Raw genomic sequence first — 163,547 nt, 5'->3', positions numbered from 1 at the left:
AGTTTAATTCGGTTTATCCTGCGAAGGATCAAAGGTGTAGATGTGCTGATTTATTTATTGGAAGATCTGGAGATTTAGAAATGAGCAGGATGGGCAGGTAGTACCGCGGAGCGTGCGCAGCTCCTGCGAGTGTCTGAAACAAGTGGGCTGGGGCCCTGGAACAACGTCGATAATAGCTGTCAACTATCGTCTAAAACCCGCCGGAGGGCCTTTTTCATTAGAATAATACACCGCGCCGAAGCCGGTTCCTGAAAAGTTCGTTAGCTCTTACAATTCCTGAAACAGGTTCGGATAATCTGAGATGATTCCGTCTGCACCCATTTGCTGCAGCAGCTGCATCTCGTGCAGTTCGTTTACCGTCCAGGGAATTACTTTTATGCCTTTGGCGTGGCAAGCCTGGATAAGTTTTGGCGTAACCAGCTTGTAGTAGGGGCTGTAGATGGTGGGGGTAAAGCCGAGCTGCTCCAGGTTCCAGTCCAGCGATCGCAGGTTCTCGACCAGCAGCGATGTTTTAACCCCTGGGTACTGCGCCTGCAGCACCTGCAGCGTGCGCACATCAAACGACTGAATAATGACCCAGGGCACTATATTTTTCTCTTCCACCACCTGCATCAGCAGTTGCACAAACTCCGCCGGCTCCGGATGGTTTTGGCCGTCAGTGCCAGGCTTCGATTTTGTCTCGATGTTGTAGAATGGCTGCGGCAGCTGCTTCTGTTGCTCCTCTTTCTGAACGGCATCAATTACCTCGGCCAGCAGGGGCTTATGGGCTTTTTGCGGCTGCTGCTCCGGGAACTTCGGGTTTTGTCTGGAGCCGGCATCAAACTCCCGTATCTGGCTGTAGTCGAGCTGGTAGAGCACATGCTTTCTGGCTTCTGCTGCCGGTATTTCTGCACCAGTCGGCAACAGCACAAAATCGGGGTTCATATAGGGGTCGTGCGACAGCACCACTCTTTTGTCTTTGGAGATGTGTACATCCATCTCCAGCGTGGTCACGCCCAGTTCCAGGGCTTTGAGCATGCCCGGAATGGTGTTTTCGGGCATCAGCCCACGGGCACCCCGGTGGCCTTCTTTGTCGAAGGCGGGGAGGGGAGAAGTTGATGTTTCAGGATTCTGGCTCATGTGGTGGGTACAGCCTGGTAGCAGCAGGAGTGGGAACAGCAGGTAGATACAAAAACGGTGCATGCGGAACAGCAGGTATGGTTAACTACAAAGTTGCGTTGTTCCGGCACGAAAGAAAAGCCCCGGCTCAATGTTCATGATAAGTTAACACAGGGCTGTGCTGTGCTAAATTAGAAATTCAAAATTAGAAATTATGAAGGGCGAGGCTGAGTTGGTTTTACGTTTCTTGTTTGGCCTTATCTGTTTGTTAGAATTAATTTGGTTGAGCAATAATTCTAGAACGGCGCCTGTTGTCGTAAAAAGGCCATTGCTGCACTTTGGTAGCAATGGCCTTATTGTAAGCTGTTGTTCAAATCAGATCAGAAATGACCTGAATTATTGGTTGATGAAAACAGCTTTCCCTGTCCCCCAATAATTTCTAATTTTGAATTTCTATTTTTTATTTGGCGAAGCACTAATCTTCTTCGCCTTCCAGCGCCTCTATGAGTTGTTTTTCAAACTCGTCCTGGTTTTCGTACTGCGTGAATTCGAGGGTTTCGCCTTTCTCTTTCAGCAGGTTTACGATGTCGAGGGCTACGATCAGCGGGTCTACTTCTTTGCCCGACAGGTCGGGGGTCCAGTTGGTTCCCAGTATCAGTTCGTCGCCGTACATGCCCACGCACCAGTTCTCCAGGAAATCTATTAGCGTAACAGACTCGACCTCGTAGGTTTCCCAATCGTCTTCGGCACAAGCCTTTGCGCTGTCTTCGTCAGACCAGAACAAGATCACATCTTCATCTTCGTAATCAGCTGAGGAAGAGGTAGCCCATGCTTCATCTTTAGATAAGCCCCATACGGTGCCAGTGGCCACAACCTCTTCTATGAATTGGTTGTACCTGGTTTCATTGCTTGCTGCATCTTGTGTCATAGTGCTGATGTTGTTCGTATTAAAGTATAAAAATAGTTTGTGATGATCTGGCTTATTTGCTGTAGTCTCTGGCCCCAAAAATGCCACTGCCAACACGTATCATGGTGCTGCCCTCTTCCAGCGCCAGCTCCCAGTCGGAGGTCATACCCATCGATATTTCTGTAAAGTCCTGGTTAGCAAAAAAGAAGGTTTCTTTGAGTTTGTTGAAGCACTCGCGCAGGTGGCGGAACTCCTGTCGCAGCTTGTCGTGGTTAGTGGTGTTGGTGGCGATGCCCATTACGCCGGTAATGCGGATATACTGCATGGCGCGGTACTCGTCTGACTGCAGGAGCGCCACTGCCTCGTCGTAGCTCATGCCGAACTTGGTGGTTTCGTCGGCAATGGAGAGCTGGAGCAGGCAGTTGATGGGCGTGGTCCGGTTCCAGGCCTCGGCGCGCCGGTTTATCTCCAGCAGCAGCTTCAGACTGTCTACCGATTGAATGGTGTTGATAAAGCTGGCGATCTGTTTTACCTTGTTGGTCTGCAAATGGCCGATCAGGTGCCATTCTATGTCGTGCGGAAGTTGCTCGTGTTTCTCGAGCAGCTCCTGTACCTTGTTTTCGCCGAACAAACGGTGCCCCGCGTTGTATGCCTCCTGAATAGCCGCAACAGGGTGCGTTTTAGAAACTGCCACCAGGCGGCAGGGCGTGGTCCTCAGTTTCTCGTCGAAATAAAGGATATTATCAGCTATTGTTGGCATGGTGGTGTCCGAAGTTTGATAATATGGATAAGTATAAGTGTTTTTTAAGAATTAGCCAATAGAACCTGCCGCTTTTTTACATTGGCGGGTTGTTTTGCCTGGAGCGTGTTACGATTTTGATTCCTTGTAATCTTCAGCTGCTGTTGCATCTCCCCAGACACTCGCAGGAGCTGCGCACGCTGCGAGGTCTTTGCTGCCGCCACTGTTGAATTAAATTCTTCTAATGAAAATGCCCCTCCGGAGGTTCTGTTGCTTCTGCTGCTCTTTAGAGAAGCTAGATGTTAGATTTTTTCTTAAACAGGACATAATCAGTTAAGAGCTGCTTGTCTTTAGGATTAGCCTCTGGTAATGCATTTTCAAATTTCTTCATCTTCAAATTTCCAAATCAACAATCAACAATATACAATCAGCAATTATTCTAATGAAAACAGCCCTCCGGAGCCTTTGCTGCTGCTGCACCTGTGGTCGCAAATAATCAATCCTCCAGCACGTTTGTGATAAAGGTGTTTTTCAGGATCATCCAGAGCAGGAGCATGGCCAGAGCCCATTTCAGGTACACCTGGTAGTAGTCGCGGGTGTCGCGGAAGCGCTTTTCGGTTACCTCTGTTTTCTCATAGCGGTCTATGTTCGCGAAAATGGTCTGGAGCGCATCTTTGGTGTCGGCCCTGAAAAACCGGCCTTCGCCAATGCGGGCTATTTCGCGGAGGCTGCTTTCGTCGAGCTTTGTTTCAACATAAATCGTTTGCCCGTCTGCACCTGCATTGTAAGCCACCTGGCCATCTTTGCCGATGCCGATGGTGTAGAGCTTTATATGGTGCGCATAGGCCAGTTGGGCGGCCATAACCGGGTCGAGGCTACCGGCCGTGTTCTCGCCATCGCTGATCAAAATCGCCACCTTGCTTTTAGCATCAGATTCACGCATGCGGTTAATGGCAATGGCCAGGGCGCTGCCAATGGCGGTGCCATCGTTGGGGATCATCTTAAACGCAATCGATTTTATGTTTTCGCGCAGCAGCTGGTAATCGGTGGTAAGGGGGGCCAGGGAGTAGGCATCGCCGGCAAACACCACCAGCCCGATCCGGTCCTGCACGCGCCCGTTTATAAAGTCGATGGCTACTTCTTTGGCCGCTTCGAGCCGGTTAGGAGCTATGTCTTCGAGCTCCATCGAACCCGACACATCGAGCAGCAGCACAATGTCTATGCCTTCGGCAGTCTGCTCTATCTGTTCGTTTACCTGCTGCGGCCTGGCCAGCGCTACCAGCACCAGCGCCATAAAGAGGATAAAAACCGTATTGGGCAGAAAGCGCAATAGGCTGGTCCAGTGCCATTTTACATCGCCCTCAAACATAGCCATGTCGAGTTTATTGCGTGAGCCGGCCCGTAGCAAACCTTTCAGCAGAAAGAGCAGCAATATAGCGGGCAGGGCATACAGCACCACGGGGTACACCCAATCGAACGACGAAAGTGTCTGGTAGGTAAACCACTCTGGGCTGAGCCAGTCCCAGATGTTATCGCTTTGTTTTAGCATTTCGGGTTAGTTCGCGTTGGTATTTGTAGCGGCTCTTGGCAAAGCGGCGCAGCATGTGCAGGGCCTTGCCGGTTTCGGGGTCTGCGTCGGCCATGTTGCCGTAAATGGCGCGGTCGCAGAGGCGGAGGGCCGTGTTCACTTCCTCGTTATCGTTGTAAAACATGACGATCTCTTTGGTAGTGAAGGAGTTGATGGCACTGCGCTCCAGCTTGGTGAGGTAATTTTTCCAGAGCGAAACAGCTTTTTCCATGCTCTGCCCGTAACCCGACTTCACAAACCTGTCTACATGCGAGTTATAGCGCGAGGCAAAATACACATGGTCTTTGCGGAGGCGGTACAGCTTGTATTTGGTTTTTATGGTTTGCCCGAAAATGAGCCAGACAAGCGTCAGGAATACTGCCACGTTTACGATCCAGAGCAAAAGGTTTGGCCAGTTAAAGCGCTCCTCCACATACACCAGGTCCGTGTCTGAGCGGAAGGCAAGCGGCTCCTGCACCTGTGGCACCAGCTGCTGCAGCCTCACCGAGACCGGCTTTGCCAATACCTGCAGGGTGTCTTCGCCTTCGAGCACGTATACGGGCAGTGCCAGCTGCTGCAGGCTGTCTGTCTCGAAAGTCCGGAGGGTATACACGGCGCTGTCGGTGCTGATGCCGGCCCGGGTGTAGGTGGGGTAGTAGCTTTTGCGCACCAGCTCAAAAGGGCTGAAGTCGTAGCTGGAGTCGGGCAGAATGACCTCGCGCGTGGAATCGTGGCGGTGCACCAGCGTGTAATGCACCAGCTCCCCTATTTTAACGGATGTGCGGCTGAACCTGCCCACCGGGTTTGCCAGCTGCTGCCCCACAGCGGGAAGCAACTGCACCAGTAACAGCAGAAAGATAAGAATATACTTACGCACTCTTTTTAGATGATTTATTGCGGAGCCGGAACAAGTTGACCAGCTGCGGCACGTAGTCTTCATTTGTCTGGATGGCCAGGTAGTTGGCCTGGTACTTCTGGCAAATCCGGGCCACCTTTTTCTGGTTTTCGGCATACTGGGTAAAGTAGCGGCGCTTAAACTCATCGCCGGAGGTGTTGAGCCAGATCGTGTGGCCGGTTTCCTTGTCCAGCACCGGCACTATGCCCAGGCCCGGCAGCTTCTGCTCCCGCACGTCGAGCAGCTGAATCACGATCAGGTCGTGCCGCCTGGCCAGCATGGCCAGTTCCTTCTCGTACTCCACATCTATAAAGTCTGAAATGAGCAGGATAATGCTGCGCCGCTTTATAATGTCGAGCGTTAGTTTTATGCCTGCCGAAAGGCTCGTTCTGCTCGACACCGGCTGCAGCTCGTGCAGCGCCTTAACAATGGTATAAGCCTGCTCAATGCCTTTGGCGGGTTTTATGTATCTCTCCTTTTTATCGCTGATGCAGATAATCCCGATCTGGCTCTGCTGCCTTGCCGCCGACAGGGCCAGCACCCCACAAATTTCTTTCCCCACGTCTATTTTCTGCTGCGCCCCGGTGCCTATGGTCTGCGAAGCGCTCACATCGAGCATCAGAAACACCGACTGCTCCTTCTCCTCGCGGTACGTCTTCACAAAGGTGCCGTGGCCTTTTGCCGATACATTCCAGTCGATGGAACGCACGTCGTCGCCGTATTGGTATGCCCGCACGTCGTCGAACTCCAGCCCGGTGCCTTTGAAAACAGAATGGAAATCGCCCTGCATCTGCGTGGTGATCGCCTTGCGGATGCGGATTTCATATTTTCTCAGCTTTTGTATCAGCTCTTTCATAGCTTTGCAGCATGGCGTCAGATTTTAAAATTATGACTAATTATCGTATTTTACATCCGTGAAAAGACTTTTCTACCTACTTTTTTGTGTCAGCCTGATGGGCTGCGGCGAAAAAAAGCCCCAAAAGCCAGCCAATTTTGTGCCTGACGAGAAAATGGTGCGGATTATGGCCGACCTGCATACCGCCGAAGCACGTGTGGAGAGGAGCCTAAGCTACCCCGATACCGCCCTGATGACTTTTAACCACTATCAGAAAGAGATTCTGCAGCAGCATGAGGTAACAGAGGAGCAGTTCCGTACCACCTACCGCTACTACCTGGAGAATATTCCGGAGATGGACAAGCTTTACGAGGTGATCATTGATACGCTGAGCGTGCGCGAATCGAGGGCGCAGGCCCGCGCCGACAGTGCCGCCCTGCAGGTGGCGGCACCCATAGAGGTAAAGGATAAAAAGGACTCACTCCTGGTGGAGATCCTGGAGTAGCAGGTTTTAGGAGAATTTTGATTGATTGGATAAGTGAATTTTGAAGGAGTGATTGAGTGGATGAGAGAATAAGTAACTCCTAGCAGATTTACAGCTGTTTGAAGAGGCGTTAATTATTAAATTTGAAATTGGATTTAAGAGCAGGTTCTAAGATCCAAACATCCCTCGCTGTTTGGAGTCTTCCGCAGGAGGACTCCAAACTTAATATGAGTCAGCAGGAACTCCGTTCCGGGCAAGTAGCACAAAGCTTTCGAAGCACAGAAAAAGCGTAAGCTTCTTTCACTTTAGCTAACTTTATGGCCATTCGCCAGCAGGAAGTCGGAGACTTCCATTTTCATTTAACGATTGAAGTCCTCCTTCGGAAGACTTCAAACAGCAGTACGGAAGACAAAGCCTTTGCATTGCTAAACTGCCTGTCTGTCTGATGACGACACAAAAATTATCATCTACCATCTGGTATAATAAAAGAGCAGCAGCAGCAAAGCCGCTGGAGGGCGGTTTTGATTAGCATAATTTCCGGCCTCTACAGGCTGTCAATTACGGTCTTTAATTTCTGGCTTACTTCTTTGGCTATCGACTCGAGTTGGGTATTGCCTATGGCCGACATGGTTTCCATGGGATTGATGGCGGTTATTTCTACCTCCCCGCTTTCGTGTTCCTGTACCAGCACGTTGCAGGGCAGCATGGTGCCGATTTTGTCTTCCTGCTCAATAGCCTGAAAAGCCAGCTTCGGATTGCAGGCACCCAGAATTTTGTATTCCCGGAAATCAACCCCCAGTTTTTCTTTAAATTTATCTTTCAGGTCTATCTCTGAAATTACCCCGAACCCTTCTTTGCCCAGGGCTTCTTTGGTTTTTTCTAACGCCTCGGGGTAGCTGTAGCTTACTCTTTTTGTGAAATGGTAAGTCATGTCGTAGGTGGTTAAAATATCTTTATACGATTTGGGTAGCCCCGCCGTTTAGCGCCTTCCGCAGGAAGATTTTAAGCAACGGTGCTGAGGAAACCTTAGCTCACTAACTCTGTTTCTTTGGCGGCTTTGGCCAGGCTGCGTTCGCTTTTGGCGGCGGCATAGGTTTTGTAGCCACCATCGAGGTTAATCACCGTGAAGCCGTTTTCCTGCAAAATGCGGCTTGCCAGGTAGCCTCGCATGCCAGCCTGGCAATAGAGGTAAATAGTCTCGTCGGCGGGCAGTTCATCCAGCCTGTCGCGCAGCTGGTCGAGCGGAATGTTCAGGGCTCCGGCCACGTAGCCTGCTTTTAGCTCCTGGGGCTCCCGCACGTCCATCACAAAGGCCCCTGCTGCTGCATAGCTGTCTATTTCGTGCCATTGCATGGTTACCAGGGCTCCGTCCAGAATATTCTGGGCAGCATAGCCCAGCATATTCACCGGGTCTTTGGCCGAAGAATAGGGAGGTGCGTAGGCCAGTTCCAGTTCGGGGAGGTCGTAAACGGTTAAGCCTGCTTTTATGGCCGTCGCCAGCACATCGATGCGCTTGTCGGCTCCTTTGGCGCCTACTGCCTGGGCACCGTAGATCTGTCCGCTATCCGGGGCGAACAATAGCTTCAGGGCCAGGGGAGCAGCACCCGGGTAGTAGCCAGCGTGTGAGTTCGGGTGAATGTGCACGCATCGGTAGTCTTTCCCCTGCCGCTGCAGGCTCTTTTCGTTGTTGCCGGTAGTGGCGGCGGTCAGGTCGAACACCTGCGCAATAGCCGTGCCCAAGGTGCCCTTGTAGGCTGTTTTTTTGCCGGAGATGGTATCGGCCACGATACGGCCCTGCCGGTTTGCAGGCCATGCCAGCGGTACGAAGCCCGCCTGTCCGCTTACATAATCTTTTACTTCTATGGCATCGCCTACGGCATAAATAGCAGGATCGGATGTTTGCAGATATTCATTTACCTGAATGCTGCCACGGTTCCCTAGTGCCAGTCCGGCCTCTTTTGCCAGGGTGCTTTCAGGCTGAACGCCCACAGCCATCACAATCATGTCGGTTTCCAGCACGGTTCCGCTTTGTAATATGAGTTTGCGGCCAGTTTCTTCCAGCCGCTGCAGGCCATCGTTCAGGTACAGGTCCACGCCTTTGTGGCGCAGGTGCTGCTGCAGGATAGCGGCCATCTCAAAATCGAGGGCCTCCATTACCTGCTGCGACAGCTCTATCAGGCTAACTTTAATGCCCAGCGCATGCAGGTTCTCAGCCATTTCCAGCCCGATAAAGCCTCCTCCCACAATCACTGCTTTTTCAGGTTTGAGCTGGTCTACGTAGTTTTTTATCTTGTCGGTGTCCGGTATGTTGCGGAGGCTGAAAATGTGTCTGGCTTCTGCCAGGCCGGGGATCGGGGGGATAAAGGGTTTAGCTCCCGGAGAAAGCAGCAGGGTGTCGTAAGTTTCCTCGTAGGTTTCGCCTGTGCGCAGGTCCAGGATACTAACTGTTTTTTGCTCGCGGTTGATGCGTGTTACCTCGCTGAAGTTGCGGATATCGAGTTTAAACCTTTCGGACATTTTTTCTACTGTTTGTACCAGCAGCTTGTCTCTTTTCTCGATAGCGCCACCGATGTAGTACGGCAGGCCGCAGTTAGCGAACGAGATGTACTCCCCCCGCTCCACCAGCACGATGTGCGTTTTTTCGCTTAAGCGCCGTAACCTGGCTGCTGCTGTAGCGCCGCCGGCTACGCCACCTACAATCACAATTTTCTGATTTTCCATATGTGTATCTGCTTTATTCAAAGCCTTTTTGATGTCTGTTCCGGTAGTGGCACCCAGGTAAGGTGTTCTGGCCAGTTGCGCTACCTTTTATGTTATAAAGTTCCGCGAAAAGCGGCAGAGGAAGTATGACAAAAGTCACAGAAGGAAAGTAATTTGGAAGAAAGGAAATATTTTTAAAGAAAGAAATAAACGGGAAGGGCGTAATTATTTGAATAAAAAAGGGCCTTCGAACCACTTTTCTGCTGCTGCTGCCCGGGTGTTGTGTTGATATTGCCCGATAGGATTTTTTTGCCTGAAAGCCACCGCTTATCGCGAATGGCCTTCAAAACTTACTCAACTGTTAGCCAAAATCGTTTGTATTCGTTTGTGAGTGATGGCTGCTTTTTTTATCTGCTTAATCATTCACGCATTCCTAATGCGGCAGCTTGCTCCTGATGGCGCCGTAGAGGTAAGTGCCCAGCAGCGCCCCCACAATAGCGACCAGGATGGGCCAGTAGCTAAACCCGATGTTCACGAACATAGGACCGGGGCAGGCACCTGTCAAGGCCCAGCCAAGCCCGAAAATGGAACCTCCGAAGAGGTAGCGCGGAACCGACATTTCTTTTGGCTGAAACACGATCGGGTTACCCTGGAAGTCGCGCATTTTGTATCTCTTTATGAGGAAGGTAGCAAGGGTGCCCAGCACCACGGCCGTGCCGATAATACCATACATATGGAACGACTGGAAACGAAACATTTCCTGTATACGGAACCAGGAAATGGCCTCCGACTTACTCATGACGATGCCGAACAAGATGCCGGCTACTATAAATTTTAAACTCTTCACTTCTAATATTGCTATAGGTGGATGATTGTTTTTTCTGGATGTCCTTAAAAAATGAGCGGCAGCAGGACAAAGGTGGTGATCAGCCCTCCGATAAAGAAACCGATAACGGCAATCAGCGAAGGCAGCTGCAGGTTAGATATACCACTGATGGCATGCCCCGATGTACAGCCTCCAGCATACCGTGCACCAAAACCAATGGCAAAACCACCGAGCAGCAGGATCAGGAAACCCTTTAAGCTAAACAGCGCCTCCATCCCGAATATCTCGGTAGGCTGCATGCCTTCCGGACTGGCTATCCCCAGGGCACTTAAGTCGTCGATGGTGGCCTGCGATATTTGAACTGCCTCTCCTGTGGATAGAAACTCTGCCGAAATAAATCCTCCCACAATGGCTCCTACCAGAAACAAGAGGTTCCAGGTTTGGGAGCGCCAGTCGAAATCAAAGAACTTTACCTTTTTGCCTGCACCACAGGCAGAGCAGATGGTATGGAGGTTAGCCGAAAAACCAAACGATTTTCCAAAAAACAAGAGCAGCACCATTACAAAGGCGATCACAGCTCCCGACGTATACCATGGCCATGGCTGCCTTAATAATTCTAACATATCTTTACTAATTTAAAATGGATTGAAAAACCAGGTATGAGCAGGGGAGGAGCCAGGTCGTCACTCCCCCTGTTGTAAACTCCTAAGTTCCGGAGCAGATATAATTTTAAATCAGGCCAGGCCCTAACCTGGCCAGGCTCCTACGCCTCCTGCCAGGTTATAAGCTTTAAAGCCCTGCGCCGATAACATATTGCAGGCAGACCCGCTACGGTTGCCGCTGCGGCAGAACACGAAGTACTCCTTGTCCTGATCGAGCGTCGTTAGGGCTACCTGAAACTGCGACGAAGAAATATCCAGGTTTTTAGCGCCTTTAATAGTGCCGGATGCAAATTCACCGGCTGTTCTTACGTCCAGTAACACGGCTTTTGGAGAGGACTGGAATTTTGCTTTGAAGGTTTTTCCGTCCAGATCTTCGTAGTTCTTAGGAGCGGTTTTAAATATATTGAACATGGTCTTCTTTCTTAATTTTGTTGTTATACTTATTACCCTACAAAGGTAAGGAGCAAGCTATGCTGCTTCAGTGACTTTGGTCACGCAGGTACTATTTTGAATGAGTGGATGATTATTTTGAAAATAACTTTGCTGCATTCTGATAAGTTCTGACACCCTCACCTGCGACTTTAATACACCTGCCAGCTGCCTGCCTCTTTTAGGTTAGAAGCCAGTGCCGGTTATTGGTCGGCACTGGCTTACTAACACAACTATTAACAAACCATCTTACTTTAATGTGGAAGGGCAAACGTAGGCCGTTTTAGGCACAGGGGTTTCAGCAATTGCTTTAAAGCCGCCTGCTATGTTTACCACATTGTCGTAGCCCCTGGCTTTCAGGATAGAGGCTGCTATCATGGAGCGGTAGCCACCGGCACAGTGCAGGTACATGGTCTCCTCTTTTGGCAACTCTGCCAGGTGCTCGTTCAGGTAGTCGAGCGGAGCGCTCTGGGCCTTCTCCACGTGCTCGGCCTGGTATTCGCCGGGCTTGCGCACATCTACCACTTTCAGGTTGTGGTTCTGTTCAAACCGATCTGCAAATTCAGCCGCACTGATGGAATTGATCGAATCAACCTCCTTGCCAGCTGCTTCCCAGGCGGCTAATCCTCCTTTCAGGTAGCCGAGGGCGTGGTCGTAGCCAACCCGTGCCAGCCTGGTTACCACTTCTTCCTCGCGGCCTTCGTCGGCCAGGAACAGGATAGGCTGCTGAATGTCCGGAATAAGGGCTCCTACCCAAGGGGCAAAGTTGCCGTCTATGCCAATATTAATGGCATTTGGAATAAAGCCCTTGGCGAATTCTTCCGGGTTTCTGGTGTCGAGCACGAGGGCGCCCGTTTCGTTGGCTGCTGCCTCAAAAGCATCTGCGTCGAGCGCCTGCTGGCCTTGCTGCAGCACTTCTGCAATATTGGCGTAGCCTTCCTTGTTTAATTGCACGTTCAGCGGAAAGTAGCCGGGAGGCGGAAGCAGACCGTCTGTGACCTCTTTCACAAATTCCTCTTTTGTCATGTCGGCACGGAGGGCGTAGTTGGTCTTTTTCTGGTTGCCGAGGAGGTCGGTTGTTTCCTTGCTCATGTTTTTGCCACAGGCAGAGCCTGCGCCATGCGCCGGGTACACCACCACGTCATCGGCCAGCGGCATAATTTTATTTCGGAGCGAATCATATAGGTGCTGCGCGAGTTGCTCCACTGTCATGTCAGATTTGGCTGCCAGGTCGGGGCGGCCTACATCGCCGATAAACAAGGTGTCGCCGGTAAAGATGGCTTTGTCTTTTCCGCCTTCGTCCTGCAGCAAATAGGTCGTAGACTCCATGGTGTGGCCGGGTGTATGCAGCACCTTCAGGGTAACGTTGCCTAATTTCAGTTTCTCGCCATCGGCGGCAATGTGCGCCTCAAAAGTTGGCCTGGCATTTGGCCCGAAAACAATCTGAGCGCCGGTAGCTTTCGCCAAGTCCACGTGCCCCGACACAAAGTCGGCATGGAAGTGCGTTTCCAGCACATATTTAATTTTGGCTCCGTCTTTTTCGGCTTTTTCCAGGTAAGAGCTGATTTCGCGGAGAGGGTCTACAATGGCAACCTCGCCGTTGCTTTCGATGTAATAAGCGCCCTGTGCCAGGCAGCCGGTATATATTTGTTCTACTTTCATGGTAAAAGATGTTGTGATGTTCGGTTTTTATTTAGTCGCCATCTTGTAAGATAACAATACAAATTTCGGGATAAAAATGCTCATGGTCAGTGACTTAGGTCACGCAGCCGCTTAAGCTAAGAAAATTTCTTTTATAAAGATATAAATACCCATTACCAGCACAAACCAGCCAAAAGCGGTTTTCAGCTTATCGGCGGGCACTTTGGTAGAAAGGAAGGTACCGATAAAAATACCTCCGATGGAGAAGAGCGAGAAAATGCCCAGGAACATCCAGTTAATGTCGTAGTTGTAGATGTCACCTACAAAGCCGAAGAGCGATTTAACTGCAATAATGAGCAGGGAGGTACCAACGGCCATTTTCATGTCGAGCTTACTGAACAGCACCAGCGCCGGAATAATCAGGAAGCCGCCGCCCGCCCCAACCAGGCCAGTGAGTGTGCCCACCACCAGTCCTTCGGCCAGAATGCCGCCGTAGTTAAATTTAGGTTCCGGATGAGGAGTGTTAGGCTGCTCATGTGCCACGTCTATGGCTGTGTCGGCATTATCGTCGGTTTGCTCCGTGGGTTTTTGCTTTTTGATCATGCTGATGGAGGCAAATACCATGAGGGCGGCAAAAAGCAGCATCAGCATCACATCTTTTGTTACTACCAGGCTACCCACCGTAAACAGGTTGTCGGGAATGGCCGGCACTATGTAGCGGCGGGTGGCGTAAACGGCCACAATAGAAGGCAAGCCAAAAACGAGGGCTGTCTTGAGACTTACCAAACCTTTTTTATAGAACTTGTGGCTGCCCACCAGGCTGGTAAGGCCCACAATAAAGAGCGAATAAGCTGTTGAGATAACCGGGCTGAGTCCGAGCAGGTATACCAGCACCGGCACCGTTAAAATAGAGCCGCCACCACCTATCAACCCCAGCGAAAGCCCTATGATCAGTGCTGCAAAATAACCTAGTATTTCCATTAATTTGATGTTTTAACTTAATCTGATACAAAGGTAGATCGTGCAGCAACCGGGTACAGTGACTCTTATCACAGAGGAAATTTTTAAGTTAGAAAGTTAGAAAGTTGGGGGTTTGTAGAAGGCTCTTTAGCAGCAGCAGCAGAGGCTTTGGAGGGGCTTTTTCATTGGAATAATTTGAATGTCTGAATCAGAATTGCCAGCATGTTAGAATGTGCAGAATGATATTTGGTAAGCAATATAAATGGAACAATAACTCATGCCAGGCCATGAGCAGCCGCAGAAAGCTCCGGAGGGCGCTTTTCATTGGAATAATTCACTCAATCAAAATTCAATCATTCACTCATTTAGAATTCAGGCAATCACTCATCAAATGTCGTGCACTTCTATGTAGTTGCGGTGCAGCGAGATGGCCCCGGTTTGCTCCAGCTTTTTGAGCAGCCGCGAGATTACTTCGCGGGAGCTGTTTAGCTCTGTGGCAATCTGCTGGTGCGACAGCCTTACCTCGTTGCCGCTAACCTGCACGTGGCGTTTCAGGTAAAATGCCAGGCGCTCATCCAGGCCTTTAAAGGCAACACTATCAAGGGTCTGGAGCAGCTCTTCGAAGCGCTGGCGGTAGGAGGCAATGACAAAGTTGTGCCAGGTTTTGTACTTGCCAAGCCACAACTCCGACAAGTGCGATGGTATTAAAAGAACCTCTACTTCTGTTACGGCTTTGGCCATAATTTTACTTTGCTCATCGCGGGCAGTGCACATCATGGAGAGGGCGCAGGCGTTGCCAGGCTCCAGGTAGTACATCAGGAACTCATTTCCTTCGTCATCTTCGCGGTAAACTTTCATCAGGCCGCTCAGCAGCAACACCGTGGAGCGGATGTACTGGCCAGTGCGCATTACTTCGTCTCCTTCTGCTACCACTTTAATGGTGCTGTGAGCTAATATCTCCTCCAGCAGTGGCTGCTCAAATTGTGGGAACTGCTTTACAATAACGTCTTTTTGTATGGTTTCCATGGGGTGTGGTTGAGGTGGATTTTGAATAAGTGAATAAGTGATTTAGTGATTGAGTGAATGTGAGAATGATCTAAGGTAGAACTTATGATTTCAGATCACTCTAATTAAGTACTATTCAGGTACGAAAACGCATATTCATTATACGGAATAATACAGCAAACCAGTACAGTCGCGGTTTGCGTCTGCACTGGTTTGGTAGAAATTTTAGGGTACTGCTATCTGGAGCCGTTCTTGAAATCATTAACAGCCTCGCTCAGGTCCAGCACTTTTGTGTCGGGTAGTTTGGCCTGCACAATGCTGCTTCCGGCTGCTGAGCGGTAACCGCCGGCACAGTGCACCACCACGGGTTTATCAGTCGGAATTTCGCTGGTACGCTCCCGCAGTTCCGGCAGCGGAATGTTGATGGCTTTTTCGAAGAACTTACCACTTTTTACTTCTGACGCATTCCTAATATCCACAATAGTGTAGTTGTCGGGGTGCTGGCTGAACGCCTCCACATTTATTTCGGGAGTGGAGGCGTTGGCCGGGCTGTTCTGCACAAAAGCGCCGCTTATCAGCAACTCGTACCCTATTTTGGCAGCTTTTTCGATCAGCTCCTCCAGTTCCTCCTCGGTTGCAGCCACCAGGTAAAAGCTCTCTTTCGCGTCTACGATGCTGCCCAGCCAGGTTTCGAACTTATTGCCATTCTGAATGTTGATCGCGCCTTGGTAGTGGCTTTGCTTAAACACCTTTTCTGCTCGTGCATCTATTACCACAGCGCCTGCTTCCGGCTGATGATCGGGGGCCAGCCGGGCAACCTGTTTCAGGCTTGGTTTATAGGCCGAAGCGCCTTGTTTGTTGATGGCCACATTGTAGCTAAAGTATTTTGGTATGAATGGTTGATCTTCTAACAGGAGTTTTACGAAGGCTTCTTCGCTCATTTCCTGCAGGGCGTAGTTACTCAGTTTTTCTGCACCAATGGTGCTGCTGTTGGCTTCGCTAAGGGCCTTTCCACACAGGGTGCCAGCACCGTGCGCCGGGTAAACCAGCACATCGTCGTCCAGTTTCATCAGCTTTTCGCGGGTACTGTGGTACATCTGGCTGGCCAGTTCTTTTCGCTCAGCCGTAATATTGCCGGCGCTCTCGCGCAGGTCGGGGCGGCCCACATCACCGATAAAAAGGGTGTCGCCAGTAAATACGGCTTTGTCCTTGCCTTCGAGCTCCAGCACAATGCTAATGCCATCGGGCGAGTGACCCGGTGTGTGCAACGATTTCAGCCTGATGTCGCCAAGTTCCAGCACGGCTCCTTCATCAAAAGTCTGGTGCGGATAGTCGGCGCCTACCATGCTGTGTGCATAAATCGTGGCACCGGTTGCCTCGTGTATCTCCAGGTGCGAGCTGACAAAGTCGGCATGCGGGTGCGTTTCTATAACAGCTACAATGTTGGCCTTGCTGGCGGCTGCAAAATCGTAGTACGGTTGCGGGTTGCGGGTCGGGTCAATCAAAACCACCTCGCCTGTGCCTTCGCTTAAAATGGCGTAACTGTAATGTGCTAAGCCTTTGTCTTCAAACTGTTGTATTTTCATCTGCGCTGTTTTTTAATTTTCCTATAAGCCCCGAAGAACTCTGATTACAGTTACAAAAGTAAAGTTTACGAAAAGGGCTTACAGTGATGTTTGTCACACAGGAATTTCGCTTATTAAAAATTAAATTTCAAAATCAGAAATGATGGAAAAGCAGCTTTATTGACCTTTACTGAAGCATTTCCAGTGGCACTTTATTTGGGCGTAGCTAATTTCTGATGAAAGTACTGCCGAAGAACAGTGTCTGGATTTTATCATGTACCATTATTTTAAGATACAAGTTCTTCTGAAGCAGCGGCTGCGTACTGTTTCACTACAAATCATAGCACTTCAGGCAGAAAGTAATGCTCAGTGACTTTGGTTACAGGAGGATTAGTTTTTTGAGGCTACCTTTGTAAAAGAAGCATGGTCAGAGGAGCTGGTAGATGCCGGCCAGTATAGAAGGTAATTTTAGAGAAGCAGCGGCTGCGCCAGAACCATTACAGCACCTCAGTATGTTACCTGCAAAGGAAGGCGCCTTTTGCGCTAATGCTGATTTAGCTGGCTGCCATTGGCAATAAAGCTACTGTAAAAGGGTAATAGAACTTAGGATGACCTTTCAGGTTGATTGGTTCGGTATGCCGCAGCTGCAGAAAAAATCGCTGGAAGGCCTTTTTCATTAGAATAATTGCCCAGGAACTACTCCTTGGAAACTCTGTAAGTTGACGGCTTTAATCGCCTGACTTTGTTCATTGAGAACGGTATCAGGTAGAAGCCTTGCCGGGAGAAACTATTGCCGGAGCAAGCTGTTCCTGAATTTTTATATGAATTAAATACGCTACATGAAGCATTATCTGCTTTTATTTTTAAGTACACTGCTACTGCTGTTTATGTTGCCGGAACCTGATGGCCGCCTGAACAGAGGCTCCGGCATGGAGCAGGGTGTGCTGAAGAAAGCCTGTAGCCATCAGAAGAAAATTAAACGCACCTGCGCCCGGAAATGCCTGCAGCACCAGGCACACTCCGGGCAGCATAATGCGGCGGGCACCGTAACCGACTGCAGCGTGCCGTCCTATGCGCTTGTTGCCACTCAGGAGCAGCCAGTGTTCCTGCCTGTTGGCTTGTACGGAGCAGGTTTTGTGCCTCCTGCCAAAAAGTACCTGTCCCCTCATCTGGGCCGTGAGCCTGACCCTCCAAGGTTCTCTTAAAATGTTTCTCTAAAGCACTGTCTGGCCAGTTCTGGTCGGGCTGCGTGCAGACCTGCGTCTTCTACTTTCCTGAACAGGAAAGACAGACAGGCTGTGTCTGTGCGCCGGTAAAATCATTTTTAAGAATTAATACATGACCATGGAAACCACACCTTTGCAAAAATTATCGTTTCTGGCACTGCGCGTGCTCGGAAGCCTTATCTTTATAAATGCCGGACTCAATCACTTGTTTAGTACTGCCGGAGCAACTGCCCGCCTCAAAGAGGCAGATTTAAGCTACCTGGCCATCTGGATCGCTCCAGCTGAAATCCTTATCATTCTTTCCGGGATAGGCTTATTATTGGGCGGCTTTATGCTGTTGGCGGGGTTCCGGACAAAGCTGGCTGCGCTGTTGCTCCTGCTCATCCTGATTCCGATAACGCTAACCATTCAGGTAGCGAGCGCAGCAGGAACCGGCCCCCTTTTCAAGAACATCGCCCTGATCGGGATGCTGTTTTTCTTTATCGTAAACGGGGCCAGGTACTACGCCCTGGACCAGGTTTTTGACTTTAAGAATAAGCTGCGGCTAAAGAGAAAACCGGTAAGAGCGGGTGCCATGGCAGCCATCCTAACCGCCGGGCTCCTGACCCTCCTGAGCGCCTGCACGGCCTCCGGGCCAGCGGCACAAACGGCTGCTGCACCAGCAAGTGCAGACACTGGCAAAAAGAATTATGCCGTGCTGATCAGTCAGCCGAACCACCTGAAAGCAGCCGCCAACACCGCCGAGGCTATAACACCAGCCAGCCAGTACAAACGCGAGAATTTTGTAGTAATGGCCTGTGCCAAATCGGTAGAGGGTTTTGTGAAAGGGCATGCCATGGCAGCCGAAATTACCAAAGGAAAAGCGGCTGGTGCAACCTACAAAGTGTGCGGCATGTCGCTGCAGCAATTCCAGATAGACCCAGCCACCCTGGTGGAGGGCGTGGAGATTATACCCAACGGCCTCACTTATATGTTCGACCTGCAGCAGCAGGGGTACGTAACGGTGGAGCTGTAATTTAAAGTTGTACTTTCATTTTAGAGTATTTAAATCGAATTCAAATAAAGAAATCAACATGAACAAGCATAAATTTTCATTTCGCAACATACCGGGCTGGGCCGTTATGCTGGCCATTTTCGGAGTTTTATACCTCACCGGGCTCCATACCGAAGCCATTGGCCAGGTGCAGCGGCTGTTGCTGGCCACCGGCCTGAAGAATGCCAGTATGCCGGAACCGGTGCCAGCCGCCGGCACGGTGCCTGTAACGGAGGTGTCGGTTACAGACAAGGCGGCTATGGTAGGGACAGGGTTTAAAATGACCAACCTAGACGGCAAAACCGTTTCTTTTGAAAGCCTGCGTGGTAAAGTAGTGTTCCTGAACATTTGGGCCACCTGGTGCCCGCCTTGCGTGGCCGAGATGCCCAACATCCAGCGCCTCTACGAGAAGGTAGGCTCCGATAAAATTGCTTTTGTAATGCTCTCGGTAGACGAAGGCGGGCAGGAGAAGGTGCAGAAGTTCATCAACAAGAAAGGCTATACCTTCCCGGTGTACATGCCGGCGAGCCAGTTTCCGCAGGAATTTTACAGCAATGCCATCCCGACCACCTTCATCATATCCCCGGAAGACAAAATTGTGGCAAAGCAGGAAGGCATGGCAGAGTATGATACACCGGAAGTGCGGGAATTCCTGAAAAGCATGGTCCGGTAAAAGCAGACACAAGACCCAGGTATTATGACGCAAAGTTTTTCAGAAGCAGGGAGGAGGCATGTTTTTGCATCCCTGTGGCTTGCTGCGTCTTTATATCTTTATACCGTGCCATGGCGCTGGAATAACCTTTTGGCGATGGACCAAGGGCCAAGTCAGCGTATCACTTATAAAAAAGAAATCATGAAATTTAATCATATAAAATATATTGTATTAGCGGCTCTGGTATTGCCGGTCGTCTTTTTTAGCGCCTGCCAGTCGGGCAAACAGGAGCAGGCACAGGCCGTTTCAGGTGAGAGCCAGACCATTACTATTCTGCAAACAGCCGACATACATGGACAGCTACTGCCGCACCAGGAGTTCTTTATCGAGAACGGCACGTTTAAGTTTAAAGAGCGTGGCGGCATGGCCAACATCCAGACCATTTTTAAGCAGATCAAAGCCGAGAACCCTGGTGGAACGGTGATCGTGGATGGCGGCGACCTGATTCAAGGGAGCGCTGTTGCTGCCTTGTCGGAAGGAAAAGTATTTGGACCGATCATCAAGGCCATGGAGTACGACTTTCTGATACCCGGCAACTGGGAGGTAATTTACGGAGACCAGAAAATGCGGCAGGTGCTGACCTCTTATGGCAAGCCGGTGGTGTGCGCCAATGTGTACGACGAAGCAAGTGGCAACATGCTGTACCCGCCTTACCTGGTAAAAGAGGTGAAGGGAGTAAAGCTGGGTTTCATCTCCTATAACGACCCCGAAGTGCCCATCCGTCAGAACCCGGCCTTCAGCAAAGGCCTGAGCTTTACTTCTGTGGAAGATAACCTGCAGGAGCTTATAAAAGAGCTGAAGGAGCAGCAGCAGGTGGACGTGCTTTTTCTGGTAACGCACATCGGCATTTCCAAGCAGGTGCACCTGGCCGACCAGGAATACATAAAAGGTGTAGATTTTATTTTGGGCAACGACACGCATGAGCGGATACGGCAGCCCATCAAAGGCAAGTATGCGCAGGTGGTGGAGCCGGGAGCCTTCGCCTCTTTTGTAGGCCGCCTCGACCTGGAAGTAGCCGACGGTAAAATAATAAACCAGCGCTACGAACTGATAGATGTGGACCCGGCCCGGTACCCGGCAGACCCCACTGTACAGAAGATTGTGGAGGAGCAACTGGCCCCCTACCAGGACCAGATTGCAAAGGTGCTGGGCTATACCGAAAAACCGCTCTACCGCTACCTGGTGGTAGAAAACCCCATGGATAACATGATTACTGACGCGCTGCGCTGGAAAACAGGAGCCGATGTAGCCATCTCCAACGGTTTCAGGTTCAGCACCCCGATTGTGCCAGACGCCACAGGCAGAGCGCCTATTACGTATGGCGATATCTGGAACATGCTCCCTGTAAACGAGCAGGTGAAAACCGGCAAGGCTACGGGCCAGCAGATTCAGGACTGGATGGAGCAGGAACTGCACAATGTTTTTGCAGAAAAACCCCTGGAGCGCTTTGGGGGCTGGGTAATCCGTTTCTCAGGGATGGAGATGACCTTTCACGCCAAGGCTCCGAAAGGGCAGCGGGTACAGTCGATTGAAATAGGTGGCAAGCCGTTGGAGCCCACCAGGGTATACACCATGGCAGCTTGCCTGCGGAGCGGCGAACCAGACGATATGCTCTGCCGCATGCCGGGAGCCGAAGACCCGCAGGTAAAGGACTACACCGTGCACGATGTAATGACTGAATACCTCGCCAAACAGGGTACTGTGGCACCCGTGGTAGACGGAAGGGCCAAAGCGCTCGACCTGCCCAGCCCGGTGCTCTCGCAAGTGCCGAATGTGGCGTATGTGTTCCGCTAAGAATTATCAAGTGCAGATGTTCAGCAGGAGCAGGGAGAGGTACTTTCCCTGCTCCTGCTTTTTTGGAAGCAAGGGGTTGACGAAAAAGTATCGATTTTCAGAGCAGGAGCCGCAGCAGGAGCGGTGCCTCGGGAGGGGCGAATTCATTCAAATAATTCTGATTTCTGTATCAGAATAAGGATGTTCAGCATAGTAGCTCCTGCTGCTCACCATAGGATGGCTGGCTCCACACATCATGAATTAACATTTTGCCCGCTATCTTTCTTAAACACTTTAAACAGAAAGTAAAAAGCCGGAAGCACAAACAGCAAGCCCACAAGTAAGGCGATCAGCAACTGAAACTGCGTAGCGTAAGGGGCCTGCGTGTTGTAGAAAGTAAGGTGGTTGCCATTTTTCTCATACAACAGAATAGGGAACTGCATCGCAAACCAGCCCAGCATGATGAGGGTTACCTGCACACTTACCGCCGCCCGTAAGTAAACCGTATTCGGATGGTTGAATAAATAAAAGGCTACAGGCGTGAGCAGGGCCACTGCCGAAAAGGCCGCGATGCTCCAGCCCGACTGGAAGAATTCTGAGAAGAGGTGATGCCCATAGAACTCGGCCGTTATAAAAACCAGAACGCCCATGCTGATGGTCAGCAACAGGAACAGCTTTGAAATCCGGGTATATCTTTTCTGCTCGATGGGGTAGGTGGCCTCCCCAATCAGGAAAACGGCCGCTATATACCCAAACAGCGAGGCGGAGAACAATCCCACCACCAGGCAGAATACATTAAACCAGGGCCTCACGTACTGCTGGTAAAAGCTGCCCGTGTATTCCAGGTTGATGTCGCCCAGAATCATGGCGCCAAGCGTGATGCCCAGAAAGACGGGCGTGATAAAACTGGAAGCCCTGAAAAATGCTGAGTAATAGGCATGCGACTTGGCCGGGGCAACATCGTAGTGGCGAAACGTGAACGAGGTGCCGCGCATCACAATGCCCAGGAGAACGATCATGAGCGGAATGTGCAGCGCCACACTAATGGTAGCATACACCAGCGGAAAGCCCGTGAACAGGATCACGATAGCCAGAATGAGCCACACATGGTTGGCCTCCCAGACAGGCGCTATGGCTCTCGACACGATACGTTCGCCCTTCCGGCCTGCCACTGTCTCCACAATGCCTGCGCCAAAATCGGCCCCTCCCAGCAAAGTATACAGAATAAAGGACACACCCAGTATTATTATGATGATCAGCAGCATGGCTTATTCAGGTTTGGTTCTGGCCGAAGGGTAATATGTTCCAATAGTGGCGATCTGCCGGCGCATCAGCCCGATAATAATGATGGTGAGCAGCAGGTAGACCACCGTGATCATGTAAAACGAATACTGCAGCCCGGGCATGGGCGAAACCGCATCCTTCGTTTTCATGATGCCGTGGATAATCCAGGGCTGGCGCCCAACCTCCGTAACCGTCCAGCCTGCTTCCACGGCTATAAAACCGAGCGGGGTGAGCGAGGCGATAAACCAAAGCCACCATCTTTTTTCCAGCATATGTTTCCAGCGGGCGCTGAACACCAGGTACAGCAAACCGGCAAAGGCCAGCAAAAAGCCAATGCCCACCATAATCTGAAAGGCGATATGGGTAATGAGCACAGGCGGTCTTTCGTCTTTCGGAAACTGGTCGAGGCCAATCACCTCCGCCTCAAAATCGCCGTGCGCCAGGAAGCTCAGGAACCCGGGCACATGAATCGCATAATCCACGCGCTCCTCCTCATCGTTCGGAATGCCGCCAATAACCAGGTCGGCTGGCTTGCTGGTATGGTACAGGGCTTCCAGGGCGGCCAGTTTGGCCGGCTGCCGCTGGGCAATGTCTTTGGCCGAAATATCGCCGCTGATAGGCTGCAGGAAGGCGGCCACGGCTCCGAAGGCGAGGGCAATCCGTACCGCTGTTCTATGAAACTCGTTTTTCCTGTCTTTTAAGAGCAGGTAAGCATGCACCCCGGCCACCGCAAAGGCGGTTGCCACAAAAGCGGCCAGCGTCATGTGCAGGGCCTGGGTAAACCAGGCGTCGTTGAACATGGCGGCCACCGGATCGATGTCGTAGGCCTGGCCATTTTTCCAGGTAAAGCCAGAGGGGCTGTTCATCCAGCCATTGGCCGCCACCACAAAAATGCCCGAGAGCACCCCCGATATGCCTACCACCACACCGGAGAGCCAGTGCACCCATTTGTTGAGCCTGTTCCAGCCGTACAGGAAAACGCCCAGGGCGATGGCCTCCACAAAAAATGCCGTACCCTCCCACGAAAAGGGCATCCCGAAAATGGGGCCGGCATGTTTCATGAACTCGGGGAAAAGCAAGCCGAGTTCGAACGAGAGAACAGTACCGGAAACTGCGCCCACCGCAAAAAATATGGCCACGCCCTTCGACCAGGCTTTGGCCAGATCTATGTACACCTGCCTGCCGGTTCGCAGCCACTTCCACTCGCTGTACGCCATCAGGATGGGCATGGTCATGCCGATGCAGGCAAACACAATGTGCCAGCCAAGCGAAACGGCCATTTGCAGGCGGGCTGCTAAAAGATCGTCCATAAGATTGAAATTTAGTTTTAAATACCTGAATCTGTGCTGCAAGTACGCTGCCTGTAAGTGCCTTTTTGCAGAGGGAAAGATACGGCATTTGGCGTAAAATTATATAGCAACTGTCTTAAATGATGTGCGGATTTGCTGCCGTGGCTGAAGACGGTGAGTGGAGAAGATTTTTTGGGGAGTCTTCGGGTTGCCCAAATGCGGCTCAAATCCTATGTCTCTGCCGAGTTGCTGTGCGCAGCTAGCGCTTGAGTGCCGGAGGTAAGAGTGGGAGCAGCGGGAGTTTGACCTCCGGAGGCCCATTTTCATTTAAATAATTATAGCTGATCGGGCAAGACCTTCGCCGTTCCCTATGGCCTAAATATTACGAAGTCCTACTTTGGTAAAGGCAAATTATCTGAATGAAAAAGCCCCTCCGGAGGCTGTTTTCCTGTTGGTCAAATTATTCTCTCCGGTTCCGCAACTTTGTAAAATCACTGGCGTATATATTATCAGAAGTTAGAACCAATTTATTTGGAAAACAGCTTTTAGGAAAAGGACACGTAAAGTGTCCTTTTCTGTTTTCAGGCCTTTCCGTTTCTTCTACATCAGCTTGCTCCCGTTCGGTACCGGGCTGGCAGGCTGGGCCAGCACGATGTTCTGATGCCCGTCTTCGAAACCGGTTACCAGCACCTCCGAAATGTATTTCCCGATCTGCTTATTGCCCAGGTTCGTGACGCACAGTACCTGCTTTCCGACCAGTTCCTCTTTCGTATACAGGCTGGTTATCTGCGCACTCGACTTTCTGATGCCCAGCGGTCCGAGGTCTATCATCAGTTTATAGGCAGGTTTGCGGGCTTCCGGAAAATCTGTTACCTCTATAATAGTGCCTACGCGGATGTCGGTTTGTTCAAACTGTTGCCAGGTAATTGTCTGCATGGTTTTGTAACGGGGGTTTGATTTCAGGTAAGCTGTGCTCCGCCCATGGTTCGTTTATCAACTAAACCGTACCGGCAGATCAGCGGACTTACGGGATACGAACCAGCAAATTAACAACAGATCATCAACAATTCAATCAAAGCAGCCGTAATCCAAAGCAATAAACAGCTCAGCTATTTTAGCGTGTAACCCACGTTCTGCTCCTTTGCAGACGCCAAATAATAGAAACTATGAAAAGAGAATCCGGAGCAACCTTACCTGTTTGGGTAGAAAACATCGAAATGCCCGCCACCACACCCTTGCATGAAAACATATCCTGCGATGTATGTGTAGTGGGAGCCGGCCTGGCGGGCATCACCACGGCCTATCTGCTGGCCAAGGAGGGCAAGAGAGTGGTGGTGGTGGAGGCGAAGAAGATCGGCGGCGGCGAAACCGGCCGCACCACCGCCCACCTCTCCAATGCGCTCGACGACCGCTTTACGGAGCTGATCAGGCTCTTTGGTGTAGAGGGTGCCAGGCTTGCCGCCCAGAGCCACGGCCAGGCCATCGACAAGATTGAGGAGATCGCCAGCGACCTGGGTATAGACTGCGATTTTGAGCGACTAGATGGCTACCTGTTTGCCAACAACCGCGAAGAGGAAGAGGGACTGATGCAGGAGCTGGAGGCGCTGCAGAAGATTGGCTGGCTGGATGTGGTGCTCCGGAAAAGATGCCCGGTACCTTCCCTCACGGCTTTGCCCTGCCTGCACTTCCCGAACCAGGGCCGGTTCCATGCCCTGAAGTACCTGGCTGGTGTTAGCGCCGCTTTTCTGGAAGCAGGAGGCCAGATCTTTACAGAAACCAAGGCTGTCCGTTTCGAGACGGGGCCGGTGGTAACGGTGGTGTCGGAGCAGGATTTTGCCGTGTCGGCCAATCAGCTGGTGGTGGCTACCAACTCGCCGGTCAGCAACCTGTTTGCCATGCATACCAAGCAGGCTCCCTATAGAACCTATGTGGTGGCGGCTGCCGTACCTCGTGGCGAAATACCCGACAACCTCTACTGGGATATGCAGGACCCTTACCACTACGTACGCCTGCTGAAGGGAAAAGCCGGCGACGCTGACAGCGATAAAAAGGATAGCCGGAACACAACAGGCAGCGATGGCAGCACCGACCTGCTGATAGTAGGAGGGGCCGACCATAAGACAGGGCAGGAAGATCATCCGGAGAAGCACCTGGCAGACCTGGAGCGCTGGATGCGCCTGAAGTTTCCGATAGCGGGGGAACTGCAATACAGCTGGTCGGGGCAGGTAATGGAACCTGTAGACGGGCTGGCCTTTATTGGCAGAAACCCCGGCGACACCAACAACGTGTATATTGCCACCGGCGACTCCGGCCACGGCATGACGCACGCCACCATTGCCGGCATGCTGATTACCGACCTGATCATGGGCCGCCCTAATCCGTGGGAGAAACTTTACGATCCGGCACGTACCAACCTGAAATCATCTGGAGAGTTTCTGAAAGAGAACTTAAATGTGGCGGCGCAGTTCAAAGATTATGTAACCGGCGGGGAAGTAGACGACCCGGCCCACGTAATGCCGGGGACTGGTAAGATTATGCGCAAAGGAATGTCTAAAGTGGCTGTGTACTGCGATGAGCAAGGGGTGCAGCACCAGTGCTCAGCCGTTTGCACACACCTGGGTTGCCTCGTAAACTGGAACAACATAGAGCGCTCCTGGGACTGCCCTTGCCACGGCTCCCGCTTCGACCCTTATGGCCGCGTCATTACCGGGCCGGCAACCAAAGACCTTGAAAAATTGGAATAGCAGGTACATTGCCTGAATTATTTAAATAAAAAAGCCCCTCCGGAGGCTTTGCTGCTGCAGCTTATAAACACAAGCAGCCCATCCCTGTGGTCTTAACCAGGAGTGGGCTGCTTGTGTTTTGATGCAACTTTACAAATATATGTCGCCTGCTGCTTCCGGTTGGTAAAGCACTTCCTCCACCAGAAACTCAACTTTGCCCTGGGGGCCGTTCCATGTTACCTCGTCTCCTTTGCGGCAACCCAGAACAGCTGCGCCGATAGGGGCCAGAACCGATACCTTGCGGCTGTTCACGTCTGCCTCTTTGGGGTACACGAGCTTAATGGCCATAATGGCGTCGGTTTTCAGGTTACGCAGCTTTAAAAATGAGTTCATCGTCACCACATCTTCCGGAATCTCTTCCGATGCTACGACTTTGGCACGCTTTAACCCATTGCAAAGCGCCTCCACGGCGGAGGCGGCATTTGTAAGCCGCTGGGCTTGTACCAGCGCATGAAGCCGCTGGTAATCTTTTTCTGTTACATATACACTGTTCATGATATTTGAATTTAAAGTTATAGATCTTGTTACGATAGCAGGTTTGAGAAACGCTTCGGCCAGCAGACAGCTTTATTTATGCCAGAATCAGGGTTTTGCTTCATATACAGAAATGCAAAAAAGCAGGCAAGCGCCTGCGCCTGCCTTTCGCATACTAATAAGAATCTGAAAAGGGTAAGAAAAATAAAGCAGCGTGCTTATGCCTGTTGCGTGCACGCTGCAGATGTCAGCTTGCAGAAGGGGCCGGAGGGTTCCGGCTTATTAATTAAAAGCTTTAGGAGAACTCAGAAAGTACAGGCAATAGCCGTTTACCACATCACCTAAAGATACGTGATGCGACGCCGCTACTAAACCAGTAGGAGCCAGTGCCTGTAAGCGCGATATGTTGCAGTGCGGTAGCACGTTTGGTAAAGAGTATTTCTTTCAAAGAAAGGCAATTTTTACTTAAAATGCAAATTGTATGGCAGGAACTGCAGCAAGTTTAGCGGCGGCAGCAAAGCTTGCGGAGGGCAGTTTTTATTAGAATAATTGCTACACAGGGTCCCCGGCTGCGGCAATACCTCCCGGTATCTGATATCCTCTATGTTGGCAGAAGAACAAACCACATCCTGCGTCCTGTTCTATGAGGTCCTGGAAAATCAGGCTTTCCTAAAGATTACACGCTGCCGGATGCTGGTCAGTAGCCTAAAACGGATAGCCGATGGCAATATTCAGCGTCATGCTGTTTTCGCCACTGAAGCCAAACCGAAAATCGCTGAGAACATTGCGCTCGCCGGGGGGCAGGTAAGGCACCCGCACCGGAATGCCAAAGTCGAAGCGGATAACGAAAAACTCGATGTCTATGCGCAAACCAAACCCGGTGCCTACTGCCAGCTGACTCATAAAAGTGCTTGAGTCAAAAACTCCTCCGGGTCGGTCTACTTCACCGGTATCGGGGTTTACATTTTCGCGCAGCAGCCAGATATTGCCGGCATCCACGAAGAGCGCTCCCTTAAAAAAGCCCGCAATCGGGAACCGGTACTCTACATTGGCCTCCAGTTTTATGTCGCCTACCTGATCAAAGAACGAGAACAGCAGCGAGTCTGGCACATTGTAGGTGCCGGGCCCCACACTGCGTGGCCGGAATGCCCGGATACTGTTGGGCCCACCTATAGAGAACTGCTTTACATAAGGCATAGTGGTGGAGTTGCCGTACGAGAAACCCACGCCAGTAAGCAGGCGGGTGGCGATCTGGCTGGCCTGGCCTACCTTCATGTAATAGCGGAAGTCGTTGCGGATGCGGGTATACTGCGAATAGGGTTGCCCGATCAGGGTGCGGGGCGCCTCTTCCTGCGGGCTATCGGCCCCGGTAAGCGAATGCAGCGCATTCACCAGGTTGCCCGATACATCGAGCGTTACATCATCGTAGAACTGGTGCTTTTTTTCCTTAATGGCCTGGTTGCTGTAAGTAAACTGGTACATAGACCCGATAATGAACTGCTCCTCAAAACTGCGGCGCAGGAGCGCGTTTTCGGCCAGGATGGCTTCAAAGGAAGGTTGTGTGCGGGCCAGTCTCACATACTGCAGGTTAATGGGGGTTATCTCGTGGGTAATGGTTTGTTTAGGCCGCCAGTTATAGCCATAAGAGGCGTTGTAGGAGTTCATCTGGAAAAAATTAACCCTGTTCAGGAAGTTGAACCCTACGTTGATACGGGTTTTGGGTACAAACTCGGTGCGCAGGTTCCGCATCCGGAACGGAGACACAATACGCGGAATGGTCAGGTTTGTCTGCACGCCAAGTTCGTAAGATGTCAGGTTCGAATTCTGGTTCTCTTCGCCGGTTTCGGGGTTAGCGCCTGAGCCGCGGCCGCCTACCAGGCTCTCGAAAGTGCCGGTAAAATCTACGGTCAGGAGTTCGGAGCCTTTAAAAGCGTTCCGGTTCCGGAAAGAGGCCAGCAGGCCGGGGCCGGCAAAGCCGTTGGTCTTGTTCACCATCTGCGCCTCCAGCCGCAGCGATTTTTTCAGGGCCGGAGTCAGGTACAGGAAGGCGTCGAGCCTGCCGTTGCTGGTGGTGTCGGGCTCATACTCCAGGTTTACGAACTTATAGGCTGGCAGGCCCATCAGGCGGCTTACGGTGAGGAGTTGGTTCTGCCTGGTGTACAGGCTGTCCTGGTACAGAAAAACGCCCCGGAGCAGATGCTTGGCCTTTACATAGTTTTCGTTCGGAATATACTTGTAGCCTCTTACACTAACGGTGTCGTTGGTGCTGATGCTGTCGTTGAGGAAATAGTCGGCATGAATAAAGATATCGTCGAGTGTATAGGCTTGCAGGGACCTTTGCGGAGCAACATTTTTGATGCGTAACAGCACATCGGCCTGCCTGTTGCCTGCCGTAGTGTCTACGCTGAACAGGAGCAGTTCGGGGTTAAAGTAAAAATATCCTTTATTCTTTAAGTGGCCATCTATACGTACCCGCTCCAGGGTCATGGTCGAGAGATCGTAGGGGTCGCCTGGTTTCAGAAGTGTTTCTGTCTGCGTTTGCCGGATGGCCTTGTGTATGGGTAAGGAGTCGTTCAGGGTATAGGCAATTTTACGGATGCGGTAAGGTTCTCCTACCGTTGCTGTCCACTCTATGGTGGCTTTCTTTTTCTTTATGGTGGTACTGCTGCTGACCTCGTTTACAAAATAGCCCCTGTTGTGCAGGCGGGTACTCATCACATCGCTCACACTGGCGGTGTCTACTGTGGAGAGCAGCACAGGCGCCTCGCCGAGCTTGTTCTGAATCCAGTTGCCGATGCCTTTCTCTTTCTCCGTATAAAATGCGTTGTAGATCCAGAGCTTCGGGCGCATACCCAGGATAGAGGCATTGGGCTTGGGGCGCACCGTGCCGCTCAGCTCTGTCGTAAGGGCAGAGGAGCGGTTGCTGCTGTCGTGCTCATCGTTTACCTTCACCTTAAAGCCGGCAAAAAGGGCATCGCCTTCAGGAACAGTTTTGGTACTGCTGCAGCCCCATAAAAACAGCGTGAGCAGCAGCATAGGTGCATAGGAAAATGGAATTCGGGATATCTTGCCTGACATAAAGTACTTATTCTATTGCTTCTGTTTGTAGTTTTTGGGCCTGCTCCTCCCGGCGGGTTTTCATTTTTTCCTGTCGTCTCTCCACATTCCGGAACAGGTCGGCGAAGTCGTCGTACTCCCGCTCAAATATCAAGGATAGTCCTGTTGCCCGCACATCTCCCTCCAGGTACCCTTCGTACTGGTTGCGCTGGAAGCCACGTACACGCAGCCGGCCATCTTGTGTAATGGAATACTCCACCGATATGTCGCCCCCAAACCCGCTCATGGAGTTTGTGTTTTCCGTCTGGCCTTCCAGCCCGATGTCCGTGCCCACCCGCACGGTGAGCCGGTCGTTGAGGAATTGCTGCCTAACGGCCACATTCAGATCGGTGCGGCCCTGGGCTGAGCCGGAGGAGTAATCTTCGTAAGAGTTTACACCCAGTTCCAGGCCAAGACCACCGGCGTATCGGTCGGTGAGGGAGTTGAGCTGGTCTGTCATGACCTGGCTCAGACTGCCTCTTGCCGATGCGGCCAGGCCCCCTCCGGAGCTGGCCAGCGGATCCATGGCCATAAAGCGGCCCAGCACGAGCAAGGAGAACACCTGCTTGTTCAGCTCCGATTCATTCTGGCGCAGAATACTCAGCTGCTCTGTCACCAGCCCGCCCACGCCGCTTCCGCGATGCTGCTCCGGCAGCTGCACGTCAAAGCCAAGCTCGGGTTTCATTATTTCGCCTTCCACCAAAACATGCACTTCAAAAGGCAACTGGTTACGCAGGGCAGGGTCAGGGTCTCCGGCAATCTGGTTATGCACCAGTTCCATAGGCGCTGTGCGCACATTGTATATGGCCGTAATGTTTATGTCGGCGTAGAGCGGGTCGCCGGTCCAGGCAATATAGCTGCCCTCGGCAATATCGAGTTGCCTCGAAACCAGGTCGTAAAAGTCCATGCTGTACTGCCCTTCGGTTATTTCGTAGCGCCCCGACATGTTGATCTGGCCACTGGGAGCAATGGCAATCTGAAGCGGGTCGGCATTTCCCCGCACCTTCAGGTTATCGCCGGTGGCAGGATCTATGATAATGGTCATGGGCGTAGCATCTGTTACCGTTAGGGCTACACTAATGTCTGCCCCCACAAAACCTGCCTGGCTCGAGTCTGCCTGTTCCTGACCGATAATGGCGGTAAGGGCATCGTTCAGGTGTACGAACTCCACAATACCCTCCCGTTCGGCAGCGCCAGCCTCATCTGCCGGCACAACAGCTGTAAAGTCTGATCCATCCAGCACCGACACGTTCAGGTCCAGCACAGGCTGGGTCATATCGCCGGTAATGCTAGCCTTGGTGCCCACATACACGGTGCCGTAAAAGAGGTCGTTATCCTGCGCGGTGGAATTCATGGCCAGGAAGCGGTCTGAGCTAACCTGCAGGTCGAACTGGTAGTCGAGGTAATCCTGTGTCAGCACATTTCCTTTCACCACCATGGTGTTGCCCAAGGAGTCGGTCAGGGTAAAGTTCGGGAAGCTGATACCTTGCTCATTGAACACCAACCGCTCATTCTGAAGCCGGTAAACAGAGTTCAGCATAGCCACATTAAACTGTGCCTGGTTAAAGTTCAGGTCGCCCAGAATGTTCGGGTCCTCGAGGGTGCCGGTAATGCGGAGCCTGCCGCTGGCGCTGCCGCCCATGTCTTTCACCATGCCCATGGTAAAGCCTTCCAGGGCGGCCAGGTTTAGGCTGGAGATGTTGGCATCGAGGTTGAGCAGGCTTTCGCTGGGCTGCGCCTCATAAAAGCCGGTAATCTTCATCTGGTTGCCATTGCCTGTTAGCGCTGCTTCCAGGTTAAAACGGGTGCCGTTGTCTGTGTTGGCCTGCAGGCCGATGTTGCCCACCGGTACGCCCATATAGGCAAGCTCCGATACAGTTATATCAGATGTGAAGGCCATGGTACCTGCCATTATATTGCGAACTGTCGCCTCGCCGTTAATGATGCCTGCTATCAGGCTATCAGATTGCTGAAACGACTCCATAAGGTAGGCAATATCGAAGTTGGCGAACTCTACCTTCAGGGGCGTATTGCCGGGGGTATCTCCTTCACTGTCTATCAACAGAAAGCTGTTGCCCCGCTCCAGGCGAATGTTGTTAGCGAATAAGAGATTGGTGTCGAACTGCAGGTAGTTTTCTTCGGGTACCGTCCAGGTGTCGCCGTTTATTACCAGCTGGTCCTGCGCAAAAGAGAAGCGATAGCCGGCATCGAGGCTATTTAGTAAACCACCTATGGCAAACTGCACGGTACTGTCGTTTTCTAAGATGGATAATCGGGTAGTGATGTCGTTGTCGCGGGCGGCACCGTTCAGGGCGAGGTTCTGCACCAGCAAAGACGGTGAAGATAGCTCCTGCAGGTTAACGGCGTAGCCTAGCTGATCGCGGTTGCCTCGTACCTGCAGTGTCAGGTTCTTAAGGGCGTAGTCTATGTACTCTACCAGATTGATGGCCGCATCCATGTTCAGGTCATGTGTCTGGGCATTATAGGAGCCGGTAATGGGCCCCGAAATATTTAAGGCTTCCAGGTCTGGCACAAAGGCTGTGATCAGGTCTGTCCGCTTCAGATTCAGTTTTACATTAAAGTCCTCCAGATTGGTGTCGGCGGGGTAAGGCGGGTCGGGGTGCAGATCAAAGAAGTTGGAGAAATGCTTTTCGAGGGCCGTAGGTAAGGTAGCCAAACTGTTCCGAAAGCGCATATCGGCATCCAGGACGTTAGAGGCTACCTGAACGGTTGCCCCAGGCCCTGTCTGATCTAAGGTCATTCCCAGCGAATCGATCGGGAACGTCTGTTGGTTCTGGCGAATAATGAAGTCGCGCATTTCCAGCGTGCCGCTGATGCTGCTGGCATCTGCTCCCCTGAAGTTGCCTTTCACATAGCCCTTCATGGCCAGGTCGTCGGTATAAAGGTTCAGCGCTTTCAGGTCCACACTATCCAGTTCCAGGGCAAAGGCATAGGCCGGCTGTTCCGCGTTCCGCATGTTCACGTCGGCATTCAGCACAAAATCTACATTCGGGTCTTCGGAGGTGGCGTTTACCGTGTAAATGTTCTGGTTGATAGTGGCATTGGCCAGTATGTTCCGGTAAGCATAGTCGTTGTAATGAAGCTCCTGTATGTTGGCTTTTACTTTTGCCTGCATCGTTTCCGGGTCCATGCCGGTGCCGTTGGCAGTGAGCTGCATGCTTACCCTGCCTAGCCCCAGCGTATCGACCAGTAGCTGCCTCAAATCCAGCTGATTTACGTTTACGGTGGCTGTAAAAGGTTCTGCTCCTGTAGGGCCTGGCCCCATATCTACATTGGCGGTTATGTTGCCTATGGAGCTGCGCAGGTTAGCGTCGGCATCGAAGTTGGTGAGGGTGCCCCGGTAATTGCCCGTCATGCTCAGGGTGTTGGGAATGCGGATGTCCGGGGGCAGCACACCTGGCGGGCTCAGTGCCTGCACGTCGGTGCGGGTGGTGGCGAGCTGGTTTATGCGCAGGTCCAGGAACATGCGGTCCGGGTCCATGGGCCTGCTTACGGTACCGCTTATGTCGGCGCGTGTTCCCTGCAGGCCCGATACCTGCAGCTTGCTGATGGTGATCTTATTGTTTAGGGCTCCGCTGGCCTGTCCGTCAATCCGGATGGTGGAATTGGCTAGCTTTCGGAAAGCAGGGTCGGTGGTGAGGTCTGGGGCAAAGTAGCCGGCATCCTTCATGCCGATGCGGCTGTTCTGCAGGTCGAGGGCAAAGGAGAGAAGTTCCGGGTTCTCGGCCACGGCCTCGAGCGAGGGGTAGCGTACTACCAGTTCAGGACCCAGGTTGCTGTTGTCGGTCTGCACATCGAGTTTGGTCATGCTGGCGCTGGTGGAGTCTACCCGGATGTCGGCCTGGAAGTTGTTGACACGGAAGCCGCTTTTCTCGGCTAGTTTAAGCTGGTTCAGGTCTATTGCTATGCGGTTCTGGCTGAAGAGGAAGTTTTGGGCATTCAGTTCAACATCCTTAAAAAGCAGGTGGTCGTAGTCCATGCCGCGAGGCTGGGCAGGGGTGTTAAAGTTGTCGAACTTCACCTGCAGTCCCGAAATATCCATCTCATCCAGGCCTATAACCCAGTTTACAGGTTGCCCTTGTGTTTCTTCCACGGTTTCGTCCAGCTTCTCGGCTGTTCTGGCGGGGTTTACCGAAAGCGAATCAGAAGGCCGGTATTTTTCCTGCACATATACCAGGGAGGTGTTATGCAGGTCAAAACTCTTCAGGTCTATTTTTGCGTTCGGAATATCTATGTTATCTGATACCAGCTCCGACTCCCCAAGTTTCAGCTCTATGAGCTGGTTAGCTACCTGGCTGTGGTAGCTGAGGTCTATGTTCTGAAGCTCCACCCGGCTGAGCCCAAACTGCATGGTCAGCGGCTCCGACGCGGTCGTGTCTTCGGGCAGCTTTGTCTGCACAAAGCTAATGGCGGTGTTGCGGAGCTCAATTTCGTCTACCCGGTAAATCTCCTTCTCCAGGTCCAGCTCGTCCATGGTGGTCCGCAGCTTGCCAATCCGGCCCTTGATCAGGTTTCCGCCCGCCTCGTCTCTGAAATCCAGGTAAATGTTCTCCAGGTTTATCAGGTCCAGGTTTATCTTCATGGCCTGGGCGGTGGTGTCGGCCGGAGTGGTGGCAGCAGTGGTGTCGGAGGCGAAGGCCTCTGTTATGAAATCGAAATTGGAGCTGCTGTCGGGCCTGATATGGATTTTGGCGGTGGCGTTCTGCAGGTCGATGGTGCCTATGTTTACTTCTCCTTTCAGGAGCGAAAAGATCTTGATGTCTACGCCCAGGCGCTCGCTGTACCAGAGCGTGTCCTGCTGCTGGTCTTCCAGGTACACCTCCTTCAGCACGATGGAGTTGCGCCAGTCGGTGGTGAAGCCGCCTATTTCTACGCGTGTATTCAGGGTGTTGGCCAGGTAAGATGCTCCTTTCTGAGCGGCAAAATGCTGCACCTGCGGGAACTGCAGGGCTACGATAATCAGCACTACCAGGCCCACGATAAAGATCAGCAGCCAGAGCAGGATCTTTAAAAATACTATTCCGATGTGTTTAGCTGAAGCGATAGGAAATTGATGTTTAGTTTCTGAGTTGACTTTACGGAATTATCAGGATAAGGATAGGCCGCGTTTCAGAAAGTAACTATTTTAAGAGGTGAAATGTTTGCAGAAACAGGCAGAACTGTTGCCTGAGTGGGCAGAATATTTGGGGAAATGAACCTCTGGGGTGTGCTGAGACAGGAAAATAGCAAAAAACGGAGGCCCTGAATTTTGTTCAGGGCCTCCGTTTTAACTGAATTTTTCTAAGCCAAGAGTTTTTCCTTCTACTGCTGTGATGTTTTTTTGATAGGAATAAAGTGGCGAAAGAAAGGATTAAATGCATGCCGGCTATAGCTGTTGCCTGGTATGCCTGCCAGCGGCAGCGCCTCTGGAGGGGCCTTTTCATTAGAAGAATTGGTGTGCAGCTACATTCTTTCCGGCTACGTCCTACTGTTAGCCTTCAACGGATGTTCGGAAGCGTTACCCGTAAATCTGGTTCAGCAGGCCAGCCAGCCGCACCCCACCCTGCAAGAGGCAATGCTGCACCGTGTCGAAATGCTTGTAGGGGTAGCGGTAGCTTAGTTTGTTGTCGGCAGGCAGGTGGTAGATGGCCTGGCGGTAAGGCATCATGTCGTAGGCCCACTCTCTTACCGATGTGGCCTGCCACTGCTTTACCTGGGCTTTGGCAGGTTTCCCCAGAAAATGAGCCAGCTCGGTATAGCTCAGGTTTTTGCCGTCTATCATGTCGCTGTCCCACACGCGGTGCAGGTTCGAGGGCTGCCCAAACCAGAGCACCTTCACGGCATTGCCTCCCTGGTCGTCTTTGCCGCCCACGTGCATCGGCTGGTGCAGGTCGCCCACCAGGTGCACCAGGTACTTGAGATACTCCCGCTCTTTTGCCAGGGGCAGGTTTCCGGCTTTGAGGGCACTCACGATTTCTTCAATTTTCATGATGATGTCGCCATTCGGGTTTTTGGCGGTTTGCTCGTAGCGCATGCCATCCGGGATGGTTACCCAATGCCAGTCGTGGGTGTGGTTATACGCCGTGTCCGATTTTATTTCATCCATCCAGTTCGATACCTCAGCCAGGGAATTGTCTTCCAGTATCTCCATCACAATCTTCTTGGTTTTCCTGGTCAGGTGCTGCTCCGCTACCAGGCCAACCGCCCGGTGGCCGTTCTGGCCCCAGGAGAATGCCTGTGTTGTGAAAAGAAGAATTATGGAAATAATACTAAAGATGAGTTTCATGGAAAGCGATGGTTTAACAGATCGAGCTGCCTCCAGCGAACTGGTGCGGCTACGGGCAAAGGTAAGGTTTATTTCAGAAAAAGCAGGCGATTAATAGCGGCAGCTCCTGTTCGCTGAAGGCAGGTTGCGCGTCAATTATGTCAATGAAAACGGCCCTCCAGAGCTGTCCGGTGCTGCTGCTACTGTGGGGCCTCCAGCCGTAAGCCTGCCCGTATGGCTATACCGAGGTGGTTCTCTTTGGGCGGGAGGGCGCAGGAGTAGGCGCAGTAGGGGTTTTACGCTTTGTTGAAATCGAGCAGAACGGTACCTTTTTCGGGTATGGCCAGGTCGAGGTAGCGGCCGCTGCAGCAGCAAAGGCTCCGGAGGGCCGTTTTGATTAGAATAATTGGCAAGAACCTGCCACGAGCTGAAAGCTTTCGGCCGGTTCACAAAAGAAGCCGCTCCTGCATTGACAGAAGCGGCTTCTTTAAAGTGTTGCATATGAACACGTTATAAGACCTGTTAAACCTATTTTTGGGAACATCTTATACAATCAGGTGCAACCACGCCTAATTGCATGCATAATTTCTAATTATTAATCAGGCGCAGCCTAATACGGTTTGGCCTTGTGCGATTTTTCCTGGGCATCTTTCACTCCTTCTCTGGTCGATGTATTGCCAATCGGTCCGTCAGTGCCTTCAGCCCCTTTCATTTTCATCATTTTCTCCGTCGCCTCTTTTATTCCCTCTGCTACCCGGCGGCCATATTCTTTGTCAGCCAGGGTGCAGTTCTCAATCATCTTATCTTGGATGCGCTTGTCTGCGGCGGCCAGCGTGTTGGAGAGGTTCAGGATCAGTTCATCTCTTTCCCAATCTTCGAAGTTGCGGTACGTTTCGCCAGCCTGCTTAAAGTCGTTGGCTCGCTCTATCTTCTGGCGCACCAGATTGGCTTCGTAACGCGGTGTATAATCTTTGCCGGCTTTGGGAGCCTCCTTCAACCCACTCAGAGAAGAGGGCTCGTAGTTTATGTGTGTGTTCTGGCCTTCGGCAAAATCAGTTTTGTAGGCCATCTGGCCTCCACGCTGGTTGGTGGCCACTTTGTTGCGTGGCGCGTTAATCGGCAGCTGCAGGTAGTTGGCCCCGATGCGGTAGCGCTGTGTGTCGGAGTAGGAGAAGGTGCGGCCCTGTAGCATTTTGTCGTCTGAGAAATCGAGCCCGTCTACCAGTACGCCGGTGCCGAAAGCCGCCAGCTCCACTTCGTTAAAGTAATCGACCGGGTTTCTGTTGAGCGTCATTTTACCCACCGGCAGGAACGGGAACTGGTCCACTGGCCAGAGCTTGGTATCGTCGAGCGGGTCGAAGTCCAGTTCAGGGTGGTCGTCGTCGCTCATGATCTGCACGCACAGCTCCCACTCCGGAAAGTTTCCTTTGTCTATGGCTTCGTACAAGTCCTGCGTGGCGTGGTTAAAGTTCTTGCCCTGAATTTCTTCGGCTTCCTTCTGGGTCAGGTTCCGGATGCCCTGCTTGGGCTCCCAATGGTATTTTACAAGCACTGCTTCGCCGTCTTTGTTCACCCATTTGTACGTGTTCACGCCGGAGCCCTGCATCTGGCGGTAGTTGGCCGGAATGCCCCAGGGCGAGAACAGGAAAGTAGCCATGTGGGTAGATTCGGGCGTGTTGCAGATAAAGTCGAAAATACGCTCCCCGCTTTGGATATTGGTGACCGGGTCGGGTTTCTGGGAGTGGATCAGGTCTGGGAACTTCATGGCATCCCGGATAAAGAAAATCTTCAGGTTGTTGCCTACCAGGTCCCAGTTGCCGTCTTCGGTGTAAAACTTAACGGCAAAGCCGCGCGGGTCGCGCAATGTTTCGGGGGAGTGGGTACCGTGCCCTACTGTAGAGAAACGAACGAAAACAGGTGTCTGCTTTCCTTTTTCCTGAAACAGCTTGGCCCGTGTGTACTTGGCAATTGGTTCGTCGCCCACCTTTCCGTAAGCCTCGAAAACGCCATGGGCCCCGGCTCCCCGCGCATGCACCACACGCTCCGGAACACGCTCACGGTCGAAGTGAGATATCTTTTCGATAAAGTGGTAGTTCTCCATGGTGGCAGGCCCACGGCTGCCCACTGTGCGAATGTTCTGGTTGTCGGTAACGGGGTGCCCCTGCCTGGTGGTGAGAATACGGTTTGCGTCATCAGACTTGCCATTTGTTTTTTTGGCATCTGAAGCTCCGCCTTTCGGCTTGTTTCCGTTTTGGTTTTCGATCATGATAAGGTTACGTTTTGGTGTATCGGCTATTTACCTTATATCTTATACTGTTTTGCGTCCTGTTTTGATTATAGATATTGTCAAATTAATATAGAAATAAACTATAAGTATGCAAAAGAGGCTTCGGACTGCTTTGCTTCAGACCGGATAAAAGCGGTAAAGGATGTGGCTATATGCGTGTAGCCTGTGTTTTAAGACATTTGTACCAACACTAGCCGGTAATGTTCGTTAATAGAAAGATCGATTCTACCATAAAAAAATAAGACCTATGGAAAACAACGAAAGATATTACTACAGCGAAAATAAATACAGGCGCCGTCCGGACAGAGACCAGGGCAGCCATAACCTTTCTAACTACCAGAGCCGCTACCAGAACAGAGGCAATTACTATGGCATGCCCGACCAGGACTCCGAATACCGGGATGTGCGGAGCAGCCAGGGCTCAAACTTCGGCCACAACACACCGGGGCCAGTAAGCAGCCATGGCGCCAACAGCTACCGGGATGCTGGTAACAGGGGCAATCAGAACCAATGGAGCAGTCAGAATCGCTCTTCCAGAGACCAGGGCTATGAGGGCCGTGGCAACTATAACTATGGCCGCGACTGGGAAGGACAGAGCAGCAGCGGCAGCTCCAGCCGTGGCGACCAGGACTACCGCTATGGCGACCCGAACCCCTATATGCAAAACGACCGCAATGGCGGCTACGAAAGAAGCAGAGGCACCGGCTGGCGCAGCGAGTCTGACGATTATCGCAGAAACAGCAATTACGACCAGAACAGCGACCAGGACCGCTACAGCCGCCAGGACAACAGCTACCAAGCCGGTGGCCAGGGCCGAAGGATCAGCGAGTACGGCCGGGATGAGTATAACACCTATGGCCAGCACGAAGCGCGGGGAGAGCAGCTGGACCACGGCTATACCGACCGGGGCGAGCATAGCAACCGGAACTATAACTACGATCCGTCGCGCCAGAGCAGCAGCCGGCGCGGAGGTTATGAGCCCCATGGCTACAATGCCGACCGGCCAAACCTGGCAAACCAACACAACAGCTATTCGTCCGGAAGCAGCAGAAGGGGCAACCAGGATAGGGAAGAAGGCCTCTTCGATCATAACAGAAACGATTATCCGTCGTCCAGCCGGCATGGCGACAGGCACCGGTCAGGACCAGACTGGTCGGCCGATTCTGCTGCCAGCGATTTCAGCCCGGGCGATCTGAGAGGCTAAGGCTGGTAACACCACAGGAAAAAGGGCCTGCGTTTCTATAGCAGGCCCTTTTTTTCTTGAAGCAGAAAGTTTTCAGGCACTTTGGGCATGGTTTCTGCGTACAGGCGCTACATAAACCTCATCTAACATCTTTTACACCGTATCATGAAACTAAACTTACCATTGCTGCAGCTGCTCATGATTTTGGGTATTATCTTTATGGCAGGCTGTACTATTCGCAACACCTCCGTGGCTGGCGAACAAAACACCCTGCTAGACACAGACTGGGTACTGTTGTCGTTTGCAGAAAACGAAGTGCCTGCCACACCTAAGACCAACACCAGCTTTATTCACTTCGACAGTGAAAACGATAAGGTAAAAGGCTTTGCCGGCTGTAACAGGTTCTTCGGCACATATACACTAAAAGGAGAGCGCCTGAGCCTGCATAGTCTTGGCTCCACCCGCATGGCGTGCCCCGATATCGAAGTAGAAAATTACCTGATGAAAGTGTTCGAAACAGTAACCTCCTACAAAATAGCCGGCGAACTGCTCACCTTGTATAGCAAAAACACAGCGGTGGCCATTTTCAGGGCAGGGGAGGCGCAGCGACCAGACCACGAGGTGGTGCCGGAGGGGCAGCAGTAAACCTGCTAATGTTGTTTTCAGAAACGCTAAGAGGCCCTTTCTGATCTGGCGAAGTGGCTTAGCTGGTTTTGAGCAGCAGGTCGTTAAACTTTTCGAGCAGGGCAATGTATTTGCGCTGCAGCACGATAAGTTCCGCCTCGCACTCCTGCACAGTGCGGGCAGCGGCAGTTTCCTGAGGCTGGCTCTCAGCTTGTCCGGTGGGAGTGGGCAATTCTTCCGGCTTGCCATCAAACCACAGTTCCAGGTTGGCAGGTGCAGTTGCAGGCAGTACAGCTGTTGCCTCCTTCTTTCCTTTGCGGCCCAGGTGCGGAAACTCCTGCGAAAAGTCGTGATGGATCGCCTCGCCTATCTTCAGCATAAGGCTGTAAGGCATGGCACTCTCCTTAAACTTGTTGTAGAGGGTCCTTCTGCTCATGCCAATCCGGTCGGCCACCACACCTACTGCTATGCCACTTGTTTTAATGGCCTCTTTCACAATCTCACCTCTGTGCATAAATGCGCTGCTACGTTTAATCTTATGTCCCAAATCGGGCTGCAAAAATACTCTATAATGTGCAGGATGCGCAAGCACTTCCCAAAATTTCCGGAGGCCGTAGTGGCAGCCGAAACTGCTCCTTGCCGGTTCTCAGCAGCAGCAACAGCAGCAGGAGCAGCAGAGAGCTCTGGAGGGCTGTTTTGATTAGAATAATTGCTTCTTGCCACTGCTGAGCGCCTCCTGTATGGGTGGGACCTGCGTATAAGTAGCTGTAAATAATAAATTTAAAATGATGATAAAACTGATCCTGCCAATACTCCTGTGGCTGCTGTTACCAAACCTAAGCCATGGGCAAACGTTAAAGCCCACCCCGGCACCTGTGCAAACAGACACCTTGCAGCACGAAAGTGAGGCCCTGGACCAATGGAAGCGGGAACTGCTGGGCCAGTATGCCCAAACCGAATCCCTGACCGCCAACACCATCCGCCCGGCCTATATTAACCTGGTGGAGAGCGCCCGCTCCAAGCGCAGCAACTGGTCAGCCAAAGACTGGGAACATGCCAAAGCCGTGCTTAAATTGCTGGACGACCGCAAAAGGGAAATCGGAACAGCTTTAAGCAGGGCAGAAAACAACCGAATTAATGCGCTTCAGGAGGATTTTACCCAGCTGCAGGCAGAGGCGGAGATGTAATTCCTAAATAGTGACCTACATAAAAAAACCGGGTAGTTGCAAAGCGACTACCCGGTTTTTTTATGTAGGTCACTGATAAGCCAAAGGCTGCTACCTAGCCTGGCATTTTACATTGCTGCCGGCTGGTGTTCGACCTGGGGTCGGTTCAGCTGGATATAGGCGACAAAATCGTTGACAGTGTAAACCGGCACGTCATCCGGGATAATAATATTGTATTTCTGCTCTATAGCCAGAATCACATCCACCAGGTCTACTATATCCAGTCCATACTCCCATAAGCCTTTGTTGTTGGCAACTCTGGTATAGTGCAGGCCTTTTATTCTGCCTACAATGAGTTTTACCTCTTTTAGGACTGCGGCATCGGTTTTGGGTTTGTTAAGTGCTTCAATCATGATAAACCTTTTTATAAAACTGCCGCCACACCATCTGTGGCAGCAGCTTAAATGTTAAGTAGGATTAGTGCTGAAAAACATGTGCCATCTTCTTGCCCTCAAGCTCAGCCGTTTCGTGCTCAAGCTCTTCCATGCTCTTGTCAACCAGCTCTATCTTGGTGCTTTTGTCCAGGCCGAATTTTGCCAGCACCCTGTCGAATAGGTAATAGATAATCGGTACCACGATCAGGGTCAGGAACATGGAGCTGGTAAGGCCTCCGATCAGAGCCCAGGCCAGGCCGTTTTTCCACTCAGCGCCTGGTCCGCTTGCCAGGGCAATCGGAAGCATACCGATCACCATCGCCAGCGTCGTCATCAGAATCGGGCGGAAACGGATGCGGATCGCTTCTATCAGGGCCTCTTTCACTTCCACGCCATCGGCTTTCAGGTTGTTGGTGAAGTCGACCACCAGAATGGCGTTTTTCGCTACCAGACCAATCATCATAATAATACCCAAAATCGAGAAGATGCTGAGGGCGGAGCCCGATAAAGCCAACGCCAGCAAGGCACCAATTATGGCCAGGGGAATAGAGAACAGCACCACCAGCGGGTACACATAACTATCGTAGAGGGCTACCATGATCAGGTACACAAACACGATGGAGGCAAGCAGCGCCAGGCCAAGCGAGCCGAAACCTTCTGACTGGTTTTTGATGTCGCCACCGTAGGTTACTGTCACATCGCGAGGCAGGTCCATGCTGGCAATTTTTTCCTGGATCTCAGCACCCACAGAACCTGTAGGCCGGCCTACTACCTGCGACGAAACGGTAACAGAGGCCACCCTGTCCTGCCGCTCCAGCTTAGAGGGGCCAGAGGTCTGGCGGATATCCGCGAACTGGCTCAGGCGCACGAGCTGCCCCTGGTTGTTCACAAAAGTGAGGTTGCCGATGTCAGTTATGTTCTTGCGGTCGAAGTTGTCGAGGCGGATGTTGATGTCGTACTCGTTGTCCTGTGCTCTGAACTTGGAGTTGTTGTCGCCGTTAAAGGCGGTTTGCATGCCGGCGCCCACCTGCTCCAGCGACAGCCCCAGGCTCGCCATCTTATCGCGGTCCACAGATACGGCTACTTCAGGATTGCCTTCTTCCACCGATTTTTTAACCTCGGCCGTTCCCTGCACCTGCTCTATTTCGGCCAGCACCTTATCGGCTATGCCCATGATCGAGTTTACATCGCCGCCAGACAGAATAATCTGGATAGGAGCCTGGTTGCCGCCGCCTACCATACTTACCGGAATGGCCGTAAACTTAACCCCAGGAATGGTTTCTTCCAGCTCAATCTTTACCTGCCGGGAAAAGGCACTTGTGGTGAAGGCTCTTTCTTTGGCATCGACCAGGCTAATGTTGATCTCCGACAGGTAGGCCGTATTCTGGCCTGCCTGCGCCGAAGAGGAAGTGCCAACCGTAGTAAATATCTTGGTTACCTCCGGGTACTTATCTAAGTACTGCTCTACCTGCCGGGTAGCAAAGTTGGTTTGCTCCACGGTGGCGCTCTTTGGCAATTCCAGCTGCAGAATAAATTCCCCACGGTCGCCGGCGCTCACGAACTCACTCCCGATAAACCCGGTAGGAACCAGGGCCACAGAACCGACAAACATGACCAAAGTAGCCAGCATTACGATCGTTTTGTTCTTAAAGCCCCACTTCAGCGCATCAGAAAATCCATCGATCACCTTATCCAGCATGCGCTCAAAGCCAAGAATAAACCGGCCGAAGAAATTCTTGTCAGACAAGTGCTCCAGTCTTGAGAAGCGGCTTGCCAGCAACGGAATCAGTGTAAAGGCTACCAGCAAGCTCAACATGGTAGAGGCTGCCACCACAACCGCGAACTGGCGCAGAATATCAGACACCAGCCCCGTAGACATGGCAATCGGCACGAACACCACCACAATTACCAACGTGATGGAAACAACCGTGGCACCTATCTCCCGGATGCCGTCGTAAGCAGCCTGGGCCGCTTTTTTCCCCATCTCCATGTGTCGGTGAATGTTCTCTATTACCACAATAGCGTCATCCACCAGAATACCAACCACCAGCGACAGTCCCAGCAGCGTCATCAGGTTAAGCGAGTAGCCCAGCACGCTCATCACAATAAAAGTGGCCACCAGCGATGCCGGGATAGAGATCATCACAATAATGGCGTTGCGGATAGAGTGCAGGAAGAGCAGCATAACCACTGCCACCAGGCCAATGGCCAGAAACAGGTCATGTATTACAGCATCAGCAGCCTCTAAGGTAAATTCAGAACTGTCTTTGGCAATAACAAAGGTCAGGTCTTCGGCAGCATAGGTTTGCTCCAGCTCAGCCAGCGCTTTGCGTGTGAGTTCGCTCACTTCCACCGCATTGGCATCCGATTGCTTCTGGATAGACAGACCAATGGAGGCGGTTGAGTTTACGCGGGTAATAACTTCGGTGTCTTTCTGGGCATCCTGTACTTCGGCCACATCCGATAATCTTATAGCACCGTTGGTGGCATCCTGCTTCAGTACTAGGTTGCGGAGCTGGTCCAGGTTTTCGTACTTACCGGCAAGCCGGATCAGGGTCTGGCCGTCGTCGCTCTTAATTTTGCCTGTCGGGAAGTCGAGGTTCGAGAAAGCGATCTTCTGCTGCACCTGCGAAATAGAAAGGCCGTAAGCTTCCAGCTTCGCCGCGTTGATGTTCACTTTGATCTCACGCTCCTGGCCACCGAGTACCTTTACCTGCGCCACGCCGGGTATGCGCGATAGCTCGGGCTTCAGTTTATTGTCGATCAGGTCGTAAAACTCGGTGGAAGACATTTTGGCGGTGGCCCCCAACTGTATAATAGGCAGGTCGTCGAAGTCGAACTTGCCTAGGGCAGGCGCATCGGCATCGTCTGGGAGGTTGCTCAGGATGGCGTTGATCTTACGCTGGGCATCCTGCAGGCTCAGGTCCACGTCGGTTCCCTGCTTGAGCTGCACTACAATAATGGAGAAGCTCTCTTGCGAGGTGCCTTTCATTTCTTCCACGTTCTCCAGCGAGGAGAGCGCATCTTCAATCTCTTTGGTGACGGAGTTCTCTACCTCGCTGGGCGATGCACCCGGGTAAATGGTGGTAACCGTGAGTACCGGCGGGCTGAACTTGGGGAGTAGCTCGTAGTTCAGCGAGAAGTAACTTGCCAGCCCCAGAATAGTCAGGGCAGCAAAGATTACCACCACAATTGTGGACCGCTGTATGGATATTTTTGTTATGTTCATTTTTTTATAGACACAAGATTTTAGACACAAGACATTAGACTTTCATCTTGTGCATTTTAATGGTACTTGTTTCGAACTTTAGAAATCTGAAAGACCAGAGTTTGCCCGGTACCTCCTGGTTGAAGGAGTAGGAGCCTGGTTTACTTCATAATTTCTGATTTTGAATGAAGCGCAGCGTTAAAGCACCGATACCTTAGTGCCTTCTTTCAGGTTGATCTGGCCGCTGCGCACTACTTTCTCGCCTTCTGCAAGGCCGCTGGTGATCTCTACCAGGTCATTGGCCACGGTGCCGATGGTTACAGGCTTCAGGTAGGCGCGCTGGTCTTTCACCACAAACACTTTCGGGTCCTGGAGGCTGGTGGCAATGGCTTCGCGCTCTATCAGCAGGGCATCGCGGGTATCGGCAATTTCAAAGGAGGCTGTTCCGTACATGCCGGCTTTCACAGCGTTCTCATTGGTGTTCTTCACTTCAATTTCGATGTCGTAGCGCAGCGACTGATCGGCATTGGCACCGATAGCTGTTACCACGCCCTCAAAAGTATCCTGGGCATTAACGTCGGCCTTTACAGTGGCTTTGGCACCTTTCCGGATCAGCAGCACCTCGCGCTCCGATACTTTGGCTTTCAGCTTCAGCTTATCCACATTCACGATGTCGAAGAGGCGCACGCCGCCTCCCAGAATAGAGCCGATCTCGATGTAGCTCTCGTTGATCACACCGCTGATCGGGGCTTTTATTTTAGATTTTTCGAGTTGATGACGCGCCTGGATCAGTTGCGCCTGTGCGTTATGGTGGCCCAGTCTAACTTCTTCCAGCTGACGCTTGGTAATGGCATCGCCCTCGGCCAGGTTCACGAAGCGCTCCAGGTCGCGTTTTGTTTTCTCGAAGTTGGCTTCGGCCGTAATCATATTGGCCCGCAGCACATTGTCTTCTACCTGCGCCAGCACTTCGCCGGCTCTTACTGTTTCGCCTTTGCGTTTGTTCAGGCGAATAACCTGCCCCTGCGTTTCAGAAACCATGCTAAGGCTCTGGATAGGCGAGAAGTTGCCGTTTACGGTAAAGGAGCGGTCTATCTTGCTGGTTCTGGCCTCTGTCATCACCACCGGAATGGCCTCGCTGGTGCGGGAGGCAACGGCAGCTGTCTCAGCCATTTCTTTTTTATTGTTCGCAAGCGTAAAGGCCACAGCGCCAAAAACAACAAGTGTAATAACGATATAAATAAACTTTTTCATGTTGGGGTTATTTGAGGTCTTATTTGGTTAGGGTGTTTAATTCTCCGGCAGCTTTCAGGTAGCCGAGCTGCGCCAGCTTATATTTAAGTACTTCGTTGTTTAAATTCGTCTGTGCCTCGCGCAGGCTCACCTCGGCTTCAAGCAAATCAGTGAGCGGCGAAATGCCCTCCTTGTAGAGCTTGTTGGTGGTGTCGTACACCTCCTGGGCCAGGGTAACGTTGCCTTCCTGCGCCTGAATGGCGCTGGAGCTGTTCTGCAACTGGTTAATAGAGTTTTCGAGTGTCACCACCACATTTTTGGCCAGTTTCTTACGGTCTTCTTCCAGGGATTTCATGGTTATCTCGGTCTGCCTTATCTGGGCATGCTTTCGCATGCCGTCGAAGATCGGTATGTTCAGCTGCACCCCAACCACGGCCGTGTTAAACCAGGGCATGTTGCCGTCGAGGAGATTAAACTCCTTGCGCATGGCCGAGTACAGGTAGCTTCCTGATAGCTGCAGCGAAGGGTAGTAGCCTGCCTTTATGTTCTCAAGTTGCAGGCTGGTCAGGTCTTTCTGCTTGTCGAGGAGCTGCAGCTGCACCTGGTTTTGCAGGGCCCTGTCGGCGGTTGCTACTGTTACGCCATCTCCGGTCAGCAAAATTTGCGTATTTACGAGCTCCACAGGCTCCTCCAGCGGCATGCCCATAAAAAATTTGAGCAGGTTCATCTGTTGTTCCACCGCTGAGGTAAGACTCTGCTTCTGGGTTTCGAGGTTGGTCTTGTTTACCTTTATGCGGTTCACGTCCACTTTTTTCACCAGGTCGTTCTGGTACTGCAGCGCCAGGATCTTCTCCAGCTGCTCCAGGCGGCTCAGGTTGGCATCTATGGTGTTGAACTGCTCTTTTGTCTGCAGAATCTGGAAGTAGGCGGAACTTACATTGTAAATCACTTCCTCCTCGGTCATGGCCTTGCGCAGGCGGTACAGGTCTCTGGTAGACTTGGCGGCCTGCAGCCCCACAAAGTAAGATTTGTTGAAGAGCAGCTGCGATACCTGCACGCCGCCCTGGGCATTGTACTTGGTGCCGAACTGCACGGCTATCATCTCGTCGGGCTTGCCTTCGAACACGTTCGGGATTACCTGCACCGGTATGGCCGGATACACATCCAGCTTGCCAAAGCCGTTGATCTGGGGCAGCCCGTTGCTCTTGGCCTCCTGTATCATGTACTTGGCGCTCAGTTCATCATAAGAGGCTTTCTGCACGTCTTCGTTGTGCTCCAGGGCATAATTTATAGCCTCCTGCAGGTTAAGCGGCTTTGCCAGGGGTGTCTCCTGCGCAACAGCTGGCTTCAGGAGCAGCAGCATTAGGCTGATGGTTAATATTCTCTTGATCACTTTTTTAGGTTTTGATTGTTTTAAAATGTTTGGTTGGTTCAGAAAAGAATGAACTGAGTCATTAAAAAAATTACCGGCGTCTAGCTTCCCATCTTTCTACCATTTTGGGTAGTTCCTGATTTACATAGTTTAAAAAGTCGATCAGTTCTTCCAGTTTCTCGTCTTCAGCGGCCCCAGTTTCTTTTCTGGCTTCCAGCACTTCGCGGAATAAGGTGTTCATGCTGGTCATGTGGTTAATTTTCCGAGCCAGTCCTTCGCGCCAGTTCGTTATTTTTAAGCGGAAGTAGCGTTTTCTGTCGCCGGAGAACGTGGTGTAGTCGATGAGGTCGGTCTGGATGAGCAGGTTAATGGCATTGCTGGTGGCGCTTTTGCTAATTCCCAGAACTTCCGTAATATCGTCGAAAGTTAGTTCCCGCTTATCGGCTACAAATAGCAGTCCCATCACCCGGGCAGCGGCAGGCTGCATTCCCGATTGCTCATGGAAGATGCCAATCTTCTCTACCAACTCTTTCTGTCTTTCCGTTAATGCTAGTGTGTTTCCCATGTTCATGTTGTAAGAACAGCACAAAAGTATAAGATAGTTTCGCTAGTTCATAATTTTATGAACTAAATTTTTTGCTGTCCTGAATCAGCTTGATTTTGCTGCTGAAACCGGCATCCTGATCGGTTCTAACGTTTGTGGAGCAGTTGCAGGCATGGTGCCTTTGACCGGATCAGGTATAGACCCGCAGGACCAGCAGCAGCAAAAAAGCTTCCGGAGGGCGGTTTTCATTCAAATAATTTATTTGGTATTTCCTCGCGCTCGTCTCCAGACGAGTTTGTACTCCTTCCACGTCTCCAGACGCGCATTCAGCTGGCAGAAGAGCCTTTATTCCAAAAAAGCAAATTTCCAGTTTAGGTACCGATGTTACCTGCATTGGCTTCAGACTTTAAAATCTGTAGGCTCAGGCACCTCCTGCAGGTACTGGTTTGCCATGAGTTCTGGAGAACAGCAGTAGCCCCAAGACCTCGCAGCGTGCGCAGCTCCTGCGACCGGCTGGAGGTAAAGCAGAAGTGCTCCTAAATGAAACACTTGCAGGAACTGCGCACGCTGCGAGGTTCTGGCCAAACCAGATTATTCCAATGAAAACCGCCCTCCGGAGGTTCTGCTGCCCGTGCTGCTGCGGGCTGTCAGTTAATTCGTCCGCAGGCAACCAGCGTGGCAGGAGACGCGGCGTGAATCCGCACTCGGCTGGAGACGAGCGCGGGGAAAACCTGGACGGAACATCTGTTATTTCAATCCAAACAACTCCGCCGTTTGGCTGTAGTTGGGCACCTCCACCCGGTAGTGCGCAGCCATCCGCACAATGTCGAAGATCAGTTGCTCCCGTTCGTCGGGGCGGCCGGCGGCCATGTCTTTCTGGATGGAGGCGGTAAACTCTTTCGAAAGGTTGTCCAGGATGGCTACGTTATCTTTTACTATGTCGGAGGCAATGGTAAACCGGGCAGCCTCCGCTATACGTTTCAGCTCCTCCGAAAACCGGATAAACCTGTCGCGGTAAGGCCCTTCCTGTTGCAGGTCTTCGGCTTTTAAGCCCTCATAGGCCGAGGTAGAGGCGAAAGCTGAGGTAAAGGACAGCTTCCTGAACAACTCGGCCTGTATGTTGGTCGTGAACCGGGTATGGATGCCGCTGCTGTTAAGGTCTTTTTCCAGCACATCCAGCACTCTCTGGTTCACTTCAGCGTCTTTTGCCGGCCCGTATACTATTCTGAATATCCTGTTGTTTTGCACTATTTTTCCGGGCTCGGCAACATAGCCGGTAATGTATATGCAGCCATCCAGTACGGTGTGTGCCGGTAAGGCGGCCCGGAGCTGGTTGCCGGCTTCCATGGCGTTTTGTATCGGGATGATCACCGTTTCGGTGGTGCAGGTTCTTTCTAACAGCGGGAGCACTTCCGGCAGGCTGTAGGCTTTGACGCAAACAAAAATCACATCGTAGCTTCCGTGTACTTCCTCCTGCGCCAGCGCTTTTATGTGGCGGAGGGTATAGGCCGGCTCGTGGCAGGTCGCTATCGTCAACCCCTTTTCCCGGATAGCTGCCAGGTGCTTGCCTCTGGCTACCAGCGTTACAGCGTGGTTGTTTCTGGCTAAATATCCGCCGATCAGGCCGCCGGTGCCTCCGGCCCCAACAATTAAATATCGCATACTCAAGGTCTTTAGGTACAGCAACGCTGCATCTGCAGCAGAGGCAGTAAATTACTCACAAGGGCTCTTTTTATTCAAATAATTTGCCAGAAACAACAGCAGGTGCCATTCCTCAGGAACGGCACCTGCTTAAGGGTTAGCTTTATTCCTTTCTTCCAAACCTTTCTCCAAAAAAGTCGCCAGGCTTCCATCCGGGCCTTTGCGGGTTCTGGGCCACCTGATAGCCGATCAGGAAGTTGAGCTGCACATAGGTTTTGGCAGCTTCGAAATCGAAAGGAGCGTTGATGTCGTCCTGGGGTTTGTGGTAGTATTTAGGGCGCCACTCCTGTACGAGCAGGTGCAGGTTGTTGCGGCCATCCGGTGTTTTGTTGCCATACTTGATGTGTAGCGCCGGGATGCCCTGCACCACAAAGCTGTACTGGTCGCTGCGGATAAAGCGATTCTGCTCCGGTTCGGGGTCCTCCTCTACATCCAGCCCTAAATGAGCGCTAGCCGTTGCAACCTGTTCTTCAAGCGTAGAATGGGCTGCTCCTAACGGCACCACCGACAGCAGGGGGGCGATCAGGGTGGGCATATCGGTGTTGATGTTTGCCACGATCTGCTCTTTCGGCACGGTGGGGTATTTGGCAAAGTAGGCGGAGCCCAACAAGCCCATCTCCTCAGCTGTCACCATCACGATCAGGACAGAGCGTTTGGGCTTGTGCTTTGGCTTCAGGCGGGAGTAAACTCTGGCAATTTCGAGCAGGCTGGCTACGCCTGAGGCGTTGTCGTGGGCGCCGTTGTAGATGGAGTCGCCGTTTACGGGGGTGCCGATGCCCATGTGGTCGAGGTGGGCGCTGTGTACTACGTACTCCTCGCGGAGTTGCGGGGCGGAGCCGGTAATGCGGCCCACCACATTATGGCTGTCGAAATCTGTGTAGGAGGAGCTATAGGCCAGGCGCATGGAAAATGGCAAGGGGGCAGAGGCCGTTACGCCACTTCGAAGCGAGACCGATACCGCGGTGGCATCGAGCCCGGCAGGTTTCAGCAGCTTCTGCAGGGTAGTATGGCTCACGTAAGCCAGCGCCTTGATCTGGTCCGACACAAAGGTTCTGGAGAATGCTGTTTTGCCATCGGCGTGCATCACACTGGTTATGCCGCGTTGCAGGTTGGGCAAACCGCTGCCAGGGCTGGCAGAACTTACGACCACGCCTACAGCGCCATGGTCGGCAGCTGTTTGCAGAATCGTCATCAGATCGGTGCTATACGAAAACACGGTGGAGGGGAAGCTGGCAGGGGCTCCACGCACCACGACCACAATCTTGCCTGTGGCATCGATGCCGGCATAGTCGTCGTAGCCAAGGTCGGGGGCGCTGATGCCGAAGCCGGCAAACACCAGCGGGGCTTCCAGCGTGGCCTGCGCCTGCTCCGGGTGCGGGTAAATCGTAAAGTCCTGGCCTAAGTTTAAGGTCTCTGCTGTTCCTGCTGCGTCATGCAGGCGGAGGGTGGCCGAGGCGGTGTGGGCTCGCCGCAGGCGCACCTGCTGCAGGTAGGTCTGGTTCTCGCCGGCTGGTTCCACGTTCAATTTCTTAAACTGGTCGGTCACATACTCCACGGCCATCTGGTACCCGGGGGTGCCCGGCAGGCGGCCCTGCAGACGGTCATCGGCCAGGTACGCGATGTGGTCCCTGATGTCGTTCGGCTTCGTTTTCTGAAGCGACTTATTTACTTTTTGGGGAAGCGCCAGTGTTTGAGCCCAGGTGCTGCCAACCTGCAACAGGCAAAGCAAAGTGAGCAGTAGTCTGAATAAGTTCATGCGATGTAGGTAGTACCGTGTTTGGAATGATGTACGGCAAAAATAGGCAGATTTACTGAATTATGGGTTTTTGAGATGACGGTGTTTTCTTCAAAGTGGTTCCCAAGTCTTCCTGCGGCGTACTGAGTTTGAGTTGTACTATTTCTGTAGCATTCCATAGAAGCCTGCTGCTTCGCCAGCTTAAGAATAATAAATTCAACAGCATGAATGATGACAGATAGGTTTTCTGGCGTCTTTTAAAGTATTCAATCCTTCTCAAAATCAAATTGGAGGAGCGCTGGCTGCCATTTCTGCCTGGTCGCTGCCTGCCGCCATCTATTTTCTGTAGGCAGTTGCCGCTCAGGAAGAATTATGCTAATGAAACAGGCCCTCCGGAGGTCCTGCGGCTGTTATGTTCAAATATTAAACGTTTAAACAACTGTTTTTTATCCTTAAAGTTTAATAATTTCGCCTTTTGCAATGGCTGGGACAACAGCAACAGAGGGAGAAAAATAAATGTTTTCAGATATATCGGCTTCTACTTATGCCAGAAGCACTTACCGCAAAGCAGTAGGCGCCTTGTTTTTTCTGCAGGGAATCTGCTTTGCCAGCTGGGGTTCGCGCATCCCCACCATCCAGCAGAACCTGGGGCTCTCGGAGACGCAGCTCGGTATGGTACTGTTTGCCCTGCCAGTGGGGCAGATGCTGTCGTTGCCGTTTACGGGCTGGCTGATCTCGAAGGTTGGCAGCTGGCGCATTCTGGTGTGGTCGGCGGTGCTGTATGCGGCGGTGCTGGTAGGGGTGGGGTTCGCTCCAACTATCCTGCTGCTGGTGCTGGCGCTGTTCTTATTCGGTATTCTGGCCAATATGGTGAACATTGCCGTAAACACCCAGGCGGTAGGGGTGGAAACACTGTACGACAAACCCATTATGGCCTCTTTCCATGGCTTGTGGAGCCTGGCCGGGTTTACAGGAGCTGCCATCGGTTCCTACATGATCGGCAACGGTATTATTCCCGTGCAGCACTTTTTAATGATCATGGCGTTCACGTTTGCCGGTGTGGCGCTTAGCTCCAGGTTTATTCTGAAGCAGGACGTGAACGTGGACCCGGACCAGCCTATTTTCGTGAAGCCCGATAAATCGCTGCTGAGCCTGGGGCTGCTGGCCTTCTGTTCGCTCATCTGCGAAGGGGCCATGTTCGACTGGAGCGGCGTGTACTTTAAAAAAGTGGTGATGGCCGAGAAAGCCTGGATCGGGGCAGGCTACACCGCTTTTATGTGCACCATGGCTTCCGGGCGTTTTGTGGCCGACCGTATCGCCGCCAGGGTGGGGCTGAGGCGGATTCTGCAGTGGAGCGGCATCCTGATCGCGCTGGGCCTGATGATTGCGGTGCTGTTCCCTTACCTGTGGTCGTCCATACTGGGTTTCCTGCTGGTGGGCTTTGGAGTATCGTCGGTGGTGCCGTTGGTGTACAGCGCTGCGGGAAAATCTACCGTTATGTCGCCGGGTATGGCGCTGGCGGCTGTGTCTACCATCGGTTTTCTGGGCTTTCTGCTGGGGCCGCCCGTGATAGGACTGGTGGCAGGAGCAACCAGCCTGCGCGTCTCCTTCACCATTATCGCCGTGATGGGCCTTTGCGTAACGCTGGTGGCTACCAGGACGAAGTCGTTGTAGTTGCGGTTGGTTGCTGATTGTTGGTTGTTAATTGCTGAGTGGTTAAATGGTTGTTGGGGGCTAGAAAATTTTGATGGAATGGATGAGAGAATATAAATCAACTTTTAACTCATAACTTTTAACTCTTAACTTTAAAAAAGCCTATGTCTGAAAAAGCTATGAAGAAAAATTATTCTAATCAAAAGGCCCCTCCGAAGTTTCTGCTCCCGCTGCTGTTCCTGCTTCTGCTCGGCTGTTTCCTGCCCCTGCAGGCGCAGTACCGCCCCGACGAGGACCTGGGGGAGCTGTTTGAGGCGGTGCAGCTGCTGCCGGTGTTCCCTGACTCCAAAACCTTTGTGGACTGCGTGCCACGCTCCAATCCCCAGACCATTGTGCAGGCCTACCGGCAGCAACGAACCCGGCCTGGCTTTGATCTGAAAACCTTCGTGCTCCGTCATTTCGACCTGCCACCCACACCGGCCACCGGTTTCACCTCAGATACCAGCCTGGCTGTAACGGCTCATATCGAAAAACTATGGCCGGTGCTCACCCGCCAGCCAGGAGCCGATGGCGGCTCGCTGCTGCCCTTGCCAAACCCATACATTGTGCCCGGAGGCCGTTTCCGCGAAATTTACTACTGGGACAGCTATTTTACTATGCTCGGCCTGCAGGCCAGTGGCAAAACAGAGCTGATCCGGCACATGGTCGATAACTTTACGCACCTGATCCACACTTACGGCCACATCCCCAACGGCAATCGCAGCTACTACATCACCCGCTCCCAGCCTCCGTTTTATGCGCTCATGCTGCGGGTGCTGGCTCAGGAACAAGGCAAAGCGGTGCTGAAGCAATATGCCCCGGCGCTCCGCAAGGAGTACCAGTTCTGGATGGAAGGTGCCAACACCTTGTCTGAAGAAAACCAGGCGCACCGGCGGGTGGTGCTGCTACCCGATGGCAGCATCCTGAACCGCTACTACGACGACAAGGCCGCCCCACGCCCCGAGGCCTATAAAGAAGACGTGATGCTGGCCAGGGGAGCCTCCGGACGGGCACCGGAAGAGGTGTACCTGAACCTGAAAGCGGCGGCAGAATCGGGATGGGACTTTAGCAGCCGCTGGTTTGCCGACGGCGAGAACCTCTCCACCATCCGCACCACCGAGCTTATTCCCGTAGATCTGAACGCCCTGCTCTACCACATGGAGCTTACACTCGCCGAAATGGCCGGACTGGAAGGCAATGGGCAGCAAAAGCGGCTGTACAGGCAAAAAGCCAAAGTCCGGAAAAAGGCCCTGCTCACGTACTGCTGGAACAGCGAAGAAGAATTTTTCTACGATTATGATTTTTTGAAGCAGCGCACCACCGATATCCCGGTGCTGGCGGCTGTTTTTCCGCTTTACTTCTGCATGGCCAGCAAGCAGCAGGCTTCCGCTGTGGCCCGCCGCCTCGAGACCGACTTTATAAAGCCAGGTGGCCTGTTAACCTCGCTGCATCACTCCGATGAACAATGGGATGCGCCCAATGGCTGGGCTCCTTTGCAGTGGATGGGCATACAGGGCCTGCGCGCTTACGGCCACCACAAACTGGCCGACACCATAGCCCACAACTGGATAAACATCAACCAGCGGGTATTTAAGGAAACCGGAAAGCTTATGGAGAAATATGATGTGGAGCATGCCGGAGCAGAGGGAGGGGGAGGAGAGTATCCGAACCAGGATGGCTTCGGCTGGACCAACGGTGTGCTGCTGAAGTTGCTGACGCAGGAAGAATAAAAGCCTGTCTGCCCTATCTCTGCCTACTTGCTGCCTGCAGGTTTTTGCAGAGACTAAGCAGCCCGGCCAAACAGCTGCAACCAGGCGGCAAATATGTATGAAAGGTGTTATACGCAGCGTCAGAACTGGTCAGCATTCAGAAACAGAGTTGCACAGCCATCAAAAGAAGTGGAAAATCCTGTGTCTTCTGTCTTGCGTCCTTTCAAAGCAGCAGCAGTTAGCTCCGGAGGGGCTTTTTCATTAGCATAATTCAGGAAGTACCATGCCTGAAATCTGGTAAAGCGGGGCCATTGTTTTACTTGTTCTGCCCGAGGGAGGCTTTTATCTGGCTTACCTCGTCGATCTCGAGGGGCTTGTGCAGGAAACCGGCCACCAGTCTGTACCGCTCCGAGCGGGCAACGTCCGTCGGGTTGATAGAGGAAGACAGGATATAAATTTTAATCTTCTTCTCAAGCTTTTTCTCGTAGGGGCGCAGGGCATCCAGAAACGCCCATCCGCTCATGTATGGCATGTTCAGATCCAGAAAGATGACTTCCGGCAAATCATTGACTGCTGGCCCCACCAGGTCTTCAAATGCTTTTTCGGCATCTACATAGCAGTCGATGCTGTCAGCCAGTTTTTCCTCCTCCAGCACAAACTGTGTCAGGTAGGTGCTTAGTTCATCGTCATCAATAATGAACGCTCTTTGAATCGTCATAACCATAAAGTTGAAGTCTCTCATAACCCTTCCTGAAAGCGAAAATGTGCCACACCAGCTGTAGGATCAGTAACTGTTCATGAGCCTGAATCACCTGCCCGGTACTATCTGGATCCTACACATGAACCTGAATATTTTTTCGAAGAGAACCTCTTAAGCGCTAATCAGAACTTAAGTATACTCAAACTGGATATATTAATTACTCCCAAATCCGGTTTTAGTTGGAACAATTGTTAGTAAAAATACCGATTTATGCTTCCGGCTACGGAAATATAGAAAACTGCAGCCGGTATCAATATTATTTACCCTGGATGCCAATGCCGTACGCTGCTTAGGCACGGCCATAAAACACAACAACCGCCTCCTGCCCTCAAAATGGGCGAAAGGTGGTTGCTCTGTTTCAAAGTCAGGTGGTATTTAAGGAAATGCTTTTGCTTCCTTTAATGGTCATTGATAGGGTGATGGAGCAGTACTACGGAGCGGCCGGCCACATTTATGGTTTTTCTGGCAGCGTAAGTAATGCCTTCTTCCCCCACACGGTTCTCGCTCGTGTCCAGGATCTTGGTCCACTGGTCGCCGTATTTTTTCAGCGGCAGTTTAAAGCTGATGGGCTCATAGTGGGCATTGAAGATCACATAAAAGCTGTCGTCTGTTATTTGCTCGCCCAATGGGCCACGCGAGTGGAGGCCACGCCCGTTCAGGAAAATGGCCAGCGACTTGGCATGGTCCTGGTTCCAGTGCTCCTCCGACATCTCTTTGCCATCGGGCAGGAACCAGGCAATATCCTCAAGCCCGACTCCCTTGATCGGCTGCCCCTGAAACCAGCGGCGGCGTGAAAAGGTAGGGTGCTCCCGGCGCAGCCGTATAAGCTTTTGCGTAAACTCCAGCAGATCTTTGTCGGCCGCTTTCCAGTTAAGCCACGATATTTCGTTGTCCTGGCAGTAGGCGTTGTTGTTTCCTTGCTGGGTCCGGCTTAATTCGTCGCCGGCCACGAGCATGGGCACCCCCTGCGAGAGGAACAGCGTAGTCAGGAAGTTGCGTTTCTGCTTTGCCCTCAGATCATTTACAACCGGGTCGTCTGTAGGGCCTTCAGCGCCGCAGTTCCAGGAGGAGTTGTGGTTCTCGCCATCTTTGCCATCCTCGCCGTTGGCCATGTTGTGCTTCTCGTTGTAAGACACGAGGTCGTTGAGTGTAAAGCCGTCGTGGGCGGTTACAAAATTTATGCTGGCGGTGGGCTTCCGGTAATCGTCCTGGTAGAGGTCGGGGCTGCCAGTAAAGCGGTAGGCAAACTCCCCGATCATGCTGTCGGCCCCACGCCAGTAGTCGCGGATGCAGTCGCGGTACTTGCCGTTCCACTCAGCCCAGCCAGCCGGAAACTTTCCTACCTGGTAGCCTCCTTCGCCCACATCCCAGGGCTCAGCAATGAGCTTCACCTGCGAAATGATAGGGTCCTGGTGAATAATGTCGAAGAAGGAACCCAGCCGGTCTACATCGTGCAGCTCCCGCGCCAGTGTAGAGGCCAGGTCGAAGCGGAATCCGTCGACGTGCATTTCGGTAATCCAGTAGCGGAGGCTGTCCATTATTAATCGGAGCACGCTTGGCAGCATGGCGTTCATGGTGTTGCCGGTGCCGGTGTAGTCCATGTAGTAGCGTTTGCTGTCTTCTACGAGCCGGTAATAAGAAGCATTGTCGATGCCCTTGAAAGACAGGGTAGGCCCCATATGGTTGCCTTCGGCCGTGTGGTTGTACACAACATCCAGAATAACCTCTATGCCAGCTTTGTGAAGCTCCTTCACCATCTTTTTAAACTCCACCACCTGCTCTCCCAGCACGCCGGTGCTGGAGTAGCGTACATCCGGGGCAAAAAAGCCGATGGAGTTATACCCCCAGTAATTCGTCAGATCCTTCTCCATCAGGTAGCGGTCTGTCACGAAATGGTGCACCGGCATCAGCTCAATGGCTGTAATGCCCAGGTCCTGCAGGTATTTTATGGTGACAGGATGGCCCAGCGCTGCGTAGGTTCCGCGGATATTTTCAGGAATATCGGGGTGCAGTTTGGTAAAACCTTTTACATGCGCCTCATATATAACGGTTTTATGATAAGGCACTTTGGGCGCTTTGTCTCCCTCCCAGTCGAAGTTGGGGTCTACTACCACTGATTTAGGGATGTAGGGCGCACTGTCGGCTTTGCTGAAGCTCAGGTCCTCATCGGGGTGCCCTACTTCGTAGCCGAATAATGAGTCGTGCCATTCTATCGTGCCTGCTATAGCCTTGGCATAAGGGTCGATCAGGAGCTTGTTGGAGTTAAACCTGTGGCCTTCTTCAGGCTCGTAAGGTCCGTGTACCCGGTAGCCATATAGCTGGCCGGGTTTAATGTCGGGGAGGTACGCGTGCCAGACGTGGTGCGTACGCTCTGTCAGTTTTATCTGTACATTTTCGGTTGGTTCTTCAGTTGATTTGAACAGGCAGAGTTCTACGTTGGTAGCATTCTCAGCATAAACTGCAAAGTTTACGCCTTTCCCGTCCCAGGTAGCGCCCAAAGGATATGGGCTGCCGGGGTATACCTCAATATTCATAGTATAGTAGTTTCAGTCAAAAAGCTTTGAGATATTTAGTTTTATGTGGTTTTTATTAAATCTTCAACGTGTACGCATATACGTATCCCATGTTCAAAATTTATCCACACTTCTTAAAATTACCCGTAAGCGGATCTTAATTCAGGATATTATCACTGCAAAGTGTTGCGAAAAATATAGTTGAACAGAGATATGGATCCAGGTTTGATCTTGCAGCATGCTTGTACATGCGTTAGCCTGTCTTCATGGTTAAAAAAAATGGACATGTTGAACAGAAGCTTATGGAAGCAGCGTGGCGTGGCAGTGCCCGGAGTGGCAGCATAAACTTTTTTTTCTTGTTTATTCGTAAACACATTGTTACAGCGGAGCCTATATGATAAACATCGTCGACCTTTTTTTTGTGATTGTCATTCTGTCGGGGGTAGTGGCGGGCTGGCGCCACGGCTTTATGGTAGGAACGCTCGACCTGATAAGGTGGGGAATCAGTTTGCTGATAGCCTTGCAGCTGTATGCGGGCCTTGCCGGCTGGCTGGGGCGGGCGATGAACTGGAGTAGCTTCTGGCTTTTCCCGGTCTCTTTCTTTATCCTTACGATGCTGGCCAGTGTGCTAATCCATTTCCTGTTCGATCTGGTGCTGACCAGGCTGCCCGCTACGGTGCACCGGCATAAAATAAACCGGGCGCTGGGGCTTGTGCCCGGCGTGGTAACCGGATTAGTGACTTCCATCGTTATTGCCTTGCTGCTGCTGGCCATTCCGTTGCCCGACGCCATAGCGACACGGGTGCAGGAAAGCCCCATCGCCAACAGGCTGGCAACTTACACCAACCGTCTGGAGACTGCCCTGGGCCCCATGTTTGATGAAATTGGTCAACGCATGCTGACGGGGATGACGGTGGCGCCGGACTCGCAGGAAACCATAGACCTGCCCTTTAAGGTAACCAATGCCCGGCCCCGGCCAGACCTGGAGGAGCAGATGCTGGAGATGTTGAATGCTGAGCGGTCTGCCCATGGCCTTCAGCCCTTGGTGGCCGATACCTCCCTCCGCCATGTTGCCCGCCAGCACTCTATCGACATGTTCAGCAGGGGGTATTTTTCGCATCAGTCCCCCGAAGGCCAGGATGCCTTTGACCGCATCAGAGAAGCCCGTATACCTTTTCGGGTTGCCGGCGAGAATCTGGCACTTGCTCCAACCTTGCCTATCGCCCACGAAGGCCTTATGAATTCGCCGGGGCACCGCGCCAATATTCTGCAGCACAGGTTCGGCCGCGTAGGTATTGGTGTTATGGAAGGAGGCTCCCGCCGCCTCATGATCACTCAGAATTTCAGAAACTGAAGTTCTGGATTGTTAAGTTAAATGGCCTGACTAACAGCACACAGGCGTTCTCCTGGAAATAAAAGAAGCCAGTTCTGAAGCGTGGGGTTTTCAGCTTCGGGTCTTCACATCTCCAAACCAGCCATGCAGCCTTCCACTGTCAACAAGCGGCCTGGCTGCTGCGGCACATCAGTATTAACATCAATTAAACAAGGTTGCCTTTTGCAATCCAACCAGCCTGTTTGTAGTTTTAGAACATGTATACAAGAGAACAGGCATCGCAGCTGCGGCAGGCTTTCTGGACAGCTTTTGGGCAGTACATAGCACCGCACCCATCTGCCGACGGCCTCAGAACAAACTGGGCGAACTATAAAACAGGCCTCAAGCACGTTTATTTCAGGATGAAGGCCGATAAGAAGTCTGCCTCTATTGCCATAGAAATGACCCACCCGGACCCGGAGATTCAGGCCCTCTTTTATGAGCAGTTTGAGGAGCTGCGCCTGCTGCTGCACGAAACCCTGGGAGAGGAGTGGGAGTGGGTGCTGCACACTACCGACGAGCACAACAGAGTGGTGAGCAGAATTTACAAGGAGTTGCCCGCCGTAAACGTGTTCAACAAAGACGACTGGCCGGCACTAATCTCATTTTTTAAGCCTCGCATTATAGCCCTGGACGAGTTCTGGAGTACTGCCCAATATAGTTTCGACGCGCTGAAGTGAGTTTCAGATCTACAGCGTGCCGGCTTGCTGCCGCACAGCCATTGCGGTTGGTTGCCACGCCTTGTTTCAAAATGGTGCTGGTGCTGCGTCAACCAGTTGGAGTACTGCCTGCGGCACAGTTTCGGAAGATAATTCTTGATAGTTTAATCGTTTAAGCTTAATATTAAGTTTTAAATGAGAAGACAACAAGGTGGGTATGAAAAGAAAGGTTTCCTTAAAGGATATTGCGCAGCAGGTGGGGGTGTCTACAGCGCTGGTGTCTTATGTGCTCAACGGGCAGGAGAAGGAGAAGCGGGTAGGAGAGGAGATAGCCAGTAAGATCCGGGAGGCTGCCAGAGCGCTCAACTACCAGCCAAACCAGATCGCCAAGAGCCTGAAAAGCGGCAAGACCCACACCATCGGACTGATTGTGGCCGATATCGCCAACCCGTTCTCAGCGCATATAGCCCGCATCATAGAAGACGAAGCCAAGCGGCATAAATATAACGTAGTGTTTGGCAGCTCCGACGAGAATGCCGAAAAAGCCTGGGACCTGATGAAAGTGCTGCTGAACCGGCAGATCGATGGCTTTATTATTGCCCCTGCCGAGCATGCCGAGGAGCAGGTACGGTACCTGCAGGAGCATCATATCCCTTTTGTGCTCATAGATCGCTACTTCCCGGGGTTGCCCGCCAACTATGTGGCCCTCGACAATTATAAGGCCGCCTACGAAGGGGTGGAGCACCTGATACAAAAGGGCTACAAACACATTGGCATGATCAATTTCAAGTCGGGTCTTCACCACCTGCAGGAAAGGACCAGGGCCTACCACCAGGCTTTACAGGATTTTAACCTGCCGGCAGCCGAGAGTTGGTGCCGCGAAGTAAACGAAGACATGCTGAAAGAGGACATGGACCAGCACCTGCAGGACTTGCTCCTGTCGGGCCAGCCGGTAGAGGCACTGTTTCTGGCCTCCAACAAGATCGCCATTCACGGGCTCAAATTTATAAACGAGCACAAGCTGCGCGTGCCCGAAGATGTAGCCGTTATAGGGTTTGACGAGACAGATGCCTATGAGCTTTTTTATCGTCCGGTTACTCACATACGCCAGCCAATGGCAGAGATAGGCCGTGCGGCAGTTCAGGCGCTCCTGCAGCTCATTGCAGGCAACCCGGAGCCAACGCAGCTGAACCTGGCAGCAACGCTTGTGGTGAAAGAGTCCTGCTAGTTGCTGATTGGTAAATAGCTGAATTGTAAATGGTTGATCTGAAGACCAGGAGATTATACGTGATCTGATTTCAAGTTTTGAATTTTGAATTTGGCGAATCCTTCTATGAATAATTCCTCCGAAAAAAAAGTTGTTGTTTGCTTTGGTGAAGTGCTCTGGGATGTGTCGCCAACAGCTGCCACACCTGGCGGAGCCCCCATGAACGTGGCTTACCACCTGCAGCAGCTGGGTGTAGAGGCCACCCTGATCAGCCGGGTAGGCCACGACGAAAGAGGAAGAAAATTGCTGGAGCACCTGCAAGAGTGGGGTTTGTCTACCGCTTTTTGCCAGGTTGATCCTGACCACGCTACCAGTGAGGTACAGGTGCGGATGAATGAGAACAAAGACGTAAGCTATGATATTGTGTACCCCGTAGCCTGGGATTACATTGCATTGCAGGAGGCGCTGGTGCCCCTGCTACAGCACGCCGACACGCTCATTTTCGGTAGCCTGATTACACGCAGCGAGGTGTCGCGGCAGACGCTGCTGGAGCTGCTGAAGCGCTCGGCCTGCAATGTGTTCGACGTGAACCTGCGGGAGCCCTACTACTCCCCCGACATGCTGGCGCAGCTGTTGCCGCATGCCCATCTGCTGAAACTAAACCTGGCCGAGCTGGAACTGGTAACCAACTGGTTTGGCCGGAACCTGACCACCGAGCAGGACCGGATAAACCTGCTGCAGGACCAGTTCAACATCCAAGAAGTAATCGTGACCAAAGGCAGCCGGGGCGCCTCTTTTTATACACCTGCTCAACAGTATTTCCAGGAGGCTTACCCGGTACAGGTAGCCGATACCATTGGGAGCGGCGATTCCTTTCTGGCTGCTTTCCTGGCCAAAAGCCTCAGCCATGCGCAACCCGAAGTAGCCTTGGCGTATGCTGCGGCACTTTCTGCCTTCGTTACCATGCACCATGGTGCCTGCCCCCCATACAGCTTGCCATTGCTGGAGGAGTTTAAGCAGCTGAAGGAACAGCAGCGATAGCGCTATACGCCGCCTGCTGCCTGAGTCAGATCGGCTTCTTATCTTGTAGCTTATTTAAGAAAGAGATAAAAACCTTTACAGCATCTCCTCATTTTCAGATGGCCCCTTCAGCAATCAGCACCAGGCAATGAAGCAATTATTTGAATCAAAAAGCCCCTCCGGAGGCACTTTTGCTGCTTCTGTAGTATAGGCCAGGGCATTTCCCTAATGTCAGAGAGGCGGGAGTGCGGCTTCAGTTGGTCATTTATCTTGTGTTCTGCTATGTTTTATGTGAATAATTTAATAGCTTAATCTCTTGCTAATCTTTAGGTAAAAAATCAGCCTGCCAGGCTTCTGCGTGCCTGGGCGTAGAGAAAGCAGCAAAATCTACAATTTAAAATGAGAATAATAATAGCGTTACTGAGCATCTGCCTGTTGCTGCAGTTTTCGGTGCAGGCGCAATCAAAAGAAGAGAAAAGAGTGGCCGCTGCCGTAGAGACTTACCGAGCCGTATTGGTAAACCCCGATAAAGTGGTGCTGGAGAAGGTGCTGGCGGAGGAGCTTAGCTATGGGCATCCCAGCGGAGAGGTAGAAGGTAAAACCACCGTGATCGAGCAACTGGTGAGCGGCAGCACCGACTGGCTGACAATTGACCTCAGGAACCAGACCATCCAGATTGCCGGAAAGACCGCGCTGGTGCGGCACAGGCTGGCTGGGAAGCTGAATGCCAGCGAAAACCTGGAGAAGGTGAACCTGCACGTGCTGCTCGTATGGCAGAAGCACCGGGGGCAATGGCAGCTGCTTGCCCGGCAGGCGGTAAAGATCTAGCCAGACTGCTTTCATTTCTTTCCACTTTCGCCTTTATCCAAAACACTTCTGGTTCAAGCTCCCCCGCTAAGCAGCAGGTGACAGTCCCGGAGGGGCTTTTTCATTAGAATAATTTGGTGAGCGGTGCTGTTGCGGCCGCTGCTTCCAACCTGATACAGGTTGCGAACCTCATCTCCGGATCTTACCTTTCTTACTGCGCTCATTTTCAGCTGATTTCGTAATTTAATAAATAGTCCTTTAATCTCTGAAATAGAGAATTGAAGCGATTGGGAATACCTCAAATAAATGTTTCAGGCAAGGCAACCATCCGGAGGTTACGGCCGTGATGGGGGTACAAAATCCGAGAGAGTGACTGATACAGAAAGCAAAGAGGTCGGGGAGCTTCTTCGCGGTTGTTTACAGGAAAGCCGCGATGCTCAAAGAAAGCTGTACAAGCTGTTCTTCGGCTATGCCATGAGCATCTGTCTGCGCTACTCCAAAGATGCCGAGGAGGCAAAGGAAGTCCTGAACGACGGGTTTCTGAAGGTGTTCACCAGGCTGAAACAGTATGATCCGCAGAAGCCCTTTAAAGGGTGGCTCCGGCGCATTATGATCAACACCGCCCTGGATAATTACAGGCACAACCTCAGGCACTACCACCTGGCAGACCTGGAGACCGTTGAACCAGCCGCAGATACATTTGATGTGTTGCAGCAGCTGAATTATGAATACCTGATCAGTCTGATCCGATTACTTTCGCCTGGCTACAGGGCCGTGTTTAACCTGTATGTGATAGATGGGTACACGCACGAAGAAATAAGCGCTATACTGGGAATATCAGTAGGGGCTTCTAAATCAAATTTGTCGAAGGCGAGGGCAAATTTAAGGGCGGCATTAAATAAAAGCAGGATACATGAGGATAAACAATATGTCTGACGAAGAACTCGATAACCTGTTCAGGAAATCGGTAGAGAGCTTCGATCCTCCTTATGATCCGGAAGCCTGGCAGGCTATGGAGCAAAAGCTGGAGAAGACAGGAGGTGGCACGCCTGGTTTCTGGCGGGCGCTGCCGCTGGTGTTGCTGCTTTTGCTGATGAGTACCTCCACCTTACTTGATCTTAGAAAGGATCAGGAGCAGCCGCAGCAGGCTGAGAGTCTGGCCCCGGCACCACCTGCCACACCAGGGGAGCAACTACCCTTACCCGACGCTAAAACTGGTGCTGTAACCGGAGAAGCAAAGCTGCCTGGGGGCCACTCCTCCAACAGAAGTAGTACAACTCCTGTTGCCCAGGCGGCCCTTCCGGTTGCATCAGAGCAGAGTAGCATGGATCGCCGGCAGTCTGCAGCAGGTCGGATAGCAGACAAAAACAGGCCTACAATTGCAGTCAGCCCAAAAACCACCATTGCCGCAAGCCAGCCTGCAAGCTTACCGCCACGGCATGGGGCAGACAAGGTGAAGCCGGGAAATGGCGAACTCCCGGCCTCGCCACTCCAACCCGATACAACCGGTGCAGCTAAGCTGGCAGGAAAAGACATGCTGCCAATACCTGCCGCACCCGATTCGGTAGCAGTTCTAAACCAACCCGACAGTGCAAAGGAAGGAATGGCCGAGGTGGTGCCACCGGCAGAAAGTCAGAAGAAATCCTATTTTCTGAAGCAGGTACAGGTCATGTTGGCCGTAGCACCTGACCTTACCATGGTAAAGTTCAAAGATCCCCGGCAAATCAGTCCGAATGCGGGGCTGCTGGTAGGGGTGCCACTATCGCGTAGGCTGAGCCTCGTTTCCGGTGTGCTTTGGGCGGATAAACGCTATGGCGCCCTTCCGGGAGATTATGCTCCTTCGAGTGGGTATTGGGATGGAAAGCACCTGCCGGACTACATAAACGCTACCTGTAAAGTGCTGGATATTCCGCTGAACCTCCGGTGGCTGGTGCTGGAGCGGGGCCGTAACCAACTCACGGTACAGGCTGGCCTATCGAGTTATATCATGCTAAACGAGCAGTACGAGTATAACTACGAAAGCAATGTGAGCTACCCTTATACTAAAACCTATGCAGTGGATAACCAGAACAGGCACTGGTTGGCGGTGCAGAACTTCTCGGTAGGCTACTCCCGCAAACTATCGCCCGCCTTTACTGTGGGGGCAGAGCCTTTTGTTAAAATCCCGCTTTCGGCTATCGGGGCCGGAAATGTGAAATTAACCAGTGCAGGCCTGTTGCTGATGGCCGGCTATACCTTTGATCTTAAAAAATAACGCATCAACTACTACTTAAGTACCGACACAAGACGGTTTGCTACACCTGCCCTCTCAGTCTAACAGCTGAAAAAGTACTATTTGCAGAAAAACTCCTATACCATGTGTCCTGATACTTGGGCCTTTTTACATGCTATAACATAGGTTATAAGACATCTTTTGACTTCATTTTTAACTAAAACTGTATTGCTATGAAAAATTCAAACATCCTGCGCAGGCTGTTCCTGCCGCTTTTATGCCTGCTGGTAATTCCTTTTAGCGGTTGCGATGATGATGATGACGACATGAACAACCTGGTCACGTTTCAGAACATCACCCTAACTGGCGCCAAGGAGGTTCCTGCCAACAGTTCGCAGGCCACCGGTACGTTTGACGGTGTCTACGACAGGTCAACTAAGAAGATAGCCTACACCATTACATTTTCGGGTATAGATGCCACAAATATGCACTTTCATAAAGGCGGGCCAACAGAACCGGGGCCAGTGGCCATCGGTATCGGATCGGCTCCTTATACCAGCCCTGTTACCGGCCAGACACCCGCTCTTACTCAGGAGCAGGAAGCAGACCTGCTGGCAGGCATGTGGTTTATAAACATCCACAGCGCCCAATTCCCGGCCGGTGAGATCAGGGGCCAGCTGACACGGTAACAGGAGCTGCGCCAACTTTTATATCAGGAAGAAAAGCCCTGTACTGTTCCTGCTCATACGGTAAGTCTTCGTGTTTGAAAGCGCGGGAACTGCACAGGCTATTGTAAGTATAACCAGACTTTATTTCATGAAGCCAACAACCCGCCTGTTGATTTTTTTGATGGCCCTGCCAACGGCCTGTACAAACGACAACCTGGATGAGCTGAGCCTGGACCCCGGCCCCTGCGATACAACTGCTGTTACCTACTCAGCCACTGTCAGGCCCATACTGGCAGCCAACTGCTACAGTTGCCACAGCAGCGCGGACCCAAGCGGAGGAGTAGTGTTAGACACACATGCTGGTGTTAGCCAACCGGCAGGAAGCGGCAAACTTCTGGGTGTTATTTCACACGCTCCAGGCTTTGTGCCAATGCCCCAGAGCGGCGGTAAACTCTCGGATTGCAACATTACCAAAATCAGGCAATGGATAGAAGCCGGAGCTCCGGATAATTAGAAATAGCCGGGTTGATGAAAAGGATTAATGATATGAAAAAGCTACTTCTTCTGTTCCTGCTTACAGGGCCGGGCCTCTACCTGCCCCTGGTTGCCCAGGAACGATATTTTACAAAAACAGGTCACATCTCGTTCTTTTCCAAAGCGCCGCTCGAAGACATTGTGGCCCATAACCGGGAGGTGGTGTCGCTGGTGGATTTTAAGACCGGGGAGATGGTGTTCACGGTGCCGATGCGGGCCTTTCAGTTCCGGAAATCGCTTATGCAGCAGCACTTCAACGAGAACTATATTGAGTCTGACAAATATCCGAAAGCCTATTTCAGAGGCAAGGTGAACAATATAGCGGCTGTAAACCTGGCGGCAGACAACACTTACAAGGTGCTCGTAGAGGGAACTCTGACCATACATGGGGTGGCGAAACCGATCAGGACCGAGGGGACCTTTCAGGTGAAGGGCGGGCAGGTGACCGGGAGATCGACTTTTACGGTAGCACCGGCCGACTATGACATTACCATTCCGCTGCTTGTGCGGGAGCATATTGCCAAAACGATTGATATCACGGTAGACATGTTGTACAAACCATTTCAGGGAAATCTATGAGCCGACTTGTATTATGTTACGGATGGATGCTGGGCTGGCTGCTATCGGCTTCAGCAGTTGTGGCGCAGGACGACCTGATGGCCCTGGCTGAAGCACAGGACAGCGCCGCAGAACAGGTGGTGGGGGGCACCTTTAAATCGACGCGCCTTGTAAATGGCCACACGGTGGAGACGAATGGCAGCCACGCGCTACTTTTTCTGATATCGCACCGGTTCGGAACCGTCAACAGCGGGGCCTATAACCTTTTCGGCCTGGACCAGGCCACGATCAGGCTCGGATTGGAATACGGCATCACAGATAACTTTACGGTGGGGGTGGGGCGCAGTTCTTTGGAGAAAACATACGATGGTTTTGTTAAATACAAGCTGCTGCAGCAGAAATCTCCGGGTGCTCAGATGCCGGTTACGCTAACGCTCTTCTCCAGCATGGCCCTCACCACGCTGCGGCGGCAGAACCCGGAGCAGGACTTTCCGTTTGCAGGCAGGCTCACCTACACGCACCAGCTGCTGCTGGCCCGCAAATTCAGTGAACGGCTATCGGTGCAGCTGGCCCCGACCCTGGTACACCGCAATATGGTAGCCACGGGGCAGGACGAGAACAACGTGTATGCCTTTGGAGCAGGAGGGCGGTACAAGTTAACCAAACGCACCTCTGTAAACGCCGAGTATTTTTATATGCTGCCAGGTGCCACAGCCGATAGTTTTGTGAATGTGCTCTCGCTGGGCGCAGACATCGAAACCGGAGGCCACGTATTCCAGCTCATCTTCACCAATGCGCAGGGCATGGTCGAGAAGTTCTTTATTCCACAGAACCAGGGCACCTGGGCCAGCGGAGATATTTACTTCGGCTTCAACATATCGCGGATGTTCCACCTGGGTGGTAAGAAGGAGTGGTAGGTTTGGAAGTAGGCTTACAGGCAAAGATGCTCCCCCAATACGAAGGATAACAATACTCCTTGCAACTCACTGAAACTTATTACGGCCACACTCGCTGATTTAAAATTTAGAGTAGAGCGGCTTACGCGAGCTGGAAGCTCGCTTCCTATAAAACCACGAGTTGAAAGCTCGCGGGAGAGGTAGTATTTTTACTGTGGTTGTTTTGTATACCTACCCCACAATGTATTAAGTATTTGAATTATTCTAATAAAAAAGCCCCTCCCAAGCGCTTTATTACTGCTCCTGCTACCGTTGCCTATACTGCTTCTTCAGGGGGGCCAGCAGGTACTCCAGCCCGTTGGTTTTGATCTCGTAGATCGTGGCCAGCTGCATGCCCAGCTTGCCCTGCGGAAAGCCTTCGCGGAAGAACCACTCCAGGTAAAAAACCGGAAGGTCGCACAGCGTGGTGCCTTTGTACTTGCCAAAGGGCATTTTCATCCGCACCAGATCTATCAGGATATCGGAGTTTGGTTGCGCCGGGTCAGTCATGGGGTGTGGGTTTAAGGGTAAAGTAAATTATTCCAATAAAAACGGCCCTCCAGAGGCTCTTCTGCTGCTTCTGCTTCTTCTGCTGCGCAGCACTACGCTTTTATCATTTCAATATGATCGATGCCGTCCTCATCGTACACCTCTCCGGACTGCACAAAACCAAACGACTCGTAGAACCTGCGGGCATACAGCTGCGCCCCGATCCTGATAGGGCCCGGGCCAAAGAGGCGGTAACACTCGGCAATGGCAGTGGCTACCAGTTGCTTTCCGAGCCCGGTTCCTCTGCTGGCGGGGCTGGTCACGATGCGGCCAACCGATATCTCGGGGTAATACAGGCCCGGGGGCACCAGCCGCGCCGTGGCAGCCAGCACATCGCCCTGGTATAACAGCAGGTGGTGGCAATGCTGGTCTTTGTTGTCGAGGTCCAGAAACACGCAGGTTTGTTCCACTACAAACACCTCGCTCCGCAGCCGCAGCAGGTCGTACAGCTCATGCGGCGTCAGGGTGTGGAAGGGTTTGCAGGTGATAGTTTGGGTGTTGCTGCTCATGTTTTGTAAAAAGCCTGACCTAAGAGTCAGCAAAGATACGGAAGGAGGTTAAATCTGTAGCAAGCTGGAAAGAGAAAGTAGTACGCAGCTGCGTCTGGACGTGCTGTCCATTTCTGGAATACCCTTGTTATAGTATAAAATAAAAATGCTATATTGATGGATTAGAGGTTAGAGCTAAGCCTAAACCTAAACACAGGCTGTTCCGGACTTTGTTTGGAAGGCCTCAGTCTTTCTCGGAGTCGTTATGTAACATAATATTATCAAATGGATATCAAAAGAAAAATTGTGTTGCAAAAACAGCTTTGGTGTACAGCCCTAATCGTTATTTTTCTGTCTCCTGCGACACTTTTTGCGCAAAGATCTTTTTACACGCCCAAATCACTTATCATGCCGCTGCACGACCAGCAGAACCAGCTGCATGTATCGGTTGGCAGAGCTGGTGGGTACGACCTGCATCTTTCCTATGCTTTTACAAATAAGTTTGCTGTTTTCGGAACGGCCACCCTGGACCACGGTATCAAGAAAAGAAGAGGCATGCTTAACAATCGGTCCAACATCGACCGGAATGACTATGTGCTAAGAGGAGGCCTGGGTTATTTTAGAAAAAAGGAAGGGCGAATGTTTCCTATTTTGGAGGTGTATGCTGGCGCCGGTGTGACTAAAATAGATAATTATTGGTACTCCCTTTCAAGTAAATTTAGCAACGAAGAAGTTACGAAGGCCGGATACTGGAGTTATTTCGGGCAGATTAACTTCGGCGATAAGCTGGAAAGAGTGGAATATGGCGTTGGCCTGAGGCTAGTCTACTCCAACTACAATTACTTTCGGTTTTACAATCGCCACCGCTCTAACGACTTTGAGCAAAGGCAGTACATTGGCCTGCGTGGCCTTACCGCAGAACCTGGCATGAACATAACCTTTAACCTGCCGAAGCGGCTTCAGGTAACCTGCCAGTATGGCCTGGCCATCCCGTTGGGCACGAGGCCTGTAAAACAGACAAATACAACTGCCTATTTCGATGGTTCTTCTATTACGGTTCAGGAACAGGTTGAGCGTACAAGTGTGCCACTTATGGCCCTTATGGGCAGGCTAGGCTTGCAGTACACCCTTTATTTTAGCCAAAAAGAATAAACAACTCCTGTAATTCATACAGAGCAGTTGAAAAAGGTGAGGGCGGCTCATGCTGTGCCGCCCTCAATCATTAATCTCTTTTTACCAGTTTATTAAAATTGCCGCTTGGGTCGTGGAGCAGGGCCAGCTTGCTGTTCTCAAATTCTTTAAAGAACTCGTTCCAGATTATTTCCTCAAAGCTGTCGTTGCTGTCGCTCTTGTCAGGGAAATGGATGCGCAGTACACCTTCGCCACTTCCATCACTTTCGGTGCCTTTAATTACGGAAGGAACCCCTCCATGCTATAATCTCTTTTTTGTCAGTTGTTTTCTTAGATTCGCTCATAGTTTTACGTTTTGTGATTTTGTTCTATGAAGTACGCGCAGCCGGGAGTCGTGTTTCTGGTGCAGAAATCATTCCCGCGCCAGGTGGTTGCGTAGCAAATTCTTAAACATGATTTCTTTCGAACCTACTTTTATAAGGAAAAAGCTCTATTCTAATTCAATTATCAAGCCTTCATCTCCTTTCATTCTAATTTCATTCTCCACTGTTTCGTTTTCGTGATCCGGCAGAAGAGACAGGATCACCTTTCCTTTAAATTTAAACCGTTCCGGTGCAAACTGGCGGCCTTTGTCGCTGAGGTTGAGCACGATCAGGAAGCGCTTTTCATCGGTTTCGCGGAGGTAGGCAATTAATTTGTCATCGGAGTAAACGGGCCGGTATCTGCCTTTGTGCAGGGCTGGCTCCTGACGGCGGAGCGCTATCAGTTTTTTGTACAGCGCCAGCAGCGAATCCGGGTCCTCCTGCTGCGCCTGCACGTTCAGTTTGTCGATATTTTTGGCCATCCGGAGCCAGGGCTTGCCGGTGGTAAAGCCGGCGTTGGCGCTGTCGTTCCAGGGCATGGGGGAGCGGAAGGGGTCGCGGCTGAGGTCTTTGTCGGGCATGTGGAGGCCCTGCGGGTCCTGCATCTCGTTTTTCGGAATTTTTACGTCCTGCATGCCAATTTCGTCGCCGTAGTAGAGGGTGGGGGTGCCGCGCAGCGTGAGCAGCAGCATGGCCGCTACCCGTGCCTGCGCCTCGCCCACTTTGGTTGCCAGCCGCGACTGGTCATGGTTGCCTATCACCCAGTTGGGCCAGCCGGAGTTTGGCAGGGCACCTTCGTACTGGTCTATGGCAATGGCAATTTTCTTGGGCTCCCAGGGCAAGGTGAGGAGCTGGAAGTTAAAGGGCAGCTGCGCCCCCTGGTTGTCGGGGCCGTAGTAGCTCACGAGTTGGTGGATAGGCAGGTAAATCTCCCCGATCAGCACACGCTCCGGGTAGCTATCGGTGAGGTCGCGCATTTTTTCTATAATATCGTGCACCTCCGGCTGGTCGGTAGAATAAACCGGCTGGAGCTGGTTGTAGGTAGGCTGCTCCTCTTTGTAGTCGGGGTTGTCGGGGTTATCGCGGAAGTACTCGTCTTTGATCAGGTGCCACATCACGTCTACCCGGAAACCGTCTACGCCTTTGTCGAGCCAGAAGCGCATCTCCTCCAGCACCGCCTCCTGTACCTCCGGGTTGCGCCAGTTCAGGTCGGGCTGCTCCTTCAGAAAAGCGTGGTAGTAGAACTGCTCCGTCTTCTCGTCCCACTCCCAGGCGCTGCCCCCAAACATGGCCAGCCAGTTATTGGGCGGGTTGCCTTCTGCGTCAGCGTCTGCCCAGATAAACCAGTCGCGCTTGGGGTTGTCGCGGGAGGAGCGGGCTTCCTTAAACCACTCGTGCTGGTCGGAGGTGTGGTTGGGCACCTGGTCCAGGATCAGTTTCATGCCGCGTTTGTGGGTTTCGTGCAGCAACTCGTCAAAATCTTTCATGGTTCCGAACATCTTGTCAACGCTCTTAAAGTCGGAGATGTCGTAACCAAAGTCCTTCATCGGCGATTGATAAAACGGCGTAACCCAGACGCAGTCTATCCCCAGGTCGTGCAGGTAATCGAGTTTTTCGGTAAGGCCTTTCAGGTCGCCGATGCCATCGCCGTTGCTGTCGTTAAAGGAGCGGATGTACACTTCGTAGATAATGCCTTTTTGCCACCAAAGGTCTCCTGACACTGTTTTTGAACCTGGTTTTTCTGACTGCATGTTGATTGGGTTTAAGTTTTGTGGCACGCTCTACAGCATAAAACCACCTTGCTAATTTTTAGAGAACAAACGGAGGTGCAGCAGTTTAGGTTAATTGCTTATCCTCTGAACCTTTAAAGAAGGGCCCTACCCCAAGGATTTTCAGGATAAAAGGATGAACAGGATATAGATCTAAGTGCATTCAACCATCAGCAAATAACCATCAGCAAATTATTCCAATGAAAATGGCCCTCCGGAAGCTTTGCTGCTGCTGCTGCTCTTTTGTCTGAATCTTCCTATAGGGCCCCTACCCCAAGAATTTACAGAATGTAAGAATGAACAGAATTTAATTTTATGGTCGCACTTTAAAATTTTGCCATGCAATTGGGAATCCTATTTCTGAAAATTCCCTAATTCTGTAAATTCTTGGGGTGGGGCCCCTATATAAAGATTCAGACAAAAAACAGACAAAACCTGCTAACTACTATTCCTGCCGCAGCAGTCCGGTCTGTTTTGGCTGTTGCGTACGCGTCTCTTTGTTACGGTTAGGCTTATAGGTAAACTCAATAATGCAGCCGGAGCAGGCATTTTCGTCCTGCGGGTCTTCTTCTGATGGGCCGGAGGTAACGGTCACGCTGTCGGTGGAGAGGTAGAGGCGGGTGCCGTCGGGGGAGATGGCGATGTCGCGGTAACGGATCGGGGCCTTAAAGTAGCTCAGCGTGTCACCGGAAATAGCATCGCCCTTTGCATTTAGTTTCAGGCGGATGAGCCTGCCGTTTTTGAGCGATGGCACCAGCAGCGAGTTTTGCCAGCCGGGTATGGCGGCAGCTGTATACACCCCCATGCTGCTGGGCGCTTCCGATGGCCAGTCTGGTTTGTCGGTGTCGGCACGAATCTGTTTCATGACCGATAGCAGAAAGTTGTTCGGGTGGGGGAAAAAGCTGTGGATCGGGTTCTGGTAGGCAGCTCCAATGGCGTTGGCGTTTGCGGCTTCGGTGCCGATGGTGGGGTAGGTGGTCTGCCATTTGCCAGGCAGAAATGTGTGTGCTGATGTGCCAGCTGCCAGCCCGTCATAATTGCCGTCGTTGTAGCCGATGATCAGCGGGTGCCCATAGTTTTTGCCTCTCCGGATGATGTTGATCTCGTCGTCGGAGAAGGGGCCGTGCTCAGAGGAGTAGAGGTAGCCGGTGCCATTAACCATAGCATAAGCCAGGCCCTGCGCATTGCGGTGGCCGCTGCTCCAGACGGCACTCTGCCTGTTATCTGCTGAAAAGGGGTTGTCGTTCGGGATCCATTTGTCATACGGGCCGCTGTCTTTGTCCGGCTCCAGGTTAAAGCGCAGCACTTTGCCTTCGTAGCTCCGGCTGTTCTGGGCGTGGTTGGGCCGGCCTGCATTGGCATACTGGCCGGCACCCATATCGCCAACCGTAAAGAACAGGTAATTTTTGCCGGCTTCCGGTGCAATAGCCAGGCGGCCGGAGTTATGGTCGTTGCTGGCGGGTATGGTGTCGCAGAGTACTTCCGGTTTGGTGAGTTTCTGATCTTTGGCGCTGTACTCATACCGTACCAGTCGGGTGGTGTAGTAGCAGCCGCCTTCCTGGTCGCGGCAACCGTCTCCTGCCTTGTCTGCTCCGGCAAACTTATAGATGTAGGCCAAATATACATAGGGCTTGCCCTGCAGCAACTGCGGGTGCAGCGCAAGTCCCATCAGCCCGCCCTGTGGCCAGCGCTTGCCGCCACTCTGCTCTTCCTCCAACTGGTCGTAGCGCGGAAACTGCCGCTCCTGGTTCAGATCGAGTAAAATAGTGCGCTTGCCGGATGCCGGATCTATCCGACTCACCTGGTACCCCTTCGCTTCCGTTACCCACAGGTAGTTGTCGGGGCCATAGGTTATTTCCCAAGGGTCGCTTAGTTTCCGGATAACCACCCGTCTTTCAAATTCTTCTCCCAAAGGCCCTTTAACTGTTTGGGCCGCAGCCGGAACCAGCGGGATAATAAGTAAAATGAGTATAGTTCTATATAGTGGCAGCATCTAGGTAGTACTGTTAAAGTTCAAAAAAACTAAACTCCATTATTGAACTTTCAATAAGAAATAAGGTTGTCCGAAATTTTATAGAAACAACAGGTAAGCATGGGCTGCCCTTGGTGTCAGTCTCCGGGAGATCTGAGATTTTGATGGTTTTAAGCTGAAAAATAAACCAGTATGCTATTGTGTTAGAGCCTGCTGGCCTAACCTATCATCTTGTGTAGCGTTATCTATGGCAGGTTTCGGTTAAAGCTGCTAAAAAATGCAGGAAGGAGACTGGAGGTGGTTTATATGAGTTTTGCCATGTTTTTGAAGAGGGCGTTTATCTTAAACAAGTCGTGCCAGCCTCTGTTATGTCCTACTACCGGGGCCATTAATAAATAAGCTTGTGAAGAATATTTTTAAACATACCTGGCAGATTCTGAAAGATGCCAAAAAGAATTTTCAGCATGGTGAGCCGATTGTGTATAGCGCAGCCATTGCCTTTTTTACCATTTTTTCGTTGCCGGCCATCCTGATTGTGCTCACGCTGGCCGGATCTGCTTTCTTTTCAGAAAAAACAGTGCGCGAGGAAATTGTGCAGCAGCTCGAAAGCCTGATCAACCCGGAGGCGGGTGAGCAGATAAATGACCTGCTGGAGAACGTGCTGGATTTTCCGACCGGTTTCTGGAGCATTTTTGTGGCCATTGTGGTCGTCATCAAAAGTGCCACCATTATTTTCTTTATCATTCAGAAAGCGCTCAATGCGGTGTGGCAGGTGAGGGTGAAGCCCGGTGTGAAATACATCCGCTTTCTGAAGCATCGCCTCATAACGCTGGCCATGGTAGCAGGATTAGGGCTGTTGCTGGTGCTGAGCATAATGCTTAATACCGTGATCGCAGTTTTTGATGACGGGTTGCGGGATATGTTTGAAGAGCATTTTTCTCCTGCCGTACGGGCCATTAATACGGGTTTTTACCTGCTGGTGGTCTATAGTTTTTTTACGGCCATTCATAAAGTGCTGCCCGATGCCCGCATTTCCTGGAAAGATGCCCTGGCTGGAGGCGCCATTACCTCTATTCTTTTTCTAATCGGCAAACAGATTATCAATCTTGTGTTGGGCAGTATTAAAATTGTAGGCATTTATGCGGCGGCAGGGTCGTTGGTCATAGTGCTGCTTTGGGTCTTTTACTCTTCCGTAATCCTGATTTTAGGGGCAGAGGTAACCAAAGCCTACGCCAACAACCGGGGCCGCGTGATAGAGCCAACTGGAATCGCGAATAAGTATGAGCGGGAAGAAGTGCAGCAAGGATAAAAAAGCTGGCTGCCCTGTTGGCTGCTGCCTGTAACAGGCCAGATTATTCGAGAGCATAGCCTATTCTGGGGAATGAATATTGTTCCACCTTTCTTCTCTGTTGCTTTACCCGAATCTCTTCCGCTGCCTTGTTGCGAGATAAAGGCGTTGAGCGCTCACGGCTGCGGAAATCGCCTCAAGCCAGCGACTGGGATTTGTGAGATAGCCTCCTCAGGTCATTCATTTCCAAATCTTCTCATCTTCCAATTTCCAAATTGAAGAATTAGCACATCAGCACCTTAAACTAAATTATTCTAATGAAAAAGGCCCTCCGGAGCTCATCTTGTAGGGAGAAGCGGGTCGCTGGTACAAACTGCAAGCTCGCAACAGCGACCTTCTTTTTCCTACAAGTTTAGCCTCTTGAGGTCTCTGTTCCTGCTGCTCTACCCGAAGGCCGGCCTTTAACAGTTTTTGTACAGGCAGCTTGCTTGCCCTTCGCTGGTAGGAAGGTGTGAGAAGCAGGTGCGTAACGTTCCTTGCGCGCCAGGAAAACTTTTCTCTGTCGTTTCAAAATTAACTTATTGCTAACAACCTATTGGTAAAGGCAAGAACTCTTTACCTTACCTTAAAACAGCCGTAACACAGGCTTTATAGTATATGAATAGCTTTGTGGCAAATTAAAACAAGCTATTTTATGAGTTCGAAATCTTCTACTCCTTTTAAGAAACAACTGGCAGCAATCCTATTTATGCTGGTCTGCTGTTGCCAGGCAATGGCACAGGCACAAACCATTCAGGGTGTTGTGCAGGATTCGCAGGGCGCACCGCTTCCGGGTGTAACCGTATTGATTAAAGGCACCACTACCGGCACAGCCACCGACATGGATGGCGCCTACAGCCTCACCAGCCCCAGGCCGCTCAGTAACCAGGACGTGCTGGTTTTCAGTTTCATCGGCTTTAAGTCGGCCGAGGTTCCTTATAGCGGAAGCACCACCATAAGTCTGAAGCTGCAGGCAGACGATAAGATGCTGGGAGAAGTGGTGGTAACGGCCCTGGGTATAAAGCGGGAGGAGAAGGCGCTGGGCTACGCCACGCAAACCGTTACCGGCGAAAGCCTCACCAATGCACGCTCCAATAACTTCGCAAGCGCACTCTCAGGTAAGGTGGCGGGGCTTACGCTGGTGTCGCCAGGGTCAGGACCCGTTAACTCTACGCGTATATCGCTTCGCGGGGATAACTCACTGGACCCTAACGGGAATAACGCGCTGATCATACTGGATGGGGTGCCGCTTAACAGCGGATTGACCAGCTCTGGCGTTAACAATGCCTATGGGGCAGGCTCAGGCAATGATATTCCGGTAGACTTCGGGAACGGCATTGCCGACATTAACCCTGACGATATAGAGAGCATCACCGTACTGAAAGGGCCAAGCGCGGCAGCGCTATATGGCAGTCGTGCCGCCAACGGTGTACTCATTATCACGACTAAATCCGGCAGCAGCAGGAAAAAAGGCCTGGGCGTGACGGTAAACTCCAACATCAGCTTTAACGATGTGCTGCAGTGGCCGGACTACCAGTATGAGTATGGTCAGGGAACACACAACCTGAACAAGGAGGGGCAGCCCTACTACTCCTACCATGTGTCAGAGGATGGGGCTAACACAGGCAGCACCAGCAGTGCCTACGGTCCTAAGTTCGACGGGCAGTACTTCTACCAGTATGACCCCGCGCTGGAAGGGCAGTCGGCGGAGCGCCAGTTGTGGAGGCCCTACAAAGACAACATCAAAGGCTTCTTCAGAACAGGAACCACCGTTACCAACAGCGTAGCTGTGGATGGAGGTAATGAGAAGGGCTCGGCACGCGCCTCCCTGACGCACTCCAAGAACGAGTGGATCATGCCAAACACCGGCTTTGAGCGCATGACAGCTGCCCTGAGCCTGAATTATAACGTGTCGGATAAGCTCAAGCTTAACTCTAAAATAAACTTCACGCACAAGAAAAGTGACAACCTTCCCGGCACGGGCTATAGCAACCAGTCGATTGCCTACTTCATGATCTTCCAGAACCCGAACGTGGATCTGGCTTGGTATGAGCCCAGATGGAAGCAGGGCAAGGAGCAGATAGAGCAGATACATCCTTTCAGCTCCTACATCGACAACCCGTATGTGATTGCCTACGAGATGACCAACGCGATGAACAACTATTCAACGGTTGGTAACCTCTCGGCCACCTACGAGTTCTCCCCGAAAGTAGACCTGATGGTGCGCTCCGCTATCACGACAAGGCAGGAGGATCGTGCGCAGCGGCGCCCCTTCAACACCGCAAACTTTCCGTTCGGCTACTACAAAGAGCAGAGCATCTTCGACTACGAGATCAACAACGACTTTCTGCTTACCTATAAAGAGAAGATCGGCAGCGACATCGACATCAGGACCTCAGTTGGAGGCAACACCAGACGTGAAAAATACAGGCTTACAAATGGCGTGATCGATGGCCTGGTGATACCGGGGGTGTATAAGCTCTCCAACGGCATCAGCAACCCGATGATGACAACTAGCCACGCAAACAAGCACGTGAATAGCCTTTACGGTCTGGCCACATTTTCTTACCAGGACAAGGTGTTTATAGACGTGACAGGCCGTAACGACTGGTCCAGCACCCTGCCGGCACAGAACAACTCCTTTTTTTACCCTTCCATCAGCTCCAGCTTTATCCTGAGCGATCTCTTTGAACTGCCGCGGCAGGTGGCTTATGCCAAGCTGAGACTTTCTGCGGCCAAGGTAGGGAACGACACGCACCCGTACAGAACCAGGAAGTACTACGGCCAGAGCGATTTCGCCGGTTCGGGGGCGGTGCCTACCACCTTGCACAACGTGGATTTCAAGCCGGAGCTTACCACCAGCTATGAGGCTGGCCTGGAGTACAGGTTGTTCCAGGGGCGCCTGGGTATGGACATCACCCTCTACCGAAGCTTTACAGATAACCAGATCCTGGAAATCCCCCTCGACCCCACCACTGGTTACAGCCGGGCCGTGATGAACGCCGGAAAAGTGCGCAACCAGGGCGTGGAACTGATGGTGAACGCCACCCCAATAGAGGCAAGAGACTTCCGCTGGAATACGTCGGTGGTGTGGTCCAGGAACCAGAACAGGGTGATGGAGCTGGCCGAGGAGCTTGGAGCTGAGGAGCAGGTGATACACACAGGCGGCCAGGCTACCATTATTGCCAAGGTGGGCGGAAGCACAGGAGATATTTATGGCTTTGGCTTTGTAAGAAGCCCCGACGGGCAGATCGTGTACGACAATGCAGGCCTACCGGCTTACCCGGCTGAGACACAGTATATCGGCAATGCTTATGCCGACTGGAAAGCCGGTTTCAACAATGAGGTGTCTTACAAGAACTTCCGGTTTAATGTGTTGCTCGACGGCCAGTACGGCGGCATCATCTACTCTCAGACGCATCATAAGATGGCGGAGCAGGGCAAGCTGAAAAGTACGCTCATGGGCCGGGAGGAAGGCTTCATCATCGGCGATGGCGTGGTGGAAAACGGTGACGGAACCTACTCGCCAAACACGACAAAGGTAACTCCTCAGGCCTACTATACGCGCTACTACCGCCGCGCCAATGTGGAGTCCAACTCCTTTGATGCTTCTTACCTGAAGCTGCGCGAAGTACGCCTGGAGTATAACCTGCCAAAGGCGCTGCTGGCCAAGACCAGGTTCCTCCACGGGGCAAGTGTGGCGCTCTACGGCCGCGACCTGGCCATGATCACCAAGTTCCCCATATTTGATCCGGAGACGGCCGCTCTGAATGGCGGTACCATCATGCCAGGCGTTGAAATGGGGCAGATGCCTTCTTCCAGAACTTTCGGTATGAACGTTACTCTCCAGCTTTAATTCGAACTCTAAACTGATAGCCAGAGCTGGCCTGGGGTGACTCAGGCCAGCTTCCCAAAGAATAAACGCAATGACAAGAAGTATAAATAAATTTCTGGCCGTTCTGGTGGCCCTGACCTGCCTTAATGTCTCCTGTACCGATAACTTCGAGGAGATCAATATTAACCCGAACCTCATCGAAAAGATCAGCCCCGGCACACTGCTCAACCCTACCATCTATGAGGTAGCGAGCTTTAATGCCACGAGAAGCAACGCCTTCACGTTCGATCTGATGCAGGTAGCGCTGCCGTTTCCGAGCGCATCCGGTGGTGTGCACCGCTACGACATCGGCGAGAATGCCGGGAACTCTACCTGGAACACCTACTACCGCTGGCTTGCCAATGTAAAGGAAATGCAGGCGGCAGCCGTAGCAGCAGAAGACCCCAACTACGAGGCGATTGCCCTCACCCTGAATGCCTGGTTATACTCGCTGCTGACAGACTCCTTCGGGGATGTGCCCATGGAAGAGGCCTCTCGTGGCGATGAGAAAATCTTTTACCCTGCCTTTAACACGCAGCAGGAGGTTTACACGAAAATTCTGGCCGACCTGGAGCGGGCAAACAGCCTCTACGACCTTTCCAGGGGCATGGTTTACGGCACAGACATCCTCTACGGCAGCAACGTGGGCAACTGGCAGCGCTTCACTAACTCGCTGCGCCTGCGCCTGCTGCTCAGAGTATCCAAAAGGTCTGAGATGAATGCCGAGGCGCGCATGGCCGAGATCGTTAACAACCCGGGTGCAAACCCGGTGTTCAGCAGCAACGAGGAGGGGGCCATCCTTAAAATCACGGGCATTCCGCCACTGATCTTGCCGTGGGGCCGCGCCGTCGACTTCCGGACGGGTCGTGCTGCTTCTGCCTTCTTCATCGATAACCTGAACACGCTGGAGGACCCGCGCCGGACTAAGTTCTTCGGCGAGGCCACCTCCACCGACGGCCAGACCAAAGTGGGCTACAAGGGCATTCCGAGCGGCTTCGACAGCAACAATGCCCAGTTCGACTTCTCTCCGTCCAGCCCGAACATCGCGTTGGTGACCGCCCCCATGGTAGCGGTGCTGATGAGCTATGCCGAGGTGGAATTCATTAAGGCGGAGCTGGCGCAGAAGAGCATTGTAGATACCGATGCGCAGTTGCACTACGAGAAAGGCGTGAAGGCCGCCATTGCCCAGTGGGGCGCCGAGGTGCCTGCCAATTACTTCGAGAACCCTGCCGCTGCCTACGACGGCACCCTGGAGCGCATCATGCTGCAGAAGTACCTTGCCCTCTACTTTACAGATTACCAGCAGTGGTTTGAGTACCGCCGCACTGGCCTGCCCGTGCTGCCAAAAACAGCCGGTATGATGAACAACCAGCAAGTGCCGGTGCGTTTCCGCTATCCTTCCAACGTGCAGCAGATGAACAAGGAGAACTACAAGGCAGCCGTGGAGCGCATGGGTGGCGACGATATCAACACCAAGGTCTGGTGGGAGAAATAAGGTAGGCGTAGAGGCAACGGCAGAAAGCTCCGGAAGGCCTTTTTGATTAGAATAATTTGCAAAACGGGACGGCAGTTGGTCTGGTTAAGGCGAAACAGTTAGAACCTGAATTATTCAAATGAAAAGGCCCTTCCAGAGGTGGTTTCTGCCGCTGCCCCTTCACTCCGAAATAATACAATGTGCCTGGTACCCTGATACCGGTAACCTTTTAAAAAATTTATGTCACAGAAAAGAAGAACCTTCCTTAAATCGCTTGGCCTCGCCGGATTCGGGCTTACGCTGAGCACAGACCTGCTGCAGGCAAAACCAGCTGTTCCTGCCAACGGCAAAGACCTGTCGCTTGTCCAGATAAGAGGCCGTGTGCAGGCGCAGGGAAAAGGCCTGCCGAACGTAGCCGTTACCGACGGCATCAACGTAACCCTGACCGATAGCAAAGGCAATTACGAGCTGGCCAGCAATGCCACCGCCGACTTTGTGCACGTATCGGTGCCGCGGGGCTACGCCTTCACCAACGACAGGGGCATCACCCGGTTTTACAAGAAAATATTGCCTTCGAATGGCCGCTTTAAGGCAGACTTTGAGCTGCAGAAACTGCCGCAGGACGACACCAAACACAACTTTATCGTATGGGCCGATCCGCAGATGATCTCGAAGGAGGATGCCGAGCAACTCAAAACCGTATCGGCCCCCGACACGCAGGCGCTGGTGAAGAGCTACGGACCCGAGGCGCTTTTCCACGGCTTTGGCTGCGGCGACCTGGTGTGGGACAAGTTCGAGCTGTTCGAGGATTACCAAGAGGCTGTGGGCATTACAGGCGTTCCGTTTTTCCAGGTGATCGGCAACCACGACATGGACCTCGATGCCCGCACCGACGATCTTTCCTCGCGCACCTTCAAGGAGCTTTTTGGCCCGACCTACTATTCCTTTAACCGGGGTGAGGTGCATTATGTGGTGCTCGATGATGTGTTCTTTATCGGCACCGCCAAAAAGTACATCGGTTACCTGACGGAGCAACAGCTGGCCTGGCTCGAGCAGGACCTGGCGCACGTGAAGCCAGGCTCCGCCGTGGTGGTGAGCCTGCACATACCGGCCTACACCAACCAGCACATCCGCAACAACGAGAAGCAGGAGCCGCTCGGCGGGGTGGTCTCGAACCGGAAAGAGCTGTACCGTTTGCTGGCGCCCTACAAAGCCCATATCATGTCGGGCCACACGCACTTCAACGAGAAGATCGTGACCGGCGACAACCTGGTGGAGCACGTGCACGGCACCGTGTGTGGCGCCTGGTGGACCGGCCCGATCTGCTACGATGGCACGCCGAACGGCTATGGTGTGTACGAGGTGAACGGCAGCGAAGTGCAGTGGTATTACAAATCGGTGGGGCAGCCCAGGCAGCACCAGCTGCGCGTGTACCCGGTGGGAGCGGTAAAAGAAATGCCTCAGCAGCTGGCCGTAAATGTTTGGAACTGGGACCCGGCCTGGAAAGTGGAGTGGCTGGAAGACGGCCGCCGCATGGGCGAGATGCAACGCCACACGGCGCTGGACCCGCTCTCGGTGGAGTTGCACCTGGGCGCCGAAAAACCGTCCAGGCACAAATGGGTGGAGCCGCACCTGACAGACCATTTGTTCTTTGCCAAGCCCTCTGCCGCCGCACAGCGCATCACCATTCAGGTAACAGACCGCTTCCGGCATGTGTACAAAGAGGAAGTGGATATGAAAGAACTGAGCCGGCTCTAGGGTGGCCACCGGAAAGTAACTTCGGAAGACCAATTTTATTTAAATAATCTCTCCCGCACCCTCCGGGGATATAGGGAAACGCCAGTCATTACACTTTGAAAACAAGCGTTTAAAGGCCAGGGGAAACCCTGGCTTTTTTGTTTGGCTGGGAAGTAAGGGAGTGGCAGCAAGAAAGTAACTTCCGGATGAGTGGCAGAAGCAATGCCTCCGGAGGGCCATTTTTATTGACATAATTTGGAAAGTCTCACCCGAGGACACCCCGCCTTTCTTATTTCAGCTAATCTCAGTTGTGCAGGTAACAGGGCCTGCAGGCGGCGGTTTTAGCAGGGTGCTTGTGACAGGATGTTCCTTCTGGTTGTAGCTGGGCCCCACTAAGGCAGGACTGCCAGTGCTGTGCTACATCCTTCGGCTAAAATTGTCATTAATTCCATATTTCCCATTCTGAACCAAAAGTTGTGTTTTGTATTGTATTATAATCGAAAACCTGCTTACATTAGCGCATCTATATAAATGAAGATTTATATATGATTATTCTGAGTCATAACTACAATAAATAAACTTGAACGATGTTTTGGGCATTGTGCTTAGCTCATAAATACAATGCCGCGAACTATTGATGACCGGGTGCTCCTGCGAATCCTGAAAAGGGCTTTTGCCTTGGCAATAGCCGCATGGAGCCGCATAAAGAGGAGCATAGTCCTGGTTGATACACCCGTAATACCCCTATAGCCGGATACCAGCTTAGCCGGTTACAAAAGTAAGTGCTGCCAGGTGCAGGGAGACAAATTTCCAGTATGTCGGCCCACAGGTTTGTTCAGTTCTTCTTCCTTACAATCAGAGATTGATAGCTCCGTAACAGGGCACAAAACATACATGTTAAACCAGCTTCAGTTGGCCGAATTTTATTTTGCAGGAACAATGCTGCCGGTGGCTGCACAGCAGATGCCATCTGGTTTGCGCATCGCCATCATAGCGGCGTGCGCCACAGGATGCGCCTTCTGATGAAGGCCCGGCGCAAATAATAATTGTGAAATTCCCAAGTATACTACATGAAAACAACCTTTACTCCAAAATTACCTTTCCTGTTTTTCTTTTTCTGGATGCTGCAGCTGCTAACTCTCCAAGGACTGTTAGCGCAAGGCAATAATACAGTTCCAGTCTATAACGTAGACCTGACGGGGCAGCCCAATGGTATCCGCAAACTAGAAAATGTAGACCGGAACGGCAGGATCTGCAACGCCAGTAACAACGAAAATTGTGTGCAGTTCAACATCACACTCGACAGAAATGCAGGTGGGCTTGAATTTGCTATTGTAGGTGGGCCTGAACCATCCGGGGCAATGTCTTATCAGATAAATTGTGGCCCCGCCGTGCCAGTGGGGCAGCCCATTTGTGTGTCGGGAGTTGGGCCGCATGTACTAACGCTTTGCATGCCAGGTGGTGCCAAGAATGATTTTGAGATTAAATCAATTGCTGCGTTTACCCCACAAGCAGATGTGTCAGTCTCTGGAGGTTGTACGGCTACGCTTCAGGCACCCATTGCCTTTAACGAGGAATCTGTTACCTGGCGAGATATAACAGGCGGAGGCACTTACAACAGCTACCTGAGTTGTACCTCCGGGTGCTCCGCCCCAACTGTTACACCAGCTGCCAATGCGCCCGCTTTTGTAGATTACGTGGTTTGTGGCTCATCCGTAGCCTCGCCATGTTCAACTTTGCCTTTCTGCGATACGGTTCGGGTTTATTTCTACCCTCCGCCAGTCGTGTCCATCACGCCACAGCCTGCTATTATATGTCCCGGATCTGCGGGCGTAGAGCTAAGCGGAAACGTGACGGGCGGCAGCGGCAATTTTTCATACCTCTGGACCGACAGTGAGGGCAAGCTCCTTGGCACGACCCAAAAATTTCTTGCTCCCACGGTAGGAGAGTACTTTCTGGAGGTCAGAACCGAAAACTACCCGAATTGTAACAAGTTCTCTGCCTCTGTTATGGTCGTCACAGACCTTACGGTTAGCGCCGGTCCGGACCAGCTTGTCTGCTCGGTAAACCCGGTGGCGCTGGCCGGCTCGGTAACAGCGGCTACAGGCGGCACCTGGAGTGGCGGTGCCGGCACCTTCAGCCCGGATAACACTGCCATGAATGCCATCTATACCCCTACTGCAGCCGAGTTAGCAGCAGGCGCTGTCACGCTGACGCTGACTTCAACAGGGAACGGGTCCTGCTTACCGGTGCATGACGAGGTGCTCATCGCTTTTTATGACTTCGATGTGGCTTTATCAGGGCCAGCTATTTTATGTACCGGGTCTACCGCCCGTATTACGGCAGCCGTAACAGGCAGTGTAGGGGAAGTTTCTTATCTCTGGAGTACGGGTGAAACAACAGCCTCGATTTCAGATAAACCGGCAGGCACCTACACTGTAACGGTGAGCGATGGGAATAACTGCTCCATCCAAAAGTCTTTTACCGTGGTGGAAGAAGCAGGGCCTTCTGCCTTTACGGCTACTCCTACGTCTACCACCTGTGGTGCCAGCAATGGAGCCTTAGTGATCAGTGGTGTAACAGGTGGCACAGCGCCCTATTCCTACAGCCTCGACGGCAGCACCTTCCAGGCGGCCGCTACCTTTGCTGGGTTGGCTGCCGGCAACTATACCATCACGGTAAAAGATGCCAATGGCTGTACGCACACGGAAGAAGTTGTGCTGCAGGATATTGCCGGCCCTTCTGATTTTACCGCTGCCCTGCAGGCTGCTACCTGCGGCAACAGCAACGCGAGCATCTCCATTTCAGCTGTAACGGGTGGCACAGCCCCCTTTACCTACAGCATCGACGGCACCAGTTTCCAGACCGCAGCTTCCTTTTCGGCGCTGGCTGCCGCTACCTACACAATATCGGTGAAGGATGCCAATGGATGTCTTTTTTCAAAGGCAGTGGTCCTGGAGAACATTCCCGGGCCTGCCGATTTTACGTTCAATGCCGTTTCTTCTACCTGTGGTGCCAGTAACGGAAGCATAGCGGTTGGTTCTGTAGCAGGAGGTGCTGCTCCTTATACCTATAGTAAAGATGGAACTGCCTTTCAGAGTGCCTCCACATTTACAGCTTTAACGGCAGGCACCTATACGATCACGGTAAGAGACGCCAACGGTTGTTCCTTTGCGCATAAAGTGGAACTGAATAATATTGCCGGCCCCACTGATCTGACAGCTGCTGCGCAGGCTACTACCTGTGGCTCGGGCAATGGCTCACTGACAATAGGTGGTGTAACCGGTGGAACTGCCCCATACACCTATAGCTTAGACGGTACTGCTTTCCAGGCCTCAGCTACCTTTGCAGCCCTTATTGCCGGCACGTATACCATCACGGTGAAGGATGCCAATGGATGTACATTCACAAAAGCACATACGCTAACCAACATACCCGGACCCTCCGGATTTGCTACAAGTACACTGAACACCACCTGCGGAAGCAGAAACGGCAAACTGACCATAAGCGGCGTAAACGGCGGCACCGCCCCTTATACCTATAGCAAGGACGGTTCCACCTACCAAACGTCAGCTGCTTTTACCGCACTCGTTGCCGGCACCTACACCATTTCTGTTAAAGATGCAAATGGTTGCCTGTTCAGTAAACCAGTTGTAGTAGAGGATGTGGCCGGACCTTCCGATTTTGCACTTACTGCCAGTTCCTCTACCTGCGGTGCGGGTAACGGACGTTTAACCGTTGGTGCTATTACAGGTGGTACGGCTCCTTTTACCTATAGCAGGGATGGCGCGAACTTCCAGGCCTCCGCAGAATTTAGTGATTTAGGAGCAGGCAACTATACTATTACTGTGAAAGATGCCTATGGCTGTACTTTCACGCGTTCCATCACAGTGAACAATATCCCCGGCCCTACTGATCTTACTGCCAGCGCTACTGCTACTACCTGCGGTGCAAGCAATGGTGAGCTAACGATCAGTAGCGTAACCGGCGGCATAGCGCCTTACACTTACAGCAGGGACGGCATGAACTTCCAGGCCTCGGCTACCTTTACAGCACTTGCTGCCGGCAGCCACACGGTCACGGTGAAGGACGCCAACGGCTGTACCTTCGCCAGGGCTTTTACCGTGGCAGACATCGCCGGACCTACGGCCGTGGCGGCCACGACACTACCTGCCAGCTGCCAGGACAATGACGGCAGTATTGTAGTGGGAACCGTGACAGGCGGAACAGCACCTTATACCTACTCCATCAACGGCACCGACTTCCAGGCCGGCACTGCCTTTGCGGCACTGGCTGCCGGAACTTATACCGTTACTGCCAGAGATGCCAACGGCTGTTTAACCACTTCCTCCGTTACCGTCACCAGGAACGTGCCCACGGCTTTTGCCTCCACCACAGCGTCCTCCACCTGCGGCGCCAGCAACGGTAGCATCCGGGTGAGAGCCGTAACAGGCGGCACCGCCCCTTACACTTATAGTAAAGACGGTACCAGTTTCCAGACTTCCTCCACACTTTCTGGTCTTGCTGCCGGAACGCATACCATCACGGTGAGAGACGCCAAGGGTTGTACTTTCTCGCGTTCCATCACCGTCAACAATATCCCTGGCCCTACTGATCTTGCTGCCAGCGCTACTGCTACTACCTGTGGGGCCAGCAATGGTGCCTTAACTATATCAGCCGTAACGGGTGGCACCGCGCCTTACACTTACAGCAAAGACGGGGTGAACTTCCAGGCCTCGGCTACCTTTGCAGTTCTTGCTGCAGGCACGCATAACATTACTGTGAAGGACGTCAACGGCTGCACCTTCGCCAGGGCCTTTACGGTGACAGACATCGCCGGACCTACGGCCGTGGCGGCCACGACACTACCTGCCAGCTGCCAGGACAATGACGGCAGCATTGCAGTGGGAGCCGTGACAGGCGGAACAGCACCTTTTACCTACTCCATCAACGGCACCGACTTCCAGGCCGGCACTGCCTTTGCGGCACTGGCTTCAGGTGCTTATACTGTGACAGCAAAAGATGCTAACGGCTGTGTGGTGGCAACTTCTGTGGTAATCGGACCTGACGTACCAACTGCCTTTGCCAGCACAGTGGCAGCCTCTACCTGCGGCAACAGCAATGGGAACATTATAGTAGGAACGGTAACAGGTGGTACAGCTCCGTACACCTACAGTAAAGACGGCACTTCCTTTCAGGCCTCCGCTACCCTCACCGGATTCGCTGCCGGCATACATACCATCACTGTTAGAGATGCCAAAGGCTGTACCTTTGCTGCACAGGTAGAGGTAACTGATATCGCAGGACCGTCTGGTCTGACGGCCTCTGTTAAATCGTCTACCTGTGGCAGTAGCAATGGAGAAATTACTGTGAATGCTGTTTCAGAAGGTACAAGTCCTTATACCTACTCTATCAATGGTACTTCTTATCAGGCTTCTGCGACTTTTGCTTCCGTACTTGCCGGAGAATACCAGGTAAGTGTGAGAGACGCCAATGGTTGTGTATATACCGAAACAGTACAGGTGCAGGATATCACCGGACCTTCCTTTACCTCAACAGTGCAGTCCTCCACCTGCGGCAACAGCAATGGCCAGGTGGCTGTTGCTGTAACAGGTGGTACCGCTCCTTTTACTTACAGCAGGGATGGGGTTAACTACCAGTCTGCAGCAACTTTTACTAACCTGCTGGCAGGTGTCTACACCATTACCGTGAAAGATGCCAATGGTTGTCTGGCAACGGCAGCCGTAAGCATAGGTGATGTTCCGGGACCTCGTGACATTGTGTTAACAACCACTTCCAGCACCTGCGGCAGTAGCAATGGCAGTATCTCGGCAGGCACTGTAACCGGAGGTGCCGCGCCTTATACTTTTAGCAGAGATGGCATGAACTTCCAGTCCTCCGCTACATTCAGTAATTTAATAGCAGGCACCTTCAGCATCACTGTAAAAGATGTTAATGGCTGTACATTTACCAAGGCTGTTACCCTAGATGATATGGCTGGTCCGACAGACCTGCTGATCTCGGTAAAAGCCAGTACGTGCGGCAACAGCAACGGCGAATTCACTATCAGTGGCATAACAGGCGGCTCGGCTCCCTACACCTATAGTATAGACGGCACTACTTTCCAGGCTTCTTCATCCTTTACAGCCTTAGCTGCTGATACCTATCGTGTCACTGTGAAAGATGTTAACGGGTGTACTTTCGTGAAGCAGGTGGTTGTGAACGATATTGCCGGACCTTCTAATTTTACAGCTACTATGCAGGCAACAAGCTGTGGGCGCAACAATGGCAGCATCCGGTTAACTGCTGTTGCAGGCGGCACAGCACCTTATACCTACAGCAGTAACGGTACTACTTTCCAGACCTCTGCCAATTTCACAAATCTTGCTGCCGGAACGCATACCATCACAGTGAAAGACGCCAATGGGTGTATGTTCACGAAAGGAGTAGTGCTGGAAGACATAGCCGGACCATCTTACCTGTCGCTTAGCAGTGTTTCCTCGACGTGCGGCAACAGCAATGGCTCCATCACAGTTGGTGGTGTAACAGGCGGCACCGCCCCTTATACCTATGCAATAGACGGAACAACTTTCCAAAGCGCCACCACCTTCAGGTCGGTGCCGGCAGGGGAGTACACGATCACAGTTAAAGACGCCAGCGGCTGTACTTTTGTGAAGACGGTGACCGTGGATGACCTGGCAGGACCTACTAATCTTACTGCCAGTGCTACTTCCTCTACCTGTGGGGCCAGCAACGGTGCTTTAACTTTAACAGCTGTTACAGGTGGGGCCGCACCATACACCTACAGCAAGGACGGGGTAAACTTCCAAACCTCGCCTACCTTTGCAGTTCTTGCTACAGGCACGCATAACATTACGGTGAAGGACTCCAATGGCTGCACCTTCGCCAGAGCCTTTACGGTGACAGACATCGCCGGACCTACGGCCGTGGCGGCCACGACACTACCTGCCAGCTGCCAGGACAATGACGGCAGCATTATGATAGGTGGTGTGACCGGCGGAACAGCTCCGTACACCTACTCGATCAACGGCACGGATTTCCAGAATGAAACTGCTTTTACCTCTTTATCTGCAGGAACCCATACTGTGACTGCCAGAGACGCCAATGGCTGCGAAGTGACAAGATCTGTCACCGTAGCTGCCAATGTGCCGACGGCCTTTGCCAGCTCCACCATTTCTTCTACCTGCGGCGATAGCAACGGCAGTATTACAGTCGGGAAGATAACAGGCGGTACGGCCCCTTATACCTACAGCGTAGACGGCACCACCTTCCGGGTTTCTTCCACGATTGCAGGGTTAGCAGCTGGCACGCACACTATCACAGTGAAAGATGCCAGGGGATGTATTTTTGCCCGGCAGGTAATTCTGAATAATATTAACGGCCCGACTGAACTGGCTGCTACTGTTAAGGCTACGACCTGCGGCAGCAGCAACGGGTCCCTCACCATAAGCGGTATAACGGGTGGCACGGCTCCTTACACCTATAGCCTCGACGGTACCACATTTCTATCCTCCGCCACCTTTGCCGCTTTGTCTGCCGGCACCTACAGCATCACGGTGAAGGATGCCAACGGCTGCGTGTATACACAAGCAGTAGCGGTAGGTGACATAGCAGGACCTGCTGCTGTTGCGCTGCTTCCTCAATCTGCTACCTGTGGTGGCCGCAACGGAGCGCTTACGGTCAGTGGCGTGACCGGTGGCACTGCCCCTTACACCTACAGTATAGATGGCACAAACTTCCAGGGCCCGGCTACCTTTTCAGCACTGGCAGCTGGCACTTACACGATTACCGTAAAAGACGCCAACGGCTGTACAGTAACGGGAAGCATAGATGTAGAAGACATAACCGGGCCTACTGACCTGGCATGGATCAGTAAACCTTCTACTTGTGGTAGCAGTGATGGCACCATTTCCATAGGAGAGGTGACGGGTGGCACAGCTCCTTTTACTTTCTCTCTGGACGGAACAGCTTTCCAGGGTGGCTCCGGCTTCGGGTCTGTGCGCGCAGGAGAGTATTCCATTACGGTGAAAGACGCCAACGGCTGTACCTTCGCCAAAAAAGTAGTAGTGGAGAATGTTGGTGGGCCGAACGCCCTTTCTGCCAGCACCACTTCTTCTATCTGCGGGGCCAGCAATGGCGGGCTAAGCATTACGGCCGTATCGGGGGGAGTGGCCCCTTACACCTACAGCAAAGACGGCGTGAATTTCCAGGGTTCTACTTCTTTCACAGGGCTGGCTGCCGGTACCCATACGATTACAGTGCAGGATGCCAACGGCTGTACCTTCACCAGGTCCTTTACCGTTTCTGACGTTCCAGGGCCTACAACGGTGGCGGCTAGTTCAGTGCCGGCCAGCTGCGCCGACAATGACGGCAGCCTGACCGTGACCAGTGTATCCGGTGGTACAGCGCCCTATACTTATTCGATCAACGGCTCCGGCTTCCAGGCAGGTGGTTCCTTTGCGGCACTGGCCTCCGGAGCCTATACTATAACTGCCAGAGATGACAACGGTTGTGAGATTACTGGTTCTTTCACAATTGAGAAGGTTGGCCCTGCCAGCTTCAGCAGCTCCACCGTAGCCTCTACCTGCGGCCGCAGCGACGGGCAGCTGACGATCAACCATGTAGGCGGCGGCACTGCTCCATACACCTACAGTATGGATGATGGTGCTTTCCAGGTGCCAGCTACTTTCACTGAGCTGGCGGCAGGCACTTACAATATCACGGTAAAGGATGCCAATGGCTGTGTTTACAGTCAGGCTGTGGCGGTGAGCAACATCGACGGACCGATCTTCAGCGCGGCTGCCTCGGCGAGCACCTGCGGAGGCGGCAACGGCAGCATAGCTGTCAGCGGGGTTTCGGGTGGGGTTGGCCCTTACAGCTACAGCAAAGACGGAAAGAACTTTCAGTCTGCACTTTCTTTTGACAATTTGCTGGCAGGCACCTACATCATCACGGTGCGGGACGCCAACGGCTGCCTTTCAACTGAGACAGTAGTCTTAGAAGACATAGCCGGTCCGTCTGCCTTTGTGGTGGCACCGCAAGCCGCTACATGTGGCGCGCCTAACGGGCAGGTCATGATAAGTGATATAGTGGGTGGTACGGCTCCATTTTCTTATAGCAGCAACGGCACTGCCTTCCAAGCTTCCCCAGTATTTGAGGCACTGGCAGCGGGCGCCTACACCTTGACGGTGAAGGATGCCAACGGCTGTGTGGTGAGCAGAAGTATAGCGGTAGGAAACATAGCAGGACCGGCTGAGTTGGTGCTTACCAGCATGTCCTCCACCTGCGGCGAGAGCAATGGCTCCATCTCAGTTGGTGGAGTAACAGGGGGGACGGCTCCTTATGTGTTTGCCCTGGACGGCGTAAACTTCCAACCCGCCACCACCTTCGGGGAGGTGCTGGCAGGGGAGCACACGGTGACGGTAAGAGATGCCAGTGGCTGTACGTTTGCGAAGACGGTGAGAGTAGACGACGTAGCAGGGCCTTCTGATCTTGCTGCCAGTGCAGTTTCTACCACCTGCGGGGCCAGCAACGGCGAACTCACGATCAGTGGCGTAACCGGTGGTACGGCTCCGTATACCTTCAGCCAGGACGGCGTGAATTTTCAGGCCTCCGCTACCTTCACGGCTCTGACTGCCGGTCAGCACACGATCACCGTGAAGGACGCCAATGGCTGTACCTTTGTCAAGGCTTTCATGGTGACAAACATTGCCGGACCTACGGCCGTGGCCGCCACGACAGTGGCAGCCAGCTGCCAGGACAATGATGGCAGCATTATGATAGGTGGTGTGACCGGTGGAACAGCTCCGTACACCTACTCGATCAACGGCACGGATTTCCAGAATGAAACTGCTTTTACCTCTTTATCTGCAGGAACCCATACTGTGACTGCCAGAGACGCTAATGGCTGCGAGGTAACTGCCTCTGTTACTGTAACTACAGATGTGCCGACTGTTTTTGTCAGTACAACAGCGTCTTCCACTTGTGGCAACAGTAACGGCAGCATTACTGTTGCCACTGTGACAGGTGGTACGGCCCCTTACACCTATAGCTTAGACGGCTCTATTTTCCAGACCACGGCCACCTTTGCGGCGCTGGCAGTAGGTAGCCACACCATCACGGTGAAGGACGCGAAGGGCTGTGTCTTTACAGCGCAGGTGCAGGTAAGTGATATTGGCGGTCCATCCGGGTTAACTGCTTCGGTAGAGACATCGACCTGTGGGGGCAGCAATGGAGAGCTAGCTATTACTGCTGTTACAGGCGGTACAGCACCATTTACCTATAGCCTCAACGGCATTGATTTCCAGACATCAGCCACCTTCCTGGCACTTGCAGCAGGATCTTATACTATCACGGTGCGCGATGCCAATGGCTGTGAGGTCACTGAGAGAGTGGAGTTAGAGAATATTACAGGGCCTTCTGACTTTGTACTGTCTCCTCAGTCCAGCACCTGTGGCCATAGCAACGGTCAGATCAACATAAGCGATGTAACCGGTGGTACGGCTCCCTTCACTTATAGCAAGGACGGCACGAACTTCCAGGCGGCAGCTTCCTTCGATGATCTGATCGCCGGTACTTATACCATTACTATAAAAGATGCGAACGGCTGTATTGTCAGCAGGGAGGTAGAGGTGCAGGATATTGGAGGACCTGATAACCTGAACCTTACGAGTACGGCCTCTACCTGCGGTAGCAGCGATGGCTCCATTTCAATAGCTGAAGCGAGCGGTGGCACTGCTCCCTATACCTTTGCCTTAGATGGAACTACCTTCCAGAGCGCTACTGCCTTTGAAGCGGTGCTGGCAGGGGAGTACACAGTGACTGTTCGGGACGCCAATGGCTGTACGTTTGCCAAAAAGGTAGTAGTGGAGAATCTAGGTGGGCCGAACGCTATTTCTGCCAGCACCACTTCTTCTATTTGCGGGGCCAGCAATGGAGGCTTAACAGTAACCGCTATTACTGGCGGTGCAGCTCCCTATACTTATAGCGAAGATGGCGTGAATTTCCAGGCTTCTACTTCTTTCACAGGGCTTACTTCAGGTATCCATACGATCACAGTGAAAGACGCCAACGGCTGTACCTTCGCCAAGGCTTTCATGGTGACAAACATTGCCGGACCTACGGCTGTGGCCGCCACGACAGTGGAAGCCAGCTGCCAGGACAATGATGGCAGCATAACTGTGGGAGCAGTGACAGGCGGCATGGCTCCTTATACATACTCCATTAACGGAGAAGATTTCCAGACCGGAACTGCTTTTGCCGCACTGGCTTCGGGTGCTTTCACCATTACTGTGAAAGATGCCAATGGCTGTCTGGCTACTACCTCTGTCACGATAAACCAAAGTGTGCCTACGGCCATTACCACTGCCAGGGTAGCCACTACCTGTGGCAGAAGTAATGGAGAAATCACTGTACGAGGCGTATCCGGTGGCACGGCTCCTTATACTTACAGCAAAGACGACACAAGCTTCCAGACTGAACCTGCTTTTTCTGAGTTGGCGGCTGGTACTTACACCATCACAGTAAAGGATGCCAGGGGCTGTACTTATGCGGTGCAGGTACAGGTAGGCGATGTTGACGGTGTGGAAGGCCTTTCGGCTTCGGTGGGAGCTGCTACCTGCAACAAGAGCAACGGCTCCATCCTGATCAGCGAAGTATCTGGCGGCACGGCTCCCTACACCTATAGCCTGAATGGGGCAGGGTTCCAGAGCGCGGCTTCCTTTACAGCGTTGAATGCAGGCACTTATGCTGTCACGGTACGCGATGCCTACGGCTGTCTCTATACAGAGGAAGCTGTTGTGCCTGCTACCGCTGGCCCGACTGATTTTGTGCTTACCCCGCAAAGCGCTACCTGTGTAGAAAGCAGCGGAACGGTTGTCGTAAGTGAGGTGGCTGGTGGCACTGGTCCCTATACCTATAGCAAGGATGGCACGAACTTCCAGGCTTCGGCTACGCTGACTGGTCTGGCTGCGGGTAACCATTCGATCACAGTGAAAGATGCCAGCGGCTGTACATTTGCAAAAACAGTGGTAGTAGAGCAGTTGGCCGGTCCGGAGAATTTTGACGTGGCTGCGGTGCAGGCTTCCTGTGGCGATAGCAACGGTAGCATCAGCGCCAGTAGTATAGCTGGTGGCACAGCTCCTTACAGTTTCTCACTGGATGGCGTTACTTTCCAGGTTGCTGCCACCTTCGATGGTTTAGCAGCGGGAGCATACACAATAACTGTAAAAGATGCCAATGGCTGCACCTTCGCTAAGGAGGTGAACCTGGCAGAGCAGTCTGGTGTAACGGAAATTGCTACTGCCACAACGCCTGCCGCCTGTACCGATAACGGGACAATTATGGTAAGTGCTGTGACGGGGGGTATTGCTCCATACACTTACTCATTGGATGGCAGCAACTATCAGGCTTCTGCTACTTTCACCGCACTTGCACCTCAGGAATATACGGTGTTTGTGAAGGATGCCAATGGATGCACCACCTCTATTGCTGTGTCGGTAGAAGGGAACAGCCCGATGGAGGCTACGCTGGCATCTGTTCCGGCAGGCTGTGTTCAGCGCAATGGTTCTATCACAGTTGAGTCTGTTACGGGTGGTGTGCAACCTTATACCTATAGCCTGAACGGTGCTGACTTCCAAACGGGAACTTTATTTGCGAACCTGGCTGCCGGCAGCTATATCATTACGATCCGGGATGCTGAAGGGTGTGAAATTACACAGAGCCAGGAAGTGAGTAGTAGCGGAGGAGCCGAGTCGTTTACGGTGGCAGGCACCAATGCCAGTTGCGGAGGCAACAATGGCCGGCTTGAGATCAGTGAGGTGAGCGGTGGCAGAAGTCCTTACACGTACAGCCTGAACGGTACCTCTTTCCAGGCAACGCCCCTGTTTACTGGTCTGGCTGCAGGTGATTATCAGGTAACTGTGAAAGATGCAGCAGGCTGTGTGCTGGTTAAGACGGAAAGTATCGGCAGTAGCCCGGCAATTGCCAACCTGAACGTGCGCGTGGAGCCGGTGGGCTGCGGACAGAATGCCGGAGAGTTGGTGATAGAGGAAGTTTCAGGAGGTACGGCCCCTTTCCAGTACTCTCTGGACGGTGTGAATTTCTCCAGCGCTACTGCCTTTAGCGGACTGGCTGTCGGGAACTACACCCTCACCGTGAAGGATGCCAGAAACTGTACCCATACTGTTGCCGTGAGCATTGGGGAAGTTGCCAGTGCGATTGCTTCGGTGAGGCATGTGAGTTGTGCCGGCGAAGCCAACGGCGCCATCACGATCAGCGCAAGAGGAGACAACGAAGAAACAGCCTACAGCATCGACAACGGCCTTACTTTCCAGCAAAGTCCTGTGTTCGGAAATCTTGCCGGAGGTGTTTACCAAGTCGTAACGCGTTTCTCGCCTACTTGTACTGTAGCTGTTGGTACGGTTACAGTGAAGGAGCCGGAGCCGCTGCAGGTGGAGGTGACGCCGCTCACCAAGACCTTCGAAGACGACAACCTCGGAAGTGCAGCCGTTACGGCCATCAGCGGAGGGGCAGCGCCTTATACTTACCAGTTGAACAACGGCAAATATGCAGCCGATTCGGTTTTCGATAACCTACCTGTAGGCACACATGCGCTGCTGGTAAAAGACAGCAGGGGCTGTATTACGGAAGTTTACTTCACGATCGAAACCATCACCGAAATCGAAATACCGAACGGCTTCACGCCGAACGGCGATGGCATCAATGACCTGTGGGTGCTGAAGAACCTGCCGGTGCTGTACCCTGGCTGTAAGGTAACGGTGTACAACCGTTGGGGAAGTCCGGTGTTTGAGTCGGTGGGTTACAAGAAGGCCTGGGATGGTACTCATAACGGGAAGAAGTTGCCGGTCGGCACCTACTATTGTATCATAGAGCTTGGTAATGCGGAGCCGCCACTGAAAAAATCAGTCACCATTATGCGCTAAGCCTTGCCGGTAACACCTCATTTGTCTCTTATGAAAAAATATATATTCAGTTTATTCTTTCTGCTTTGTGCCGCTGGAGCAGTTGCCCAGCAGAAAGCCTTGTACAGCCAGTACATGACCAATTATTACCTGCTTAACCCGGCCGTCTCGGGGTTTGAGAAAGACCTCAACTTTAAGGCCGGCTTCCGGAACCAGTGGGTGGGTTTTGAGGGGGCGCCAAAAACGTTCTATGTGAGCGGCGAAACAGCCCTGTTTCAGAACCAGCGGGGGAGAAGGAGCAGAAAAAGAATACAGGCCTACCACGGAGGCGGAGGCTATGCCTACACCGACAATACCGGGCCCACCACGCGCACCGGAGCGCTCCTTTCATATGCGTACCATGTGCCGCTGAACCGGGATCTCTACCTCTCTTCGGGTGTATTTGCCGGGTTTCAGCAGTTCCGGTTCGACCCTGACAAGGTGCATCTGGCCGACAATTCCAACCACCTGGACCCGGTGACCCGAAACGGGCGGATCAATGCCTTTATGCCGGACCTGAGCGTGGGCACATTCCTGCACTCCGAACAGTTTTATGCCGGTTTTTCGCTGTTTCAGGTTCTGGGGAACCGGTTTTTCAGGGCGGAAGGCACAGCAGAAGCCAGCCACCTGTCGCAGCATTTGTTTGTGTCGGGGGGGTATCATGTTGAGATCGACAGAAATATTACCGTTACGCCTTCTTTCCTGGTAAAGTATGCGGGTCCTGCACCGATTCAGGCAGACCTGAATGTAAAGGGAGTGTATAACTTCAGCAAAAGAAAGAAGACCGCGTTCGATGACCAGGTGTGGGCGGGCCTCTCGTACCGCACCCAGGATGCGCTGGTCGGGCTGCTCGGCGTTCAGTTTATGGAGCAGTACCAGCTGTCGTATTCCTTCGACCTGACAGTTTCTCCGATGCGGCACCACAGCGCCGGCTCCCACGAGATTATGCTGGGTTTCAGGGTGAAGTAAGGGGGGAAGCTCCGGTTGCTGCCAATAGATTTAGGGATAGCCATTTGAAGTGCAGCAGCAGCAGCAGTAGCAGAGCCTCCGGAGGGCTATTTTGATTTAAATAATCCAGCTTACCTAAGCTGCGCACACTGCGAGGTCTTTGCTGCTTTATGCTGTTTATGTTCTGAATAGCCCCGCTGCCAGCAACAGCTTGATAACTGTGCCTGCCAATCCGGAAGCAGGAGCCTGAAAAATAAATTACCACCTGTTATTATAAATTCCTATCTTAAATTTTCGTTCAGGCCGTGGCCTTTTGCAGGAGAAGGAAGGGCAGGGACGTATCATCAGAAAGAAGCCGCAGCAAGAGCAGCGGCACCTCCGGAGGGCCCATTTCATTCGAATAATTGCTATTTGATCTGTGATGAAAATTTCTCTTAAAGGAGTGATTGTTGTGCAAGAAATGAACGATCAGTAGTTAGCGTTTTAACTTTAAAACCATTTGATCTAGGCTAAAAGGATTTCCTGGAATTTTTTAAGCGAACAAAATACAAGTCAACAGCAAAAGAAAATAAGCTAATCATGATGAATTATAAAAGTTGCCTCTGCGCAGCAATACTGGCTACCACTGTGGCCGCTGGCAGCCTTACAGGTTGTTCTCAGAAAGTAGAGCAGGCCACCAGCAGTGACTGGACCAGCCTGTTCGACGGCAAGAGCCTGGACGGTTGGAAGCGTGTGGCAGGAGAGGCCCCTTATGAGGTAGAAGACGGCGCCATAGTAGGTACTACCATCGCCAACACACCCAACACCTTCCTGGTAACGGAAAAAGAGTACGACGATTTCATACTGGAACTGGAGGCCATGATGGATAGCAATGAAAGCAACTCCGGCATCCAGACCAGGAGCCATTATGACCCGGAGGCCAACAATGGCAAGGGCAGGGTGTATGGGCGGCAGGTGGAGTTCGACCCGTCGGAGCGGGCCTGGAGCGGCGGCATTTACGACGAAGCGCGCCGGGGCTGGCAGTATCCGCTCTCGCTCAACCCGCAGGCACAGCAGGCCTTTAAGGTAGGCGAGTATAACAAGATCAGGATAGAGTGCATCGGCAACGAGACTAAAACCTGGATCAACGAGGTGCCGGTTGCCTACGTGGTCGATACCATCGACTCGAGCGGGTTTATCGGGCTGCAGGTGCACTCGGTGGGCAGCGCAGAGCAGGCCGGCAAAAAGGTGTACTTCAAAAACATTCGCATCAAAACCACTGACCTTACACCTACTCCCTTTCCTGAAGGCGTGCATGTGGTGAACAACGTGCCCAACTCCCTGACCCGTTATGAGCAGGAGCAGGGCTGGAAATTGCTCTTCGATGGAAAATCATCCGACGGCTGGGTGGGTGCTCACAAAAGCACGTTTCCGGAGCGGGGCTGGAAAGTGGAGAATGGTGCGCTCACGGTACTGCCCTCCGGTGGCGGGGAGTCTACGAATGGTGGCGACATTGTAACGAAAGAAAAATACAGCGCCTTCGACCTGTCGTTTGAGTACAAGCTATCGCCGGGCGCTAACAGCGGCGTGAAATATTCTGTAACGCTCAACGAGCAAAGCACCGGCTCGGCCATCGGGTTGGAGTACCAGGTGCTCGACGACGAAAAGCACCCCGATGCCAAGATGGGCCGCGACGGAAACCGCACCCTCGCCTCCTTATACGACCTGATAACTGCCGACAAACCCAAGCGCTTCCTGCGCCCGATAGGAGAGTGGAACAAGGGCCGCGTGGTGGTGCACCCCGACAACAAAGTGGAGCATTACCTGAACGGCATAAAGGTGCTGGAGTATGTACGGGGCTCCGAAGAATTCCGGAACCTGGTGGCCAACAGCAAATACAAAACCTGGGAGAACTTCGGCGAAGCGGCAGAAGGCCACATCCTGCTCCAGGATCACGGCGATCTGGTCAGCTTCAGAAGCATTAAGATCAAAGCTCTTTAATGTGCTAATGGGTTAATGTGCTGATGTGCTAATTTTTCAATTTGAAGATTTGGAAATTTGGAGATTTGAAGATGAGAAGATTTGGAGATGAATTTTCGCAGGCTTTAAAAAGTTATCAACTCATAACTCATCACTAGATCGAAAGTCTATCATCTAAAATCTAATATCTAGCATCTTAAAGAAGCAGCAGGAGCGGCAGAGCCTCCGGAGGGCAAAAATCATTGGAATAATCCGAGAGAGTTAGAGGAGCATAAACAACACTAATTGTAAAAAAATCTGGTAATCAAACTAACTGCCAAATGAACATACAGGAAAACAACTCCCGCAGAGATTTTTTGAAAAAGGCTGCGCTGGGTACAGTCGGTTTCTCACTCATGGGACTCAGTGCCAGTAGCTACAGCCGCATACTCGGTGCCAACGACCGGGTGCAGGTAGGCATTGTGGGCTTCTCCAACAGGTTTAAAGATTCCCTTTACCCGGCCTTTATGAACTATGCCAAGGAGCTGAATTTTGAGTTCGTAGGGGTGTCGGATATCTGGAACCGCAGGCGCGAGGAGGCGGAGGCTTTTGTGAAATCGAAGTCGGGCGGCAAGCTGAAGAAGTTCCGGAACAACGACGAACTGTACGCCAGCAAAAACCTGGATGCCGTGATCATCAGCACAGCAGATTTTCAGCATGCGCTGATGGGGGTGGAGGCCGTGCGCAATGGCAAGGACGCCTACATCGAAAAGCCGATGGCCGAGACCATGGAAGATGCACGCGCCATTCTGAAAGCAGTGGAAGAGACAGGCAAGATCGTGCAGATCGGTTCGCAGCGCCGCAGCGCCCCCAACTATATCGCTGCCAACGAGTACATCCGCTCCGGCAAGTTCGGCGACATTAAAATGGTGGAGATGAGCTGGAACGTGAACCAGCCGGGCCGCTGGCGCTTGCCGCAACTTGTAAAAGAGATCAGGGAGCAGGATACCGATTGGAACCGTTATCTCATGGACCGGCCCAAAGTGGCCTGGGATCCACGCAAATACCTGGAATACCGTTTGTTCTGGCCCTACTCCTCCGGTATTCCGGGGCAGTGGATGTCGCACCAGATCGACACGGTGCATTGGTTTACGGGGCTGGAACACCCGCGCAGTGTAGTGGCCAATGGCGGCGTTTATATGTGGCAGGATGGCCGCGAGAACCCCGATACCCTGACGGCCGTGTTCGACTACGGTCCTGCAGATGATCTTTCCAAAGGGTTCCAGGTGGTGTATACCTCTCGCTTCAGCAACTCGGCCGGGGGCGTAAAGGAGCTCTACTATTCAAATGGCGGCATGCTCAACCTCGATACCAACAAGATTACGCCCGAGGGCGGCCTGGAGGAGCGGCAGGCAAGTGCTATGGGCCTGAAACCTAACCAGCTCGCGGAGTTTACATTGCCCAGCCACGGAGGAGGTACGGCTACATCGGTTAACATGGGAGGCGACCCCACCACCTCGCTGCACGTGCGCAACTGGATGGAGTGCGTGCGAAGCCGCCAGACCCCCAATGCCTCGGTCCGGGCCGGCTACAACCACTCCGTCGCCACCATCATGACCCGCATTGCCACACAAACCGGCAAGCGCGTAACCTTCGATGATGCGCGGCAGGAAGTGGTGCAAAGCTGATCTGGCTCCTGATCAGGTAAAACTATAAAATTAAAGCCCCTACACGCTGCGCAGGCGGAGTTGGGGCTTTTTACTTTTTCATGAGCCACGACCACAGCTTATCGTCATTGGTTTTGTAGCCCACTAGGCCATATTCTTTGGCATAGTAAAACTCTTTTATACCGTTCGTTTCGGAGGCTTTCAGGTTGATGAGTTTTTCCACGAACTGGATGTTGTTGCCCAGTAGTTCGAAGTCTGTAGAATATTCCCTATCAAATCCTTCATAAGTAAAATAGTGGCCTTGAACCCTTGTTAAGCGGGGTTCTCCCTGATCTGCCTTGCTGGTGAACTTAATGGTAGTATCGTGCCCTTCCACCTCCAGGTGCAAGTTCTGTTGCTGACTTTCAAAATTTATGGTAACTGCCTGGTATTTGATCACGTTCTTTTTAACGCCGTACTTTTCGTGATTTTTTACCGTGATCTGCATCAGGTCCTCGTCTCCGGTTTCGCTGTAGAACATCCTGGTTGTACTGATGTCGGGAGCCAGCCAGGATCTGGTCTCATTTGGTAAAGGATTAGGCATGTCGTCACCGCAGGATGCCAGCATCAGCAGGAACAGGAGAGAGAGGAGAGGGAGCAGCTTTTTCATATATAGCGCCATCTCAATAAATATGCCATTTGTAATATATGGCGACTTTATGTTAAAATTGGAATAAAATATTTGCCATTATTGCTCTCGGTTTTGTCAAGCAGATCCGGTTGGGGCAGCACCAGGAGCAGCAGCGCCTCTGGAGCCAATCTAATATGGAAAAATAAGGCTTTTATTTCCTGAATGTTGCGCTGGTACGGGCTTGCCGCTGGTACTTTCCTATCAAGCCTTTCCAGAAGGGGCCAAAGCAGCTTGTGATAGATCCATTCTTTTAAGCTGTAGCCGTAAGGAACATTTGGTACGAGCGGCAAGCCCGCACCAGCGACCTGCTTTTCCCTATAAGTTTAGCCTCTTGAGGGCCTTTTTCATTCAAATAATTGCTCTGGTAAAAACCCGCCAGTGCCCTGAAACAAGCGGGCCAGCGATTTGTTTGATAAGCTGCAATGACGAAAGTTAGTTTTCAGAAGGATAATTATCATCCATGCAAAAATCAGGTTTTAGGAGCTTTACCTGTTTTTTAAAGCTATGCAAAAGGTAAAGTACAATAGGGCAATTATTTACTGGCTCCTGAGCGGGGTGTTCCTGATTCTGGCCATGGTCATTATCGGAGGAATAACCAGGTTAACCGGCTCGGGGCTCTCCATTGTGGAGTGGAACGTGATTTCCGGAACGCTGCCGCCACTCAGCGAGGCAGCCTGGGTTAGGGCATTTGAGCAATATAAGCAGTTTCCGGAGTACCAGAAGCTTAACTTTGGCATGAACCTCGAAGGGTTTAAGCAGATTTTCTGGTGGGAGTACCTGCACCGGCTGCTGGGCCGCATGATCGGCATCGTGTTTATAGTGCCTTTCCTTTATTTCCTGCTAAAAAAACAGCTTACGGGCTGGCTGTTCAAACGGCTGTTGTTTATCCTGCTGCTTGGGGCTGCCCAGGGCATTATGGGTTGGGTGATGGTAAAAAGCGGCCTCAGCGAGAACCCGCACGTGAGCCACTACCGGTTGGCAGCGCACTTTTGCCTGGCCCTGGCGCTTATCGGGGTTATTCTCTGGACAATTGATGACCTTACTTCTTCAGGGCAACCCAGGCATACGCCGGTGCGGCTAAGGCGGCTTTCAAAAATTGTGTTGGCGGCCATTCTGCTGCAAGTTATTTTCGGCGCGTTTGTGGCCGGCCTCAAGGCAGGCTTCTCTTACAACACCTATCCGCTTATGAACGGCGAATTTTTCCCATCGCACCTGAAGGGCTACCTTGCCTGGTCGGAGGTGCTGAATAATGGTGCTGCCGTTCAGTTTATACACCGTTGGCTGGGAGTACTGCTGCTGCTGCTTATTTTCTTCTTCTGGCACAGTAGCAGAGGGCAGCATCTTGTGTACGCCACCCAGCTAATACTGCTGCTGATCCTGATCACGGCTCTTGTGCAGTTTGGCCTGGGCATCGTGACCTTGTTGTTTGCTGTGCCGGTTAGCCTGGGTGTGCTGCACCAGGTAGTGGCGGTGGTGCTGTTTTCGCTGGCAGTAATGGCGGTGCACCGCTTGTCGGCAGGCAGCAGCGTGAGTGTTTAGGAACAGCAGCAGGTTACTCCCGAGGGTGTTTTTCATTGGAATAATTTGTAGGAAGTAAGCGGACAAGATTCCTTTACAGCAATCGGGTTTACAAAACACTGTATACCACAATCATATCACTCACTTATTCACCCGTTCACAATTTCGGAGCTGGCAGGTGGCGGCCGGTAATTTACCGCATCACCGAAAAGCCCTGCATGGTATACAGTATTCCCAGGCCCAGCGACTGGCTATATTGTATTTCTGAATCCTGGTCGAAGTCGTAGATCAGGTTTCCCATCAGGTTTACGTTGATGTAGCGGTTTATTTTGGCTGTAAGCACCGTATTGAGGCGATGGTCTACTTGCTTGAATGCCAGTTCCTGGTAATTAATGTAGGCCATATAGTTTAGTTTCAGGTTCAGGTTCGGAGCTATGTCCCGCTCGTAGCCAGCCTGCACCATGGCTGCGAGCCATTCTGTGCGTACTTTTTTCCCGATGGGTACCCCATACCGCTCTGTTATATTTTGGTCTGCTAAAAAAGTAAAGCGGGGGGCAAAAGGGCTTAACCGTAAGAAGAAATATGGGTTCGGCTTGTACTCGGCGCCCAGGGCAAAGGTGAGGAAGCCAGGCGAGAGGAAATTAGATATCAGCCGGTCGTTGCCGTCTGCGTCTATATCGTAGTCGTAGCCTGGAGCGAACTGCGACAGAAAGTTGGCGGAGACAAAGGCATTCCAGTCGGATGAAATCTTATGCCCGTACTTTGAGTCGAGGTAAATACGATCTATGCTTTTGCGCTGCTCCGTTCCTTTGTTCTTAATAAGGCCGTATTGCAGCTGAACCTCGTTGTCCCAGGAAACATTGCCGCTGGCGTAGTCGGCACGGGCATCGAGGTGCGCGTTAAATGCCACGGAACTAATGCCGCCTGCTTTCCAGTTATCGCTGAAGGCCGCCTGGTTCAAGTTTATGCCTGCCGAAAACGTGCGTCTCCAGGTCGTGTCTGCCGCAGTCTGCACCAGTAGCGTATCGGGAATAATCTGAGCTCGTAACATAGGCGAAACGAACAACAGTAAAAGTAGCAACTGTAAATTTTTGTTCATGATAAGTAGGTGTTAAGTTGGTGGTTTGTTTTTTTATTTGAGGATGCCTGATTAAATGTGGTAGCCTTGGTAAAGGCAGCCTGCTCATGCTTAGTCCGGTTTCCTGCTAAAGAATACTCTGTTCCAGAACCTGCTACAGACCGACCTCAGGTGAGCCAACCAATAATCTGAGCAGGTACTAAGCGCTACTTCAATTTGATTTTTAGAAAGCTTTAATGCCTGCAGCGCGACCAGAAAGCACATCTGAAAAAAACACTGATTTCAAATCTGACGAAGCCCTATTTGAAATTCCGGAGGTGACAGAAAACAATTTGCAGGCACGGTTTGGTTAAGCTATTTTTCCCTGCCTTATATACTATATTGCCGATATTTTATTTTTGCTATACGTTAAACTTGGAATTAAGTACAGAGTTATCGGTTCCATAAGTAAAACTCTTTACCACCAAGTTAGTTTGGGCAAAGGAAGTAGTTTTAAGGCCCCGATTATTCCAATCAAAATGGCCCTCCGGAGCATGCTGCTGCTGCCCGGTACTGGCTATGTAAAGTATCACTATAATACGCTGATTCACAGAGGTATAAAGCTTGACGGGCTAATGCTTTCTACAGGGTTTGGTAGAAATAATACTAACCTGGGCTGGATTGAAAACTTAAACTTAGCTGGTATAAATCAATATAGTATAAATCAATGTTAGGTTCATTCACGCAACTGTACTCTGAGAATATATAAATGAGCAAGGTTTTTTTTTCTTTAGATGGTAGTGATAATAGGAATTTATTTATTTTATTTTGCGATATTGATAATATTTCAGGAACGAGCCTTATTTTGTAGTAGGTGAAATATTTTAATACATCATACTTATTCTGTTAATTTTTATAAACCCCAAAACAAACTTATTTATGAAAAAATTAAAAACTGCTTTATTATGCCTTTCCATGGGTTTTATCACTGTTTCTTGTGAGAACGAATTAGAAGAAATGAAAACAGAGACGCTCTCGAAGACCCAGCATGTGGCCAAAGCAACTGCTATAGATCAGGGAGTGCCTGCCGGATTAGCTATTAAGGCACCGTCTGCCCTGGTGCCTTTTAATGAGAATCTTAGAGAATTATTTATAAATAAGGCTGTTGAGACCAGTGAGTGTGGGCCAACAGAATTTGTCTCTGTACAGAATAAATACCTGATGCCACTGATAAACGACTTATATGCTGTTTTTGGACCAGCGGTGTATGCCGATATGTTTTACCTGTACATGGACCTGAACCTGTATGCTGCCTATTTCGATACATCGGAACAATACTTCGGTGAGAATGGGGAGTACACCAACCTGATCAAGAAAAGAAAAAGAGACCTGGAGAAATTCTGGGATATGCCTAACCAGATCCAGATTAACGGACAGCACACGGCTACGCTGAATGACAGGGAAAAACTGGCGGATGTGTTTGAAATTGCCGGTGTTGATATCACGACCCGGGAACAGGCACTGGCAGCTGCCGACCAGATTTTATATTTAAATACCCTGTCGCCCTACCTGCCGGAGTCTCCTTTTTTCGCCATAGATGGTTTTGCCACAACATACAGAAACCTGATTGTGATCGGTGACGGAATTGTGGAAATGCTTTCGGAAACTGGTGTGGAAGAAGACATTGTCTGGACCGGAATTCTGGCGCATGAGTGGGCGCACCAGATTCAGTTTAAAAATATGGGTGCCTGGTATCCTGATGGAATTGCAGCAGACCCCGCAGAGGCTACCCGGTACATGGAGTTGGAAGCCGACTTTCTGGCTGCCTATTATATGACACATAAAAGAGGGGCTACCTTTAACAAAAAGCGTGTAGAGGAGTTCTTAACTTTGTTCTTCCAGATAGGAGATTGTGGGTTCGATAGTGACAGCCACCATGGCACCCCGTTGCAGCGTATGGCTGCCGCCCGATTAGGTTTCGAACTGGCGGACCAGGCTCAGAAGCAGGGCCACATACTGACTCCCCAGCAAGCGCACCAAATATTTGTAGCCCGCATCCATACGGTATTGTAACCAGCAGATAAGCTCACTTAAAAAGGCTGGCTGTAATGGTCAGCCTTTTTAATTTTAAATGCGTTAAAAAGCGGGCATCACAAGTTTTTTAACCAGTTTCAGGCATGCTGCAAAACCCCTCAGAAGTAGACCCAACGCTGGATGTTTTCTTTAAAATTGGCAGCGGTGTTTTCTGGACCATCACCTACCTGCTCATTCTCCGGCGGGGCTACCTCGACAAAAGCTATGGCATGCCCATGGTGGCGCTGTGTGCCAATATTTCGTGGGAATTTATTTTCTCGTTTGTTTACCCGCACAGCAAACCGCAGCTTTACGTGGATTATGTATGGCTCGCCTTCGATGTAGGAATTCTGGCGCAGTTCTTTGTGTATGGCAGAAAAGATTTTACGGAGCAATTGCCCCGAAGTCTCTTTTACCCTACCTTTCTAATTACGCTGGTTTTGTCGGCTCTTTTTATACTGCTGCTGTCGCGGGAGTTTGAGGATTATAATGGGGTATATGCGGCCTTCAGCCAAAACCTGCTGATGTCGGTGCTGTTCATTCATCTGCTGCTGAAGCGGAACGGCCCGGCCGGGCAGTCGGTGTACATTGCCCTGAACAAGATGGTGGGCACTATCTTCCCATCCATGTTGCTTTACCTGTATTTCCCGGATTCTTACCTGCTGGTACTGCTCTACATAAGCATCTTCGTGTTTGATCTTATGTACCTGGTGCTGCTACACGCCAAAACAAAAGCTGCCGGCCTAAACCCCTGGAGCAGGGCCTAGATCAGAAGTAGACCGTATGAGTATTTGTATTACAGAGGTTAAAAAATGATGGTGAAGGTGGTTCCCTGGTTTAAAGTGCTGCTCACCTGAATCTGACCTTTCATATTGTCCACCATTCTTTTAACGATATACAACCCGATGCCGCTCCCATCTACATGGTCGTGAAAGCGCTGAAACATGGTGAACAAGCTACCCTGTTTGCCAGCTGGAATTCCTAACCCGTTGTCTTTTATGGAGAGGTGCGTTTTCTCATAAATCCTCTCCACTTTCACAATTACCTCCGGCGACCTGTCCGGAGAACGGTATTTTAAGGCATTGCTCAGAAGGTTATAAATAATGCTTTTGAAATTTTTTTTCGAGAAGCCTGTCAGCAGTTTAACATCAGATACTACCTTTATGCCGGCATCGGTCTCTTCAATCAGGTTAACTAAATCCTGTTTTGCGCTTTCTACAATCTCAAAAATGTCGACTGTTTCGGGCTTTTCATTAACATGCGATTTCTCTAACTCTACAATGGTGGTGAGGTCGTTCACTGTTGTTTTAAAACGCAGGAGCGAAGACTTCAACAGGCCGGCTATTGATTTGATTTCCTCTTTGTCTAAGGGGTCTTTGGTTACCAACTCAGACAGAATATCAATCAAAGCCTGAATGTTAGTTATAGGCAGCTTCAGATCGTGCGAGGCCGTGTAAACAAAATTGTCGAGATCGAAATTGGCATTGACCAGGCTCCTGTTTTTAGATTGTAACTCCACATTGGCAAGATGGCTTCGCTCCAGTAAGTCCAAGCTTTGCAAATGAAAGGAAAGTAGTTCCGCAAACATCTTAAAGGTACCGATCACTTTCGGATTGTTCACTTGCGCAGGTTTGGAATCAATGGCGCAGAGCGTCCCGAAAAATGTGCCGTCCTTAAGTATGATGGGGATAGAAATATAGCTTTGGAGCCCGTATAACTTTGGCGTATGATGGTTTTTGTAAACGAGGTCGTCATCCACGTTATCAATGACAACCGGTTGATGATGATCTCTGATTTCGTTGCAGAGCGTAGTCCCAATCTTAAGCTCTCCGCCTTCTTCTAAACCGAACTGCACTTCGTCGCGAACGCTGCAGGCCAGCCACCTGTCCTGCGTCACCCTTGCGATGGCGGCAAAGCCCATGCCGGTAGTCTGGCAAATCACCTCGAGCATGGTCGAAACAATCGGAATTTGCCTTACTGCTTCAAAGTCTTTGTATAATTCGTCTTGCGTATCTATCATAAAAAAGGAGGTTTGCTGCCGATACTGAGTAACGATAAAGTCAGGTTACCTATTGCCAATTAACAAATATAATAAAAGCCTGCCTAAAACAGGACAATAACTTGTTAAGAGTGGGCACTATACCAATAGCAAGGCCGCTTCTATATACCAGGAACTTTGATAGTGCCTTGGCGGCTTCGGAAACTAACAGGTCATTTCAATTATTGGGGTTAAACAAAGGAATTTAGTTGGAGGGTTAGCTATAGTGCTGATAAATAAATTTTATGTTACATATTGTTGTTCAAATATAGTATATTCGTTAAGGCAGTTCCTGTTACCAAAGTTGAGCACACGAAACTCCTCCTGCTGATAGCTGCTGCGCAACATCCGTTTAGTAGTATTCTTTTACCAGTCCAGGTTAATCATCCTTCTGCGATTTCAGAGATAAACGCTCACTGGCCTGGCAAAACATTCCTGCAGTCAGCCCTAACATCCGGCTGCTGGGGCACTTGTTCAGGCAACCGGGGTTTAGGTAGAAGATGAAGTGGTGTAAATTAAAAAGGAAACACAACCTTATAATCTATATGAAAGCAAAAAATGTATTCTTTACTTTCCTGTCCCTTACTTTGCTAAGTGCGTTTACTCCTGGCTATGCACAGCAGCAGCAGCAGCAGCAGCAGCAGCCTGTCTCCGCCCAACCTGCGTCAAGAGTAGTGGAAGATGGCGGAACCGGTCCTTATAGCGCGATTATGCTCACCGAAAGCACATTGCCCACGCATACCGTCTTCCGCCCGAATGACCTGAGCGCTTTTGGTAAAAAGCATAAACTGCCCATTATTGCCTGGGGCAACGGAGCTTGTGCCAATTCTCCCTGGGAACATGTAAACTTTCTGTCAGAGGTTTCTTCTTACGGGTTCTTAGTGGTGGCTATCGGACCGATGCCACAGGAAGGAGAAAAAGGAAGCGGGAAATCAACTTCTTCTCAGCTTCTTGATGCCATCGACTGGGCGGTTGCTCAGAACAATGACAGGAAAAGCCCTTATTACAATAAGATAGATGTATCCAAAGTAGCCGTAAGCGGCATGTCCTGTGGTGGTTTGCAAACGCTTGAAGTGGCCTCCGACCCTCGTGTAAGCACTGTAGTGGTGTGTAACAGTGGTATTTTTAGTACCCCCGGCAACGGCAGGAGTGCCATGCCAAACCTGACGAAAGCCAACCTCCAGAAAATTCATTCGCCTACGCTGTATATGCTGGGGGGAGAGAAGGACATTGCCTATGCCAACGGCATGAACGATTACGAGCAAATACAACATGTGCCGGTTTTTGTGGCCAATATGGATGTTGGGCATGGTGGCACATACAGCCAGCCGCATGGTGGTGAATTTGCTAAAGTTGCCACTGCCTGGTATAAATGGCAGCTGAAGGGCGACCATGCGGCGGGAAAGCTGTTTACGGGAGAGCCTGCAGGCCTTTCGAAAAACCCGAACTGGCGCTTCGAAAAGAAGAATATGCCTTAAGGCTGCGCCAAATTAAAAATTAGAAATTATGGCAGCTATACGTTTGAATAGCTTATCAAGCATCAAACCTTTCTAAAAATCAAATTGGAGAAGCACTGGCGAGGTGGACCGTGAAATGTGCAGACTATCCTACAAAAAAGACTCTGCTCAACTGTTGGTGCGCCTGGCTACCACTGAACCTGCCTTGTATCATCATTTTAGCAGGCTTCCCTTGCCTGGAAGAATATCCATGTTGTTCAACAAACCCTCCCAAAGCATGAAAAAGTCAATTTACCTCCTTTCCTTGCCTCTTGTGGCTGTCTCTGTCCTGGCTTTTACCAATCCTCAGGGCTCCCTGGGTAGTAGCGATACTCTCCTAACGGAAAGCTCTCCCGTTTCCAATCCTGAAAATATGCCAGAAGCATCGGAAAGAAGCAAAGCACAACTTATTAGGCCTGTGGCGGCAACTGATGCGACACAGGCTTCGCCCAAACGAGAATATGTCTCAGCGCAGGCCCAAGGTTCCCTGCTCGACTATAACAACGTGAAGAAGATTCGTGAGGGTGAGACAACCCTGGCAGAAGTGGAGAAATTGTTTGGGAAACCCTCAGAAAAAGAGCTAACGGACAAGCACGAGAATTGGCACTACAAAATCAATGGCTGGCTGCGAATTCAGTTTGACAAGGCTGGAAAAGTTACCAGTTATGCATACAGATTAGACGACCAGGAAACCGTGCCTGTTCTGGATGTTAATGATGTGAGAAGAATACAGGTTAACACGTCGGATGAGGCGGCTATATTAAGCACCTTTGGGAAACCAACTAGTGTGGAAATATCACCTACTACAATTCGCTTCTTCTATCAGGTTCCTGAAACTAACACTTCGCTTTCTGTGCAGTTGCGCAGGCTTGAAAAAACTTTGGTGAGCTCTTATAACTACTCAACCCAGCATCACAACCCCGTTCGTATTGATGAAAATCAGGTCAGAGGCCTCGAAAAAAATAAAAGCACGGCAGCGGATATAGTACAAAGCTTTGGTGAGCCTAACTTAAAAATAGTTTCCGCTACCGGTGAAGACTGGACCTACAAGACAGAAAATACAAGCCTGCTCTTAAGGTTTAAGATGTGGGAGGAGACTAAAGGAGTTATATTAGAGAACTATTTGTATAAAACAGATTCATAAAACTTTCTTAATGACTGCTCTATCTTAGTTCGATAGATACCACTTAATTCATCCCTATGCACCATAAAATGAGATTAAAAGGTTTTTTTGTCAGGCACAGTCCTCTGATTTTATTAATGCTTCTGCTGGCTATTTTTCCGGGCACCCCGGGCAGTGCCCAGAAACTTAACATTAAAAACGATGTATTCCGGGACACCAGGGACGGTCAGCCTATTTACAGCCAGGGAGGGGGGATATTTACTTTCAAAGATCCTGAAACAGGCCAGGAAAAATATTACTGGTACGGCGTTCACTACAAAGAGGCAGAGACATACAGAGCGTCTCCTAACAAAACGTTGCCCAGGGCGAGCTTTGAATCAGTTACCTGCTATTCTTCAACCGACTTGGCTAACTGGACTTTTGAAGCGGACGCCATGACAAAGGCAGAAGCCATGCCGGATGGCAGATGGACCTGGGTAGGGCGCCTGGGCGTAGCTTACATGAAAGAGATAAACCAATATGCCATGTTTGTGCAACATGGGGCGCAGGTGCTGATCGCTGTTTCGGACCTGCCTGCCGGCCCCTTTAAATGGCACCAGAAGATAAGTATGCTGGACCGGATAGGCACTACCAATACCGGCGATCAGACTGTTTTCACGGATGAGGACACCGGTAAATCTTACCTGGTTTATTCTTATGGAAGGGGAAGAAACAAGATTTATGTTTCTGAAATAGGCATGAAAGACGGAAAAGTAGACCTGCTGGACTGTGTTAAAATTTTTGAGGGAGCAAGCCGCGAAGGAAACTGCATGTTTAAGTACAAGGGCAAGTATTATATGGCTGCCTCCAATATTTACGGCTGGGATTCTTCTCTGGCGTATTACCTGGTGGCAGACGATGTAAGAGGACCGTATGAGCCGCTGAATAACATGCTGGTGATGGATGGTGCCAGTGAAGATTATGCACACGTTTCGCAAACAGGTTTTTTCGTTAAACTAAATGGCAGCAAACAAGAAACAGTTGTTTACTGCGGCGACAGATGGGCCAACTTTGCCGGTAACGGGTTAGGATACAACCAGTGGGTGCCCTTATCCTTTAATGGGGCAAAGCCATATTTCAATTCCCTGGGGTCGTGGAACCTGGATGCTAAAACAGGTGAGTGGGAAGTAGCCGCTGATAATAACTACGTTAAAAATGGAAGTTTTGAGGCCGACCGAAAAAGGATGCCCAGCCATTTTAAACCGGTTCAAACTTATCTTATTGGCTGGGAAACCACCGTCCTGAAAGGGAACAGGATTTCGATTGATACGCTGAGTTCGCCCGAACTGAATTTTGCCAATTCCGAAGATGACCGGAAAACAGTTGTAGGTGAAAGAAGCCTTCATATCAGCGATAAAGTTGACTTTGAACGGAATGTTGCTCAAGTTATCAGCTCTTCTCCGTACGTTGAACTAAAGGACGGCTCCTACACGCTGAAGGCTACTATCCGGAATAGCAATGATTTTAAAAGGCTTGAGATGTATGCAGAAAGCGGCGGAAAACGGCTGGCACAAAAGGTGAAGAAAGAAAATCCGCAATGGCATACGGTTGAACTAAAACAGATACCAGTTAAAAACGGCAAAGTGGAGATTGGCTTTAGAGCGGAGGGTAAGGCTGGAGCTACCTGCCAGATCGATGATGTTTCGCTGGTTCTGGAAAAGTAACATAAGGTTAAAACATAAATCATCCCTAATTTTATACAAGGAGGGATAAGCACAAAAATCCGCTCTAGGAGTAACTAGGGCGGATTTTTTATGCCTGTCACTGCTATTCTATGTACAGCGGGAGGAGTAAATTGGCTTTTCTGTGAACACAAAAGGATCATTCCTGCCGCAACCATTCTTTAAATTAAGGATAAAGAATGATTGGTAACAGCCTCAAAAAAGCATTTTTAGCTTATTTTACCCATTTTTCACTACAATGCCTGTTTTTCAAACTCCGGAAGGAATCATGTTTTGTTTTATTAATATATATAGCAGAAGATATGTAAATGGTTTAATTTAGAATTCAAATTACAAACACCCACCTGAGATATAACACTAAATTTCTCTCACGAGTATAAGTCTCTGGGTAAAATTATTTATAAAATATAATGAGTATAATTAGACCGAGACTAAACGACTTTCATAACATATTAATAACACAGGAGGAAGTTGATTTTGCAATACCCTTTATAGATGAGGACATACCCTTGTATGTAGATCCTTTCCTTTTATGGAAATCTCCTTCTATGCAAGACAATTCTCTCCATCTTTTAATTACTAACAGCTTTAATCACTTAGGATTCCTATTATCAAAGGGAAAAGAGAAAGAAGCAATTGAATTATTAATTAGAGCATCTGAATGTGATGAAGTTGGCTTAGGAGATTCTAAATCAAAATCTGGTAAACGAATCGGAGAGAAGTTAGCAAGTGAAATATTAAAGCAATTTGATTCTATACCACAAATAAAAAATAGTGGTTTTACTCACTTTGAAGAAATTCAATTGCTTGTTGAGAATTTTTCGAAAGATAGAGTAAGTGATATTGCCTGTAATTTTATGCAATCTTTCTTGATTGATTTTACAATTGAACAGTCAGAAAAACATCATATTCCAATTGAAAGAGTAAAGTTGGAAAATGTATACAATCCTAAGGAGTTTAAATTTGCTTATGAAGAAACTTATTTGCCAATAAACCCAGAAACAAAGGAACCTATTCTTTTTGTGCCTAAAAGATGGCTCAGACATATACCTTGGTTGAATACGGATGATTATTTTAATAACTACTTTTTAAAGAATGTAAAGAAAGAAGGAGAAGAAACCCCTAATCGAGTTAAACTTTTAAACTTTAATAGGCACAATTATGATTTAGTTAAAGCTTATACAGCTATTAAGGAAAAGAGTGCTGAAAACCTTAAGAATGATCCTCTATTTAATCAAATTCCAATAACGTCGGCAAAAAGAAAAATGTCTACCATTAGCAAGTTGCCAACTGGGAAGATTGATAATGCAGATAGGAAATTTGAGGATAATGTATGTCAATTGTTAGCATCTTTACTCTATCCACATCTAGATTTTGCAGCAGAACAGAGTCGTACAGATTCAGGGGTTCTTATTAGAGATTTGATTTTTTATAATAATAGCTCAACTGATTTTCTTAAGGAGATATATGATGCTTACGGGAGTAAACAGATTGTTTTTGAGTTAAAAAATGTACGCGAAGTTACGAGGGATCATATTTTTCAGCTTAACAGATATTTAAACGATCACTTTGGGAAATTTGGCATCATAGTTACTAGAAACACTCCCTCAAAGCAAATTATAAAAAATACTATAGATCTATGGTCAGGGCAAAGAAGGTGTATTTTAATTATTGATGATTCTGATTTGAAGCAAATGACACAGATATTTGAAAGTAAGCAGAGAAATCCAATTGAAGTTATAAAGAAAAAATATATTGAATTTGTAAGGGCTTGCCCTTCGTAAATGTGAAACTATGAATACTAATGAAGTTAATTTATTTGAGAAAATACAAAGCCAACTCGATGGACTGTTATCAGAAATAACTATTCTCTCAAAGAAGTCACCTAATGATGGGGTGAATAAATTTAAATTGAAATTTATAAATGAAGTTCTTTCTAGTGCAAATAAGCTCCTTGGTACCCCATATAAACCTCTAGCATCATTTGAACAATTTGATGAGGATGATTTGCCATCGAATAGTGATGTAACATTCATACTCTCTCAGTATTTAAATTGTTTTGAAAAGATGAGAGCTGATAATATATATAGATTGCAACAATATGATGGAAACAAGTACTTCTACGAATGGTTTTGGACAGTTGATAAAAGCAAGTCTAAAATAAAAACTGGTCCACCAAAAAAAATCAAATAATATGGCTAACAGACAAATATTAAATAAGATGCCTAGCAAAGAAAATTTACCTACTAATGCTCAAATTGTAAAATTTCAGATGCTTAATGAATTAGCAGATTCCATTTACACCGAAATGAAGGAGTTTGCAAAGAAAAAACCTGATGACCCCCTTAATAAATTTAAAGTTAAAAATATTAACCGGGTATTGTCTCAGCTTAAAGAGTTTTTGAAAGATGAGCCAACGATAGATTTTTTAGATCATTTAGATGATGAATCTCTTCCTTCTAATAGTGACGCCATATTAATTATTGGTCAATTCAAAGCATCAATGGATAATTTTAGAAATAAGTATACTAATCAGTACCGTCGTTGGAGAACTGTAGAAAATCCTCAAGGAAAAGCTGTAGAATAAAGAAATAGCTCATAAAGAATAATTTCGTCCCCTGTACCGTCCCCCAAAAACAAAAAAACCCTGTAAATACTTGATTTACAGGGTTTTTTGAATGCATAATGTACCTTGGGCCGGAGTCGAACCGGCACGAGTGTAACCTCACAGGTGTTTGAGACCAGCGCGTCTACCAATTCCGCCACCAAGGCAAAAGCGCCCCTCGTTCAGGAGCGTGCTGCAAACTTAGATAATGTTTCTTTTATTCGCAACAGGTATTTTTTCTTTAGGTAATATGTTTTTACCTCTTCCAGGGCGGCCTCTTTTGTAACTCCATGAAGCTCAGGGTATCGCTGCAAAGTGGGCAGAATGTCGGCGTCTAAGGTGGCTGTTAAACCGGCGGCTTTTTCTCCTATTTCGTGCAGTTTGGCTGCGTCAAAGTCGAACTCCAGCTCCATCAGCTCCTCGTTCAGCTCCATCATCTCCATCAGGAAGGCAGGAGGGAGGTCGTTTTTGCCAGCGTCTTCCAGCAGGCCGTGCTTCTTCAGGATGTACTGCATGCGCAGGTCCGGGTTGCTGAGGGTGCGGTAGGCGTTGGTGTTGAGCGTAGAGAGCTGCAGAATCTCCTGCTGCTTCTCAGGCGTGTCGTTGGCAAAAAAATCGGGGTGGTAGGCACGGCTGAACTCGTAGTATTTAACCTTCACGGCCTTTTCGTCCACCAGGAAATTTTCGGGGATTTTATAAAAATCGAAGTAGTTTGTCATGTAGCTATTTTCGAAATATCAATGTGTACAATAGGCAGCACAAAAAGCCGCATCCGCTAATTTACTCTGTTTTGCAACAACAAGTTTACATTTAGCAAAATGCCTGAGAGCAACCAGCCATTATAATATATTTAAAAAGGTATTTCTGTAGCAATATACCGGTTACTACCGCGAGCTTTCAGCTCGTGGTCTGTCATGGGGCGAGCTTTCAGCTCGCGGAAACAGACCTGAAGGCAATTTTATCTCTCCTCCAAATCTTTGGCATGTGCCAAATGATTCCCGCGAGTTGAAAACTCGCTTCATGTAGAACCACGAGCTGAAAGCTCGCGGCAGTGATGATGGGGTTAGGGAGGGAAATTAATTTAGAAACCTCTACCTACAGCTACCTTCTAATTATTTAAATGAAATCGGCTCTCCGGAGGCTTTTGCTCCTGCTGCTGCTGCACCTCGGCAGCTTTAAACAGAAAAGGCTACCGGTGAGGGCAGCCTTTTCTGTTGGTCGTAGTGTCAGGGCTTAGGCGTTAACCTCTGCCAGCACTTGTTTTACTTTCTCGGCAGCTTCTTTCAGCACAACCGCAGAGTAAACTTTCAGGCCAGACTCATCTATGATACGGGCACCTTCTGCTGCGTTTGTTCCCTGCAGACGAACGATGATCGGCACACGGATGTCGCCAATGTTTTTGTAAGCTTCCACCACACCGTTTGCTACACGGTCGCAACGCACGATACCGCCAAAGATGTTGATCAGGATTGCTTTTACGTTAGGGTCTTTCAGGATAATTCGGAAACCAGCCTCTACCGTCTGGGCGTTGGCGCTACCGCCTACGTCGAGGAAGTTGGCAGGCTCACCGCCAGAAAGCTTGATGATGTCCATGGTGGCCATGGCCAGACCAGCACCGTTTACCATACAACCTACGTTGCCGTCCAGCTTCACGTAGTTCAGATTGTGCTCGCCAGCCTCTACTTCCAACGGATCTTCTTCCGAAATATCGCGCAGGTCAGCCAGGTTTTTGTGGCGGAACAGGGCACTGTCGTCAATATCAACTTTGGCGTCTACGGCCAGAATTTTATCGTCAGATGTTTTCAATACCGGGTTGATCTCGAACATAGAAGCGTCGATATCAATGTAGGCTTTGTACAGGTTGGTCACAAATTTCACCATCTCCTTAAAGGCATTGCCGGTAAGGCCGAAAGCGAAAGCCACTTTGCGCGCCTGGAAACCCTGCAGACCAACAGCCGGGTCGATCCACTCTTTAATGATTTTCTCAGGAGTTTTCTCAGCCACTTCCTCAATGTCCATACCACCTTCAGTAGATGCCATGATCACGTTCTGGCCTTTGGCACGGTCCAGCAGAATACTCAGGTAAAACTCTTTGGTTTCTGACTCGCCGGGGTAGTACACATCCTGCGCCACCAGCACTTTATTCACCAGTTTTCCTTCGGGGCCGGTCTGGTGCGTCACCAGGGTCATGCCCAGAATCTGGGAAGAAATGTCTTTTACCTGCTCCAGGTTTTTGGCCAGTTTCACGCCGCCGCCTTTACCGCGACCACCCGCGTGAATCTGTGCTTTGATAACGTGCCAGCTGGTACCGGTTTCTTCAGTAAGTCTCTGGGCAGCTTCTACCGCCTGCTCTGGCGTTTCAGCCACGATACCTTCCTGAATCCGGACACCGTAGCTTTTCAGAATGTCTTTCGCCTGATATTCGTGTATGTTCATGCTTTCAGTTTTATTGGAAGCACGAAAGTAAGCCATTATCCCCTGAAATTCAAGTAAACAGTTTCTAAATATTAGCCATTTGTTAATACGGCTACCCAACGTCTGTCTGGTTCTTAAGCGGCAGTTTGCTCCCGCAGGGCCCGGTAAAACAGGCCCCTGGTAACGATATGTTGCTTTCAGGAGTACAAAGAAATGCAATAACAGGATATCGAAACAGTAAAAGCATTTTATGCAGAACATATACGCTTTCTCCAGAAGGGTGGCAGTGGCCGCCTTTATCGTATTTCTCATCGCTTCGGGGTTTTATCTGATAGGCAAGGCCTCTTATTTCTTTTTGCTAGTGTTTTCGGCGGTTTTGCTGGCGGTTATGTTTTGCGGGCTAACCGATATCGGGGTTCAGAAGCTGAAGCTGAAACGCTGGCTCAGCCTTTTGCTGGTAATCATACTGGTGTTTGGCTCGGTTACCGGGGCCTCTATGCTGATTGCGCCTACTATTTCGGAACAGGCTGAAGAAATGCGCGAAACCATTCCGGAGGCGATCACAAAAATGCAGGACTGGCTGAAAGGCCGGGCGTGGGGAGAGAAGCTCGAAGAGCAGATACCTGACGATATGGGTGAGATGCTGCCGGAGCAGGAGGAATTGACAAGCATGCTGACCGGCGTGTTCAAATCTACGTTCAGCCTGCTGGCCGATTTCTTTATTGTGATTATCGCCGCCCTGTTTCTGGCTGCCGATCCTGGCATGTACACCAGGGGCTTTGTAAAGCTTATGCCCGTGCGCGCAAGAGCCCGTGTGCAGGAGGTGCTGCAGAAGCTCTACCATACCCTTAAGCAGTGGTTGCTGGGCATGGTGTCGGCCATGGCCATTATAGGGGTAAGCACCACCATCGCTTACCTGATTATTGGTTTGCCGCTGGCCTTTGCCCTGGGCCTGATCTCCTTTTTCCTGGCTTTTATCCCGAACCTCGGACCCTGGCTGGCGGGTGCGCCTGCCGTGCTGGTAGCATTTACGGTGGGCCCTGATATGGCACTAACGGTGCTGCTGGTATACGGGGCTATTCAGTTGGTAGAAAGCTACTGGGTTACACCCATTATTTTTCAGAAAACGGTAGACCTGCCCCCGGCCTTGCTGCTCTTTTTTCAGGTGCTGTTTGGTATTTTAATGGGCGGGCTGGGACTGCTGATGGCAGCTCCCATACTGGCTGTGGTAATGGTGGTCGTAAATGAGCTGTTTGTAAAGGATGTGCTGGAGCGCAGGCAGCCGGAAAAGGAAGGCCCTGATCCCGCAAAATAGAATCGTCAAAGCAATTTCAGCAAGGGGTAACTAGATCTGATTTACTTTCCTGCTTGGTTTGGGACGGAATTATTCTAATGAAAAACGCCCTCCTGAAGCTCTTTTTGTCTGAATCTTTTTTAGGGCCCTTACCCCAGGTATTTACAGGATTTCAGGATTTCCAGGATGGTTCCGGCACAAGATGTGAGGAAGCCTTCCATAATTTCTAATTTTGAATTTCTGATTTTTAATTGGGCATAGCCCCACAGGCGAATTCTGGAGGCGATGGCGCCAAAAAATAGCGGGGCATACCAGAATTCTGCCGTTTGTTTAGTAGCTTTGACTGCTATATACGTTCATTTTCCCCTATACTTACATCCATCAAGTATTGTGCTGCAGGTAATCAACATTCATAAAAAATACGGTGCGCTGGAGGTTCTCAAAGGCATCGATCTGTCTATCCGGTCCGGAGAAGTAGTGTCTATAGTAGGTGCCTCAGGAGCTGGCAAAAGTACGCTGCTCCACATATTGGGTACCCTCGATACCGCAGACTCCGGCGATGTGATGTTCGACGACCGCAACATTGCCAAACTGAACGCCACCGAGCTGGCCCGGTTCCGCAACAGGCACATCGGCTTTATTTTCCAGTTCCACAACCTGCTGCCGGAGTTCACGGCCCTCGAAAATGTTTGCTTGCCCGGTTTTCTGGCCGGACGCCCCGAAAAAGAAGTGGAGGAGCGGGCCAAGGAACTGCTGCACATGCTCAACCTGTCGCACCGGCTGCACCACAAGCCTTCGGAGCTGTCAGGGGGGGAGCAGCAGCGTACGGCCGTGGCACGCGCCCTCATTAACTCCCCACGCATCATCTTCGCCGACGAACCCAGCGGTAACCTCGACTCGCAGAACGCCCAGGAGTTGCACCAGATCTTCTTCAGGCTGCGCGAGGAGTTTAACCAAACCTTCGTCATAGTAACCCACAACCTCGAACTGGCCGAAATGGCCGACCGCACCCTCACCATGAAAGACGGCCTGATCGTGCAGGGCGAAACCATCGTTTAAGAAGACGCAGGACACACGACACAAGACACACGACTTTTCTGTTTTGGGTCCTGATACTTGTGTTCAGAAACGGAGGTATGCCACATGTCTTCAAGCAGGTTTTGTCGGTTGGAGGAGTAATTATTCTAACCCAAGTTGTGCGGTAGGAGATAGGCAGGGATAATTTACAACTCCACTACTGCTACCTAACGCATTACATGTCGGTACTGGCTTCAGCTGCATAAAAAGTTGCCGGTGAAAACACACGGCAACGGCAAAAGGAGAAGCCGACAAAGAATTCTTTTTGGAGCACTACTCGTTTTTGTCATCCTGGAAGGATCTTGTGGGCGAGAACCTAAAGCAATGGTAATTAGCTCTAATGTCTGAGTTAGCATAGCTGCTGGTACAGCTGTGACAGCAGCAGCTTGTTTTATTGCTTGTGTCTTTGTTCTTTTTGTCTTGCTACCATAGCCCTCAGGCTAAGAAGGGAAAGGCCTTCAGATGCTTATTTGATGCTTTTACATTTTGAGCAGCCGCTGTGCTTGTTGGTGAAGAACACCCAACAAGGGCCAGCGGTGCAGCATTTTTGGAATAACAGAATGAAAGTGTTTTGCTTTGCCTGACGGCTATGGTCTTGCTATAAAAAGAACCAAAAAAATCAAGACGCGAAAAATCGAGGCCCCGTTCCCCCACTCGCTGACCGCACAAAGAGTTTAGCGTCACTTTTTGCACCGGGCAACTGTAGTTGCTGCGTTGCTAACTGCCGCAATACATTCCTTTAGGACTACTGCCGCACAGGTGAATTATTTGAATGAAAAAGGCCCTCCGGAGCTCATCTTGTAGGGAAAAGCAGGCCGCTGGTGCAAAATTCAAGAAACAGAAGCCTTGTTCTTCCTAACAAGATGAGCTCCGGAGGAGCAAATCGCTTCAAATAATTCAGTCTTACAGCTTCTCCTGCCAGTGCAGCTACAAGGCCTTAATCAGCTAAATTCCTGGCACTTGGCAAGAAGCCTACTCATCCTTTTCTTATTCAAATCCGTACTATATATCCCCCTTTTCCTTTTTATTACCAGATTTCGGGTGCTATGGGAAATGGGCTTCAGGTTTCGAAAAATATTTTATAAGTGGCTGGTAATCAGATGTATAAATTAGTATTTTTTTGACGATTCTGGCACTAATCGGGCACCTGCTGTGTTTATTAATTGTACTAAAAAGCTAAGAAGAAATGAGTCAAACACAAAAAGACACCAATGTGCAGAAAAAGCCGAAAGTCGAAAGCTATGACATAGCCAAGTCGGATGAGACGCTGCACCTGGCTGTTGATCTGGCGAAGTTCATAAAAGAGAACAAACTATTCCAAAATATACAAGGCAAAGAGTACGTGAACGTGGAAGGCTGGCAATATGCCGGGTCGCGCTTAGGTATTCTGCCGGTAGTGGAGCATGTTGTCAACATCAGCACCGACGATGAAATTAAATACCAGGCCAAAGTAAACCTGCTCGACCTCAGGAGCCAGCAGGTGGTAGGAGCCGGCTTTGCGATCTGCTCCAACCGGGAGCAGGGCAAAAAGTATTACCAGGAGTTCGCTATTGCGTCTATGGCGCAGACCCGGGCCATTGGTAAGGCCTACCGCAACATCCTGGCCTGGATCATCAGAGCGGCTGGTTATGAGCCCACTCCCGTAGAGGAAATGGACTATGGCGGCAACGAGCCAGCCAAGGTGGCAGTACCGACCGAGAAGAAGGCCACCATGAAGGCTGCACCTGCCACAGCAGCCTCTGCAGAGCCAGCCGCAGTTGAAGCAGAGAAAACACCGGGTGTGCGCTATGCCTCAGCCAAGCAGAAAGAGGAGATCATCCGGTTGCTGAACAACCCGGTGATCACGCGCCAGGAAAAGACCAAGATGTTGCTCAACATCAACCGTCTGGATGAGGAGCGCGCCGCGCAGGCTATCGAGAAGCTGAAAAAGGTAATCGAAGATCGGGAGGATGGTCAGTCCGCCGCTGCCTAACCCTATTGTTAAACAGAGTTTATGCCGTCCCTGCTTCTGAAAAGAGGCAGGGCTTTTTTTGTTCTCATAATTTTTTAGATGAACTGATAAACCTGACCGGATTTTCTGCAGGCTTACAGAGTTGTGTTTGCAGTTACTGCCTGATCATATAGTTAAGGCCTAAAGAAAAGGATTGCTGTCTGATGCGCGTGGTTACAAACTGCGAAAGAAGAGCAGGAGGATTGTATGCCGCGGCAATTACAAATTTGCTGCCGATTATAACGCCGGTCCGGATACCATAGGAATAATAGAAGTTCATGAGTGACAGGGTAATATCGTTAATGGACGGATCGGCCCGCCGGGTGCCATCGTCGTAGTAATACTCTATCTGGTATGTGTTTTCAGGGTAACCGGCCAGGTTCACGCTGGCTGCCAGGCCCAGGTAGTGTTTAAAGTTGTCGCGGCTAAAGGTGGTGTAGATAACTTGCGGACTCAGGCTCAACACACGCTGGTTTACTTTATAGCTGTAGGCGTTATAATATCCGTACTGGCTGTGCAACTTGTTTTGTATTTGGTAATTGGCTGCAGTGGCGGCAAGCTCCATGCGCAGGTAGAATTTCTGCGTGTGCTTGTTCCGGAAAATGTCGAAACCCACCGCCAGTATGGGCATAATGGAAATGGGGTTGCTATCAGCATTTTCAAGGGCACTGGACCTTTCTACTTTTATGCTGCTAGCATTTAGCGCTGCACCGGCATAGAACCTGGTGGCGGGTTTAAGCGATTTTACGGAAGGCGCATTGCCGTAGCCGCTCTCGTTGATGCCAAGAATTATCTTTTCGAGGTAGCTGACTGCATACTGCGCGGAGGCAATGCTTTTTTGGAGCCTGGCATCGTCAGGCTTGAGTTTTGAGGCCAGGAACTGCAACTGGCCAACGTATCCTTTTTGTTCCATGACCTGCGTGTTGGAGCCAGGCGTAAAACTCCTGCTGAAATACAGCTCCTGCGGTTTGCTGCCGTTTTTTTCCTGAATAAAATACCTGGTTTTAAGTTGATCGGTGTAGGAGAGCAGGTCTACCTGCCCGCCTTCTACATGCAGCTTTAAAAAGACAGTGACCTCTTGTGGTGCGATATCCAGGTAAGCATGGCGTTTTAAGTCGGTTGGGTTCATGGTAATTAACCCGCTATACCGCCTATACGCCTCTATGCCTATTATTTCTACATATTGGATATCACCTGTGCTGTACTCGGTTGTATGGTTGCTTGCTTCCTGGCTTTTGAAGGTGAAGGTTGCCGGAGTATTGTTCGTTTCCCTGTAGTTAATAAAACCGCGCAGCGTGTCGCCGGCTGTGGTTACCGCAAAGCCAGGCAGGAAATTGGTTTGTGCCCTCAGCGGCAGTTGCATCATTAAGAGCAGGCCTGTCACCAGCGCCACTTGCTGAAGCTTACCCGGAAATCTGGATAAATTCATCGAATAAAACATTTAAGATTAGTGAAATGACACTGGAAACGGGTTAGTATCTATGAATGGAGAAAAAGAGGAAGGCACTAGAAAGTATCTGGTATACCCAGGTGCGCAGGAAAGAAAGGAAGCTTTTTGAAGATTTTGCTGTGCAGTTCATAGAGTATCGTCTCAGCAAATATATATTGGCCGGTGAGAGGGACAAAGGCTATTTTCTGCTGAACAAATAGTTTACACCCACAGCATAAGAGCTTAAGTTGAGGGAGTAGCCCACGTAGCGGGTAACAGCCACTGGAGGCATATAGGCGGCCGCTAATTCAAATTTCCGATTGATAATAAGTCCGGAACGAATACTGTAGGATACCCAGAGCGGCTCAATCACCAGGTAGTCTTTTTTAGTGACGGGCTTATACTCGTACGGAATGTTCGGGTTGCTGTACTGGCTGTGATAAGTGTTGTCTGAATAGGTCGAATAGTTGAATTGCAGGCCCAAACCCAGGTATGCTTTAATTTGATCGGTATTGTAGAGGTTGTAGATAAACTGCGGGCTAAAGGTGGCCGTTTGCTGCGACAAGCCATAGGTGTGCTCTGTTACGGCGCTGCCGGAGCGCTCCGTTTTCTTGATGGCATATTTGGCGCTTCCGGCAGATGCCTCAATTCGGAACTGCATTTTCTGCACATGCCTGTTTAAAAATATATCGGCGCCGACTACCACACGAGGAGACATGCTGGCCTTGTTGTGCGTGGCGTTGCTCATAATGTTTTGCCCCTCTATTGAGGCAGTATTGCTGTAAATAGCTAAACCGGCATAAAACCTCGTGCTCTTCTCTGTTACCGATGTAGTTGAGGGGCGTGGATGCGCGTGGCCGTTCAGTTTATTGACGATGGTTTGCAGCGCATAACTCCTGTAAGCGGCACTTTCGATGTCGCGCGTAAGCTTTGCAGAACTGGCGCCATATTTAGAAGCCAGAAATTGCAGCTGCCCAATATAGCCTTTCTGTTCTATTATCTGGGTTTTGCCGGTGCTCGCCACGTAGTATTTATTATAGTAAAGTTCCTGTGGCGAGGTGCCATCTTGCTCCTGAACAAAGTACCGGGCTTTTATTCTGTCAGTGTAGCTCAGGAAGGCTATTTTATCTCCCGCCTCCAGTATTTTCAGAAAAACCGTCGCATTTGCCACTATGGTGCTGCTGTTGGTGGAGAGATTTTGTATGTCCAGCGGGTTCATGGTTATGGGCCCCTCATAGCTCTGATAGGCCTCAAAACCGCTTATCTCAAAATAGCGGGAGCTGCCGGCGTCGAAAATCTGTTCCTGTCCGCCATCTGCATTTTGTCTGAAAGTGATGGTAATAGGGTTCTGGCCCCATTCTTTGTAATTGATAAAGCCTTGCAGCGTGTCGCCGGCCGTGGTTACCACAAAGCCGGGTTTGTAATTAGATTGCGCCTGAATAAAGAAAGGGCATAGCAAAAACAGGCACATAACGGAAGTAAAATGCTTCAGGGCATTCATAAAGCTAAAAATTGAAAGGTGGTAGCGTTTGTTTCTAAGGCGATCTGGTTATTGTGCTTAAAGGTACAAAAATAGTTATCGCTGCAGCACCGCTTGCAGCGATAAAATAAAGATGATTTATCATTTTGCTTTAAGGCGGTACTAAACTATCCTCTAATGAAAAAAGCCTCCCGGAAGCAGCAGCTCCGGAAGGCCTTTTTCATTAGAATAATTTTTAGAGCGCAGCGGCAGCGATGCTAGTGCACCTAAGTAAATTTTGGCGAACAGAAGTGTAATTATTCCAATGGAAAAGGCCTTCCAGCGTCTTTGAACCCTTGTACCTTAGTCCTTCATCCGCCAGAAATTACTTGCATGTGCTTAGTGCTTAAATAATTCTTTGCCGGCTTTTCCTTTTGCCATTGCCGTATGTTTTCACCGGCAACTCTAGCTGCTTTGACGCCAATACCGTTAGGTGGCACTAAGTACACGCAAGTAGTTTCTGACGGATCCGGGCCGGATCAGCAGGAGCAGGAGCAGAAAAGGTCTCCGAAGGGGTGTTTTGATTGGAATAATTCCAAAATTCAGACTTCTTTCTCTTCTCATACTGACCCGGCAGTATTTATTTGCATGTACTTAAAGGCTCTCTCTGATTCAAATGATCCTGGCGTCCTCCTATCTCTTAGCTGTACAAGATTCCGTGCGCTGTCTTCTGGCGACAGGAAAAAACCAGTCTGAGTCACTTTCGGCTGCTAATGTGCATGCTGCGTGGCCGGAGTTTTAGCGTCCGCGTCTCCGGCAGGCTGCACATTTGTTGGCCGGTAGGTCTTTTCCGTGTCGCCACAGGAGAGCATCGACTGACCGAAATACGGGTTCCGGATCTCCTTCTGCTCACTCAGCCAAAAGGCCCCGGCATCGTTGTCGGCCATGGGGCAGGACTGTTTATAAGCAACCTGCTGCACTCCGAATAGCTCCACGGCCTCGATCATGTGGTTCGAAAGCGGTGAAAAGGCGATCCGCTGTTTTTCCAGGTCCTGCAACTTCTGAATGGCTTCGGCATTTAGCTTTAGCGCAGGCAGCAGCTCCATCCACCGCTTGTGCGGTTCCTCGTTGAGCAGCGACATGTCCACCTGGTTCAGCGCCTTTATGAAGTTGCCTGCCTCTGTACGGGCCGCACCCGCTTCTGATGCCACCAAGGCGTTCTTGATCGCCAGATAATGCGCCACCAGAGCAGAAAACTGGCTCTGGAAAGCTGCCGGAACAGGTACGGTACTAGATGCGGGCACTGACATCATGCTGTAGTTGCCGCTGAGTTGTGCCGCGCCGTCTACGGCAAAGACCCCGTTCGTTACCACTTCTTCGCCTGCACTCAAGCCTGCTGTTATGGCGTAGTTCTGGCCAATTTTTGGTCCCAGCGTCACTTCCCGCATCTCAAAGGCCGGATTGTCCTGGTTGCCTGTTTTTACATACACCACAGAGCGTTTGCCAGTCCAGAGTACGGCCGTGCTGGGTACGGTAAGAGATGCACTTTCTGCTTTGGCGGCTGTTTTTATGGTGGCGTTCACAAACATGCCGGGTTTTAGCTGGTTGCCTGCGTTAGGCACCTCGGCCCGCACCTGCACCGCCCGGGTACCGCTGTTGAGCGTCGGGGTTATAAACTGCACCTTGGTTGTAAACTCTTTTCCCGGAATTCCGGCAACTGTAAAAACAATGGGAGCCCCTTCCTGCACTAGCGCCAGGTTGCTCTCGTAGGCATCGAGCGCCACCCACACGGTGGAGAGGTTGGCAACATTAAAGAGGGTGGTTCCTGTGCTAACATAGTCGCCTGTAGCCACCAGCCGTTCGGTAACGATACCCGAGGCATTGGCAAAAATGTCAAATGAAGTAATGAGTTCGTTGGTACCCTCGATGCGCTGGATCTGGTTGTTGGTGAGCCCCAGCAGGCGGAGTTTGGTTTTGGAGGCCTCGTACAGTTCCGGCATCAGCTCCCTGGCTTTGGCTGCTTCCTGCAGCTCGCGCTGCGCCGTAATCAGCTCCGGAGAGTACAGCGAAGCCAGCCGCTCCCCCTTCCGCACCGGCTGCCCCAGCGAGTTGACATACAGCCGCTCCACCCGCCCCGGAAACCGGGCCGTAATAGCCGACAAGTTCTGTTCGTTCACCTGTATAGTACCCGCTAACTGCAGCTCATTTGCTGTGCTGCCCGTGCCAACCACCGTTGTCTGAATGTTGGCCAGTGCCACGGCTTCCGGTGTCATTTCCAATACATATTTGTTGGCCTGCCCGGCACTTCTTCCGCCAGTTGTGACAGGTATCAGGTCCATGCCGCAAATGGGGCACTTGCCTGGTCCGTCCTGCCTGATCTGGGGGTGCATGGAGCAGGTGTACTGGTGTGCATCTGCCGACTCAGTTGCATGGTTATGGTTTGCCTCAGATCCTGCTCTGCCAAAAAGAAGCCAGCCCAACCCCAGCCCGGCCAGGGCAATCAGGAGGTAGGTGGCATATGTTTTATTTCTTGCTGTCATGGGTTTGTTTTTTTCTGATGATGCAGCAGCATCAGTCAGCGTTTTAAAGTATCAGTGTTTAGCAACCTCCTGTCTCCTTTAAAAAGGTGACAATGATGTCTTGCATGGTCAAATTATTCTAATGAAAAACCCCTTCCAAAGCTTCAGAGGTTCAAAAATGCCCGAGGCTTTCCGAGGCTATTCATCGCTGCTCATTAACCTTCTTATGGCCGAGACTGCTGTATGCTGGTCTGCCACCGCCTGCAGTTGCTGTTGCCGGTAGCTGAGCAGGTTCTGCCGTTGCCGAAGCACCTCCTCCAGGCCTGTGGCGGCTACGGTGTAGTTTGTGGTGAGTAAGCGAATGGCCTGCTCGTTGAGCGCCACCTGTTCCTCTAGCAGCTGCAGGGTGCTGCTGGTCCGTTGGTACTCGTACAGCAGGTTCTCCAGCTCCGTAAAAAGCTGCCTTTCGGCATAATCCCGTTGGTGCACGGCCGCCTGCCGGGCATATTCTGCCTCTTTTTTCTGGGCCGTGTATTTTTTCCGATAGATAGGAAGCGAGATACTTACCATGGGCATCAGCATGTTGCCGCCGGACATCTCACCCATCATGGCGTCCTGCCTTGGTTGAAAGACCATGTAATTCACGCCCAATCCGATCATCGGTCGGCCCATGAGCTGTGCCATCCGGTGCTGCGATGCCCTTGCCTTTTCATCCCAGGTGTACATCTGCAGCATCGGGTGATGCTGCCGGATCGAGTCCTGCAGCAGTGCCAGCGAAGCGGGTAGTGGGGCAGCACCTAAGGAGTCAGTCACCACTACAGGCAGGTCTGGTTGCCGGTGCAGCAGGTTGTTGAACTGCACTTCCTGCGGTTTCCTGGACTGGCGGAGCAGGTGCAGCCGGTTCTCCAGTTCCTTTACCTGCACCCTGATCAGGATGACATCAACCATCGTTCCGCCTGAAGACGCGCCCATGGATGCCATGGCCGACCCGCTGCTCATGCCTCCGCTGCCGCCTGGGGTAGCTGGAGTATTACCGCCGCCCATGCCTGACATGCCACCACCCGTAGGTGTGCCTCCACTTGTAGGCGCGGTTGCAGCGGCAGGGCGCTGTGGGGTAGTACCTGAGGCAGCGCCCGCACCAGCGGGCGCTTTGTATTTGGCCAGCGCTATCCGCTCCAGCGCCCGCATGATTTCGAGTTCCTTATCCACCAGCAGCACTTCCTTGTCGATGCGGTAGAGGGTGTACCAGGTGGCGCGTACATCGTGGTAGAGATTTATTTTGGCTTCTATGAAGGTGGCGAATTTCATCTGGGCCATAAAATTGGCCTCCTCTTTAGCTGCTCCCAAAGAACCAAACCAGGGAAACATCTGCATCACCGACACATCGCCTACCTGGTTGCCCATGTAGCGCTCCATCGGCCGCAGGAAAAAGTTGAAACTGGCTTCCGGGTCCGGAAGCGCCCCCACCTGCGGCACCCGCTGCAAAGCTGCCTGGTACTCGTTGTAGCGCGCCTTCAGCAATGGGCTGTTCTCACCAGCCGATACCAGGTAGTCTTCAAGCTGCTGCGCATGCAGAGAAGGCAGCAGCATCACTAGAAGGAGGATAGAAAGCAGTATCTTTTTCATTCGGAATCCTTTTTAAGTTTAGCTTCTTCGCGCCAGCTAAAGAGCACCGGCACAATAAAAAGTGAAATAAGCGCTACGGTCATGCCGCCAAACGTAGGGATAGCCATCGGAATCATGATGTCAGAACCTCGGCCAGATGATGTGAGCACGGGTAGCAGCGCCAGCAGGGTAGTGGCTGTGGTCATGAGGCAGGGTCGTATGCGACGGTTGCCAGCCTCCAGCACTGCTAGCCGCACCTCTTTTTGGGTACTAGGGCTGTTACGCTCGAAGCTTTGTTTAAGGTAGGTGCCCACTACAACGCCATCGTCGGTAGCGATGCCGAACAGGGCGATAAAGCCGACCCACACGGCCACGCTCAGGTTAAAGGTGCGCATCTGGAAGAGTTCCCGCAAGTTGGTGTCGCCCAGGGAGAAATTCAGAAACCAGTCCTGCCCGTAGAGCCACAACATCAGGAAGCCCCCTGCAAAAGCCATGGCAATGGCAGAAAAAACAAACAGCGTAGTAGTAACTGACCGGAACTGGAAGTACAGGATCAGAAATATGATGAACAGGGAAACCGGAATTATGAGGGCCAACCGTTCTTCTGCCCGTACCTGATTCTCGTAGTTGCCCGAAAATTTGTAGCTCACACCGGCAGGCACCACCAGTTCGCCCAAACTAATCTTCTGTTCCAGGAACCGCTGCGCATCCTCCACCACCGATACCTCGGCGAACCCTTCCTGCTTGTCGAGCAGCACATAGCCTGTCAGAAAGGAGTTTTCCCCGCGTATCATCATCGGACCGGGGCGGTACACCACCTCCGCCACTTCAGCCAGCGGAACCTGGGCGCCACTGGCGGTGCTGATCAGGATGTTGTTTACAGCAGTGGCATCGTTCCGGAACTCGCGGGCGTAGCGGGCGCGGATGGCATAGCGCTCCCGGCCTTCTACAGTAGTGGTCAAGGTCATGCCGCCCATAGCCACTTCAATATACTCCTGCACATCGGCCACGTTCAGGCCATAGCGACCCATAGCCTGGCGGTTCAGCTCTATCTCCATGTAGGGCTTACCCAGCGAACGGTCTGCAAATACGGCCTCGGGTTTCACAGAGGGCACTTCTTTCAGAAACCGTTCCAGCTGCAGGCTGAACTCCTCAATGGTTTTGAGGTCGGGGCCATACACTTTAATACCCATAGGGGCGCGCATGCCGGTCTGAAGCATCACGAGGCGCGTTTCGATGGGCTGCAGTTTGGGGGCAGAGGTAACACCGGGTATGTTGGCGGCTGCTATGATCTCATTCCAAATGTCGTCCGGCGTGCGGATGTGGTCGCGCCACTGGCGGTAGTATTCGCCGCGCTTATCAGGTACGAGGTTGCCATCCGCATCACGTACAAACTGGTCGTTTTCATTTGTTTTAAAGCGAAGCCTTTGCCCGTTCTCATCGGTCATATACTCGGTTTTGTATTGGATCACGTTCTCGTACATCGACATCGGGGCAGGATCGAGGGCGGTTTCGGCACGTCCTGCTTTGCCTACCACCATCTCTACTTCCGGGATGGCCGTAATGAGCATGTCGAGCTGCTGCACGATGCGGCGGTTGGCCTCTACGCCAGAGTGCGGCATAGAGGTGGGCATCAGCAGGAATGCGCCTTCATCCAGCGATGGCATGAACTCCTTGCCCATACCCGGGAAGGTGTGCGCAAGACCGCTCCAGGCCGAGCTGGTCCGGATGTTATAGCCCGTTTTATCTACTCCACTTGCAAACCACCCGAACACGCTGTTAAAACCTAACCAGCTGAGCAGACCCAATAGCATGATAAAGGACGGGATGAGCAGGAATTTGCCTTTGTTCTGCAGGCACCAGAGCAACAGGCGCGGGTAAAGTTTTATGAAAAGGGAGAAGAACCCCAGCAAAATGCCTATGACAAGCAGCACAAACAGGAAGTTAGCCACCAGGCTCACCGATACCCCCAGCGGCAGCCACTGCGAGGCCAGCAGCCACGAAACAGCCAGGGCAGCAATGGCTACTGTAACAGTAGAGTGGTATTGGCCAAAGGGCTCTGGCCGGTAGTGGTTCAGCAGATTGTTAAGGGCAAGCAAACTCAATGTAATGCCAGCCAGCGGAAGTATAAACAACGACACGAGCCCAAGGCCCAGCAGCGCCCAATTAAAGATCAGCGCCCAGCGCACGTTCTTTGCCTTCAGCCCCAGCACCAGGTGCGAGAAGGCAGGCATAAACAGGATCGTGAAAACAAGGGAGGCCACCAGGGCAAAGGTCTTCGTGAAAGCGAGCGGCCCAAAGAGTTTTCCCTCTGCCGCTTCCATCGTAAACACAGGCAGGAAGCTGACAATGGTCGTGGATACTGCTGTGATAATTGCCGTGGCTACTTCCGTGGTAGCGTTGTACACTGTTTTGAGCAGCGATTGGCCGGGTGGCGCCTCGTCGCGGTGCCGCAGGATGTTCTCGTTCAAAATAATACCCAGGTCCACCATGGTGCCGATGGCGATGGCGATACCCGACAAGGCCACAATGTTGGCATCTACATGGAAGTGCCGCATCATGATAAAGGTCATGAGTACCGCCATCGGCAGGAGCGCCGAGATCAGCAACGAAGCCCGCAGGTTGTACACCATCACGATGATGACGATAATGGTGATGAGGATCTGCAGCACGATGGCCTCGTTCAGGGTATTTAGCGTTTCATTTATCAGGTCTGTTCTGTCATAAAAGGGCACTACAGTTACTTTGGAGGTGCGGCCATCAGCCAGTTTTTTAGACGGTAGTCCGGCTGCTATCTCCTCCAGTTTGGCTTTGGTGTTGTTGATGACTGCCAGCGGGTTATCGCCATAGCGCGCCGTGACCACGCCACCCACCGCTTCGGCTCCGCTCTTATCCAGAATGCCGAGCATAGAGCGGTCGGCCGGGCCGATGTTGACCCGTGCAATGTCTTTGATGCGGATGGGTACGTTATCTGTTACGCTGACCACGGCTTCTTCAATGTCTGCGATATTTTTTACGTAGCCCAGGCCCCGCACCAGGTACTCCACCTGGTTTATCTCTACGGTGTTGGCGCCTACATCCTGGTTACTGTTCTGGAGCGCGGTCATGACCTGCATCATCGATACCTTGTTGGCCCGCATGGCATTCGGGTCGAGGTCTACCTGGTATTCTTTTATGTAACCGCCAATGGAGGCTACTTCGGCCACGCCTTCGGCTCCTGCCAGGGCATAGCGCACATAATAATCCTGGATGGTGCGCAGCTCGTGCAGGTCCCAGCCTCCGGCAGGTTTGCCGTGCTCGTCGCGCCCCTCCAGTGTGTACCAGTACACCTGCCCTAAGGCCGTGGCATCGGGTCCTAGTTTTGGCGTAACGTCGGTGGGGAGCAGGCCGGAAGGCAGGGAGTTTAACTTTTCGAGGATGCGGGAACGGCTCCAGTAGTATTCCACGTCTTCGCTAAAGATGATGTAGATACTCGAGAAACCGAACATGGAGGTAGAGCGGATCGCCTTCACGCCGGGCATACCCAGCAGCGAGGTGGTGAGCGGGTAGGTGATCTGATCTTCCACGTCTTGTGGGGAACGACCCATCCACTCTGTGAAAATAATCTGCTGGTTTTCACCGATGTCCGGAATGGCATCTACCGGCACGGGGTCGTTTGGCAGAAAGGGCACGTTCCAGTTGAAGGGTGCCGTTACGATGCCCCAGCTTACAATGAGCAGCAAGAGCAGGGTGGTAACCAGCTTCTGCTCCAGGAAGAATTTTATGATACTGTTCAGCATTCTTTTAAAATGGACACAAGTATCAAGACACAGGACACAAGACTTTTTTGAGTATGTGTTTTATTTTGGATTATCCAGCGGATCAGGAACCGGCCGGGAATTCAAAATAAGTAGGCTTGATGCTTTATTCGATTAATTTGAACGTGTGCTGCAACCCAAAAGGCAACAGCAAATTTTACCAGCCTCAGCAGAGGCAGGCGGAGATCGAAAAAAGCGGGTATCAGATAAGGAAGGACTGCAACAGCACCGGCACGTCGCGGACCAGCGGGGGAGAGGAGTAGTGGGCAAATGTTGGTTTAAGGGCAAGCTGCTGCTCAAACAGCTGCAGCAACACCACCTTTACAGCGGCAATAAATTTAAGGTCGAGCTGCTTGTGGAGCAATTGTGCTTTGCTGTCGGCCGCATCTTCTATGCTTTCCAGTACGAAGGTGTGGTTATGGCAGCAGTCGTCATCGGTGGGCGCGGGGGCATGGCAGGGCGGCAGCACTTGCTGCTGTTGCTCCATGGGGCACTCGTTGGCCCCTCCAAACAGGCTGATGTCGTGCAGTTCGCCGTCGCATACATGCATGCCTACCGAGATGCCTGTCGAGGAGACGAGCAGCAGCAGCGTAAGGGCCAGCACCATGATTTGACGAAACAGCTTCATTTTTTAGATAAAAGTCGCTAGACACAGGAAACAGGACTTTCACGGTAGATGCCCGCTGTATATCCTGCACTAGTTACAAAGGTAACGTTCAACTCTTAAAGGTACTTATATATTTCTGTAAATGTTTTACAGATTTTCAGATGCAGCTTGTTTATGTGCCGATTACTTGATGTGAAGATTTGAAGATGGTTTGCCTGGCTGAGGATAACAGCGCCATCAAGTTTCAGGCAACATCAGGACTCAATTATTCGGAACATTCTTTTATTCTGTGAATTCTTGGGGTGGGGGCTCTCTGGAAAGAGACAGGCAAAAAAGTCTTGAGTCTTATGTCCTGCGTCCTGTGTCTTAAAAAAACCTCCGGAGGGGCTTTTTGATTGGAATAATTTGACCGATCCGGAGAAACAACCCCAATCCCATTTCCCACTTTTAACGAAAGCTGGAAGTCTGGCATTTAACATCCTCATCACAGCAGTTTAATATCATTACCAGTCAGCCGCCTGTAGATGCGCAGCAGTACTTCGCTTCGGACGGCCTGGTCCTGCTGAATGTTGGTTACCCAGAAAACAACTTTCAGTTCCAGCGCGGCCGAGGTGATGTTGTTGAGCAGCACTTCGGGAGGTATCCGCTTCAGGGCGTTCGGGCTTCTCTCCACCTCTTCTTTTATGTACTGCTTGACGAGTTCGAGGTCTGTGGCGGGGTCCACTTTAATGAGCAGCTCTACCCGCACATTGCGGTTGTTCAGCGTCCAGTTGGTAACCTGCCCCGAGAGCAGGTCGCCGTTCGGCACGATTACTTCAGAGCCTTCGGTGGTGACCAGCCTGCTCGACCGTATGCCTATGTCTTTTACCCGACCTTTTTTGGTACCAATCTCGATGGAGTCGCCCAGTTCGAACGGTCGTTCAAAAATAAGGATAATACCTGATACCAGGTTGTTGACGATATTCTGCAGGCCCAGGCCGATACCCACGCCCAGGGCACCCAGCACTACGGTAATATTGGTAAGTGGCATGCCGGAGGCCGAGATGGCCAGCAGAAAGCCCGCCACCATCAGCACCAGCCGCAGGATTATCATGCGCGAGCCCTTGATATTGCGGCCCGTAATAAAGTCGTTGTTCCTGACACCGAAGAAATACCCGACATACTGCTGCAGTTTGTTGGCCAGGTACAGGATAATGAAAAAGAGGAGCACGTTGCCGATCGTAAACGTAATGCTGCCAAGGTTTCGGGTAGTTGTCAGCACACCTTCCAGAAAGGAGTAGATGGGGGTGTAGATGTTGAGGTTTGTCGTAAAAATCGCAAGCCAGAAAATAACCACCAGAAAAGACAGGGCTTTGGTGGTTATCGCCTCCATTTTCCGGTAATCGAGGTTAAAGCGAGACTCCGACCTGTCGGACAGCTTGTTGGCTTCGATCTGCAGGAAAAAGGCCTCTGTAATGAGTTCCACCAGAATTTGTAAGCCAATGATCTGGGTCAGGCCAAATATGGCGGCCGTGCTGGTGATTTTAGCCAGCGTCAGCCTGCCGAAAATATTAAAGATAATAGCCAGCACGTTCAGCACGATGTAAATAACCGATACCTGCTTTACAAAACCAGCCAGCGAAAGCGCCTGCCGGATGTGCCTCGTAAAGAAGAGGCCAAACACGACCGATATACTGTTGAAAACAAGCAAGCCAACCCGCAGCGCCGGGCTGGGGTTAATGATGGAGCTGCTGATAGCGAAAACGATGAACAGCACAAAAATCGCGATCCAGTAATAAAAAAGGTTCCGTGGCCAGTTGCGCCAGAACAGCACCGTGAGCGCCAGCATCAGGAAGAACTGCATGATTTCGACGTAGGCCGTAGGCGGGTGCAGGTCAAAAAAGGGCGCTATGTTCAGGGCCAGCACCAGCGAGCTTAACACAGGCACAGGCTTGAGATATTTAATTTGCTTGTACGTAACCCTCGCCTGGCTATTGTCCTGCCTTATTTTACGGTAATTGTTGAACACCCACCAGCCAAAAAGCAGTGTTATGCCCAGCAGCCAAAGCCAGTTATGCCAGTTCTCCCTGAAATAATAGTTTAGGAGCTGGTGCTGCCCTTCGTACGATTTCCGGAGCATGTAGGCGAGCTGCTCCTCTTCCACCGCATGGTCTTCGGCATTCCAGATATAAGCATACTCCCTTGAAAAGTTGCGGGAGTTATAGGCGCGCAGCAGCTCATCCACCCGGCCCTGCAGCTCTGTTGACTTAAAGTACAGCCCCGATATAACTGTCTGAATTTTATTTATTTTCTCCAGGTTCTGCGACGTTGCGCCGCTGGCAAGCTGCCACTGATCCCTTAACAGACCTATTTCGTTGCGGTATAAAGTAGAGAACAGGCTGTCGGTCGATAGGGCCAGCAGCACCGTGTCGCTGGAAAAGCTGTTGATCTCGGCGTTCATGCCAATCAGCTCCCTGTTAAAGCCCGACAAGATGGTGCGCCGGTTGTCTAAGACCTGCTGCATGTTGGTGAGCAGCACCTTGTACATTTGCAGGTTCTTGAGGTCGATAACTCGGCTGTAAAACGACAGGTTCTGCTCGATGGTATGCAGGTTGGCCTCTATCTCCGGCAGGCTCTGCTCTGTGGAAGAGGTACTGAAACCCCTCCTGTTAATCGAATTGATCCGGTCCAGCGTTACCCGTGCTTCTTCTACCCTGGCCAGCAGACTGTCTACAGCCTGAGCAGCTGCATTGGCATTGGTTATTGGCGCCTCCTGCTCCTGGCCGAAGGTTAGTCCGGAAAAGGTAAGGAAGAGCAGTAAAAGGAAAATTATTCGATTATTCTTCACTGTCATTAATTTTAAGATGCAAAATTAAGGATAAGACTCGAGACGTAAGAACCCGTGGTTTAGATTCTTTTTTCTGAGCCAGCACCGCAACGGGGAAAGCACTGTTAGATTTTAAAAGGCTTTTGCAGCGGCCGGACCATTTCTAATTTCTAATTTTACATCCAAACATATCTACCGCCTTTGCACGACATCCACCACATACTGAAGACTTATTGGGGCTACGACCAGTTCAGGCCGCTGCAGGAAGACATTGTGAGGTCGGTGCTGGATGGGAAAGACACGCTCGCGCTGTTGCCTACGGGTGGGGGTAAGTCTATCTGTTTTCAGGTGCCGGCCCTGGCGCTGGAGGGGCTCTGCCTGGTTATCACACCGCTCATCGCCCTGATGAAGGACCAGGTGGAGCAGCTCAACAGGCGAGGTGTGGCCGCCTTAGCGGTTTACTCGGGCATGAACCGCCGCGAAATCGACATCGCCCTGGATAACTGTGTGTACGGGAACACCAGGTTTCTGTACCTTTCGCCGGAGCGCCTGCTCACCGATCTGTTTCAGGAGCGGCTCAAGCGCATGAAGGTTAGCCTGCTGGCCGTAGACGAGGCGCATTGCATTTCGCAGTGGGGCTACGATTTCAGGCCGCCTTACCTGCAACTGGCCGAGTTGCGCAAGTGGCTGCCTGCCGTGCCCGTTATCGCCCTCACGGCCACCGCCACCGAGCAGGTAAAGCAGGATATACAGGAGAAACTGCTCTTTAAGCAGCAGCAGGTGTTCCAGAAGAGCTTTGCACGGGCCAACCTCTCGTACTCCTGCCTTTACACCGAAGACAAAGTGGGCCGCCTGCTGGAGGTGCTGCAACGCATGCCAGGGCAGGCGATTGTGTACGTGCGCAGCCGCAGGCAAACCGTGGATCTGGCCAAATTCCTGCAGAGCAGGCGCATTGCCGCTGCCGCCTACCATGCCGGACTGAAGTTTGAAGAGCGAAGTGCTGCCCAAAACGCCTGGATCCAGAACAAGACAAGGGTAATCGTGGCCACCAACGCCTTCGGCATGGGCATCGATAAGCCCGATGTGCGGCTGGTGGTGCACCTGGACCTGCCCGAGAGCCTGGAGGCTTATTACCAGGAGGCAGGCCGGGCCGGTCGCGACGAAAAGTATGCCTATGCCGTGGTGCTGTACGGGCCGAACGATGTGGCGGACCTGGAGCGAAAAGTGACCGAAGCGCATCCGCCTTTAGAGTTTATCAGACGGGTGTACCAGGCGCTGGCCAACTACTACCAGCTGGCAGTTGGAAGCGGCGCCCTGAGCAGTTTCGACTTTGACCTGCAGGATTTTGCCAAACAATACAAGCTGAAGCCGCTGGAGGTACACCATGCCATTAAACGGCTGGAAGGGGAGGGGTACCTTCAACTCAACGAAGCCTATTACCTGCCGTCGCGCCTCATGCTGGTGATGGACAGCATGAAGTTGTACGAGTTTCAGGTAATACACCCGGAACACGAGGCGCTGGTGCGCATGATCCTGCGCGTGCATGGGGGGGAGGCCTTTAGCAACTTTGTGAAGGTGTCGGAGCGAAAGCTGGCTCAACTAGTGCACCTGACGGAAGAGAACGTGCGGAAAAAACTCGAGTACCTGCACAAGCTGCAGGTGCTGGTGTACGAGCCGCAGCACGATGCCGCTCAGCTGCTGTTTACGCAGCCCCGCCAGGATGCCCTGAGCCTGCCCCTGGACCACGCCAAGCTGAAATGGCTGCGGGAACTAGCCCTGCTGAAGGTAAAAGAAATGGGCCGCTACATCGAGACCAGCGACCGCTGCCGCACCCAACTGCTGCTGGAATATTTCGGGGAGATCAGCGACAAAAGCTGCCGCATTTGCGACTACTGCCTGGTCCAGCGCAAAAAAGAGCGGACCCTGCAGGAGCAGGAGGCCCTGCGGACTAAAGTGCTGGACCTGCTGCAGGAAAAGCCCTGCCTGCCCAAAGAGCTGGTGCAGCAATTTGAGCCGAAGCATGTAGAAGCTGTAACTGGTATACTTCGCGAACTCGTGGACATGGGGAGAATCAGATACGTGGAGAGTGGGAGGCTGGAGATTAGGTAAGGGGCAGGTAATACTTCCGCGAGCTGTCAGCTCCCGTAGCTCTGGTGAGTAGCTCCCGCAAGTTGAAAACTAGGGGTATTGGTGAAGATGCTACACCCAATTATTCCAATGAAAAAGCCCCTCCGGAGGTGTTGCTGCTCTTGCTGCTGCTGGGGGCATGGGCACCCGAGAGGGGTGCGGCTACGGGAAACTTACCTTTTCCCCTGCTTGGCGGTAATGTTGCTGCCGCCCACGTTTATCACCACTCCCAGCGAGAAAACGGAGTAGGCGGCGGTCAGGTAATCTCGGTTTTTGAGGCCGATGGTGGTGCCGCTGGAGTATTGGAGCTGTACCGAGGGGTTCAGGGTAAGGCGGGTGTAAAAGATGGGCTCAATGAAAATATTGTCTTCGGGGGTAGCCGCTATTCCATTCCGCTTAAAATCGCTCATGTTGATGTAGCTGCCGCGCAGGGTTGTGCCATAGTTTAAAGGAAACTCCTGGCTAAATAACTTTAACGATTTCTTGCGCTTCGAACTGAAGTTAACCTGCACAAAATACTTGCTGAAACTGGCTTCGAAGCGGTCGGTCACCATTTCGCCCGCGTTGTTTACTTTTTTGTCGACCCGGTCGCTGCTGCCACCGCCAAAGCCTCCGTACACTTCCAGCACGCGGTTGGCTTCCGGGCCAAAGGTGGTGAAATAGCCTCCTGCCGCCTCGATCAGGTTATGCCGGAAATCTCTTTTGCGGCGCTCGGTGTTAAGCATCGAGCCATTAACCTGCACCGCAAAATGATCTGTAACAGCGTAGGCGGTGTTGAAAGTAACATTGCCTTTGGGCGTGATATGACCTCCGGCACTTAACTCCCCTTTTTCGGTAAACATGGGCACGTTCGGCACGTTGGGCATATAGGTCGAAACACAGCCTGACATCGTTACAAGAAGAAAGAGTGTCGCAAAATGCAGGTAAAGAGGTCGTTTCATATAAAAAATAAGGTGCTTGCAGTTCTTGGGGTGGAGTTGGTCTGTCACCAACAGCTTCTCAATAATACAATAGAGTAATTATCTGAAATTTATCGAGCCTCAATAATACTATACAAAATCGTGCATGTCCAGCTATTTCTGAATTATTCCGTCAAATATATCCAGGGACAAGTTAATTTCTGGCAGCCGGCAGCGTTGGTGGCGTTTCCGGGATCTGGCATAAATAACTGCTGGTAAAGTAAATAGAGGGTCTGTGCGATGCCGGAATTTTACAGAGGCGTTTTCCGGCGGCTGGCAAGAGTAAAGAATCCCCGTTGCTTCTGCCAGAGCGTGAACGGGGATTCTTTGTTGTAGAAATACTATGGTAAGGCTGCCGGGAAGTGCTTTAAAAAAGAATCGCTGAGCAGGGCAATAAACATTGCGCCGGCAAGGCTCTTCTGATTCGTGCTGCTGGTTAGACCAGGCTTTGTTACTTCACTGTCACGTCAACTTTAGCGTCTATCTGCTGCGTCAGGTCCTTTACATAGTTTCTGAAGTAGTCCAGATTTTTGAACTGCTCATCGCTTACTTCCCAGGCGCCAACTGCATAGTAAGTTATGGGTTCGTCGGCCTTCACGGCTAGCTTTGCGAACCAGGCCTGTGCCACGGGGCCGGTTTCAGGCGCGGCAGTGTAGCCCTGGTAGGCATCTTTGGGTACGAGGAGCGCCAGCGGGAGCATCCATTCTTTGTTGTAGGTTTCGTTGTCGTGGGTGAGCAGGGCTATCCAGTTGTCGCCAACTGGCATCTCTTCCAGCGGAAATGTCTTGTCCAGGTTGTTCATGCCCACCAGCAGCGTCTCGTCGCCTTGCAGCCCCGAGGTTACGCTCACCGTGTTCTGGTAGGCATACATGCCCGGCGTAATGGCTGGGGTCTCCACCATGGTATAGCTGCGGGCGGTGTTGGCCGGTTTCCAGTTGTTGTAGCTGATCTGCATTTTGGAGCGCACAGGACCTTTTGCCAGAATCCGGAACACGGTGCTCTCCACGTTGTTCACGGTGTCGTTGTTGGTAATGCCAATGCGCGGAAATTGGTCGCCTATCATCATAGCCACGCCACCGATACCTACCGAGTTGCCAACTGCCATTATATCGCGGCCCCAATCCTGCATCTGGTGGTAATTGTCTTCCACGGCGCCTGTAGCACTCAAGCCCACCTTATCCGGCGACATGGCGGCTGTTTTTTTGCCGAACAGGTCTTTGGAGTTGCGTCCGTCCAGGTAATGCCTGAAACCCACTTTGTCATTTTCCCAGCTGGGGCCGTCGGTCTGGTAAGGCTGGTAACCCAGGGCGGTGTGCACCTGGTTGGCAGACAGGGTATCGCTGGTTTTGGGCTGTACCGGCTGGTCTTTGGCACTGCGTTTGCCAAACCGGACATTGGTGCGAACGGTATGTTGGGGCGCTGTGTTTACCCAGGTTAGCTGCAGCACCTGCTCGCCATTGGCGGGTAAGTCAGTTACCAGAAAAAGCTCGTCCCACTTGTTGTCGCCATCCAGGTCGTCGAGTTGAGAAGCTATGGTGTCGCCGTTCTGGGTGAGAAGGAGCGGGTACACCTGTCCTTCTGGAATACCGGGCAACTCGCTTCTGTTAATGGCAATAGCCTTGTCGGTGAGGGCGATGGCGGCACGGTTCCGGAGCGTGATCTCCTGCGAATCGGTAGAGCCGGATGACTGGCAGGAGAAAAGCGTGCCCCACAGGCAGGCCAGGGAAAGGGCGGAGATTCCTTTTTTTATCATGCAGATTTTATGTTTTTTGATGAAAATGAATCAATCGGAAGAAGCCACAATATAGGAAGAATCTGGTAAAGGTAACGAACAGGAGAGCCTGCCATCTGCCACAGCATGAGGTAGGCCGCAAAACCGGGAGTTGAGCCTGATGAAAGTAGGGAAACTCTAACTGGGAAGCTTTGATAAAATCTAACTGAATGCGCCTGACCATCCCCTAAAGCCAAACCAACCATTTAACCATTTAACAATTAGCACATCAGCACATTCAACTAAATTATTCTAATGAAAAGGCCCCTCCGGAGGCGCTGCTCTTGCTGATGCACGAGCGGCAGGCTGGTCCTGTGCAGGTGCAGCGGGCATTCAACTATTCCTGCCCCGATGGTGTTATCAAATATAAAAGGGATTGCGGCTGAATCTTTATAGATTTGCACTGCAATACAATTATTCAAATTTTAATCAATAGGCAGCTGCGCCTGTACTAGGGGCAGTGGCCGGTTTTATAGAATATGGAAGCTATCGAAAAGGAAGAAACGCTGTCTTTCAATACCATTGAAGAGGCGATAGAAGCTATCCGGCAAGGTGAAGTCGTGATTGTGGTAGATGATGATGACCGCGAGAATGAAGGCGATTTTATATGTGCCGCTGAAAAAGTAACCCCTGAGATCATCAACTTTATGGCCACCCATGGCCGGGGCCTCATTTGTGCGCCCCTCACCGACGAGCGCTGCGAAGAGCTGGGGCTGGAGCTGATGGTGGGCAAGAACACCGCTCTGCATGCCACCCCCTTCACCGTGTCGGTAGACCTGATCGGCCATGGCTGCACCACCGGCATCTCGGCCTCCGACCGGGCCAAAACCATACAGGCGCTCATCAACCCCGCCACCGACCCCGATTCGCTTGGCCGGCCGGGCCATATTTTCCCACTGAAGGCGAAGCAGGAAGGTGTGCTGCGGCGGCCCGGCCACACCGAGGCAACAGTAGACCTGGCCCGCCTTGCCGGTCTTGCACCTGCCGGTGTGCTGGTCGAGATCCTGAACGAAGACGGCTCCATGGCCCGCCTGCCCGACCTGGTAAAAGTGGCCAGGCGCTTTAACCTGAAGCTCATCACCATTAAAGACCTGATCGTGTACCGGCTGAAGCAGGAGAGCCTTATCAGCAGGGATATTGCCATACAGTTGCCAACCGATTACGGCGATTTTGATTTATACGCTTTTACGCAGCGCAGCAACAAGGCGCACCACCTGGCCCTGGTAAAAGGAACCTGGGAAGAGGATGAACCGGTGCTGGTGCGGGTGCACTCTTCCTGCGTAACCGGCGATATTTTCGGCTCGTGCCGCTGCGACTGTGGCCCTCAGCTGCACGAGGCCATGCGCATGATCGACCGCGAAGGCAAAGGCGTGATTGTGTACATGAACCAGGAAGGCAGGGGCATTGGGCTGCTCAACAAGCTGAAGGCCTACAAACTGCAGGAGCAGGGGCGCGATACCGTAGAGGCCAACCTGGAACTGGGCTTTGGCATGGATGAGCGGGATTATGGCGTAGGGGCACAGATTCTGAGAGACCTGGGCGTAACAAAAATGCGGCTGATCTCAAATAATCCTAAAAAGCGCATCGGCCTGATAGGCTATGGGCTGGAGGTAGTGGAGAATGTGCCGATTGAAATTGTGCCAAACGTGCACAACCAAAAATACCTGGCCACCAAACGCGACAAGCTGGGGCATACCATCCTCAGCAACCTCTCGCTGAAGCTCTAACTATAGGTTTGTAGAATAGAAGACTGATTGTCAGAAGTATAACTGTTCTGACAATCAGGCTTTTTTATTTATTTTTTTAGTGAGAAGGGCAACATTTTTTTTAATTAACAATATACAATAGCTGGTTGTTAGTTGAATACCCACATTTGGGTTGGTAAACATGGCAGGGGGTGAGTGTTTAAGTGACTCTGGCTTATGAAAGAAAAATTAAATTTGCTGCGTCGGGGCGTAGCGCTCGCACTTATAAGTATTGTTGGGTTAAACACCTCCGCACAGAACCGGCTGGCCCCGGATGTACAGGAATGGCCGGTGGGTGAGGTCGTGCTCGTGTCTGGCGAGACGCTGCAGGGGCCGATCACCTACTATCGCACCGAGGATGTGGTAAACGTGCAGCAGGCCGATGGCACCCTCAGGGCACTGTCGCCGGTAAGCGTTAACTATTTTAAAGTACAGGAGTCGCCCGACGCCTACACCCGTTATTTTGTCACCTACGACTGGAACCTAGACAAGGCTTACAGCGACTTCCGGAAACCTACTTTTTTTGAACGGATGAACAAGGGGCCAATCACGCTCATTACCCGCGAAACGTATTTGCACCGCGACGTTTCTACCCGCAGACTTATGAGGCGGGACGGTTCCCTTAATTCTTATCACAACTCCGATGTGCCGAACTATGTGCAGCAGGTGGTGCCTGTGTACTATATCCATTTTCCTGACGGCGAGATCCGGAACCTCCGCAACATCAGGAAAGACCTCAACAAGATTTTTGGGAAGAAAGCAGGTGAGGTGAATAAGTACGTAAAAAAGCACCGCCTCTCCTACGATAAGCTTCACGGCCTCATCGCCATCATCAATTACTACAACACGCTGCAGTAACGCTTCATTTAATTCAAATTTAGAAATGAAGCGGTGGCTGTTCCTTTCTTATCAGGTCAGGTTTCTCAACAATGCCGTTTGCCATCCTGAGGGATGCGCACCTTCCTTAATTTCTAATTTGGCGAAAGCCATTACAGATCCCGGAACCTGAGCAGCAGGTACGATACCAGCAAAAATAAACCGATATAGCCCAGCGCCGGCAGGGTAGCCCAGGCAGGTGTGAGCAACTCTGTGGGGCTGGTGGCCTGGTCGAGGAGCTGCTGCACCGGCAGGGGGGTGAGGCTGGAGAGCACTTTCGTCGGAAAGAACTTGTCTATGTGGTCTGGTATCTGCGACCGGATGATCGGCTCCAGCACCAACACATAAGAAATAAAGGCGATAATGGCCAGGCCGCTCTTCTTGATAACAAAGCCAAACAGCATGGCCAGCGACATAAACCCTACTGCCTGCAGAAAATAATAAAACAGCGCATCCAAGTGCTGCATAATGGCTCCTGCAGACGTGTCGGTGCTGTGCCTTAATCCGAAAAATAAGCCTATCAGCAGCAGGAACAGGGTGCAGACAGCGGCTAGCCCCAGGGTTACGTAGAACTTTGCCAGCACCAGCTCCACCCGGCTAAGCCCATCCATGATCTGCTGCCTGAATGTCCGGAAGGTGTACTCATCCGAAACCAGCACAATAACCAAAATGCCCAGCAAGGTGTTAAAAAAGCTGGAAATATAGGTCAGTTTCAGCCATATGTCCGGAAACTGGTAATTGGCAGCGCCCAGTTGGGTGTTGTTGATGGTAATGTCGTGCACCGAGTAGAAAATAAGGAACACCAGCAGCATAAAAATGCCCAGTATAACCCAGAAAGTGCGATAAGGCAGTATTTTATATAACTCTAAGCGAAGTAGGTTCATCAGGTAAATCAGTTTTTGATAATCTCCATAAATTGAGCTTCGAGGCTTTTGCGGCGCACAATAAGCTGCGACAGCACAATGCCCTGTGCAAACATGTCGCGGTTAATGTCCTGGCTGTTGTAGCCTTCGCTCAGCGTCAGAACAATGCCCTCTTTGTCGGGCCTGAACTGCACCACATAGGGCAGGCGCTCCAGCAGGTCCAGCACAGGCTGCTGCTCAGGCGCGCTGATCAGCAGCTGCTCATTGGCCGAAAGTATGTCGCCTACCGACCCGGAGGCTTTCAGTTTGCCGGATTGCAGCACGGCCATGTGCGTACACACCTTCTCCACCTCATCGAGCAGGTGACTTGCCAGCACAATGGTTTTGCCCTGCGAGGCAATGCGCAGGATCAGGTCGCGCACTTCGGCAATGCCTTGCGGGTCGAGGCCGTTGGTAGGCTCGTCGAGCACCAGCACTTCGGGATCGTTGAGCATGGCGGCACCAATGGCCAGGCGCTGCTTCATGCCCAGCGAAAAGCCTTTAAAGGCGGTGTTGCTGCGAGTGCCTAAGCCCACCAGGTCGAGCACGGAGTTGATGCTGGCAGGGTCGGCTCCTTTTATTTGCGCCGCCAGTTGCAGGTTGCGTTTTGCCGTTAAGTACGGGTAAAAGTTTGGCGTTTCAAGTAAGGCGCCGATGCGCTGCTTGGAAGTCTTGCTAACGGAGGTGCCGAACCAGCTAAAGCTGCCACTGCTTGGCCGGATCACGTCCAGGACCATGCCCAGGGTAGTGGTTTTGCCGCTTCCGTTCGGGCCGAGCAGGCCGTAAATGCTACCTTCCTCCACCTGCAGCGTCAGCGCGTCGAGGGCCTGTATGCTGCCGTACCTTTTGGAGAGGCCATTTATGTCTAAAACTGTTGCCACAGGGGTTTCTGGTTTAGGTATTTTAAGAGTTGACCGGTGAAACGGCCAGGGAAGCAAATATAGAATTTTTAATTTGTTTAGGAGGGGCAAAAACAGCAAATCTGTCATCAGGCGGTTAAGGCAACTTTCGATTTTAAATGTGTACGTAAAGCGGGAACTCTAGTGGAGCCGTTGCATTGCCAGGTTTAACTGCCGGCCGAAGTTGAGGGGATGGGGGCAATAACAAATTATTCCAATGAAAAAGCCCCTCCGGAGGTTTTGCTGCTGCTCTTTAGATTAAAGTTTCTAGATTTTTTGCCTGAATTTCTGAAAAGGGCACTTCCTCAGGAATTTACAACACCGAAGAATGGGCAGAAGCATGTGGAGGAGGAAGGAGCATGGTTGATAGCGGGTACATTTTTTAGAATCTCCAGATCATCAAATCTCCACATCCATTAATATCCGGTTATAAAATCTGGAGTTGTAACATTGATTGAGTTGAGGCGTTAATATTGTAACTTGCGTTCTGACGGAAGAGCCGGCGACAGGTTATCATATATCAGAGTATCACTACCAGCCTTTACTATACCCATGCAATCTAGGCTGAAGCTAACAAGACATACATGTTAAAAAATACAGACAGTATCATATTTGACCTCGATGGCACCCTTTGGGATGCCACCGCCACCGTTGCAAAAGCCTGGCAGGCGGCAGTGAACAGGGTAGATTATGTGCAGGACGAGGTAACACAACAGAAAGTGCAATCTATTACCGGCATGACCTACGATGCCATTTACGAGAAGCTGTACCCCTACCTGAGCACAGAACAGCGCAACGAACTGAAAGCCCTTTGTGCCAAAGAGGAGCTGGAGCACATGAACAGGTATGGCGGAAACCTCTACAAAGGACTGGAGAACACCTTGCGCGCTTTAAAAGAGAAGTACCGCCTGTTTATCGTGAGCAATTGCCAGGTAGGCTATATCGAGACTTTCCTGGCGCACAGCAAGCTCCACGATGTGGTGGAAGACCACCAGTGCTACGGCACCCGGAGCCTGCCTAAAGCTGAAAACATTAAGGAGGTGATCAAACGAAATAACCTTGCTCACCCCGTGTATGTAGGCGATACCATAGGAGATTATGAGGCCAGCAAAGGGGCAGGAGTGCCGTTTATCTACGCCAGTTACGGCTTTGGCGAAGTGCCCGGGTACGATGCCCGCATCGACAGCCTGCCGGATCTGAAGAAGTTGTTTTTAGAGAGCGAAGAACTATAACAGAGGTAAGAGTTGAAAGTTTCTAGTGGCTTTCGCTGATCTGAAGAGCAGCAGCAGCAAAAGACTCGCGAGGCTGAATTTCATTAGAATAATCTGCCACCCAAATGCAGTCAGTTATGCCTCCCGACTCTCAACTCTTAGCTTCAAATGCCCGTCAATCTGTCGGTATTAGCTTGTATACATGGCCGGTTTCTACGCCAACGTACAGGTAGCCATCGGGACTTATTCTTACTTCCCGCACCCGGCCGATGTTGGGCAGCAGCTTTTCTTCGCTTACGATTTTGCCGTTCTCTATTTTGCATCGGCTCAGAAATTTAAAGCGGAGGGAGCCTGTCATCAGGTCGCCTTCCCAGCCTTTGTAGCGGTTGCCGGTCACAAATGCCATGCCCGACGGTGCAATAGAGGGAGTCCACTGCCAGATGGGGTCTTCTATGCCTTCCTGCTGGGTTTTGTCGGTGATGGGTGTGCCGTTGTAGTTAATGCCATACGACACCACTGGCCAGCCATAGTTCAGGGCGGGCTTTACAATATTTACCTCATCGCCGCCACGTGGCCCGTGCTCATGCGACCAGAGCTCACCCGTAGCCGGGTTAAAGTCGAGCCCCTGCGGGTTGCGGTGGCCGTAGGAGTAGATAGAAGCCAAAGCTCCCTGTTTGTTTACAAACGGGTTGTCGGCCGGGATGCCGCCGTCGTCTTTGATGCGGTGTATTTTGCCCAGGTGCCGGTCGAGGGTTTGCGGGTTCTGTTTTTCGTTGCCCCGATCTCCCACCGAAAAATACAGCAGGCCATCTTTGCCAAATACCATGCGGGAGCCATAGTGGTGCCGGGTTTCTGAATAAGGCTGGGCCTCAAAAATCACCTTCTGCCCGGTGAGCCTGTTGCCATCCAGCTTAGCACGCATAATAGCGGTGGTAGACAAGGTTTTGCCTCCTTCCTGCTTTATGGCCGAGTAGGACAGGTAAATAAAGTTGTTTTTGTTGAAATCAGGGTGAAGCGCCACATCCATCAGACCTCCCTGGCCTTCGGCGCGTACTTTTGGAGCTCCCTGCACCGGCTGCAACTCCTTGTTTTTGGAGACCCTGTAGAACTTGCCCGACCGTTCTGTTACGAGCAGCCCGCCATCCGGCAGAAAGGCAATGCCCCACGGAACGCCAATGCCGCTAACCACCGTTTCTAGTCTAATTTTCTGAGTTTCTGAGCTGTAGTTTTCCTGCGCACTCTCCTTCTCCTCAAACGAGTAGGCCTCCACCGACTGAATGCCTTCTTTTATGTAGGAAACGAGGTTCTCAATTTCGGCATCGGAAAAGGTTTGGGCAAAAGCAGGCATGCCGGCGGCCGGAATACCCTCTTTTATCGATTTAAATATTTCTTCGCGGGAGTTGCCGTGCTTCCAGCGCCGGTCTGCAAAGGTGGTGGCATTTTCGCCGTGGCATCCGGAGCAAAAGCTGGCAAAGGTGGTCTGTGCCTTTTTGGCGTCAGCGTCGGACAGGGCCGCCCCTGCTGTGGCTGTCCCGGTGGTGGTGTCGGTAGTGCTGCCTGAGGCGGTAGTCGTGTTGTTGACAGAATTTGTGCAACTCTCCAGGCCGAATAAAACAATGGCCAGCAATGGGAGTACCCGGTTTATGTGAAGCATAACAGTATGTGTAGTTCAGTAGTTTTGGGTTAGGTAATATGTGGGCGGCAGGCCCCCGGAAATAAATTATTCTAATCAAAAAGCCCCTCCGGAGCCGCTACTGCGCATGCTTTCTACAAAAAACCAGAAATTTAACAGGCACAGCAGCAGGAACACCACAACAAATAGTGGATGCAGTCCCTAAAACGGTAAATCTTACCAGAAGATACAAAAGGCATTTAGCCAACTGCCGCTTTTTTGGTCAAATATCGGGCAGCCTCCAAAGGTCTGGCCTCCGATATGCTACTGTTGCCGCCAGTGCTGCAACAAAGGGCCATGTCTGCCGGCTACCGGGTCGGCAAGCGGCAGGGCCACTTTGGCAATGTTCTTTACTTTTTCGGCCACATCATCGGTTTCTTTGCAAATGTCGTAATCCTCCTGGCCCTGGGGGTAGGCGCCTATTACACGGAAGTTGGAGGAGGCCTGCTTGCAGCAGTGGCCGGTTCCGGCTGGCAGCACCACCATGTCGCCGGCTGTTACTTCTACTTCCTGACCACCCGGTCCGCCAAAAATAAGGGTTGCTGCACCTGCTGCCACTCCCAACACCTCGTGGGCCACGCTGTGGTAGTGGTGGTAGCCAAATACGCCGTTGGTCCAGGTGCCCGCCCAGCTGTTTTCCCTGAAGGCCTCCTTGAACTGGTGCTCCAGGTTGTCGCCTGCCCGGAACACCTGCCGGTAGAGGAGCAGCGGCAAATCCGGGTTGTTGGGAATGCCCTTGCCAGGAGACAGAAGGATAGGGCTTGCGCTTAGTATTCTCATTTTCTTTAGCTTGTCAGAAACAAAAAAACATCTGTCCGAAGCCGGTCCGCGTCCGTGTTGGCAGGGCTAGCCTTTCTTTGTAAAGATGATGTCGGCTGTGCAGGGCAGCATTTCTCGTAAGATGCTGGCCTTGGATAAGGCAAAGTAATAGATCGTTTCTATGGCTCCTCTGTTCTCCAGCGAGGGGTCAAAGTTAAGTTCACAGGCAAGGTTCTGTTCTGCGGCAAGTTCCATTATTTTTTGCTGGATCAGTACGTCTTCAGGCACCTCGGGGCGTTTTTTGTTTACCCGGCTATGGGCTTGCTTATAGATGTATTTCTTGCAGGTGGGCTCATAGAGGTACAGGCAAACCCCTCCCGGCCGCAATACACGGTTTATTTCTTTGAGAGAGCTTCGGTGCTTTACAAAATGATGCGCTGCGGCAAAACAGAAAACAAGGTCAACAGAAGCATCCGGAAGCGGTATCTCGTAGCTTCTGCAGGCAAACGTGTTGTCGACCTTCACCTTAAATATATCTTCCCAGTATTTAATAGACTCGATGGCATAAGGGCTGATATCGGAGGTGTGCAGCGTAGCGCCCGGATAAAGCGACTTGATAATACAGGAGGCCCACCCCTGGCCAGCCCCTAACTCCAGCATAGAAGAAGCCTTATCGAAATAGCGATGGTACCTTTTTACTTTGTTGTAAAATACCGGCGCCTCGCCCATTTTGTTGAAAAGGTTCTCGAGCGTAAACACAGTAGGATTCTCCCTGGCAGAGTCTTTCCAGAAATTGATCTCTATTTCTTCCTTTTCCTCAATTTTGCGCATGTTTAATTTTTTGATGTAAAAATAGAGAAAAACATAAGGATGCCTACTGTTTTTTTAATTAGGATTCTGAAGGGGCTGCCTGGTAATTTGTTGCCACAGGAAGGTGAAGATATTAGTGGGCTGTAGTTCTGCTCCTCTACGGTCTGAAGTGCGCAACCAGAAAAGGAGTAGACCGGCCCGGCAAAATCCATGTTTCCTCTTGCCGGAGCCTGGGCAAATTAGAAATTAATGCTCAGATGTCTGGTAAGGGAAAGGCTGTAAAAATACCGCCGGCTACGTACTAGAAACCAGGGCTGCCCGTTACAGGAGTAAAGCCGCTTTCGGTTTATTTTGCGGGCGCAGCGTTTATTTCTCCCGGTTTTTTAAAGTATATTTATAGCCAGACTTTTTTAACACATATTCTTATCTTTTATGTTTACCCTCCGCTACTGGAAACCCGCCTTACTTGGTATTTGCCTGATCGGTACCGTGAATTTATGCAGCCAGAAGGCCGCAGAACCCGAGTTCGTATACAAGCAATACCGCTCTTACCCTGTGCCGGAGCAAATGACGTTTGCCGGAGAAGCTGTGCCGCTCCAGATACCAGATGTGGCCGAGCGACTGGACAGGGAGCTGCAGTCGAATGCTTATTTTCATTCCAATACCATACTGGCGCTCAAGAGGATCAGCCGCCACCTGCCCGAGATAGAGGCCACCCTGCGGGAGCAAGGCTTACCCGACGACATTAAGTATGTGGCCCTGGCCGAGAGCCTGCTGGGCAATGTGGTGTCGCCGGCAGGAGCAGCCGGGGTTTGGCAACTGATGCCGGATACCTCGCGTGGGTACGGGATCATTATCAACAACGAGATAGATGAGCGCTACCACCTGCCAAAAGCCACCGTGGCGGCTGCCGCCTATTTTAAAACCGCAAAGGCGAAATTTGGCAGCTGGACGAATGCCGCCGCTTCCTACAACCGCGGCATGAATGGCCTGCAGCGTGCCCTGGATGCGCAGCACGTAAGCTCCTACTACGACCTGTACCTCAACGACGAAACCTCGCGCTACCTGTTCCGGATACTGGCCCTGAAAGAAGTGCTCTCCAACCCCGACCGCTACGGCTTTGACACCAGCCGGATAAAAGGCTACGTCCCTCTGAAAAGCCGGACCGTAACGGTAACGGAGTCTATACCGGACCTGCCGCAGTTTGCGCTCGACAATGGCACCAATTACAAGACCCTGCGCCTCTATAACCCCTGGATAAAGGATTATAAACTAACGGTAACCTCTGCAAGGCCCAGCTATGAGTTGCAACTGCCTGCCCTCTAAGCTGGTTGTGATAATGACTCCTACGATTTCGCGGCAGCGGAGCCTCCGGAGGGGCTTTCTGATTAGAATAATTTGAGCGTTTACCCTACTTGAGGTAAGAATATTCTGATATCTATGGGTCCCATCTGGCTTAGCTGCTGCTGGATTCGGTGCCATTTAACTATATTATTGCAAAGCCGTGGCTCCGAGCGCTCACGGCTGGGGCAGGGGTCCTATATAAGCGAGGCCTTGTCCCTGGCCATCGGCGCTGTGTTCGCTCCTGTCAGGGGGGCAGGGGCCCCTTTTTGACTCGCTCTTGCTCAGGCTGCCTGCGGCACCGGACCTCTCAAATAGAGGGCCCCTTCACCCGGCGCCTCAAGCCAGAGACTGGGATTTTTTAGGTAGCCAGCTCCGGTCATTCATTTCCGAATTTTCGAATCGAGAAATTTACACATTGAACAATTAGTACACTAGCTAAATTATTCTAATGAAAATGCCCCTCCGGAGGATTTGCTGCTGGCGTTGCTGTTACAAAGTTGAGCGGGAAGAGATGAAGGTCTGGTCAACAGGTGTAAAAACAAAGAGCAGAAGCCCGGCCTTCTCAGTACCCGGCTTCTGCCCGACCTTGTTGTTTGTAAAAGGGTCAATAGCTTAAAAATGGACGGATAATATTAATTTTTTGCTTGCATAGGCCAGGGGTTAAGTTTTCAGAATAAGGGTTTAGAAGTAGTCGGTAAGTTCTTGCTGACCAACCCGGCTGTTGAGGAGCTATGAGTGGGTACTATTATTTGCAGAGACCGAAGGTGTAGATAAAGGCCGCCCCTATAGTTGCCTGGTTTTTCCTGGTCATGTTGCCGGCTTTATCTTCAAAGAAGCCGTTGCTGGCAAAGTCCATTCTAACCTCGGGCTTCAGGATAAACTGGCTGTCGGCTAATTTAATGTCGCCGGTAAGCGTGAAAGCTGTTACGTCCAGTGGCCCAAAGTAGCGCACCCCGCTCGGGTCGGAGAAGTATTCGGAACGGAGCCCGAAGGCTACCCTGTCGCTGGCATTATAGTTCAGGTATAAGGCTGCGCCACCCCAGCTTGCGTCAGAGTACCAGGGGTTTCCGGGCGCAGGGTTCGGGCTTTCTTCATTGCCTGACAGGAAAGAGCCATACGCCGCGTTGATGCCAACCTTAAAATCGTCGGTTACCTGGTACGAAGTGGTAAGGTCGAACAGGCTGGTGTAGGAACCGGACAGCTCGCCAAAGTTAGAAGCGGTGTTGTGCTCATCGCCACCGATCCAGTTCAGGTAAATGTCGAAGCCGGAAACAGGGGCCATGTAGAACTGCGCCACCAGCGATTTCTGCTTGTTATAATCCTTAATGCCGTCCCAGCCTTGTACTACGCCCATCATTACCCCAAACTTGTCGCTGATGTTGTAGTTGAGTTTGGCGCCGGTATGGTAAAACGGCCCATTGCCGAACAGGTAGGAGAGGCTGTAGTTGAAGTTAAGCGGCGCATCTATAAGCTCGTAGCCGATGTGCGTGCCAAACTGCCCGGCTGTAACCGACAGCTTATCGGTCACATCGTAGGTCAGGAAGGCCTGCTTGATGAACCTGGTATTTCCTTCGTTGCCAAAGTTGCCCAGCTCCGCATTCGGACCTATGGTGAGGTCGGCAACTGCATGAAACTTGCCATAGCTGTAGGCGAACATGGTCTGGGCAAGGCCCATAGAAACCCTGTTGTGGTTCAGGTCAAAAATTCTTCCCTGGTTGGTATCAGATAAAGGATTGTTGGTATTGTATTGATAATAAGCATCCACATAGCCAGAGAACTCGAACTTGCTTTTGGATTCAGGTGCGGGATTCTCCTGAGCAATGGTTACATTTGCTGTTGTAAAGAATGCCGCAGCGGCGAGAGGTAAAAGTCTTTTCATATTCATTTGCTTCTGTTATTTTATAATTTTCTGAGAAAAGTGTTTTGGTAATCCGTTCTTCTGCTTCTCTTAAATTGCCGTTTAAGGGAAACATAGTGGGGAGTCTGGATGCTGAATGCTACATATTGTGAGTAGCAGGACCGTGGATGGCCTTTTGTTGAGGCGGCTTCTTTACACTGAGTGAGTAACCGCCGTGGTCATGTGGTAAGCGCATAACCACAGCGGTATTCTGCCCGGTACAAGAAGGTAAAGGAGCTTAGTGGGTTACTGTTGTTTTCTTTTTGGTTTCGGCTGCGCTGGCATACCCGTTCTCTAATCTGGTAACTTCGTAGGCAGGGGCGTTTATGTCTGGGTAAGCGTGCATTTTGTGCTCGTGCATGTCAAGCCCCTCAACCTCTTCTATCTCACTTACCCGGATGCCAGCTATCGCCCTGATAGCAAACCACAACGCAAAGGCGAACGCAAAGCTGAAAGTGCCCACTACCCCAATACCAATCAGCTGGCTCAGCACCTGGTCAAAACCAGCCAGGTTGCCGAATAAGCCAACAGCCAGCGTTCCCCAGATGCCGCAGATAAGGTGTACTGAAAGTGCTCCAACCGGGTCGTCTAATCTGAGTTTGTCGAACAGCATGACACCCAGCACCACCAGTCCGCCGGCCACCAGGCCAATGACAACGGAATCTACCACTCCCATCTGGTCGGCGCCGGCGGTAATGCCTACCAGGCCGGCCAGAATGCCGTTCAGCATCATAGACAAATCTTTGGATTTAAAGAGTGCCAGCGAAGCAAACAAGGCGCCGACAGCACCTGCGGCAGCGGCAAGGCTCGTCATTACCAGTACTCTCGATACAGCGCCAGGGTCAGCAGAAAGCACGGAGCCGCCGTTAAAACCGAACCAGCCCAGCCACAGGATAAACACACCAATCGTAGCCAGCGGCATGCTATGGCCCTGGATGGGTTTTATTTTACCGCCCACATACTTGCCTAACCGCGGGCCCAGCAGCAGAATGCCGGCCAATGCTCCCCAACCGCCCAGAGAGTGAACAATGGTGGAGCCTGCAAAATCATAGAAAGGTGTTTCAAGTGTGTTAAGAAAACCGCCACCCCATTTCCACATGCCTACTATTGGGTAGCATATGCCAACAAATAGGAGAGAGAAAAAAATGAAGCTGCCCAGTTTCACGCGTTCTGCCACAGCACCCGATACGATAGTGGCGGCCGTTGCGGCAAACATCCCCTGAAACAGGAAATCTGTCCAGAAAGTGTAGCCTTCGTTATAGGCCGAGGTCTCGCCGCCTTCCGGAAGCGGAATCCCGAAACCGGCAAAGCCAAAGAGGCCCCCTGTAAAAGCCTCACCCGGGTACATCAGGGAAAAGCCCCACAGCGCATACGTTAAAAGTCCCAGGGGAGGAATAAGGCTATTCTTAAACAGGATGTTAACGGTGTTCTTCGATCGGGTCAGCCCGGATTCCAGGGAGGCAAAGCCCAGGTGCATGATGAAAACGAGAAAGATGGAAACCATCATCCAGACATTGTTTACAACAAATAGTTCTTGTGACATAGGTTTAACAATTAAAGTTGTTTGATAAGTTTTGATGAAAATGAGTGGTGAGAGGGGCTTACAGTGCGAGTTCTCCAATTTCTCCTGTCCTGATCCTGATTACTTCCTGCACATCCATGACAAATATTTTTCCGTCTCCCACCTTGCCTGTTCCGGCTACCTTCAGAATTGTGCTGATGACATCGTCCATATGTTCGTCGGTTACAACCAGCTCAATTTTAGTTCTCGGTATAAAGCCCGCGTTATAGGTGGCTCCCCTGTACACCTGGTCAGTGCCATGCTCAAGCCCAAACCCTTTTACATCGTAGGTAGACATAAAAGGAACTCCAATTTGCGCCAAGGCTTCGTATACTTCTTCAAATTTGGATGTTCTGATGATTGCTTCGATCTTCTTCATATAGATTTTAAATTTAAAGGCTTATAATTAATGGGGGTGTTTGTTTAAATTTTAATAAAGTTATGCATCAATTATTAAAAAACAATAGGGGTAAAGTTTGTAATCATGTAAAATAGATAAATTACCCCTTTGTTTTTAAGGGGGTATGGTTCGAATAAATTGTACCGAGTGATATTGTATAAAAAGCGGATTTGTACTTGCGATCGTTCTGCCTGTTTCTTAGAAGAATAGGATAGAGCGGACTGCTTTAGCAGCAGCATTGGCCTGAATTAGATATTATGGCTTTGGAATATTGCATAATACTAACTTGATTTTTGAGATGGAGAAGCCTGTCGACTGACTGAAAGTTTGGTTCAGCTTGTGTCGGAATTGTGGACTTTAGCTTGTAGTAAGGATAAAAGCGGAGGTAAAAAAAAATTCAAAAAATTTAAAAAAAATTTAGACCCCTACTTAAAAGCATGGGGGTGATGTTTAAAAAAGCAAAAAAATTGGATATGGGTATGGTGTTTTATGGGGGTGTTTGCTTGAAAATAGGAAAGAAATAATTTATGCTAGTGAACTTGATTGAATTGTTATACTGAATTATCCGATGAAGTGGCTGGTGGGTGTGCCTGAACTAAGGTGGCGGAAAGGAGTGGTATCTGACAGGTTTAAGAATGGGAGATACTTGGAGTTATCAGAGACAGGTAGAACAAAAAATGCGTGGAACCGGTTAGGTCCTCACGCATTTTCAGGATAAGATAGCAAATTTAAAATGCGCGTTCTCCATTCAGCGATGTCAGCACCTGCAGGGTGTGGACCAGCAGTTCCTCTGTTATATCGAGATGAGTAACGAAACGGACCAACTGCGGGCCAAAACTGGTGGCTTTTATAGAATGACGGGCAAGTTCCTCCACAAACGCAGCACCGGTATAGCGGTTGTTGAGTTTAAAGACAACGATATTGGTCTGCACCGGCAGTACCTGCTCCACATAATCTGCCTGCAGGAGCACCTCTTCGAGTGCCTTCGCTTTGGCGTGGTCTTCGTGCAGCCGCTCTATGTGGTGATTGAGGGCGTAAAGCCCGGCGGCTGCCAGGTAACCGGCCTGACGCATGCCTCCGCCCAGCGCTTTCCGGATCCGGTTAGATTTCTTTATAAAGTCCTTGCTGCCCAGTAGCACAGACCCTACAGGTGCCCCGAGTCCTTTGGAGAGGCAAATGGAGATGCTGTCGAAATAGTGCCCATAGGCTTGTGGCTGCTCGTTGGCCGCGGTCAGCGCATTGAAAACGCGGGCACCATCGAGGTGCAGGGCCAGCCGGTGCTTCCGGCACACTGCCGAGATGGCGGCAATCTCTGCTAGGGTATAGTAAGCGCCGCCGCCCTTGTTGGCCGTGTTCTCCAGCGATACCAGCTTTGTGACGGGAAAATGTATATTGTCGAGGGGGCGGATGTGGGCTTCCACCTGGGCAGGCGTTAGTTTTCCGCGCTCCCCGTGCACCAGCGCCACAGAAGCACCAGCGTTAAACATAATACCGCCTCCTTCATATTGGTAGATATGCGACGATACATCGCAGATAATTTCGGTCAGCGGCTCGGTGTGTGCTTTAATGGCAATCTGGTTGGTCATGGTGCCCGACGGGCAGAAAAGACCGGCTTCCATTTCGAACATTTCGGCTGTCTTTTGCTCCAGTGCTTTTACAGTGGGGTCCTCGCCGTATACATCGTCTCCTACCTCAGCCTTAAACATAAAGGCCAGCATGGCAGGAGTAGGCTTTGTGACGGTGTCGCTGCGTAAATCAGTAATTAACATATATTGGCAGTGTAAAAACTTTACTTTGTAAAAATAAAAACTTACTTTTGCCCTTCAAATTAAATATTGCAACGATGGGAGTTACAAGATTAAAAAGAAAAGACCGTAAGAATAAAGCAAGAGCTAATAACAGACAAACGAGAATCAAGCAACTGTTATTGACGCCAGTTATCAAGAATGTTGACATGGACGAGCTGAGAGCTCAGTTTGGCGAAGCTCCAAAAAACAAAGTAGCCGCCTCGGAAGAGACTGCTGCTGAGTAGTTCTTTTACGGGAAAGTAAGCCCATCTGCCTGCCGCTGCTATTTCGGCAAATGGCGGCGGCTTACTAGATAAAGATGTTAAGGAGTGTGTCTGCATAGCAGGCACACTTTTTTTATGCCCGCTTGCCAAGCTCTATCACCTGCAGTTCCTGTACCTGGCCAGCCTCCACGCTGAATCGAACCATGGTGCGGGTGGTATGGAAACCGTGCTTGCCGGCAGCCCCCGGATTTATGTGCAGCAGGTTATGGAGACGCTTGTCGGTCATGATCTTCAGGATGTGCGAATGGCCTGTAATGAAGAGCCTCGGCGGATTCTGCTGAATTTCCTGCCGGATATCGGGGTTGTACTTGCCGGGGTAGCCCCCAATGTGCGTCATCAGCACATCGAGCCCGTTCACGGTAAAGCGGTTCACCTTGGGGTGCACCTGCCGTACGTCCTGCCCATCTATGTTGCCATACACGCCCCTTACCGGCGCCAGCTCCTGCAGCCTCTCCGAAATAGCCTGCGTACCAAAATCTCCGGCATGCCAGATTTCATCCCGGTCGGCGAGCAGCCGCAGAATCTGGTCGTCAAGATAGCCGTGTGTGTCGGAGAGGAGGCCTATTTTCATGTGCATCTAATTTAAAGATCTGGAAATTATTTGAATGAAAAGGGCCTTCCAGAGGTACTTAGCGCTGCTGTTCCTGCAAACAAAAGATCAATTTCTATTCCTTGTCTAAGAACATGCCCATAAAGTCTGCCGGATAAAGGATTAGGAAATAGCTTCCTGAAGGCCCTTTTCATTCAAATAATTCATTCCTGCCCCAAAAATACTACAATCGGTTATACGGGCCTTGTATTTTTATGAAAGGAAAAATCTGCAAATCCGGAAGTAATACCAGACGGCAGATTTCTCTTAGCATACGAAGAACAGGGAAGGAATCAGCACTTTCTGTGCTCTCAACCGTCCCTATCAAAAGAAATTAAACGCCCCAGGTGTCAGGCGACTTGCGCCACTCTGCCAGTGCTGCCATAGCGCTTTCGGGAATATAGCCATTGGCCAGGGCTGCTTCGGTCAAGGCCTGGTAGTTGCTCAGGCAATGAAGCGGGATGCCCGCTTTTCTGAAATTCTCTTCGGCCACCGAGAACCCGTAGGTAAAGATGGCGGCCATGCCCACTACCTCGCCACCGGCTGCCTGCACCGCCGCTGCCGCTTTCAGGGAACTTCCACCGGTCGAGATCAGGTCCTCCACGAGCACTACTTTCTGCCCTTCGAGCAGGCGGCCTTCGATCTGGTTGCCCATGCCGTGGCTCTTGGGCTGCGGCCTTACGTATAGAAAGGGCATCTCGAGCAGGTCGGCCACCAGGGCGCCCTGGGCTATGCCTGCCGTGGCCACGCCGGCAATTGCCTCTGCGTCCTTAAAATTGGCCTTTATCAGGTCGGCTAATCGGTCTTTGATGTAGCTTCGGATATAGGGGAACGACAAGGTGATGCGGTTATCGCAGTAGATAGGGGAATTCCAGCCGGAGCTCCACTTAAACGGAGTGTCCGGGCTTAGTTTCACTGCCTCTGTTTCCAGTAGAAAAGAGGCAACCTGATGTGCAGTTTGCTTTGAGTCCATAGAGCGAAATTACAGAAATATTTGCCTTTTTGGGAAGCTGTATTTCGATTGGGAAGATTTATTTATCTATTTGCGTATATTTGAAGACCACCAGCGGTACCAGACATGAACGTTTTTATAAACGATATTCCTTTAATTCTAAAGAAATCGACCGAAAAGGTATACAAGCACCACTACGACCTCATTCTGCACGCCAATGATGAGTTTTCTTCGAAAGACCTGGTGGGCGATGTGCTCATAAAAGAGGCTGACACCCCCCTGATAGACAGGCTGGTGCGCCTGATGGAAGTGAAGAAGCTAAAAAAGCTCAACTCGCTGACACTGGTGGCCGACAAGATGAAAAAGATCATCGTGCACCTCAAAGACCAGTTCAAGATCGTAAAGGCTGCCGGCGGACTGGTGGTAAAAGATGGGAAAATCCTGATGATTTACCGGCTCGGCACCTGGGACCTACCCAAGGGTAAGCTGAACAAGAAGGAAAACGTAAAAGAGGGCGCCATGCGCGAGGTGGAGGAAGAATGCAACATTCAGGTAGAAGTGGCGGGAAAGCTGCCAAAAACCTGGCACTCCTACGCCTACAAAGGAAACAAAATCCTGAAGAAGACCACCTGGTTCCTGATGAACTGCACCGACGACAGCCTGATGAAACCCCAGGCAGAGGAGTTTATAGAAGAGGTGCGCTGGATGACGCCCAATGAGGTGATACAGGTGCTACCTGAAGCCTATTCCTCTATAAGTTTTGTGGTGAAACACTATCTTCAATCGCTGAAATCGGGAAAGGTATAAACTCATCTACATTGCCGCCAAACCGGTGAATTTCGCGGATAATGGATGAACTGATGGCGGCCAGGCGCGGTGCCGTGATCAGGAAGACCGTCTCCAGCTCGGGGTTTACGTGGCGGTTCGCTGAGGCAATGGTATTTTCGTATTCAAAGTCGGTGGTGTTGCGCAGACCGCGCAGCAGGAACCTGGCGCCTTTCTCGCGTGCAAATTCGGCCGTCAATCCCTTGTACGACTGCACTTTTATGTTCGGCTGCTCCTTAAAAACATCCTCAATAACCTGCACCATGCGCTCCACCGGTATGTAGCGCTGCTTGGTGGTGTTGTTGCCGACGGCAATGATAAGCTCATCGAACAGGTGTGCGCCCCGCAGCACCACATCGTAATGTCCATTGGTAAACGGATCGAAAGATCCTGGGAACAAGGCTATTCTTTTCATAATCAATCGCAGAGGTGTATGCTGTAGAGCTCGAAATAGCGATGCTCAAAAATGTCGTCGAACTTGTAGCTATACGCCACGTCGGCCGGTTTCTTGCCAAACCGGATGTGGCGCACATATTTTTGCAGCATCGAGAACAGGGCCGAGTCGTGGGTGATGTCGCCCAGCACCGTAATAGTTTCTGCCTCCGGATCCATTTTCTGTTCCTGCATCACAAAAATGACAAAGTAAATAAAATCTTCGGGGCCCAGGTACTGGAAAATATTGCAGAACTCCAGTCCGCTCTTGCTGATCACGGTAATAGTGACATAGTGCTGCTCCACAAACAGGTACAGCCGGCGCTCCCGGCTGCGGCCGGTTTGGTGCAGCAGGCTCCGGATAAGGGCGCTGGTCTGGTGCAGGTACAGCACCGGCTTGTGGTGGGTAATTTCTTCCACAGCCTGCAGGATAACAGCAGGCACTGAGAAGATGTTTACGGCCTCCAGGTCGGCATGGCGGTAGGCCAGCACCTCGTCCTGCTGCGGGTCCAGCTCGCTGTGCAGGCGCAGGTAGTCGGCCTGATGCGCCGGCTCAAAAAGCGTTTCGGGCACCAGCGTAAAATTCTGGTTGCTGATCAACACCCGGATGCCGTGCCAGCCCCGGTGCTTCAGGATGGCGCTGCTTTTGGCTATGAGGCGGAGCTGCTCGGCCACCTGCTGCGCCGAGAACACGGTGAGCAGCTCATAGTCTTCCAGCACCACAAATTTGTTGCGTTTCAGGTCGACCACCCCGAGCCGAACCGATTTCTGGCTGATGGCCAGGTACAGGTTGCTGTCGGGTGCCTGCGAAAGCGCAAAAGCCTCGTCAAGTATCTTGTGTGAAAGCCGGAAGTGCGTGCTGTTCGTATTCAAATTAGTGGGTAATAAAGAAACTGATTGCCCGAGCAGGTGCCTTACTGCCTCGCATGCTGCAAGTATATAAAAATTATGGCAATTGTGCTGCCTGCAGCCCATGGAATGATTACATGCGTGATCGAGAGAATCAGGGGAGAGAGATGAAGTAAGTGCCTGCCTTGGTGGTAAGAGCATGGCAGCCAGATCAGAAACGGGAGGCAGTGCCTGTGGCAGAAAAGGCTTCCGGAAGGCCATTTTCACTCGAATAATTGCCGGGAACCAGGCAGCTTCATCTGGCGAATTCACTTTGTGAGTTTCCTGGCGGTCACTTAAGCGCTCCTTCTCCTTTTCCTCATCTAATTAGTACCCACCTGCAATTATTCCAATCAAAAGTGCCTTCCCGAGTGTTTTTCAACCTAAGCCATCCTCCTTACCATATTGCTCTTGAGAGGGTGTGGCCTTATAAGATCCGGGGAATAAAAGCAACTCTGGTTTATGAATTTGTCCGTGGCGACGATTTCCAGGCCGGACGATTCCGTTTATAATCTAACGCATGACCTGCCCAGGAGCAGCGCTTTTTGAAATGTATGGGATGGAATGGAATTTAAAATCGGCTTCCGGACGTTTAGGAGGAACAGGGCCGAATTTTAATTTTTGGGCCTGGATGCTTCATATTGAAATCCAAATGTTTAAATTTGGAAAATTTGAGTTTATGATACAGCGGAGTTCGCGGCTCGACAACGTGTTTTACGAAATACGTGGGCCCATTTTTGAGAAAGCGCAAGAGCTTGAGCGCCAGGGGTATAAGATCACGAAGTTGAACATTGGAAACCCGGCGCCTTTTGGATTTGATACCCCAGACGAGATCATTCATGACATGATCCTGAACCTGCGCAACGCGCAAGGGTACACCGACTCCAAAGGACTTTTCGCGGCCCGCAAAGCAGTAATGCACTACATGCAAAGCAAGTCGGTGCGAGACGTGAAAATAGACGACATTATCATCGGCAACGGCGTGAGCGAGCTTATCCTGATGTCGATGCAGGCGCTGCTCAACAACGGCGATGAAATCCTGATCCCCTCGCCGGACTACCCGCTCTGGACGGCTGCTGTCACACTTTCTGGCGGCAAGGCCGTGCATTACCTTTGCGACGAGGAGTCGGACTGGTATCCGGATGTGGCCGACATGGAGAGCAAGATCACGAGCCGGACCAAGGGCATTGTCATCATCAACCCAAACAACCCGACCGGCACCGTTTACCCGACCGATGTGCTGCAGAAGATTGTGCAGGTGGCGGAGCGGCACAACCTGATCATTTTCTCAGACGAGATCTACGACAAAATATTATATGACGATACTGCCCACTTCTCTACGGCGGCCCTTTCTGACGATGTGCTCTTCCTGACCTACAGCGGCCTGAGCAAGAACTACCGTGCGGCCGGTTTCAGGGCAGGCTGGGTGGTTATCAGCGGCAAAAAGTCTATTGCCAAATCGTATATAGAAGGCCTCAACGCCCTGGCCAGTATGCGCCTGTGCAGCAACGCGCCGGCCCAGTTTGTGATCCAGACGGCCCTAGGTGGCTACCAAAGCATCAACGATCTTGTGCTGCCAAAAGGCAGGCTGCGCCGCCAGCGCGATGTGTGCTACGAAAAGCTGACCTCCATTCCGGGCATTACCTGCGTGAAGCCGAAAGGAGCTTTTTATATGTTCCCAAGAATTGATGTGAAGAAGTACAACATCCTCGACGACCAGCAATTTGTACTCGACCTACTGGAAGAGCAGCGGGTGCTGATGGTGCAGGGCAGCGGCTTTAACTGGAGCAAACCCGACCATTTCAGGGTGGTGTACCTGCCAACTGTGGAGGAACTGAACGAAACCATGGATAAACTCGCGCTTTTCCTGGAGCACTACAACGGGGCAAAGTCTCTGGAGCTTCCCAAAGACCTGGAGGTTAGCCTCGACATGAATTAAGCCATAACTAACCTCAACTTGGC

At 51.3% G+C, this 163,547-nt stretch carries 116 protein-coding genes, 1 tRNA gene and 1 pseudogene; 51 read left to right on the top strand and 67 right to left on the bottom strand.

Going from position 1 to position 163,547, the window contains the following annotated elements:
- Nucleotides 1–267: 267 nt before the first annotated feature.
- The 6 genes from FJM74_RS12905 to FJM74_RS12880 all read right to left on the bottom strand — a co-directional run bounded on the left by FJM74_RS12905 (nucleotide 268) and on the right by FJM74_RS12880 (nucleotide 6,062).
- Complete coding sequence (locus FJM74_RS12905; protein WP_187263021.1) at nucleotides 268–1,182, bottom strand: glycerophosphodiester phosphodiesterase; 915 nt, start codon at nucleotides 1,180–1,182, stop codon at nucleotides 268–270.
- 391 nt (nucleotides 1,183–1,573) lie between these two features.
- Nucleotides 1,574–2,026, bottom strand: a complete 453-nt coding sequence (locus tag FJM74_RS12900; RefSeq protein ID WP_187263020.1) for a DUF2750 domain-containing protein — start codon at nucleotides 2,024–2,026, stop codon at nucleotides 1,574–1,576.
- Nucleotides 2,027–2,078: 52 nt separating this feature from the next.
- A complete protein-coding gene (locus tag FJM74_RS12895) occupies nucleotides 2,079–2,765 on the bottom strand; it encodes a YggS family pyridoxal phosphate-dependent enzyme (protein WP_187263019.1) in 687 nt (228 codons plus the stop codon).
- Between the two features lie 475 nt (nucleotides 2,766–3,240).
- Nucleotides 3,241–4,293 (bottom strand): vWA domain-containing protein, encoded by a 1,053-nt coding sequence (locus FJM74_RS12890; protein ID WP_187263018.1) that lies wholly within the window; start codon nucleotides 4,291–4,293, stop codon nucleotides 3,241–3,243.
- Nucleotides 4,274–5,188, bottom strand: coding sequence for a hypothetical protein (locus FJM74_RS12885; RefSeq protein ID WP_187263017.1), 915 nt, complete (start codon nucleotides 5,186–5,188; stop codon nucleotides 4,274–4,276). The genes FJM74_RS12890 and FJM74_RS12885 overlap by 20 nt, the downstream gene beginning before the upstream one ends.
- Nucleotides 5,181–6,062 (bottom strand): DUF58 domain-containing protein, encoded by an 882-nt coding sequence (locus FJM74_RS12880; protein WP_187263016.1) that lies wholly within the window; start codon nucleotides 6,060–6,062, stop codon nucleotides 5,181–5,183. Before FJM74_RS12880 ends, FJM74_RS12885 begins: the two co-directional genes overlap by 8 nt.
- A gap of 58 nt (nucleotides 6,063–6,120) precedes the next feature.
- Between FJM74_RS12880 and FJM74_RS12875 the strand changes: the two genes are divergently transcribed.
- Nucleotides 6,121–6,546, top strand: a complete 426-nt coding sequence (locus FJM74_RS12875; protein ID WP_187263015.1) for a DUF4296 domain-containing protein — start codon at nucleotides 6,121–6,123, stop codon at nucleotides 6,544–6,546.
- A gap of 523 nt (nucleotides 6,547–7,069) precedes the next feature.
- Here the strand turns inward: FJM74_RS12875 and FJM74_RS12870 are convergent.
- The 9 genes from FJM74_RS12870 to FJM74_RS12830 all read right to left on the bottom strand — a co-directional run bounded on the left by FJM74_RS12870 (nucleotide 7,070) and on the right by FJM74_RS12830 (nucleotide 16,334).
- Nucleotides 7,070–7,456 carry a DUF302 domain-containing protein gene (locus FJM74_RS12870; RefSeq protein WP_187263014.1) on the bottom strand — a complete coding sequence of 129 codons (387 nt, stop codon included), beginning with the start codon at nucleotides 7,454–7,456 and terminating at the stop codon, nucleotides 7,070–7,072.
- A gap of 95 nt (nucleotides 7,457–7,551) precedes the next feature.
- The gene (locus tag FJM74_RS12865) at nucleotides 7,552–9,246 is read right to left on the bottom strand and encodes a CoA-disulfide reductase (RefSeq protein ID WP_187263013.1); all 1,695 of its coding nucleotides are present in this window, start codon (nucleotides 9,244–9,246) and stop codon (nucleotides 7,552–7,554) included.
- Nucleotides 9,247–9,658: 412 nt separating this feature from the next.
- The gene (locus FJM74_RS12860; RefSeq protein ID WP_187263012.1) at nucleotides 9,659–10,072 is read right to left on the bottom strand and encodes a YeeE/YedE family protein; all 414 of its coding nucleotides are present in this window, start codon (nucleotides 10,070–10,072) and stop codon (nucleotides 9,659–9,661) included.
- Between the two features lie 44 nt (nucleotides 10,073–10,116).
- Nucleotides 10,117–10,674: a YeeE/YedE family protein gene (locus FJM74_RS12855; protein ID WP_187263011.1), complete on the bottom strand. Its 558-nt coding sequence runs from the start codon at nucleotides 10,672–10,674 to the stop codon at nucleotides 10,117–10,119.
- 123 nt (nucleotides 10,675–10,797) lie between these two features.
- Nucleotides 10,798–11,124, bottom strand: coding sequence for a rhodanese-like domain-containing protein (locus tag FJM74_RS12850; protein WP_187263010.1), 327 nt, complete (start codon nucleotides 11,122–11,124; stop codon nucleotides 10,798–10,800).
- A gap of 267 nt (nucleotides 11,125–11,391) precedes the next feature.
- Nucleotides 11,392–12,804, bottom strand: a complete 1,413-nt coding sequence (locus tag FJM74_RS12845; protein ID WP_187263009.1) for an MBL fold metallo-hydrolase — start codon at nucleotides 12,802–12,804, stop codon at nucleotides 11,392–11,394.
- A gap of 111 nt (nucleotides 12,805–12,915) precedes the next feature.
- Nucleotides 12,916–13,764: a sulfite exporter TauE/SafE family protein gene (locus FJM74_RS12840; protein ID WP_187263008.1), complete on the bottom strand. Its 849-nt coding sequence runs from the start codon at nucleotides 13,762–13,764 to the stop codon at nucleotides 12,916–12,918.
- Nucleotides 13,765–14,130: 366 nt separating this feature from the next.
- A complete protein-coding gene (locus tag FJM74_RS12835) occupies nucleotides 14,131–14,769 on the bottom strand; it encodes a Crp/Fnr family transcriptional regulator (protein ID WP_187263007.1) in 639 nt (212 codons plus the stop codon).
- A gap of 215 nt (nucleotides 14,770–14,984) precedes the next feature.
- On the bottom strand, nucleotides 14,985–16,334 hold the full coding sequence (locus tag FJM74_RS12830) for an MBL fold metallo-hydrolase (protein WP_187263006.1): 1,350 nt from the start codon (nucleotides 16,332–16,334) through the stop codon (nucleotides 14,985–14,987).
- Between the two features lie 818 nt (nucleotides 16,335–17,152).
- On the opposite strand from FJM74_RS12830, the gene FJM74_RS12825 reads away from it, so the two are divergent.
- The 4 genes from FJM74_RS12825 to FJM74_RS12810 all read left to right on the top strand — a co-directional run bounded on the left by FJM74_RS12825 (nucleotide 17,153) and on the right by FJM74_RS12810 (nucleotide 21,078).
- Complete coding sequence (locus FJM74_RS12825; RefSeq protein WP_187263005.1) at nucleotides 17,153–17,518, top strand: hypothetical protein; 366 nt, start codon at nucleotides 17,153–17,155, stop codon at nucleotides 17,516–17,518.
- 139 nt (nucleotides 17,519–17,657) lie between these two features.
- The gene (locus FJM74_RS12820) at nucleotides 17,658–18,554 is read left to right on the top strand and encodes a DsrE family protein (protein WP_187263004.1); all 897 of its coding nucleotides are present in this window, start codon (nucleotides 17,658–17,660) and stop codon (nucleotides 18,552–18,554) included.
- Between the two features lie 58 nt (nucleotides 18,555–18,612).
- Nucleotides 18,613–19,245 (top strand): TlpA disulfide reductase family protein, encoded by a 633-nt coding sequence (locus FJM74_RS12815; protein WP_187263003.1) that lies wholly within the window; start codon nucleotides 18,613–18,615, stop codon nucleotides 19,243–19,245.
- Between the two features lie 180 nt (nucleotides 19,246–19,425).
- Complete coding sequence (locus FJM74_RS12810) at nucleotides 19,426–21,078, top strand: bifunctional metallophosphatase/5'-nucleotidase (RefSeq protein ID WP_187263002.1); 1,653 nt, start codon at nucleotides 19,426–19,428, stop codon at nucleotides 21,076–21,078.
- Nucleotides 21,079–21,311: 233 nt separating this feature from the next.
- Here the strand turns inward: FJM74_RS12810 and FJM74_RS12805 are convergent, their stop codons facing one another.
- The 3 genes from FJM74_RS12805 to FJM74_RS12795 all read right to left on the bottom strand — a co-directional run bounded on the left by FJM74_RS12805 (nucleotide 21,312) and on the right by FJM74_RS12795 (nucleotide 24,566).
- Complete coding sequence (locus FJM74_RS12805) at nucleotides 21,312–22,322, bottom strand: cytochrome d ubiquinol oxidase subunit II (protein WP_187263001.1); 1,011 nt, start codon at nucleotides 22,320–22,322, stop codon at nucleotides 21,312–21,314.
- Nucleotides 22,323–22,325: 3 nt separating this feature from the next.
- Nucleotides 22,326–23,651 (bottom strand): cytochrome ubiquinol oxidase subunit I, encoded by a 1,326-nt coding sequence (locus tag FJM74_RS12800; RefSeq protein WP_187263000.1) that lies wholly within the window; start codon nucleotides 23,649–23,651, stop codon nucleotides 22,326–22,328.
- Nucleotides 23,652–24,230: 579 nt separating this feature from the next.
- Entirely contained in the window at nucleotides 24,231–24,566 is a 336-nt protein-coding gene (locus FJM74_RS12795) for a tRNA-binding protein (protein ID WP_187262999.1), read from the bottom strand.
- 230 nt (nucleotides 24,567–24,796) lie between these two features.
- Here FJM74_RS12795 and FJM74_RS12790 point away from each other — a divergent pair, with 230 nt between their 5' ends.
- On the top strand, nucleotides 24,797–26,374 hold the full coding sequence (locus tag FJM74_RS12790) for an FAD-dependent oxidoreductase (RefSeq protein WP_187262998.1): 1,578 nt from the start codon (nucleotides 24,797–24,799) through the stop codon (nucleotides 26,372–26,374).
- A 129-nt stretch (nucleotides 26,375–26,503) separates the two neighbouring features.
- On the opposite strand, the gene rnk is transcribed toward FJM74_RS12790, so the two are convergent.
- The 6 genes and pseudogenes from rnk to FJM74_RS12760 all read right to left on the bottom strand — a co-directional run bounded on the left by rnk (nucleotide 26,504) and on the right by FJM74_RS12760 (nucleotide 38,514).
- A complete protein-coding gene (gene rnk / locus FJM74_RS12785) occupies nucleotides 26,504–26,908 on the bottom strand; it encodes a nucleoside diphosphate kinase regulator (RefSeq protein ID WP_187262997.1) in 405 nt (134 codons plus the stop codon).
- A 684-nt stretch (nucleotides 26,909–27,592) separates the two neighbouring features.
- Complete coding sequence (gene tamL, locus FJM74_RS12780) at nucleotides 27,593–29,965, bottom strand: translocation and assembly module lipoprotein TamL (protein WP_241739114.1); 2,373 nt, start codon at nucleotides 29,963–29,965, stop codon at nucleotides 27,593–27,595.
- A 7-nt stretch (nucleotides 29,966–29,972) separates the two neighbouring features.
- Nucleotides 29,973–35,006, bottom strand: coding sequence for a translocation/assembly module TamB (locus FJM74_RS12775; RefSeq protein ID WP_262890437.1), 5,034 nt, complete (start codon nucleotides 35,004–35,006; stop codon nucleotides 29,973–29,975).
- A 495-nt stretch (nucleotides 35,007–35,501) separates the two neighbouring features.
- Nucleotides 35,502–36,269 (bottom strand): S1/P1 nuclease, encoded by a 768-nt coding sequence (locus tag FJM74_RS12770; RefSeq protein ID WP_187262995.1) that lies wholly within the window; start codon nucleotides 36,267–36,269, stop codon nucleotides 35,502–35,504.
- Nucleotides 36,270–36,448: 179 nt separating this feature from the next.
- A pseudogene (locus tag FJM74_RS22670) lies at nucleotides 36,449–36,535 on the bottom strand (hypothetical protein); the annotation flags it as partial.
- Between the two features lie 323 nt (nucleotides 36,536–36,858).
- Entirely contained in the window at nucleotides 36,859–38,514 is a 1,656-nt protein-coding gene (locus FJM74_RS12760; protein ID WP_187262994.1) for a catalase, read from the bottom strand.
- A gap of 268 nt (nucleotides 38,515–38,782) precedes the next feature.
- On the opposite strand from FJM74_RS12760, the gene FJM74_RS12755 reads away from it, so the two are divergent.
- Together FJM74_RS12755 and FJM74_RS12750 are read left to right on the top strand one after the other, a co-directional pair.
- Nucleotides 38,783–39,739, top strand: a complete 957-nt coding sequence (locus tag FJM74_RS12755; protein WP_241739113.1) for a hypothetical protein — start codon at nucleotides 38,783–38,785, stop codon at nucleotides 39,737–39,739.
- A 144-nt stretch (nucleotides 39,740–39,883) separates the two neighbouring features.
- The gene (locus FJM74_RS12750; protein ID WP_187262993.1) at nucleotides 39,884–40,363 is read left to right on the top strand and encodes an META domain-containing protein; all 480 of its coding nucleotides are present in this window, start codon (nucleotides 39,884–39,886) and stop codon (nucleotides 40,361–40,363) included.
- Between the two features lie 58 nt (nucleotides 40,364–40,421).
- Here FJM74_RS12750 and FJM74_RS12745 read toward each other — a convergent pair whose 3' ends face one another.
- Nucleotides 40,422–40,856 (bottom strand): hypothetical protein, encoded by a 435-nt coding sequence (locus FJM74_RS12745; protein WP_187262992.1) that lies wholly within the window; start codon nucleotides 40,854–40,856, stop codon nucleotides 40,422–40,424.
- Between the two features lie 271 nt (nucleotides 40,857–41,127).
- On the opposite strand from FJM74_RS12745, the gene FJM74_RS12740 reads away from it, so the two are divergent.
- Nucleotides 41,128–41,529 carry a hypothetical protein gene (locus FJM74_RS12740; protein ID WP_187262991.1) on the top strand — a complete coding sequence of 134 codons (402 nt, stop codon included), beginning with the start codon at nucleotides 41,128–41,130 and terminating at the stop codon, nucleotides 41,527–41,529.
- Between the two features lie 107 nt (nucleotides 41,530–41,636).
- On the opposite strand, the gene FJM74_RS12735 is transcribed toward FJM74_RS12740, so the two are convergent.
- The 7 genes from FJM74_RS12735 to FJM74_RS12705 form a co-directional block, all read right to left on the bottom strand.
- On the bottom strand, nucleotides 41,637–41,921 hold the full coding sequence (locus tag FJM74_RS12735) for an acyl carrier protein (RefSeq protein ID WP_187262990.1): 285 nt from the start codon (nucleotides 41,919–41,921) through the stop codon (nucleotides 41,637–41,639).
- A 64-nt stretch (nucleotides 41,922–41,985) separates the two neighbouring features.
- On the bottom strand, nucleotides 41,986–45,171 hold the full coding sequence (locus FJM74_RS12730; RefSeq protein WP_187262989.1) for an efflux RND transporter permease subunit: 3,186 nt from the start codon (nucleotides 45,169–45,171) through the stop codon (nucleotides 41,986–41,988).
- A gap of 177 nt (nucleotides 45,172–45,348) precedes the next feature.
- Complete coding sequence (locus tag FJM74_RS12725) at nucleotides 45,349–46,401, bottom strand: efflux RND transporter periplasmic adaptor subunit (RefSeq protein WP_187262988.1); 1,053 nt, start codon at nucleotides 46,399–46,401, stop codon at nucleotides 45,349–45,351.
- Nucleotides 46,402–46,420: 19 nt separating this feature from the next.
- Nucleotides 46,421–47,773: a TolC family protein gene (locus FJM74_RS12720; protein WP_317175558.1), complete on the bottom strand. Its 1,353-nt coding sequence runs from the start codon at nucleotides 47,771–47,773 to the stop codon at nucleotides 46,421–46,423.
- 70 nt (nucleotides 47,774–47,843) lie between these two features.
- Nucleotides 47,844–48,317 carry a GbsR/MarR family transcriptional regulator gene (locus FJM74_RS12715; RefSeq protein WP_187262987.1) on the bottom strand — a complete coding sequence of 158 codons (474 nt, stop codon included), beginning with the start codon at nucleotides 48,315–48,317 and terminating at the stop codon, nucleotides 47,844–47,846.
- A 726-nt stretch (nucleotides 48,318–49,043) separates the two neighbouring features.
- Nucleotides 49,044–49,958: a ketopantoate reductase family protein gene (locus tag FJM74_RS12710; protein ID WP_187262986.1), complete on the bottom strand. Its 915-nt coding sequence runs from the start codon at nucleotides 49,956–49,958 to the stop codon at nucleotides 49,044–49,046.
- A 142-nt stretch (nucleotides 49,959–50,100) separates the two neighbouring features.
- Nucleotides 50,101–51,753 carry a M28 family peptidase gene (locus FJM74_RS12705; RefSeq protein WP_187262985.1) on the bottom strand — a complete coding sequence of 551 codons (1,653 nt, stop codon included), beginning with the start codon at nucleotides 51,751–51,753 and terminating at the stop codon, nucleotides 50,101–50,103.
- A 495-nt stretch (nucleotides 51,754–52,248) separates the two neighbouring features.
- On the opposite strand from FJM74_RS12705, the gene FJM74_RS12700 reads away from it, so the two are divergent.
- Both FJM74_RS12700 and treF read left to right on the top strand, forming a co-directional pair.
- Nucleotides 52,249–53,406 carry an MFS transporter gene (locus tag FJM74_RS12700; protein WP_187262984.1) on the top strand — a complete coding sequence of 386 codons (1,158 nt, stop codon included), beginning with the start codon at nucleotides 52,249–52,251 and terminating at the stop codon, nucleotides 53,404–53,406.
- Nucleotides 53,407–53,564: 158 nt separating this feature from the next.
- Nucleotides 53,565–55,154 carry an alpha,alpha-trehalase TreF gene (treF, locus tag FJM74_RS12695; RefSeq protein WP_187262983.1) on the top strand — a complete coding sequence of 530 codons (1,590 nt, stop codon included), beginning with the start codon at nucleotides 53,565–53,567 and terminating at the stop codon, nucleotides 55,152–55,154.
- Between the two features lie 295 nt (nucleotides 55,155–55,449).
- On the opposite strand, the gene FJM74_RS12690 is transcribed toward treF, so the two are convergent.
- Nucleotides 55,450–55,851 carry a response regulator gene (locus FJM74_RS12690; RefSeq protein WP_187262982.1) on the bottom strand — a complete coding sequence of 134 codons (402 nt, stop codon included), beginning with the start codon at nucleotides 55,849–55,851 and terminating at the stop codon, nucleotides 55,450–55,452.
- Between the two features lie 440 nt (nucleotides 55,852–56,291).
- Nucleotides 56,292–58,427, bottom strand: a complete 2,136-nt coding sequence (gene glgX, locus FJM74_RS12685; RefSeq protein ID WP_187262981.1) for a glycogen debranching protein GlgX — start codon at nucleotides 58,425–58,427, stop codon at nucleotides 56,292–56,294.
- 373 nt (nucleotides 58,428–58,800) lie between these two features.
- Here glgX and FJM74_RS12680 point away from each other — a divergent pair, with 373 nt between their 5' ends.
- From FJM74_RS12680 to FJM74_RS12630, 11 genes are all read left to right on the top strand, one after another.
- Complete coding sequence (locus tag FJM74_RS12680) at nucleotides 58,801–59,760, top strand: CvpA family protein (protein WP_194350000.1); 960 nt, start codon at nucleotides 58,801–58,803, stop codon at nucleotides 59,758–59,760.
- A gap of 236 nt (nucleotides 59,761–59,996) precedes the next feature.
- Nucleotides 59,997–60,458, top strand: a complete 462-nt coding sequence (locus FJM74_RS12675) for a DUF4268 domain-containing protein (protein ID WP_187262980.1) — start codon at nucleotides 59,997–59,999, stop codon at nucleotides 60,456–60,458.
- A gap of 196 nt (nucleotides 60,459–60,654) precedes the next feature.
- Nucleotides 60,655–61,665 carry a LacI family DNA-binding transcriptional regulator gene (locus FJM74_RS12670; RefSeq protein WP_187262979.1) on the top strand — a complete coding sequence of 337 codons (1,011 nt, stop codon included), beginning with the start codon at nucleotides 60,655–60,657 and terminating at the stop codon, nucleotides 61,663–61,665.
- A 105-nt stretch (nucleotides 61,666–61,770) separates the two neighbouring features.
- Nucleotides 61,771–62,685 (top strand): carbohydrate kinase family protein, encoded by a 915-nt coding sequence (locus FJM74_RS12665; protein ID WP_187262978.1) that lies wholly within the window; start codon nucleotides 61,771–61,773, stop codon nucleotides 62,683–62,685.
- Nucleotides 62,686–63,063: 378 nt separating this feature from the next.
- A complete protein-coding gene (locus FJM74_RS12660) occupies nucleotides 63,064–63,492 on the top strand; it encodes a nuclear transport factor 2 family protein (protein WP_187262977.1) in 429 nt (142 codons plus the stop codon).
- A 348-nt stretch (nucleotides 63,493–63,840) separates the two neighbouring features.
- Nucleotides 63,841–64,407: an RNA polymerase sigma factor gene (locus FJM74_RS12655; protein WP_317175557.1), complete on the top strand. Its 567-nt coding sequence runs from the start codon at nucleotides 63,841–63,843 to the stop codon at nucleotides 64,405–64,407.
- Nucleotides 64,385–65,725: a hypothetical protein gene (locus FJM74_RS12650; protein ID WP_187262975.1), complete on the top strand. Its 1,341-nt coding sequence runs from the start codon at nucleotides 64,385–64,387 to the stop codon at nucleotides 65,723–65,725. Before FJM74_RS12655 ends, FJM74_RS12650 begins: the two co-directional genes overlap by 23 nt.
- A 191-nt stretch (nucleotides 65,726–65,916) precedes the next feature.
- Nucleotides 65,917–66,372: a CHRD domain-containing protein gene (locus FJM74_RS12645; protein WP_187262974.1), complete on the top strand. Its 456-nt coding sequence runs from the start codon at nucleotides 65,917–65,919 to the stop codon at nucleotides 66,370–66,372.
- A gap of 127 nt (nucleotides 66,373–66,499) precedes the next feature.
- Nucleotides 66,500–66,865 carry a hypothetical protein gene (locus tag FJM74_RS12640; protein WP_187262973.1) on the top strand — a complete coding sequence of 122 codons (366 nt, stop codon included), beginning with the start codon at nucleotides 66,500–66,502 and terminating at the stop codon, nucleotides 66,863–66,865.
- A 32-nt stretch (nucleotides 66,866–66,897) separates the two neighbouring features.
- Nucleotides 66,898–67,464, top strand: coding sequence for a YceI family protein (locus FJM74_RS12635; RefSeq protein WP_187262972.1), 567 nt, complete (start codon nucleotides 66,898–66,900; stop codon nucleotides 67,462–67,464).
- The gene (locus FJM74_RS12630) at nucleotides 67,461–68,360 is read left to right on the top strand and encodes a DUF5777 family beta-barrel protein (RefSeq protein WP_241739112.1); all 900 of its coding nucleotides are present in this window, start codon (nucleotides 67,461–67,463) and stop codon (nucleotides 68,358–68,360) included. The genes FJM74_RS12635 and FJM74_RS12630 overlap by 4 nt, the downstream gene beginning before the upstream one ends.
- A 285-nt stretch (nucleotides 68,361–68,645) precedes the next feature.
- Here the strand turns inward: FJM74_RS12630 and FJM74_RS12625 are convergent, their stop codons facing one another.
- Both FJM74_RS12625 and FJM74_RS12620 read right to left on the bottom strand, forming a co-directional pair.
- The gene (locus FJM74_RS12625) at nucleotides 68,646–68,888 is read right to left on the bottom strand and encodes a DUF3820 family protein (RefSeq protein WP_187262971.1); all 243 of its coding nucleotides are present in this window, start codon (nucleotides 68,886–68,888) and stop codon (nucleotides 68,646–68,648) included.
- 92 nt (nucleotides 68,889–68,980) lie between these two features.
- Nucleotides 68,981–69,436: a GNAT family N-acetyltransferase gene (locus tag FJM74_RS12620; protein WP_187262970.1), complete on the bottom strand. Its 456-nt coding sequence runs from the start codon at nucleotides 69,434–69,436 to the stop codon at nucleotides 68,981–68,983.
- A gap of 264 nt (nucleotides 69,437–69,700) precedes the next feature.
- Between FJM74_RS12620 and FJM74_RS12615 the strand changes: the two genes are divergently transcribed.
- On the top strand, nucleotides 69,701–70,567 hold the full coding sequence (locus FJM74_RS12615) for a hypothetical protein (protein ID WP_187262969.1): 867 nt from the start codon (nucleotides 69,701–69,703) through the stop codon (nucleotides 70,565–70,567).
- Between the two features lie 469 nt (nucleotides 70,568–71,036).
- Here the strand turns inward: FJM74_RS12615 and FJM74_RS12610 are convergent, their stop codons facing one another.
- Both FJM74_RS12610 and FJM74_RS12605 read right to left on the bottom strand, forming a co-directional pair.
- Complete coding sequence (locus FJM74_RS12610) at nucleotides 71,037–72,659, bottom strand: alpha-amylase family glycosyl hydrolase (protein WP_187262968.1); 1,623 nt, start codon at nucleotides 72,657–72,659, stop codon at nucleotides 71,037–71,039.
- A 463-nt stretch (nucleotides 72,660–73,122) separates the two neighbouring features.
- Nucleotides 73,123–74,670, bottom strand: a complete 1,548-nt coding sequence (locus FJM74_RS12605) for a PQQ-dependent sugar dehydrogenase (RefSeq protein WP_187262967.1) — start codon at nucleotides 74,668–74,670, stop codon at nucleotides 73,123–73,125.
- Between the two features lie 382 nt (nucleotides 74,671–75,052).
- Between FJM74_RS12605 and FJM74_RS12600 the strand changes: the two genes are divergently transcribed.
- The 8 genes from FJM74_RS12600 (at nucleotide 75,053) to FJM74_RS12565 (ending at nucleotide 101,617) form a co-directional block, all read left to right on the top strand.
- Entirely contained in the window at nucleotides 75,053–75,958 is a 906-nt protein-coding gene (locus FJM74_RS12600) for a YihY/virulence factor BrkB family protein (protein WP_187262966.1), read from the top strand.
- A gap of 673 nt (nucleotides 75,959–76,631) precedes the next feature.
- Nucleotides 76,632–79,832 carry a SusC/RagA family TonB-linked outer membrane protein gene (locus FJM74_RS12595; protein ID WP_206684038.1) on the top strand — a complete coding sequence of 1,067 codons (3,201 nt, stop codon included), beginning with the start codon at nucleotides 76,632–76,634 and terminating at the stop codon, nucleotides 79,830–79,832.
- Nucleotides 79,833–79,902: 70 nt separating this feature from the next.
- Nucleotides 79,903–81,345 carry a SusD/RagB family nutrient-binding outer membrane lipoprotein gene (locus FJM74_RS12590; protein WP_187262965.1) on the top strand — a complete coding sequence of 481 codons (1,443 nt, stop codon included), beginning with the start codon at nucleotides 79,903–79,905 and terminating at the stop codon, nucleotides 81,343–81,345.
- 219 nt (nucleotides 81,346–81,564) lie between these two features.
- On the top strand, nucleotides 81,565–83,082 hold the full coding sequence (locus FJM74_RS12585) for a calcineurin-like phosphoesterase C-terminal domain-containing protein (RefSeq protein WP_187262964.1): 1,518 nt from the start codon (nucleotides 81,565–81,567) through the stop codon (nucleotides 83,080–83,082).
- Between the two features lie 1,049 nt (nucleotides 83,083–84,131).
- Nucleotides 84,132–97,025, top strand: a complete 12,894-nt coding sequence (locus tag FJM74_RS12580) for a T9SS type B sorting domain-containing protein (RefSeq protein WP_187262963.1) — start codon at nucleotides 84,132–84,134, stop codon at nucleotides 97,023–97,025.
- Nucleotides 97,026–97,055: 30 nt separating this feature from the next.
- Nucleotides 97,056–98,012: a PorP/SprF family type IX secretion system membrane protein gene (locus FJM74_RS12575; RefSeq protein WP_187262962.1), complete on the top strand. Its 957-nt coding sequence runs from the start codon at nucleotides 97,056–97,058 to the stop codon at nucleotides 98,010–98,012.
- Between the two features lie 558 nt (nucleotides 98,013–98,570).
- The gene (locus FJM74_RS12570) at nucleotides 98,571–99,971 is read left to right on the top strand and encodes a 3-keto-disaccharide hydrolase (RefSeq protein WP_187262961.1); all 1,401 of its coding nucleotides are present in this window, start codon (nucleotides 98,571–98,573) and stop codon (nucleotides 99,969–99,971) included.
- Nucleotides 99,972–100,270: 299 nt separating this feature from the next.
- A complete protein-coding gene (locus tag FJM74_RS12565; protein ID WP_187262960.1) occupies nucleotides 100,271–101,617 on the top strand; it encodes a Gfo/Idh/MocA family protein in 1,347 nt (448 codons plus the stop codon).
- 70 nt (nucleotides 101,618–101,687) lie between these two features.
- Here the strand turns inward: FJM74_RS12565 and FJM74_RS12560 are convergent, their stop codons facing one another.
- Nucleotides 101,688–102,245 carry a hypothetical protein gene (locus FJM74_RS12560; RefSeq protein WP_187262959.1) on the bottom strand — a complete coding sequence of 186 codons (558 nt, stop codon included), beginning with the start codon at nucleotides 102,243–102,245 and terminating at the stop codon, nucleotides 101,688–101,690.
- A 525-nt stretch (nucleotides 102,246–102,770) separates the two neighbouring features.
- Here FJM74_RS12560 and FJM74_RS12555 point away from each other — a divergent pair.
- Nucleotides 102,771–103,805, top strand: a complete 1,035-nt coding sequence (locus FJM74_RS12555) for a COX15/CtaA family protein (RefSeq protein WP_187262958.1) — start codon at nucleotides 102,771–102,773, stop codon at nucleotides 103,803–103,805.
- A 172-nt stretch (nucleotides 103,806–103,977) separates the two neighbouring features.
- On the opposite strand, the gene FJM74_RS12550 is transcribed toward FJM74_RS12555, so the two are convergent.
- Nucleotides 103,978–104,883, bottom strand: coding sequence for a DUF3078 domain-containing protein (locus FJM74_RS12550; RefSeq protein WP_187262957.1), 906 nt, complete (start codon nucleotides 104,881–104,883; stop codon nucleotides 103,978–103,980).
- A 975-nt stretch (nucleotides 104,884–105,858) separates the two neighbouring features.
- On the opposite strand from FJM74_RS12550, the gene FJM74_RS12545 reads away from it, so the two are divergent.
- Both FJM74_RS12545 and FJM74_RS12540 read left to right on the top strand, forming a co-directional pair.
- Nucleotides 105,859–106,914 (top strand): neutral zinc metallopeptidase, encoded by a 1,056-nt coding sequence (locus tag FJM74_RS12545; protein WP_187262956.1) that lies wholly within the window; start codon nucleotides 105,859–105,861, stop codon nucleotides 106,912–106,914.
- Between the two features lie 104 nt (nucleotides 106,915–107,018).
- Entirely contained in the window at nucleotides 107,019–107,681 is a 663-nt protein-coding gene (locus FJM74_RS12540) for a transmembrane-type terpene cyclase (protein WP_187262955.1), read from the top strand.
- A 38-nt stretch (nucleotides 107,682–107,719) separates the two neighbouring features.
- Here the strand turns inward: FJM74_RS12540 and FJM74_RS12535 are convergent, their stop codons facing one another.
- The gene (locus FJM74_RS12535; protein ID WP_187262954.1) at nucleotides 107,720–108,934 is read right to left on the bottom strand and encodes a sensor histidine kinase; all 1,215 of its coding nucleotides are present in this window, start codon (nucleotides 108,932–108,934) and stop codon (nucleotides 107,720–107,722) included.
- A gap of 563 nt (nucleotides 108,935–109,497) precedes the next feature.
- Here FJM74_RS12535 and FJM74_RS12530 point away from each other — a divergent pair.
- The 6 genes from FJM74_RS12530 to FJM74_RS12505 all read left to right on the top strand — a co-directional run bounded on the left by FJM74_RS12530 (nucleotide 109,498) and on the right by FJM74_RS12505 (nucleotide 115,879).
- Nucleotides 109,498–110,430: a poly(ethylene terephthalate) hydrolase family protein gene (locus tag FJM74_RS12530; RefSeq protein ID WP_241739111.1), complete on the top strand. Its 933-nt coding sequence runs from the start codon at nucleotides 109,498–109,500 to the stop codon at nucleotides 110,428–110,430.
- Between the two features lie 256 nt (nucleotides 110,431–110,686).
- Nucleotides 110,687–111,592, top strand: coding sequence for a hypothetical protein (locus tag FJM74_RS12525; RefSeq protein WP_187262953.1), 906 nt, complete (start codon nucleotides 110,687–110,689; stop codon nucleotides 111,590–111,592).
- Between the two features lie 116 nt (nucleotides 111,593–111,708).
- Nucleotides 111,709–113,274 carry a family 43 glycosylhydrolase gene (locus tag FJM74_RS12520; RefSeq protein WP_241739110.1) on the top strand — a complete coding sequence of 522 codons (1,566 nt, stop codon included), beginning with the start codon at nucleotides 111,709–111,711 and terminating at the stop codon, nucleotides 113,272–113,274.
- A gap of 428 nt (nucleotides 113,275–113,702) precedes the next feature.
- Nucleotides 113,703–115,076 (top strand): hypothetical protein, encoded by a 1,374-nt coding sequence (locus FJM74_RS12515; protein WP_187262951.1) that lies wholly within the window; start codon nucleotides 113,703–113,705, stop codon nucleotides 115,074–115,076.
- A gap of 10 nt (nucleotides 115,077–115,086) precedes the next feature.
- Nucleotides 115,087–115,485: a hypothetical protein gene (locus FJM74_RS12510; RefSeq protein ID WP_187262950.1), complete on the top strand. Its 399-nt coding sequence runs from the start codon at nucleotides 115,087–115,089 to the stop codon at nucleotides 115,483–115,485.
- A gap of 1 nt (nucleotide 115,486) precedes the next feature.
- On the top strand, nucleotides 115,487–115,879 hold the full coding sequence (locus tag FJM74_RS12505) for a hypothetical protein (protein WP_187262949.1): 393 nt from the start codon (nucleotides 115,487–115,489) through the stop codon (nucleotides 115,877–115,879).
- Nucleotides 115,880–115,980: 101 nt separating this feature from the next.
- Here the strand turns inward: FJM74_RS12505 and FJM74_RS12500 are convergent.
- The 3 genes from FJM74_RS12500 to sucC all read right to left on the bottom strand — a co-directional run bounded on the left by FJM74_RS12500 (nucleotide 115,981) and on the right by sucC (nucleotide 118,333).
- Nucleotides 115,981–116,064: transfer RNA gene (locus tag FJM74_RS12500), tRNA-Leu, on the bottom strand.
- A 15-nt stretch (nucleotides 116,065–116,079) separates the two neighbouring features.
- Nucleotides 116,080–116,616 carry a Fe-S protein assembly co-chaperone HscB gene (gene hscB, locus FJM74_RS12495; protein ID WP_187262948.1) on the bottom strand — a complete coding sequence of 179 codons (537 nt, stop codon included), beginning with the start codon at nucleotides 116,614–116,616 and terminating at the stop codon, nucleotides 116,080–116,082.
- 514 nt (nucleotides 116,617–117,130) lie between these two features.
- Entirely contained in the window at nucleotides 117,131–118,333 is a 1,203-nt protein-coding gene (gene sucC, locus FJM74_RS12490) for an ADP-forming succinate--CoA ligase subunit beta (RefSeq protein ID WP_187262947.1), read from the bottom strand.
- 229 nt (nucleotides 118,334–118,562) lie between these two features.
- On the opposite strand from sucC, the gene FJM74_RS12485 reads away from it, so the two are divergent.
- On the top strand, nucleotides 118,563–119,627 hold the full coding sequence (locus FJM74_RS12485; protein WP_187262946.1) for an AI-2E family transporter: 1,065 nt from the start codon (nucleotides 118,563–118,565) through the stop codon (nucleotides 119,625–119,627).
- A gap of 369 nt (nucleotides 119,628–119,996) precedes the next feature.
- Nucleotides 119,997–120,665, top strand: a complete 669-nt coding sequence (locus tag FJM74_RS12480; RefSeq protein ID WP_317175556.1) for an ABC transporter ATP-binding protein — start codon at nucleotides 119,997–119,999, stop codon at nucleotides 120,663–120,665.
- 453 nt (nucleotides 120,666–121,118) lie between these two features.
- Here the strand turns inward: FJM74_RS12480 and FJM74_RS22210 are convergent, their stop codons facing one another.
- The gene (locus FJM74_RS22210) at nucleotides 121,119–121,376 is read right to left on the bottom strand and encodes a hypothetical protein (protein WP_206684037.1); all 258 of its coding nucleotides are present in this window, start codon (nucleotides 121,374–121,376) and stop codon (nucleotides 121,119–121,121) included.
- 493 nt (nucleotides 121,377–121,869) lie between these two features.
- Here FJM74_RS22210 and FJM74_RS12475 point away from each other — a divergent pair, with 493 nt between their 5' ends.
- Nucleotides 121,870–122,655 carry a hypothetical protein gene (locus FJM74_RS12475; protein WP_187262944.1) on the top strand — a complete coding sequence of 262 codons (786 nt, stop codon included), beginning with the start codon at nucleotides 121,870–121,872 and terminating at the stop codon, nucleotides 122,653–122,655.
- Nucleotides 122,656–122,788: 133 nt separating this feature from the next.
- Here the strand turns inward: FJM74_RS12475 and FJM74_RS12470 are convergent, their stop codons facing one another.
- The 7 genes from FJM74_RS12470 to FJM74_RS22665 all read right to left on the bottom strand — a co-directional run bounded on the left by FJM74_RS12470 (nucleotide 122,789) and on the right by FJM74_RS22665 (nucleotide 136,916).
- Nucleotides 122,789–124,102 carry a hypothetical protein gene (locus FJM74_RS12470; protein ID WP_187262943.1) on the bottom strand — a complete coding sequence of 438 codons (1,314 nt, stop codon included), beginning with the start codon at nucleotides 124,100–124,102 and terminating at the stop codon, nucleotides 122,789–122,791.
- Nucleotides 124,103–124,301: 199 nt separating this feature from the next.
- Entirely contained in the window at nucleotides 124,302–125,603 is a 1,302-nt protein-coding gene (locus FJM74_RS12465) for a hypothetical protein (RefSeq protein WP_187262942.1), read from the bottom strand.
- 728 nt (nucleotides 125,604–126,331) lie between these two features.
- A complete protein-coding gene (locus FJM74_RS12460; RefSeq protein ID WP_187262941.1) occupies nucleotides 126,332–128,101 on the bottom strand; it encodes an efflux RND transporter periplasmic adaptor subunit in 1,770 nt (589 codons plus the stop codon).
- A gap of 177 nt (nucleotides 128,102–128,278) precedes the next feature.
- Nucleotides 128,279–129,706 carry a TolC family protein gene (locus FJM74_RS12455; protein ID WP_187262940.1) on the bottom strand — a complete coding sequence of 476 codons (1,428 nt, stop codon included), beginning with the start codon at nucleotides 129,704–129,706 and terminating at the stop codon, nucleotides 128,279–128,281.
- A complete protein-coding gene (locus FJM74_RS12450) occupies nucleotides 129,703–133,464 on the bottom strand; it encodes an efflux RND transporter permease subunit (RefSeq protein WP_187262939.1) in 3,762 nt (1,253 codons plus the stop codon). Before FJM74_RS12450 ends, FJM74_RS12455 begins: the two co-directional genes overlap by 4 nt.
- Nucleotides 133,465–133,684: 220 nt before the next feature.
- Nucleotides 133,685–134,110 (bottom strand): HYC_CC_PP family protein, encoded by a 426-nt coding sequence (locus tag FJM74_RS12445; RefSeq protein ID WP_187262938.1) that lies wholly within the window; start codon nucleotides 134,108–134,110, stop codon nucleotides 133,685–133,687.
- A 463-nt stretch (nucleotides 134,111–134,573) separates the two neighbouring features.
- Nucleotides 134,574–136,916: a mechanosensitive ion channel family protein gene (locus FJM74_RS22665; RefSeq protein ID WP_187262937.1), complete on the bottom strand. Its 2,343-nt coding sequence runs from the start codon at nucleotides 136,914–136,916 to the stop codon at nucleotides 134,574–134,576.
- Between the two features lie 180 nt (nucleotides 136,917–137,096).
- Here FJM74_RS22665 and FJM74_RS12435 point away from each other — a divergent pair, with 180 nt between their 5' ends.
- A complete protein-coding gene (locus FJM74_RS12435; protein WP_187262936.1) occupies nucleotides 137,097–139,004 on the top strand; it encodes a RecQ family ATP-dependent DNA helicase in 1,908 nt (635 codons plus the stop codon).
- 191 nt (nucleotides 139,005–139,195) lie between these two features.
- On the opposite strand, the gene FJM74_RS12430 is transcribed toward FJM74_RS12435, so the two are convergent.
- Nucleotides 139,196–139,963 carry a hypothetical protein gene (locus FJM74_RS12430; protein WP_206684036.1) on the bottom strand — a complete coding sequence of 256 codons (768 nt, stop codon included), beginning with the start codon at nucleotides 139,961–139,963 and terminating at the stop codon, nucleotides 139,196–139,198.
- Nucleotides 139,964–140,432: 469 nt separating this feature from the next.
- The gene (locus FJM74_RS12425) at nucleotides 140,433–141,734 is read right to left on the bottom strand and encodes a DUF4861 domain-containing protein (RefSeq protein ID WP_187262935.1); all 1,302 of its coding nucleotides are present in this window, start codon (nucleotides 141,732–141,734) and stop codon (nucleotides 140,433–140,435) included.
- Nucleotides 141,735–142,231: 497 nt separating this feature from the next.
- Here FJM74_RS12425 and FJM74_RS12420 point away from each other — a divergent pair, with 497 nt between their 5' ends.
- Both FJM74_RS12420 and FJM74_RS12415 read left to right on the top strand, forming a co-directional pair.
- Nucleotides 142,232–143,479: a bifunctional 3,4-dihydroxy-2-butanone-4-phosphate synthase/GTP cyclohydrolase II gene (locus FJM74_RS12420; protein ID WP_187262934.1), complete on the top strand. Its 1,248-nt coding sequence runs from the start codon at nucleotides 142,232–142,234 to the stop codon at nucleotides 143,477–143,479.
- A 195-nt stretch (nucleotides 143,480–143,674) separates the two neighbouring features.
- A complete protein-coding gene (locus FJM74_RS12415) occupies nucleotides 143,675–144,355 on the top strand; it encodes a hypothetical protein (RefSeq protein ID WP_187262933.1) in 681 nt (226 codons plus the stop codon).
- Nucleotides 144,356–144,486: 131 nt separating this feature from the next.
- On the opposite strand, the gene FJM74_RS12410 is transcribed toward FJM74_RS12415, so the two are convergent.
- The gene (locus FJM74_RS12410) at nucleotides 144,487–145,257 is read right to left on the bottom strand and encodes an ABC transporter permease subunit (protein WP_187262932.1); all 771 of its coding nucleotides are present in this window, start codon (nucleotides 145,255–145,257) and stop codon (nucleotides 144,487–144,489) included.
- An 8-nt stretch (nucleotides 145,258–145,265) separates the two neighbouring features.
- Complete coding sequence (locus FJM74_RS12405) at nucleotides 145,266–146,156, bottom strand: ABC transporter ATP-binding protein (RefSeq protein ID WP_187262931.1); 891 nt, start codon at nucleotides 146,154–146,156, stop codon at nucleotides 145,266–145,268.
- Nucleotides 146,157–146,758: 602 nt separating this feature from the next.
- Between FJM74_RS12405 and FJM74_RS12400 the strand changes: the two genes are divergently transcribed.
- Nucleotides 146,759–147,406: an HAD family hydrolase gene (locus FJM74_RS12400; RefSeq protein WP_187262930.1), complete on the top strand. Its 648-nt coding sequence runs from the start codon at nucleotides 146,759–146,761 to the stop codon at nucleotides 147,404–147,406.
- A 154-nt stretch (nucleotides 147,407–147,560) separates the two neighbouring features.
- Here FJM74_RS12400 and FJM74_RS12395 read toward each other — a convergent pair whose 3' ends face one another.
- The 3 genes from FJM74_RS12395 to FJM74_RS12385 form a co-directional block, all read right to left on the bottom strand.
- On the bottom strand, nucleotides 147,561–149,039 hold the full coding sequence (locus FJM74_RS12395) for a PQQ-dependent sugar dehydrogenase (protein ID WP_187262929.1): 1,479 nt from the start codon (nucleotides 149,037–149,039) through the stop codon (nucleotides 147,561–147,563).
- A 282-nt stretch (nucleotides 149,040–149,321) separates the two neighbouring features.
- Nucleotides 149,322–149,837: a cupin domain-containing protein gene (locus FJM74_RS12390; protein WP_187262928.1), complete on the bottom strand. Its 516-nt coding sequence runs from the start codon at nucleotides 149,835–149,837 to the stop codon at nucleotides 149,322–149,324.
- A gap of 66 nt (nucleotides 149,838–149,903) precedes the next feature.
- Nucleotides 149,904–150,647 (bottom strand): class I SAM-dependent methyltransferase, encoded by a 744-nt coding sequence (locus tag FJM74_RS12385; RefSeq protein ID WP_187262927.1) that lies wholly within the window; start codon nucleotides 150,645–150,647, stop codon nucleotides 149,904–149,906.
- Between the two features lie 411 nt (nucleotides 150,648–151,058).
- On the opposite strand from FJM74_RS12385, the gene FJM74_RS12380 reads away from it, so the two are divergent.
- A complete protein-coding gene (locus FJM74_RS12380; protein ID WP_187262926.1) occupies nucleotides 151,059–151,952 on the top strand; it encodes a lytic transglycosylase domain-containing protein in 894 nt (297 codons plus the stop codon).
- Nucleotides 151,953–152,715: 763 nt separating this feature from the next.
- Here the strand turns inward: FJM74_RS12380 and FJM74_RS12375 are convergent.
- The 4 genes from FJM74_RS12375 to FJM74_RS12360 form a co-directional block, all read right to left on the bottom strand.
- The gene (locus FJM74_RS12375) at nucleotides 152,716–153,849 is read right to left on the bottom strand and encodes a porin (protein WP_241739109.1); all 1,134 of its coding nucleotides are present in this window, start codon (nucleotides 153,847–153,849) and stop codon (nucleotides 152,716–152,718) included.
- 256 nt (nucleotides 153,850–154,105) lie between these two features.
- Nucleotides 154,106–155,410: an ammonium transporter gene (locus FJM74_RS12370; protein ID WP_187262924.1), complete on the bottom strand. Its 1,305-nt coding sequence runs from the start codon at nucleotides 155,408–155,410 to the stop codon at nucleotides 154,106–154,108.
- A gap of 58 nt (nucleotides 155,411–155,468) precedes the next feature.
- The gene (locus FJM74_RS12365; protein ID WP_187262923.1) at nucleotides 155,469–155,807 is read right to left on the bottom strand and encodes a P-II family nitrogen regulator; all 339 of its coding nucleotides are present in this window, start codon (nucleotides 155,805–155,807) and stop codon (nucleotides 155,469–155,471) included.
- Between the two features lie 749 nt (nucleotides 155,808–156,556).
- Nucleotides 156,557–157,597 carry a threonine aldolase family protein gene (locus tag FJM74_RS12360; RefSeq protein ID WP_187262922.1) on the bottom strand — a complete coding sequence of 347 codons (1,041 nt, stop codon included), beginning with the start codon at nucleotides 157,595–157,597 and terminating at the stop codon, nucleotides 156,557–156,559.
- Between the two features lie 47 nt (nucleotides 157,598–157,644).
- Between FJM74_RS12360 and FJM74_RS12355 the strand changes: the two genes are divergently transcribed.
- Nucleotides 157,645–157,860 carry a hypothetical protein gene (locus FJM74_RS12355; protein ID WP_317175555.1) on the top strand — a complete coding sequence of 72 codons (216 nt, stop codon included), beginning with the start codon at nucleotides 157,645–157,647 and terminating at the stop codon, nucleotides 157,858–157,860.
- 112 nt (nucleotides 157,861–157,972) lie between these two features.
- Here FJM74_RS12355 and FJM74_RS12350 read toward each other — a convergent pair whose 3' ends face one another.
- Nucleotides 157,973–158,470, bottom strand: coding sequence for a metallophosphoesterase family protein (locus tag FJM74_RS12350; protein ID WP_187262921.1), 498 nt, complete (start codon nucleotides 158,468–158,470; stop codon nucleotides 157,973–157,975).
- Nucleotides 158,471–158,822: 352 nt separating this feature from the next.
- Entirely contained in the window at nucleotides 158,823–159,461 is a 639-nt protein-coding gene (gene pyrE, locus FJM74_RS12345) for an orotate phosphoribosyltransferase (protein WP_187262920.1), read from the bottom strand.
- Nucleotides 159,462–159,566: 105 nt separating this feature from the next.
- On the opposite strand from pyrE, the gene FJM74_RS12340 reads away from it, so the two are divergent.
- Entirely contained in the window at nucleotides 159,567–160,247 is a 681-nt protein-coding gene (locus FJM74_RS12340; protein ID WP_187262919.1) for an NUDIX hydrolase, read from the top strand.
- On the opposite strand, the gene coaD is transcribed toward FJM74_RS12340, so the two are convergent.
- Nucleotides 160,192–160,680: a pantetheine-phosphate adenylyltransferase gene (gene coaD / locus FJM74_RS12335; RefSeq protein ID WP_187262918.1), complete on the bottom strand. Its 489-nt coding sequence runs from the start codon at nucleotides 160,678–160,680 to the stop codon at nucleotides 160,192–160,194. The genes FJM74_RS12340 and coaD overlap by 56 nt on opposite strands.
- Nucleotides 160,681–160,682: 2 nt before the next feature.
- Nucleotides 160,683–161,570: a DUF3822 family protein gene (locus tag FJM74_RS12330; protein WP_187262917.1), complete on the bottom strand. Its 888-nt coding sequence runs from the start codon at nucleotides 161,568–161,570 to the stop codon at nucleotides 160,683–160,685.
- Between the two features lie 694 nt (nucleotides 161,571–162,264).
- Between FJM74_RS12330 and FJM74_RS12325 the strand changes: the two genes are divergently transcribed.
- Nucleotides 162,265–163,524: a pyridoxal phosphate-dependent aminotransferase gene (locus FJM74_RS12325; protein WP_187262916.1), complete on the top strand. Its 1,260-nt coding sequence runs from the start codon at nucleotides 162,265–162,267 to the stop codon at nucleotides 163,522–163,524.
- Nucleotides 163,525–163,547 lie beyond the last annotated feature (23 nt).

Source organism: Pontibacter beigongshangensis (assembly GCF_014332515.1).
Taxonomy (GTDB): Bacteria; Bacteroidota; Bacteroidia; order Cytophagales; family Hymenobacteraceae; genus Pontibacter; species Pontibacter beigongshangensis.
This window is presented reverse-complemented; position numbering and strand designations above follow the sequence as displayed.

Excerpts from the sequence above, each read along its gene's own strand:
- FJM74_RS12725 (WP_187262988.1), bottom strand. The coding sequence starts at position 46,401 with ATGAAAAAGTTTATTTATATCGTTATTACACTTGTTGTTTTTGGCGCT.
- FJM74_RS12410 (WP_187262932.1), bottom strand. The coding sequence starts at position 145,257 with ATGAACCTACTTCGCTTAGAGTTATATAAAATACTGCCTTATCGCACT.
- FJM74_RS12530 (WP_241739111.1), top strand. The coding sequence starts at position 109,498 with ATGAAAGCAAAAAATGTATTCTTTACTTTCCTGTCCCTTACTTTGCTA.
- FJM74_RS12575 (WP_187262962.1), top strand. The coding sequence starts at position 97,056 with ATGAAAAAATATATATTCAGTTTATTCTTTCTGCTTTGTGCCGCTGGA.
- FJM74_RS12740 (WP_187262991.1), top strand. The coding sequence starts at position 41,128 with ATGATGATAAAACTGATCCTGCCAATACTCCTGTGGCTGCTGTTACCA.
- FJM74_RS12570 (WP_187262961.1), top strand. The coding sequence starts at position 98,571 with ATGATGAATTATAAAAGTTGCCTCTGCGCAGCAATACTGGCTACCACT.
- tamL (WP_241739114.1), bottom strand. The coding sequence starts at position 29,965 with ATGTCAGGCAAGATATCCCGAATTCCATTTTCCTATGCACCTATGCTG.
- FJM74_RS12825 (WP_187263005.1), top strand. The coding sequence starts at position 17,153 with ATGAAGCATTATCTGCTTTTATTTTTAAGTACACTGCTACTGCTGTTT.
- FJM74_RS12565 (WP_187262960.1), top strand. The coding sequence starts at position 100,271 with ATGAACATACAGGAAAACAACTCCCGCAGAGATTTTTTGAAAAAGGCT.
- FJM74_RS12690 (WP_187262982.1), bottom strand. The coding sequence starts at position 55,851 with ATGACGATTCAAAGAGCGTTCATTATTGATGACGATGAACTAAGCACC.
- FJM74_RS12880 (WP_187263016.1), bottom strand. The coding sequence starts at position 6,062 with ATGAAAGAGCTGATACAAAAGCTGAGAAAATATGAAATCCGCATCCGC.
- FJM74_RS12620 (WP_187262970.1), bottom strand. The coding sequence starts at position 69,436 with ATGAGCAGCAACACCCAAACTATCACCTGCAAACCCTTCCACACCCTG.
- FJM74_RS12660 (WP_187262977.1), top strand. The coding sequence starts at position 63,064 with ATGAGAATAATAATAGCGTTACTGAGCATCTGCCTGTTGCTGCAGTTT.
- FJM74_RS12585 (WP_187262964.1), top strand. The coding sequence starts at position 81,565 with ATGTCACAGAAAAGAAGAACCTTCCTTAAATCGCTTGGCCTCGCCGGA.
- coaD (WP_187262918.1), bottom strand. The coding sequence starts at position 160,680 with ATGAAAAGAATAGCCTTGTTCCCAGGATCTTTCGATCCGTTTACCAAT.
- FJM74_RS12505 (WP_187262949.1), top strand. The coding sequence starts at position 115,487 with ATGGCTAACAGACAAATATTAAATAAGATGCCTAGCAAAGAAAATTTA.
- FJM74_RS12450 (WP_187262939.1), bottom strand. The coding sequence starts at position 133,464 with ATGCTGAACAGTATCATAAAATTCTTCCTGGAGCAGAAGCTGGTTACC.
- FJM74_RS12555 (WP_187262958.1), top strand. The coding sequence starts at position 102,771 with ATGCAAAAGGTAAAGTACAATAGGGCAATTATTTACTGGCTCCTGAGC.
- FJM74_RS12545 (WP_187262956.1), top strand. The coding sequence starts at position 105,859 with ATGAAAACAGAGACGCTCTCGAAGACCCAGCATGTGGCCAAAGCAACT.
- FJM74_RS12510 (WP_187262950.1), top strand. The coding sequence starts at position 115,087 with ATGAATACTAATGAAGTTAATTTATTTGAGAAAATACAAAGCCAACTC.
- hscB (WP_187262948.1), bottom strand. The coding sequence starts at position 116,616 with ATGACAAACTACTTCGATTTTTATAAAATCCCCGAAAATTTCCTGGTG.
- FJM74_RS12840 (WP_187263008.1), bottom strand. The coding sequence starts at position 13,764 with ATGGAAATACTAGGTTATTTTGCAGCACTGATCATAGGGCTTTCGCTG.
- FJM74_RS12815 (WP_187263003.1), top strand. The coding sequence starts at position 18,613 with ATGAACAAGCATAAATTTTCATTTCGCAACATACCGGGCTGGGCCGTT.
- FJM74_RS12590 (WP_187262965.1), top strand. The coding sequence starts at position 79,903 with ATGACAAGAAGTATAAATAAATTTCTGGCCGTTCTGGTGGCCCTGACC.
- FJM74_RS12415 (WP_187262933.1), top strand. The coding sequence starts at position 143,675 with ATGAAAGAAAAATTAAATTTGCTGCGTCGGGGCGTAGCGCTCGCACTT.
- FJM74_RS12520 (WP_241739110.1), top strand. The coding sequence starts at position 111,709 with ATGCTTCTGCTGGCTATTTTTCCGGGCACCCCGGGCAGTGCCCAGAAA.
- FJM74_RS12900 (WP_187263020.1), bottom strand. The coding sequence starts at position 2,026 with ATGACACAAGATGCAGCAAGCAATGAAACCAGGTACAACCAATTCATA.
- FJM74_RS12560 (WP_187262959.1), bottom strand. The coding sequence starts at position 102,245 with ATGAAAAAGCTGCTCCCTCTCCTCTCTCTCCTGTTCCTGCTGATGCTG.
- FJM74_RS12325 (WP_187262916.1), top strand. The coding sequence starts at position 162,265 with ATGATACAGCGGAGTTCGCGGCTCGACAACGTGTTTTACGAAATACGT.
- FJM74_RS12470 (WP_187262943.1), bottom strand. The coding sequence starts at position 124,102 with ATGAATTTATCCAGATTTCCGGGTAAGCTTCAGCAAGTGGCGCTGGTG.
- FJM74_RS12640 (WP_187262973.1), top strand. The coding sequence starts at position 66,500 with ATGAAGCCAACAACCCGCCTGTTGATTTTTTTGATGGCCCTGCCAACG.
- FJM74_RS12805 (WP_187263001.1), bottom strand. The coding sequence starts at position 22,322 with ATGCTGCTGATCATCATAATAATACTGGGTGTGTCCTTTATTCTGTAT.
- FJM74_RS12635 (WP_187262972.1), top strand. The coding sequence starts at position 66,898 with ATGAAAAAGCTACTTCTTCTGTTCCTGCTTACAGGGCCGGGCCTCTAC.
- glgX (WP_187262981.1), bottom strand. The coding sequence starts at position 58,427 with ATGAATATTGAGGTATACCCCGGCAGCCCATATCCTTTGGGCGCTACC.
- FJM74_RS12350 (WP_187262921.1), bottom strand. The coding sequence starts at position 158,470 with ATGAAAATAGGCCTCCTCTCCGACACACACGGCTATCTTGACGACCAG.
- FJM74_RS12795 (WP_187262999.1), bottom strand. The coding sequence starts at position 24,566 with ATGCAGACAATTACCTGGCAACAGTTTGAACAAACCGACATCCGCGTA.
- FJM74_RS12850 (WP_187263010.1), bottom strand. The coding sequence starts at position 11,124 with ATGTTCAATATATTTAAAACCGCTCCTAAGAACTACGAAGATCTGGAC.
- FJM74_RS12835 (WP_187263007.1), bottom strand. The coding sequence starts at position 14,769 with ATGGAAACCATACAAAAAGACGTTATTGTAAAGCAGTTCCCACAATTT.
- FJM74_RS12610 (WP_187262968.1), bottom strand. The coding sequence starts at position 72,659 with ATGCAGTCAGAAAAACCAGGTTCAAAAACAGTGTCAGGAGACCTTTGG.
- FJM74_RS12890 (WP_187263018.1), bottom strand. The coding sequence starts at position 4,293 with ATGCTAAAACAAAGCGATAACATCTGGGACTGGCTCAGCCCAGAGTGG.
- FJM74_RS12700 (WP_187262984.1), top strand. The coding sequence starts at position 52,249 with ATGTTTTCAGATATATCGGCTTCTACTTATGCCAGAAGCACTTACCGC.
- FJM74_RS12615 (WP_187262969.1), top strand. The coding sequence starts at position 69,701 with ATGGATATCAAAAGAAAAATTGTGTTGCAAAAACAGCTTTGGTGTACA.
- FJM74_RS12790 (WP_187262998.1), top strand. The coding sequence starts at position 24,797 with ATGAAAAGAGAATCCGGAGCAACCTTACCTGTTTGGGTAGAAAACATC.
- FJM74_RS12395 (WP_187262929.1), bottom strand. The coding sequence starts at position 149,039 with ATGCTTCACATAAACCGGGTACTCCCATTGCTGGCCATTGTTTTATTC.
- FJM74_RS12385 (WP_187262927.1), bottom strand. The coding sequence starts at position 150,647 with ATGCGCAAAATTGAGGAAAAGGAAGAAATAGAGATCAATTTCTGGAAA.
- FJM74_RS12735 (WP_187262990.1), bottom strand. The coding sequence starts at position 41,921 with ATGATTGAAGCACTTAACAAACCCAAAACCGATGCCGCAGTCCTAAAA.
- FJM74_RS12670 (WP_187262979.1), top strand. The coding sequence starts at position 60,655 with ATGAAAAGAAAGGTTTCCTTAAAGGATATTGCGCAGCAGGTGGGGGTG.
- FJM74_RS12750 (WP_187262993.1), top strand. The coding sequence starts at position 39,884 with ATGAAACTAAACTTACCATTGCTGCAGCTGCTCATGATTTTGGGTATT.
- FJM74_RS12820 (WP_187263004.1), top strand. The coding sequence starts at position 17,658 with ATGGAAACCACACCTTTGCAAAAATTATCGTTTCTGGCACTGCGCGTG.
- FJM74_RS12705 (WP_187262985.1), bottom strand. The coding sequence starts at position 51,753 with ATGAACTTATTCAGACTACTGCTCACTTTGCTTTGCCTGTTGCAGGTT.
- FJM74_RS12870 (WP_187263014.1), bottom strand. The coding sequence starts at position 7,456 with ATGACTTACCATTTCACAAAAAGAGTAAGCTACAGCTACCCCGAGGCG.
- FJM74_RS12390 (WP_187262928.1), bottom strand. The coding sequence starts at position 149,837 with ATGAGAATACTAAGCGCAAGCCCTATCCTTCTGTCTCCTGGCAAGGGC.
- FJM74_RS12525 (WP_187262953.1), top strand. The coding sequence starts at position 110,687 with ATGAAAAAGTCAATTTACCTCCTTTCCTTGCCTCTTGTGGCTGTCTCT.
- FJM74_RS12465 (WP_187262942.1), bottom strand. The coding sequence starts at position 125,603 with ATGAATGCCCTGAAGCATTTTACTTCCGTTATGTGCCTGTTTTTGCTA.
- FJM74_RS12445 (WP_187262938.1), bottom strand. The coding sequence starts at position 134,110 with ATGAAGCTGTTTCGTCAAATCATGGTGCTGGCCCTTACGCTGCTGCTG.
- FJM74_RS12595 (WP_206684038.1), top strand. The coding sequence starts at position 76,632 with ATGAGTTCGAAATCTTCTACTCCTTTTAAGAAACAACTGGCAGCAATC.
- FJM74_RS12760 (WP_187262994.1), bottom strand. The coding sequence starts at position 38,514 with ATGATCGAAAACCAAAACGGAAACAAGCCGAAAGGCGGAGCTTCAGAT.
- FJM74_RS12605 (WP_187262967.1), bottom strand. The coding sequence starts at position 74,670 with ATGCTGCCACTATATAGAACTATACTCATTTTACTTATTATCCCGCTG.
- FJM74_RS12425 (WP_187262935.1), bottom strand. The coding sequence starts at position 141,734 with ATGATAAAAAAAGGAATCTCCGCCCTTTCCCTGGCCTGCCTGTGGGGC.
- FJM74_RS12370 (WP_187262924.1), bottom strand. The coding sequence starts at position 155,410 with ATGTCACAAGAACTATTTGTTGTAAACAATGTCTGGATGATGGTTTCC.
- FJM74_RS12365 (WP_187262923.1), bottom strand. The coding sequence starts at position 155,807 with ATGAAGAAGATCGAAGCAATCATCAGAACATCCAAATTTGAAGAAGTA.
- FJM74_RS12650 (WP_187262975.1), top strand. The coding sequence starts at position 64,385 with ATGAGGATAAACAATATGTCTGACGAAGAACTCGATAACCTGTTCAGG.
- FJM74_RS12515 (WP_187262951.1), top strand. The coding sequence starts at position 113,703 with ATGAGTATAATTAGACCGAGACTAAACGACTTTCATAACATATTAATA.
- FJM74_RS12430 (WP_206684036.1), bottom strand. The coding sequence starts at position 139,963 with ATGAAACGACCTCTTTACCTGCATTTTGCGACACTCTTTCTTCTTGTA.
- FJM74_RS12730 (WP_187262989.1), bottom strand. The coding sequence starts at position 45,171 with ATGAACATAACAAAAATATCCATACAGCGGTCCACAATTGTGGTGGTA.
- FJM74_RS12580 (WP_187262963.1), top strand. The coding sequence starts at position 84,132 with ATGAAAACAACCTTTACTCCAAAATTACCTTTCCTGTTTTTCTTTTTC.
- treF (WP_187262983.1), top strand. The coding sequence starts at position 53,565 with ATGAAGAAAAATTATTCTAATCAAAAGGCCCCTCCGAAGTTTCTGCTC.
- FJM74_RS12675 (WP_187262980.1), top strand. The coding sequence starts at position 59,997 with ATGTATACAAGAGAACAGGCATCGCAGCTGCGGCAGGCTTTCTGGACA.
- FJM74_RS12380 (WP_187262926.1), top strand. The coding sequence starts at position 151,059 with ATGTTTACCCTCCGCTACTGGAAACCCGCCTTACTTGGTATTTGCCTG.
- FJM74_RS12540 (WP_187262955.1), top strand. The coding sequence starts at position 107,019 with ATGCTGCAAAACCCCTCAGAAGTAGACCCAACGCTGGATGTTTTCTTT.
- FJM74_RS12800 (WP_187263000.1), bottom strand. The coding sequence starts at position 23,651 with ATGGACGATCTTTTAGCAGCCCGCCTGCAAATGGCCGTTTCGCTTGGC.
- FJM74_RS12715 (WP_187262987.1), bottom strand. The coding sequence starts at position 48,317 with ATGGGAAACACACTAGCATTAACGGAAAGACAGAAAGAGTTGGTAGAG.
- FJM74_RS12340 (WP_187262919.1), top strand. The coding sequence starts at position 159,567 with ATGAACGTTTTTATAAACGATATTCCTTTAATTCTAAAGAAATCGACC.
- FJM74_RS12770 (WP_187262995.1), bottom strand. The coding sequence starts at position 36,269 with ATGAAACTCATCTTTAGTATTATTTCCATAATTCTTCTTTTCACAACA.
- FJM74_RS12475 (WP_187262944.1), top strand. The coding sequence starts at position 121,870 with ATGAGTCAAACACAAAAAGACACCAATGTGCAGAAAAAGCCGAAAGTC.
- FJM74_RS12645 (WP_187262974.1), top strand. The coding sequence starts at position 65,917 with ATGAAAAATTCAAACATCCTGCGCAGGCTGTTCCTGCCGCTTTTATGC.
- FJM74_RS12810 (WP_187263002.1), top strand. The coding sequence starts at position 19,426 with ATGAAATTTAATCATATAAAATATATTGTATTAGCGGCTCTGGTATTG.
- FJM74_RS12745 (WP_187262992.1), bottom strand. The coding sequence starts at position 40,856 with ATGCACAGAGGTGAGATTGTGAAAGAGGCCATTAAAACAAGTGGCATA.
- FJM74_RS12550 (WP_187262957.1), bottom strand. The coding sequence starts at position 104,883 with ATGAACAAAAATTTACAGTTGCTACTTTTACTGTTGTTCGTTTCGCCT.
- FJM74_RS12665 (WP_187262978.1), top strand. The coding sequence starts at position 61,771 with ATGAATAATTCCTCCGAAAAAAAAGTTGTTGTTTGCTTTGGTGAAGTG.
- FJM74_RS12865 (WP_187263013.1), bottom strand. The coding sequence starts at position 9,246 with ATGGAAAATCAGAAAATTGTGATTGTAGGTGGCGTAGCCGGCGGCGCT.
- sucC (WP_187262947.1), bottom strand. The coding sequence starts at position 118,333 with ATGAACATACACGAATATCAGGCGAAAGACATTCTGAAAAGCTACGGT.
- FJM74_RS12375 (WP_241739109.1), bottom strand. The coding sequence starts at position 153,849 with ATGAAAAGACTTTTACCTCTCGCCGCTGCGGCATTCTTTACAACAGCA.
- FJM74_RS12535 (WP_187262954.1), bottom strand. The coding sequence starts at position 108,934 with ATGATAGATACGCAAGACGAATTATACAAAGACTTTGAAGCAGTAAGG.
- rnk (WP_187262997.1), bottom strand. The coding sequence starts at position 26,908 with ATGAACAGTGTATATGTAACAGAAAAAGATTACCAGCGGCTTCATGCG.
- FJM74_RS12630 (WP_241739112.1), top strand. The coding sequence starts at position 67,461 with ATGAGCCGACTTGTATTATGTTACGGATGGATGCTGGGCTGGCTGCTA.
- FJM74_RS12830 (WP_187263006.1), bottom strand. The coding sequence starts at position 16,334 with ATGAAAATACAACAGTTTGAAGACAAAGGCTTAGCACATTACAGTTAC.
- FJM74_RS12680 (WP_194350000.1), top strand. The coding sequence starts at position 58,801 with ATGATAAACATCGTCGACCTTTTTTTTGTGATTGTCATTCTGTCGGGG.
- pyrE (WP_187262920.1), bottom strand. The coding sequence starts at position 159,461 with ATGGACTCAAAGCAAACTGCACATCAGGTTGCCTCTTTTCTACTGGAA.
- FJM74_RS12905 (WP_187263021.1), bottom strand. The coding sequence starts at position 1,182 with ATGCACCGTTTTTGTATCTACCTGCTGTTCCCACTCCTGCTGCTACCA.
- FJM74_RS12625 (WP_187262971.1), bottom strand. The coding sequence starts at position 68,888 with ATGACTGACCCGGCGCAACCAAACTCCGATATCCTGATAGATCTGGTG.
- FJM74_RS12400 (WP_187262930.1), top strand. The coding sequence starts at position 146,759 with ATGTTAAAAAATACAGACAGTATCATATTTGACCTCGATGGCACCCTT.
- FJM74_RS12895 (WP_187263019.1), bottom strand. The coding sequence starts at position 2,765 with ATGCCAACAATAGCTGATAATATCCTTTATTTCGACGAGAAACTGAGG.
- FJM74_RS12710 (WP_187262986.1), bottom strand. The coding sequence starts at position 49,958 with ATGCGATATTTAATTGTTGGGGCCGGAGGCACCGGCGGCCTGATCGGC.
- FJM74_RS12360 (WP_187262922.1), bottom strand. The coding sequence starts at position 157,597 with ATGTTAATTACTGATTTACGCAGCGACACCGTCACAAAGCCTACTCCT.
- FJM74_RS12455 (WP_187262940.1), bottom strand. The coding sequence starts at position 129,706 with ATGAAAAAGATACTGCTTTCTATCCTCCTTCTAGTGATGCTGCTGCCT.
- FJM74_RS12845 (WP_187263009.1), bottom strand. The coding sequence starts at position 12,804 with ATGAAAGTAGAACAAATATATACCGGCTGCCTGGCACAGGGCGCTTAT.
- FJM74_RS12485 (WP_187262946.1), top strand. The coding sequence starts at position 118,563 with ATGCAGAACATATACGCTTTCTCCAGAAGGGTGGCAGTGGCCGCCTTT.
- FJM74_RS12460 (WP_187262941.1), bottom strand. The coding sequence starts at position 128,101 with ATGACAGCAAGAAATAAAACATATGCCACCTACCTCCTGATTGCCCTG.
- FJM74_RS12755 (WP_241739113.1), top strand. The coding sequence starts at position 38,783 with ATGGAAAACAACGAAAGATATTACTACAGCGAAAATAAATACAGGCGC.
- FJM74_RS12855 (WP_187263011.1), bottom strand. The coding sequence starts at position 10,674 with ATGTTAGAATTATTAAGGCAGCCATGGCCATGGTATACGTCGGGAGCT.
- FJM74_RS12420 (WP_187262934.1), top strand. The coding sequence starts at position 142,232 with ATGGAAGCTATCGAAAAGGAAGAAACGCTGTCTTTCAATACCATTGAA.